198 protein-coding genes, 4 tRNA genes and 2 pseudogenes (2 of these 204 only partly in view) are annotated in these 230686 nt (G+C 56.5%); 90 read left to right on the top strand and 114 right to left on the bottom strand.

Features of this window, described 5'->3' with window-relative positions:
- Both hsdR and AABB92_RS14885 read right to left on the bottom strand, forming a co-directional pair.
- A protein-coding gene (gene hsdR, locus AABB92_RS14890; RefSeq protein WP_046289171.1) for a type I restriction-modification system endonuclease crosses the window boundary here: on the bottom strand, positions 1 to 341 show its 5' end (the start). 3172 nt of this gene lie to the left of the window's left edge; 341 of the gene's 3513 nt are visible here — the first part of the coding sequence; the start codon lies at positions 339 to 341; the stop codon falls past the left edge of the window.
- 824 nt (positions 342 to 1165) lie between these two features.
- The gene (locus AABB92_RS14885; RefSeq protein WP_031375800.1) at positions 1166 to 2113 is read right to left on the bottom strand and encodes a hypothetical protein; all 948 of its coding nucleotides are present in this window, start codon (positions 2111 to 2113) and stop codon (positions 1166 to 1168) included.
- Between the two features lie 1618 nt (positions 2114 to 3731).
- Here AABB92_RS14885 and AABB92_RS14880 point away from each other — a divergent pair.
- The 3 genes and pseudogenes from AABB92_RS14880 (at position 3732) to AABB92_RS14870 (ending at position 7934) form a co-directional block, all read left to right on the top strand.
- The gene (locus tag AABB92_RS14880) at positions 3732 to 5657 is read left to right on the top strand and encodes a hypothetical protein (protein WP_031375801.1); all 1926 of its coding nucleotides are present in this window, start codon (positions 3732 to 3734) and stop codon (positions 5655 to 5657) included.
- Positions 5658 to 5926: 269 nt separating this feature from the next.
- Positions 5927 to 6472, top strand: a complete 546-nt coding sequence (locus AABB92_RS14875) for a hypothetical protein (protein ID WP_342560940.1) — start codon at positions 5927 to 5929, stop codon at positions 6470 to 6472.
- A 352-nt stretch (positions 6473 to 6824) separates the two neighbouring features.
- Positions 6825 to 7934 (top strand): annotated as a pseudogene (locus AABB92_RS14870) (IS3 family transposase).
- Between the two features lie 231 nt (positions 7935 to 8165).
- On the opposite strand, the gene AABB92_RS14865 reads toward AABB92_RS14870, so the two are convergent.
- From AABB92_RS14865 to AABB92_RS14855, 3 genes are all read right to left on the bottom strand, one after another.
- Positions 8166 to 8250 (bottom strand) — tRNA-Leu (locus tag AABB92_RS14865).
- A gap of 444 nt (positions 8251 to 8694) precedes the next feature.
- Positions 8695 to 9723: a YsnF/AvaK domain-containing protein gene (locus AABB92_RS14860; protein ID WP_031375805.1), complete on the bottom strand. Its 1029-nt coding sequence runs from the start codon at positions 9721 to 9723 to the stop codon at positions 8695 to 8697.
- 28 nt (positions 9724 to 9751) lie between these two features.
- Complete coding sequence (locus AABB92_RS14855; RefSeq protein ID WP_031375806.1) at positions 9752 to 10147, bottom strand: DUF2382 domain-containing protein; 396 nt, start codon at positions 10145 to 10147, stop codon at positions 9752 to 9754.
- Positions 10148 to 10708: 561 nt separating this feature from the next.
- Here AABB92_RS14855 and AABB92_RS14850 point away from each other — a divergent pair.
- From AABB92_RS14850 to AABB92_RS14840, 3 genes are all read left to right on the top strand, one after another.
- Positions 10709 to 11230, top strand: a complete 522-nt coding sequence (locus AABB92_RS14850) for a YjjA family protein (RefSeq protein ID WP_031375807.1) — start codon at positions 10709 to 10711, stop codon at positions 11228 to 11230.
- Positions 11231 to 11386: 156 nt separating this feature from the next.
- Positions 11387 to 12022: a hypothetical protein gene (locus tag AABB92_RS14845; protein ID WP_031375808.1), complete on the top strand. Its 636-nt coding sequence runs from the start codon at positions 11387 to 11389 to the stop codon at positions 12020 to 12022.
- 20 nt (positions 12023 to 12042) lie between these two features.
- Complete coding sequence (locus AABB92_RS14840; protein WP_031375809.1) at positions 12043 to 12711, top strand: MarC family NAAT transporter; 669 nt, start codon at positions 12043 to 12045, stop codon at positions 12709 to 12711.
- A gap of 42 nt (positions 12712 to 12753) precedes the next feature.
- On the opposite strand, the gene AABB92_RS14835 is transcribed toward AABB92_RS14840, so the two are convergent.
- From AABB92_RS14835 to AABB92_RS14825, 3 genes are read right to left on the bottom strand one after another with little or no spacing between them, the layout of a single operon-like run.
- On the bottom strand, positions 12754 to 14016 hold the full coding sequence (locus tag AABB92_RS14835; RefSeq protein ID WP_031375810.1) for a c-type cytochrome: 1263 nt from the start codon (positions 14014 to 14016) through the stop codon (positions 12754 to 12756).
- Between the two features lie 4 nt (positions 14017 to 14020).
- Positions 14021 to 15790 carry a GMC family oxidoreductase gene (locus AABB92_RS14830; protein WP_031375811.1) on the bottom strand — a complete coding sequence of 590 codons (1770 nt, stop codon included), beginning with the start codon at positions 15788 to 15790 and terminating at the stop codon, positions 14021 to 14023.
- A gap of 37 nt (positions 15791 to 15827) precedes the next feature.
- Positions 15828 to 16556, bottom strand: a complete 729-nt coding sequence (locus AABB92_RS14825) for a gluconate 2-dehydrogenase subunit 3 family protein (RefSeq protein ID WP_031375812.1) — start codon at positions 16554 to 16556, stop codon at positions 15828 to 15830.
- A 703-nt stretch (positions 16557 to 17259) separates the two neighbouring features.
- Between AABB92_RS14825 and AABB92_RS14820 the strand changes: the two genes are divergently transcribed.
- The 3 genes from AABB92_RS14820 to AABB92_RS14810 all read left to right on the top strand — a co-directional run bounded on the left by AABB92_RS14820 (position 17260) and on the right by AABB92_RS14810 (position 21754).
- Positions 17260 to 18831 carry an ABC transporter substrate-binding protein gene (locus AABB92_RS14820; RefSeq protein ID WP_046289169.1) on the top strand — a complete coding sequence of 524 codons (1572 nt, stop codon included), beginning with the start codon at positions 17260 to 17262 and terminating at the stop codon, positions 18829 to 18831.
- A gap of 114 nt (positions 18832 to 18945) precedes the next feature.
- Positions 18946 to 20448 (top strand): helicase HerA-like C-terminal domain-containing protein, encoded by a 1503-nt coding sequence (locus AABB92_RS14815; RefSeq protein ID WP_031375813.1) that lies wholly within the window; start codon positions 18946 to 18948, stop codon positions 20446 to 20448.
- Positions 20449 to 20473: 25 nt separating this feature from the next.
- Positions 20474 to 21754 (top strand): DUF445 domain-containing protein, encoded by a 1281-nt coding sequence (locus tag AABB92_RS14810; protein WP_031375814.1) that lies wholly within the window; start codon positions 20474 to 20476, stop codon positions 21752 to 21754.
- On the opposite strand, the gene AABB92_RS14805 is transcribed toward AABB92_RS14810, so the two are convergent.
- Positions 21716 to 22672, bottom strand: coding sequence for a LysR family transcriptional regulator (locus AABB92_RS14805; protein WP_046289168.1), 957 nt, complete (start codon positions 22670 to 22672; stop codon positions 21716 to 21718). The genes AABB92_RS14810 and AABB92_RS14805 overlap by 39 nt on opposite strands.
- A gap of 101 nt (positions 22673 to 22773) precedes the next feature.
- Here AABB92_RS14805 and AABB92_RS14800 point away from each other — a divergent pair, with 101 nt between their 5' ends.
- Positions 22774 to 23403, top strand: coding sequence for an NADPH-dependent F420 reductase (locus AABB92_RS14800; protein ID WP_031375815.1), 630 nt, complete (start codon positions 22774 to 22776; stop codon positions 23401 to 23403).
- 566 nt (positions 23404 to 23969) lie between these two features.
- Here AABB92_RS14800 and lptG read toward each other — a convergent pair.
- Both lptG and lptF read right to left on the bottom strand, forming a co-directional pair.
- Positions 23970 to 25046: an LPS export ABC transporter permease LptG gene (gene lptG, locus AABB92_RS14795; protein ID WP_046289167.1), complete on the bottom strand. Its 1077-nt coding sequence runs from the start codon at positions 25044 to 25046 to the stop codon at positions 23970 to 23972.
- Entirely contained in the window at positions 25046 to 26146 is a 1101-nt protein-coding gene (gene lptF, locus AABB92_RS14790) for an LPS export ABC transporter permease LptF (protein WP_031375816.1), read from the bottom strand. The genes lptG and lptF overlap by 1 nt, the downstream gene beginning before the upstream one ends.
- Before the next feature lie 268 nt (positions 26147 to 26414).
- Here lptF and pepA point away from each other — a divergent pair, with 268 nt between their 5' ends.
- The 4 genes from pepA (at position 26415) to AABB92_RS14770 (ending at position 31900) form a co-directional block, all read left to right on the top strand.
- The gene (pepA, locus tag AABB92_RS14785) at positions 26415 to 27926 is read left to right on the top strand and encodes a leucyl aminopeptidase (protein WP_031375817.1); all 1512 of its coding nucleotides are present in this window, start codon (positions 26415 to 26417) and stop codon (positions 27924 to 27926) included.
- A gap of 64 nt (positions 27927 to 27990) precedes the next feature.
- The gene (locus AABB92_RS14780) at positions 27991 to 28449 is read left to right on the top strand and encodes a DNA polymerase III subunit chi (RefSeq protein ID WP_031375818.1); all 459 of its coding nucleotides are present in this window, start codon (positions 27991 to 27993) and stop codon (positions 28447 to 28449) included.
- Positions 28450 to 28454: 5 nt separating this feature from the next.
- Positions 28455 to 31310: a valine--tRNA ligase gene (locus AABB92_RS14775; protein ID WP_031375819.1), complete on the top strand. Its 2856-nt coding sequence runs from the start codon at positions 28455 to 28457 to the stop codon at positions 31308 to 31310.
- Between the two features lie 77 nt (positions 31311 to 31387).
- Positions 31388 to 31900: a GNAT family N-acetyltransferase gene (locus tag AABB92_RS14770; protein ID WP_371316231.1), complete on the top strand. Its 513-nt coding sequence runs from the start codon at positions 31388 to 31390 to the stop codon at positions 31898 to 31900.
- On the opposite strand, the gene AABB92_RS14765 is transcribed toward AABB92_RS14770, so the two are convergent.
- The 4 genes from AABB92_RS14765 to rraB form a co-directional block, all read right to left on the bottom strand.
- Complete coding sequence (locus tag AABB92_RS14765; RefSeq protein ID WP_031375821.1) at positions 31895 to 32680, bottom strand: histidine phosphatase family protein; 786 nt, start codon at positions 32678 to 32680, stop codon at positions 31895 to 31897. The genes AABB92_RS14770 and AABB92_RS14765 overlap by 6 nt on opposite strands.
- A gap of 10 nt (positions 32681 to 32690) precedes the next feature.
- Entirely contained in the window at positions 32691 to 34019 is a 1329-nt protein-coding gene (locus AABB92_RS14760; RefSeq protein ID WP_031375822.1) for an OprD family porin, read from the bottom strand.
- 372 nt (positions 34020 to 34391) lie between these two features.
- Positions 34392 to 35153, bottom strand: a complete 762-nt coding sequence (miaE, locus tag AABB92_RS14755; protein ID WP_031375823.1) for a tRNA isopentenyl-2-thiomethyl-A-37 hydroxylase MiaE — start codon at positions 35151 to 35153, stop codon at positions 34392 to 34394.
- A 57-nt stretch (positions 35154 to 35210) separates the two neighbouring features.
- A complete protein-coding gene (rraB, locus tag AABB92_RS14750; protein ID WP_031375824.1) occupies positions 35211 to 35630 on the bottom strand; it encodes a ribonuclease E inhibitor RraB in 420 nt (139 codons plus the stop codon).
- A gap of 161 nt (positions 35631 to 35791) precedes the next feature.
- Here rraB and argF point away from each other — a divergent pair, with 161 nt between their 5' ends.
- The 4 genes from argF (at position 35792) to ridA (ending at position 38961) form a co-directional block, all read left to right on the top strand.
- On the top strand, positions 35792 to 36799 hold the full coding sequence (gene argF / locus AABB92_RS14745; protein ID WP_031375825.1) for an ornithine carbamoyltransferase: 1008 nt from the start codon (positions 35792 to 35794) through the stop codon (positions 36797 to 36799).
- A gap of 290 nt (positions 36800 to 37089) precedes the next feature.
- Complete coding sequence (gene pyrB, locus AABB92_RS14740; RefSeq protein WP_031375826.1) at positions 37090 to 38025, top strand: aspartate carbamoyltransferase; 936 nt, start codon at positions 37090 to 37092, stop codon at positions 38023 to 38025.
- A gap of 12 nt (positions 38026 to 38037) precedes the next feature.
- Entirely contained in the window at positions 38038 to 38502 is a 465-nt protein-coding gene (gene pyrI / locus AABB92_RS14735) for an aspartate carbamoyltransferase regulatory subunit (protein ID WP_031375827.1), read from the top strand.
- A 72-nt stretch (positions 38503 to 38574) separates the two neighbouring features.
- Positions 38575 to 38961 (top strand): 2-iminobutanoate/2-iminopropanoate deaminase, encoded by a 387-nt coding sequence (ridA, locus tag AABB92_RS14730; RefSeq protein ID WP_031375828.1) that lies wholly within the window; start codon positions 38575 to 38577, stop codon positions 38959 to 38961.
- A gap of 57 nt (positions 38962 to 39018) precedes the next feature.
- Here the strand turns inward: ridA and lplT are convergent, their stop codons facing one another.
- The 6 genes from lplT to AABB92_RS14700 form a co-directional block, all read right to left on the bottom strand.
- Entirely contained in the window at positions 39019 to 40209 is a 1191-nt protein-coding gene (gene lplT, locus AABB92_RS14725) for a lysophospholipid transporter LplT (protein ID WP_031375829.1), read from the bottom strand.
- On the bottom strand, positions 40206 to 42356 hold the full coding sequence (gene aas, locus AABB92_RS14720) for a bifunctional acyl-ACP--phospholipid O-acyltransferase/long-chain-fatty-acid--ACP ligase (protein WP_031375830.1): 2151 nt from the start codon (positions 42354 to 42356) through the stop codon (positions 40206 to 40208). Before aas ends, lplT begins: the two co-directional genes overlap by 4 nt.
- 81 nt (positions 42357 to 42437) lie before the next feature.
- Complete coding sequence (locus tag AABB92_RS14715; RefSeq protein WP_046289166.1) at positions 42438 to 43826, bottom strand: efflux transporter outer membrane subunit; 1389 nt, start codon at positions 43824 to 43826, stop codon at positions 42438 to 42440.
- Between the two features lie 3 nt (positions 43827 to 43829).
- On the bottom strand, positions 43830 to 46931 hold the full coding sequence (locus AABB92_RS14710; protein ID WP_031375831.1) for a multidrug efflux RND transporter permease subunit: 3102 nt from the start codon (positions 46929 to 46931) through the stop codon (positions 43830 to 43832).
- Positions 46928 to 50128: an efflux RND transporter permease subunit gene (locus AABB92_RS14705; protein WP_046289165.1), complete on the bottom strand. Its 3201-nt coding sequence runs from the start codon at positions 50126 to 50128 to the stop codon at positions 46928 to 46930. The genes AABB92_RS14710 and AABB92_RS14705 overlap by 4 nt, the downstream gene beginning before the upstream one ends.
- The gene (locus AABB92_RS14700; RefSeq protein ID WP_046289164.1) at positions 50125 to 51339 is read right to left on the bottom strand and encodes an MdtA/MuxA family multidrug efflux RND transporter periplasmic adaptor subunit; all 1215 of its coding nucleotides are present in this window, start codon (positions 51337 to 51339) and stop codon (positions 50125 to 50127) included. Before AABB92_RS14700 ends, AABB92_RS14705 begins: the two co-directional genes overlap by 4 nt.
- A 99-nt stretch (positions 51340 to 51438) precedes the next feature.
- Here AABB92_RS14700 and AABB92_RS14695 point away from each other — a divergent pair, with 99 nt between their 5' ends.
- Positions 51439 to 51726 carry a hypothetical protein gene (locus AABB92_RS14695; protein WP_152659103.1) on the top strand — a complete coding sequence of 96 codons (288 nt, stop codon included), beginning with the start codon at positions 51439 to 51441 and terminating at the stop codon, positions 51724 to 51726.
- Positions 51727 to 51815: 89 nt separating this feature from the next.
- Here the strand turns inward: AABB92_RS14695 and AABB92_RS14690 are convergent, their stop codons facing one another.
- Positions 51816 to 53543 (bottom strand): penicillin-binding transpeptidase domain-containing protein, encoded by a 1728-nt coding sequence (locus AABB92_RS14690; protein ID WP_031375393.1) that lies wholly within the window; start codon positions 53541 to 53543, stop codon positions 51816 to 51818.
- 279 nt (positions 53544 to 53822) lie between these two features.
- Positions 53823 to 56096 (bottom strand): annotated as a pseudogene (locus tag AABB92_RS14685) (molybdopterin guanine dinucleotide-containing S/N-oxide reductase).
- A 192-nt stretch (positions 56097 to 56288) separates the two neighbouring features.
- Here AABB92_RS14685 and galR point away from each other — a divergent pair.
- Entirely contained in the window at positions 56289 to 57293 is a 1005-nt protein-coding gene (galR, locus tag AABB92_RS14680; RefSeq protein ID WP_046289163.1) for an HTH-type transcriptional regulator GalR, read from the top strand.
- A 30-nt stretch (positions 57294 to 57323) separates the two neighbouring features.
- Here galR and AABB92_RS14675 read toward each other — a convergent pair whose 3' ends face one another.
- The gene (locus AABB92_RS14675) at positions 57324 to 59729 is read right to left on the bottom strand and encodes a beta-N-acetylhexosaminidase (RefSeq protein ID WP_046289162.1); all 2406 of its coding nucleotides are present in this window, start codon (positions 59727 to 59729) and stop codon (positions 57324 to 57326) included.
- Between the two features lie 249 nt (positions 59730 to 59978).
- Between AABB92_RS14675 and nrdD the strand changes: the two genes are divergently transcribed.
- Positions 59979 to 62114 (top strand): anaerobic ribonucleoside-triphosphate reductase, encoded by a 2136-nt coding sequence (gene nrdD / locus AABB92_RS14670; RefSeq protein ID WP_031375394.1) that lies wholly within the window; start codon positions 59979 to 59981, stop codon positions 62112 to 62114.
- Entirely contained in the window at positions 62111 to 62578 is a 468-nt protein-coding gene (gene nrdG, locus AABB92_RS14665) for an anaerobic ribonucleoside-triphosphate reductase-activating protein (protein ID WP_046289161.1), read from the top strand. The genes nrdD and nrdG overlap by 4 nt, the downstream gene beginning before the upstream one ends.
- On the opposite strand, the gene AABB92_RS14660 is transcribed toward nrdG, so the two are convergent.
- A complete protein-coding gene (locus AABB92_RS14660) occupies positions 62570 to 63205 on the bottom strand; it encodes an NAD-dependent epimerase/dehydratase family protein (protein WP_046289160.1) in 636 nt (211 codons plus the stop codon). The genes nrdG and AABB92_RS14660 overlap by 9 nt on opposite strands.
- 144 nt (positions 63206 to 63349) lie before the next feature.
- Here AABB92_RS14660 and AABB92_RS14655 point away from each other — a divergent pair, with 144 nt between their 5' ends.
- Positions 63350 to 63871 (top strand): type 1 glutamine amidotransferase domain-containing protein, encoded by a 522-nt coding sequence (locus AABB92_RS14655; protein ID WP_031375397.1) that lies wholly within the window; start codon positions 63350 to 63352, stop codon positions 63869 to 63871.
- Between the two features lie 34 nt (positions 63872 to 63905).
- Here AABB92_RS14655 and AABB92_RS14650 read toward each other — a convergent pair whose 3' ends face one another.
- Positions 63906 to 64346, bottom strand: a complete 441-nt coding sequence (locus AABB92_RS14650; protein WP_031375398.1) for a YhbP family protein — start codon at positions 64344 to 64346, stop codon at positions 63906 to 63908.
- Positions 64347 to 64431: 85 nt separating this feature from the next.
- Here AABB92_RS14650 and AABB92_RS14645 point away from each other — a divergent pair, with 85 nt between their 5' ends.
- Positions 64432 to 64731: a GIY-YIG nuclease family protein gene (locus AABB92_RS14645; RefSeq protein WP_031375399.1), complete on the top strand. Its 300-nt coding sequence runs from the start codon at positions 64432 to 64434 to the stop codon at positions 64729 to 64731.
- On the opposite strand, the gene AABB92_RS14640 is transcribed toward AABB92_RS14645, so the two are convergent.
- Complete coding sequence (locus tag AABB92_RS14640) at positions 64715 to 65221, bottom strand: GNAT family N-acetyltransferase (protein WP_031375400.1); 507 nt, start codon at positions 65219 to 65221, stop codon at positions 64715 to 64717. The genes AABB92_RS14645 and AABB92_RS14640 overlap by 17 nt on opposite strands.
- Complete coding sequence (ubiT, locus tag AABB92_RS14635) at positions 65215 to 65739, bottom strand: ubiquinone anaerobic biosynthesis accessory factor UbiT (RefSeq protein WP_031375401.1); 525 nt, start codon at positions 65737 to 65739, stop codon at positions 65215 to 65217. Before ubiT ends, AABB92_RS14640 begins: the two co-directional genes overlap by 7 nt.
- A 204-nt stretch (positions 65740 to 65943) precedes the next feature.
- On the opposite strand from ubiT, the gene ubiU reads away from it, so the two are divergent.
- From ubiU to AABB92_RS14620, 3 genes are all read left to right on the top strand, one after another.
- A complete protein-coding gene (ubiU, locus tag AABB92_RS14630; protein WP_046289159.1) occupies positions 65944 to 66939 on the top strand; it encodes a ubiquinone anaerobic biosynthesis protein UbiU in 996 nt (331 codons plus the stop codon).
- 9 nt (positions 66940 to 66948) lie between these two features.
- Positions 66949 to 67827: a U32 family peptidase gene (locus tag AABB92_RS14625; RefSeq protein WP_031375402.1), complete on the top strand. Its 879-nt coding sequence runs from the start codon at positions 66949 to 66951 to the stop codon at positions 67825 to 67827.
- Between the two features lie 115 nt (positions 67828 to 67942).
- Complete coding sequence (locus AABB92_RS14620) at positions 67943 to 68953, top strand: luciferase-like monooxygenase (RefSeq protein ID WP_031375403.1); 1011 nt, start codon at positions 67943 to 67945, stop codon at positions 68951 to 68953.
- On the opposite strand, the gene AABB92_RS14615 is transcribed toward AABB92_RS14620, so the two are convergent.
- Positions 68915 to 69874 (bottom strand): AraC family transcriptional regulator, encoded by a 960-nt coding sequence (locus AABB92_RS14615; protein ID WP_046289158.1) that lies wholly within the window; start codon positions 69872 to 69874, stop codon positions 68915 to 68917. The genes AABB92_RS14620 and AABB92_RS14615 overlap by 39 nt on opposite strands.
- A 186-nt stretch (positions 69875 to 70060) precedes the next feature.
- On the opposite strand from AABB92_RS14615, the gene AABB92_RS14610 reads away from it, so the two are divergent.
- Entirely contained in the window at positions 70061 to 70807 is a 747-nt protein-coding gene (locus AABB92_RS14610; RefSeq protein ID WP_031375405.1) for an SDR family NAD(P)-dependent oxidoreductase, read from the top strand.
- Between the two features lie 57 nt (positions 70808 to 70864).
- Here AABB92_RS14610 and AABB92_RS14605 read toward each other — a convergent pair whose 3' ends face one another.
- The 17 genes from AABB92_RS14605 to rlmE all read right to left on the bottom strand — a co-directional run bounded on the left by AABB92_RS14605 (position 70865) and on the right by rlmE (position 88861).
- Positions 70865 to 72778 carry a DEAD/DEAH family ATP-dependent RNA helicase gene (locus AABB92_RS14605; protein ID WP_031375406.1) on the bottom strand — a complete coding sequence of 638 codons (1914 nt, stop codon included), beginning with the start codon at positions 72776 to 72778 and terminating at the stop codon, positions 70865 to 70867.
- A gap of 16 nt (positions 72779 to 72794) precedes the next feature.
- Positions 72795 to 72851, bottom strand: coding sequence for a protein YrbN (gene yrbN, locus AABB92_RS23470; RefSeq protein WP_098053093.1), 57 nt, complete (start codon positions 72849 to 72851; stop codon positions 72795 to 72797).
- Between the two features lie 105 nt (positions 72852 to 72956).
- A complete protein-coding gene (gene nlpI, locus AABB92_RS14600) occupies positions 72957 to 73841 on the bottom strand; it encodes a lipoprotein NlpI (protein WP_031375407.1) in 885 nt (294 codons plus the stop codon).
- 129 nt (positions 73842 to 73970) lie between these two features.
- On the bottom strand, positions 73971 to 76106 hold the full coding sequence (pnp, locus tag AABB92_RS14595) for a polyribonucleotide nucleotidyltransferase (RefSeq protein WP_031375408.1): 2136 nt from the start codon (positions 76104 to 76106) through the stop codon (positions 73971 to 73973).
- A gap of 311 nt (positions 76107 to 76417) precedes the next feature.
- Positions 76418 to 76687, bottom strand: a complete 270-nt coding sequence (gene rpsO, locus AABB92_RS14590; protein WP_003851063.1) for a 30S ribosomal protein S15 — start codon at positions 76685 to 76687, stop codon at positions 76418 to 76420.
- A gap of 131 nt (positions 76688 to 76818) precedes the next feature.
- Entirely contained in the window at positions 76819 to 77763 is a 945-nt protein-coding gene (truB, locus tag AABB92_RS14585) for a tRNA pseudouridine(55) synthase TruB (RefSeq protein ID WP_031375409.1), read from the bottom strand.
- A complete protein-coding gene (gene rbfA / locus AABB92_RS14580; protein WP_031375410.1) occupies positions 77763 to 78170 on the bottom strand; it encodes a 30S ribosome-binding factor RbfA in 408 nt (135 codons plus the stop codon). Before rbfA ends, truB begins: the two co-directional genes overlap by 1 nt.
- A 65-nt stretch (positions 78171 to 78235) precedes the next feature.
- On the bottom strand, positions 78236 to 80929 hold the full coding sequence (infB, locus tag AABB92_RS14575) for a translation initiation factor IF-2 (protein WP_031375411.1): 2694 nt from the start codon (positions 80927 to 80929) through the stop codon (positions 78236 to 78238).
- 17 nt (positions 80930 to 80946) lie between these two features.
- Entirely contained in the window at positions 80947 to 82434 is a 1488-nt protein-coding gene (gene nusA, locus AABB92_RS14570; protein WP_031375412.1) for a transcription termination factor NusA, read from the bottom strand.
- Positions 82435 to 82458: 24 nt separating this feature from the next.
- Complete coding sequence (gene rimP, locus AABB92_RS14565; protein ID WP_031375413.1) at positions 82459 to 82911, bottom strand: ribosome maturation factor RimP; 453 nt, start codon at positions 82909 to 82911, stop codon at positions 82459 to 82461.
- Between the two features lie 211 nt (positions 82912 to 83122).
- Positions 83123 to 83199: transfer RNA gene (locus AABB92_RS14560), tRNA-Met, on the bottom strand.
- A gap of 59 nt (positions 83200 to 83258) precedes the next feature.
- A tRNA-Leu gene (locus tag AABB92_RS14555) sits at positions 83259 to 83345 on the bottom strand.
- Between the two features lie 37 nt (positions 83346 to 83382).
- Positions 83383 to 83721: a preprotein translocase subunit SecG gene (gene secG, locus AABB92_RS14550; protein ID WP_031375414.1), complete on the bottom strand. Its 339-nt coding sequence runs from the start codon at positions 83719 to 83721 to the stop codon at positions 83383 to 83385.
- A gap of 217 nt (positions 83722 to 83938) precedes the next feature.
- Complete coding sequence (gene glmM / locus AABB92_RS14545; protein WP_031375415.1) at positions 83939 to 85273, bottom strand: phosphoglucosamine mutase; 1335 nt, start codon at positions 85271 to 85273, stop codon at positions 83939 to 83941.
- 2 nt (positions 85274 to 85275) lie between these two features.
- On the bottom strand, positions 85276 to 86109 hold the full coding sequence (folP, locus tag AABB92_RS14540; protein ID WP_031375416.1) for a dihydropteroate synthase: 834 nt from the start codon (positions 86107 to 86109) through the stop codon (positions 85276 to 85278).
- 80 nt (positions 86110 to 86189) lie between these two features.
- Entirely contained in the window at positions 86190 to 88118 is a 1929-nt protein-coding gene (gene ftsH / locus AABB92_RS14535) for an ATP-dependent zinc metalloprotease FtsH (RefSeq protein ID WP_031375417.1), read from the bottom strand.
- A gap of 113 nt (positions 88119 to 88231) precedes the next feature.
- Positions 88232 to 88861, bottom strand: coding sequence for a 23S rRNA (uridine(2552)-2'-O)-methyltransferase RlmE (rlmE, locus tag AABB92_RS14530; protein ID WP_031375418.1), 630 nt, complete (start codon positions 88859 to 88861; stop codon positions 88232 to 88234).
- Positions 88862 to 88988: 127 nt separating this feature from the next.
- Between rlmE and yhbY the strand changes: the two genes are divergently transcribed.
- Complete coding sequence (yhbY, locus tag AABB92_RS14525) at positions 88989 to 89282, top strand: ribosome assembly RNA-binding protein YhbY (RefSeq protein ID WP_010251809.1); 294 nt, start codon at positions 88989 to 88991, stop codon at positions 89280 to 89282.
- 106 nt (positions 89283 to 89388) lie between these two features.
- Here the strand turns inward: yhbY and greA are convergent, their stop codons facing one another.
- Entirely contained in the window at positions 89389 to 89865 is a 477-nt protein-coding gene (gene greA, locus AABB92_RS14520) for a transcription elongation factor GreA (RefSeq protein WP_031375419.1), read from the bottom strand.
- Positions 89866 to 90113: 248 nt separating this feature from the next.
- On the opposite strand from greA, the gene dacB reads away from it, so the two are divergent.
- Entirely contained in the window at positions 90114 to 91547 is a 1434-nt protein-coding gene (dacB, locus tag AABB92_RS14515) for a serine-type D-Ala-D-Ala carboxypeptidase (RefSeq protein ID WP_031375420.1), read from the top strand.
- 300 nt (positions 91548 to 91847) lie between these two features.
- Here dacB and AABB92_RS14510 read toward each other — a convergent pair whose 3' ends face one another.
- A complete protein-coding gene (locus AABB92_RS14510) occupies positions 91848 to 94109 on the bottom strand; it encodes a TonB-dependent siderophore receptor (RefSeq protein ID WP_046289157.1) in 2262 nt (753 codons plus the stop codon).
- A 252-nt stretch (positions 94110 to 94361) separates the two neighbouring features.
- On the opposite strand from AABB92_RS14510, the gene fes reads away from it, so the two are divergent.
- The 3 genes from fes (at position 94362) to AABB92_RS14495 (ending at position 99829) form a co-directional block, all read left to right on the top strand.
- Entirely contained in the window at positions 94362 to 95579 is a 1218-nt protein-coding gene (gene fes / locus AABB92_RS14505) for an enterochelin esterase (RefSeq protein ID WP_082097601.1), read from the top strand.
- Between the two features lie 103 nt (positions 95580 to 95682).
- On the top strand, positions 95683 to 95910 hold the full coding sequence (locus AABB92_RS14500) for an MbtH family protein (RefSeq protein ID WP_031375422.1): 228 nt from the start codon (positions 95683 to 95685) through the stop codon (positions 95908 to 95910).
- Positions 95903 to 99829 (top strand): non-ribosomal peptide synthetase, encoded by a 3927-nt coding sequence (locus AABB92_RS14495; protein WP_031375423.1) that lies wholly within the window; start codon positions 95903 to 95905, stop codon positions 99827 to 99829. Before AABB92_RS14500 ends, AABB92_RS14495 begins: the two co-directional genes overlap by 8 nt.
- Positions 99830 to 99869: 40 nt before the next feature.
- Here the strand turns inward: AABB92_RS14495 and AABB92_RS14490 are convergent, their stop codons facing one another.
- Genes AABB92_RS14490 through fepD form a run of 3 tightly spaced genes read right to left on the bottom strand, consistent with a single transcriptional unit; the run spans position 99870 to position 102630 of the window.
- A complete protein-coding gene (locus tag AABB92_RS14490) occupies positions 99870 to 100667 on the bottom strand; it encodes an ATP-binding cassette domain-containing protein (protein WP_031375424.1) in 798 nt (265 codons plus the stop codon).
- Complete coding sequence (fepG, locus tag AABB92_RS14485; protein ID WP_031375425.1) at positions 100664 to 101644, bottom strand: iron-enterobactin ABC transporter permease; 981 nt, start codon at positions 101642 to 101644, stop codon at positions 100664 to 100666. The genes AABB92_RS14490 and fepG overlap by 4 nt, the downstream gene beginning before the upstream one ends.
- On the bottom strand, positions 101641 to 102630 hold the full coding sequence (gene fepD / locus AABB92_RS14480; RefSeq protein WP_082097600.1) for a Fe(3+)-siderophore ABC transporter permease: 990 nt from the start codon (positions 102628 to 102630) through the stop codon (positions 101641 to 101643). Before fepD ends, fepG begins: the two co-directional genes overlap by 4 nt.
- Positions 102631 to 102775: 145 nt before the next feature.
- Between fepD and entS the strand changes: the two genes are divergently transcribed.
- Complete coding sequence (gene entS, locus AABB92_RS14475; RefSeq protein ID WP_031375427.1) at positions 102776 to 104026, top strand: enterobactin transporter EntS; 1251 nt, start codon at positions 102776 to 102778, stop codon at positions 104024 to 104026.
- On the opposite strand, the gene fepB is transcribed toward entS, so the two are convergent.
- The gene (fepB, locus tag AABB92_RS14470) at positions 104021 to 104980 is read right to left on the bottom strand and encodes a Fe2+-enterobactin ABC transporter substrate-binding protein (RefSeq protein ID WP_031375428.1); all 960 of its coding nucleotides are present in this window, start codon (positions 104978 to 104980) and stop codon (positions 104021 to 104023) included. The genes entS and fepB overlap by 6 nt on opposite strands.
- 177 nt (positions 104981 to 105157) lie before the next feature.
- Between fepB and AABB92_RS14465 the strand changes: the two genes are divergently transcribed.
- From AABB92_RS14465 to AABB92_RS14445, 5 genes are read left to right on the top strand one after another with little or no spacing between them, the layout of a single operon-like run.
- Positions 105158 to 106336, top strand: coding sequence for an isochorismate synthase (locus AABB92_RS14465; RefSeq protein ID WP_031375429.1), 1179 nt, complete (start codon positions 105158 to 105160; stop codon positions 106334 to 106336).
- Positions 106337 to 106346: 10 nt separating this feature from the next.
- Positions 106347 to 107963: a (2,3-dihydroxybenzoyl)adenylate synthase gene (locus AABB92_RS14460; RefSeq protein WP_031375430.1), complete on the top strand. Its 1617-nt coding sequence runs from the start codon at positions 106347 to 106349 to the stop codon at positions 107961 to 107963.
- Positions 107964 to 107982: 19 nt separating this feature from the next.
- Positions 107983 to 108837, top strand: coding sequence for an isochorismatase family protein (locus AABB92_RS14455; RefSeq protein ID WP_031375431.1), 855 nt, complete (start codon positions 107983 to 107985; stop codon positions 108835 to 108837).
- On the top strand, positions 108834 to 109592 hold the full coding sequence (gene dhbA, locus AABB92_RS14450; protein ID WP_031375432.1) for a 2,3-dihydro-2,3-dihydroxybenzoate dehydrogenase: 759 nt from the start codon (positions 108834 to 108836) through the stop codon (positions 109590 to 109592). The genes AABB92_RS14455 and dhbA overlap by 4 nt, the downstream gene beginning before the upstream one ends.
- 2 nt (positions 109593 to 109594) lie before the next feature.
- Positions 109595 to 110014: a hotdog fold thioesterase gene (locus tag AABB92_RS14445; RefSeq protein ID WP_046289155.1), complete on the top strand. Its 420-nt coding sequence runs from the start codon at positions 109595 to 109597 to the stop codon at positions 110012 to 110014.
- Between the two features lie 78 nt (positions 110015 to 110092).
- On the opposite strand, the gene cgtA is transcribed toward AABB92_RS14445, so the two are convergent.
- The 3 genes from cgtA to rplU all read right to left on the bottom strand — a co-directional run bounded on the left by cgtA (position 110093) and on the right by rplU (position 112092).
- Positions 110093 to 111265 (bottom strand): Obg family GTPase CgtA, encoded by a 1173-nt coding sequence (gene cgtA / locus AABB92_RS14440; RefSeq protein WP_031375433.1) that lies wholly within the window; start codon positions 111263 to 111265, stop codon positions 110093 to 110095.
- 242 nt (positions 111266 to 111507) lie between these two features.
- On the bottom strand, positions 111508 to 111765 hold the full coding sequence (gene rpmA / locus AABB92_RS14435) for a 50S ribosomal protein L27 (RefSeq protein ID WP_031375434.1): 258 nt from the start codon (positions 111763 to 111765) through the stop codon (positions 111508 to 111510).
- A 15-nt stretch (positions 111766 to 111780) separates the two neighbouring features.
- The gene (gene rplU, locus AABB92_RS14430; protein WP_031375435.1) at positions 111781 to 112092 is read right to left on the bottom strand and encodes a 50S ribosomal protein L21; all 312 of its coding nucleotides are present in this window, start codon (positions 112090 to 112092) and stop codon (positions 111781 to 111783) included.
- Positions 112093 to 112348: 256 nt separating this feature from the next.
- Here rplU and ispB point away from each other — a divergent pair, with 256 nt between their 5' ends.
- The gene (gene ispB, locus AABB92_RS14425) at positions 112349 to 113320 is read left to right on the top strand and encodes an octaprenyl diphosphate synthase (RefSeq protein ID WP_031375436.1); all 972 of its coding nucleotides are present in this window, start codon (positions 112349 to 112351) and stop codon (positions 113318 to 113320) included.
- A 242-nt stretch (positions 113321 to 113562) separates the two neighbouring features.
- The gene (locus AABB92_RS14420) at positions 113563 to 113856 is read left to right on the top strand and encodes a helix-turn-helix domain-containing protein (RefSeq protein WP_031375437.1); all 294 of its coding nucleotides are present in this window, start codon (positions 113563 to 113565) and stop codon (positions 113854 to 113856) included.
- A 69-nt stretch (positions 113857 to 113925) separates the two neighbouring features.
- Here the strand turns inward: AABB92_RS14420 and murA are convergent, their stop codons facing one another.
- The 7 genes from murA to mlaF all read right to left on the bottom strand — a co-directional run bounded on the left by murA (position 113926) and on the right by mlaF (position 118739).
- Positions 113926 to 115188 (bottom strand): UDP-N-acetylglucosamine 1-carboxyvinyltransferase, encoded by a 1263-nt coding sequence (gene murA, locus AABB92_RS14415; RefSeq protein WP_031375438.1) that lies wholly within the window; start codon positions 115186 to 115188, stop codon positions 113926 to 113928.
- 67 nt (positions 115189 to 115255) lie between these two features.
- A complete protein-coding gene (ibaG, locus tag AABB92_RS14410; protein WP_010251880.1) occupies positions 115256 to 115513 on the bottom strand; it encodes a BolA family iron metabolism protein IbaG in 258 nt (85 codons plus the stop codon).
- 113 nt (positions 115514 to 115626) lie between these two features.
- Positions 115627 to 115932: a lipid asymmetry maintenance protein MlaB gene (gene mlaB, locus AABB92_RS14405; protein WP_031375439.1), complete on the bottom strand. Its 306-nt coding sequence runs from the start codon at positions 115930 to 115932 to the stop codon at positions 115627 to 115629.
- Positions 115932 to 116570 carry a phospholipid-binding protein MlaC gene (gene mlaC / locus AABB92_RS14400; protein ID WP_031375440.1) on the bottom strand — a complete coding sequence of 213 codons (639 nt, stop codon included), beginning with the start codon at positions 116568 to 116570 and terminating at the stop codon, positions 115932 to 115934. The genes mlaB and mlaC overlap by 1 nt, the downstream gene beginning before the upstream one ends.
- Positions 116571 to 116586: 16 nt before the next feature.
- Positions 116587 to 117132, bottom strand: coding sequence for an outer membrane lipid asymmetry maintenance protein MlaD (gene mlaD / locus AABB92_RS14395; protein WP_031375441.1), 546 nt, complete (start codon positions 117130 to 117132; stop codon positions 116587 to 116589).
- A 4-nt stretch (positions 117133 to 117136) separates the two neighbouring features.
- A complete protein-coding gene (gene mlaE, locus AABB92_RS14390) occupies positions 117137 to 117919 on the bottom strand; it encodes a lipid asymmetry maintenance ABC transporter permease subunit MlaE (protein WP_031375442.1) in 783 nt (260 codons plus the stop codon).
- 4 nt (positions 117920 to 117923) lie between these two features.
- The gene (gene mlaF / locus AABB92_RS14385) at positions 117924 to 118739 is read right to left on the bottom strand and encodes a phospholipid ABC transporter ATP-binding protein MlaF (protein WP_031375443.1); all 816 of its coding nucleotides are present in this window, start codon (positions 118737 to 118739) and stop codon (positions 117924 to 117926) included.
- A 227-nt stretch (positions 118740 to 118966) separates the two neighbouring features.
- Between mlaF and AABB92_RS14380 the strand changes: the two genes are divergently transcribed.
- From AABB92_RS14380 to npr, 11 genes are all read left to right on the top strand, one after another.
- A complete protein-coding gene (locus tag AABB92_RS14380) occupies positions 118967 to 119947 on the top strand; it encodes a calcium/sodium antiporter (protein WP_031375444.1) in 981 nt (326 codons plus the stop codon).
- A 16-nt stretch (positions 119948 to 119963) separates the two neighbouring features.
- Entirely contained in the window at positions 119964 to 120947 is a 984-nt protein-coding gene (kdsD, locus tag AABB92_RS14375; protein WP_031375445.1) for an arabinose-5-phosphate isomerase KdsD, read from the top strand.
- Positions 120948 to 120960: 13 nt separating this feature from the next.
- Positions 120961 to 121527: a 3-deoxy-manno-octulosonate-8-phosphatase KdsC gene (kdsC, locus tag AABB92_RS14370; protein ID WP_031375446.1), complete on the top strand. Its 567-nt coding sequence runs from the start codon at positions 120961 to 120963 to the stop codon at positions 121525 to 121527.
- On the top strand, positions 121524 to 122093 hold the full coding sequence (gene lptC, locus AABB92_RS14365) for an LPS export ABC transporter periplasmic protein LptC (RefSeq protein ID WP_031375447.1): 570 nt from the start codon (positions 121524 to 121526) through the stop codon (positions 122091 to 122093). Before kdsC ends, lptC begins: the two co-directional genes overlap by 4 nt.
- Positions 122068 to 122619, top strand: a complete 552-nt coding sequence (lptA, locus tag AABB92_RS14360) for a lipopolysaccharide ABC transporter substrate-binding protein LptA (RefSeq protein WP_031375448.1) — start codon at positions 122068 to 122070, stop codon at positions 122617 to 122619. The genes lptC and lptA overlap by 26 nt, the downstream gene beginning before the upstream one ends.
- 5 nt (positions 122620 to 122624) lie before the next feature.
- Positions 122625 to 123350: an LPS export ABC transporter ATP-binding protein gene (gene lptB, locus AABB92_RS14355; protein ID WP_031375449.1), complete on the top strand. Its 726-nt coding sequence runs from the start codon at positions 122625 to 122627 to the stop codon at positions 123348 to 123350.
- A 48-nt stretch (positions 123351 to 123398) separates the two neighbouring features.
- A complete protein-coding gene (rpoN, locus tag AABB92_RS14350) occupies positions 123399 to 124832 on the top strand; it encodes an RNA polymerase factor sigma-54 (RefSeq protein WP_046289153.1) in 1434 nt (477 codons plus the stop codon).
- A 21-nt stretch (positions 124833 to 124853) separates the two neighbouring features.
- Positions 124854 to 125141 (top strand): ribosome hibernation promoting factor, encoded by a 288-nt coding sequence (gene hpf / locus AABB92_RS14345; RefSeq protein WP_031375450.1) that lies wholly within the window; start codon positions 124854 to 124856, stop codon positions 125139 to 125141.
- A 152-nt stretch (positions 125142 to 125293) separates the two neighbouring features.
- Positions 125294 to 125773, top strand: coding sequence for a PTS IIA-like nitrogen regulatory protein PtsN (gene ptsN, locus AABB92_RS14340; protein WP_031375451.1), 480 nt, complete (start codon positions 125294 to 125296; stop codon positions 125771 to 125773).
- A 47-nt stretch (positions 125774 to 125820) separates the two neighbouring features.
- A complete protein-coding gene (gene rapZ, locus AABB92_RS14335) occupies positions 125821 to 126675 on the top strand; it encodes an RNase adapter RapZ (RefSeq protein WP_003851114.1) in 855 nt (284 codons plus the stop codon).
- A complete protein-coding gene (gene npr / locus AABB92_RS14330; RefSeq protein WP_031375452.1) occupies positions 126672 to 126944 on the top strand; it encodes a PTS phosphocarrier protein NPr in 273 nt (90 codons plus the stop codon). Before rapZ ends, npr begins: the two co-directional genes overlap by 4 nt.
- Positions 126945 to 126947: 3 nt before the next feature.
- On the opposite strand, the gene mtgA is transcribed toward npr, so the two are convergent.
- Positions 126948 to 127667 carry a monofunctional biosynthetic peptidoglycan transglycosylase gene (gene mtgA / locus AABB92_RS14325; RefSeq protein ID WP_031375453.1) on the bottom strand — a complete coding sequence of 240 codons (720 nt, stop codon included), beginning with the start codon at positions 127665 to 127667 and terminating at the stop codon, positions 126948 to 126950.
- Between the two features lie 870 nt (positions 127668 to 128537).
- Entirely contained in the window at positions 128538 to 130889 is a 2352-nt protein-coding gene (arcB, locus tag AABB92_RS14320; protein WP_031375454.1) for an aerobic respiration two-component sensor histidine kinase ArcB, read from the bottom strand.
- A gap of 892 nt (positions 130890 to 131781) precedes the next feature.
- Here arcB and AABB92_RS14315 point away from each other — a divergent pair.
- Together AABB92_RS14315 and AABB92_RS14310 are read left to right on the top strand one after the other, a co-directional pair.
- Positions 131782 to 137313, top strand: a complete 5532-nt coding sequence (locus tag AABB92_RS14315) for a glutamate synthase-related protein (RefSeq protein ID WP_031375455.1) — start codon at positions 131782 to 131784, stop codon at positions 137311 to 137313.
- Positions 137314 to 137497: 184 nt separating this feature from the next.
- Positions 137498 to 139255, top strand: a complete 1758-nt coding sequence (locus AABB92_RS14310) for a sulfite reductase subunit alpha (protein WP_031375456.1) — start codon at positions 137498 to 137500, stop codon at positions 139253 to 139255.
- 109 nt (positions 139256 to 139364) lie between these two features.
- Here the strand turns inward: AABB92_RS14310 and sspB are convergent, their stop codons facing one another.
- From sspB to zapE, 5 genes are all read right to left on the bottom strand, one after another.
- Positions 139365 to 139850, bottom strand: a complete 486-nt coding sequence (gene sspB, locus AABB92_RS14305; protein WP_031375457.1) for a ClpXP protease specificity-enhancing factor — start codon at positions 139848 to 139850, stop codon at positions 139365 to 139367.
- A 3-nt stretch (positions 139851 to 139853) separates the two neighbouring features.
- On the bottom strand, positions 139854 to 140495 hold the full coding sequence (gene sspA, locus AABB92_RS14300; protein WP_031375458.1) for a stringent starvation protein SspA: 642 nt from the start codon (positions 140493 to 140495) through the stop codon (positions 139854 to 139856).
- 330 nt (positions 140496 to 140825) lie between these two features.
- Entirely contained in the window at positions 140826 to 141218 is a 393-nt protein-coding gene (rpsI, locus tag AABB92_RS14295; RefSeq protein ID WP_031375459.1) for a 30S ribosomal protein S9, read from the bottom strand.
- 15 nt (positions 141219 to 141233) lie between these two features.
- Positions 141234 to 141662, bottom strand: a complete 429-nt coding sequence (gene rplM, locus AABB92_RS14290; protein ID WP_008925400.1) for a 50S ribosomal protein L13 — start codon at positions 141660 to 141662, stop codon at positions 141234 to 141236.
- Between the two features lie 227 nt (positions 141663 to 141889).
- Positions 141890 to 143017, bottom strand: coding sequence for a cell division protein ZapE (gene zapE / locus AABB92_RS14285; RefSeq protein WP_031375460.1), 1128 nt, complete (start codon positions 143015 to 143017; stop codon positions 141890 to 141892).
- Between the two features lie 178 nt (positions 143018 to 143195).
- Between zapE and zapG the strand changes: the two genes are divergently transcribed.
- The 3 genes from zapG (at position 143196) to degS (ending at position 146232) form a co-directional block, all read left to right on the top strand.
- Positions 143196 to 143597 (top strand): Z-ring associated protein ZapG, encoded by a 402-nt coding sequence (gene zapG, locus AABB92_RS14280; RefSeq protein WP_031375461.1) that lies wholly within the window; start codon positions 143196 to 143198, stop codon positions 143595 to 143597.
- Between the two features lie 110 nt (positions 143598 to 143707).
- On the top strand, positions 143708 to 145081 hold the full coding sequence (gene degQ, locus AABB92_RS14275) for a serine endoprotease DegQ (RefSeq protein WP_031375462.1): 1374 nt from the start codon (positions 143708 to 143710) through the stop codon (positions 145079 to 145081).
- An 89-nt stretch (positions 145082 to 145170) separates the two neighbouring features.
- Positions 145171 to 146232, top strand: a complete 1062-nt coding sequence (degS, locus tag AABB92_RS14270; protein ID WP_031375463.1) for an outer membrane-stress sensor serine endopeptidase DegS — start codon at positions 145171 to 145173, stop codon at positions 146230 to 146232.
- Between the two features lie 170 nt (positions 146233 to 146402).
- On the opposite strand, the gene epmA is transcribed toward degS, so the two are convergent.
- The gene (gene epmA / locus AABB92_RS14265) at positions 146403 to 147380 is read right to left on the bottom strand and encodes an elongation factor P--(R)-beta-lysine ligase (RefSeq protein WP_031375464.1); all 978 of its coding nucleotides are present in this window, start codon (positions 147378 to 147380) and stop codon (positions 146403 to 146405) included.
- Positions 147381 to 147515: 135 nt separating this feature from the next.
- Between epmA and AABB92_RS14260 the strand changes: the two genes are divergently transcribed.
- Complete coding sequence (locus AABB92_RS14260; protein ID WP_031375465.1) at positions 147516 to 148040, top strand: lipocalin family protein; 525 nt, start codon at positions 147516 to 147518, stop codon at positions 148038 to 148040.
- A 54-nt stretch (positions 148041 to 148094) separates the two neighbouring features.
- On the opposite strand, the gene AABB92_RS14255 is transcribed toward AABB92_RS14260, so the two are convergent.
- From AABB92_RS14255 to efp, 3 genes are all read right to left on the bottom strand, one after another.
- Complete coding sequence (locus AABB92_RS14255) at positions 148095 to 148229, bottom strand: entericidin A/B family lipoprotein (protein WP_031375466.1); 135 nt, start codon at positions 148227 to 148229, stop codon at positions 148095 to 148097.
- A gap of 103 nt (positions 148230 to 148332) precedes the next feature.
- Positions 148333 to 148464 (bottom strand): entericidin A/B family lipoprotein, encoded by a 132-nt coding sequence (locus AABB92_RS14250; RefSeq protein ID WP_031375467.1) that lies wholly within the window; start codon positions 148462 to 148464, stop codon positions 148333 to 148335.
- Between the two features lie 49 nt (positions 148465 to 148513).
- Complete coding sequence (gene efp, locus AABB92_RS14245; RefSeq protein ID WP_031375468.1) at positions 148514 to 149080, bottom strand: elongation factor P; 567 nt, start codon at positions 149078 to 149080, stop codon at positions 148514 to 148516.
- 43 nt (positions 149081 to 149123) lie between these two features.
- Here efp and epmB point away from each other — a divergent pair, with 43 nt between their 5' ends.
- Positions 149124 to 150152, top strand: a complete 1029-nt coding sequence (gene epmB / locus AABB92_RS14240) for an EF-P beta-lysylation protein EpmB (protein WP_031375469.1) — start codon at positions 149124 to 149126, stop codon at positions 150150 to 150152.
- Between the two features lie 53 nt (positions 150153 to 150205).
- Here epmB and AABB92_RS14235 read toward each other — a convergent pair whose 3' ends face one another.
- The 4 genes from AABB92_RS14235 to AABB92_RS14220 all read right to left on the bottom strand — a co-directional run bounded on the left by AABB92_RS14235 (position 150206) and on the right by AABB92_RS14220 (position 153560).
- Positions 150206 to 150553 carry a DUF4156 domain-containing protein gene (locus tag AABB92_RS14235; RefSeq protein WP_031375470.1) on the bottom strand — a complete coding sequence of 116 codons (348 nt, stop codon included), beginning with the start codon at positions 150551 to 150553 and terminating at the stop codon, positions 150206 to 150208.
- A 313-nt stretch (positions 150554 to 150866) separates the two neighbouring features.
- Positions 150867 to 152516: a chaperonin GroEL gene (groL, locus tag AABB92_RS14230; protein WP_003848314.1), complete on the bottom strand. Its 1650-nt coding sequence runs from the start codon at positions 152514 to 152516 to the stop codon at positions 150867 to 150869.
- A 48-nt stretch (positions 152517 to 152564) separates the two neighbouring features.
- The gene (locus AABB92_RS14225) at positions 152565 to 152858 is read right to left on the bottom strand and encodes a co-chaperone GroES (RefSeq protein WP_022625257.1); all 294 of its coding nucleotides are present in this window, start codon (positions 152856 to 152858) and stop codon (positions 152565 to 152567) included.
- A gap of 240 nt (positions 152859 to 153098) precedes the next feature.
- Complete coding sequence (locus AABB92_RS14220) at positions 153099 to 153560, bottom strand: FxsA family protein (protein WP_031375471.1); 462 nt, start codon at positions 153558 to 153560, stop codon at positions 153099 to 153101.
- 328 nt (positions 153561 to 153888) lie between these two features.
- Here AABB92_RS14220 and aspA point away from each other — a divergent pair, with 328 nt between their 5' ends.
- The 6 genes from aspA (at position 153889) to AABB92_RS14190 (ending at position 159618) form a co-directional block, all read left to right on the top strand.
- A complete protein-coding gene (aspA, locus tag AABB92_RS14215) occupies positions 153889 to 155325 on the top strand; it encodes an aspartate ammonia-lyase (RefSeq protein ID WP_031375472.1) in 1437 nt (478 codons plus the stop codon).
- A 111-nt stretch (positions 155326 to 155436) separates the two neighbouring features.
- Positions 155437 to 156738, top strand: coding sequence for an anaerobic C4-dicarboxylate transporter (locus tag AABB92_RS14210; RefSeq protein WP_031375473.1), 1302 nt, complete (start codon positions 155437 to 155439; stop codon positions 156736 to 156738).
- A 64-nt stretch (positions 156739 to 156802) separates the two neighbouring features.
- Positions 156803 to 157117 carry a divalent cation tolerance protein CutA gene (cutA, locus tag AABB92_RS14205; protein WP_031375474.1) on the top strand — a complete coding sequence of 105 codons (315 nt, stop codon included), beginning with the start codon at positions 156803 to 156805 and terminating at the stop codon, positions 157115 to 157117.
- Positions 157093 to 158793 (top strand): protein-disulfide reductase DsbD, encoded by a 1701-nt coding sequence (locus AABB92_RS14200; RefSeq protein ID WP_031375475.1) that lies wholly within the window; start codon positions 157093 to 157095, stop codon positions 158791 to 158793. The genes cutA and AABB92_RS14200 overlap by 25 nt, the downstream gene beginning before the upstream one ends.
- Before the next feature lie 63 nt (positions 158794 to 158856).
- A complete protein-coding gene (dicD, locus tag AABB92_RS14195; protein ID WP_031375476.1) occupies positions 158857 to 159435 on the top strand; it encodes a division control transcriptional repressor DicD in 579 nt (192 codons plus the stop codon).
- A gap of 107 nt (positions 159436 to 159542) precedes the next feature.
- Positions 159543 to 159618, top strand: a tRNA-Phe gene (locus AABB92_RS14190).
- 573 nt (positions 159619 to 160191) lie between these two features.
- On the opposite strand, the gene AABB92_RS14185 is transcribed toward AABB92_RS14190, so the two are convergent.
- From AABB92_RS14185 to AABB92_RS14175, 3 genes are all read right to left on the bottom strand, one after another.
- On the bottom strand, positions 160192 to 161361 hold the full coding sequence (locus AABB92_RS14185; protein ID WP_046288569.1) for a Gfo/Idh/MocA family protein: 1170 nt from the start codon (positions 161359 to 161361) through the stop codon (positions 160192 to 160194).
- A 10-nt stretch (positions 161362 to 161371) separates the two neighbouring features.
- Positions 161372 to 162295, bottom strand: a complete 924-nt coding sequence (locus AABB92_RS14180; RefSeq protein WP_046288568.1) for a sugar phosphate isomerase/epimerase family protein — start codon at positions 162293 to 162295, stop codon at positions 161372 to 161374.
- A gap of 150 nt (positions 162296 to 162445) precedes the next feature.
- Positions 162446 to 163471, bottom strand: coding sequence for a LacI family DNA-binding transcriptional regulator (locus tag AABB92_RS14175; protein ID WP_031375477.1), 1026 nt, complete (start codon positions 163469 to 163471; stop codon positions 162446 to 162448).
- 335 nt (positions 163472 to 163806) lie between these two features.
- Here AABB92_RS14175 and AABB92_RS14170 point away from each other — a divergent pair, with 335 nt between their 5' ends.
- The 4 genes from AABB92_RS14170 (at position 163807) to AABB92_RS14155 (ending at position 167142) form a co-directional block, all read left to right on the top strand.
- Positions 163807 to 164844 (top strand): Gfo/Idh/MocA family protein, encoded by a 1038-nt coding sequence (locus AABB92_RS14170; protein WP_031375478.1) that lies wholly within the window; start codon positions 163807 to 163809, stop codon positions 164842 to 164844.
- 24 nt (positions 164845 to 164868) lie between these two features.
- On the top strand, positions 164869 to 165753 hold the full coding sequence (locus AABB92_RS14165; protein WP_031375479.1) for a sugar phosphate isomerase/epimerase family protein: 885 nt from the start codon (positions 164869 to 164871) through the stop codon (positions 165751 to 165753).
- Positions 165754 to 165973: 220 nt separating this feature from the next.
- Positions 165974 to 166837, top strand: a complete 864-nt coding sequence (gene yghU / locus AABB92_RS14160; protein WP_031375480.1) for a glutathione-dependent disulfide-bond oxidoreductase — start codon at positions 165974 to 165976, stop codon at positions 166835 to 166837.
- 11 nt (positions 166838 to 166848) lie between these two features.
- Positions 166849 to 167142: a DUF1330 domain-containing protein gene (locus tag AABB92_RS14155; RefSeq protein ID WP_031375481.1), complete on the top strand. Its 294-nt coding sequence runs from the start codon at positions 166849 to 166851 to the stop codon at positions 167140 to 167142.
- A 57-nt stretch (positions 167143 to 167199) separates the two neighbouring features.
- On the opposite strand, the gene AABB92_RS14150 is transcribed toward AABB92_RS14155, so the two are convergent.
- Both AABB92_RS14150 and AABB92_RS14145 read right to left on the bottom strand, forming a co-directional pair.
- Complete coding sequence (locus tag AABB92_RS14150) at positions 167200 to 168294, bottom strand: YncE family protein (protein WP_031375482.1); 1095 nt, start codon at positions 168292 to 168294, stop codon at positions 167200 to 167202.
- Between the two features lie 184 nt (positions 168295 to 168478).
- On the bottom strand, positions 168479 to 169417 hold the full coding sequence (locus AABB92_RS14145) for a LysR family transcriptional regulator (protein WP_046288567.1): 939 nt from the start codon (positions 169415 to 169417) through the stop codon (positions 168479 to 168481).
- Positions 169418 to 169481: 64 nt separating this feature from the next.
- Between AABB92_RS14145 and AABB92_RS14140 the strand changes: the two genes are divergently transcribed.
- Entirely contained in the window at positions 169482 to 170552 is a 1071-nt protein-coding gene (locus tag AABB92_RS14140) for a tartrate dehydrogenase (RefSeq protein WP_031377778.1), read from the top strand.
- A gap of 1 nt (position 170553) precedes the next feature.
- On the opposite strand, the gene AABB92_RS14135 is transcribed toward AABB92_RS14140, so the two are convergent.
- The 4 genes from AABB92_RS14135 to AABB92_RS14120 all read right to left on the bottom strand — a co-directional run bounded on the left by AABB92_RS14135 (position 170554) and on the right by AABB92_RS14120 (position 175065).
- A complete protein-coding gene (locus tag AABB92_RS14135) occupies positions 170554 to 171885 on the bottom strand; it encodes a glycoside hydrolase family 28 protein (RefSeq protein ID WP_031377779.1) in 1332 nt (443 codons plus the stop codon).
- A gap of 103 nt (positions 171886 to 171988) precedes the next feature.
- Positions 171989 to 172804, bottom strand: coding sequence for a carbohydrate ABC transporter permease (locus AABB92_RS14130; RefSeq protein WP_031377780.1), 816 nt, complete (start codon positions 172802 to 172804; stop codon positions 171989 to 171991).
- Positions 172804 to 173676: a carbohydrate ABC transporter permease gene (locus AABB92_RS14125; protein WP_031377781.1), complete on the bottom strand. Its 873-nt coding sequence runs from the start codon at positions 173674 to 173676 to the stop codon at positions 172804 to 172806. Before AABB92_RS14125 ends, AABB92_RS14130 begins: the two co-directional genes overlap by 1 nt.
- Positions 173677 to 173733: 57 nt before the next feature.
- The gene (locus AABB92_RS14120; protein WP_046288566.1) at positions 173734 to 175065 is read right to left on the bottom strand and encodes an extracellular solute-binding protein; all 1332 of its coding nucleotides are present in this window, start codon (positions 175063 to 175065) and stop codon (positions 173734 to 173736) included.
- Positions 175066 to 175616: 551 nt separating this feature from the next.
- On the opposite strand from AABB92_RS14120, the gene AABB92_RS14115 reads away from it, so the two are divergent.
- The gene (locus tag AABB92_RS14115) at positions 175617 to 176216 is read left to right on the top strand and encodes a GNAT family N-acetyltransferase (protein ID WP_031377783.1); all 600 of its coding nucleotides are present in this window, start codon (positions 175617 to 175619) and stop codon (positions 176214 to 176216) included.
- Positions 176217 to 176229: 13 nt separating this feature from the next.
- Positions 176230 to 177321, top strand: coding sequence for an ABC transporter ATP-binding protein (locus AABB92_RS14110; RefSeq protein ID WP_031377784.1), 1092 nt, complete (start codon positions 176230 to 176232; stop codon positions 177319 to 177321).
- Between the two features lie 56 nt (positions 177322 to 177377).
- Here AABB92_RS14110 and AABB92_RS14105 read toward each other — a convergent pair whose 3' ends face one another.
- On the bottom strand, positions 177378 to 178493 hold the full coding sequence (locus AABB92_RS14105) for an ROK family transcriptional regulator (protein ID WP_031377785.1): 1116 nt from the start codon (positions 178491 to 178493) through the stop codon (positions 177378 to 177380).
- Between the two features lie 45 nt (positions 178494 to 178538).
- Complete coding sequence (locus AABB92_RS14100) at positions 178539 to 179447, bottom strand: glucosamine kinase nucleotide-binding domain-containing protein (protein WP_046288565.1); 909 nt, start codon at positions 179445 to 179447, stop codon at positions 178539 to 178541.
- A 278-nt stretch (positions 179448 to 179725) separates the two neighbouring features.
- Between AABB92_RS14100 and AABB92_RS14095 the strand changes: the two genes are divergently transcribed.
- Positions 179726 to 180883 (top strand): Gfo/Idh/MocA family protein, encoded by a 1158-nt coding sequence (locus tag AABB92_RS14095; RefSeq protein ID WP_046288564.1) that lies wholly within the window; start codon positions 179726 to 179728, stop codon positions 180881 to 180883.
- 328 nt (positions 180884 to 181211) lie between these two features.
- Here AABB92_RS14095 and AABB92_RS14090 read toward each other — a convergent pair whose 3' ends face one another.
- Positions 181212 to 182453, bottom strand: a complete 1242-nt coding sequence (locus tag AABB92_RS14090) for an MFS transporter (RefSeq protein ID WP_031377912.1) — start codon at positions 182451 to 182453, stop codon at positions 181212 to 181214.
- A 400-nt stretch (positions 182454 to 182853) separates the two neighbouring features.
- Here AABB92_RS14090 and AABB92_RS14085 point away from each other — a divergent pair, with 400 nt between their 5' ends.
- Positions 182854 to 183453: a hypothetical protein gene (locus AABB92_RS14085; protein ID WP_031377913.1), complete on the top strand. Its 600-nt coding sequence runs from the start codon at positions 182854 to 182856 to the stop codon at positions 183451 to 183453.
- Between the two features lie 276 nt (positions 183454 to 183729).
- On the top strand, positions 183730 to 186120 hold the full coding sequence (locus AABB92_RS14080; RefSeq protein ID WP_046288563.1) for a glucose/quinate/shikimate family membrane-bound PQQ-dependent dehydrogenase: 2391 nt from the start codon (positions 183730 to 183732) through the stop codon (positions 186118 to 186120).
- Positions 186121 to 186175: 55 nt separating this feature from the next.
- Here the strand turns inward: AABB92_RS14080 and AABB92_RS14075 are convergent, their stop codons facing one another.
- The 3 genes from AABB92_RS14075 to AABB92_RS14065 all read right to left on the bottom strand — a co-directional run bounded on the left by AABB92_RS14075 (position 186176) and on the right by AABB92_RS14065 (position 188918).
- Positions 186176 to 187381, bottom strand: coding sequence for an MFS transporter (locus tag AABB92_RS14075; RefSeq protein ID WP_031377914.1), 1206 nt, complete (start codon positions 187379 to 187381; stop codon positions 186176 to 186178).
- A gap of 110 nt (positions 187382 to 187491) precedes the next feature.
- Positions 187492 to 188388: a LysR family transcriptional regulator gene (locus AABB92_RS14070; RefSeq protein ID WP_031377915.1), complete on the bottom strand. Its 897-nt coding sequence runs from the start codon at positions 188386 to 188388 to the stop codon at positions 187492 to 187494.
- 161 nt (positions 188389 to 188549) lie between these two features.
- Complete coding sequence (locus AABB92_RS14065) at positions 188550 to 188918, bottom strand: helix-turn-helix domain-containing protein (RefSeq protein WP_031377916.1); 369 nt, start codon at positions 188916 to 188918, stop codon at positions 188550 to 188552.
- A 756-nt stretch (positions 188919 to 189674) separates the two neighbouring features.
- Here AABB92_RS14065 and AABB92_RS14060 point away from each other — a divergent pair.
- The 3 genes from AABB92_RS14060 to AABB92_RS14050 all read left to right on the top strand — a co-directional run bounded on the left by AABB92_RS14060 (position 189675) and on the right by AABB92_RS14050 (position 192827).
- The gene (locus tag AABB92_RS14060) at positions 189675 to 190334 is read left to right on the top strand and encodes a response regulator (RefSeq protein ID WP_046288562.1); all 660 of its coding nucleotides are present in this window, start codon (positions 189675 to 189677) and stop codon (positions 190332 to 190334) included.
- Positions 190331 to 191683 (top strand): sensor histidine kinase, encoded by a 1353-nt coding sequence (locus AABB92_RS14055; RefSeq protein WP_046288561.1) that lies wholly within the window; start codon positions 190331 to 190333, stop codon positions 191681 to 191683. The genes AABB92_RS14060 and AABB92_RS14055 overlap by 4 nt, the downstream gene beginning before the upstream one ends.
- 277 nt (positions 191684 to 191960) lie before the next feature.
- On the top strand, positions 191961 to 192827 hold the full coding sequence (locus AABB92_RS14050; RefSeq protein ID WP_031377761.1) for a nucleoside-specific channel-forming protein Tsx: 867 nt from the start codon (positions 191961 to 191963) through the stop codon (positions 192825 to 192827).
- 91 nt (positions 192828 to 192918) lie between these two features.
- On the opposite strand, the gene yjdN is transcribed toward AABB92_RS14050, so the two are convergent.
- Both yjdN and AABB92_RS14040 read right to left on the bottom strand, forming a co-directional pair.
- A complete protein-coding gene (yjdN, locus tag AABB92_RS14045) occupies positions 192919 to 193356 on the bottom strand; it encodes a VOC family metalloprotein YjdN (protein WP_031377762.1) in 438 nt (145 codons plus the stop codon).
- 75 nt (positions 193357 to 193431) lie between these two features.
- On the bottom strand, positions 193432 to 194331 hold the full coding sequence (locus tag AABB92_RS14040; protein ID WP_031377763.1) for a LysR family transcriptional regulator: 900 nt from the start codon (positions 194329 to 194331) through the stop codon (positions 193432 to 193434).
- A 115-nt stretch (positions 194332 to 194446) separates the two neighbouring features.
- On the opposite strand from AABB92_RS14040, the gene AABB92_RS14035 reads away from it, so the two are divergent.
- From AABB92_RS14035 to AABB92_RS14020, 4 genes are all read left to right on the top strand, one after another.
- Entirely contained in the window at positions 194447 to 195760 is a 1314-nt protein-coding gene (locus AABB92_RS14035; protein ID WP_031377764.1) for an amidohydrolase, read from the top strand.
- Complete coding sequence (locus AABB92_RS14030; RefSeq protein WP_046288560.1) at positions 195757 to 197199, top strand: M20 family metallopeptidase; 1443 nt, start codon at positions 195757 to 195759, stop codon at positions 197197 to 197199. The genes AABB92_RS14035 and AABB92_RS14030 overlap by 4 nt, the downstream gene beginning before the upstream one ends.
- Positions 197200 to 197364: 165 nt before the next feature.
- Positions 197365 to 198882 carry a p-aminobenzoyl-glutamate transporter gene (gene abgT / locus AABB92_RS14025; protein WP_031377434.1) on the top strand — a complete coding sequence of 506 codons (1518 nt, stop codon included), beginning with the start codon at positions 197365 to 197367 and terminating at the stop codon, positions 198880 to 198882.
- A gap of 179 nt (positions 198883 to 199061) precedes the next feature.
- Positions 199062 to 200474, top strand: coding sequence for an MFS transporter (locus AABB92_RS14020; protein ID WP_031377435.1), 1413 nt, complete (start codon positions 199062 to 199064; stop codon positions 200472 to 200474).
- 51 nt (positions 200475 to 200525) lie between these two features.
- Here the strand turns inward: AABB92_RS14020 and AABB92_RS14015 are convergent, their stop codons facing one another.
- The 3 genes from AABB92_RS14015 to AABB92_RS14005 are packed head-to-tail and all read right to left on the bottom strand — an operon-like array spanning position 200526 to position 204369.
- The gene (locus tag AABB92_RS14015) at positions 200526 to 201836 is read right to left on the bottom strand and encodes a c-type cytochrome (protein WP_031377436.1); all 1311 of its coding nucleotides are present in this window, start codon (positions 201834 to 201836) and stop codon (positions 200526 to 200528) included.
- 11 nt (positions 201837 to 201847) lie between these two features.
- Positions 201848 to 203632: a GMC family oxidoreductase gene (locus AABB92_RS14010; protein ID WP_031377437.1), complete on the bottom strand. Its 1785-nt coding sequence runs from the start codon at positions 203630 to 203632 to the stop codon at positions 201848 to 201850.
- A 2-nt stretch (positions 203633 to 203634) separates the two neighbouring features.
- Positions 203635 to 204369: a gluconate 2-dehydrogenase subunit 3 family protein gene (locus tag AABB92_RS14005; RefSeq protein ID WP_046288559.1), complete on the bottom strand. Its 735-nt coding sequence runs from the start codon at positions 204367 to 204369 to the stop codon at positions 203635 to 203637.
- A 271-nt stretch (positions 204370 to 204640) separates the two neighbouring features.
- Between AABB92_RS14005 and sbmA the strand changes: the two genes are divergently transcribed.
- Positions 204641 to 205882 carry a peptide antibiotic transporter SbmA gene (gene sbmA, locus AABB92_RS14000; RefSeq protein WP_031375483.1) on the top strand — a complete coding sequence of 414 codons (1242 nt, stop codon included), beginning with the start codon at positions 204641 to 204643 and terminating at the stop codon, positions 205880 to 205882.
- A gap of 47 nt (positions 205883 to 205929) precedes the next feature.
- Here the strand turns inward: sbmA and AABB92_RS13995 are convergent, their stop codons facing one another.
- The 5 genes from AABB92_RS13995 to AABB92_RS13975 form a co-directional block, all read right to left on the bottom strand.
- On the bottom strand, positions 205930 to 206229 hold the full coding sequence (locus AABB92_RS13995) for a helix-turn-helix domain-containing protein (protein ID WP_031375484.1): 300 nt from the start codon (positions 206227 to 206229) through the stop codon (positions 205930 to 205932).
- Complete coding sequence (locus AABB92_RS13990; protein WP_483414192.1) at positions 206222 to 206503, bottom strand: type II toxin-antitoxin system RelE/ParE family toxin; 282 nt, start codon at positions 206501 to 206503, stop codon at positions 206222 to 206224. Before AABB92_RS13990 ends, AABB92_RS13995 begins: the two co-directional genes overlap by 8 nt.
- A gap of 253 nt (positions 206504 to 206756) precedes the next feature.
- Entirely contained in the window at positions 206757 to 207809 is a 1053-nt protein-coding gene (gene yncE, locus AABB92_RS13985) for a 7-bladed beta-propeller protein YncE (RefSeq protein ID WP_031375485.1), read from the bottom strand.
- A 207-nt stretch (positions 207810 to 208016) separates the two neighbouring features.
- Positions 208017 to 208226, bottom strand: a complete 210-nt coding sequence (locus AABB92_RS13980; protein WP_031375486.1) for a YdgH/BhsA/McbA family protein — start codon at positions 208224 to 208226, stop codon at positions 208017 to 208019.
- 212 nt (positions 208227 to 208438) lie between these two features.
- A complete protein-coding gene (locus AABB92_RS13975; RefSeq protein ID WP_031375487.1) occupies positions 208439 to 209626 on the bottom strand; it encodes an MFS transporter in 1188 nt (395 codons plus the stop codon).
- A gap of 105 nt (positions 209627 to 209731) precedes the next feature.
- Here AABB92_RS13975 and AABB92_RS13970 point away from each other — a divergent pair, with 105 nt between their 5' ends.
- Positions 209732 to 210697 carry an AraC family transcriptional regulator gene (locus AABB92_RS13970; RefSeq protein WP_031375488.1) on the top strand — a complete coding sequence of 322 codons (966 nt, stop codon included), beginning with the start codon at positions 209732 to 209734 and terminating at the stop codon, positions 210695 to 210697.
- Here AABB92_RS13970 and AABB92_RS13965 read toward each other — a convergent pair.
- The 4 genes from AABB92_RS13965 to gltP form a co-directional block, all read right to left on the bottom strand.
- Positions 210694 to 212238, bottom strand: coding sequence for a methyl-accepting chemotaxis protein (locus tag AABB92_RS13965; protein ID WP_031375489.1), 1545 nt, complete (start codon positions 212236 to 212238; stop codon positions 210694 to 210696). The two genes, AABB92_RS13970 and AABB92_RS13965, sit on opposite strands and share 4 nt — an antisense overlap.
- 234 nt (positions 212239 to 212472) lie before the next feature.
- Positions 212473 to 213903: a PTS N-acetylmuramic acid transporter subunit IIBC gene (murP, locus tag AABB92_RS13960; protein WP_031375490.1), complete on the bottom strand. Its 1431-nt coding sequence runs from the start codon at positions 213901 to 213903 to the stop codon at positions 212473 to 212475.
- The gene (gene murQ / locus AABB92_RS13955) at positions 213903 to 214814 is read right to left on the bottom strand and encodes an N-acetylmuramic acid 6-phosphate etherase (protein WP_031375491.1); all 912 of its coding nucleotides are present in this window, start codon (positions 214812 to 214814) and stop codon (positions 213903 to 213905) included. The genes murP and murQ overlap by 1 nt, the downstream gene beginning before the upstream one ends.
- A 511-nt stretch (positions 214815 to 215325) precedes the next feature.
- Positions 215326 to 216627: a glutamate/aspartate:proton symporter GltP gene (gltP, locus tag AABB92_RS13950; protein WP_031375492.1), complete on the bottom strand. Its 1302-nt coding sequence runs from the start codon at positions 216625 to 216627 to the stop codon at positions 215326 to 215328.
- Positions 216628 to 217212: 585 nt separating this feature from the next.
- On the opposite strand from gltP, the gene acs reads away from it, so the two are divergent.
- From acs to actP, 3 genes are all read left to right on the top strand, one after another.
- The gene (gene acs / locus AABB92_RS13945) at positions 217213 to 219168 is read left to right on the top strand and encodes an acetate--CoA ligase (protein ID WP_031375493.1); all 1956 of its coding nucleotides are present in this window, start codon (positions 217213 to 217215) and stop codon (positions 219166 to 219168) included.
- Positions 219169 to 219308: 140 nt separating this feature from the next.
- Positions 219309 to 219638: a DUF485 domain-containing protein gene (locus tag AABB92_RS13940; RefSeq protein ID WP_031375494.1), complete on the top strand. Its 330-nt coding sequence runs from the start codon at positions 219309 to 219311 to the stop codon at positions 219636 to 219638.
- Positions 219635 to 221290, top strand: coding sequence for a cation/acetate symporter ActP (gene actP, locus AABB92_RS13935; protein ID WP_031375495.1), 1656 nt, complete (start codon positions 219635 to 219637; stop codon positions 221288 to 221290). The genes AABB92_RS13940 and actP overlap by 4 nt, the downstream gene beginning before the upstream one ends.
- Before the next feature lie 73 nt (positions 221291 to 221363).
- On the opposite strand, the gene AABB92_RS13930 is transcribed toward actP, so the two are convergent.
- From AABB92_RS13930 to AABB92_RS13920, 3 genes are all read right to left on the bottom strand, one after another.
- Positions 221364 to 221909, bottom strand: a complete 546-nt coding sequence (locus AABB92_RS13930; protein ID WP_031375496.1) for a YfaZ family outer membrane protein — start codon at positions 221907 to 221909, stop codon at positions 221364 to 221366.
- 142 nt (positions 221910 to 222051) lie between these two features.
- Positions 222052 to 222753 (bottom strand): LrgB family protein, encoded by a 702-nt coding sequence (locus tag AABB92_RS13925; protein ID WP_031375497.1) that lies wholly within the window; start codon positions 222751 to 222753, stop codon positions 222052 to 222054.
- Complete coding sequence (locus AABB92_RS13920) at positions 222746 to 223171, bottom strand: CidA/LrgA family protein (protein WP_031375498.1); 426 nt, start codon at positions 223169 to 223171, stop codon at positions 222746 to 222748. Before AABB92_RS13920 ends, AABB92_RS13925 begins: the two co-directional genes overlap by 8 nt.
- Before the next feature lie 103 nt (positions 223172 to 223274).
- On the opposite strand from AABB92_RS13920, the gene AABB92_RS13915 reads away from it, so the two are divergent.
- Positions 223275 to 224177, top strand: coding sequence for a LysR family transcriptional regulator (locus AABB92_RS13915; protein WP_031375499.1), 903 nt, complete (start codon positions 223275 to 223277; stop codon positions 224175 to 224177).
- A gap of 44 nt (positions 224178 to 224221) precedes the next feature.
- Here AABB92_RS13915 and AABB92_RS13910 read toward each other — a convergent pair whose 3' ends face one another.
- From AABB92_RS13910 to soxR, 4 genes are all read right to left on the bottom strand, one after another.
- The gene (locus AABB92_RS13910; RefSeq protein WP_031375500.1) at positions 224222 to 225871 is read right to left on the bottom strand and encodes a Na+/H+ antiporter; all 1650 of its coding nucleotides are present in this window, start codon (positions 225869 to 225871) and stop codon (positions 224222 to 224224) included.
- 147 nt (positions 225872 to 226018) lie between these two features.
- Complete coding sequence (locus AABB92_RS13905) at positions 226019 to 227368, bottom strand: NCS2 family permease (RefSeq protein ID WP_046288558.1); 1350 nt, start codon at positions 227366 to 227368, stop codon at positions 226019 to 226021.
- Positions 227369 to 227729: 361 nt separating this feature from the next.
- Positions 227730 to 228395 (bottom strand): glutathione S-transferase family protein, encoded by a 666-nt coding sequence (locus tag AABB92_RS13900; protein ID WP_031375501.1) that lies wholly within the window; start codon positions 228393 to 228395, stop codon positions 227730 to 227732.
- A 39-nt stretch (positions 228396 to 228434) separates the two neighbouring features.
- Complete coding sequence (gene soxR, locus AABB92_RS13895; protein ID WP_031375502.1) at positions 228435 to 228920, bottom strand: redox-sensitive transcriptional activator SoxR; 486 nt, start codon at positions 228918 to 228920, stop codon at positions 228435 to 228437.
- Between the two features lie 100 nt (positions 228921 to 229020).
- Here soxR and soxS point away from each other — a divergent pair, with 100 nt between their 5' ends.
- Together soxS and AABB92_RS13885 are read left to right on the top strand one after the other, a co-directional pair.
- On the top strand, positions 229021 to 229446 hold the full coding sequence (soxS, locus tag AABB92_RS13890) for a superoxide response transcriptional regulator SoxS (protein ID WP_031375503.1): 426 nt from the start codon (positions 229021 to 229023) through the stop codon (positions 229444 to 229446).
- 253 nt (positions 229447 to 229699) lie between these two features.
- Positions 229700 to 229981 carry a YjcB family protein gene (locus AABB92_RS13885; RefSeq protein ID WP_046288557.1) on the top strand — a complete coding sequence of 94 codons (282 nt, stop codon included), beginning with the start codon at positions 229700 to 229702 and terminating at the stop codon, positions 229979 to 229981.
- Positions 229982 to 230073: 92 nt separating this feature from the next.
- Here AABB92_RS13885 and AABB92_RS13880 read toward each other — a convergent pair whose 3' ends face one another.
- Positions 230074 to 230686 carry the 3' portion of an ATP-grasp fold amidoligase family protein gene (locus AABB92_RS13880; RefSeq protein ID WP_031375505.1) on the bottom strand. 338 nt of this gene lie beyond the right edge of the window, so 613 of the gene's 951 nt are visible here — the last part of the coding sequence; its start codon lies beyond the right edge, outside the window; it ends in the stop codon at positions 230074 to 230076.

The following is a 230686-nucleotide window of genomic DNA, read 5'->3' as shown; positions in this document are numbered from 1 at the left end:
AAACGGAAGCCGAGCCGCAGGCACATCTGGGCGTCATCAAGATCGTTATGGTATTCATGCACCGCCTGATTACCAATACGGCGCAATTTGTGGAATACAGAAAGGATCGTGTCATCAACAAAGGCGATTTTGCCTAGCTCACGCAGAAGATCGTGTTGATTCTCGCAGACAGGAATGCCCAGCAGCAGGCCAAGATGTTTAGCAGTCGCTTCGCCAAACATACGCATTTTTACCAGCGTGGTGTTGGGATCGTCTGGGTAATTGTTTTCCGCCGCGCAGGCGATAGCATAGGTAAAGTCGTTGACGCCCTTCAGGAACTCAAAGTTGGATTTATTCATCATTTTTATGAATCCATTGCTGTGTAAGCCTGTCCATATTTAACGCTACTAAATTTTTATTTTAGCCATCTATACCTTATCGGGCAATGACAAAAGTCACAGCAACTAGCTAATTTTTAAGCCTTCGTAAACTTTTCTGGTGCTGTACTCACCGCAAAAGTATTTACCTTTTGATCCAAGACAGCTGGAGATACGGAATGAGCAACTTCAAGATATAACATTAGCAATAATTATGACTAAAACAGCAGAATATTCCTCTTTGTAAAGTCAAATAAGTTGCTAAATCCTTCCCGTTTTCAACCAGATTAACAGCTCTAACCTTAAACTACTCTCTACCGAATGATTCGCCTTAGGTGGTTAAAAACATCCGGACAGAACTTAGCTTCTGGTAGCCACCTGCCGTTCTACCGCTTCTCCTGGCTATAGCCGCCAGTGTTGCTGATTCCCTGGGGATTCAGCAACACTGTATTGGTCAACAAAATCTAACCGGGTTAAGAATCAGCCATCCAAGGCCATCACCAGAGAGGCGGCAAGCCGAGCATTTAGTGAAGCTGGGGAAATGGTCATAGAAAAGAATATCAGCAGCCATAGCGCCCGTAAGTGTCGGGGCCGTAGGCTGTGAGAGGCAGGAACATCAATTGAGACAATCAGTAAGATGCTGAACCATAGCAGCCCAGCAGCACCATGACGTCCCTTGATATTACTCAGGACGAAACCAACCAGACCTATTACGAGCTGAACATTTAACAGTACGGGGATACGAAGATGAAAAAATACAGTATAAAAATGATGATGGGTAATACAAAATAGTATCCCCCATTAATTATTTATCCTTCTTCACGCTTAGAATTAGCACGTAAAAAATCTTCATATTTTTCTGGCAGGAGCGCGATCTCGCCCCATTTTTTATTTTGAGACCAATAACCAGCACCAACAGTTTCTATTTTACCAAAGAAAACAAGAATTCTGCGCTGAGCATTAGCTGCGGTGATTCCTCTTGCATCCAAATCTTCATTGCTTGCTGAAATCCTGAAATCTACATTACCTGCTAATCGTGGGTGTCTTAAAAATACGTGACTGGTATGCTCAAATCTATTAAATGATACAATCTCTCCAAAATAAAAGTTTGGAGTATCATTTTCTTCTGCTATCTCTGCTGCATCAGTTAAACATTCACTCAAAACGTAATGTTTTACTTCACCATCGACTAATATATGTATGTCACGATAGAAATTACGCCGAAAATTGGAACAAAGAGACATAACACTTGTTATTTTACTGGGTACATTAAAAGTTTGCCCCTCATGCCGAGATATTGGGACGTCCAAAGCGGGCCCATCTTCACTCTCATAATCAGTCTCAACCTGTACATCTTCACCTTCCGCAGGATCCCTTGCATTATTGTTCGCTCGTTCCTGCATAAAGCCGCTAATGATTATAATATCTTCGTCTTCAATGGCTTGAAGTGCTTCTGCCTCAGAATTATATTTTTTACCAACCATGATGCCGCTTCTTAACAGGCATGGAGGTGCTGTATGATCTGTATCAGGTAGATGTCTAAACAAGGCCTCTCTATCGTGAGCCATGATACTGATTGACGGATCGCTAGGAACACGTATCAGTGACTCATAGCATGATGGACAATGAAGATGCCCCCTCATTTCAGAGGTATATTCTAAAGGTCCAATCTCAGTACGAGTCAGTGCAGCAAGAGACATTGTAGTTTTATCCCATACGGGATCATAATATGCATATTTAATCCTTCTAACAGCCATGTTAAACTCCATGTGTAGTATCAATTAATAAAAACACCCAACTCTTCGAACTCTATTACTCTGATAAAGAAAAACCATCAATCATTTCAATTTCAACGAAACAACACTTTCTTCCTATGAATATATTTCCGATTTTTTATTTTGGTGATAGCAATAAAATCAGCATCAGGCAAAGCAGAAACTTCAAAAAAACCACTCTTAAACATTATATTAAGCTCATCAAGAAAATGAGCAAGCTTATTTATTAAATTAGGCTCTTCACTTTTTATTACGTCGTCCAATGGTTCTTTTTTCCGATAAGGAGCCAATTGCTCATAACGACTTACCTTAGTGAAATTCTGTCAGCCATATTTATGGAAAAGCTTTATTTTGTCAACCAGCACACAACAGTTGCCCCGTAATGAGTCCATACAAATCTGCGCGTAGATGCGTCTACGAGATCGAAAACATAGTTAGGGCATAAGCAGCCTTATAATTAGCTATAGTCAGATAAATCTCTTGGCCGCCGTCACCATCTTCAACTCCGCCTCCTCTGCCTTTTTACGTTCGATTCATGCTTTGCCTTCTGGTGTCACCAGAAACTTACGAGTGTGAATTTTACGGTTGTTGCGTTTGGTTGCTGCCGCACTCTTCGTCATGATCGTCTCCAGATCGGCCCACCGCAGGGCCAAGCTAAAGAAAATCGCAGTGACAAATCCAGATGCCAAAATACCCTACAAAATGGTGCCGAAAGAAATATGTGACCATTACGTGCCGTGTTGGGCACATAAGGAAAGGCGGAGCACAGCGACTTCCGCAGTATGTATGATCCCTTCACAGAAATGATGACGGCTTGTCGTGGCTTCTTATCAGATAGCCTTTGTGATCCGGTGGCTGAAATCGTGGCAGAGCCAGCCTCTTTCCCGAGCTGGTTAGTCTTCCCAACATTACGCCTGTTTATTCGCTGCAACATCATCTCGACGTGTTGCATCATGGAGCGCCGCACGAAGCACAAGCCACATTGACAAGAGGTATGGGAAAATGATTAGAGACGCTGGCGGCGTCTTCCGGCTTCAAAGGAAAAGTGCAACGAGAATAGACCAGCGACATAAGATTATGTCGTCAGTGCTGATCGTTCACATTTTGTATAGGACTAAGCTTGGAAACTACCTGCCAATGCGTGATAACATCCCAAAAGTCACTACCAAACACAGCGGCAATCGTTGGTGACATTATTCAAGCAAAAAACACAGGCAAGGAAGGCGGAGTTGCTTAACTAACTCTTTGCTTGTAGAGGGTTTTTCTTGATTGGTGCGAAGGTCGGACTCGAAAAAATTACGCAAATTATTGATAATGAACAACAAAAAAACTAAAGCCCCCCAAAATGACCTCTCCTACTTTATTTATATAAACCATAACGGTTAATATAAATGTATATATGTTTATATGTTACGCACTCTAATCACAAGAATTTATATCTAGAAAAGCTGAATTTTTAGATGAAAACTTCAAGGAATCATTATAAACCACAAACTTAAAGAAAACTTTAGAATAAGATTGATTAACTGATATATTTTTATTTTTTAAGATCTTAAACCAACAAGCATAAACCTTTTATATCTCGCAGTGGAGTTATCATATGGATACTAATATAGATATTTATCTTGAAGCACTTCAGGCACTTAAAGAAGATGATCTCTCAGAAAAAATAATTAAACCCTTATTCGAATCTAGCGGTTGCTATCGCGTAGATTTTCATGGAGGACCTTACGAAAAAGGTAAAGATTTAATAGCATATCTAAAAACCCCATTAGAAGATCATATTATAGTTATACAGACAAAAAAGGTTGGTGATGGTAAAGCGACTAACGATAAAGCATTGATTGGGAATTTATTATTTCAGCTTCAGCAATGCTATGTAAAAGCCATACCATTACATAATGGTAAACGTAAGAAACCGGACTCAATTGTTTTAGCCACACCTTACAAAATAAACTCTAGACTTTTAGATGAAATTCATGGTCACTTAACGGGGTTTAATGGCGAAATAAAGTTATTAGATGGACCATTACTAGTTGAGAAAATAAAAGAAAACAACCCAAAACTTCTTAATGAAGTAATGGGTATTGATAAAAAGGTTTTGGTTCAAGACCCTTCGCAATTAAAAAACCTTGAACTTATGAGGGCCCTAAACACTGAGTATTCGATTGGTGAAGTTCATTGTTATAATGATTTAGCCTTTTTTATGGGAAACATAGATAGTCATTATTTACTTAAAGGTAAGTTTACCATTAATCCACGCACTCATTTTATAAATAAGGAAGGATGGGAGTCGATTAAAAAGAGGTATATTTTAAACTTAGAGAAAATTTTGGATTTCTCTCCACTGGTTGAAACTATTGATTCCATCGAAAAAAATTACAGTTTACAACTAACCATCCATTTATCCGAAGAAAATCAAGAGAAAAATGAAGAAATCAATAAAGCAAAGTTAGAAATTAACCTTCTTAAAAACACTCTATTAAGTCTTAAATCAGAACTTAATACTTTTCAAAATATAAACAATGAATCCTCACAACCTAACATAATAGTTGAAAAGGCAATGAGTATTTGGTGGCCCATAATATTCAAAGCAACCACAACGGAAGAGTATCTAACGATATATAACGATTACTACTCTTTACTTTCATCATACAAAAAAGAAGCAGGGTTACCTACTGCCTATGTTCAAGATTTTAATGACTACTTATTAACTCTAAAATCATTAAATGACCAGCAGGAATCACTCAATAAATTAGAAAATGACTATGTTCCCTCACCTTTATTCAAATTTTCTTTCGACGCCTATAATATAGAAAGATGGATCGATTCACATTGTCACTTTTACATAGATGGCATTAGTAAAATTAATCAAGAAAAAAATATAAGCAATGAATACCTTCGCGGATTTCTTGAAAACACAAAGAAAACGTTAAGCATGTTAGAGTTACTTAAAGATATTTCGATTGAAACGAACAACGTTATAAGTTTTACACATACCCAGAACTCAATACGTGATGGGATTTCCTTATCACCTTTTAATCTTTTTGATACTAACTATGATATCGCTGTTTACGGAGGAGCCGGTGCCGGTAAAACCACAACTCTACAAATGTATGCTAAAAAATTAAATGATGAAGGACGGCATAATATTATTTACCTACCCCTAAACAGGCTTATTAACAAGCAGAGATTAAACATAATTGATGATGGCCTCCATAAAGATATCTATAAACAGATACTTTCATTAATACTCATATCAAAAGAATTAGATGATACTGATGAAAATATCTACAATATTGACTTATCGATAAAAGGATTGGATAATCTGAAGCTCATAATAGATGGGCTTGACGAAGCATACAATAAAATCCCAAGCATTTTAGATGCTATAAATAATTTTAAAACAAGAAATCCTCACGTTCAACTAATAGTCTCTAGTAGAGACTGCGTTAGTTTTATTTCAAAAGTAAGCTTTTTAGGTGTAACACTACTCCCTTTTACAAATGAACAACTGAACAACTGAACAACTGAACAACTGAACAACTGAACAACTTTATCCAGTCTTGGTTCAATGAAAACCCTGAGCTAGCTAACAGCCTTATAAAAGATATTGAAAGGAACAATCTTAAGGAAATAGTTAAAACACCTTTGCTAGCTACATTACTATGTATTTTGAAAAAAAGAAGAATAGATACTCCGTCGACAGAAATGGAGATATTTACACGAAGATTAAAGCTGCTCTGTGGCGAGTATGATAATTTTAAAACAATCAAAAGAAACAATGCCGATAGCATGATGCTAGAAAAAGCAGCAATTAGGATAGCTTACCACTTACATGTAAGAAACAAAAGAACAGAAAATCTAGAAGACATTCATCGCTATTTAAAAAATGATACAACTTTCACTTATTCAGATGAAACTTGCGAGCTGCTTATCAATGAGCTTATTGACCCATGCAATATACTTCATTTTGAATCATTAACTAAAAGCTATTCTTTCGGCCACTTAAGATTTCAAGAACATTTGGCTGCTTTAGAGTTAAAAGACAACCGCAGCAGGGAAATTTTACCTCTTTTGAATAAAGATTGGTGGAGGGGCACTTTATGCCTGTACGCACAAGCATGCGAGTTCAGCAGTCTATTAGAGGACTTTTTCAAAGAATATGGTCAAGTTTCCTCGGCAACACAAACCTTTAAGGAAATGACAAAGCATCGCCCCCTTAAGGAAAGGGAGAGCGTATTAAGCTTAATTAAACAATACGAGCGTACTGAAGAACTTGATGGTTATTCAATCCACACATGGGACGAATATGACGATGATTGGCGTTACGTTAAATAAATCTTTTAACATATTTAACTGCTGCGCGCAATGCTATCCCCGCCACGCCTGCCCGCTTTATGCATCGCTTTTCATGCAGGTGCATGCTACGGGCCGGACCGCGCTCTGTATGGCCTGAACGGGGGAAAGTGGTGCAAGGCTTTGCATGCAGATCCATGCGCGCTATGCATGCACGCCTCTTTACAAAGCGGCTGGCCAGAAAAAAGGCTTCGTGAAGAAAGAATATGGGCGCAAAAGAGCCGCTGATCGGGTAGCGGCTATGCGGAATTAATGTGTAAGCATCCCGCTTAACCAGCCCATTCACTTTTAGAGATCTTCCGACATACTGATTACGTCACCTGAGGAGATCGCTATGCGTAAGATCAGATTCACCGAGCACCAGATCATCGCCGTCCTGAAATCAGTCGAAGCGGGCAGGACCGTCAAAGATGTGTGTCGCGAGGCCGCTATTTCTGAAGCCAGCTATTACAACTGGAAGGCGAAATATGGCGGGATGGAAGCGGCTGATATCAAAAACATCAAAGATCTGGAGGACGAAAATCGTCGTCTGAAGCAGATGTTTGCCGACCTGAGTCTGGAATGCCGGGCGCTGAAAGACGTCATCGAAAAAAACTTTAAAACCAGCGATAAAACGTGAGCTCGTCGACTATCTGACCACGCAATTTACGATGAGCATACGCCAGGCATGCAGGACGTTATCGCTGAGCAGGACGGAGTTTCGTTATCAACCGGATACGCGACGTGATGAACCGGTGATCCAAAGGCTGACTGAGGCAGCTGAACGCTATCCCCGCTACGGATTTAAGAAGCTTTTTAGGTGCTTCGCAGGCAGGGGCACGTCTGGAATCACAAGCGGGTACACCGAATTTACTGTCTGTTAAAACTGAATTTTCGTCGTAAGGGTAAGCAACGCCTGCCGGTGCGCAATCCGGCTCCGCTGGCAACGCCGGAAGCGCTCGATCAGAGCTGGTCCATCGATTTTATGCACGACGCGCTGACATGCGGCCGACGTTTTCGGGCTTTCAATGTTGTCGATGATTTTAACCGTGAAGCTCTGGCTATCGAAATTGACCTGAATATCCCAGCACAGCGTGTCGTGCGGGTGCTGGACAGGATAGTGGCAAACCGTGGATATCCGCTGAAAATGCGGATGGATAACGGGCCGGAACTGTTATCACTAGCTCTGGCACAATGGGCTGAAGAGCATGGTGTGATGCTGGAATTTATCAAGCCAGGTAAACCGACGCAAAACGCATTTATCGAACGGTTTAACCGAATATACCGGACCGAAATATTGGATTTTTATCTGTTCAGAACACTGAATGAAGCACGGGAAATAACGGAACGCTGGCTTAATGAATACAACAATGAGCGGACCCATGAATCCCTGAATAACCTGACGCTGGAAGAATACCGGCAGATGGCTGAGAAGACGGAAAACTCAAAAAGTGCCTGGAACTAAAGCTGGGATACTTACACTGGGAGAGTTTAAAGACGTTGGCTGCGTCATAAGCTTCAAGTTGGGATTGCTACGTGTTTGAGCCTGGAACTACACGCCACTGTGAGTTAGAATCCCAAATAGCCACTACTAACTACAGAGGCATTTTCGTGTATTGGGGTTCAGAACAGTTTCAGATGACAGAAAGGTAAAGTTCATAGCTTAACCGTCTGTTTTAATTGAACTTCTTCTGTATGGTGCCGAAGGCCGGACTCGAACCGGCACATCTTTCGATGGTTGATTTTGAATCAACTGCGTCTACCGATTTCGCCACTTCGGCACTGAAGAGGATGCGGAAAACGTTGGGGATTATACCGTTACGGCCACCATGCGCAACACTATTCATCCGGGATGTGCATTAAGCGGCGAAAAAAACAGCGTAGCGTGACATGGGCCGCGCGGTCAGCGTCGGCCGGCTAGATGGTCTGCTCGCTGGCTACTCGCTGAACACTACTGCCCCGTTGCTGCAACGATGAATCATGCTGAAACCGATACTCGTCACATTCCTCTTGCTCACACACCTGTGTAATCCTTCTCCGACATTCTCCATACGAAAAACTCACAACACCCCCGCTTCCCGCGCGTCCTGCTCCCGAACCCCGTTCTCAATCCCTGATCAACACACAAACGCAAAAGAGCCAACCTCACGGTTGACCCCTTTTGCATGCTCAGCATGGGGCATCAGCGATGCCCGTTAGCACTCATTGTTGACAGGATGAGCACCTCAATGCGAATGGTCGTAATCACGCTGTTTCAGCTTGTTCTCAACCTTGTCTTTCGCTTCGCTGGCTTTCTCACTCACCTTCTCAGTCAGGCCGGCTTTGTGGTCGCGATCGGTGGCTACGCCTGGCGACTGCGTGCCTACACCTGCTGCGGTAGCGGGTTTAACCCCTGCTGCACCGGTTGGTGACAGTTCGTTATCCAGTCCGGCTCGCGCATGGTCGATGTCCACCTCCTGACGACGTACTGTGTCATTAATGGTCTCGGTACGTTCACTGCCGTCAGTACGCACCACCACTTCTTCTTTCACGTGGGTCGTTTTGTTAATCACCGGCTGCTCGTGGGTTTCAGCCACTTCGACGGTTTTCTCTGACCAGTCCACTTCACCTGCCAGCGCCGGTTCATTCACCGAACGACGTAAGATGTCAGCATGCTGTTCGTGCAGCGAGATATCTTCAGAGACCTGATCCGTCACGGTGTAGCGGCGTACCCGGGTTGAACCTTCACTCACCAGACGCTTACCGACTTCAATCTGTTCTTCCGCCAGACGCAGAATGTCTTCTTCGCTCTCATCACCGGTCAGTGAGGTGCGTCGTGGCTCAGCCTGTTGATCGTTAACCAAACGATCGTTGGTCTCTCCGGCAAACTGCTTACCGGCAGTCGGATTAATACCTGCTGCAGGTGCGCCGTTCTCAACGGTGCTTTGCATCCGCGATGGCACATCCACCGAGTCATGCGAGTGCAGAATGGTCATTGCACGCGCCAGCTTCTCTTCTTCGGTACGCAGCGTCAGTACCACGCCGCCTTTATCCATCGCTCTGGTGTAGACATCCGCCTGCTCTTTATCGACGGTGTGGCCAAACAGGCGCTGCCAGATGCTCGGGTGCTTAATCGACTGGCCTTCCTGCTGCAAACGTTCTCCACTGATAAGACTGATGTCCCGATCAGAAAAGCCTGCTTTCACGAGATTTCTTTTCGCGGCCTCTGCCTGAATTGCAGAATCGAACAGTGTTACGATTTTTTCTTGTGCCATGATAGATTCCTCTCTTGTTAGCTGTTTATTACCGATCGTCGTCTCTCTCTACTTTCACCTGCTGCTCACGTCGGGTAACCACTTCCTGAAAAGGAACGCTCTCCTGCACTTTTCGGATGTGAATCTCCTCTTTAAGCACCAGTCTTCTGACTACTTCAATCTCTTCTTCTACTACCGGGATAATCAGTACACCGTTCTCTTCCCTGATTTCGGGCATCGTCTCGACGCGTTGTGCTTTCGCTACATGCTCAACCTCAACCTTCTCCCGGTTAAGCAGTGTACTGATCACCTCGTCATGCTCGGTTGTGGAACGGGTTACGCGGACATGTCCATCGACAACGGTTTGCTTTGTCAGCGCTATCTGCTCTTCAGCGAGCTTCAGCGTTACCTCAGCATCATTATTGTGTTCTGGCTGCCCCGCCATATATTCACTCCCGTTAACTCAAGACTTTTAAATAATCGCCACAACTGCCTGACACAGTGATTAAGCATGAACACTCTCACGGATTTCGCAAGGCGGAATAAAACATTGATTGCTGTAAAAGTGCTGATAAGGGCGTGCCGATTGGGTTATTTAACCGCATTCCCTGCCAGTCTCTGACATCAGGTAAAAGATGAAAATAACCATAAAAACAGCATGTTGCCTGCAAGCAACCTTCACCAAAAATAATAGCTTCACAAAGGCATTCAGCGTAAAAATAAACATTTAAGCCCAGCGGTAAAATTTACGTTAACCAGGAATAATCCGGCGAAAGATAACAACGATATAAATAAATATTAATGAATATTACAGAGAATGAAATCATATTATCTGAACCAGCCAGACTGGCAGATAAATAATCCATTCCTGTTTGAGAATTCTATTTGGCCAGCAATTACAGAATATTCTCAAAGGGCTTATCAATGGATAAATTCAGGAACTTTCTCCTCGTCAGCTGCTCTTAGCAAGGCTGAATAAGCCATACAATTACAGACAGAGGTTGAGATGAAACTAGCACAACGCAGTGCGTGGGGATGGGGATTAGCGGCACTTCTGGTGGCGGGCAGTGCATCAGCCGCCAGCTGGCAGGATCAACTGAGCAGTGCAGCATCGCAGCTCAGCCAGCAGAACAACGGTAACACCTCCGGCACCACCACCGGGACCACTCAGCAGAATGGCGGTCTGTCACTCTCTTCCCTGACCGGGTTGCTGAACGGTGGCGACAAAGCGGTCAGCGCTAACAGCATGACCAACGCGGCGGGCGTGATGCAGTATTGCGTCGAGCACAACGTGGTGAAAAACAATGTGCAGTCGGTTAAAGATCAGGTGCTGAGCAAACTCGGTCTGAACACCACCACCGCGCAGGAACAGAAGACTGACTACACCCAGGGCGTGGCGGGTCTGCTGAATACCGGCAACGGCCAGCAGCTCAACCTGCAGAGCCTGAGCAGCTCGCCGATGGGCGAGAAGCTGAAAACCAAAGCCTGTGACGTGGTATTAAAACAGGGCAAAAACTTTATCTCCTGATAAAGCCGTAACGCCGCTGCCTCCCCGCTTGAATCGGCAAAGTGGGGAGCATTGGCCGGTCCAGTCCTCTCTGCACTTCACGCTGTGAACCCCGACACTCCCTTATCCGCACGTTGAGCGCTATAGTGTTGTTTTGATTTCTACAGGACAGCACGCATGAAAGGCATCAACATCGCACTTTACTTCGACCCCGATCGGATTCAGGCCTGCGTTCACGACCAGGACGACAGCTATTTCACCAAAAAATTCGAGTACGACGATGGCGTGATTGAGGAGATCTACCAGTGGCTGGATCAGTACGAGCCAAACCGCACTCATATCTGTCTGATTGAAAATGAAACCGCCGAGCTGCTGGCCGATGAGCTGGTCGACAGCGGCTTCCGCGTCCACCAGATCACCATGCACCAGCTGCTGAGCTGGTTTGCCGCCGAGCCACCGTCCACGCCAGACGGCACTCCGATGCGCGCCATGCTGCGCTTCCTCGAAGATGAACATCCACGTGAATATGAGTCACGCACGCCGCAAACCGAAGCGCTGATGGAGATGTTTGACGAGCTGGATGCGCTGGAGATGATCGACGATGCGGATGATGAAGATTCGCTGCCGGCTGATCTGCTGCGCGCGATGAAGAAACACAAAATCACCGCCAGCGCCGCGGCTCAGCGTCTGCTGCCGGACATCAACGAACGCATCCGCGAACATCTGATGCAGTACCCGGAACTGATGACGCCGGAAATCTTGCAGGATTTCTTCCCGGAATTAATCGAAGCGCTGGAGCGCCCGAAACACTAATCACTCACGGATGATTTAACATGCTGGAGTTAATCAAAGCGGTCAGTCTGGGGCTGGTGGTGCTGTTGCCGCTCGCCAATCCGCTCACCACCGTGGCGCTGTTTCTTGGCCTCGCGGGTGACATGAACTTTGAGGAGCGCAACCGCCAGTCCAGACAAGCCTCAATCTACGTCTTCGCCATCATGATGGTGGCGTGGTATGCCGGCAACGCGGTGCTGGATACCTTTGGCATCTCGATCCCTGGCCTGCGGATTGCCGGCGGGTTAATCGTGGCGTTTATTGGTTTTCGGATGCTGTTCCCGGTGAAACCGGCCGGTCAGTCGGTGGAAGCAAAGCAAAAGCAGGATGAGCTGGATCACGCCAAAGAGCCGGTCAATATCGCTTTTGTGCCGCTGGCCATGCCGAGCACCGCCGGACCGGGCACCATCGCGATGATCATCTCTTCCGCCTCGACGGTAAGAAGCGGCATCGATTTTCCGGTCTGGGTAGTGAATACCGCGCCGGTGCTGACCTTTCTGCTGGTGAGCCTGATTTTATGGGTTTCGCTGCGCAGTTCCGGGGCGATCATGAAAATCGTCGGCAAAAGCGGCATTGAGGCGATTTCGCGTTTGATGGGATTTTTGCTGGTCTGCATGGGCGTGCAGTTCGTGATTAATGGCGTGCTGGAAGTGGTGCGCACTTTCCACTGAACATCAATAAAGGGTGCCCGTTGCGGGGCACCCTTTTCATTTTTACTTCAGCGTTTTCCGTACTTCAGCGACCTGATCTTTGCTCACTGCTGGCGCATTGTTGCTCCAGCCCTGACGGATAAAGGTTGCCAGCTGCGCCACCTCTTCGTCACTCAGACGCTGACCAAAGCCTGGCATCGCCAGTTTCGACGGCGCTTTCGCGGTCGAAGGCTGCTGCGCGCCGGCCAGGATGGTGTGGATCAATCCGGTTGGATCTTTGGCATTCACAATCGTCGCCTGATCCAGCTCCGGGAAGATCCCTGCTGCGCCCTTGCCGGTAACAAAGTGACAGGCGCCACAGTTATCCAGATAGAGACGCTCGCCTTCGCTCAGGTTCTTCGCCGCGGTCAGCTTCGCTTCTGTTGCCTGCTGGGCCTTAACGTCGTAGGCCTGCAACGGCGGGTTACCGCCGAGGAATTTCAGGTAGGCGGCAATCGCTTTCAGATCGGCGTCGGTCATGTGCGAACTGCTGTGCTCAATCACCGAAGTCATCTCACCGCCGACCGCAGCTTTATCGTTGCGGCCGGTCTGCAGGTAATCCACCACTTCCTGCTCGCTCCAGCGCGGCAGACCGCGCAGTGACGGCACATCCCAGTTATTCAGGCTACCGCCCGCCAGGAATTTATCGTCACCGCTATCCAGCGCTTTCTCGTTCATGCCCAGACCGCGCGGCGTATGGCAGCTACCGCAGTGGCCCAGACTTTCGACGATGTAAGCACCACGATTGATCTCGGCAGAGGCGCCGCCAATCGGCTGGAACGGTTTGTCCGAGGTGAACGCCCAGTTCCAGAAGCGCATGCCCCAGCGCTGGCTGAACGGGAAGCTCAGTTTGGTTTCCGGCGGCTGTTCCGCGCTCGGCTGGACGCCTTTCATAAAGTAGATATACAGCGCGTGCATATCGGCATCGCTGATTTTGGCGTAATCCGGGTATGGCATTGCCGGATAGAGCCGCGATCCGTCCGGTAATACCCCTTTACGCACTGCATCAGAGAACTGCTGTTCGCTGTAGTTGCCAATGCCGTGGGTTTTATCCGGCGTGATGTTGGTGGAGAAGATGGTGCCGAGATTCGACTCAATCGCCAGCCCGCCCGAATAGTCCGGTTTGCCAGGTAACGAGTGACACGCCATGCAATCGCCCAGCCGGGAGAGATATTCACCCTGCTTGATCAGTTGCGCCTCATCTTCAGCGTGCGCTGGCAGGGCAAAACCGCTGGCCAACAGCACTGCGTTGGCGAATAAAAAGGATGTCAGTTTCAGCTTGTTCATACGCTTATGCCTGTACCAGTGGGCCGGGATTTTTCAGATACTGATCTTTGATCGCCTGTGCCGCCATCAGCGTAATGGCGCCGATGGTATCGGTCGGGTTCGCCTGGAAGTTCTGCGGGAAGGCGTTGCCGCCCGGCACAAACACGTTATGCACGTCCCAGCTCTGCAGGTACTTGTTCAGTGCCGAGGTTTTCGGGTTATCGCCCATCACCGCGCCGCCCACGTTGTGGGTAGAGACATATTTGGTCAGGTCGAAATCCGCGCCCATCGGCAGGAAGCTCATGCTCATGCTGTCCGGGTTCAGCTCTTTGGCGATGTTGCCGACAATGCCTTTCAGGTGCTGCTGCAGCTTCAACTCATTCTCTTTCCAGTTGAAGGTCATACGCAGCAGCGGCAGGCCACGGTGATCGTTGTAGTTCGGATCGAGATCCAGATAGATATCGCGGTAAGACTGACAGGTGGTGGTGATGCTGATCTTCATCGAATGACCGTACCACTCTTCCAGCCCCTCTTTGTAACCCAGGCCCCAGGTTGGCGTGCCTTTTGGCAGCGCGGTGCTGATCGGCGTACCGGTCGCCTGTGAGCTGTGGATCTTCGCGCCGCCGAGGAAGCCGAGCGAGGGACCATCAAAGTTGCCTGGCGAGATATCGTTAAACATCTGGCCGGTCGCGCCAGCGGTGGCGTACGGGTTGAAGTTTTTATCCTTGAAGAACAGGGTCGCGCCGCCGTTCGACAGGAAGGCGTAGTTACGCCCTACCACACCTTCTTCGGTGATCGGGTTGTACGGTTTGCCAATGCCGGACAGCAGCATCAGGCGCACGTTGTAGAGCTGGAAGCTGCTCAGCACCACAATTTTGGCTGGCTGGAAGCACTCGTTGCCCTGTGCATCGATGTAGATCACCCCTTTGGCGGTTTTCTTATCATCGTTCAGCACTACCTTGATCACTTCCGCGTTCACTTCGTAAGAGAAGTTCGGCATACGCTTCAGCGAATCCATTACCGCGGTTTGTGGCGAGGCTTTGGAGTAGTTGAGGCACGGATATTTACTGCAGTAGCCGCAGTAGTTGCACGGCGCGATCTGGTTGCCGTACGGGTTTTTCCACGCGCGTGACACGCAGGCTGACGGGTTCGGGAACGGATGGTAACCGAGCTTTTTCGCCGCTTCTTTAAACATCACGTTGTTCAGCGTGTCATCCAGCGCCGGCAGCGGATAAGGCTCCGAACGCGGACCTTCAAACGGATCGCCGCCTTCGAGGATCTGGCCGCGCAGGTTGCCGGTGTTGCCCGACTGGCCGCAAATCAGTTCGAATTTGTAGTAGTAAGGCTCGATCTCTTCCCAGCTGAACGGGAAGTCCATCACCCGCATATCATCCTGCAGAATGCCCGGCTTGTAAGCCTCATCGACATAGGTCTTCAGTTTGATATCGGTCGGTGTCGGACGGATCAGCACTGCCGTCCAGTGCAGGCCGGAACCGCCAACGCCGGTGCCGGGTGCAAACGCGCCCCATTTACGGGTTGGCAGCGCCGTCTGGCTGCTGTTGTAGCGGACGGTAACCGCCACTTCTGCCGGGGTGGCGAACACTTTGTTGCGCACCGCGTAGGCGTATTCATCCGCCGGTTTTGGATAGGCGAACTCGTCGTAATCACGATCGCCGCCGCGCTCCAGTGCGCGCACTTCAAGTCCTGCCAGTGCCAGTTCGATGCTCATCAGCGAGCCGGCCCAGCCGAGGCCGCAGACGACGACGTCGACTTCTTTTTTAGTAACCTGTGCCATGATAATCCTGTTTCAAAACCCTGATTCGGAATGCGTCTTACGCGCGCTCGCCTTTAACACTGACCGGACCCAGCGGATACGGAACGTTGTGCTGTTTCACCCATTCGGTGAAGCTGGCACGCGCGCCCGGGAAGCCGATGGCGATCCAGGCTTTCATGCCTTTATTGCCGCCGTACATCGGGTCCGCGAGGTAGCCGTGCTTGGTATCGGAAAGCAGCTGGCTGAAGAACTGAGACGCCTTCAGATTGGGTTCGCCCAGTGCCGCAAAGTCGATGCCGTTTTTATTTACCTGAGTCAGCACCGCATCTTTCTCTTCCAGCGTCAGCGCATGGAACGCTTTCTGGTGAGTGCTCTGCGACCACTGATTAATCAGCCGGATACTGGTCTGATACATCTGTTGCGGACGGAACGGGATCTGATAGCCCATGGTGGCGGGCGCCTGGGTGTTGAACGGGCCCTGCAGGTAGATTTCGCTGCCAAACTCTTCGCTGTGCAGCTGCTGATCGATAAAGATCGGCACGTTGGTTTCCAGCGCGCCTGGCGCTTTACCTTTGCCGCCCGCCGGAATCAAACGATCGGTGGCTGCGAGGATGAACTGCCATTCATCGGCAGAGAAAAAGATCGGTTTATAGTCAGCTAATTCCGGGGCGGCCATCTCTGCGGCCTGCGCAGCAGTAATACCTTTAAAGACCAGCTCACTTAATGGCAGCGCCAGTAATGAGCCCAGCAAAAATTTACGCCTGGTGGTGGGTTTTTGTAACAGCATATCCGCACGACTCTCATCTGCTAAATACCCGACTGATACGCTATGCAACAGAAAGGCTGGCAGCGCGAGCGGCTGGCAGGTCACCAGTCACTTCAGAGAATTAACGCGCACAGCACAGACGCCTGCAGAACCTACGAGGTGGGTATAATAATTTTTATGTGAATAACGGAACATATCGGTTAATAACCTGGCAATCTTAGGGATATAAATGTGTCTGAATGTAAAAATTGAATTTAAGATGTGTTTTAGTGAAAATTTATCATGGTGTTGCGTTGAGGTTACAGGCAGGTAAAAGTTTTAGATCGAGAAAATTTATACTAAAACCACACAATCGTCGGGTAATCGCGGGTTTTTACCGCGTAACGACCGGCTATTATTTTCGGCTGGTCATCATCACGCCAAATAACCGATAAAAAAATATCATACTTCCATACAAGAGAATTATTCTCATTGGCAACATTATATTTACTTTTATTGCCAGACAATCAGCGCATGCGCAAATTGTGATCGGCAGCGCGTAAGCCGGATGATTTAAATAATGGACAAAATTACGCCAGAATAATCACGGCAGGTCATTATCGTTATTTGGACATATGCCCGAGCTGGCGTGGCAATAATTGTGCAAAGCTCAGAACAAACCGGCATTTTGAGTTTTTACCGCGCCAGATAGAGTAGGTGAATCAACGACTCAGGATAACCCTTTATGCGCAAAACGCTCCTGTCACTGCTGACCGCAGTGGCGCTGGTTCACCCGGTGCACGCCGCCACGCCCGCCGATACGCTGGTGATTGCGGTGCCGCTCGATGGCATTATCAGCTTTGACCCGGCCGAAAGTTTTGAAACCATCAGCACCAGCAGCCTGCGTAACATTTATCAAACACTGCTGGAACCGAATCATCAGGATCCGCAGCAGTTATCTCCGCTGGCGGCCAGTCGCTGGCAGCCGGGCAATACCCCGCATAGCCTGGTATTCGATCTTAATCCGCAGGCCCATTTCGCCAGCGGCAATCCGCTGACCGCCCAGGATGTGGTGTTTTCGTTAACCCGCGCGGTGAAGCTGAATAAAGCGCCCTCGTTTATTCTGGGCGAGTTTGGCTGGACGCCGGACAATATCGACCAGCAGTTTACGGTGATTAACGACCACCAGCTTGAGCTGCGCTGGCCGGCACAAATCGGCAGCGATCTGGCGCTGCGGCTGCTCACCGCGCCGGTGGCGTCGCTGGTCGACAGCCAACTGGCGCAACAGCATGCCGCCAACAACGACTACGGCAATGGCTGGCTGAAAACGCATTCCGCCGGCAGTGCCGCCTATGCCATCAAACAGTTTGTGCCGCTGCAGGCGCTGGTGCTGGAAGCCAATCAGTACAGTACGCAACAGCCGCATCTGAAGCGGGTGCTGCTGAAAGGCGTCGCCGAATCGGGAACCCGCCGCCTGCTGATCCAGCAGGGGGATGTGGATGTCGCCTACCAGCTCGGGCCGGATCAGATCGCTGCCGTAAAAGGCGTGAAGGATGTCCGGGTCGATGCCTTCCCCTCCAGCCTGATCTACTACCTCGGCTTTAATACCCAAAGCCCGCAGCAACCGGCGCTGGCCAATCCGGCGTTATGGCAGGCAGCACGCTGGCTGGTCGATTATGACAGCCTGGCGAATCAGCTGTTAAAGGGGCAATACCGCATTCATCAGAGCTTCCTGCCGGAGGGCTTTGATGGCGCGATTACCCGCACGCCGTTCCATTACGATCTGAACAAAGCCCGGTCGATTCTGCAACAGGCCGGCATCAAGCCTGGCACCCACATTGCCCTGACGGTGGTCAATCAACCGCCGTATATCGACGTGGCGCAGGCGTTGCAGGCCAGCTTCGCGAAGGCGGAGGTGAATCTGGATATCCAGCCGGTGGCGGAATCGGAGCTGTGGAGCAAAATGCGCAGCCGTGACTTCCAGGCGATCTTCTCTTACTGGGGCGCGGACTACGTCGATCCTAATACCAACGCCAGCACCTTTGCCTATAACGTGCCGGGCGGCGGCAAAACGCTGGCGTGGCGCGTCGGCTGGACCATTCCTGAACTGAGCGCGGCCACCCGCGCTGCAGCCGGTGAGAGCGATGCGGTCAAACGCCGCAGCCGCTACCAACAGTTGCAAACCCAGCTGCAGCAGCAGTCGCCGTTTGTGGTGATGTTGCAGGGCGCCACTCAGGTGGCGGTGCGCAGCAACATCCGCAACGTGCAGCAGGGCATCGGTGTCAGCCTGCTCAATTTCGAAGAAGTGCAGAAGTAACCGGCTCCGTTGCTCTGCGGAGCAACGGGCTGCTTTTCGGTGAAATCTTCTCCGCTTTCCCCCGCCCCGCTTGCTATTCTTCAGGCATAACCCGTTGCCTGAGAGTGGAAAATCATGACTTCGCCCCTGTTGATTGCCCGGACGCCCGACGTTCAGCTCGATCTATTACCGCAAATGGCCAATCGCCACGGTCTGATTACCGGCGCGACCGGTACCGGTAAAACCGTCACCCTGCAAAAGCTGGCAGAATCGTTCTCGTCGATTGGCGTGCCGGTATTTATGGCCGATGTGAAAGGCGATTTGACCGGCGTCGCGATGGCAGGCGAGTCGGGCGAAAAGTTGCAGCAGCGGCTGGCGAAAATTGGCGTTACCGACTGGCAGCCGCAGGCCAATCCGGTGATGCTGTGGGATATCTTCGGTGAAAAAGGCCACCCGGTGCGGGCGACCATCTCCGATCTCGGCCCGCTGCTGCTGGCGCGCCTGCTGAACCTTAATGAAGTACAGAGCGGCGTGCTGCAGATCATTTTCCGCATCGCCGACGATCAGGGCTTACTGCTGCTGGATTTCAAAGATCTGCGCGCCATGACGCAGTACATCGGTGATAACGCCAAAAGCTTCCAGACCCAATACGGCAACATTAACAGCGCCTCGGTTGGGGCGATTCAGCGCGGACTGCTGGCGCTGGAGCAACAGGGCGCGGAGCACTTCTTCGGTGAACCGATGCTGGATATCGCCGACTGGATGCGGGTCGACGATCAGGGTAAAGGCTTCATCAATATTCTTTCGGCGGAGAAGCTCTACCAGATGCCGAAGCTCTACGCCACCAGCCTGCTGTGGCTGCTGTCTGAGCTGTATGAACATCTGCCGGAAGCCGGCGATCTCGATCAGCCGAAGCTGGTGTTTTTCTTCGATGAGGCACATCTGCTGTTTAACGACGCGCCGCCGGTGCTGCTGGAAAAAATTGAACAGGTGATGCGGCTGATTCGCTCCAAAGGCGTTGGCGTCTGGTTTGTCACCCAGAACCCGGAGGATATTCCGGATCGGGTGCTGGGACAGCTCGGTAACCGGGTGCAGCACGCCCTGCGCGCCTTCACGCCGAAAGATCAGAAAGCGGTCAAAACGGCGGCCGACACCCTGCGCGCCAATCCGGCGTTCAGCAGCGTGGAAGCGATTCAGGCGCTGGGCACTGGCGAAGCGCTGATCTCCTTTCTCGATGCTAAAGGCAGCCCGTCCGTGGTAGAGCGGGCGATGGTGATTGCGCCTGGCTCGCGCATGGGACCGGTGACCGCAGATGAACGCAACGGCCTGATTAACCACTCACCGCTGTACGGCAAATATGACAGCGGCGTCGATCGTGAATCGGCGTTTGAACGGCTGCAACAGGGCTTTCAGGCCAGCAGCGAACAGAGCAACGCGCCGCCTGCCAAAGGCAACAGCGTGGCGGTCGACGAGGGAATTCTCGGTGGGCTGAAAGAGATTCTGTTTGGCCGCACCGGACCACGCGGCGGCAAGCACGATGGCGTGGTTCAGACCATGGCGAAAAGCGCGACCCGACAGATTACCCAACAGATCATCCGCGGCGTGCTCGGCAGCCTGCTGGGTGGCCGTCGCCGCTGATAACGCTCTCTGCTAAGATCAGGATATGGATAAACAACACGAACTGAAACGGACTAAACGTCTGGCGCTGCTGCTGCTGTTACTGGCTGCCGCGACCTTCATCATCACCCTGTTTCTGCCGCCCGGCTTTTGGGTCAGCGGCGTGAAAGCGATAGCGGAAGCGGCAATGGTCGGTGCGCTGGCCGACTGGTTCGCGGTAGTGGCGCTGTTTCGCCGGGTGCCGGTGCCCTTTATCTCGCGTCATACCGCGATTATCCCGCGTAACAAAGATCGTATCGGTGAGAATCTCGGCCGCTTCGTGCAAGAGAAGTTTCTCGATACCGATTCGCTGCTCAGCCTGATACGCCGTCACGATCCGTCGCACCTGCTGGCGCAATGGCTGAATGCGCCCGGCAATGCTGACCGAATCGGCCGACATCTGCTGCAGGTGATGCGCGGCTTCCTCGATCTGACCGATGACACGCGTATTCAGAACTTCATGCGCCGCGCAGTGCATCGCGCCATCGATAAGGTCGATCTGACGCAGACCAGCGCGCTGATCCTGGAGAGCCTGACCAAAAACAATCGGCATCAGGCGCTGCTGGACGCGGCGATCGAACAGTTGCTGGCGCTGCTGCATAAGCCCTCAACCCGCGAGTTCATTGCGCAGCAACTGGTGCGCTGGCTGAAGCGTGAACATCCGATCAAAGCCAAAATGCTGCCGACCGAGTGGCTGGGCGAGCACAGTGCTGAACTGGTGGCGAACGCGGTCGATTCGCTGCTGGATGATGTGGCGCTGGATCAGGGCCACGAGCTGCGTCTCGGCTTTAACCGGGCGGTGGATCGGCTGATCGTCAAACTGCAAACCGACCCGGAGATGGCGGAGCGCGCCGAGGTGATCAAGAGCTGGCTGAAAGAGGATGCCACGCTCAATCGCTACATCGGCGAGCTGTGGAACGATATGCGTAACTGGCTGAAAGCCGACCTCAGCAACGACGATTCGCGGGTGCAGGAGAAAGTGCGCGGTGCGGCGCTGTGGCTGGGCGAAACCCTGGCCGCCGATCCGGCGCTGCGCGACTCAATGAATCAGCACCTCGAACAGGCAGCGCGCAGCGTGGCACCGGAATTTGCTGGCTTCCTGACGCGCCATATCAGCGATACCGTGAAGAGCTGGGATGCACGCGATATGTCGCAGCAGATCGAATTGAATATCGGTAAAGACCTGCAGTTTATTCGCATCAACGGCACGCTGGTTGGCGGCACCATTGGCCTGATTCTCTATCTGCTGTCACAGCTGCCGCAGCTGATTCCGCTGCTGTCGCGCTAAGTCACCGGGCGAGCCGGCCGTCGGCGGGTAGCGGCCAAACTCAGCGAGGATGGCGTTCACAAAGCTGCGGATTTTCACCGTCTGCCGACGGCCAGCCGGGATCAGCAGATTCATCGGTCGCGCTGGCCCGGCATAATCGGGCAGCACCTGCACCAGCCGCCCCAGCCTGATCTCCTCAGCCAGAATGGTGGCCGGTCCGAGAGTAATGCCATAGCCTTCCAGCGCCGCATGCAGCAGCGCTTTCCAGTCATTCGATCGCATACGTCCCTGCGGATGCACCTCTTCGGTTTTACCCGCCCGGGTAAACACCCAGCGGCAGGGTTTCGACGGCGACCAGATGCCATACACCAGACAGGCATGTTTCACCAGTTCAGCCGGTGTGGCGGGCACCCCGTGCCGCGCCAGATAGGCCGGCGATGCGCAGGCAATCAGCTGATAAGGCTGCAATGGATGGGCGATGATTGAACTGTCGGCTAATTCACCAATCCGGATCACCACCTCATAGCCCTCTTCAAACGGATCAACCAGCCGATCGCTTAATTCAAGATCGACTTCCATCTCGGGAAACTGGCCCAGGTAGCGGGTGACAAACGGAGCGAGGTTAAAAGAACCAAAGGTGACCGGCGCGCTGACCTTCAGCGTCCCGGACGGTCGGCGCTGCATATCCAGCGCAATCGCATCGGCTTCCTGCGCTTCCGCCACCACAATTTTGCAGCGTTCGTAATAGTTGCGCCCTACATCCGTCAGGCTTTGTCGCCGGGTGGTGCGATGCAGCAGCAGCGTGCCGAGATGCTTTTCAAGCGTGGCAATGTGCTTTGCCACCATCTGCGGTGAGAGTTGCAACTGTCCGGCCGCGGCGGCGAAGGAGCCTGACTCGGCGACTTTGACAAACACGTTCATGCTGGTAAGCCGATCCATGATTCCCTCCTGTTGGTTGTTTATATTGCGTCTGTTTGTCGATTTATTCACCCATTGTTTTTAATTAAGGTCAGGGTGTGATCAACATTGAGGAACACCCCATGAAAATAGGCATTATTGGCGCAGGCTTTGTTGGCCGGGCAATAGCGAAACTGGCGATTCAGGCGGGACATCAGGTGATGCTGAGCAATTCCCGCGATCCGCGTACGCTGTTCAGTCTGAAACCGATGATTGGCTGCGAAACCGGCACCGCCGCCGAGGCTGCCCGCTTTGGCCAGGTGGTGGTGATTGCCGTGCCGCTCACCGCGCTTGAGCAGCTTCCGGCAGCGGAGCTGCAGGGTAAAACCGTGCTGGATGCGGTCAATTACTATCCCGAACGCGATGGCGAAATTGAAGAACTGCTCACTGGCCGCATCAGCACCAGCGAGCGGCTGGCTCGCCTGTTGCCCAACAGCCGGATCACCAAGGCCTTCAATGCCATCCGTATGACCGATCTTGAAACCCAGGGCGTGTCCGCAGGCGATGCTCATCGTCGGGCGATACCGCTGGCAGGCGATGACCGCGAAGGCAAAGCCATCGCCATAGCGCTGTATGAAGCCTTTGGATTTGATGCGGTGGATGCAGGAGCGTTAGCGGAAGGCTGGCGTTTCGAGCGTGCCACACCCGCCTACTGTGTCGCACTCAACAGAGAGCAACTCATCACGACACTGAAAGAAACTCCCCGGCCATAAGCCCTGAACAGACGGTCAGCGCGGCATAAAGTCGCTGCTACTGCCAGACCGTTGACAAACCTAAAGCGACGGGAATATTCGCCTGCAGCAAAGCATCGCGGGCCACGGATGGCCTGCGCTGAGCCCGCCACGGATGGCGTTTTTGTCTCTTTGCGAAAGGCGTATGTTCCCTGAGCCTGAGCCTGAGCCTGCAGGTTAAACAGATCAGCGCCGTAGCGTACAGGCAATCACAGCCGCTGAAACCGTAACGTCCAGACCGCTGACAAACCTAAAGCGATGGGAACATACGCCTGCAGCAAAGCATCGCGGGCCACGGATGGCCTGCGCTGAGCCCGCCACGGATGGCGTTTTTGTGTCTTTGCGAAAGGCGTATGTTCCCTGAGCCTGAGCCTGAGCCTGAGCCTGAGCCTGCAGGTTAAATAGATCAGCGCCGTAGCGTACAGGCAATCACAGCCGCTGAAACCACTACTGCCAGACCGCTGAATCTAAAGCGATGGCAGCATTCGTCTGCAGCTTAAAAAACAAAAAAGGCCGCAAACGCGGCCTTTTTCAGTTGCGGTGCTCGCTTAGCGCCGCTTGATCAGCATAAACAAGCTGATGGCGAAGAAGGCGAAGCTCGGCAGAATGGCCCCCATGATCGGCGGCAGACCGTAAACCAGGCTCAGCGGGCCAAAGATCTGGTCGAGCACATAGAACAGAAAGCCAAAGCTGATGCCGGTTACCACCCGCACGCCCATCGACACACTGCGCAGCGGACCAAAGATAAACGACAGCGCCATCAGCATCATCACCGCCACCGACAGCGGCTGGAAGATTTTGCTCCACATATTCAGCAGATAACGCCCGGACTCCTGGCCGCTCTGCTTCAGATACTTGCTGTAGTTATACAAGCCGCGAATCGAAAGCGCATCCGGGTCGAGCGCCACCACGCCCAGCTTGTCCGGCGTCAGGTTGGTTTTCCACTCGCCGCCCAGGCTCTGCGAACCGGTGATTTGCTTCGGATCGGTCAGGTTCGACTCATCCACCTGTGACAGCGCCCAGTGCTTTTTCGCCGCATCCCAGGTCGCGGTCGCGGCATAGCGAACGCTCTGCAGCCGACGCTGATCGTTAAAGCTGTAGATGCTGACGCCATCAATCTCATTGTCGCCTTTGATGCGCTCAATGTAGATGAAGTTGTTGCCATCTTTCGCCCACAGGCCATTTTGCGTCGACACCAGCGCCCCGCCATACAACTGCTGCGCCCGATAGTTACGCGCCAACTGCTCGCCCGACGGCGCAACAAATTCGCCAATCGCCATGGTCAGCAGCACCAGCGGAATCGCGGTTTTCATCACCGACAACGCCACCTGCATGCGGGTGAAACCGGCGGCCTGCATCACCACCAGCTCACTGCGCTGTGCCAGCGTCCCCAGCCCCAGCAGTGCGCCCAGCAGCGCCGCCATCGGGAAGAAGATCTCAATATCTTTCGGCACGCTGAGCAGGGTGTAATAACCGGCCGAGAGCGCGCTGTAGCTGCCCTGACCGGTTTTACGCAGCTGATCGACGAACTTGATGATGCCGGAGAGCGACACCAGCATGAACAGCGTCAGCATGATGGTATTGAAGATGGTTTTGCCGATATAGCGGTCAAGTACGCGAAACATCAGACCGATCCTCCGCGTGTGAAGCGGGCACGGACCCGACGCATCGGCACCGTATCCCACAGGTTAAGCAGCACCGCCAGCAGCAGATAGCCGATATTCACTACCCACATCCAGACGGCCGGATCGAGCCGCCCTTTCGCCCCGCTCGACTTCAGCGAGCTTTGCAGCAGGAAGAAGATCAGATAGAGCAGCATCGCGGGCAGCATCGACAACACCCGGCCCTGACGTGGATTGACCACGCTGAGCGGCACCACCATCAGCGCCATCACCAGCACCGAAAACACCAGCGTCATACGCCAGTGCAGTTCGGCGCGGAAAGTCGGCGAGTCGTTGCCGAACAGGCCGGTAAAGCTCGACTGTTCCGCATCGTTAGGGTCCAGCGTGGCCTCTTTGTAGCCCACCAGCGCCTGATAATTGGTGAAGTCAGTGATGCGGAAGTCGCGCAGCAGCGCGGTGCCCTCAAAGCGGGTACCTTTATCCAGCGTCACCACCTGCGAACCGTCTTTATGCTGTTCCATATGTCCGCTGTCAGCCAGCACCACCGAAGGCCGCGCGTTGCCTTTTGGCCGTAACTGCGCCAGGAACACGTTGCCGAACTGGTTGCCTTTGACATCCTCAATGAACAGCACGGCGCTGCCATCGCTGGAGGTCTGGAACTGCCCGGCCGCCAGCGCCGCCGTGCCAGGGTTGGCTTTGGCGTTCTGGGTCACTTCATCCTGATAACGGGATGACCAGGGACCGAGCCAGATAACGTTCACCGCCGCCACCAGCGACGTAAACAGCATCAGGACCATCGCCGCCTTGACCAGCACCGCTTTACTCAGGCCGCAGGCGTGCATGACGGTAATTTCACTTTCCGTATAGAGTCGTCCCAGCGTCATCAGGATCGCCAGAAACAGACTTAAGGGCAGTATAAGTTGTGCCATTTCAGGCACGCCGAGTCCTAACAGTGTCAGAACGAGGTTTGTCGGCACTTCGCCATCCACCGCGGCTCCTAAAATCCTGACTAACTTCTGGCAAAAGAAGATCAATAGCAGGATGAAGAGGATAGCCAGCTGGCTTTTGAGCGTTTCCCGAACCAGATATCTAATGATGATCACGCTTAGTACGCCTGTGAAAACTTGTCTTTTTGCAGGAAAATCGCTAGTTTCAACGCTTATTTGCCATTTTTCTTCATCAATGGCCGTCATCGTAGCTAAAATTGTATGACAAACGCGCTTGGGTGGTGGAAAAACAACATCTTGTCACCCTGATTCATTATGACCTCCAGCGGCAGAATGTCATGCTGCCGTGATGAATAAATGGGTCATGAGCGCGCTACATTCTAGCGGCAGCAGCGGCCGTTGTCTTTAAGATTCAGGAGAGTGCATGGAGTTCAGTGTAAAAAGCGGAAGCCCGGAAAAACAGCGCAGTGCCTGCATTGTCGTTGGCGTTTTCGAACCGCGTCGTCTGTCACCGATTGCCGAACAGCTGGATAAAATCAGCGACGGCTATATCAGCGCCCTGCTGCGCCGTGGCGAGCTGGAAGGAAAAGTGGGCCAGACACTGCTGCTGCATCATGTGCCAAACATCCTGTCTGAGCGTATTCTGCTGATTGGCTGCGGCAAAGAGCGCGAGCTGGACGAGCGTCAGTACAAGCAGGTGATTCAGAAAACCATCAATACGCTGAACGATACCGGCTCAATGGAAGCGGTCTGCTTCCTGACTGAACTGCACGTCAAAGGCCGTAACACCTACTGGAAAGTGCGTCAGGCGGTCGAAACCTCAAAAGAGGCGCTGTATAACTTCGATCAGCTGAAGAGCAACAAGGCCGAGCCGCGCCGTCCGCTGCGTAAGCTGGTGTTTAACGTGCCGACCCGCCGTGAACTGACCAGCGGCGAGCGCGCCATTCAGCATGGCCTGGCGGTTGCTGCTGGCATGAAAGCGGCGAAAGATCTCGGCAATATGCCGCCAAACATCTGTAACGCCGCCTATCTTGCCTCGCAGGCGCGTCAGCTGGCGGATGCCTTCAGCAAAAATGTCACGACCCGCGTCATCGGCGAACAGCAGATGAAAGAGCTGGGCATGAATGCCTATCTGGCGGTAGGTGCCGGTTCGCAAAACGAATCGCTGATGTCGGTGATTGAGTACAAAGGCAACCCGGATGCCGACGCGCGGCCGATTGTGCTGGTCGGTAAAGGCCTGACATTCGACTCCGGCGGCATCTCGATTAAGCCGTCCGACAGCATGGACGAAATGAAATATGATATGTGCGGCGCGGCCTCGGTGTATGGCGTGATGCGCATGGTCGCCGAGCTTAACCTGCCGCTCAACGTGGTCGGCGTGCTGGCCGGCTGTGAAAACATGCCGGATGGTCGGGCGATGCGTCCGGGCGACGTGCTGACCACCATGTCTGGCCAGACGGTGGAAGTGCTGAATACCGATGCCGAAGGCCGTCTGGTGCTGTGCGATGCGCTGACCTACGTTGAACGTTTCGATCCGGAAGTGGTGATTGACGTCGCGACCCTGACCGGTGCCTGCGTGATTGCGCTGGGCCACCACGTCAGCGGCCTGCTGTCGAACCACAATCCGCTGGCGCATGAGCTGATCAGCGCCTCTGAGCAATCGGGCGACCGCGCCTGGCGTCTGCCGATGGCGGACGAGTATCAGGAGCAGCTGGAGTCCAACTTTGCCGACATGGCTAACATTGGCGGCCGGCCTGGCGGAGCGATTACCGCCGCCTGCTTCCTGGCGCGCTTTGCCCGCAAATATAACTGGGCGCACCTCGACATCGCGGGTACGGCCTGGCGTTCAGGCAAAGCCAAAGGCGCCACCGGCCGTCCGGTGCCGATGCTGTCGCAGTTTCTGTTGAATCGGGCAGGATTGAACGGCGACGACTGATCGCCGCAATGCTGACTACAAGGGCGGATGAGATTCCGCCCTTGATCTTCTGACGAGCAAGCTGATGAAAAACGCAACCTTCTACGTGCTGGAAACCGATGCACCGAGCGACGGCCTGAGCGCCATCGAAGCGCTGGTGTGCAATCTGGCGGAAACACGCTGGCGGGCCGGAAAGCGGGTGTTGATCGCCTGTGAAGATGAGCAGCAGGCGATTCGTCTCGACGAAGCGCTGTGGCAACGTCCGGCGAATGCCTTCGTGCCGCATAACCTCGCCGGTGAAGGCCCGCGCTACGGCGCGCCGGTTGAACTGGCCTGGCCGCAGCGTCGCGGCAGTTCGCCCCGCGACCTGTTAATTAGCCTGCTGCCACAGTTCGCAGATTTTGCTACTGCTTTCCATGAAGTGATAGACTTCGTTCCTTACGAAGAATCTCTCAAACAGCTGGCGCGCGACCGCTATAAAGCGTACCGCAGCGTTGGTTTCCAATTGAATACGGCAACGCCGCCACAGCCGCAAACGACATAGCAGAAATGGAAAAGACATATAACCCGCAAGATATCGAGCAGCCGCTTTACGAGCATTGGGAAAAGCAGGGCTACTTCAAACCGAATGGCGATACCAGCCAGGAAAGCTTTTGCATCATGATCCCGCCGCCGAACGTCACCGGTAGCTTGCACATGGGTCACGCCTTCCAGCAAACCATCATGGATACCATGATTCGCTACCAGCGCATGCAGGGGAAAAATACCCTGTGGCAGGCCGGTACCGACCACGCGGGCATCGCCACGCAGATGGTGGTTGAGCGCAAGATTGCGGCTGAAGAGGGCAAAACGCGCCAGGATTATGGCCGTGATGCGTTCATTGACAAAATCTGGCAGTGGAAAGCGGAATCCGGCGGCACCATCACCCGTCAGATGCGCCGTCTCGGCAACTCTGTAGACTGGGAGCGCGAGCGTTTCACCATGGACGAAGGTCTGTCCAACGCGGTGAAAGAGGTGTTCGTCCGCCTGTACAAAGAGAACCTGATTTACCGTGGCAAACGCCTGGTGAACTGGGATCCGAAGCTGCGCACTGCCATCTCTGACCTGGAAGTGGAAAACCGCGAGAGCAAAGGCTCTATGTGGCACATCCGCTATCCGCTGGCCGACGGTGCCAAAACGGCTGACGGTAAAGATTATCTGGTGGTCGCCACCACTCGTCCGGAAACCCTGCTGGGCGATACCGGCGTGGCGGTCAATCCGGAAGATCCGCGCTACAAAGATCTGATTGGCAAATTTGTCATGCTGCCGCTGGTTGGCCGTCTGATCCCGATTGTTGGCGATGAACATGCTGACATGGAAAAAGGCACCGGCTGCGTCAAGATCACCCCGGCACATGACTTTAACGACTACGAAGTCGGTCGTCGTCACAAGCTGCCGATGATCAACATCCTGACCTTTGACGGCGATATCCGCGAGCGCGCCCAGGTGTATGACACCAACGGCGAAGTCAGCGATGCCTGCTCAGATGAGATCCCGGCCGCGTTCCAGAAGATGGAACGTTTTGCGGCACGTAAAGCGATCGTCGCTGCCGTCGATCAGCTTGGCCTGCTCGAAGAGATCAAACCGCACGACCTGACCGTACCTTATGGCGATCGGGGTGGCGTGGTGATTGAACCGATGCTGACTGACCAGTGGTACGTGCGCACCGCTCCGCTGGCGAAAGTGGCGGTCGAAGCGGTTGAAAACGGTGACATTCAGTTTGTGCCGAAGCAGTACGAAAACATGTACTTCTCCTGGATGCGTGATATTCAGGACTGGTGTATCTCTCGTCAGCTGTGGTGGGGTCACCGCATCCCGGCCTGGTACGACAACGACGGTCACGTCTATGTTGGCCGCACCGAAGATGAAGTCCGCGCTGAAAACAACCTGGCCGCCGATGTGGCGCTGCGTCAGGATGACGACGTGCTGGATACCTGGTTCTCCTCTGGCCTGTGGACGTTCTCCACTCTTGGCTGGCCGGAAAATACCGAAGCACTGCGCACCTTCCACCCGACCAGCGTGCTGGTGAGCGGCTTCGACATCATCTTCTTCTGGATTGCCCGCATGATCATGCTGACCATGCACTTCATCAAAGATGAAGATGGCAAACCGCAGGTGCCGTTTAAAACCGTCTACATGACCGGTCTGATTCGTGATGAAGAAGGCCAGAAGATGTCAAAATCCAAGGGCAACGTGATTGACCCGCTGGATATGGTTGACGGCATTTCGCTGGAAGCGCTACTGGAAAAACGCACCGGCAATATGATGCAGCCGCAGCTGGCCGAGAAGATCCGCAAACGCACCGAGAAGCAGTTCCCGAACGGCATTGAGCCGTCAGGCACCGATGCGCTGCGTTTCACCCTCGCCGCCCTCGCCTCAACCGGTCGCGACATCAACTGGGACATGAAGCGCCTGGAAGGTTATCGCAACTTCTGTAACAAGCTGTGGAACGCCAGCCGCTTTGTGCTGATGAACACCGAAGATCAGGATTGCGGCCAGAACGGTGGCGAAATGACGCTGTCGCTGGCAGATCGCTGGATCCTGACCGAGTTCAACAGCACGGTGAAAGCCTACCGTGACGCGCTCGACAGCTACCGTTTCGATATCGCTGCTAACCTGCTGTATGACTTCACCTGGAACCAGTTCTGTGACTGGTACCTGGAGCTGACCAAGCCGGTGATGAACAGCGGTAACGAAGCGGAACTGCGTGGCACCCGCCATACGCTGGTAAACGTGCTGGAAGGCTTGCTGCGTCTGGCGCACCCGATTATTCCGTTTATCACTGAAACCATCTGGCAGCGCGTGAAGGGACTGAAAAACATCAGCGACGACACCATCATGCTGCAACCTTTCCCGCAGTTTGATGCGGCGAAAGAGGATGCCGAAGCGAAAGCGGATATTGAGTGGATGAAACAGGCGATCGTGGCGGTGCGTAATATTCGTGCCGAAATGAACATCGCGCTGAGCAAACCGCTGGATGTGTTGCTGCGTGACTGCTCACCAGCGGCACTGCGTCGGGTAGAAGCAAACCGTAACTTCCTGTCGCGCCTGGCGCGTCTGGAAAGCCTGACCATTCTGCCGGCTGGCGAGAAAGGCCCGGTCTCGGTGACCAAAATCGTTGAAGGCGCTGAGCTACTGATCCCGATGGCTGACCTGGTGGATAAAACTGCCGAACTGGAGCGACTGGCGAAAGAGCTGGTTAAACTGGAGGTCGAAATCGACAAGATTCAGGTCAAGCTGGCCAACGAAGGCTTTGTCTCCCGCGCGCCGGAAGCGGTGGTGGTGAAAGAGCGTGAACGCGTCGCCGAACTGCAACAATCAAAAGCAAAACTGATTGAACAGCAGGCAGTGATTGCGGCATTGTAAGCGTCGTAGCTGACAGCTTATTCATAAAGCCGGGCTCGCCCGGCTTTTTTATTGATCCTCGTACAAATCCGGAAGAGATGATGACGACACCCACCACCACGCGCCTTGATCTGCAGGTGCGGCCGATTACTGCCGCCGACAATCCGCATATCGCCCAGGTCATCCGCGACGTTTCAGCGGAGTTCGGCCTGACGGCTGATAAAGGATACACCGTATCCGACCCGCAGCTCGACCACCTGTTCGAGTTGTACAGTGCCGAGCACAGCGCCTACTGGATTGTGGAGCATCAGGGTAAAGTGGTCGGTGGCGGCGGCGTCGCCCCGCTCGCCTGCAGCGCGCCCGATATCTGCGAGCTGCAGAAGATGTATTTCCTGCCAGAAGTGCGCGGCTTCGGCGTGGCGCGCGAACTGGCGCTAAGAGCGATGGAACATGCGCGCCAGCGCGGCTTCCGCCGCTGCTATCTGGAAACCACCAGTAGCCTGACGCGCGCTATCAGGCTCTATGAGTCGCTGGGCTTTGAGCTGATCGACAGCGCATTAGGCTGCACAGGCCATACAGACTGTGAAGTGCGCATGTTGCGAACGTTATGAGCCGCGCCCGACGTAACTCATGTCGTTGATGGATTCAATCACGAACTCCCCGCTGTCGGTATAGCGCAGCCGGGTCACGCTCGCATTTTGCAGCGGCTGGTTTAACGTGGTATCACCCAGCGCCATCAGCAGCGTCGCAATCGCCATGCCGTGCGTCACCACCAGAACGTTACCGCCGCCCTGCTGTTGTGCCTGCTGCGCTATCCGGGTCAGGCTATCCACCATACGCTTCGCCACCTGCTGATAGCTTTCGGCCATCCCTGCTGATTTAATGCCTGCCAGTGACGACGTGCCGGCTGCTTCCACCTGCCGGATCGTGTCGATCATCTGGTCGATATGAACCTTGCCTGCGGCAAACGCCTTCATTATTGCCGCTTCAGAGGCATAACCAGCCTGACGGGCGACGGCATCCCACATGTTCTTATCCAGATCGCCCTCATACAGTCCAAAGCCCACTTCCCGCAACCCTTTCAGCTCGTTTAACGGCAGCGGCGCTTTCCATCCGTGCATCACAAGCTGCGCGGTTTGTCTCGCCCTGCCTGCATCGCTGGACCAGACGGCGATAAACGGCACCGTCTGCAGGCCACGTCCCAGCTTTTCCGCTACCTCCACGCCCGCTGGCGTTAGCGGCGTATCTGCCCATCCCTGCACGCGCTGAACCGTGTTAAACATCGTTTTGCCATGCCGCGTAACAAAGATTGTCACATCGGCAGCGAAGGCTTCGCCTGCACCGGCCCCAATTGCCACAAAAATCAGCAACGCTTTAACTATTTTCTTCATGCTATTTTCCTTATTTGAACAGGTTTAATTTATACTCAATCGCGATTTCGGCCGAAAGACAGGGAGAACGCATAGCGTTTCCTTGCGCATTAAATAGCGGCGTTTCTTTATTATTCTTATATGACCAGCCATAACCGAACAGCGTAGAGATGGAGAGATTTTTCAGGGCTGGATGAGGTTCGATAAAGCGATTAATCAGCGCAATTTCTCCCGAACGTATATGCGCATTACGGTATTTAAACTGCCCATAGTTAATCTGAAACCCACTAAAAATGCCTTTTGAAATTTCAAACTCCGTCTGCGCCACCAGGGCCAGTTCTTTATCACGGGTATAATCTTTCCCGGCAGAGGTGAGTGAGGTAAAACGCCCGCGGGTATTTTTTGTCAGCGGCCGCGCATAATATCCCACCGCATTATGTTTGGGCGCCGAGGTCCAGGCGGCAGCCAGTTTTTGTGTCCATCCATCGTTAATCCAGTCAGCTTCGCCGACATAGTGCCAGGCACGATCGTCGAACGATCTTTTGCTGGCCGCCATATTTTTATAATTTTCCAGCCCCTGACTGCCATAAATTTGCGAGGAGAGACGCCAGTGCGGCGAGAGCGAGTAACTCGCTTCGATAACATGACGCCGCTGGTAATCCTGCGCTTCGCCAAATGCGTAGGCGAGCCGTCCACGGTCACCGGTATAGCTCAGTGCGCCAGTATAGATCGCCGCAATGGTTCGTTTATCCTGGGTTTGCAGGGCAATGCTGTCCGGCGAATCGTGGCGTATCGTTTTGGTCACATAAGCCAAATCCAGCCGCACATTCTGCAGGTTCAGCGCGCCGCTATAGCCTGAGTAACTGTTACGCGACAGGCGGTTAGTGTTGGTCAGCACGCCAATGTTTTTTAACTCCTGCCAGCCCGCTTTCCCTTCGAACCCCGCCTGCCTGTCGCCCAGTTTCACTTTCAGATAGCGCTGGCCAAACTTGCTAAAGCCGTGTGCGTCCGCTTTTTGCTGATTACCGCCGCTGTCGTAAAGCAGACCGCGCGAGGCAAAGTTATCGCTGGCCCCCAGCCTGATCACGCGGGTATAGGTTGCATCGAAACCCAGCCAGTCCCACAGATAGCCGGAACGATAATCCAGACTTGCCGCCTGCCCCCAGGCGTTATGAACGGTGGTAGGGTGTGTTGCGTTTTCCTTGAGATATTTCCAGTAATTGCGCAGCCTGAGATCGAGCTGCGAATCGTGCAGGAAAGCATTGTCAGAGAGCGCAGGCGCATCGGAATAATCGGCCCACGCCACAGACGGCGGAAAAAACAGTGGAATAAATAACAGAATACAGGTCCTTCCCCTCATTTTAAGACTCCTTCCATTAAATGCGTGTTAGCAAAATTGTCAGTCCGGAATAAGGTGTCTGACCTGTTTTCCGTCTGTACCAGGCGCAAAAAAAAACCTGATTCACACTCCCTCTCTGGCAAAGAGAAAGTGTAAATCAGGTTTTGCTTAAAATAATAACAACCCTAATTCGGCAAGGGCAATATACTTATTCCGCAGAGAAAAAACAGCAGAGAAAAAACATTCTGTGAGGGATGACGCAAATAATATTTAGCGAAAGTTACTAAGCCGCATTAACTTAATAATTAACGTTTACATGATTATTATTAACTAAATCAAACCGGTTCAATTTAAAAAAATAAACGGCCGCCGTAACAGCGCCGTTTACTTTTATCAGAATGCCGGTAACCCGCTGTGAAAACGTAGTTCGCTGTCCGGTTCGCTGATTAAGCGCGCTTCGGTTGCCCCGATCGCCTGTACCCTGGGCGCGATATCCTTCGCGGATATTCGGGCCGCCAGGGTTAAATAGTCCTGATAGTGACGCGCTTCCGATCGCAGCAGTGAGATATAAAAGCTCTCCAGATCCGCATCCAGCCACGGCGCCAGACTGGCAAACCGCTCACAGGATCGCGCTTCAATATAGGCACCGCAAATCAGCTTATCCACCAGCGTCTCTGGCTCATGGGTGGTGACCTCACGCAGCAGCGATTTCGCGTAGCGGCTGGACGTGATCTTCTGATAGACCAGCCCGCGCGACTGCATAATTTCCCATACCTGATAAAAGTGATGCAGCTCTTCTTTAATCAGCAGCACCATCTTTTCCACCAGATCATCCGCCCACGGCAGTTCATTACGGACGATGATGCGTTTGGTGAGATTTTTATGCGCATTGATAAAGTCGCTGTCGCCATCTTCGCGGAAGATAAAATCTTCGTACGGTTTCAGCCAGCCGAGAATCGCCTCACCGCTGGGTTTGTCGGCCACATATTTGCGGATCAACCACACCGCGGTCTGCGCGGCTTTCAGCTCGCACACCAGGTGATCGGTTAATAACAGGGTCAGATTTTCCGGTTTACGCGCCTCATCAATCCAGGCCTGGGGCGTACGGCAGTGCAGAAACTGATAAATCGGTTCAAGTAACGGTGCGTAGTTCATGGTGTTAAAACGAGGCTGGAAAAGAAGAGAGGCGGAGAATTCCCCGCCCTGCGCGACTTAGTGGCGAACGCCGTTATCATCTTCATCGTCGATGGCGTCTTCGTCATCTTCATCTTCGGCGTCCGGGTCTTCGAAGTAGGTGCCCCAGCCGTCGTAGTCGACATTGTATTTACCGATCAGGTTCACCAGTTGCTCAACCTGCACATCAATCAGCTCTGGCTTGAGCGCCGATTCGCTGATGATGTCAACGCACATCACGGTGGTACCATCTTCCAGTTCCAGCTCTTCCGGCTCGGTCACTTCATAACCCAGCTTAAAGGCGTCAACCGCGGCCTTTTCCAGTGAATCGAAGTTGTTGCACGAGAGATGGTGCTCGATGGTATAAAGCGCATCGGGATCGCTGCCATCCTCCAGCAGCTCTTCAATGATCAGGCGCGTCTCTTCACGCTGCTCTTCCAATAATGCTTCATATGCCATGACGATGTCCTCTCTGAGTTCGGCAATAAACAATTATTTTCCCACACTGCCTGTCGCGCCACTACACAAAACGAAAAGTTTATTCTCATCGGGCTTGAAAATGCATATTCATCCGGTTAGATTGAATTTTAATTCACTTTATATGGTTACCGGAGTGTTGTATGAGTCAGCTGTATCAGCGCCATTTCCTCAGGCTACTGGATTTTACCCCGGCCGAAATTGATTACCTGCTTAGCCTTGCGGCTGAATTAAAACACGCTAAAAAAAGTGGCAGTGAAGTCCCCTCCCTGAAAGGCAAAAACATCGCGCTCATCTTCGAAAAAGACTCGACCCGTACCCGATGCTCTTTCGAAGTTGCCGCTTACGATCAGGGCGCTAACGTTACTTATCTCGGCCCAAGCGGCAGCCAGATTGGCCATAAAGAGTCGATGCGCGATACTGCGCGGGTGCTGGGCCGGATGTACGATGGCATTCAGTATCGCGGTTACGGCCAGGCGCTGGTGGAAACCCTGGCTGAGCATGCTGGCGTGCCGGTGTGGAACGGCCTGACCACGGAGTTTCATCCGACCCAGTTACTGGCCGATCTGCTGACAATGCAGGAGCACCTGCCGGGTAAAAAGCTCAGCCAGATGACGCTGGTCTACGTCGGCGATGCGCGTAACAACATGGGCAACACCATGCTGGAAGCGGCGGCGCTGGTCGGGCTGGATCTGCGGCTGGTGGCACCGCAAAGCTGCTGGCCAGAGGCCGCGCTGGTAGAACAGTGTCGCAAAGTCGCGCAGCAGACCGGCGGTAAAATTACCCTCACCGATAATATTGCCGACGGCGTCAACGGCGCTGACTTCATCTACACCGACGTCTGGGTATCGATGGGCGAAGCCAAAGCAGTGTGGGAAGAGCGCATCGCCCTGCTGCGAAATTATCAGGTCAACCAGGCGATGCTCGATCTGACCCACAATCCTGAGGTGAAGTTCCTGCACTGTCTGCCCGCTTTCCATGACGATCAGACCACGCTGGGCCGGCAGATGGCGGAACAGTACGATCTGCATAATGGCATGGAAGTGAGCAACGAGGTGTTTGAGTCGCCGCACAGCATCGTGTTTGATCAGGCGGAAAACCGCATGCACACCATCAAAGCGGTGATGGTGGCGACGCTCGGTCAGCGCTGACCCGCTGCGTCAGATTGCCGGTCTGTCTGCGTGCCAGTCAGGCCGTGCCGGAGCGGGCGCAAACGATTCCCTCGGGCACGATTTTTCCTTGCTGCCCGGCCGCGAATGGGTATAATGCGCCACAATTTGCCGGAGGAAATATGCTACAGCGCAGCGGACAATTTGACGCTCAATCACGCCTGACCGCAGGCGGCGCCGCTGTTTCTTTCGGTCATCGACCCGATCATAAAAAAGCCCCTTAAGCAGGGGCTTTTTTTTGTCCGCAATCCGGCCGCGCAGAGGAGAAAGCTATGGCTAACCCGCTATATCGCAAGCACATTATTTCGATCAACGACCTCAGCCGTGACGAGCTGGAACTGGTGCTGCATACCGCTGCACAGCTCAAAGCGCATCCGCAGCCGGAACTGCTGAAGCACAACGTGATCGCCAGCTGCTTCTTTGAAGCCTCGACCCGCACCCGCTTGTCGTTTGAAACGGCGATTCATCGGCTCGGCGCATCGGCGGTAGGTTTTGCCGACGGCAGCAACACCTCGCTGGGGAAAAAGGGCGAAACTCTGGCCGACACCATTTCGGTGATCAGCACCTATGTCGATGCGATTGTGATGCGTCATCCGCAGGAGGGTGCGGCGCGGCTGGCGACCGAGTTCTCCGGCGGCGTGCCGGTTCTCAACGCCGGTGACGGTGCCAACCAGCATCCGACCCAGACGCTGCTCGATCTCTTCACCATTCAGGAGACCCAGAGTCGCCTGAACCAGCTGAATGTGGCGATGGTCGGCGACCTGAAATATGGCCGCACCGTCCATTCCCTGACCCAGGCGCTGGCGAAGTTTGACGGCAACCGCTTCTTCTTTATCGCCCCTGATGCGCTGGCGATGCCGGCTTACATCACCGATATGCTGGATGAGAAAAACATTGTCTGGTCACGGCACGACAGCTTTGAAGAGGTGATGCCGCAGCTCGACATTCTCTACATGACGCGGGTACAGAAAGAGCGTCTCGACCCGTCGGAATATGCCAACGTCAAAGCGCAGTTTATTCTGCGGGCGTCCGACCTGGCGACGGCACGTGACAACATGAAAGTGCTTCATCCGCTGCCGCGCATCGACGAAATCACTACCGATGTCGATAAAACCCCTTACGCCTGGTACTTCCAGCAGGCCGGGAACGGCATCTACGCCCGCCAGGCTCTGCTGGCGTTAGTATTAAACAGCGAACTCGCCCTGTAAGGAGATCCTCAGATGACACATGACAACAAATTGCAGGTCGAAGCGATCAAGCGCGGCACGGTCATCGACCATATCCCGGCGCAGGTCGGCTTTAAGCTGCTCTCTCTGTTCCGTCTGACCGAAACCGATCAGCGCATCACCATTGGCCTGAATCTGCCGTCAGGTGAGATGGGGCGTAAGGATCTGATCAAGATTGAAAACACCTTTCTGACCGACGATCAGGTCAATCAGCTGGCGGTCTATGCACCGCATGCCACGGTCAACCGCATCGACGATTATGAAGTGGTGGCGAAGATCGCCCCGACGCTGCCGGAGCACGTTGAGCGGGTGCTGACCTGCCCGAACAGCAACTGCATCAGCCGCAGCGAGCCGGTCTTCTCCAGTTTTGCGGTCAAGCAGCGCGCCGATGATGTCCACCTGAAGTGCAAATATTGTGAAAAAGAGTTCGCGCGCCATGTGGTGCTGGGTCACTGGTAATCGTTCCGGCCAACCCTATAATGGTCAGCACCGGCGGGCTCACCGCCCTACTGTCTTATTCAAGGAGCAATAATGTCTCGTGAAATCAGTACCGAAAAAGCCCCTGCCGCTATCGGCCCTTATGTTCAGGGTGTCGATCTCGGCAGCATGATCATCACCTCCGGCCAGATTCCGGTCGATCCCGCCACTGGCCTGGTGGCCGATGATGTGACCGCCCAGGCGCGTCAGTCACTGGATAACGTAAAAGCGATTGTTGAAGCGGCTGGCCTGCAGGTCGGAGATATCGTGAAAACCACGGTTTTCGTCAAGGATCTGAATGATTTCGCTACGGTGAATGCGGCCTATGAAGCGTTCTTCACCGAGCATCAGGCGGCGTTCCCGGCCCGGTCCTGTGTCGAAGTAGCGCGTCTGCCGAAAGATGTGAAGATTGAAATTGAGGCCATTGCCGTTCGTCGCTAACTGACAACGGCGGCGTAGCCGCCTCTCTGCCTGCGATGGCAGGAGGCGGCCAGCGGATTAGCGCTTAGCCGGTCGCCATAGCCACAACAGCGCGATGGCCAGCGCAAACAGCACGCCAAAACCGATACCGGTCGCCACCGCCGGCGCACCGGCTTTAATCGCCAGCGTATAGAGCCCCAGCATCAGCAGCATCGCGCTGTTCTCTCCGAGATTCTGCACCGCAATCGCATTTCCCGAGCCGACGCTCTCTTTACCGCGTGCCTGCAATAGCGCATTCAGCGGCACCACAAAGAAGCCTCCCAGCGCGCCAATCACCATCAGCAGCAGATAGGCATTCAGCAGGGTATGCTGCAGCGAGAAGACCACCACCATGACGCCAATCAGCACCCCGGCAGGCATACAGCGGCGCACCGTCTCCAGCGTCACCAGTTTTGCGGCCGCGGCCGCACCCAGCACGATACCGATCGCCACCATCGCATTCAGGGTGGTCGGCGTGGTGTTGTCATTGATGCCCAGCGCCACCGGCACCCACAGCACCAGCAGGAAACGCAGCGTGACGCCCGCGCCCCAGAACAGGCTGGTGCCGAGCAGTGAAAAGCGCGTTTCGGCGTCACGCCATAGCACCGCTGCCGCACGGAAAAAGCTGCGCAGCATGGCGGCGATCTGCCAGCTTTGCCCCGGACGCGCCGCCTGCAGTTTCGGGATAAACAGGTTGGCCACCACCGCGATGCCGTAGGTGACGGCGCAGAGTCCCAGCGCGGCCAGCAGGTGCCAGTCAGCCAGCATACCGCCCGCCACCGAGCCAAGCAGAATGGCGGCGATGGTTGAACCCTCCATCAGCCCGTTGGCTTTCACCAGCTTTCCGCCGTGGGTGATTTCACCGAGGATGCCATATTTCGCCGGTGAGTAGGCCGCAGCACCGACTCCTACCAGGGTATAGCCAAGGAACGGGTTGAAGCCGAAGCAGATCGCCAGCGCGCCCAGCAGTTTCAGGCTGTTGGCGATCATCATCACCCGCCCTTTCGCCATGCTGTCGGCCATCTGCCCGACAAACGGGGCCAGCAGAATGTAGGTCGCGACAAACAGCATCTGCAACACCGGCTGGCTCCAGTCGGGATAGTACTGGCTTTTCAGCACCGCCAGCGTGGCAAACAGCAGCGCGTTATCGCCGAATGCCGAAAAGAACTGGGCCACGATCACCGCGATCATGCCGCGCGACATCAGCGGCGCATCCCGTTCGATGTTCATGCCTGCTCCTCTTCAGCCAGTTTTTTCAGCGTCACGTAATCCGGTTTGCCGCTGCCGAGCTGTGGCAACTGCTTCATCACCCGGATATCACGCGGCAATGCCAGCTCCGGCGCACCCAGCTCACGGGCGGCTTTTTGCAGGCCATCACGCGCCAGTTCGCTGTCGGTGGTAAACAGCACCAGCGCCTCGCCACGCTGACCATCCGGCCGCAGCGAGGCGGCATGTTGTTTGTCCGGCGACGCTTTCAGGGCGATCTGCTCGACGATCTCCAGCGACACCATCTCGCCAGCGATCTTGGCGAAGCGTTTGGCGCGTCCCTGAATCTGGCAGAAGCCCGCCTCATCAAAGCTGACGATATCGCCGGTGTCATACCAGCCCGCTTCCTGATTGCCTTCACCATCGTCGGCGACCGGCACTTCCAGCACGCCGGGATTTTCAACCCGCAGATAGCCTTTCATTACGTTCGGGCCGCGCAGCTGCAGCCGTCCGCCCTGCTCAATGCCCGGCACCGACATCAGTCGCGAATCCATCCCCGGCAGAATGCGTCCCACGGTGTGCGCTTTCGCCGCCATCGGCACGTTAATCGCCACCACTGGCGCGCATTCGGTTACCCCATAGCCTTCGAGGATGCGAATGCCATATTTTTCCATGTAGAGCTGGCGGGTGTTTTCCTGCAGCTTCTCGGCTCCGGCCACCACATAGCGCAGGCGGGCAAAGTCGTAAGGGGCAGCAAAGCGGGCATAGTTGCCAAGGAAGGTCGAAGTACCAAACAGTACGGTGCAGTTTCGGTCATAGACCAGCTCCGGCACGATGCGGTAGTGCAGCGGGCTGGGATAGAGAAACACCTGCGCGCCGGTCATCAGCGGCGTAAACAGGCCGACGGTCAGGCCAAAGGCGTGGAACAGCGGCAGCGCCGACATAAAGCGGTCACGCGGGGTAAAGTCGGCCACGGTGCGAATCTGTTCGACGTTCGCCAGCAGGCTTTTATGCGAATGCACCACCCCTTTAGGGTTGCCTTCTGAGCCAGAGGTGAACAGCACCATCGCCGCGTCTTCCGGCTGCTGGGGCAGCTGAGCGCGATGAGGCATCAGCAGATGGCCGACAATCCACAGTTTGTCCTGTAGCGTCACCGTATCTTTCAGATCTTCCAGATAGATCCACTGCACCTCGTCGAGTCCCTGCGGCAGATGCCACAAATTACCTTTATCGAGGAACTGACGCGAGGTGAAGACGGTTTTAATCTGCGCCGCAGTCAGGGCAGCCCGCATGCCGTTGACGCCCGCGGTGTAGTTGAGCATCGCCGGTACCCGACCACGCAGCGAGGCACCGAAAATCGCCGCCGCGGTGACGGTGGTGTTTGGCAGCAGCAACCCGACCACTTCGCGCGGCTGGCTGTAGCGTTCAAGAATACGGCCGACGCCGAGCGATTTCTTCAGCAAGCCGTTATAGCTGTCGGGCTTGAAATTGACATCTTCGATGCAGCGCCTGAAGGCACCGTAGCGTGAACGGGCCGCGAGAAAGGCTTCAAACAGAGTTTCACGCGGGCGTACCGCCATGCGGGCTTCCATCATCACATGATGCAGATGTTCGCCCGCCAGTATCCGCCGATCGCGGGCGCGTTTCGCTTCCGGCATCGGGATACGGGTCGCCGGCAGAATGCTGAGGGTGATGCGCGGAAACAGGCGGCGTTTAAATACACCCGCCAGTCGGCCAAACGGCGTAAACTCCGCCCCTTCAATCCGCATCGGTACCACGTTAGCGCCAGATCGCGCCGCGACAAATCCGGCCCCGCTGTAGATTTTCATCAGCGATCCGGTCACGGTGATCCGTCCTTCCGGGAAGATCACCACCGGGCGGCCGCTGTCGATCAGCCGCACCAGCTGTTTCAGCGCCATCGGCTTAGTGGGATCGAGCGGCACATAGTCGATAAAGGGTTTAACCAGCCGCATAAACCAGCTTTCGCTGATGGTTGAATAGACCGCGTAAACCGGCTTAATCGGCAAAAATAACGCCAGCAATATGCCGTCGAGAAACGACATATGGTTCGGCGTGATCAATACCTTCTGCTTATGCAGTTCGGCAACGTCGCCGCGCAGTTCGACCCGCCATAACAGGCGGAATACCAGACGCAATAATGTGAATACCATGCCTGCTCCTTAGCATCGTGAAAAATAGCCCCTCACGATGCAGGATTTGACGCAGTTCGACAACAGAATTATCCGCCGTAATCAGGGTGTCTGCCAGCCACCGCCCAGCGCGGCAATCAGCGCCACGCTGCTGACCCACTGGGTGCTTTGCAGTGTCAGTAAACTCTGTTGTTCGGTCAGGCTGCTGTTTTCGGTGGTGGCCACGTCGAGATAGTCGATCATCCCGGCCTCATACTGATTGCGCGTCACCCGCGCTGATGTCTGAGCCGCCACGGCTGCGCGCTGCTGGGCCGCAATCTCGCCCTGCAGGGTGTTGAGTTCCACCAGCTGATCTTCCACCTCCTGTAACGCTGCTAATACCGTCTGACGATAGCTGGCGACGCTGGCATCCCAGCTGGCACGTGCCTGATCAACCTGCGCCGAGGTGGCGCCAAAGTCGAGCAGCGTGCCGCTTAGCTCCGGCCCCAGCGACCAGACGCGGTTGGGCAATGAGAACAGCGAATGCAGCGCCGATGAACTGACGCCGCCGCTGGCGCTGAGGGTGAGATCCGGATAGTAACCAGCCACCGCCACGCCAACCGCGGCGTTAGCGGCCGCCATGTTACGTTCGGCATAGGCGATATCAGGACGGCGTTGCAACAGCTGGCTCGGCAGCCCGGCCGGCACCGTGGGCAGCGTGGCGTGCAACGGCGCGGCAGGCAGGCTGAAGTCCGCCGGCGCTTTGCCCACCAGCAGCGCGATGGCGTGTTCCATCTGGGCACGCTGCCACTGATAATCCTGCGCCGAGGCGCTGGCGCTCTCCAGCTGCATCTGCGCCTGTGCCTGGGTAGCGAGCGACGCCGTGCCAGCCTGATACTGGTTAGTGATCACCTTTAGGTAGCGCTGGTAGGCCGCCACGCTCTGCTGATAGAGCGCAATTTTCTGGTCGATAAAACGCAGCTGGAAATAGTCCTGCGCCAGTTCAGACTGGGCGCTAAGGGTGATATTGGCCAGTTCCGCCGCGCTGGCCGCCGCGCTGGCGCGATTCTCTTCCAGCGTGCGACGCAGTTTGCCCCACAGATCCAGCTCCCAGCTGGCACTCAGTTCGGCCTGATGGCTGCTGCTGGTGGTGCGGGCGCTGCTGCTGGTGGCGTGGCTGCCGCTGCGCGTCACGCTGCTGTCATAACCCAGTGACGGAAACAGCGCGGCGCGTGACTCGCTCGCCAGCGCCTGCGCCTGACGGTACTGCGCCGCATAATTGGCGACGTTCTGGTTCGAGATACTCACCTGGCTAAGCAGGCCGCTCAGGGTGGCGTCGTGATAAACCGCCCACCATTCGCCTTTGCCCTGCTGATCGCGCGGCGTCGCCTGCTGCCAGCCTTTGGCCTCTTTATAGTGAATCGGTATCGCCATCGCGGGGCGCTGGTAGTCGGGACCAACAGTACAGCCGCTCAGCAGCAGCATCAGAACAAGCGGGATAATGGGTTTCATCAATCAGGATTCCGCATGGCGCAGACGACGCCATTGACGTTGAGTGGCACGGCTCAGACGATCGAGCCACAGATAAATAACCGGGGTGGTGAACAGCGTCAGCAGCTGGCTGAGCGCCAGACCACCCGCGATAGCGATCCCGAGCGGACTGCGCAGATCGGCATCGCCGCCGCTGCCAAGTGCCAGCGGTAAGGCACCAAAAAAGGCCGCCAGCGTGGTCATCATGATCGGCCGGAAGCGCATCAGACAGGCCTGGGTAATCGCCTGCTGCGGCGTCATGCCCTGCTCTCTTTCGGCGCTGATGGCGAAGTCGATCATCATGATGGCGTTCTTTTTGACGATGCCGATCAGCAGAATGATGCCAATCAGCGCGATCACCGTCAGCTGGGTGTTAGTCAGCAGCAGCAGTAACAGCGCGCCGACGCCCGCTGACGGCAGGGTCGACAGAATGGTCAGCGGATGGATATAGCTCTCATACAGCACGCCGAGCACGATATAGACCGCCGCCAGCGCCGCCAGAATCAGCCACGGCATGGTGGCAGTGAGCTGAGAAAAGGCGGCGGCCGTCCCGGCAAAACCGGCCTGGATGGTGGCGGGCAGGCCCAGCTTCGCCATCGCCTGCTTGATCAACCCCTGCGCCTGCTCGAGCGAGACGCCATCATTGAGGTTAAAAGCCACGGTGCTGGTGGCGGACTGGCCCTGATGCGTCACGGCCAGCGGGGCGTTGCCGCCGCTGAAGCGGGTAAAGGCCGACAGCGGAATACGATCGCCGCTGTCGTTAATCACATACAGCTGTTGCAGCATCGCCGGATTGGCGGTGTCGCTATCCTGCAACGACATCACCACGTGATACTGATTCAGGGTGTGATAGAGCGTGGCGATCTGCCGCTGGCTGAAGGCATTATTCAGCAGCGTATCCAGCATCTGCACGTTGACCCCAAGCCGGGTGGCGCGATCACGATCGATGGTCAGTTCCACTTCCTGGCCGCCGGTCTGCGAATCCGAATCAACGCTGTTGAGCTGGGGGATCGCCGCCAGCGCCGCCTGCACTTTCGGCGTCCAGCTGCGCAGCAGATCGAGATCGTCAGCCTGTAAGCTGTACTGATAAGTGGCGTTGGCGCTGCGTCCGCCAATGTGCAGGTCCTGCGCCGCCATCAGGAACATCTGCGCGCCAGCCAGCTGGCTGGTTTTACGGCTCAGCCGGTTCGCCACTTCGGTGGCGGTGGCATCACGCTGATCGAAATCTTTCAGCCGGACAAAGAAGTTGGCGCTGTTGCGCGCACCGAACATCCCGCTGCCCATCGACGACATGACGCTCTCTACCGCCGGATCGGCCTCGATGATTTTGGTGAACATCTGCATCTTCGGCTTCATCGCCTGGAATGAGATGTTCTGGTCGGCGCGCAGTGCGCCCATCAACAGCCCGGTATCCTGATTCGGAAAGAAGCCCTTCTGTACCACCGAATAGAGAAACAGGTTGAGCAGCACGGTCAGCAGCAGGCTGAGCAGCGTCAGTTTCTGATGACGCATCACCCATGCCAGCCCGCGCGCGTAGGCGGCCAGCAGGCGATTCAGCAGGTTCTCAATCGCCTGGTAGAGCGGGTGCGGCCGCTGGCTGAGCGGCGGTTTCGGCTTCAGCAGCCGGGCACAGAGCATCGGGGTCAGGCTGAGTGAGACAAATAGCGAGATCAGCAGCGACACGGTGAGGGTAACGGCGAATTCGCGGAACAGTCGTCCGACGATGCTGCCCATCAGCAGGATCGGAATAAACACCGCGATCAGTGAGATGGTCATCGACAGTACGGTGAAACTCACCTCCTGCGCCCCACGCAACGCCGCCCGCAGCGGACTCAACCCGCGCTCAATGTGGCGGGTAATGTTCTCCAGCACCACGATCGCATCGTCAACCACGAAACCGGTGGCGATAATCAGCGCCATCAGCGACAGGTTATCGAGGCTGTAGCCAAGCAGATACATCACCGCGCAGGTGCCGATCAGCGATACCGGCAAGGCCAGCGCCGGAATGATCACCGCCTGCAGATTGCGCAGAAAAACAAACACCACCGCGATCACCAGCAATACCGCAATCAGCAGCGTCTCTTCGGTGTCATACAGCGAGGCGCGCACGCCGGGCGAGCGGTCGACGACGATGCGCAGTTGCGTATCCGCCGGCAGATCTTTTTCCAGCTGCGGCAACTGCGCTTTTATGGCGTCGATGGTGTCGAGCATGTTGGCGCCTGCCTGACGCTTGATGCCGATCATCACCGAGGGCGTGGCATTGAGAAAACCGGCCTGATAGCGATCTTCCACCGAGTCGTAAACCGTGGCGACATCGTGCAGCCGCACCGCTTTGCCCTGCTGATAGCTGACGATCAGATCGCGATAGCTGGCCGCCTTATCCAGTTGACCATTGCTGTCGACCAGCCATGACTGCCCGCTGCCCTGCAGCACGCCTTTGGGCAGATTGGTGGTGCTGTTCGCCACCGCGCTGCGCACCGTATCCAGCGAAATACCATAGTGGGTCAGCTTCAGCGGTTGCAGATCAATCCGCACCGCCGGCAGGGCACTGCCCATCAGCGAGACTTCGCCCACGCCGTTAACCTGGCCCATCGCCTGTTCGATTTTGCTCTCGGCCAGATCGTAGAGTTCACCGGGCGTGCGGGTGGCAGAGGTCAGCGCCAGCATCACAATCGGCGCATCGGACGGATTGGCTTTGCGGTAGGTCGGCAATGACGCCATCGCACTCGGCAGCAGGCTGCGCGCCGCGTTGATCGCCGCCTGCACGTCACGCGCCGCGCCGTTGATATCGCGATCCAGTTCAAACTGCAGAATGATGCTGCTGGAACCCTGCGAGCTGCTGGAGGTCATCTCGGTGATACCGGCAATCTGTCCGAGTGAACGCTCCAGCGGCGTGGCGACGGTCGCCGCCATGGTTTCCGGACTGGCACCGGCCAGGCTGGCGCTGACCATGATGGTCGGGAAATCGACCTGCGGCAGCGGCGCGACCGGCAGCAGACGATAGCCGAGTACGCCGAGCAGCAGAATCGCCAGCGTCAGCAGCAGCGTCGCCACCGGGCGGAAGATAAACAGCCGGGTCAGATTCATTGTCCGCTCCGCGCCGGTTGCTGATGACGTTTCACCCAGCGCTTGCCGCGCTGTGCCAGCGCATCAAACCACAGGTAGATCACCGGCGTGGAGAACAGTGTCAGCACCTGACTGACGATCAGTCCGCCGACAATCACCAGCCCCAGCGGCTGACGCAGTTCTGCGCCGGACCCGGACGCCAGCATCAGCGGCAGTGCGCCGAGCAGCGCCGCCATGGTGGTCATCAGAATCGGCCGGAAGCGCAGCAGGCAGGCCTGGTGGATCGCCTCGCGAGGGCTGAGATGCTGCTGATGTTCCGCCTCCAGCGCAAAGTCGATCATCATAATCGCGTTCTTTTTGACGATGCCGATCAGCAGGATCACGCCAATCAGCGCAATCAGGCTGAATTCGGTGCCGGCCAGCAGCAGCGTCAACAGCGCCCCGACCGCCGCCGACGGCAGCGTCGAGAGGATGGTGACCGGATGGATAAAGCTTTCATACAGAATGCCGAGCACCACATACATGGTGATCAGCGCCGCCAGAATCAGCCACAGCGTGTTGCTGGTGGCACTCTGGAACGCCGAGGTTTCGCCCTGATAGCGCAGCGTAATGCTCTGCGGCAGCGCAAGCTGCTGCCGCACTGCCGCGATCGCCTGTTGCCCCTGCTCCAGCGAATAGCCGGGATTGAGGTTGAAGGAGATCATCACCGCCGGGAACTGGTTCAGCCGCATGTGCATCAGCGCGCCGGTTCGCTGGTGAATCGTGGCAATTGAGGTCAGTTTTACCATCCCGCTGCTGGCCGTGGTGCTGGTGGTCGAAGCGGTGCTGCTGCCGGAGGTTGTCGTGTTGCTGTCCGAACTATCCGAACTGTCCGAACTGTCCGTGCTGTCGGACGGTTGCAGATAGATATCATCAAACGATGCCGGACCCTGCTGCCAGGCGGGCGCGACTTCCAGCACCACCCGATATTGATTCGACTGGGTGAAGATGGTCGACACCAGCCGCTGACCGAAGGCGTTGTAAAGCGCAGTGTCCACGTCCGCCGCCGTGATGCCGTAGCGCGCCGCTTTGTCGCGGTTCAGCTCCACAAAGGCGACACGTCCCTGATCCTGCAGGTTGCTCACTACACCGTTAAACTCTGGCCGCTGCTGCAGGGCCGCCACCAGCGCAGGTGACCATTTCACCAGGTTCTCGCTGTCGGCGTCGTCAAGTGTGAACTGATACTGGCTCGGTGAGACCTGATCGTTAACCGTCAGATCCTGCGCCGGTTGCAGATAGAGCTGAATCCCGGTCACGCCGGCGGTGGCCTGCTGCAGTTGTTTAATCACCTCATCAGCCTTGACGTCACGCGCGGCAAACGGCTTGAGGTTGATCTGCAGGCGGCCACTGTTAAGGCTGCTGTTGGTGCCATCAATGCCGATGATCGAAGAGACGCTTTCCACCGCCGGGTTTTTCATGATCAGCGCCGACAGCGCCTGCTGCCGGGTGGCCATCGCGCTGAAAGAGACATCCTGCGACGCGACGGTCACTCCCTGAATCAGACCGGTATCCTGAGTCGGGAAGAAGCCCTTCGGCACCACCAGATAGAGCAGTGCGGTCAGGGCTACCGTCGCCAGCGCCACCAGCAGCGTCAGTTTCTGGTGGTTCAGCACCACCGTCAGCAGCCGGTCATAGCCGCCAATCAGGCGATCAAACAGCACGCCGCCTTTGCGGGCAAAAGTGGACTGCCGCTCTGGTGGAATGTGGCGCAGCAGATAAGCACACAGCATCGGCGTCAGGGTCAGCGATACCACCATCGACACCAGAATCGCCACTGCCAGGGTGATGGCAAACTCGCGGAACAGCCGCCCGACCACGTCACCCATAAACAGCAGCGGGATCAGCACCGCAATCAGCGAAAAGGTCAGCGAGATGATGGTAAAACCAATCTGCTGTGATCCTTTCAGCGCCGCTTCCAGCGGGGATTCGCCCTGCTCCAGCCGCCGGGAGATGTTCTCGACCACCACAATCGCATCGTCGATGACAAAACCGGTGGCGATGGTCAGCGCCATCAGCGACAGATTGTTGAGGCTGAAGCCCGCCAGATACATCACGCCGAAGGTCCCAATCAGCGACAGCGGCACCGCCACGCTGGGGATCAGCGTCGCCGCCACGTTGCGCAGGAACAGGAATGTCACCATCACCACCAGCGCAATCGACAGCATCAATTCAAACTGCACGTCGCTGATCGAGGCGCGAATGGTCTGGGTACGATCGGACAGGATAGTCATCTTCACCCCATCCGGCAGCGCCGCCTGCAGCACCGGCAGCTGCGCCTTGATGTTGTCCACCACCTGAATCACGTTCGCGCCGGGCTGACGCTGCACGTTGATCACAATCGCTGGCCGATTATTGGCCCACGCCGACTGAAAACTGTTCTCCGGCCCCTGCTCAATGAGGGCAATATCCTTCAGCCGCAGCGCCGCGCCATTCTCATAGCTGAGGATCAGGTTGCCGTACTCAGCGGCGGTGCGCAGCTGATCGTTGGCATCAATGGTTACCGAGTGATATTTGCCGTCAAAGCCGCCTTTGGAGCCGTTGACGTTGCTGTTGCCAATCAGCGTGTTGACCGCTTCCAGCGTCAGATGGTGGGCAGCGAGCGCTTTCGGGTTGATCCGGACCCGAATCGCCGGCTGTTGTCCGCCCGCCAGCGTCACCATCCCGACGCCAGAAATCTGCGACAGCTTGAGCGCCACCCGGGTATTTACCAGATCCTGCACCTGCGTCAGCGGCAGCGTGTCGGAACTGGCCGCCAGCGTAATCACCGCGCTGTCCGCCGGGTTAACCTTTTTATAGGTTGGCGGATTGGGCAGATCGTCAGGCAGCAGGCTATCGGCGGCATTAATCGCAGCCTGCACCTCCTGCTCGGCGACATCCAGTGACAGGTCGAGGCTGAATTTCAGCGTAATCACCGACGAGCCGCTGGCGCTGGCGGAGGTCATCTGACTCAGTCCGGCCATCTGGCCCAGCTGGCGCTCAAGCGGCGCGGTCACCGACGACGCCATCACATCCGGACTGGCACCGGGATAGAGCGTGGTGACCTGAATGGTCGGATAGTCGACCTGCGGCAACGCCGAGGTGGAGAGAAACTTATAGGCAAAAATGCCGGCAATCAGCACGCCGACCATCAGCAGGATGGTGGCGACCGGACGCAGTATAAACAGCCGTGACGGATTCATTTGGCCTCAGCGCTTGCCGGTGCAGGCGTCTCATCCGCCAGTGAAACCTTGCTGCCGTTAGTCAGCCGATCGATTCCTTCGGTGACCAGCCGATCGCCTGGCGCAACGCCGCTGAGGATCGCCTGATGATCGTCGTCAACCGCCGGACCGGTGGTGACCGCTTTACGCGTGACGCTGTTGTCCTGATTGATGACGAAGACAAAGCTGCCGTCGCTGCTTAATTGCAGTGCCTGAGCCGGGATCACCGTTACGCCTTTCAGCACCCGGGTCTGCAGCCGCAGATTGACGAACTGGTTGGCAAACAGCGACTCATCCTGGTTGGCGAACAGCGCTTTCAGTTCTACGGTGCCGGTGGCGGTATCGATCTGGTTACTGATGTACTTCACCTCGCCGTTGGCGAGCAGATGCTGGTTATCCTGGTCAAACAGCGTAGCGGGCAGGCTCTGGCCCTGATGCAGGGCGCTCACCAGCGTCGGGATTTCGCTCTGCGGCACGCTAAAGGTGACCGCCGCTGGCTGCATCTGGGTGATGGTTACCAGGCCGGTGCTGCTGGAGGTCTGTACCATGTTGCCCGGGTCGACCTGACGCAGTCCGACCCGACCAGCGATCGGCGCGGTGATGCGGGCATATTCGATACTCAGTCTGGCGCTGGCGATCTGCGCCTGATCGGCGGCGACTGCCCCGCGATACTGCCCTACCGTGGCGATCTGGCTATCCAGATCCTGGCGCGACAGCGAGTCCTGCGCCGCCAGCTTGCGGTAGCGTGCCAGCGTCAGTTCGGCGCTTTTCAGCAGCGCCTGATTCTGATTAAGTTCGCCCTGATACTGATTCAGCGTCGCCTGGTAGCTGCGCGGATCGATCTGCGCCAGCAGCTGACCAGCGCTGACCTTCTGACCTTCGGTGAAGAAGACCTGTTGCAGCTGACCATCGACCCGGCTGGTGACCGTCACGCTGGCGTTGGGGATCACCGTGCCGAGCGCATTCAGCCAGACCGGCACATCGGCACGGGTCGCGACGCCGCTGTGTACCAGGGTCGCGCCGCCGCCCATTCTGCCGGGCGCACCGCGTCCGCCAGGCGGCATCGCCCCGCCCGGTGCTTTGCCGAGGGGCAACAGACGCCAGGCCACACCAGCGATGGTCGCCGCCACAATCAATAAAAGCAGCCATTTCAGCCAGCCGGAACGCGCGGAGCGTGAGTGGTGAGTCATCATCGAACTCTTCAGATAAACAGAAAATGAACATCCCGGAGGGTGCGGAATATGAAGTGAGCCACCTGCAGTGGCTGATGGCGCTGCCGCGAATTCGCCAGCATGAAAACCACCAGCCGGGGCTTCACGGCGGGCATTATCGGCGAAATGTTACGCGCCTTTCTATCGGCAAAAGGTAAGGGTTTCGTTAAGAACAATGATGATGTTGACGGCTCGCGCAGGCGGGAAAATACGGACGACGCGCGCGGCCTGTCGCAGGCAAAAAAAAACCCACGCATCTGCGTGGGGTGGTGCAATAACAGGGTAATCACTGCCGAAGCGGTGTTGTTTTCACACCCATCAATACCTCTGGGACCTCTATCCTCGCACTGTTTCGTGCCGCAGCAATAGAGGGAAAACGCAACCGAATTCGGGGAAATGCAACGAGGTGTGAATATCTCCCTCGCCGCACTTACACTCTGATTTTTCTAAGATTTATCTTAGTTGTTCGCTGCGGTAGCGCTGTAAATGGCATCCGGCGCGATGTTCATGTGCTTTAGTACCGGCCCCATGATGTTGCCGAATACCGGCGCCGCTACCGAGCCACCAAAGTGATCGCCAGCGGTCGGATGGTTAATCATCACCACCAGCGCCACTTCCGGATGACTGGCAGGCGCGATACCGGCGGTATAGTTGACGTAGCCGCCATCATATTTGCCGCTGTTGCCCATCTTCTCAGCGGTACCGGTTTTGGTCGCCAGACGATAGCCCGGCACCGCAGCTTTCACCCCGGTCCCGCCCGGCAACACGTCGCTCTCCAGCATGTGTACCACCTCTTTCACCGTTTCCGGATTCGCTACCTGCTTGCCCAGCACCGGCGGGGTGACCCGGGTAATCGACAGCGGACGGTAGACGCCGTAAGAGCCGAGGGTGGCGTATTCACGTGCAATCTGCAGCGGCGTGACGCGCAGGCCGTAACCAAAGGAGAAGGTCGCCCGTTCGATGTCCGCCCAGCGGGTGCGGTGCAGCGGGAAGTAACCGACGCTCTCGCCGGTTAAGCCCAGGCCGGTCGGTTTACCGAGGCCAAACGCATGATAGGTATTCACCAGCGCTTCAGCCGGCATGGCCAGCGCAATGTGCGACACACCGATGTCACTCGACTTCTGCAGGATGCCGGTCATGGTCAGGCGCGGCCAGTGGCCAACGTCGCGGATCAGGTGGCCGTTGACCCGGTACGGCGTGGTATCAATCACCGAGTCCGGCCGCACCAGATGACGCTCCAGCCCTTCCATCACCACCAGCGGCTTCACCGTCGAACCGGGTTCGTAACTGTCGTTAATCGCCGCGTTTCGCATCTGGGCGGGCGTGGCGCCATCGTAGTTATTGGGGTTGAACGACGGATAGGAAGCCATCGCCAGAATCTCGCCGGTGTCGATTTTCACCAGCACCGCCGCACCGGAGTCCGCCTTGTTGATCAGCACGCCGTCGCGCAGTTTGCTGTACAGGGTGTATTGATCGTATTTGTCGATGCTGAGCTGCACCGTCGGCGGCTGCGTCGGCGGCTGATAGTTGATCATCGCGATGATATTGCCGGCAGCGTCCTGGCGATAAACCTCTTTACCCGGCTCGCCCTGCAACACCTTGTCAAAGCCCTTCTCCAGCCCGTTCAGGCCGACATTATCGGCACCGACGATGCCAATCAGCGGCGCAGACGCTTCACTCATCGGATAGAAACGGCTGTCGTCGTAGACCTCACTGATGCCTTTCAGCTTCAGCTCTTTAATATCTTTGGCGATACCCAGTTCGATTTTACGCCCCAGATAGAGGAAGCGGCGTTTTGGATTGGCGGTGATCTGCGCCGCCAGTAACTCCGGCCGGGTATTCAGGGCGGCAGCCAGATAGGCCCATTTAGCACTGGTGAAGTCGGGGTTGCTCTCCAGCACACGTAACGGATCGGCGATCACGTCGCGTGACGGTACGCTGAGCGCCAGTGCTTCGCCGTTGCGATCCAGCAATGTGCCACGGCTGGTTGGCAGCGTGACGGTGCGCAGCGAGCGCTGATCGGCTTCGTGCTCCAGCATCGGCTGGTTGAGAAATTGCAGGTCCGCGACGCGCGCCAGCAATACCACCATGCAGGCCAGCACACCAAGGCAGATAAGACGGAAGCGAAAAGGGTTAAACGGGGCTTTAATCTGGTCTTTTCCCAGTAGTTTTTTAATCCGGGGCATGGCAATCCGCTGCGCTAAAGAGATAAAAGAGGGCTTAATTGAGCAGTTATAAAGAAAGCGCTGACCGGTTAACAGGAAAACTGTGTATCAGTTCGTTATCGGCCGCTAAATGCCGGGCAAAAAAAACCTGCGCATCTGCGCAGGTTGGTGTAATCAAGAAAATCTATTGATGTTCACCCATCAATACCTCTGGGACCCTGACTGTAGCAAGCGGGCTCGCTCGGCTGCCATCGCTCAAACGCAACAGTTACCGGCAAAGTGTAACCAGCCATGAGATCCTTACGCTATTTTGCAATCCGGATGTTTTTTGATTTCTACCAGACAACTCATGGCGTTAGGTCCCTAGGTCAGTGACGAAGTGCCGATATCGAGCGTCAGGACGTTGGGATTACCGGCGCGATCGTAGGGCTGCCATGCCTGACCGAAACCGGGATCAAACCAGGCACCGGTGGCGATAATCACCACGCCCTGGGTCAGCCCCTCGGTCAGCCGGACGCCGGCCAGCATCACGCCGCGTGCATTGCTCACCTCAATTTCGTCACCGTCCACGATGCCACGCGCCGCCGCATCCAGCGGATGCATATACAGCGTTTCGTGACCGGCGGTTTTATTGCCTTGTACGGTGCCGGTGCCATCCAGCTGGCTGTGCAGCCGGTCAGCAGGCTGGATCGAGATCATATGCAGCGGATAGTCGCGGCTGATCGGCGCACCCAGCCACTCCTGCGGCTCGCGCCACTCCGGATGGCCGGCAAAATCGTCAAGCTGGTAGTCGGCAATCGTCTGGCTGAACAGCTCGATTTTGCCGCTGGCGGTGTTGATCGGATTGGCCTGCGGATCGGCGCGGAAAGCATCCATAAACACGTAAGGTTTGCCGCCCTCGGGGATCTCAACAAAGCCGCGCTGCCAGAACGCCTCAAACTCAGGGAAGCTGATGCCTTTGCGCTGGTGCGCCACGGCACACTGCTGATAGAGATGCGCAATCCACTGCATCTCGTTGCGTCCTTCGGTAAAGGTGTCGCGGTAGCCAAGACGCTCCGCCAGATCGGCAAAGATATCGAAGTCGTTGCGCGCCTGATGTTGCGGTTTGATCGCCTGATGCATCGCCAGCACAAAGCGGTCGCGTGACGATCCACCAATGTCGTTGCGCTCCAGCGTCGTGGTGGCGGGCAGCACGATATCGGCCATCTGCGCCGCCGGGGTCCAGACAATGTCCTGCACCACTACGGTGTCAGGCCGCTGCCAGCCCGCCACCAGCCGGTTGAGCTGCTGATGGTGATGGAACGGATTCCCGCCCGCCCAGTGCACCATATGGATGTCAGGATAGTGCAGCGTCTCGCCCTGGAAGGTGTAAGGCTGGCCGGGATTGAGCAGCATATCGCTGATACGCGCCACCGGAATCGACAGGCCGGACGGGTTGGGTCCGGTACTCATCATCGGTGCCGGGCCGTCCTGGCGCGGATTGCCGACGCTGTTCATCGACCCGTGACCGAAAGAGAAGCCCGCGCCCGGCAGCCCTGGCTGACCGAGCATCGATGACAGGGCGATCATCATCCAGTACGGCTGCTCACCGCGATGGGCGCGCTGAACCGAATAGGAACAGGTGATAAAGCTGCGTTTACCGATCAGCTGCTGCGCCAGTTGCACGATGCGATCGGCCGGGATGCCGGTGATACGGCTGGCCCAGCCGGCGGTTTTCGCCACGCCATCCGCTTCGCCCAGCAGGTAAGCGCGCAGTTGCGGCCAGCCGGTGCAGTGGCTGGCGAGAAACGCCTCGTCCACCGCGCCGCGCTGGGTAATCTCATAACCCAGCGCCAGCATCAGCGCCACGTCGGTATTCGGGCGAATCGGGATCCACTCGGCGTTGAGGAAGGCCGGACAGTCATCGCGCATCGGGCTGATATTAATCACCGGCGTGCCTTTGGCCGCCAGTTGCTGCAGCGCCGGTTTCAGGCTGTGCTGCCCGGCTCCGCCCGACGCGACCTGGGCGTTCTTCAGCGCCAGTCCGCCAAAGGCGACAAAAATCTCTGCATGTTCCACCACTTCCGGCCAGTCAGTAACGCGACCGGTCAGCGGCATATAGGTGCCAATGACATAAGGCAGGAAAAATTGTGCCGCGCCCCAGCTGTAGTTGCCCTGCTGGTCGACGCCGCCACCGCCCTGAAAATAGAAGCGGCGGATCAGGGTGCGGGCATGGTTAACCCGTCCGGCTGATGACCAGCCGTATGAGCCATTGAAAATGCCCGATGCGCCGTAGCGCTCGCGGATACGGCGGTTTTCATCCGCCACCAGGTCGAGCGCGGTGTCCCAGTCGACCGCCACAAAATCTTCCCGGCCCCGCAGCGTGCGATCGCTATTTTCACGTGACTTCAGCCACGAGCGACGCACCATCGGCTGGCGGATACGCTTATCGGAGTAGACCAGTTCAGGAAGGGTGTGGATCATCGGGGACGGATCGGCATCGGCGAAAAAAGGCTCGCAGCCAATCAGGCGATCGTTTTCAGTGACGGCGGTGAAGGCGCCCCAGTGCGCCAGGTGTGGCACTTTGGTTTTCATCGTTGTTTTTCACGGCAGAGATTTGGGGATAATCAGCATAGCATGGCGTGCCACTTCAGCAGAAGGCGTGCCGGACGGCCCGATTTCGCCCTCTTTTGCGACGACGCTGGCATTCTGCTGGCTTGATGTGGCGGCCCTTTTCCGTAACACTGATGCGATGTGTAAACGTTTTCCCCGGAAGCAGGTAAACGCATGGCTACCATAAAGGATGTTGCCCGACTGGCTGGCGTTTCTGTCGCCACAGTCTCCCGTGTAATCAATAATTCTCCCAAGGCCAGCGACAGCTCGCGCCAGGCCGTCGGCCAGGCAATGGAGCAACTTCAGTATCATCCAAACGCCAATGCACGCGCGCTGGCGCAGCAGTCGACCGAAACCCTCGGGCTGATTGTCGGTGATGTGTCGGACCCGTTTTTTGGCGCGATGGTCAAAGCGGTCGATGAAGTTGCAGGAAAAACCGGCAACTTTTTGCTGATTGGTAACGGTTACCACAATGAGCAAAAAGAGCGGCAGGCGATTGAACAACTGATGCGCCACCGTTGCGCAGCGCTGGTGGTGCACGCCAAGAAAATCCCGGATGCAGAACTGGAACTGTTAATGAAACAGGTGCCAGGTATGGTGCTGCTTAACCGGCTGATCAAAGGCTTCGAAAAGCGCTGTATTGCGCTCGACGATCGCTACGGCGCCTGGCTGGCGACCCGCCATCTGATCCATCTGGGTCACCAGAATATCGCCTTTATCTGCTCGACCCACACCATTTCCGATGCCGAAGATCGCCTGCAGGGTTACTACGATGCGCTGAAAGAGCACGGCCTGCCGTGCAGCGATCGGCTGGTGACCTGGGGTGAACCGGATGAGGTGGGCGGCGAAACGGCGATGACCGAACTGCTGGGACGCGGTAAAAATTTCACTGCGGTCGCCTGCTACAACGACTCAATGGCCGCCGGCGCGCTGGCGGTGCTGAGCGATAACGGCGTCCGCGTGCCAGAGGAGATGTCGCTGATCGGTTTCGACGATGTGCTGGTATCACGCTACGTGCGTCCGCGCCTTACCACCGTGCGCTATCCCATCGTCACCATGGCGCAGCAGGCCGCCGAACTGGCGCTGGCGCTGGCCAATGACCAGCCACTGCCGGAAGTAACCCACATGTTCAGCCCGACGCTGGTGCGCCGCCATTCGGTCAGCGGTCCGGCATCATAATGGGTCGCGGCCGGTTCAGGCCGCGCCCGTCTACTTAAAGGCGCGCAGCAGCGTTTCCAGCGGCCTGACCAGCGCAATCACCGTCTCATCCTGCACCTCTGCCGCCGCGTCCAGCGTGGCGTGCATCTGTGCCACTTCGCTGGCCCCAAAGGCCTGGTTGCGGGCCCAGGCATTCACCAGCGAAATCCCCATCCGACTCAACGCGTCCACCTGTTGCGCACTGTGGGCCAGCGGCTTCAGCAGGTAGTTAGCATTAAGCAGTGGCATCACCTGGGCGGTATTAGCCTGCCAGCGCTGGAGCTGATGTTGAATCGCCGCTGCCGCCGTTGGATCGGTGCGATTGGCGATCAGCGCGGTAACCTGATGTTCCAGCTGACGCACCGCCTCACTCTCGGCGGGCAACACATCCGCCAGCCGGTTTAACGGCTCATGGTAATCATAATGGCCGGCCTGAAACTTCACATGCTGGCGGGTATAGTACTGCGCCGGTTCCAGCACCTCGGCCAGCACCTGCAGCGGCGCGATATCACTGCGGTTGGCCAGCCGCATCATCTGACGTTCCGCCTGGGCGTGTTGCTGAGTGCCAACAGAGACGCTGCTCCAGCGATCCATCGCCGCCAGCCGCTGATACATCTCATCGCTATCGGTAACATCCTGAGCGGACCACAAACGCTCGGCGACCACAAAGGCGCGCGGCCACAGTTTGGTATCGATAATCTGGCTGTTGATATTCTCGGCCCACAGCGCCGCCTCACCGCCCAGCAGGTTTTGCTGCATCTGCTGCGGTGTCGGCAGCGTGGGCGCAATCCCGGCCGGTGCCTGCGCCAGCTTTTTGCCGCTGACCGGATACCGCACGTTCCCCACCAGCACATAGCCGCTGAGCGCCTGCGTATGCGGTTGCAGCGTCACCACCGGCTGCAACGGCCCCATCCAGCTGTCGACCTGAAAACGCACCTGTTGCGTCGATAGCCAGTCGATCTGGCTGACCATCCGCCGCGCTTTGCCGGCAAAGTCGATAAAGCCACGCCAGCCCTGCTGCCCCTCAATCAGGGTAAAACTGCCCTGCACCGGACTGCCTTTCAGTCGCGGCAGAGTGAATGCCCAGCTTTGCGCCTGCTCGCCCGGCTGCAGCTTATCCTGGCCGTTGAGTCCCTGCGGATAGATTTCGTTGCGGTAGTGATAGCTGGCGGGCTGCGGCTGATCGAGATAGAAGCCGGTGGAAAGGATGCCGCGCATGTTCTCTTTGGCGACCTCGCTCAACGCATCCTGGCCCTGCCACGACTGGATCAGAATGCTGCGCGGCAGATCGGGATGGGCGATCTCATCCCAGCCGACCATCTGACGCTGGTGCTTCTCAAGGATCTTCTCAACCCGCTGGTTGAACCAGGCCTGCAGAGCATGGGCATCTTTCAGCCCGCGATCGCGCATAAATTGCTGGATGTGCGGAGACTGGTTCCACTGGGTCGGATCGACCTCATCGCCGCCAATATGCAGCCACGGATCGGGAAAGATCGCCGCCATTTCACCCACCAGAGTGTCGATCACCTGATAGACCTGCTCATTGCTGGGATCGAGCAGCGGTTTAAACACCCCCCAGCCACGCTCCATCTGATAGGGACCCGGCGCGCTGATCAGTTCCGGCATCGCCACCGCCAGCGCCGAGGCGTGGCCCGGCAGATCCAGCTCCGGCACCACCCGCACGCCGCGATCGGCGGCATACTGCACCAGTTCACGCATCTGTTGCTGGCTGTAATAGCGGCCATCGCTGGCTTTCTGCTGGAGCTGGGGATAGTGGCTGGAAGCAAAGCGCCAGCCCTGATCGTCGGTCAGATGCCAGTGAAAGACGTTCATCCGGGCGGCAGCGATGCCATCAATTTGCCGCCTGAGGGTTTCAATCGGCATGAAGTGACGAGCACTGTCGATTAATATTCCACGCCAGGGGAATCGCGGCTGATCATCAATGGTCACGTAAGGAAGGGTGGTGCCCCGATCGCCGTTCTGAATCAGCTGCAACAGGGTTTCCATGCCGCGCATCGCGCCGAACCGGCTGGGGGCGCTGAGCAGCACGCCGTTGCCATCAATTTGCAGGTGATAACGTTCATCACTGTCGGGCTGCGGCAGCGGATCGACCGCTTTATCAATCACGATACGGATGGTTGGCTGTGCCACCGGCTGGCGGGCGGGCAACAGCGGCCAGCCGGTCTGATTAGCGATGCGTTCCAGCCAGCGCGCCTCGGCCCCCGCCAGATGATCGCCGGTAATCTGCAGTGTCAGCTGCGGCGTCAGGCTCAGCGTCCCGCCGCTGGCTGGCTGTTCAACCCGCTGCGGCCAGGGCATTAAGGGAAGCTTTTCAGCCAGCGCGGGGGAGGCCAGCGCCACACTCATCACGCAACTTATCGCACCATAACCAGCAATCAGAGAACGGCGTAACCACATTGGCGGGCATCCTTGTAGAGTCAATGACTTATCACGGGCAAACCCTGATTAAAGTTGTTTCGCGCAGTTAAGCAAGTTAATCCATTAAGAAATTTGAACTGAAGGCGAAATAGTTAACATCCGACGCTTTTTTCTGCCCGCTTCGCCCTTCCTTGTTTCAGGTCAAAATTCGGTGGAATAATTCGCAACAATCACTACATGTAGGGATTAGAATCCTGCAAATACCCATATGTAGTCTCTGGAGGGATAATGGCGACGGTAGTGATTAAGCGTGATGGATGCCGGACAGGCTTTGATGCACAACGTATTCAGCAAGCTGTGGCCGCTGCCGCGCGCGCGGCAGAGGTAGACGATGCGGCCTGGTGCGCGCAGGTGGCGCAGCGTGTCAGTACGCTGCTGGCCGACCGTCAGGAAGTTGACATCCGCGAGATCCAGTGTGCGGTTGAAGAGACGCTGATGGCCGGTCCCTATCCGCAGCTGGCCCGGACCTATATCGAATATCGCCACGATCGTGACGTCGCACGCGATCGCCAGAGCCAGTTGCATCACGCCATTCGCGGGCTGGTCGATCAGACCAACGCTGCTCTGCTGAACGAAAATGCCAATAAAGACAGCAAAGTGATCCCGACCCAGCGCGATCTGCTGGCCGGGATCGTGGCGAAGCACTATGCACAGCAGCAGATCCTGCCGCGTGATGTGGTGCTGGCCCACGAGCGCGGCGAGATCCACTATCACGATCTCGACTATTCGCCCTTCTTCCCGATGTTTAACTGCATGCTGATCGATCTGAAAGGGATGCTGACCAACGGCTTTAAAATGGGCAATGCCGAGATTGAGCCGCCAAAATCGATCGCCACCGCGACCGCCGTTACTGCGCAGATCATCGCTCAGGTCGCCAGCCATATCTACGGTGGCACCACCATTAACCGGATTGATGAGGTGCTCGCCCCGTTTGTTGAACTGAGCTACCGCCGGCATCACGCCATCGCCGTGGAGTGGCAGATCGCTGAGGCGGAGCAATACGCGCAGCAGCGCACCGAAAAAGAGTGTTACGACGCCTTCCAGTCGCTGGAGTACGAGGTCAATACCCTGCATACCGCCAACGGTCAGACGCCGTTTGTCACCTTTGGCTTTGGGCTGGGCACGGACTGGGCGGCCCGGCTGATCCAGCAGTCGATTCTGCGTAACCGGCTGGCCGGTCTGGGCAAGAACCGCAAAACCGCGGTGTTCCCTAAACTGGTGTTCAGCATTCGTGAAGGGGTCAACCGGCGCGCAGGCGACATTAACTACGACATCAAGCAGCTGGCACTGGAATGCGCCAGTAAGCGCATGTATCCCGATATTCTCAATTACGATCAGGTGGTAAAGGTCACCGGTTCATTCAAGACGCCAATGGGCTGCCGCAGCTTCCTCGGCGTGTATGAAGAGGATGGCGAGCAAATCCATGAAGGCCGCAACAATATCGGGGTAATCAGCCTCAATCTGCCGCGTATCGCCCTGGAGGCGGCGGGTGACGAGACGCGCTTCTGGTCACTGCTGGATCAACGTCTGCTGCTGGCGAAACGGGCATTAATGACCCGTGTGGCGCGCCTGGAGAAAACCAAAGCGCGGGTGGCACCGATCCTTTATATGGAAGGGGCCTGTGGCGTTCGCCTGAACGCCGATGATGAAATCGGACCGATTTTCCGCAACGGCCGCGCCTCACTGTCGCTGGGTTATATCGGCCTGCATGAAACCCTGAACGCGCTAAGCGGCGGCCAGCATCACCCGTATGATGATGCGGCTCTGCGCGCCAAAGGGGTGGAGATTATCGCCCATCTGCGCGCCGCGACCGATCGCTGGAAAGACGAGACCGGTTACGGCTTCAGCCTCTACAGCACCCCAAGTGAAAATCTGTGCGATCGCTTCTGCCGGCTTGATGCAGCGGAATTTGGCGTGGTACCCGGCGTCACCGACAAAGGCTACTACACCAACAGCTTCCATCTCGACGTCGAGAAGAAGGTGAATCCGTACGACAAAATTGATTTTGAAGCGCCCTATCCGCCGCTGGCGAATGGCGGTTTCATCTGTTACGGCGAATACCCCAACATCCAGCACAACCTGAAGGCGCTGGAGGATGTCTGGGATTACAGTTATGACCGCGTGCCCTATTACGGCACCAACACCCCGATTGACGAGTGCTACGACTGCGGGTTCAACGGCGAGTTTACCTGCACCAGCCGCGGCTTTACCTGTCCGCAGTGCGGCAACCACGATCCGGCCCGCGTCTCGGTCACCCGCCGGGTCTGCGGCTATCTTGGCAGCCCGGACGCGCGGCCTTTCAACGCCGGTAAACAGCAGGAAGTGCAGCGTCGGGTGAAACATCTCGAGGGCCCGCTGGGATGATGCGTATCCATCGCTATTACGATGTGGATATTGTGAACGGGCCGGGCACGCGCTGTACCCTGTTTGTCGCAGGCTGCGAACATCAGTGTCGCGGCTGCTACAACCAGAGTACCTGGCGGCTCGATTCGGGCGTTCCCTTTACCCTGGCGATGGAAGAGCAACTGCTGGCAGATTTGCAGGATACCCGCATCCCGCGTCAGGGACTGTCACTGAGCGGCGGCGATCCGCTGCATCCGCATAACGTGCCGCACATTCGCCGGCTGGTGAAACGGGTGCGGCAGGCGTGCCCCGATAAAGATATCTGGCTGTGGACCGGTTACCGGATGCAGGAGCTGAATGGTGCCCAGCGCGAGGTGCTGGACTATCTCGACGTGCTGATTGATGGCCGCTTTGTCGAGGCCGAAAAAGATCTCCGGCTGCTGTGGCGTGGCAGCCGCAATCAACGTATCTGGCAGCTACGCTGAATGACGTGGAATATCTCCTGACTCAATGATAGTCACGCTTTCGCCGCCCGGCGTAAAGGCCTGCTGATGCATACAGCGCGCCACGTCACGCGCGGTGACTGAACGCCAATTGCCCGGCAGCAGGCCAAACAGCGGCGCCATCAGACTCTCTCCCCGGCGCGTCTGCGCCCGATCGCCCAGCAGTAACGAGGGCCGCACCAGCGTCAGCCGCGGCCAGCCCTGATGCCGCAGTGCATTTTCCATCTCACCCTTGACCCGATTGTAAAAAAACGGCGAGTGACGACTGGCACCGTGCGCACTGATCGCCAGCATCTGCTTCGCCCCTAAACGTAGTCCGCTCAGGCCACTGTCGACCACCAGCGTGTAATCGACGTGGATAAAGGCCTGCTTGCTGCCCGCCTGCTTGCGGGTAGTGCCCAGACAGCAGAACACCGTATCCAGCGAGGTTTGTAATGGCCCGAGCACGTCGGTGAGATCCGCTTCAACCGGATTAACCACCTTGCGCATCGCGGGTAACGCCCGCCGGGTCGGCGCAATAATTTCATCAACCCGCGGGTCCTCAATCAGTAAGCGCAGCAGATGCGATCCGACTAATCCGGTGGCCCCAGTCAGTAATACGCGATTCATTTCAGATTCGTCCTTATTTCACTGCTCACAGGTTAAAAGATAGCTGATCTACGCGGCCTGGCTTGCGTTCTGACATGGAGCGTCCAGGCTTAATACATTAATCAGGAAAGCGCATCCCGCGCTCCACCGTTTAAGGAGGAAAAGATGAGCAAGAAAGTTGCGGTTTTGATTACCGATGAATTTGAAGACTCAGAATTTACCTCACCGGCCGAAAGTTACAAAGGCGCTGGCTTTGAGGTAATCACCATCGAGAAGCAAGCGGGTAACGTGGTCAAAGGGAAACAAGGCGAAGCGGAAGTGACCATCGATCGCAGCATCGATGATGTCAGCCCGGCCGAATTTGATGCGTTGCTGCTGCCCGGCGGTCATTCACCGGATGCCCTGCGCGGCGACGATCGCTTTGTCGCGTTTACCAAAGAATTCGTCGCCAGCGGCAAACCTATCTTTGCGATTTGCCATGGCCCACAGCTGCTGATCAGTGCCAATGGCGTACGTGGCCGCAAGATGACCAGCGTGAAGGCGATTGCCATTGACCTGGTAAACGCGGGTGCTGACTTCCACGATAAAGAAGTGGTGGTTGACGACGATAAGCTGGTCACCAGCCGGACGCCTGACGATCTGCCGGCGTTTAATCGCGAATCTCTGCGGATCCTCGAAGCGATTTAACCCGCTGCGCCCCTTTCCTGCCGGAGAGGGGCCGCTAATCCTGCCTTACCTCTTGCCGTACCCAGGCAATTTTCTTGCCGAAGCCCAGCGCATTATCGGTCATCTTCACTTCATCCAGCTGAATCTCCCACAGCGGTGCGGACACCTTACGCGCAATCGGAAATCGCTTGTGGTAGGCGCTGCGCGCCACGTGCTCTGCCTCGTCGCTTAGCCGCACGATGTGGCCGCGATACTGCACGCCTTTGATCAGCAACACGCTTCTGGGCTGGCCGTTCACCGTGCCCGCCACCTGCGGATTTTTCATCACCAGCAGGCCGTGACGGGTATCCGGCTCCGTCATGATCCAGAACGCCATGCGTGCTTCGTCGAAGACGTAATAACAGTTGGCGCACCACAGCTCATCATCGGCGGTGCAGCAGAGGGAAAGGACGTGTTGTTTTCTGAGGTAGCGAACCAGATGGGCATGGTCGGACAAGGTGATCTCCTGACGGCGCACCGGATAGCGACAGGCGGCGAAGCGCGCTACACTGCCCGGCACTGTTTTTATGGAATCCATTACGATGAGTCAGCGCTGGCAACTCTACATCGTCCGTACGGCGAAAGGGAGCCTCTACACCGGCATCACCACCGACGTTCCGCGCCGGGTGGATCAGCATCAGCGTGGACGCGGCGCCCGGTCGCTGCGCGGCAAAGGCCCGCTGGATCTGGTGTTTCACTGTGAGGCGGGCGATCGCGCCAGCGCCTCCAGACTGGAGTATCAGGTGAAGCAACTGACCCGCCAGCAGAAATTACTGTTGGTGGCGAGCCAGCCGGTTAGTCTGGAAAGCTGGCTGGGTACGCCGGTTAAGGCTGACGGTTAAAGGGTTCAGCGTATTCGATGCGCCCTTCGGCACCGTCGAAGGCATTATCCGCCAGACGGTAGACCTGGAAAGCGGCTTCGCTACCGGGCCAGCGGCTGTGCAGGCCATAGCGGGCAGCAGGCTCAAAGCCAAAGCGGTTAAACAGCGCCGGATCGCCCAGTACCACGACTGCGCTATAGCCGAACTCATTCAGCGTATCCAGCCCTTCATAAATCAGCTGTTTCGCAATGCCCTGACCGCGCAGGCTTTCGTCCACCGCCAGCGGGGCCAGTCCGACCCAGTTGCGATCGTCGCCCTGTACGCTAACCGGACTGAATGCGGCATAGCCCAGCACCTGTCCTTCCTCGTCGGTCGCTACCACGCCCAGCGTCAGCAGGCCATCTTCACGTAACGCCTGGGTCAGTTCAGCTTCGGCTGAGGTGCTGAAACAGCGCCTCAGCAAACTGTCGATGCCCGCGGCATCAACGCCAATCTCGGTACGTATTAACATGCAACACCCGCGCGCGCCTGTGTGGCCTTCGCGTCCTGTTTCATTCCGGCTTCAACAAAATTCGCCATCTGCTGAATTGCCGTGCGTAATGCGGTGGGCATGGCGTCGAGTTCAATAGCATCCATTACGTTCTTCACCTCCAGTCCCAGCTCGGTGTCGCCTTCAATCGCCAGACGGCGCTGAAAGAACAGCATGTCGGGATCTGCTTTGCGTGCTGCCACCAGCAACAAGTCATTGGCATTGCCCCGAAACCAGACATCCGCTTCGGCGTGCTGCAATACCGCCAGTCGGCCATCCTGCATCGTCGTGATCCATTGCAGACTGACATCCGCAATGTCTATCCCCAGCAGGCGTCCTTCGAGAAAGTCTAACTCACCTTCGGCCAAAGCATGGCGAAATTGCCAGTTTAGGAGTTGTTGCAAAAGCAACTTTTTAACCGGGAATGGGGTTAGCGCTGCGGGTAAGCCTAAGATTTCAGGCGCCTTTTTCACAATATGGGCATGTAACCGCTCTAACACTTTCTTCACTCCCTTCAGAAAATTTTACGTATATTGCCACATCCTTTTCTGCGCGCCTCCTCTGAGATCAATAAAAACCGCTGACGGTCGATTAAAAAAACATCATCGGCGATGATCAATTGGAATTTCACTGCCCCAAATCAACGTTTGCCCGTCGGCAGATGCCTAGACTCGTTGCCCATCTGCATGTCGAGAGGATTACCGATGGAACTGCTCTGCCCGGCAGGAAATTTACCCGCAGTGCGCATCGCCGTAGAGAATGGCGCCGATGCCGTATATGTGGGACTGAAAGATGACACCAATGCGCGCCACTTTGCGGGCCTGAACTTCACCGATAAAAAGCTGGCTGAGGCCGCGCGCTATCTGCATCAGCATCAGCGTAAACTGCATGTGGCGATCAATACCTTTGCCCATCCGGACGGCATGGGACGCTGGCAGCGGGCGATTGACGTGGCGGCACAAAACGGTGCAGATGCGCTGATTCTGGCGGATATTGCCACACTGGAATATGCCGCATCCCGCTATCCGCAGGTTGAACGCCATCTGTCGGTGCAGGCCTCCGCCACCAATCTTGAGGCGGTTCGTTTTTACCATCGACACTTCAACTTACACCGCGTGGTGCTGCCGCGCGTGCTGTCAATTCATCAGGTAAAACAGCTCGCCCGCTCAACTCCGGTGCCGCTGGAAGTGTTTGCTTTCGGCAGCCTGTGCATTATGGCTGAAGGACGTTGCTACCTCTCTTCATGGCTGACCGGTGAATCGCCCAACAGCGCCGGTGCCTGTTCGCCAGCGAAGTTCGTGCGCTGGCAGCAGACGCCACAGGGCATGGAGTCACGTCTGAATGAGGTGCTGATCGATCGCTATGCGCCTGACGAAAGCGCGGGCTATCCCACTTTGTGCAAAGGTCGCTATCAGGTTAACGATCAGCGCTATCACGTGCTGGAAGAGCCCACCAGCCTCAATACGCTGGAGCTGCTGCCGGAGCTGCTGCGTGCCGGCATCGCCTCGGTGAAGATTGAAGGCCGCCAGCGCAGCCCGGCTTACGTGGCTGACGTGGCGCGCGTCTGGCGTCAGGCAATCGATCGCTGTAAGGCACAGCCGGAACATTTCGGCGTGACGCCCGAGTGGATGAAGACGCTGGGCGATCTCTCAGAAGGAACGCAGACCACGCTGGGTGCCTATCACCGTGAATGGCAATAAGGAGTCATGATGCAATATGCCCTGGGACCGGTGCTCTGGTACTGGCCAACCGAAACACTGGAAAACTTTTATCAGCAGGCAGCCCGCAGCAGTGCGGATATCATCTACCTCGGCGAAGCGGTGTGCAGCAAACGACGCGCCACCAGTTATGCCGACTGGATGACGCTGGCCCGCGAACTGGCTGCCAGTGGCAAACAGGTCGTGCTTAGCACCCTGGCGCTGCTGCAATCGCCGTCGGAACTGAAAGAACTGAAGCGCTACGTTGAAAATGGCGAGTTTCTGATTGAAGCCAATGATATCGGCACGGTGAATATGGCCGCCGAGCGCCATCTGCCGTTTGTTGCCGGGCCGACGCTGAATGTCTATAACGCCGAGACGCTGCAGCTGCTGGTAAAAGAAGGCATGACGCGCTGGTGCATGCCGGTTGAGATGTCGCGCGACTGGCTACTGCAGTTGCTGCAACAGTGCGAAGAACGGGGTATCCGGCAGCAGTTTCAGGTCGAAGTGCTGGGCTATGGCCATCTGCCGCTGGCGTTATCTGCGCGCTGCTTTACCGCGCGTTCAGAAAACCGTGCCAAAGACGCCTGTGAAACCTGCTGCATCAAGTATCCAGAAGGACGTCGCGTGCTGTCGCAGGAAGGTCAGCAGGTATTCGTGCTTAACGGTATTCAGACCATGAGCGGCTACTGCTATAACCTCGGCAACGATTTGCCAGGTATGCATCGCTGGGTCGACTGCGTGCGGCTCTCACCGCAGGATAGTGGAACCCTGGCGGAGATCGATCGCTTCCGCGCCAATGAAAACGGTCAGGCACCGCTGATGGTGGCGAAAGGCAACGATTGTAATGGCTACTGGCGCAAACTGGCGGGCATGACGCTGGCATCCTGAGTAAAAGCACATACCGGCTATATTCCTGCTGAGGTTAGCAGTTTTAATATAAGGAATGATGCGTAATACTAAAAGGTGCAGAATCTGACGTCTGCGCCATATAACGGGAGTAGCCATGTCTGAGAAAAAACCTCTTCGTCTGTCCGTGCTGGATCTGGCGCCGATCCCCCAGGGCGCGACCGCACGTGAGGCGTTCCACACGTCGCTGGCGCTGGCGCGTCAGGCTGAAAAGCTGGGCTACCAGCGCTACTGGCTGGCTGAACATCACAACATGACCGGCATTGCCAGTGCCGCTACCTCGGTGCTGATTGGTTATCTGGCGGCGAATACCGACACGCTACAGCTCGGGTCCGGCGGCATTATGCTGCCTAACCATGCGCCGCTGGTGATTGCCGAGCAGTTTGGCACCCTGGCCTCGCTGTATCCCGGCCGTATTGATTTAGGCCTGGGCCGCGCGCCCGGTTCCGATCAGCGTACGATGATGGCGCTGCGCCGCCATCTCTCCAGCATGCACGCCGATACCTTTCCGGATGATGTCGCTGAACTGATTGGCTGGTTCGATGCCGATCCGGGCGAACAGCCGGCGGTACAACCGGTGCCCGGTCTGGGGCTGAAAATTCCGGTCTGGCTGCTTGGTTCCAGCCTCTACAGCGCCCAGCTGTCAGCCAAATTGGGTCTGCCGTTCGCCTTTGCTTCGCATTTCGCGCCCGACCAGCTGTTCCAGGCGCTGCACGTCTACCGTGAAAACTTCCAGCCGTCGGCGCGTCTTGAAAAACCTTACGCCATGGTCTGTATCAACGTGGTGGCTGCCGACAGCGTACGTGATGCGCGCTTCCTGTTTACCTCGCAGCAACAGCAGTTTATTAACCTGCGCCGCGGTAAGCCGGGCCCGTTACCCGCACCGGTTGAGAACATGGATAATCTCTGGTCGCCGTCAGAACAGTATGGCGTGCAGCAGGCCTTGAGCATGTCGCTGGTCGGCGATAGCGACAAAGTGCGTCACGGTCTGGCTTCGCTGATGCGCGAAACTCAGGCTGACGAGATCATGGTCAACGGCCAGATTTTCGATACCGAGGCGCGTCTGCGTTCATTCGCCATTGCGATGGAAGCGGCCCGCAGTCTGTAATTCTGCCGGCGGTGGGGGCAAGCCATCGGCACCCACCGCCAGCTGCCGACTGTCACGCGCCGGCGATCGGCCATAAAAGCGGCTGTACTCCCGGCTGAACTGCGAAGCGCTCTGATACCCTACCCGATAGCCCGCCGTCCCTGCATCCAGCTTTTCCACCCGCATCAGCCGTCTCGCCTCATTCAGCCGTAGCTGCTTCTGGTATTGCATCGGCGTCATCGCCGTCACCGCTTTGAAGTGATGATGCAGCGACGAGACGCTCATCCCGACGTTGCTGGCGAGCTGATCAATTTTCAGCGGTCGGTGGAAGTTTTCCCTTAGCCAGCGCGCCGCCTGCGCCACCCGGTTGCCGGGGCGCTCTGCCAGCGCCATATTCAGAATGCGCGGTCCTTCCGGCCCGGTCAGCAGTCGATAGAAAATCTCCTGTTCAATCAACGGCGCCAGCGCGGCGATATCCTGCGGATGATCGAGCAAGCGCACCAGCCGTATCACCGCATCGACCAGCAGCGGTGACATCTTATGCACCGTAATGCCCCGCTCGCTGCGTGCCTGCGACAGCGGCAGCACGGGCGGAAACTGCTCGAGGTAACGCATTAACCGGGTTTCATTGATGGTGATGCCGATACCCAGATTGGGCTTTTCCGGCGTGGCAACGGTGACGCAGCCGCGGACCGGCATATCCAGCGTCACTAATAGCAAATCACCCGGCCCGTAATGCAGGATCTCATCCCCGATATGCAGCGCTTTACCGCCCTGCGCCACCAGCGCAAAGCTGGCCCATTGGGCAATGTGCACCGGCTCGCTGGGGGCTGAACTACGGCCAAAAAACAGACAATCTATGGCGCTGGTGTGCCGGCCATCACTCGGCGCGTGACGATCGATCAGCTGCGCCAGCGCTTGCCACTCAGGGGCTTCTGTCATCACTCCTCCCGTCTCCGTCCGCTCTGTATTCAGATGCGGCAGATCTTAACGTAAGTTAATCCCGACACCCGCCTTGCCCGGTCATCTTTGCAGGATCGTGCAAAAAGCTTGCAGGATTGCGCTACCCACATCCGGCACCAGCGCGCATAGTCTACCGACGCAATCATTACGACAGAGAACAATATTATGAAAGCTCTGGAAAACAAAATAGCGCTGGTGACGGGCGCGTCAAAAGGTATTGGCGCGGCGATTGCCATCGCTTTTGCCACCGCTGGCGCGCGCGTGGTGGTCAACTATCGCCAGGACGAGCCGGGTGCGGCCGATGTGGTGAGCGATATTCTGTCGCTGGGCAGCGAAGCGGTGGCGGTACAGGCGGATATCTCACAACCTCACGAGGTTGAGCGGCTGTTTGCCACTACCGTGGCGGAGTTCGGGGCACCGGATATCGTGGTCAATAATGCCGGCAGTTTCCATCACGGTGACTTTGCAGCCCTGACGCTGGAGGTAATGCGCCAGCAGATCGACGTTAATCTGCTCGGCACCATGCTGGTGTGTCAGCAGGCGATTCACCACTTTCCGCCGCACGGTGGCAGCATCATTAACCTTAGCGCCCTCAACAGCAAAAACAGTACTCCTGGCTCGGTGCTGTGGGCCGCCACCAAAGGGGCGATTGATACCCTGACCCAGGGTCTGGCACGGGAGCTGGGGGCAAAAAATATTCGGGTCAATGCATTAGCGCCGGGGATGATCCTGACCGAGGGTTTGCTGGCAGCCAAGAAGATCAGCCCGCAGCTCAAGGCGCAACTGCTGGCGGCTACACCGCTGGGACGGTTTGGCCTGCCGGAAGATGTCGCCCAGGTGGCGCTGTTTCTCGCCTCTGAGGAGTCAGCCTACGTCAGCGGCGAGCGCGTGATGATCAGCGGCGGCGCCTGACAGGCATAAAAAAAGGGAAGCCCGAAGGCTTCCCTTTTTATCACGATTTAACGGCTGTTATGCGTCACGACGACGTGGTGCTGCGGCAGCGCCATCTTCACGACGTGGACCACGACCGCCTTCACGGTTGAAGCTACGTCCGCCTTCACGACCACCTTCACGGCGTTCAGAAGAGAAGCGACGACCACCTTCACGGTTTGCGCCCGCGCCTGCACCAGCAGGACCACGACGCTCACCACCGGCTGGACGACGATCGCCACGGCCTTCGTTCGGCTGTGCATCACCCAGCAGCTGCATATTCATCGGTTTGTTCAGAATACGCGTACGGGTGAAGTGCTGCAGCACATCGCCTGGCATGCCTTTCGGCAGCTCGATGGTTGAGTGAGTGCCGAACAGCTTGATGTTACCGATGTAACGGCTGCTGATGTCGCCTTCGTTAGCAATCGCACCAACAATGTGACGAACTTCAACACCATCATCGCGACCCACTTCGATGCGATACAGCTGCATTTCGCCAACGTCACGACGCTCGCGACGTGGACGGTCGCCATCACGGCTTTCACGTGGACCACGTGAGTCACGCGCTTCGCGGCTGTCACGACGGCCATCACGCTCATCACGATCGCGGAATTCGCGACGTGCCGGACGCGGTGCTTCTGGTGGCAGAATCAGAGGACGTTCGCCCTGTGCCATCTTCAGCAGTGCAGCTGCCAGTGTTTCCAGATCCATCTCTTCTTCTGGCTGCATCTTAGCCAGCAGCGCACGGTACTGATCCAGATCGCTGCTTTCCAGCTGCTGCTGGACTTTAGCCGCAAATTTAGCCAGACGACGCTGACCCAGCAGTTCTGCGTTTGGCAGCTCTACTTCAGGAATAGTCAACTTCATCGTACGTTCGATGTTGCGCAGCAGACGACGCTCGCGGTTCTCAACGAACAGCAGGGCGCGACCGGCACGGCCCGCACGACCGGTACGGCCGATACGGTGAACGTAAGATTCTGCGTCCATCGGAATGTCGTAGTTCACCACCAGGCTGATACGCTCAACGTCAAGGCCACGGGCCGCAACGTCAGTCGCGATCAGGATGTCAAGACGACCATCTTTCAGGCGCTCCAGCGTCTGCTCACGCAGAGCCTGGTTCATATCACCGTTCAGCGCGGCGCTGTTATAGCCACTACGTTCCAGCGCTTCTGCCACTTCCATGGTTGCGTTTTTGGTACGCACGAAGATGATGGCAGCATCAAAGTCTTCAGCTTCAAGGAAGCGAACCAGTGCGTCTGTTTTACGACCGTAAGCGGTCCAGTAGCTCTGGCTGATATCAGGACGTGTGGTCAGGCTTGACTGAATACGCACTTCCTGTGGATCTTTCATGAAGCGTTTGGTGATGCGACGAATCGCTTCCGGCATGGTTGCAGAGAACAGCGCGGTCTGATGATCGGCTGGAATTTGCGCCATGATGGTTTCAACGTCTTCGATGAAGCCCATGCGCAGCATTTCATCTGCTTCATCCAGCACCAGGCCACGCAGGTTAGAAAGGTCTAACGTGCCGCGTTTCAGGTGGTCAAGCAGACGGCCAGGCGTACCCACAACAACCTGTGGTCCCTGACGCAGTGCGCGCAGCTGCACGTCATAACGCTGGCCGCCGTACAGGGCAACCACGTTCAGGCCACGCATGTGTTTAGAGAATTCGGTAACTGCTTCAGCAACCTGTACCGCCAGTTCGCGGGTCGGTGCCAGCACCAGGATTTGTGGCGCTTTAACAGTAGGATCAATGTTGTGTAACAGCGGCAGAGAGAACGCCGCGGTTTTACCACTCCCGGTCTGCGCCATGCCTAACACGTCACGGCCCGCCAGCAGGTGAGGAATACACTCAGCCTGGATTGGGGATGGCTTAACGTAGCCCATGCCATTCAGTGATTCAAGGATGTCGGCGTTCAGGCCAAGGTCAGCAAAAGTGGTTTGAATATCAGTCATGTAGTACACGTGCCTCTTAGATTGCGGCGGCCAGTCTACATAACTCGTCGTGAAAACTTTCAGTCATTTTCATCAAAAAGTGTGAACCGGCTCAAATTAGAAGTTTTGACGAACAGAAAAGCCCTCATCCCTGAAGATGATGACTTGACAGGTTTTACAGGCAATTAAAGTTCGTCAGCTATTGCTGGTCAGATTCTGATAAATCGTCTTGTGCCTGGCCGAGTTGCGCCAGTTCCAACAATGCGTATCGGTGTTCAACAAAGTTATTGACGTTGTTGGCCACCGCCAGTTTGAACAACGCTTTCGCGTCGTCCTTCTCCCCCAGACTTAGGTAGTACTTACCTAAATAGAAGTTGGTTTCACTGAGATGTTCAGCGAGCGAGGTGTTATCCGTTGCGTCCGCCTGGAGACTTTCCATCAACGACTTTTCGCTGATGTCACCCAGGTAGAACTCGACAATATTCCATCCCCATTGGTCTCTGACCGCTTTGTCGTGACGCTGTTGAAGCGCGACTTTTGCCTTGTCGACATCCATCTCACGTTCAACGAGATAGAGCCACAGACTGCGGAAAGGATCGTTAGGATCGTCTTGATAAAACGCCAGCAGATCATCTTGCGCTAACTTGTATCGACCGCCGTAATAGAGGGCGATACCACGGTTTAAATGCGCATAGTTGTAAGTTGGATCAAGCTCAAGTACAGAATCAAACGCTTCATAGGCGGCATCAAAGTTGCCCGCCTGCGTTAAATATATGCCTAAGTAGTTAAACACTTCTGGCATATCTGGTCTTATAGACAGCGCTTGCGAAAAATCGTTCCGCGCTAATGCCCGCAGACCTAAACTATCATACAACACTCCGCGCTCATATAACAGCTGTGCGCGTTCATCATCGGTGAGGGCACGACTGGCAAGAATTTGTTCCATGCGCGCCAGAATCACTTCCTGCTGCAGTGTGGGCTGTAAAGGTACTGCAAGAACTTCGTTCTTACGCCAATTGGAGTTGCTGCATCCTGCCAGCGTCAAAGCTGTCGCAACAAAACACCAGCGCAGAAAAGGCTTCATTTCCCACTCCCGAATACAAACATTGGGATAACCATCCTGTCATCCGCCTGCTGTGCACAAGGATTCCCGCCCTCGCGATGACACAAACGCCCCTCCCTGCCAGGCAAGGAGGGGCAAATCAGCAACGACTTATTCAGCGTCAGGTGTGCTCACCGCTGCAGCTTCTTCAGACTGCGGCTTAGATTCTGTCGCTTCTTTGATGCTCAGACGAACGCGGCCCTGGCGATCAACTTCCATCACCTTAACCGGAACTTCCTGACCCATCTGCAGATAGTCAGTCACTTTCTCAACGCGCTTATCGGCGATTTGAGAAATGTGCACCAGACCTTCTTTACCACCGCCGATAGCGACGAAGGCGCCGAAGTCAACGATGCGGGTCACTTTACCACTGTAAATGCGGCCCACTTCGATCTCTGCGGTGATCTCTTCGATACGACGAATCGCTTCTTTCGCTTTCAGACCATCGGTCGCGGCAATTTTCACCGTGCCATCATCTTCGATTTCAATCGTGGTGCCAGTCTCTTCGGTCAGTGCACGAATCACTGAGCCGCCTTTACCGATCACATCTTTGATCTTATCAGAGCTGATTTTGATGGTGTAAATGCGCGGTGCGAATTCAGAAATCTCAGTACGCGGGGTGCTGATAGCCTGTTCCATGACGCCCAGAATGTGCAGACGCGCACCCTTGGCCTGGTTCAGCGCTTCCTGCATGATTTCACGCGTGATGCCTTCGATTTTGATGTCCATCTGCAGCGCGGTGATACCTTCACGGCTACCAGCTACTTTGAAGTCCATGTCGCCCAGGTGATCTTCGTCGCCCAGGATGTCAGACAGAACAACAAACTTCTCGTTTTCTTTCACCAGACCCATCGCGATACCGGCGACAGCAGCCTTGATCGGTACGCCTGCATCCATCAGCGCCAGTGAGGCACCACAGACAGAAGCCATTGATGAAGAACCGTTAGATTCGGTGATTTCCGACACTACACGGACGGTGTATGGGAATTCTTCCGCTTTTGGCATCACGGCCAACACGCCGCGCTTCGCCAGACGACCGTGACCAATTTCACGACGCTTAGGCGAACCGACCATGCCGGTTTCACCGACAGAGTACGGAGGGAAGTTGTAGTGGAACAGGAAGCTGTCGGTACGTTCGCCCATCAGCTCATCCAGATTCTGCGCATCGCGGGTGGTACCCAGCGTCGCGGTTACCAGCGCCTGCGTTTCACCACGGGTGAACAGCGAAGAACCGTGAGTACGTGGCAGCACGCCAGTACGCACATCCAGACCACGGATCATGTCTTTCTCACGACCATCGATGCGCGGTTCGCCGTTCAGAATGCGGGTACGAACCACATTCTTTTCAAGGCTGTGAACGATATCGCCAATTTCAGCGCTATCCAGCGTTTCATCTTCAGCCAGCAGCGCAGCGATGGTTTCATCTTTGATCACGCCAACCTGGGTGTAACGTTCCTGCTTATCAGTGATGCGGTAAGCATCGCTGATGCGCGCTTCAGCCAGCGCAGCCACGCGAGAAATCAGCGCGGTGTTTGCGGCTTCTGGCTGCCAGTCCCAGCGAGGTTTGCCCGCTTCGGCGACCAGCGCGTTGATGTTTTCGATCACAACCTGCTGCTGATCGTGGCCAAATACCACCGCACCCAGCATCTGCTCTTCTGACAGGATCTCAGCTTCAGATTCCACCATCAGAACGGCATTCTGCGTACCGGCAACCACCAGATCCAGACGAGACTGTTTCAGCTCATCGGCCGTTGGGTTCAGCACGTATTGATCGTTGATGTAGCCGACGCGCGCGGAGCCGATTGGACCGTTGAATGGCAGGCCAGAAAGAGCCAGCGCAGCAGAAGCACCAATCATTGCCACGATGTCCGGGTGAACCTGTGGGTTCACGGAAACCACGGTCGCAATGACCTGGACTTCGTTAACAAAGCCTTCCGGGAACAGCGGACGAATCGGGCGGTCAATCAGACGCGCAATCAGGGTTTCGCCTTCGCTTGGGCGTCCTTCACGACGGAAGAAGCTGCCTGGGATACGACCAGCAGCGTAGGTACGCTCCTGATAGTTAACGGTCAGAGGGAAAAAGTCCTGACCTGGTTTCGCTTTTTTCTGGCCGACAACGGTAACGAATACCGCGGTATCGTCCATGCTCACCATCACAGCGGCAGTCGCCTGGCGAGCCATCATGCCGGTTTCCAGCGTGACGGTATGTTGACCATATTGGAATTTGCGTACGATCGGATTCAGCAAAATCAAAGTCCTTAACTTCGGGGCACGGCTATCTGTAGCCTGCCATTGATTACCGATCTTTAGTTGCATCCCTCGCGACTAATGACAACCCTTGACCGCCCCTGCGGTAAAGCCTCTCATTAGCCGCGCGAAACTCTGCAAACAAAGATCACACTAAGCAACAATACATGAGTTTGGTCCGGATTGCTGCCGATTGCTCGAAAAAAGGGGCCATAAAGGCCCCCTTTTCGCGAAACTCGCACAAATCCGATCGCAGGTCACGTACGGTGCAAAAACGCTGCATGACGCGCCGACGACCCGATTTTTCAGACTTAGCGACGCAGACCGAGGCTTTCGATCAGGCTGCTGTAGCGTGCAACGTCTTTACGCTTCAGGTAGTCCAGCAGCTTACGACGCTGAGATACCATGCGCAGCAGACCGCGGCGGCTGTGGTGGTCTTTTTTGTGCTCAGAGAAGTGACCCTGCAGATGAGTAATCTGCGCAGTCAACAGGGCAACCTGAACTTCGGTTGAACCGCTGTCGTTAGCACCACGGCCATATTTAGCAACGATCTCTGCTTTAGCTTCTACGCTTAGAGACATAATAAACTCCAGTAAAAAATGAATGTATGGGTGCCGATCTCTAATTCAGCATCCCGCTTTAAAGCCGCGCTATTCTACTCTTCGCCCGATAGCAACGCAATTGCGCTATCAGCGAAAAAACATCACGCCACTTAATCCTGATACTCAACCACTAAACGCCGGGGCGCCACGCGGCCATCGTCGGCGATTTCCGCCATGCCGATAAATTTACGCGCCTCGCCTTCGGTGACCCGGACCAGTCCCTGCGCCGGCACGTTGCTGGCCTGCACGGGCTGTCCCTGTTTGAAGTACGCCGCCGCGGTAGACAACAAATTCACTTCAGGGAAATCCGCAGCGGGACTGTCCATCGGCAGCAGCAGCGGATCGAGCTGGGTTTCCAGCGGAAGACCGGCTTCGGTCGCGGCAGTCAGCAAACCATTGAGCTGTTCCAGCGTGACCATGCGCTCATACGGGTAGCGTGCAACCTGCACCCGACGCAGCATGATAACGTGCGCACCACAGCCGAGCTTTTCGCCCAGATCATCGATGATAGTGCGGATATAGGTCCCTTTGGAGCAGTGGATTTCCAGCTCCAGTTCATCACCTTCCCAGCGAATAAATTGCAATTCGTAGACGGTGATCGGACGCGGCTCGCGCGCAATCTCAATGCCCTGACGCGCATATTCATACAGCGGTCGGCCCTGATGCTTTAACGCAGAAAACATCGACGGCACCTGCAGCGTTTCGCCGCGGAAGCTGTCCAGTGCCGCATCCAGTTCTGCCTGACTGAAGCTCACCGGGCGCGTCTGCACCACGTTGCCATCGGCATCGGAGGTATCAGTGCGCTCCCCGAGGCGAGCAATCACCCGATAACGCTTATCGGAGTCCAGCAGATACTGTGAAAACTTCGTCGCTTCACCCAGGCAAATCGGCAGCATGCCGGTCGCCAGCGGATCAAGCGCGCCGGTGTGTCCTGCGCGGTTGGCGTTAAAAATACGCTTCACTTTCTGCAGCACATCATTCGACGAGACGCCTTGTGGCTTATCCAGCAACAACACGCCATGGACGTCGCGACCGCGACGACGCGGACGACTCATTACGCCTCCTCGTCTTCACCGGTGGCGTCAGGGCCACGGCGCTCAGCATCGTTTTTCACGACGCTGCTGACGAGGTTAGACATGCGCATCCCTTCGATCAACGAGTTGTCGTAGAAGAAGGTCAGCTCCGGCACGATACGCAGGCGCATCGCTTTGCCGAGCAGAATGCGGATATAACCTGAGGCTTCTTTCAGCGCTTTCAGGCCATTTTTTACCGCTTCTTCATCTTTATCATTCAGGAAGGTCACGAACACTTTGGCGTAAGCCAGATCACGTGAGACTTCAACACCGGAGACGGTGACCATCATGCCAAGACGCGGATCTTTAATCTCGCGCTGCAGGATCATCGCAATCTCTTTTTGCAGCTCTTGTGAAACGCGCTGCGGGCGACCAAATTCTTTCGCCATCATTATTTCTCCCAAATAATTCGGGAGGCCAGTGGCCTCCCAAATTGCATCACATCAGCAGTGACTTACGCGATGGTGCGTTTAACTTCAATCACTTCAAAGACTTCAATCATATCGCCGACACGGACGTCATTGTAGTTCTTCACGCCGATACCGCACTCCATGCCGTTACGCACTTCGTTGACGTCATCTTTAAAGCGACGCAGAGATTCCAGCTCGCCTTCGTAAATCACCACGTTGTCACGCAGGACGCGGATTGGATTGTGACGTTTGATGTTGCCTTCGGTCACCATACAACCTGCCACTGCACCGAATTTCGGTGATTTGAACACGTCGCGGACTTCAGCCAGACCAATGATCTGCTGTTTGTATTCCGGAGCCAGCATACCGCTCATCGCCGCTTTCACTTCGTCAATCAGGTTATAGATGACGGAGTAGTAGCGCAGATCCAGGCTTTCTGCATCGATGACGCGACGCGCAGAGGCATCGGCACGGACGTTGAAGCCAAGGATGATGGCGTTAGAGGCCGCAGCCAGCGTCGCATCGGTTTCGGTGATCCCGCCCACGCCTGAACCGACAATCTTCACCTTCACTTCGTCGGTGGAGAGTTTCAGCAGGGAGTCGGAGATCGCTTCCACAGAACCCTGAACGTCCGCTTTCAGCACGATGTTCAGTTCAGACACTTCGCCTTCGGTCATGTTAGCAAACATGTTCTCCAGCTTAGATTTCTGCTGGCGAGCCAGTTTAACTTCGCGGAATTTGCCCTGACGATAAAGTGCCACTTCACGCGCTTTCTTCTCGTCACGGACCACGGTCGCTTCATCACCGGCAGCCGGCACACCGGACAGACCCAGAATCTCAACCGGGATAGACGGACCTGCTTCTGTTACTTCGCGACCCAGTTCGTCACGCATTGCACGAACGCGGCCATATTCGAAGCCACACAGCACGATGTCGCCTTTGTTCAGCGTACCTTCACGTACCAGCACGGTTGCAACCGGACCACGACCTTTATCGAGGAACGATTCGATTACCACGCCGCTCGCCATACCTTCACGGATAGCGGTCAGTTCCAGCACTTCCGCCTGCAGCAGGATAGCGTTAAGCAGATCGTCAATGCCGGTACCCGCTTTCGCAGACACGTTGACGAACATGTTTTCGCCGCCCCACTCTTCCGGAATGATACCGTACTGAGTCAGTTCGTTTTTAACGCGATCCGGATCGGCTTCTGGCTTATCGCACTTGTTCACCGCAACCACAACCGGCACTTTGGCTGCTTTGGCGTGCTGAATAGCTTCGACAGTCTGTGGCATCACGCCATCGTCTGCTGCTACCACCAGGATAACGATGTCAGTCGCCTGCGCACCACGTGCACGCATTGCGGTAAACGCGGCGTGGCCTGGGGTGTCGAGGAAGGTGACCATGCCGTTATCGGTTTCAACGTGGTATGCACCGATGTGCTGAGTAATGCCGCCCGCTTCGCCAGAGGCGATTTTGGTCGAGCGGATGTAGTCCAGCAGTGAGGTTTTACCGTGGTCGACGTGGCCCATGATGGTCACAACCGGTGCGCGAGATTCCTGCGCTGCATCGGTATCACGATCGTCCATTACCGCTTCTTCCAGCTCGTTTTCACGACGCAGGGTCACTTTGTGGCCCATCTCTTCGGCAACGAGTTGTGCAGTTTCCTGGTCGATAACCTGGTTGATGGTCGCCATGGCGCCCATCTTCATCATCGCTTTGATGACCAGAGAACCTTTCACCGCCATTTTGTTAGCCAGTTCGGCTACGGTGATGGTTTCACCAATCACAACATCGCGGTTAACCGCCTGGGCTGGCTTGTTAAAGCCCTGCTGCAAGGCGCTTGGTTTGCGATGCTTACCGCCTTTACCACCACGAATCTGCGCACGCGCTTCTTCACGGTCAGTTTTGGCTTCAGAATGTTTGTTGCCTTTTTTCGCCGGACGCGCAGCTTTAGCAGTAGTACGCGCACGCGCACGACCCGCTTCAACCTGACGGTCATTTTCGTCTTCAGCCTGACGGGCATGGGTCGAAGTGGTGACGTGATAGTCGCCTTTATCCTCTTCTTCCGGTTTTTCCCATTCAGCTGACTTCTCTTCGGCCAGACGGCGGGCTTCTTCTGCTACGAGGCGGGCAGCCTCTTCAAGCTTACGGCGGGCTTCTTCTTCAGCTTTACGCTTCAGTTCGGCAGCTTCAGCTTCGCGACGGGCTTTATCGGACTGCGCAGCCTTGGTCACTTCGTCGGTAGGTTGATTTGTCACTTTCTCATTTTCCGCTGCTGCACGTTTGGCCTTGTCAGCGGCTTCGCGCTTGGCTTTCTCTTCGGCTTCACGTTGCGCTTTCTGTTCAGCTTCGCGACGGGCTTTTTCTTCAGCCTCGCGTTGCGCCTGCTCTTCCGCTTCACGCTGCGCCTCGGCTTCTGCTTCGGCCTGAGCTTGCTCAGACTCTGCATCACCTTTCACGTATGTGCGCTTTTTGCGGACTTCGATTTGCACCGACTTACTTTTACCCCCGGTGCCTGGAATATTCAAGGTGCTGCGCGTTTTACGCTGCAGCGTCAGCTTAGCTGAACCGACCTGACCGTGCTCACGATTCAGGTGAGACAATAAGGTTTCTTTCTCGTGCTGGGTCACTGCGTCATTTTCAGACTTAGGGATCCCCGCATCAGCAAATTGCTGTACCAGGCGATCGACCGGAGTCTGAATTTCTGCGGCCAGCGATTTTACGGTTACATCTGTCATGCTGTTCCTTCCTGTTATTACGCGTCATCGCCGAACCAGCAGATATTACGGGCGGCCATAATCAGCGCGCCGGCTTGCTCATCAGACATGCCTTCAATATCCGTCAGATCGTCAACACCTTGCTCAGCGAGATCTTCCAGCGTGCAAACGCCTTTCGACGCCAGGCGGAAAGCCAGAGCACGATCCAGACCTTCAAGATTCAGAAGATCCTCAGCGGGCTGCTGGTTACCAAGGCTCTCTTCTTTCGCCAGTGCCAGGGTGGTTAACGCATTTTTTGCTCGTTCACGCAGGGCTTCAATGGTCTCTTCGTCGAGGCCGTCAATTTCCAACAGCTCGTTGATTGGCACGTATGCCAGTTCTTCCAGCGAAGAGAAGCCCTCTTCCACCAGTACGGTGGCGAACTCTTCGTCGATGTCGAGATGTTTGGTGAACATATCGATTGCTGCGTGTGCTTCAGCCTGATGTTTGGCCTGCAGATCATCGACGGTCATTACGTTCAGCTCCCAGCCACTCAGCTGTGAAGCGAGACGCACGTTTTGGCCGTTACGGCCGATCGCCTGAGCCAGATTGCCAGCTTCTACAGCGATATCCATGGTGTGGTTATCTTCATCAACCACGATTGACGCCACATCAGCCGGAGCCATGGCGTTGATAACAAACTGCGCCGGGTTGTCGTCCCACAGCACGATATCGATACGCTCGCCGCCCAGTTCACTGGAAACCGCCTGAACACGCGCGCCACGCATGCCCACACAGGCACCCACCGGATCGATACGTTTGTCGTTGGTCTTGACTGCAATTTTAGCGCGCGAGCCCGGATCACGAGCAGCGGCTTTAATTTCAATCACTTCTTCGCCAATTTCTGGCACTTCAATGCGGAACAGTTCAATCAGCATTTCCGGTTTGGAACGCGTCACGAACAGCTGCGCGCCACGTGCTTCCGGGCGAACGGAGTAGAGCACGCCACGAATACGGTCGCCTGGGCGGAAGTTTTCACGCGGCAGCATATCTTCACGCAGGATAACCGCTTCGGCATTGCTGCCTAAATCGAGGGAAATATTGTCGCGGTTAACTTTCTTCACCACGCCAGTAATAATTTCGCCTTCCTGCTCACGGAACTGATCAACCACCATCGCGCGCTCAGCTTCGCGCACTTTTTGCACGATAACCTGCTTAGCGGTCTGGGTGGTGATACGGTCAAAGGTGACCGATTCAATCTGATCTTCGACATATTCGCCCAGATTGAATGCTTCATCTTCGAAGCGGGCCGCATCCAGCGTGATCTCGCGCGTCGGCTGCGTCACCTCTTCTACGATTTCCCAACGGCGGAAAGTATCGAAATCGCCACTTCGGCGATCAATGCTGACGCGTACGTCAATTTCTTGCTCGTACTTTTTCTTGGTCGCAGTCGCCAGCGCGCTCTCCAGCGCTTCGAAGATTTTCTCACGCGGCAGGGCTTTTTCGTTAGAAACGGCTTCTACAACAGCTAAGATCTCTTTGTTCATCCTGGTTAGCCTCAATCCGGACTTTTAAAAGTGGGGGACCAGGTTCGCTTTCTGAATATTACTCAGCGCGAACACTTCATCGTTACCCTCAACGTTCACCGTGATCATCTCGCCATCAACGGACTTGATGATTCCCTGCCATTTACGGCGGTTCTGAACGGCCATACGCAGCACCAGACTCACTTCATCGCCCATAAAACGAACATAGTGTTCTGCAGTGAACAGAGGACGATCGAGTCCCGGTGAGGAGACTTCTAGGTTGTAAGGCACGGTAATGGGATCTTCGACATCCATTACGGCACTTACCTGGTGGCTGACATCGGCGCAATCATCGACATTGATGCCATCTTCACTATCAATATAGATGCGCAGGGTTGATGTGCGACCACGAACGAATTCTATTCCAACCAGTTCGTAGCCCAGCGCTTCTACCGGAGCCGATACCAACTCTGTCAATTTTTGCTCTAATGTGGACAAGCCCACCCCCAAGACATAAAAAAAGGGCCTATAGCCCAGTATTACGATTCGCTAATAACAAAAAACCCCGAATATTCGGGGCTTTTAATCACTGGACCCTGTACGCCGCAATGCGGCTCGGACTCCATCCAAAGAATTTTCTTTCAAAAATGAGCCGTGAATGCGTCCGTCGATGCACACAGTATATTTGAAAAAGAACTCAAAGGGAAAGTGGTTGCGGGGGCCGGATTTGAACCGACGACCTTCGGGTTATGAGCCCGACGAGCTACCAGGCTGCTCCACCCCGCGTCCGAAAACGTGGCGAATAATACGCCAAACCTGCATAAAATGCAAGTAATACTAAGATTTGGTACCGAGGACGGGACTTGAACCCGTAAGCCCAATCGGGCACTACCACCTCAAGGTAGCGTGTCTACCAATTCCACCACCACGGCACTACACTGACCACAACGATTCGTTGTGTTGACGAACTTACTTAGGAATATCGCTGCCCGGCGTGGCCGGTTGAGCTGGCTTTTCAGTCTGTTGAGAAGACTGCGCCGGCGCAGAAAGATTTTCCCACTCGCTTCCTTTCGAGGCTTTATTACTGTTCAGGTTACCGAGAACCAGGCTGATGATGAAGAACAGTGCCGCTAAGATGCCGGTTGTACGTGTCATGAAATTACCTGAACCCGTAGAACCAAACAGCGTACCGGATGCGCCTGCACCGAATGAGGCTCCCATATCAGCGCCTTTGCCTTGCTGCAGCATGATCATACCCACGAGGGCGATAGCTACAATAAGGAAAACAACTAAAAGAGCTTCGTACATATTCAACCTGTTCCTTGCACGATAATCGTACAGTTAAAGCTTCAACCAGTATTGATGGGGAGTCTCGTCATCACCCATCAGAAGCGGGTGTGAATACTAACCAAAGGCGGATACCTCTGCAAGCGCAATTTTCATCACCCAAACTAATTGCAGAAAAAAACGCCATCCCGGTGATTTTACAGGCGGTTCGGTAACCTGCGAACCGCCTGTCAGCCGATTAAAACGCCTTTACCTGATCGGCGATGCGGTTTGCCAGCTCGGTTACCTGCGCTTCATTCTCGCCTTCCACCATCACCCGAATCAACGGCTCGGTGCCCGACTTGCGCAGCAACACCCGCCCCCGGCCGGCCAGCGCTTTTTCCACCTCTGCCGTCACGGTTTTCACCGCGTCGCTCTGTAACGGATCGTGCTCACCGGTAAAGCGGACGTTGACCAGTACCTGAGGCAGCATTTTCATGCCGCTGCACAGATCGTGCAGGCTCATGTGGTTGCGCACCATTGCAGTAAGTACTTGCAAACTTGCCACGATGCCGTCACCGGTGGTGGTTTTATCCAGCAGGATCACATGGCCTGAGTTCTCTGCCCCCAGGCGCCAGCCCTTCTCCTGCATCTTCTCCAGCACGTAGCGGTCACCCACTTTTGCCCGGGCAAACGGAATACCGAGCTGCTTAAGCGCCAGCTCCAGGCCCATATTGCTCATTAGCGTGCCGACCACGCCGCCGCGCAACTGGCCCTGACGCAGCCCTTCGCGCGCAATGATGTAGAGAATCTGGTCGCCATCTACCTTTTCGCCCAGATGGTCAATCATCATGATGCGATCGCCGTCGCCATCGTAGGCCAGACCGATATCCGCTTTCTCCGCCAGCACCCGCTGTTGCAGCATCTTCAGATCGGTAGCGCCACACTCTTTGTTGATGTTCATCCCATCCGGCTGGGTGGCAATGGCAATCACCGTAGCGCCCAGTTCACGCAACACATTCGGTGCAATGTGGTAGGTGGCCCCGTTAGCGCAGTCGACCACGATTTTCAGGCCGTTAAGGTTAAGCTCGCTTGGGAAGGTGCCCTTGCAGAATTCGATGTAACGTCCGGCGGCATCAACAATACGGCTGGCACGGCCCAGTAAGGCGGATTCAACACAGGTAATCGGTTTTTCCATCTCCAGTTCGATCGCTTCTTCAACGTCGTCCGGCAACTTGGTGCCTTCGGATGAGAAGAATTTGATACCGTTATCGTCGAACGGGTTATGCGACGCCGAAATCACAATCCCCGCTTCGGCGCGGAATGTACGGGTCAGGTAAGCGATGGCTGGGGTCGGCATCGGTCCGGTAAAGGCGGCGGTCAGGCCCGCGGCCGCCAGACCGGCTTCTAAGGCTGACTCCAGCATATAGCCGGAGATGCGGGTGTCCTTACCGATAATGATCTTTTTCGAACCGTGACGCGCCAGCACTTTCCCTGCGGCCCAGCCCAGCTTCAGGACGAAATCAGGGGTGATTGGCGCTTCACCGACTTTGCCACGAATGCCATCTGTACCGAAATATTTACGATTACTCATGATTATCCTTTTGCTCTTCGGGTCGCTTCGACCACGCGCATCGCTTCGGCCGTCTCTTTGACATCATGGGCGCGAATAATCTGTGCACCCTGCATCGCGGCGATAACCGCACAGCTCAGGCTGCCGGTTAAACGCTGTGACGGACCGACATTCAACAACTGACCTATCATCGATTTGCGCGACATGCCCACCAGCAGTGGCAGGCCGAAATGGTGAAAATCGCTGAGATGAGCCAGCAGTTCATAGTTGTGGCTAAGATTTTTACCGAAACCGAAGCCCGGGTCGAGTATCAGCCGCTCTTTTTTGATTCCCGCCGCTTCGCAACGCGCGATCTGCTGCGCGAAGTAAGTGTCCACTTCGTGCAGGATGTTTTCATAGTGTGGCGCCTGCTGCATGGTGCGTGGTTCGCCCTGCATATGCATTAAACAGACCGGCAGGCCGGTCGCTGCCGCCGCTTCCAGCGCACCCGGCTCTGAGAGCGAGCGCACATCGTTAATGATGTGAGCGCCCACTCGCGCTGATTCCCGGATCACCTCGGCTTTAGAGGTATCGACCGAAATCCAGACTTCAAAACGCTGGGCAATCGCTTCGACCACCGGGATGACCCGCTCCAGCTCCTGCTCGACGCTGACCTCATCGGCCCCCGGACGGGTCGATTCACCGCCGACATCGATAATGGTCGCGCCAGCATTGACCATCTCATTGGTGTGGGTGAGCGCATCGACCAGCGCGTTATGCTTACCGCCATCGGAAAAGGAGTCGGGCGTGACATTCAAAATACCCATCACATGGGGAAATGATAAATCGAGATGGGAATCACCGGCGAACAACTTCATGGCGAATCACTCCTTGCTGATCAATATCTGGATGTAAAAAACCCCGGACCAGCCGGGGTTTTGTCTGACGAGGTGACGTCTTATTTATCGAACTGTTCTGACATGGTGTTGCCTGGGTTTGGCGTACGCGGTTCATCGACCGGACGCGGCGCCTTTGGCGTGCCGTTGCTGTCAGAGTTGCTGCTGCCTGGATCTTCCCAGCCGGCTGGCGGACGCACTTCGCGGCGCGCCATCAGGTCGTCGATCTGCGGTGCATCAATGGTTTCATACTTCATCAGCGCGTCTTTCATCGCGTGAAGGATGTCCATGTTCTCACCCAGAATGCGGCGAGCACGCTGGTAGTTGCTGTCGATCAGGTGTTTAACTTCCTGGTCGATAATGCGGGCTGTTTCATCGGACATATGTTTCGCTTTCGCGACTGAACGTCCGAGGAACACTTCACCCTCTTCTTCGGCATACAGCAGTGGACCCAGTTTTTCTGAGAAGCCCCACTGCGTCACCATGTTACGTGCCAGGTTGGTCGCGACTTTAATGTCATTCGACGCACCGGTAGAAACATGTTCAGCACCGTAGATGATCTCTTCTGCCAGGCGGCCGCCGTACAGCGTTGAAATCTGACTTTCCAGTTTCTGACGGCTGGCGCTGATCGCGTCGCCTTCAGGCAGGAAGAAGGTCACACCCAGCGCACGGCCGCGCGGAATGATGGTCACTTTGTGCACTGGATCGTGCTCAGGCACCAGACGACCAATGATCGCGTGACCCGCTTCGTGATAGGCGGTTGACTCTTTCTGCGCTTCCGTCATCACCATGGAGCGACGTTCCGCACCCATCATGATTTTGTCTTTCGCTTTCTCAAACTCAACCATCGACACTACACGCTTGTTCGAACGGGCAGCAAACAGCGCCGCTTCGTTGACAAGGTTAGCCAGGTCGGCACCGGAGAAGCCAGGCGTACCGCGCGCAATGATTGCCGCGTCAATATCGGTCGCCAGCGGAACACGGCGCATATGCACTTTCAGAATCTGCTCACGGCCACGCACGTCTGGCAAGCCCACCACCACCTGACGGTCGAAGCGGCCTGGACGCAGCAGCGCCGGGTCAAGCACGTCAGGACGGTTAGTCGCGGCGATAACGATAATACCTTCGTTACCTTCGAAACCATCCATCTCAACCAGCATCTGGTTCAGTGTCTGCTCACGTTCATCATGACCACCGCCTAAACCCGCGCCACGCTGACGGCCCACCGCATCGATTTCATCGATGAAGATGATGCACGGTGCCGCTTTTTTGGCCTGTTCGAACATGTCACGCACACGAGATGCACCGACACCAACAAACATTTCAACGAAGTCAGAACCGGAGATGGTAAAGAAAGGCACTTTCGCTTCACCGGCAATCGCTTTCGCCAGCAAGGTTTTACCGGTACCCGGAGGACCGACCATCAGCACGCCTTTCGGAATCTTACCGCCCAGCTTCTGGAAGCGGCTCGGTTCACGCAGATATTCCACCAGCTCGGCGACTTCCTCTTTCGCTTCGTCACACCCGGCAACGTCGGCGAAAGTGGTTTTAATCTGGTCTTCCGTCAGCATGCGGGCTTTACTCTTGCCGAAGGACATCGCGCCCTTGCCGCCGCCGCCCTGCATCTGGCGCATAAAGAAGATCCACACCCCGATCAGCAGCAGCATCGGGAACCACGAGATGAAGATCGACGCCAGCAGGCTTGGCTCTTCCGGTGGTTCGCCAACCACTTTGACGTTTTTGGTCAAGAGGTTATCGAGCAACTTGGGATCATTGACAGGAATGTAGGTGGTGTATTTATTGCTGTCTTTTTTAATAACGTTAATTTCACGCCCGTTAATACGTGCCTCGCGGACCTGATCCTGGTTCACTTCCGACAGGAAGGTTGAATAATCAACCCTACGGCCATTCGACTCGCTGGGCCCAAAGCTCTGGAATACTGACATCAGCACGACCGCGATGACTAACCAGAGAATCAGGTTTTTCGCCATGTCACTCAAGGGATTAACCTCATATTACAACGGTGTTAACAGATAGCGTAGGGTACTATAGATCCTTCATACATGGAATCGCAGCAAAACTGCGGACTACTCCAGCAATTTGGTTATAGTTTGCGCCCAGTCGCCACAATGTACACTTCACGTGAACGTGACCGTGAAGCGTCCGGCTTACGAATTTTCACTTTCGTAAACAGGGAGCGAATTTCCCGCAGGTATTCATCGAAGCCATCTCCCTGAAACACTTTCACTACAAAACTACCGCCGGGTGCCAGGATATCCCGACACATTTCCAGCGCCAGTTCGACTAAATACATCGACCGGGGAATATCTACGGCAGGTGTACCACTCATATTCGGTGCCATATCGGACATGACAACCTGAACTTTCTGATCGCCAACGCGCTCAAGCAGCGCATTGATCACCGATTCTTCACGAAAATCACCCTGAAGGAAATCGACACCGACAATCGGATCCATAGGCAGGATATCACAGGCAATAACGCGCCCTTTGTTCCCAATTTGCTGTACGACATATTGTGACCAGCCACCGGGTGCAGCACCCAGATCTACCACGGTCATGCCGGGTTTGAAAAGCTTGTCACCCTGTTGTATTTCATCAAGTTTAAACCAGGCGCGCGAACGCAACCCTTTTTTCTGCGCCTGAAGCACATATTTATCGCTAAAGTGTTCCTGGAGCCAGCGGCTGGAGCTGGCCGAACGCTTTTTACCCGTCATAATATTTCCAACTAAATCGTCATCGTAGCGATAAACCTGCACGCAATGGGTTGCGTCGATTTGGTGATATACCCGAGATGGCGGTAGAATGAACCGTTTTCAATCCCTGAGTAAGTAAAAAACTACGATGAATCTAAGTACCAAACAAAAACAGCACCTCAAGGGCCTCGCCCATCCGCTCAAGCCGGTGGTTATGCTGGGTGGCAATGGCCTGACTGAAGGCGTGCTGGCCGAAATCGAGCAGGCTCTGTCGCATCACGAACTGATTAAGGTGAAAATTGCCTCAGAAGATCGTGAAACAAAGCAGCTGATCGTTGAGGCGATCGTGCGTGAAACCGGTGCCAGCAACGTACAGGTGATCGGCAAAACGCTGGTGCTGTATCGCCCGTCTAAAGAGAGCAAGATTTCTCTGCCACGTTAAGTGGGCAAAGAAAGTGCCATGCTCTTACCTCAGATAAAAGGCCGCAATGCGGCCTTTTTCCTTTCTTTACATTGTGCTTTAACGCATTTCAAAGCGTAGCAACATCTTAAAGGTATTCCACCTTCAGGATTTCATATTCAACATCGCCGCCAGGGGTTTTGATAATCGCCACATCATCTGCCTCTTTACCCACCAGGCCACGCGCCATCGGTGAATTTACAGAAATCAGATTTTGCTTAAAGTCAGCTTCGTCATCACCCACGATACGATAGGTCGACTCTTCGTCGGTATCGATATTAAGTACGGTTACCGTCGCGCCAAAAATGACCCGGCCGGTTTTCGGCATCTGAGTGACGTCAATCACCTGGGCATTGGAGAGTTTGGCTTCAATCTCCTGAATGCGGCCTTCACAAAAACCCTGCTCTTCACGTGCGGCATGATATTCCGCGTTCTCTTTCAGGTCGCCATGCTCGCGCGCGTCAGCGATAGAGGCAATAATGCGCGGACGCTTCACGGTTTTCAGCTCGTTCAGCTCTTCGCGCAATCTTTCTGCGCCTCTTAACGTCATCGGAATCTGATTCATTTAAGCTCCTCGTCATCTATCCTGTTTAACGGTGTCATCCTGACCGGTGACTGCAGAAAAAAGCGTTCTGCGACGCATTAGCCGGTTTTGCAAACAAAAGAATCCTGACCCGGACAGTATTCCAGGCCAGAAAAGGGTTTTGCAATTTGATACGTATTTTACCCCAGAGTTCCCTGCGGGTCATCGTTTACTTTCCACCACCCAGCGACGTAGTATTGACGGCTTCACCTGCCAGTTACCGCGAGATTATGCGATTTTCACGACTTGTTACCGGATTAACCTGTGCATTTATGCTGCAGGCACAAGCAGCGCCAGTTGATGAATACATGCAGTATCTGCCAGACGGCGCCAATCTGGCGCTGATGGTGCAGAAAGTGGGTGCATCAACGCCGATCATTGATTACCACGGAAAACAGATGGCGTTGCCCGCCAGTACCATGAAGGTAGTGACGGCGCTGGCGGCATTACTGGAACTGGGCGGAGACTACCGTTTTCAGACCACCTTTGAGACCAAAGGCGCGCTGGTTGATGGCACGCTGAACGGCGATTTAGTGGCACGTTTTGCCGGCGATCCCACCTTAAGCCGGCAGGATCTGCGCAACATGGTGGCAGCGTTAAAGAAGCAGGGCATCACCCATATCAAAGGCAATCTGGTGATTGATACCTCGGTGTTTGCCAGTCATGACATGGCACCGGGCTGGCCGTGGAACGACCTGACCCAGTGCTTCAGCGCCCCGCCGGGTGCGGCGATCGTCGACAAAAACTGTTTCTCCGTTTCGCTCTACAGTGCTAACACGCCGGGCGAGAATGCATTTGTGCGTATCGCCTCCTATTACCCGGCGCATATGTACAGCCAGGTGCGCACCATCGGCCGCAACAGCGGCGAAGGGCAATATTGCGAACTGGACGTGGTGCCGGGCGAACTGAACCGTTACACCCTGACCGGCTGCATGCGTCAACGTGCCGAACCGCTGCCGCTGGCGTTTGCGGTTCAGGATGACGCCGCCTGGGCTGGCGAGATTCTGAAAGCGGAGCTGCGTGCCGCGGATATCGATTACAGCGGGCATCTGGTGCGTCAGTCTCTGGTCACCGAGCCTGGCACGGTACTGGCCTCAACCCAGTCGGCACCGCTGCATACGCTGCTGCATACCATGCTGAAGAAGTCTGACAACATGATTGCCGACACGGTGTTTCGCACCATTGGCCATCATTACTTCAACGTGCCGGGAACCTTCCGCGCCGGTCAGGATGCGGTTCGCCGGATCCTGAAAGCCAAAGCCAATATCGACATGGGCAACAGCATTCAGGTCGACGGTTCCGGCCTGTCGCGTCATGACCTGATTTCGCCGCAAACCATGATGCAGGTACTGCAGTACATTGCGAAGAATGACAGCACGCTGGACTACATCTCGATGCTGCCGCTGGCTGGTTATGATGGCACGCTGCAGTACCGTGGCGGGCTGCATGAGGCGGGACTGGATGGCAAAGTGTCGGCAAAAACCGGTTCACTGCAGGGGGTCTACAACCTGGCGGGCTTTATCACCACCTCGAGTGGTGCCCGGGTCGCCTTTGTGCAGTTCCTCTCCGGCTATGCGGTTCCACCGGAAGATCAGCGTACCCGCCGTATTCCGCTGGTGCGTTTTGAGAGCCGGCTCTACCGGGATATTAATCAGAACAACTGATTAAGCAGCGAAAAAAACGCAGCAGGCGATCAACCTGCTGCGTTTGTTAATAAAGTCTGGCCCCGTCAGCGATGAGACCGAGCCTGCACTGGAAACAGAGGCAGATCGGAAAAACGCTTAAGCCAATCCCTGGTCGTCCGGCCCGCGCGATTACGCACCTCATCTCTGAGGTACGCCCGAAGTCGGGACACCGCCTGGCGTTTTTGTCCATGGTGTGGAACGCTTTCCTCCCCTGCTCCCTGCGCGTTGAGCTTATCAATTGCGGCCAGATTCGTCCGGATCGGGTTATGGCTAAACCCATCAGAAGTGGGTATTCACACTCATATAGTAAGTGCGGCCCGACTCGTTAAAGGTGTTAGCACCGGCACCGTACAAATACGCGCCGGTAGTGGCGTTACCGGTGGTCTGCGCATTGCCTTCGCGGAAGTGGCGCTTATCGAACAGATTGTCGATCCCCACAGTGACGCTGGCATATTTGTTGACGTCATAGGTACCGCTCATGCCGACCACTGAGTATGGACTGACCTCATCGGTGGCGCTGCCCGTGACCGGATTGCCTTTATAGTCATACTTTTTCGGCACCTGTTTGCCGTACCAGGTCAGCGTGGTTTGCAGTGACAGATCCTGTGTCGCCTGCCAGCTCAGCGTCGAGTTCAGGGTGTATTCCGGGATAACCGACAGGCGATCGCCGGTCTCTTTGTTTTTACTCTGCAGCATGTAGGTGAAGTTATTGTTCCAGCTTACGCTGTCTGAGAATGGCACGTTAACCGTCCCTTCCAGCCCTTCCACCACCGCTTTCGGCACGTTTTCCCACTTATAGATGTCGGTTTTACCGTTCGAGGCGGTACCGGTTGGCAGCGTGCCTGCCTCAATCTTATTGCGGTAATCATTGCGGAACCAGGTCAGACCGGCCTGATAACCCTCATGTTTCCACTCCAGCCCCACCTCTTTGTTGATGCTGTTTTCCGCTTTCAAATCGTCGTTGCCCATCAGATAACAGGCACCGGCGCTAGAGGCGCAGCCCTGGCCGTTACTGTAAAGCAGATAGTTCGGGTTGGTCTGATACAGGCTCGGCGCTTTGTAGGCGCGGGCGATGCCCATTTTCAGCGTGAAGTCATCGCCTAATCCCTGTGACAGGTTGAGCGACGGGCTCCAGTTGTTACCTGCGATGGAGTGATGATCGAAACGCAGGCCTGGCGTCAGCATGGTGCTGTCAGTCAGTTCAATGTTGTCTTCAGCAAACAGTGAGAAGATTTCAGCCTGAGAATAGGGGCTGCGACCGGTGGTGGCGATGCCCGGAATGGAACCGTAGCTGGCCGCCTGAGTGGTCGATGACGGATCCTTCATCCGCTGCTGGTTCCACTCGGTGCCGAGGGTAGCCGTCTGATTGACCAGCCATTCAAACGGAATACTGACCTCACTGTGCAGCAGCACATCGTCCAGCTGAATGGTGTTGAAGTCGCTGTTGGAGAAGATCCCTTCGGTGCCGCCCGCCAGCCCTTCATTCAGGCGCGAGTTGCGGGTGTTCTCATATTGCGCATAGGTATTGGTACTGATGCCATTATCCCAGGCGCCGGTCCACTTCAGCGAGAAGCTCTGCCGATAAAGGCGATTGGTTTCATCACCATATTTGCTTTTCACCAGCGCGTTGGTGTTGGTGTTCTGTGTATCACCGGCATACAGGTTGCCCTGCCGACTGTAACCGGCGCCAAACTCCAGTGCCTGCATTGGCGCAAAAGCCCAGCGCAGTAAGGCATGAACATCTTTATTGACCGAGCCTTCACGGCCGGCCGGATAGGAGCCGGCATAGGTACCGGTTCGCTGGGCAGCATGTCCTTCATTAATGTCGTACGCATCGGCCTGAGTTTTTGCCAGCCCGCCATACAGCCGGAAGCTGAAATCGTCGCCTAACGGCCCTTCGAGGCTAAAGTTAGTGCGTCGGGTTGCGCCTTCATCTTTATGCTGCGGCACGTTGTAGTAGGCGCTCCACGAGCCGTGCCACTGATTATCCAGCTCTTTTTTGGTGATGATATTTACCACCCCGCCAGCAGCACCATTACCGTAACGGGCCGCCGCCGGACCACGGATCACTTCAATATGATCAATCATCTCAGGCGGAACCCAGTTGCTGTCGCCGCGCGTATCACGCTCGCCACGCCAGCCCAGACGCACCGAGTTGCGGCTGGTCACCGGCAAGCCATCAACGAGGATCAGGGTGTTTTCCGGCCCCATGCCGCGGATATCGATCTGACGGTTATTACCGCGCTGGCCGCTGGTGGAGTTACCGGTCAGGTTAACGCCGGGCATGGTACGAATGATTTCAGAGACGTCGCGAGCAGGCGGATGTTTTTTGATTTCGTCGGCGGTGATGGTCGACACACCGGGTGCCTGAAGCGTTTGCTCGGCGGCGGTCACCATCATGGTGCTGTCGCTGGCGGTATCGGATGAGTTGCTGGTGATGCCCGGATCAGTAGCGGCAGCTACTGATCCGGTAGAAATGAGAGAGGTGGTGACGCCAAGTTCAATCATAATGGCTAACGAAAGCCGGGATAACTTTTTCATTTTTTTATTCCTGGATTGCCAGCGATAGGCCACTGCCGGCGCGCCGGTGAAAAGGTAAGTACCTTGCCTGCAACGCATTCCAGTTCTCTCCGGACCATCTTCAACAGACCCTCGTCCCGGTCTGAAGCCCGATACGGCAGAGAGGATGCGCGCGCTCCCTGTAGAGCGGAAACACCCTATTGCAAATGAAAATAATTATCAATAGTATTATTCATAACATGCATCACCCTAATCAAGTGTAGTGATCGACTGATGGCGCGTATGACGTGGTTAAATGAAGTGACCGGCAGTGACGCCTGGTGGCAACAGCAGCAGCAACAGGGCATTCCCTTGATTGAGCCCGGCGAAGAGGGAACCTGTCAGGTCACCTTCTTCTGGCGTGATCCCCACGGCGATGAGTCCCACTCGGCGATCCGTCGCGTCTGGATCAACATCACCGGCGTGACCGATCACCATCAGTCCGCCGCCCCCTCCTCCTTAACACGCGTTCCCCATACCGATGTCTGGTGGTGGCAAACCACCCTGCCCGCTGACTGGCGCGGCAGCTACTGTCTGATACCCGATCGCCAGGCAGAGAAATTTGACGGCCAGACTGATATGCAGACGCTGCGTCAATGGTGGAGCGGTAAATTCCCGTCAGCGCAGGCGGACCCGCTCAACCCATTGCGCGGCTGGGCCGGCGGACGCGGCATGCCGGTATCACCGCTGCACCTGCCGCAGGCGCCCGATCAGTCGTTGTGGCACGAGGTCGATCGCGGCCAGCCGGCGGCTATCCCGCTGCAACCGCTGCTGTGGCGCAGCGAAAGACTGGGTAATCAGCGCACGGTGTGGCTTTACTGCAGTGGCGAGGCCTCTTCCGCCGCACGTCCGCTGGCGTTATTGCTGGATGGACAGTTCTGGGCGCAGACCATGCCGATTGCTGGTCCGCTGCGGCAGCTCACCGCCGCAGGCGAACTGCCACCGGCGGTCTATGCGATGATCGACATTATCGACCGGGAACACCGCAGCCGGGAGCTGACCTGTAATCCTGAATTCTGGCTGGCGGTGCAGCACGAACTCCTGCCGCTGATTCAGCAAACCGTCGCCTGCCGGGTGCAGGGCGACAGCACGCTGGTGGCGGGACAGAGTTTTGGCGGACTTTCCGCAGCTTACGCCACCTTAAGCTGGCCAGAGACCTTTGGTGCCGCCATCAGCCTTTCCGGCTCCTTCTGGTGGCCGGCGCGCGGTAACCCCAACGGCTGGCTACCGCAACAACTACAACAAGGTTTGCTGCAGGCGCCGCCGCGCCGCTTTTATCTCGAAGCTGGACGGCGTGAGCGGCTGATTCTGGCAGCGAATCAACAATTTGAGCGTGAATTAATCGCGGCCGGGCATCAGGTTAGCTATCAACCGTCTGAAGGCGGTCACGACGCGCTCTGCTGGCGCGGCGGCCTGCTGGCCGGATTAAAAGCAATGTGGCAATACCCGTAATTCGCTTATCGGCCCTCTTTCACGCCCGAGGTCGCTCGCGGTCAGCGGCGGCGCGCAGCATGAGGGCGATATCTCGCCTGGATATCACGGGCAGGAGACCAATATGCAACATCTCAATCCGTTCGACGATCCGCAGCAGGATTGTCATGTACTGATCAATAACCAGCAACAGTACAGTTTATGGCCCGCCTTCCGGGCGATTCCGTCTGGCTGGCAGCCGGTATTTGGTCCCCAGCCACAGGCGATCTGCCTCAGCTGGCTGAATGAAAACTGGCACGATATTCGTCCGGTCACCGCCAGCGCTAGCACCAGCCGGAGCGACGATGTCTGAGATCATCATGAACCCGAACCTGACTGAACAGAAAACGTTGCCGCTGGTTGCCGCTCAGCCCGGCATCTGGATCGCAGACCAGTTATCCCCGCACGCTAATGCTTACGCGGTGGCGCATTTTGTTGAACTGCGCGGCGCGCTCAACAGCACGCTGCTGGCCAAAGCAATCGTTGCCGGCATGCAGGAAGCGGATACGCTGAATATGGCGTTTGGCGAGCAGGACGGTGAACCACAGCAGTGGTCTGCACCGCAGCGCTTTGCTACGCCGCAGGTGATTGACCTGCGCAATTCAGCCGATCCGGTCGCCGCGGCTCGTGCGCTGATGCAGCAGGATATGTCTGGTGACCTGCGGGTGATAAGCGGCGCACCGCTGTACCACCACCGCCTGTTGCGGCTGGGTGATGAGCACTGGTACTGGTATCAGCGTTATCATCATCTGGTGGTCGATGGCTTCAGCTTTACCGCCCTGACTCGCCGTATTGCCAATCTTTATAGCGCCTGGCAGCGTGATGAAACGCCCGAGCCGACGCCCTTTACGCCGTTCAGCGAGGTGGTCGAAGAGTACCAGCGCTACCAGCAATCTGCTGGCTGGCAGCGTGATGCACAGTTCTGGCGCGAAAAAGGCGCGCAGCTTCCCGCGCCTGCGTCGCTCTCCGACCAGCCGCTGGCGGGCCAGAGTGCCAGTACCGATCTGCTGCGCCATCGCTTTGCGCTGGACAGCAATAACTTTCAGGCCCTGCTGGCGCATACCCAACAGCTGCAGCTCAGCGCGGCTGACACCGCGATTGCGCTGGTCTCGCTGTGGCTGGCACGTCTCAGCGGACAAAACGACTTTGCCGCCGGTTTTATCTTTATGCGCCGCATCGGTTCAGCCGCGCTGTGTGCCACCGGTCCGGTGATCAATGTGCTGCCGATGGCGGTGCACAACGATCCTGCCCAGCCGCTCGGCGCGCTGGCGGCGCGACTGGCGGGCGAAATAAAAAAAATGCGTCGACATCAGCGCTACGATGCCGAGCAGGTACAGCGTGATCTGGGCCGTTCCGGCGACAGCGATCCGCTCTACGGACCGGTGATCAACCTCAAGATGTTTGATTACCAGCTCGATTTTGCCGGCATTAAAGGCGTGACGCATCAGCTCGCCTCCGGCCCGGTACGCGATCTGGAGATTGCCATCTACCTCAGCGAACAGGGTGACCTGACGCTGGAACTGCTGGCGAACGCGCAGCGTTACAGCGAAGTAACCCTCAGACAACACGCCAGCCGCGTTGATCTGCTGCTGTCGCAGCTGGCCGCCGATCCCGATCGCCCGTGTGGCGAGCTGGATATGCTGACGCCGGCTGAACATCAGCAGTTAGCCACCCTTAACCAGACGGCAATGCCGCTACCGGCAGAGACGCTGAGCAGCCTGCTGTTAAGCCAGGCGCAGCGTACTCCGCAGGCCCCGGCGCTGGCGGATGAGGCCCATCAGCTTACTTATCAACAGATGCAGCAGCAGGTGGCGGCGCTGGCGCAGCAGCTGATTGCACAGGGTGTGAAGCCGGGCGATATCGTCGCCGTCGCCCTGCCGCGATCGGTGTTCCTGTCGCTGGCGCTGCAGGCTATCGTTAGCGCGGGTGCCACTTACCTGCCGCTCGATACCGGCTATCCTGACGATCGTCTGCAGATGATGCTGGAAGATGCCGCGCCGAAAACGCTGATCACCTGTCATCAGCTGGCCGGACGACTGGCCGCCCTTACGCCGGTCACCCCGCTGTTTTATGACGCACTGTTAACCCCGAACACGTCAGAGATCAGCCAGCAGCCACGCCCGCAGGATGGCGCTTACATAATCTATACCTCCGGCTCAACCGGTCGGCCGAAAGGGGTGCTGGTCAGCCATCAGGCGATCGTTAACCGCCTGCTGTGGATGCAGGATCACTATCCGCTCGGCAGCAGTGATGTGGTATTGCAGAAAACCCCGAGCAGCTTCGACGTGTCCGTCTGGGAGTTCTTCTGGCCGCTGATGGTCGGCGCACAGCTGGTGATGGCCCCGCCGGATGCCCATCGCGATCCGGAGGCGTTGCAACAGCTGTTTGCCCGCCATCGCGTTACCACGACCCATTTTGTGCCGTCGATGCTGGCGGCCTTTGTCGCCACGCTGCAGGATGCGGACGCCGTGGCGCGTTGCGCTACCCTGCGCCAGGTGTTCTGCAGCGGCGAAGCGTTACCGGCTGAGCTGTCACGCCAGTGGCAAAAGCTGACCCATGTCGCGCTGCACAATCTCTATGGTCCGACCGAAGCAGCGGTCGACGTCAGCTATTACCCGGCCTCGGGTGAGGAACTGGCGGCGGTCGAAGGTGCCAGCGTGCCAATTGGCTTCCCGGTCTGGAACACCGGCTTACGGATTCTGGATGCCCGTCTGCAACCGGTGCCGCCTGGCGTGGCTGGCGATCTCTATCTGACCGGCGTACAGCTGGCGCATGGCTATCTTGATCGCCCTGACCTGACCGCCAGTCGTTTTGTCGCTGATCCCTATGGCGACGGCAGCCGGATGTACCGTACCGGCGATGTTGCGCGCTGGCTGGCCAATGGCGCAGTCGAATATCTCGGCCGCAGCGACGATCAGCTTAAAATTCGCGGACAGCGGATTGAACTGAATGAGATCGACCACGCCCTGGCTGCCCTGCCCGGCGTGGAGCAGGCGGTGACGCATGCACTGGTGCTGGGTGGCGCAGACCCTCAGCAGGGAGATGCGCGCCAGCTGGTGGGCTATGTGGTGGCGGATCAGCCGATTGATGCCGTGGCGATGCGTCAGGCGCTGGCGACTCAACTGCCTGCGCACATGGTACCGGTCGCTATCGTGCAGCTGGCGGCGTTACCGCTCAGCAGCAACGGCAAGCTGGATCGTAAAGCGTTGCCGCTGCCGCAGACGCAGACAGCGGAAGCGGGCCGGGACCCGCATCCGGGACTGGAAACCACCCTGGCACAGGCGTTCGCCACGCTGCTGGAGCGGGAGTCGATCAGCGCTCAGGATGATTTCTTCGCCCTCGGCGGCCACTCGTTACTGGCGATGCGGCTGGCGGCACAGCTGCGCCGCCGCCTCAATCAGCCGGTGTCGGTCGGCCAGATTATGGTCGCTTCCACGGTGGAAAAACTGGCAGCCTTGCTGAGCAGTGAATCGGCTGAGGCCAGCCGTGCCGGCTTTGAAGCGGTGCTGCCGCTGCGGCGCGGCAGCGGGCCGACGCTGTTCTGCTTCCATCCGGCTTCAGGTTTTGCCTGGCAGTTCAGCGTACTGCAACGCTATCTCGATGCACGCTGGTCGCTGCTTGGCATTCAGTCACCGGATCTCACCAGCCCACTCAATCAGGCATCGCATCTCGATGCGGTGTGTGAGGCGCACCTGGCGACGATACGCCAGCAGCAGCCGCACGGTCCTTACTATTTCCTCGGCTATTCGCTGGGCGGGACGCTGGCGCAGGGTATTGCGGCGCGGCTGGAAGCCGCAGGTGAAACCGTTGCCTTCCTCGGCCTGCTGGATACCTGGCCACCAGAGACGCAGAACTGGGATGAGAAGCGCGGGGAAAACGTACTGGATCCGGCGGTACTGGAAGAGGTTAACCGGGAGCGTGAGCAGTTTATTGCGGCGCAGCGCCAGCAGGCGGGAGAAGGGATGGAGGCGCTGTTTACCACCATCGAAGCCAACTACGCCAGCTCAGTGCGACTGCTGGCCACGGCCCGCAGCGCGCGCTTCAACGGCCGGGCGACCCTGTTCCTGGCGGAACAGACGCAGCAACCCGGTCAGGATGCCGGTCGCGCCTGGTCACCTTACGTTGCCGAACTGGACATATGGCCGCTGGATTGCGCCCACGTCGAGATCATTTCGCCGCGGATGTTTGAACAGATTGGGCCACGCCTGCAGCAACTGCTGGCGGCGTTTTAATCCCCGACCGACTCGCGCCTTCCCGCAGGGGAAGGCCGAATCAGCTGGCTGCGCGCCCCAGCGGCACAATCATCGGGGTGTGCGCCACCGGATCGTCAACAATCATGCAGCGCAGGCCGTAAATGGTTTCAATCAGCGCCGGCGTCACGATGTCGGCCGGTTTACCTTGCGCAATAATCTTACCGTCCCGCATGGCAATCAAATGGCTGGCGTAGCGGCATGCCTGATTGAGGTCGTGCAGCACCACCACCAGCGTACGGCCATGCTGCTGATTCAGATCCTGCATTAACTCCAGCAGTTCAATCTGATGCGCGATATCCAGCCAGGTCGTCGGTTCGTCGAGCAACAGCAGTGGCGTTTGCTGCGCCAGCACCATCGCAATCCAGACCCGCTGCCGCTGACCGCCGGACAAGGTATCGACCTGCTGCTGTGCCAGATCGGCCACGCCGGTCGCCAGCATCGCCTGCTGCACCGCCACTTCATCTTCCTGCCGCCAGCGACCAAACAGCGGCTGGTGAGGATAACGTCCGCGCGCCACCAGCTCACTGACGCTGATGCCGGCGGGTGCATTGGAGCTTTGCGGCAACAGCCCGAGCCGACGCGCCACCTCTTTGGTGGAGTAGTGGGCAATCGCATTGCCATCCAGCAGCACCTCGCCCTGTAACGGCCGGGCCAGCCGGCTCAGGGTACGCAGCAGCGTCGATTTACCACAGGCGTTGGGGCCAATGATCACCGTCAGCTCACCGTCAGGGATCGCCACTGAGAGGTTCTCCGCCACGATTTTTTTGTCATAACCGAGCGTCAGCGCGTTGCCCTGCAAACGTGTTGTTACTGTCATTGGCGTCGCGCCTCCCGCACCAGTAGAGCAATCAGATAAAGTCCGCCCAGGCTTACGGTAATCACGCCAACCGGCAGTTGATAGGGCAGGAAAAAGTGCTGCGCGGCGTAGTCAGCGGCGGTTAACAGCAGCGCGCCACATAATGCCGCCAGCGGTAATGCGCCTTTGATTCCGCCGCACAGTCGACGGGCGATCTGCGGTGCCAGCAGCGCAATAAATGAGATCGGCCCGACCAGCGCAGTCGAGGCCGCCGTCAGGATCACCCCGGTCAGCATCAGCAGGATGCGGCTGCGCTCAACCGCTACGCCAAGCGCGCAGGCGGTATCATCGCCCATCTCCAGCAGCCGCATCCGCCGCGCCAGCAGTGCGGTTGCCAGCAGCGCCAGCAGCAGCACGCTGATTACCGGCGTGGTTTTCGCCCAGCTGATGCCGTTCAGCGAGCCGGCGCTCCACAGGCCAGCGCTCAGTGCTGCCTCGAGTGAGGCGCTGATGATAAGCCAGCTGTTAAGCGCCATCAGCAGCGCCCGCACGCTGATACCGACAATGATCAGCCGAAAAGTCTCGACACCGTTGCGCCAGCTAAACAGCCAGACCACACCCGCCGTCAGCAATCCGCCGATCAGCGCCGCCAGCGTCATGCCTTCCATGTTCTGCTGGAACAGCACCAGCGCCACCAGCACACCGCTGTAGGCGCCGGTGTTGAAGCCCAGAATGTCCGGGCTACCGAGCGGGTTACGCAGCAGCGATTGAAAAATAGCGCCGCTCACGCCGAGCGCCGCCCCGATCAGCAGCGCCATCATCACCCGCGGCAGACGCCACTCCACCACAATCAGCTGAATATTGCGCGCCGCCTCGCCGTTAATCACCTGCCACAGCTGCGCAGCCGTGATCGGCAAGGTGCCGCGCGTCACGCCGAGAAAAGCCAGCGCCAGACACGCCAGCAGCAGCCAGACGCCGTTGAAGGTTACACGCTTCATACTGCACCTCTGCCAGCCTTACGGCGCACCAGCACAATCAGCATTGGCGCGCCGAGGATTGCGGTCACAATCGATACGCGCAGCTCGCCCGGTACCAGCACGCGGCCGAGAATATCAGCCGCCAGCAGCAGACAGGGCGTAATGAGAATGGTGCCAGGCAGCATCCAGCGATGATCGTTACCGAACAGCCAGCGTGCCAGGTGCGGCGTCATTAATCCGACAAAGGCAATCGGCCCCACCGCGGCGGTGGCGGCCCCGCTCAGCAGGGCAATCGCCAGCAGCCCAATAAGCTGGGTGCGGGCAACGCGGGTACCGAGCGCGGTTGCCATATCACCGCCCATGCTGAGACTGTTGAGCGAGCGTGCCAGCAGCAGCGCCAGCAGGCAACCGATCGCCACGGCAGGAAAGGTCGTGCGCAGCATGGTGAAATTACGGATATCCAGCGAACCGCTGTGCCAGAAACGCAGATGATCATAGATGTCAGGGTTGAGCAGCGATAAGCCAGAGGTTAAGCCCTCTAACACCGCGCCCAGCGCCACCCCGGCCAGCGTCAGACGCACCGGATTAACCCGTCCACCACCGATAGCGCCGGTCAGCGCCACCAGCAACGACGCCAGCAGCGCCCCGCTAAAGGCAAAGCCCAGCCAGTCGGCCGGCGAATCGGCACCGAACAGCGCAATGCCCAGCACCACCGCGAAGCCGGCCCCGGCATTGATGCCCAGAATACCGGGATCGGCCAGCGGATTGCGCGTCAGGCTTTGCATCAGCGCGCCCGCCACGCCGAGGCCAACGCCCGCCAGCAGCCCGGCCAGGGTGCGTGGCAATCGGGCGTCACGCACAATGATGCAGTCAGCGCTGGAGCAGTCGGTCAGCAGCGCCTGAGTGACATCATGAAAGGCAATGGATTTGGCACCCAGCATCAGACTGAGCGCGAGGAGCAGCAACAGCAGCATCCCTGAACCTGCTATTACATGGAATTGACGCATAACGTTTAAACCTTCACGAATTCAATGGCATCGCGGTGGATACCTTTATGATAATGATACTTGTTATCGTTCTTACGCGTTTTTTGTATGTTACCATGACTCGTAAACTCAATGATGAGGAAAATGGGTGCAAAAAGGCGACGTTATGAACAAACCCTCCCACTTTATCGATCTCAGCCTGCTGAAAACCCATCCCGCCTTCCGCGCCGTGTTTATCGCCCGATTTATCTCAATCGTCGCGCTTGGCATGCTGGCGGTCGCGGTACCGGTACAGATTCAACAGCTGACACAATCCCCGCTGCTGGTCGGACTGGCGGTCACGCTGGCCGGTGCCGGCATGTTTATCGGCCTGCTGACCGGCGGCGTACTGGCCGATCGCTACGAACGCCGACGCCTGATTTTGTTTGCCCGCTCCACCTGCGGCCTCGGTTTTGTCGCGTTGTGCATCAATGCCCTGCTGCCCGCGCCCTCGGTGATCGCGGTGTTTGTGCTGGGCCTGTGGGATGGCTTTTTTGGCGCGATTGGCGTCACCGCGCTACTGGCCGCCACCCCGGCGCTGGTGGGGCGCGAAAATATCATGAAAGCGGGCGCTATCACCATGCTGACGGTCCGCTTTGGTGCGATCCTGTCGCCGGCGATTGCCGGACTGGTGATCGCCCATGCTGGCGTGGTCTGGAACTACGGTCTGGCGGCGATCGGCACCTTACTGACGGTGCTCACCCTGCTGCGACTGCCAACGCTTGCCCCGCCACCACAACCGCGTGAACATCCGCTGACCGCGTTATCCGCCGGGATCGGGTTTCTGTTCGCCAGCCCGATCGTCGGCATGGCCGCGCTGGTTGGCGCGCTGGTGACCTTAGCCAGTGCGGTGCGGGTACTCTACCCGGCGCTGGCTCCGCACTGGCAGGTCGGGCTGGAGCAACTGGGGCTGATGTATGCCGCCGTGCCACTCGGGGCGGCGGTCGGTGCCTTAACCAGCGGCCGGCTGGCACAGTCGTCGCAGCCGGGTCGATTGATCCTGGCCAGCGCCATTGCCGCCTTTGTGGCGCTGGGCCTGTTCAGCCTGATGCCGTGGTTCAGCCTGAGTCTGGTCTGCCTCGCCGCGTTTGGTTATTTCAGTGCTATCAACAGCCTGGTGCAATATGCCCTGATCCAGACGCTAACGCCGGATGCGCTGCTTGGGCGGATCAACAGCCTGTGGACGGCGCAGAATGTTACCGGTGATGCGCTTGGCGCGGCGATGATCGGGGCGATGGGGTCACTGTTGCTGCCGCAGCAGGCGGCAGGCCTGCTGGGTCTGGCCGCCACCGTGCTGGGCGTTGTGATGTGGCTGCTGATGGCGCGTTTGCGCCGTTATCAACCGCCTGCACATGGGCAGGCGGAAACAGCATCATGATTTAGCGAACAGCGCCTCCAGCCGGTTCAGCAGATTGGTGGCGCTGTAGTAATCCAGACGGAAGGTATCCAGCCCCAGCGCATAGACCGCTTTGCTACGCACCGCGGGCGTCTGGGCCAGGAAAGGATTCTTCATCACCTGCTCTGCTGTTTGCGGCTCGGCGGCAAACAGCAGATACGAGTGGCCATTCAGCCCGGCGGCCAGATTTTCCCCTGACAGCTGAATAATGTCTTTACGCTGCCCCATGCTGTGACCATGCTGCATGTCGGCAGGTGGCGTAGCCAGGGTGAACCCCAGCTGCTGCAGCAATTTGCCCTGCCCGGATGCCTCAGTCCACAGATTAACTGCGCGACCGTCGCCGTTCCAGACCATGGCGGAGACCGGCTGCGGCGGCAGCGTCAGCGCTGAGCGGAGCGCTTTTTCACGTGCATCGAATGCGCTTACCCGGGCAGCGGCTTGTGCTTCATGGCCGGTTGCTTCACCCAGCAGCGTTACCAGCTGCTGCCAGCTTTTATCGTCGTAGTTGATCACCAGCACCGGCGCGATGGCGGACAGCTGATCGACCAGTTTGATCGCTGAGTCATTGCCGGTGGCACTGACCACAATCAGGTCCGGCGCTTCCGCCGCAATCGCTTCGGCACTCGGCTCGCCAATATAAAGGCGTTTTACGCCGCGCTGTTTTGCCACCTCACCCCACTGACGGAAGAAACCCTGCCCATCGGCCAGCCGGCTGTTGGGTGCCGTTGCGCCGCTGGCGATCACCGGCGCATCTATCGCCAGAAGCGAACCGGTCAGGGTGACGCTGGTCGAGACAATGCGGGTCGGCGCCTGGGATAACGTCACACTGCCTTTTGCGCCCGCCACCGTGCGCGGCCAGCCGTTCTGTGCCGTCGCCGCGAAACTGATACAGAAGAAAAACAGCGCTATCGCCGCCTTTACACCACGTTTAGTCATAAATTTCAGTCCACTTTTATACTGGCTATTTGCCCTGCTGTTTGTGCTGATTTAGCAGGAAAACGCAGCCGAAACACCGCGTATTTATTGACACTTCCGGCTAATCAACGTAGGTTACTGGGCCACAATACAAATGATAATCATTATTAATTATCTTATCATTTATAGGTGAAAATTATGGTGGAATCGTTGACGTTTGAACATCCCTTGTTGCAGGATTTCTCCGCGTTGTGCCGCGGCTTCCTGTTTACTTCTCCCTGGAAAAGCCTGACCACGCAGGGCTGCTTCACCACGCTGACCACCCCGGTAACTGCGGGTGATGTGCTGACAGGGGATTTTCAGCAACAATTGCAGCACCATTTCGCCTCAGCCAGAAAACAGGGCATTACCCACCCTATTCTGGTCGGCGCGATCCCGTTTGACGTCAATCAGCCATCGGCGCTGTTTATCCCCGAATCGTATCAGACCTTTAACCGCGCCGATCTGCATGCGGTCACCTCACCGCCCGACTCTGCCTTGCCGCAGGTGCGTCGCCGTACGGCGGTGCCGGATCATGACATTTTCACCGATATGGTGGCGCAGGCGGTAGCCGCAACGCAGCGTGGCGATCTGGATAAAGTGGTGCTGTCGCGACTGATGGATATCACCGCTGAACAGCCGGTGGATACCGCGGCGCTGATGCAGCGCATCGTGGCGCAGAACCCTAACAGCTATCACTTTCATCTGCCGCTGCCGGAAGGGGGTTCGCTGGTCGGGGCCAGCCCGGAATTAATGATCCGCAAACAGGGTCGGGATTTCAGCTCCTGTCCGCTGGCCGGATCGGCCCGCCGTGATGCCGATCCGATCCGTGACCAGGCCGCAGGCCAGAGCCTGATGCGCTCGGATAAAGATCGCCATGAACATAAGCTGGTGACCGATGCGATGCGCCACACGCTGCAACCGCGCAGCCGGACGCTGTCGGTGCCGGAGGTGCCGTCGCTGATCACCACCGCAACCTTATGGCATCTCGCCACTCTGATTGAGGGTGAAGTGCTCGACCCACGCGAAAATGCACTGTCGCTGGCCTGCCTGCTGCATCCGACGCCGGCACTGAGCGGCTTCCCGCATCAGCGCGCCCAGCAGCTGATACAGCAACTCGAACCGTTTGAGCGTCAGCTGTTTGGCGGCATCGTCGGCTGGTGCGATGACCAGGGCAATGGCGAATGGGTTGTGACGATTCGCTGCGGCACGGTCAATGGGCCACGCGTGCGGCTGTTTGCTGGCGCGGGTATCGTTGCTGACTCACAACCAGAATCAGAATGGCGTGAAACTGGCGTCAAACTTGACACCATGCTTCGCGCTTTTGGACTGCAATAAAGGAACCTGTATGACCATTTCCTACAGCCGCTGGCCTGACGATCTGGCCGCGCGTTACCGCGAAAAAGGCTACTGGCTGGATTTGCCGATGACCGATATCCTCGAACGCCACCAACAGAGCGACAGCGTGGCGGTGATTGATGGCGATCGGCAGTTCAGCTATCGTCAGCTGGCCCGCTTAAGTGACAACCTGGCGGCGGCGTTGCAGCGTCGTGGCCTCAAACCGGGTGATACCGCGCTGGTGCAGCTCGGCAACGTGGCCGAATTTTACCTGACGCTGTTTGCGCTGTTTAAAATTGGCGTCGCGCCGGTTAATGCGCTGTTCAGCCATCAGCGTACTGAGCTGACGGCTTACGCCAGCCAGATTGCGCCCCGCCTGCTGATTGCCGATCGCAGCCATACGCTGTTTGCCGATGACAGTTTTATCAGCCAGCTGTGCCGCGATCATGACTCGCTGCAGCAGGTGATCCTGCGCGGTGACGGTCAGGCTGAAAACAGCCTTGAGGCGCTGCTGGCGGAAACGGCGGGCGATTTCGTTGCTACGCCGACCGCCGGTGATGAAGTGGCCTTTTTCCAGCTTTCAGGCGGCAGCACCGGCACGCCGAAACTGATCCCGCGCACCCATAACGACTACTATTACAGCATCCGCGAAAGTGACGTTATCTGTGGAGTGACTGCCGACACCCGTTATCTGATCGCCCTGCCCGCTGCGCATAATTTTCCGATGAGCTCACCGGGCGCACTGGGGGTCTTCTACGCGGGCGGACAGGTTATTCTGGCGGCCGATCCCAGCGCTACGCTCTGCTTCCCGCTGATTGAAAAGCATCAGGTAACCGATACCGGTCTGGTCCCGCCAGCCGTCAGTCTGTGGCTGCAGGCGATTCAGGAATGGGGCAGCAATGCCGCACTGGCTTCGCTGCAACGCATTCAGGTCGGTGGCGCGAAGCTGGGCGAAACCCTGGCGGCGCGCATTCAGTCAGAGATAGGCTGCAAACTGCAGCAGGTGTTCGGCATGGCTGAAGGTCTGGTGAACTACACCCGGCTCGATGATGATGAAACCACCATTCTGACCACGCAGGGCCGCCCGATCTCGCCGGATGATGAAGTGTGGGTGGCCGATGAACAGGGCAATCCGCTGCCGACCGGCGCCATTGGCCGTCTGATGACGCGCGGACCTTATACCTTCCGCGGCTACTACAACAGCCCGGAACATAATGCCGCCAGCTTCGATTCACAGGGCTTTTACTGCTCTGGCGATCTGATTGAGATCACCCCGCAGGGCAACATCATTGTTCAGGGGCGTGAGAAAGATCAGATCAACCGCGGGGGCGAAAAGATCGCGGCGGAAGAGATCGAGAACCTGCTGCAACGCCATCCTGATGTGATCCACGCAGCACTGGTGTCGATGAACGATGAGCTGATGGGTGAGAAGAGCTGCGCCTTTATCGTGGCCCGTCAGCCGGTGAAACCGGTGGCGCTACGTCGTCACCTGCGTGAACTCGGGGTAGCGGAATTCAAACTCCCCGACCGTATTACCTGCGTAGATGCCCTGCCGCTGACCCCTGTCGGCAAGGTGGATAAAAAACGTTTGCGCCAACAACTTGCCGATCAACAAGCGCAAGCCTGATCTGTCCGGAGATTTTTCTATGGCTATTCCAAAACTGACCTCTTATCCGCTGCCAGCCGCCACTGAGTTGCCGACCAACAAGGTAAAATGGGCGCTGGAGTCGGGCCGTGCGGCACTGCTGATCCACGATATGCAGCGTTATTTCCTCAACTTCTGGGGCGAGAATAGCCCGCTGGTGGAGCAGGTAGTCGACAACATTGCCCGCCTGCGCCGCTACTGCAAAGCGCAGGGGATTCCGGTGTTCTATACCGCGCAGCCGAATGCGCAGAGCGATGAAGATCGTGCGTTGCTCAACGACATGTGGGGCCCGGGCCTGAATAAGCATCCCGATCAGCAGAAGATCGTGGACGCGCTGGCACCGGATGCCGACGATCATGTGCTGACCAAATGGCGCTACAGCGCCTTCCATCGCTCGCCGCTTGAGTCGATCCTGCAGGAGATGGGCCGCGATCAGCTGATCATCACCGGCGTCTATGCCCATATCGGTTGCCTGACCACCGCCACCGACGCGTTTATGCGCAACATCCAGCCGTTTATGGTGGCGGATGCACTGGCGGATTTCAGCCGCGACGAGCATATGATGGCGCTGACCTACACCGCTGGCCGCAGTGGCAAAGTAGTGATGACCGCCGACCTGATGCCGCTGCCGCTGAGCAAAGACGATCTGCGTGCGCTGATTCTGCCGCTGCTGGAAGATGACGACGTGCCGGAAGATGATGAAAACCTGATCGATTACGGTCTGGATTCGGTGCGGGTGATGGCGCTGGCGGCGCGCTGGCGTCAGGTGCACGGCGACATCGACTTTGTCAGCCTGGCCAAAAATCCGAGCATTGATGGCTGGTGGGCATTGCTGTCACGGGAGCCTGCGCAATGAGCCATTCGTTCGACTTCAGCGGAAAAATTGTCTGGATAACCGGTGCCGGCCAGGGAATTGGCTATCATACCGCGCTGGCGTTTCATCAGGCAGGTGCGCAGGTTGAAGCTTTCGATCAGCGTTTTCACGGCCACGACTATCCGTTTCCCTGCCATACGCTGGACGTGTCCGATCCTGACCAGGTGAAGACGCTCTGCCAGCGACTGCTGGCGACGCAGCCGCGTATTGATGTGCTGGTGAACGCGGCCGGTATTCTGCGGATTGGCGCGACCGATGAGCTGTCGTTTACCGACTGGCAGGCCTGCCTTAACGTCAATGCCGGTGGCGCGTTCAACCTGTTTCAGCAAACCCTGCCGGTGTTCCGGCAGCAGCGGGCGGGCGCAATTGTCACTATCGCCTCCAACTCAGCGCACGCGCCGCGTATTGGCATGTCCGCCTATGGCGCCTCAAAAGCCGCCCTGCGCAGCCTCTGTTTGACGGTGGGTCTGGAGATGGCACCGTATGGCGTTCGCTGCAATATCGTCTCGCCCGGTTCAACCGATACCGATATGCAGCGCAGCCTGTGGCATACGCCGACCGGTGAGCAGGAGATGATCGCGGGCTTCCCGGATCAGTTCAAACTCGGTATCCCGCTAGGAAAGATCGCACAGCCGCAGGAAATTGCCGCTAACGTGCTGTTCCTCGCCTCCGATCTTGCCAGCCACGTCACCTTACAGGATATCGTGGTGGATGGCGGCGCAACCCTGGGAGCCTGATCATGTCAACGATCTGGAAACGATCTATCGATCTTGATGCCCTGAATGCGCTGGGGGAGAACTCGCTGGTGGCACATCTGGGGATCATTTTTACCGTAATCGGCGAGGATTATCTGGAAGCGACCATGCCGGTCGATGCCCGAACGCATCAGCCTTTTGGCCTGCTGCACGGTGGCGCATCTGTGGTACTGGCGGAGTCGATGGGATCGATTGCGGGCTATCTGGCCGTTGAGGAAGGCAGCAGCGTGGTGGGCGTGGAAGTGAATGCCAGCCATCATCGTGCGGTATCAAGCGGGTTGGTACGCGGCATTTGTCGTCCGCTGCATCTGGGCAAGCGCAGCCAGAGCTGGCAGATTGAGATTCGTAACGGTCGCGATCAACTGTGTTGCAGTGCCCGGCTGGGCGTGGCGGTAATGAGCTAACGCCGGTGTGATGCTCCCCTTTCAGGGCGAAAAGGGAGCATCGCGCATCAGCCGTGATTCGGTGATGCGCGCAGAGCGTTAGCGCTGATAGATAATTTCGACGCCTTCGTCGTCTTCATCATCCCAGTCTTCATCCCACTCTTCATCTTCCACTTCAACCGCATTTTCAATGGCTTCTTTGTGGTAATCATCCCACATGAACTCCACTTTCTCCGGCTGTTTCTCTTCGAGCTCGGCTTCTTTCGGGTTGGCGTTGATGAAGCTCATCACGTCCCAGCAGAGTTCGTTGACACCGGTACGGCTGGCTGCCGAGATCAGGTAATACTTCCCTTCCCAGCCCAGCGCGTCAGCGATCGCTTTGGCGCGTGACTGCGCTTCTTCTTCGCTCAGCAGGTCAATTTTATTGAACACCAGCCAGCGCGGCTTGTTGAACAGCTTATCGCTGTATTTTTCCAGCTCGCCGAGAATGATGCGCGCGTTTTCAATCGGATCGCTTTCATCGATAGGATCGATGTCGATCAGGTGCAACAACACGCGGCAACGCTCAAGGTGCTTCAGGAAGCGAATACCCAGACCCGCGCCTTCGGCTGCGCCTTCGATCAGGCCAGGAATATCGGCCACCACAAAGCTCTGTTCGCTGTCCATACGGACCACGCCAAGGCTCGGGACCAGAGTGGTAAACGGATAGTCCGCCACTTTCGGTTTGGCTGCCGAGACGGCACGGATAAAGGTCGATTTACCGGCATTCGGTAAGCCCAGCATCCCGACGTCGGCCAGCAGCATCAGCTCCAGCTGCAGGTCGCGTTTTTCACCGGGCGTACCCATGGTTTTCTGACGCGGACTGCGGTTAACCGACGATTTGAAGCGGGTATTGCCCAGGCCATGCCAGCCGCCTTTGCCGACCATCAGTTTCTGGCCGTGGCGCGTCATGTCGCCTAAGGTCTCACCGGTACCCTGGTCGATGACCCGGGTGCCGACCGGCACTTTCACCACGATATCTTTGCCACGTTTGCCGGTACAGTCACGGCTCTGGCCGTTCTGTCCACGCTCGGCGCGGAAAGACTTTTCGAAACGATAATCGATCAGGGTGTTAAGGTTTTCGTCAGCGATCAGGTAAACGTCACCGCCGTCACCACCATCACCCCCGTCCGGGCCGCCTTTCGGGATATATTTTTCGCGGCGGAAGCTGACGCAACCATTACCGCCATCGCCGGCGACGACCAAAATTGTCGCTTCATCAACAAACTTCATTTTCTATCTCCGTCACACAATCGTCTGCAGCACTCTGCAAACGGGTCCGCCAGGGTCTTCTGCGCTGACCAGCGGCGGATAAATCAGGATTGGCTTTCGCCAGTGCGTACATAAAGTGTACAGCAATCTTTTGTGATGCGTTGCCTTTACGGCAACCGAGCGCAGAATGTAAAAAGCCCCGCAGCAGTTGCGGGGCCTTTAATTCGTGCGTTCAGACGTTAAACGTCTGCGTCACGACAACCTTACTCAGCAACGATGCTGATGTATTTACGGTTGTTCGGACCTTTGATTTCGAATTTTACTTTGCCGTCTGCGGTAGCAAACAGGGTGTGGTCACGACCACAACCTACGTTGTTACCGGCGTGGAATTTGGTGCCACGCTGACGAACGATGATGCTACCCGCCAGAACGGATTCACCACCAAAACGTTTTACACCCAGACGTTTTGCGTTGGAGTCACGACCATTTCGAGTCGAACCACCAGCCTTTTTATGTGCCATTTGTCAGATCTCCTCTTAGGCAGTGATGCCAGTGATTTTCACATCAGTGAACCACTGACGGTGGCCTTGCTGCTTACGGTAGTGTTTACGACGACGAAACTTAACGATCTTAATTTTCTCGCCACGACCATGAGCAACAACTTCCGCCTTGATCATACCGCCTGAAACCAGTGGCGCGCCGATTTTCACGTCTTCGCCATTGGCAATCATCAGAACCTGGTCAAACTCAATGGTTTCACCGGTTGCGATGTCCAGCTTTTCCAGGCGAACGGTCTGACCTTCGCTTACTCGGTGTTGTTTACCACCACTTTGGAAAACCGCGTACATATAAAACTCCGCTTCTGCGCTTGCCTTTTAGTTCATCAGGCGGCGCGCTAAATATTCACAATAGGGCGCGAATTCTACGCAAAACTCCAGGAGAAGACAAGAGCACTTTGCACTCTCTTGCAGAAAAAAAACACAGGCCGAACGCAAACGTTCCTCAACCAGAAAATTCAAGTACAATCAGTAACAGATTACCTGAACGCTGGCTGGGTAAAAGCACTTACCATGGCAGAGAAACGAGTCATAGCTGAAAAGACGAATGAACTTAGAACAGATTAATGAATTAACCGCACAGGATATGGCTGCCGTTAACCAGACCATCCTCGACCAGCTGAATTCAGATGTCTCGCTCATCAACCAGTTGGGCTATTACATCATCAGTGGTGGGGGCAAGCGTATCCGCCCCATGATCGCCGTGCTATCCGCACGCGCCATGGGTTACAAGGGCGATCTGCACGTTACCAATGCGGCGCTGATCGAATTTATCCATACCGCCACGCTGTTGCATGACGATGTGGTGGATGAATCCGATATGCGTCGTGGCAAAGCCACCGCCAATGCGGCGTTCGGCAATGCGGCGAGCGTGCTGGTCGGTGATTTTATTTACACCCGCGCCTTCCAGATGATGACCAGCATGGGCTCATTGCGCATTCTGGCGCTGATGTCGGAAGCGGTGAACGTGATTGCTGAAGGCGAAGTGCTGCAGCTGATGAACGTGAACGATCCTGACATCACGGAAGAGAGCTACATGCGCGTGATTTACAGCAAGACTGCGCGCCTGTTCGAAGCCGCATCGCAGGCGTCCGCGATTCTGGCTGAAGCCACACCGGAAGAGGAAAAAGCGCTGCAGGATTATGGACGCTATCTGGGTACCGCTTTCCAGTTAATTGACGATTTACTGGATTACAGTGCCGACGGTGAAACGCTGGGTAAAAATACCGGCGACGATCTGAGTGAAGGGAAACCGACGCTGCCGTTACTGCATGCGATGCAGCACGGATCGCCGGATCAGGCGAAAATGATCAGAGAAGCGATTGAGCAAGGCAATGGCCGGCATCTGCTGGAGCCGGTGCTGGAAGCGATGAATCAGTGCGGCTCGCTGGAATGGACGCGCAAGCGTGCGGAACAGGAAGCGGATAAGGCCATTGAAGCATTGAAAATCCTGCCGGAAACGCCGTGGCGCAGCGCGCTGGAGTCGCTGGCGCACATGTCCGTTCAACGCGACTTCTAATCCCTGACGGAGCCAGCCCTGGCTCCGTTTTTGTTTATCTGCTCCCACTTCTTTTACGCTTCTTTCTCTGGTTGCACCTCTTTTGCGCGGGTTCACGCAGATCTGGCTTAAGATCCAAATTTTACTGGAAACATATGGAATCTATTTGCTATAAATCCCACTAACTTTCCAGATAACATTGCAAAAAGGAAAGCCGTCGCCCGTGTGGGTGACGCAATAACACGGAAAAGGAGAACAGGTTTATGCAGAAAAGGATTGAAGACTGGCATCCCGCCGACATTATCGCCGCCTTACACAAGCGCGGCACGACTCTGGCCGCTCTGTCACGCTCGGCAGGCCTGAGTTCATCTACCCTGGCCAATGCGCTGTCGCGACCGTGGCCCAAGGGTGAGTGGCTGATTGCCGAGGCGATTGCTATCCATCCCGCGGAGATCTGGCCCAGCCGCTACTACGATGCCGATACGCATTGCCTGCTGGATCGTAAGAAACGGATCCGATCGCTGCCCGATCAACCTACCGATCACAGCGATCTTTAGTTCTTACCCGGCGAAAAAAAACCAGCTCCGGATGCCGGAGCTGGCTCATGGTCTTGCCGCAAAGCGGGATTACTCGTCGCCGCTCACGCGCTCAATGTTTGCACCCATCGCTTTCAGTTTATCTTCGATGTGTTCATAGCCACGATCGATATGATAGATACGATCGACCAGCGTGGTGCCTTCCGCGATGCAACCCGCCAATACCAGGCTGGCAGACGCACGTAAATCGGTGGCCATTACCTGCGCGCCAGACAGCGTTTCAACGCCGTGGCAAATCGCGGTATTGCTCTCAATTTCCGCGTGCGCACCCATACGAATTAATTCCGGGATGTGCATGAAGCGGTTTTCAAAGATGGTTTCGGTGATCAGGCCGGTGCCTTCCGCGACCAGGTTAAGCAGCGTGAACTGCGCCTGCATATCGGTTGGGAAACCCGGATGCGGTGCGGTGCGGACGTTAACCGCTTTTGGCCGCTTGCCGTGCATATCCAGACTGATCCAGTCTTCACCGGTTTCGATATCCGCACCCGCGTCACGCAGTTTCGCCAGTACGGCATCCAGCGTATCGGGCTGCGTTTTATGACACACCACTTTGCCACCTGAAATGGCGGCCGCTACCAGGAAGGTGCCGGTTTCAATACGGTCCGGCAGTACGCGGTAAACTCCGCCACCCAGACGTTCAACGCCTTCGATGGTGATTTTATCGGTGCCTGCGCCGCTGATTTTTGCGCCAAGGGTATTCAGGAAGTTGGCGGTATCGACAATTTCTGGCTCACGGGCGGCATTCTCAATCACCGTCGTGCCGGTCGCCAGCGTCGCGGCGCTCATGATAGTGACGGTCGCACCGACGCTGATTTTGTCCATCACGATCAGCGCGCCTTTCAGACGGCCGTTGACTGACGCTTTAACGTAGCCCTCTTCCAGTTTGATCTCGGCACCCAGTTGCTCAAGACCGGTAATATGCAGGTCGACCGGACGCGCGCCAATCGCGCAGCCACCCGGCAGGGAAACCTGTCCCTGACCAAAACGCGCCACCAGCGGGCCCAGCGCCCAGATCGAGGCGCGCATGGTTTTCACCAGATCGTAAGGGGCACAGAATACGTCCACCGCGCTGGCATCGACATGCACAGAACCGTTGCGCTCCACCTTCGCACCCAGCTGGCTCAGCAGCTTCATGGTGGTATCGATATCGCGCAGCTTCGGCACATTCTGGATCTCGACCGGCTCTTCAGCCAGCAGGGCAGCAAACAGGATAGGCAGCGCGGCGTTCTTCGCCCCGGAAATGGTTACTTCACCACTTAAGCGGGTGGGGCCTTGCACACGAAATTTGTCCATTAACACGGCTCTCAATTAACTAGCTAAAGGTCGGACTCGCGCACGGCGAGTTCACCAGGCTGACGGATCAGAAACCGTTGAGTTTACGGTCACGCGCCCATTCAGCGGGAGTATAGGTTTTGATGGAGACAGCATGAATGCGGTTATCCGCGATGAACTCCATCAGCGGCGCGTAAACAGCCTGCTGCTTCTTAACGCGGCTCAGCTCACCAAACAGTTCGCCGACGGCGATAACCTGAAAGTGGCTGCCATCATTGCTCATCACATGCACTTCATCTAAAGGCAATGCTGCCATCAGCACGGCCTGAATTTCACTGTTTTCCATTGCGCTTAACTTCACCTGATAATAATAAGGGAGACATCTTAGAGGAAAGCGGCTGACTCTTAAATACGCAAAAGCCCCTGTGTAAAACAGGGGCTTAGCGTAACGACCGGAAATCAGGCGCTTTTATCCGCAGAAACAATAATCTGTTGCAGATTGTAAAGGGTAATCAGCGACTGCAGTTTGTCGCTGATGCCGGCGAACCGGGGAGTAATGCCCTGGGCCCGGGCGATTTCACGCAGATGCACCAGCAGCGCCAGCCCGGAGGAATCGACCCGCTCCAGCGCGGCGACATCAATAATATCAACATCTTTGATCAGCGTGTCGCGCTGCTGCCACAGGCTGAGCAGCGTATCGCGGTCCAGCTCGCCTTTCAGTAATAGCGTGCTGGCTTCACGCTGCCAGCTTAACGATTCGCGCATTATTGCTGTTTATCCAGCGTAATCGGCTGCGCCGCGGATGATTTCAGCTGCGCGGTCAGGCCATCAATGCCTTTGGTACGTAACAGATCGCTCCACTCATTTTGCTTGGTGGTGATCATGCTGACACCTTCGGCGATCATGTCATACGCCTGCCAGTTGCCGGTCTGACTGTTCTTGCGCCACTGGAAGTCGAGGCGAACCGGAGGACGGCCATTCGGGTCGATAATCGAAACGCGGATTGCGACAATTTTAGCGTCGCCTAACGGCTGTTCAGGCTGAATCTGGTAGGTCTGACCGTGATACAACGCTAAGGCCTGGCCGTAAGCCTGTGCCAGATAATCACCAAAGGCGCTGAAGTAGGCTTCACGCTGTGCAGGAGTAGAGTCGCGGTAGTAGCGGCCCAGCACCAGTGCGCCGGCATATTTAATCTGCACATACGGCAGCAGTTCCTGACGTACGATGTCGCGCAGGTAGTTCGGGTCCTGCTTGATTTTCGGCTGCTCATTCTTAAGACGGGTAAAGGTCTTCTGCGCCGCTTCGTTCATCAGTTTGTAGGGATTGCTCTGGTCGGCTGCCGCATTGGCCGTCAGCGGCACCGCCACCACCAGCATGGCAATCATCAGTAAACGTTTAAACATAGTATACCCTCTTGTTTTAAGGTTGAGCCGGTACCGCAGGTGCGGCATTCTCGCTGCCCTGCGCATCCTTACTGTCATTATTTTGTTTGTTGTCGCCGCTCTTGTAGAGGAACTGACCAATCAGGTCTTCCAGTACCATCGCCGACTTGGTATCACGTAACGTGTCGCCATCTTTCAGCATCGACGAACCCAGTTCAGGATCGTCAAAGCCTAAGTTAAGCGCCAGAAATTGTTCCCCCAGCAATCCTTGTGTCCGGATCGCCAGCGAACTGGTGTCTGAAATTTTATTAGCGTACTGATCGCTGATGTCCATGGTGACACGCGGCAGCAGCGTTTTCGGTTCCAGTTCAATATCGGTTACCCGGCCAATCACCACGCCGCCAATTTTTACCGGCGAACTGGCTTTCAGGCCGCCAATATTGTCAAAGGTCGCGTAGAGCTTCCACGTCGGCTCGGTGCCCATCGACTTTAAATCGGCGACGCGCAGCGCAAGAAACAGCGCAGCCAGTAACGCCATGATCATGAAAATGCCAACCCAGATTTCGCTTTTTTTGCTTTGCATTGCATCAATTCCCAAACATCAGTGCTGTCAGCACAAAATCCAATCCGAGCACCGCCAGTGACGCGTGCACCACGGTGCGCGTCGTCGCGCGACTGATCCCTTCAGAGGTTGGAATCGCATCATAGCCGTTAAACAGCGCTATCCACGTTACGGTGATAGCAAACACCGCGCTTTTAATCAGGCAGTTAACGACATCGGTACGAAAATCAACGGCATTCTGCATCGCCGACCAGAAGAAACCAGGATCAATCCCTTTCCAGCTCACGCCGACCAGCGCCCCACCGGCGATACCCACCGCGGTGAAAATCAGCGTCAGCAGCGGCATGCTGATAAAACCGGCCCAGAAACGCGGCGACACCACCCGTCGTAACGGGTCAACCGCCATCATCTCCATACTGGAGAGCTGTTCGGTGGCTTTCATCAGGCCGATTTCGGCGGTCAGCGCGGACCCGGCCCGTCCGGCGAACAGCAGCGCGGTCACCACCGGTCCCAGTTCACGCAGCAATGACAGCGCCACCAGCATACCGAGACTGGTTTCTGCGCCGTAAGTGGTTAAGACCAGGTAACCCTGAAGGCCAAGCACCATGCCGATAAACAGACCGGAAACCACGATGATCAGCAGCGACAGCACGCCGACGCTATACAGTTGCTTAATCAGTAGCGGCGTGTGTCTGCGGAACGCTGGTTTGCCCACCAGCGCATGAAACAGCATTAATCCTGCGCGGCCAAAACTGGCGCACGTTTCAATTCCCTGACGTCCAAATGTCGCCAGCGCCTTCAACACCATCAGTTTAGTTACTCCCTGAGCCGGTTAAATCAGCGAGATAGTCGCCGGCAGGAAAACGGAATGGAACCGGACCATCCGCTTCTCCATCAATAAACTGGCGGACACGCGGATCGTTGTTTTCTCGCAGTTCCGGCGTGGTGCCGTGTGCGATAATTTTCTGTCCGGCCACGATATAGGCGTAGTCCGCAATACTTAATACTTCCGGTACGTCGTGCGACACCACAATACAGGTCAGTCCCAGCGCGTGGTTAAGTTCATCAATCAGCTTAACCAGCACGCCCATGGTAATCGGGTCCTGTCCGACAAAGGGTTCGTCGAACATAATCAGTTCAGGTTCTAAGGCAATGGCACGCGCCAGCGCAACGCGCCGCGCCATTCCGCCCGACAGCTCAGCCGGTTTCAGCTGGGCGGCGCCACGCAGACCGACCGCTTCCAGCTTCATTAATACCGTACTGTGCAGTAACGGAGCCGGCAGGCGGGTGTGTTCACGCAGCGGCCAGGCGACATTTTCATACACCGTTAAGTCGGTAAACAGCGCGCCTGACTGGAACAGCATGCTCATTTTTTTACGCGCCTCATACAACTTAGCGCGAGATAATGACGGGATGTTTTCGCCACGGAAATAGATTTCGCCACGGGTCGGCTGAAGCTGACCCCCAATCAAGCGTAGCAGAGTGGTTTTACCGATCCCCGAAGGTCCCATTATCGCTGTCACTTTGCCTTTCGGTACGGTCAGCGAAATGTCATCGAAGATTTGGCGATCTCCGCGCGAAAAACTCACGCCACGAACCTCGACCAGATTCGTCTGCTGCTGGATCATTATTACCTCTTGTAAGGATCGGGCGTAAACATGGGTTACGATGGTAGCCTGTTCGGTCCTGATTCACGATAGCTTTACAGAAACTTATCGCTAACATTTGGCGAAAACGGCCATTAAATTTACTTTTGCCTTTCAGACGGTCAAAATCAGCGCCTGTTATATCGCACAGAACCTGAAACCCGCCGGACAAGGCGTGCCGGGCTGGGGTTTTTACGCAAGGATTTTTCATGTTCGTAGCTTCTGCACTGCTGATTATCGGTTTGCTTTTACTGGCTTATGGTGCCGATCGTCTGGTGTTTAGCGCCTCGATACTCTGTCGATCGTTTGGTATTCCACCCTTGATCATTGGCATGACCGTCGTCAGCATCGGCACCTCGTTGCCCGAGATGATTCTCTCCTTCTCGGCCGCGCAGCATGGCCAGATGGATCTTGCTGTCGGTACCGCGCTGGGCTCGAATATTACCAACATTTTACTGATCCTGGGTGCCGCTGCGTTAATGCATCCACTCAGCGTACACTCTAATCTGATTCGTCGTGAACTCCCTTTAATGCTGCTGGTGACGTTGCTCAGCGGTTTTATGCTGTTTGATAACCAGCTTAGCCGACTGGATGGCATTGGATTGATCGCCATCGCCGCGGTTTATCTGATGGTGGTGATCCGCATTGCGCGTAAAGCGGAGCGTGATAACAACGACACCCTGACCCGTGAACAGCTGGCGGAATTACCGCGCGAAGAGAGCGGCAACACGGTGGCGTTTCTCTGGCTGGCCGTCGCCCTGATTATCCTGCCGATGTCGACCCGGATGGTGATCGACAACGCCACGGTGTTTGCCGACTATTTTGGCGTCAGTGAACTGGTGATGGGTCTGACGCTGATTGCCGTCGGCACCAGCCTGCCCGAGCTGGCGACGGTGATTGCTGGTGCGCTAAAAGGCGAAGATGATATCGCGATCGGTAACCTGATCGGCGCCAACATTTATAATATTGCTATCGTACTCGGCCTGCCGGCGCTGATGCATCCTGGCAGCATCGATTACCACGCGTTCGCCCGTGATTACTGGGTGATGCTCGGCGTCAGCGTACTGTTCGCCCTGCTCTGCCTGTTACGTCGCCGACGCGTTGGCCATACGGCAGGCGCACTTTTACTCTGTGGTTTCTTCGTCTGGGTGACGCTGCTGTGGGTACAGCCAGCGTTCATGGACGGCTAACAAGGACAGACTGACCATGTCATATCAGCAACCGGCAGTTTTTGATTTCCAGCGCGCAGGCAAAGCGGTATTGCGCATCGAGCGCGAAGGTCTGGAGCAGCTCGATCAGTACATTAACGACGATTTTGCCCGCGCCTGCGCCCGGATTTACGCCTGCCAGGGTAAAGTGGTGGTGATGGGGATGGGCAAGTCAGGCCACATTGGCAAAAAAATGGCCGCCACCTTTGCCAGCACCGGCACGCCCGCCTTTTTCGTTCATCCGGCGGAAGCCAGCCATGGCGATCTCGGCATGGTCAGCAAGAATGACGTGGTGATTGCCATCTCCAACAGCGGCGAGTCGAATGAAATTCTCGCGCTGATTCCGGTGCTAAAGCGGCAGAATATCACCCTGATCTGCATGACCGGCCGGCCAGAAAGTGCGATGGCCCGGGCTGCCGATGTGCATCTGTGCGTCAGTGTCCCGCAGGAGGCGTGCCCGCTCGGTCTGGCTCCCACCAGCAGCACTACCGCCACGCTGGTAATGGGCGATGCGCTGGCCGTTTCACTGCTGGAAGCGCGCGGCTTCACCGCCGAAGACTTTGCGCTCTCCCACCCCGGCGGCGCACTCGGACGTAAACTGCTGCTGCACGTGGCCGATATCATGCACAGCGGCGATGAACTGCCGCACGTCACGCGCGATGCCTCGCTGCGTGATGCGCTGCTGGAAATTACCCGCAAAAACCTCGGGTTGACGGTGATTGTTGACGATCTGATGAAGATTGAAGGCATCTTTACCGATGGTGACCTGCGCCGCATCTTCGATATGGGTATCGATTTCCAGCGCGCCACCATAGGTGAAGTGATGACGCCAGGCGGCATTCGCGTGCGGCCGAACATGCTGGCGGTTGAAGCGCTCAACCTGATGCAAACCAAAAACATTACCTCGATCCTGGTCGCCGATGACGACCATCTGCTCGGTGTGGTACATATGCATGACATGCTGCGCGCTGGCGTAGTCTGAACAGGAAAAGACAATGCAACTGGCAACTCCCCCGATTGATACCTGCTATGGCCCGGTCAGCGCCGAGGTGATGGCTCGCGCCAGCCAGATTCGCCTACTGATTTGCGACGTCGATGGCGTGATGTCCGACGGGGTGATCTACATGGGCAATAATGGTGAAGAGCTGAAGGCGTTTAATGTGCGCGACGGCTACGGTATTCGTTGCCTGCTGACCTCAGATGTGGAAGTGGCTATTATTACCGGCCGGAATGCCCGCCTGATGGAAGATCGCTGTAAAACGCTCGGCATTCGTCATCTTTATCAGGGACAATCGGATAAGCTTTTGGCCTATGGCGAACTTCTGGATAAACTGTCTCTTTCCGATCAACAGGTCGCCTATATTGGTGACGACCTGATCGACTGGCCGGTGATGGCAAAAGTGGGATTAAGCGTGGCGGTTGCGGATGCACATCCGGTGCTGTTGCCGCGCGCGCACTACGTGACGCGCATTGCGGGCGGACGTGGCGCGGTACGTGAAGTTTGCGACCTGATCTTAATGTCGCAGGACAAATTTGAGGATGCCAAAGGGCAATCAGTATGAGTAAAAGCAGGCGTTGGATGACGCTGATTCTGACCTTGATTGCACTGGTTTTAATCGGCTGGAATCTTACCAACCAGGATGAGAATACGCCGGTTGCCACCGATAACCAGGCACCGACCTATACCAGTGCGGATTCCCACACCGTGGTTTATAACCCACAGGGTGCACTGTCGTATAAGCTGGTTTCCGATAAAGTGACCTACTTTTCGGATCAGGAACTGAGCTGGTTCGATAATCCGGTGATGACCACCTACGACGAAAATAAAGTGCCGACCTGGACACTCCGTGCCGACAAAGCAAAGCTCACCAAAGATCGTATGCTTTATCTGTATGGTCATGTGGAACTGAATACGCTGACACAGGATTCCCAGCTTGACCGGGTCAAAACCGACAATGCGCAGGTTAACCTTGTCACTCAGGACGTTACCTCTGACGACCAGGTGACGCTGTATGGCCGCAGTTTTAACTCCACCGGCATGAAAATGCGCGGCAATTTACGGACAAAAAACGCCGAGTTAATCGAAAAGGTCAAAACTTCTTATGAAATTCAAAATGAACAAAAATAGCCTTAAGCTTTTACTCGCCAGCATGCTGCTGGCGAGCAGCGTGCCTGCGCTGGCCCTGACCGGTGACTCGGATAAGCCCGTCAATATTGACTCGCAGAACCAGGCGCTGGATCTGCAGGGCAATGTCGCGACCTTTACCGGCAACGTTATCGTCACTCAGGGTTCGATCAAAATCACCGCTGATAAAGTGGTGGTGACCCGTCCGGGCGGCGACAGCAAGAAAACCATCGTCGATGCGTACGGCAATCCTGCCACCTTCTACCAGATGCAGGACAGCGGCAAACCGGTGCAGGGCCATGCGGCAAAACTGCACTATGAACTGGCTAACGACTTTGTTGAACTGACCGGCAACGCCTTCATTGAGCAGCAGGACAGCAACATCAAGGGCGATCGCATTACCTATCTGGTGAAAGAGCAGAAAATGCAGGCTTACAGCCAGGGCCAGAATAAGCGCGTCACCACCGTGCTGGTGCCGTCGCAACTGCAGGATAAAGGTTCGTCCAACAGCGGAAAGAAGAGTAACTGATAGCTATGGCCACATTAATCGCAGAAAACCTGGCGAAGGCATATAAAGGCCGTCGCGTGGTAGAAGATGTCAGTCTGCAGGTAAAGTCAGGCGAGATTGTCGGCCTGCTGGGTCCCAACGGTGCCGGTAAAACCACCACCTTTTACATGGTGGTCGGCATTGTGCCGCGCGATGCGGGACGCATTATTATCGATGACGAAGATATCAGTATCCTGCCGCTGCATGCCCGTGCGCGTCGCGGTATCGGCTATCTGCCGCAGGAGGCCTCTATTTTCCGTCGCCTCAGCGTCTACGATAACCTGATGGCGGTTCTGCAAATCCGTGACGACCTCACCGAAGAGCAGCGTCAGGATCGCGCCAACGAGCTGATGGAAGAGTTTCACATTGAGCACCTGCGCGACAGCATGGGTCAGGCGCTCTCCGGCGGTGAACGTCGCCGGGTCGAGATCGCCCGCGCGCTGGCCGCCAACCCTAAATTTATCCTGCTGGATGAACCGTTTGCGGGTGTCGACCCGATCTCGGTCATCGACATCAAGAAAATCATTGAGCATTTGCGTGACAGCGGCCTTGGCGTGTTGATTACCGACCATAACGTGCGCGAAACCTTAGCGGTGTGCGAACGGGCATATATCGTCAGTCAGGGCCACCTGATCGCGCACGGTACGCCGAATGAAATTCTGGCAGATGAGCAGGTTAAGCGGGTTTATTTGGGTGAAGAGTTCAGACTCTGATAAGGTGTCGTAAATACTGATGTTTACCTGGGAACTACCATCCTGTCTATGAAGCAAGGTTTGCAACTCAGGCTCAGCCAACAGCTGGCGATGACACCGCAGTTGCAGCAGGCGATTCGTCTGCTGCAACTCTCTACGCTTGAACTCCAGCAGGAGTTACAGCTGGCACTGGAAAGTAATCCGCTGCTTGAACAAACCGACCTGCATGATGAAATCGACTCTCGTGAGGCTCCTGAAGGCGAAGCGCTGGATACCCGTGAAGCGCTTGAGCAGAAAGAGATGCCTGACGAGCTGCCGCTGGACGCGACCTGGGATGAAATCTACACCGCCGGCACGCCATCCGGGACCGGTACCGATTATCAGGATGATGAGTTACCGGTTTATCAGGGCGAAACCACCCAGTCACTGCAGGATTACCTGATGTGGCAGGTTGAGCTAACGCCATTTAGCGATACTGACCGCGCTATTGCCACTTCGATCGTGGATGCGATCGACGATACCGGATACCTCACCGTTTCGCTTGACGAGATCCTCGACAGCATCGGCAACGATGAGCTTGAGGCCGATGAAGTCGAAGCGGTGCTGAAACGCATTCAGCGCTTTGATCCGGTTGGCGTCGGTGCGCGCGATCTGCGCGACTGTCTGCTGGTGCAGCTGTCGCAATATGCGCCCGAGACGCCGATGCTGGCGGAAGCCCGCCTGATCGTCAGTGAACATCTGGATCTGCTGGCCAACCACGATTTTCGCAGCCTGATGCGGGTGACGCGCCTCAAAGAAGAGGTGCTGAAAGAGGCGATGATGTTAATTCAGTCGCTGGACCCGCGTCCCGGTCAGTCAATTAATACCGGTGAACCGGAATATGTGATCCCCGACGTGCTGGTGCGGAAAGTCGGCAGCCGCTGGACGGTTGAACTGAACGCCGACAGCGTCCCGCGCCTCAAGATCAACCAGCAGTATGCCGCCATGAGCGGGGCGACGCGTAACGACAGCGACAGTCAGTTCATTCGCAGCAACCTGCAGGAAGCGCGCTGGCTGATTAAAAGCCTGGAAAGCCGCAACGATACGCTGCTGAAAGTGACACGCTGTATTGTCGAGCAGCAGCAGGCCTTCTTTGAACAGGGCGAAGAGTTTATGCGCCCGATGGTGCTGGCCGATATCGCCCAGGCGGTTGAGATGCACGAATCGACCATTTCCCGCGTCACTACGCAAAAGTATCTGCACAGTCCGCGAGGCATTTTTGAACTGAAGTACTTTTTCTCCAGTCACGTGAATACTGAAGGTGGCGGCGAAGCCTCATCGACAGCCATTCGCGCACTGGTGAAAAAATTAATCTCGGCGGAAAATCCAGCCAAACCCTTGAGCGACAGTAAACTCACCTCCATGTTATCTGATCAAGGGATCATGGTGGCACGTCGTACCGTCGCCAAATACCGCGAGTCTTTATCCATCCCGCCATCGAACCAGCGCAAACAGCTGGTTTGACAGAAATGAGAAGGAAGACCTATGCAGCTGAACCTTACCGGGCAAAATGTTGAAATCACCGCACCACTGCGCGATTTCGTCAGCGGTAAATTTGCCAAACTGGAACACTATTTCGAACATATCAATCAGGTTTATATTGTGCTGAAAGTTGAGAAAGTCACCCAGGTGGCTGACGCAACGCTGCACATAAACGGTGGCGAGCTGCACGCCACGTCCGAAGCGGAAGATATGTATGCGGCGATTGACGGGTTGATCGACAAGCTCGCCCGTCAGCTGACCAAACACAAAGATAAACTGAAAAAACACTAACCTTCACGCTAGCTACGCGCGCCTGCCGCGCAGAGCCGACAGGATGGGGCGGATAATCCGCCCCGTTTTGTCATCTAAGCAAGCGCCATTTACTGCCAGCATCATGATACGCTGGTGGCTGATGGCCAGGTTAACTCGCAAGTGAAACGATAATGAACAACGATCTAACACTGGAATTGAGCACAGTGCTTTCGCCTGACTGCACCCGCAGCGGCGTACACTGCCAGAGCAAAAAACGCGCGCTGGAAATCATCAGCGAACTGGCCGCTAAGCAGCTCAACCTGCCGCACCAGACGCTTTTTGAAGCGATCCTCACCCGTGAACGCATGGGCAGTACCGGTATTGGCAACGGCATTGCCATACCACACGGTAAACTGGAAGAGGATACGCTACGTGCTGTCGGGGTGTTTATCAGCCTTGAACAGCCGATCGCGTTTGATGCCGTTGATAATCAGCCGGTCGATCTGTTGTTTGCCCTGCTGGTACCGGCTGACCAGTGCAAAACTCACCTGCACACCCTTTCACTGGTGGCGAAGCGTCTGGCGGATAAAACCGTCTGTCGCCGTCTGCGCGCCGCGCAAAGTGATGAAGAGCTCTATGCCATTATCACAGAAGGCCAGTCAGAGCAGTAAAGCGTCTTTACCGGCCGCGTGCCGGTTTTAAAACGGGAGAGAAGGTCATGGTGCTGATGATCGTGAGCGGTCGGTCAGGCTCGGGGAAGTCAGTGGCGCTACGCGCGCTGGAAGATATGGGTTTTTACTGCGTCGATAACCTGCCGGTGGTGCTATTGCCCGAGTTGGCCAACTCGCTGGCGGAGCGCAACATCTCGGCAGCGGTGAGCATTGACGTACGCAACATGCCTGAATCCCCTGAGATTTTTGAAACCGCGCTGAATAACCTGCCCGACTCATTTTCACCCCAGCTGCTGTTTCTTGATGCCGATCGTAATACCCTGATTCGCCGCTACAGCGACACCCGCCGTCTGCATCCGCTCTCCAGTAAAAATCTGTCGCTGGAAAGCGCCATTGATGAAGAGAGTGATTTGCTGGAGCCACTGCGTTCACGGGCCGATCTGATCATCGATACCTCAGAAATGTCGGTCCACGAACTGGCAGAGATGCTGCGTACCCGGCTGCTGGGCAAGCGTGAACGTGAGCTGACGATGGTGTTTGAGTCGTTTGGCTTCAAGCACGGCATCCCGATTGATGCCGATTATGTGTTTGACGTGCGCTTCCTGCCGAATCCGCACTGGGACCCTAAGCTGCGCCCTATGACCGGCCTCGATCGTCCGGTGGCTGCCTTTCTCGATCGCCATACCGAAGTGCACAACTTCATCTATCAGACCCGCAGTTATCTGGAACTGTGGTTGCCGATGCTGGAAACCAACAACCGCAGTTATCTGACTGTCGCTATCGGCTGTACCGGCGGGAAACATCGTTCGGTCTATATTGCAGAACAGCTGGCGGACTACTTCCGTTCACGCGGCAAGAATGTACAGTCACGTCACCGTACGTTGGAAAAGCGTAAATCATGACCGTTAAGCAAACTGTCGAAATCAAAAATAAACTGGGTATGCATGCCCGACCGGCAATGAAGCTGTTTGAACTGGTACAGAGCTTTGACGCTGAAGTGCTGCTGCGCAATGAAGCCGGCACCGAAGCCGAAGCCAGCAGCGTGATTGCGCTGCTGATGCTCGATTCAGCTCAGGGCGGCCACATTGAAATCGAAGCCAGCGGGCCGGAAGAGATCCCGGCGCTGGCAGCGGTCATTGAGCTGTTTGAAGCGGGTTTCGACGAGGATTAACCCTCAGTCCAGCCGGTTACGCTGTAAAAATCCTTGCCCGCCCAGCTGGCGCATCTGACGCAGGATCCACTGCTGCCGCTGCCGCACATAGCCAGACGGCGTTGCAGCACGGAAGCGGATAGGATTAGGCAGCACCGCGGCCAGCAACGCCGCTTCGCCAGCCGTCAATCGGCTGGCCGGCTTGTGGAAATAGCGCTGTGACGCCGCCTCCACACCAAACACCCCAGGCCCGAATTCGGCGATATTCAGATAGACGGTCAGAATACGTCGCTTAGTCCAGACGGTCTCAATGCCCACCGTCAGGCCCGCCTCCAGCCCTTTACGCACCCAGCTCCGCCCATCCCACAGAAACAGGTTCTTGGCCGTCTGCTGCGACAGGGTAGATGCACCACGCATCCGGCTATCGCTGTTATCCAGCACCGACTCGATCGCCGCGACGTCAAATCCCCAGTGGGTCGGAAACTTTTGATCTTCAGACGCAATCACCGCCAGGCCCATCCACGGCGAAATTTCATCGTGTCCGACCCAATCCGAATGGGCAACATAGCTGAAGTCGCCGCGAAGCCAGGCACCGAGCTGGCGCTCAACCATAACCGCGGAGAACGGCACCGGTAAAAATGAAAACAGCAAAATCCCTGCCAGCCAGATGCCCAGCCACGCCAGAATAATACGCACAGCAATCCGTTTAATACGTTGTCCGGCGCTTCCTTTATGCTTACTCATGCAATCTTCCCATACTTGTTTCAGGCGTTAATCAATTACTCGCGTAATCAGTGCGCAAAAAAACCTTTTATTGCCTTTATCGGTGAAAATGACCGTGCAGTTTCCAGACATCAGGTCGACATTTTGCATTAAAAAGCTGCAACAGATCGAAATAGTTCAAGCACTTCCGTCAGAAAGGAATCGGTTCCATTCGCCGCGACCGTTAATTACCTTTCCAGATAAACACTTAATAATTAGTAATAAGCACTAATTTGAATGGTTTGCATTGCTTAACTATCCTGTTTTTATGTCTTCGGTATTTTTCACTAATTGGCCGAAATCATGCCGATAACCGGTAAATTTCTTGCCAGAATAGCGCGGTCATTGACCGTCTGTCGCTTAAGCTTTCGCCACCGGTTAAGGTCCGACCTGATGGGTGGAAGCGTAAATAAGCGAAATCTTTTTTCTCTTTCCAAAACGTTTTGGATAAATCACGCCATTTTGCGCCGGTGGCGAGCAATATCAGCGCGTTAGCAGCATTAATGGCCCAGATTCGTCCGCCGCTTCGCTTTAAGGGGTGACAGGGCCAGCAACCCGGCTATCGCCGGGTTAAAAGCGCGCAAAAAGTGGGATAACTGATTAAAATAACCGCAATACAACGCAGAAAATGATTCCTTGCTTGACTGTGTTGCCAAATTAATGTTTTCTGTATTTAAACGCTGCTCAACATCACACATTTTAATGAATCTTCTAACACGTTAAGATGAATTTGCTAAGGTGAAGGCAGTGTTAACCAATACCATGCGGCTGCGTTTATTACTCAAAGCATAGCAACCGCTACTTTTTCCCTGGTGTTGGCGCAGTATTCGCGCACCCCGGCCTCGGCTGGGGTCATTTTTTTCTGGCGGACGACGCTTCCTGCTCCGCAACCCAGTCGCGCAATACCTGCACATCGTGTCGCCACTCGTGCTTCAGCTCATCAATCCATTCAACCACGTTATCCCACCAGGCTGGCAGTTCCGGGCTCTGGATCTGTTTCGCCAGCTGCTGCAGATGTTGTAACCCTACCGATCCCGCCGCACCCTTGATTTTGTGCCCCTCTTCGGCGATGCCTTTTTGATCGCGCGCCATCAGATTAGATTCGAGCACTTCAAGATAGCCTGGCATCATCTTTTCAAACATCGTCAGGCTTTGGGTAATCAGGCTCGGCCCGACCAGATCGAGATACTGCTCCAGCATCGGGATATCCAGCAGCGTCTGGCTTTTATCTGCGGCTTCGTGCGGCAACGCCTCCTCCGGCTCCGCCTGATAATCCCAGAACTTTTTGATGATGGCGGTCAGCGCCGGTACCGCCAGTGGCTTGCTGAGCACATCATCCATTCCGGCATCGAAATACTCTTTTTTGTCCTTCAGCACATTGGCGGTCAATGCTACCAGCGGCGGCAGATGGATGCCCTGGTGCTGCTGGCGGATCGCCCGCGACACATCCAGACCGGTCATGTCTGGTAACTGAATATCCAGCAGCACCAGATCGAACTCCAGCGGGTCAAACATCGCCAGCGCGTCGCTGCCGGTCATCGCCACCTCGACGCTGCAGCCCAGCTTCTCCAGCACCGAGCGCGCCACAATCACGTTCAGTTCGATATCTTCCACCAGCAGCACATGCAGCGCCGGCAGAGGCAGGCTGTCATCCACGCCTTCATCTTCCACCTCTTCAGCAATGCGTGGCGCTTTGATCTCAACGGTGAAGCAGGAGCCCTGCCCCGGCGCGCTTTGCACCCGGATATCGCCGCCCATCGCCTGTGCCAGCCGGCGGGATACCGCCAGGCCAATGCCGGTGCCGGTAGCCGGTTTGCCGCCGTGCTGATCCTTCACCTGATAGTACATGGCGAAGATTTTGTCCTGCTCCTCCTGGCGGATGCCCATACCGGAATCCTGTACCTCAAAGCGCAGCGTTTCATCCTGCTGATACGCCACCCGCACTACGATCTCGCCGTGCTGGGTGAACTTGACGGCATTGCCAATCAGGTTCCACAAAATCTGCCGCAGACGGGTGCCGTCGGTGGAGATCATGTGCGGCAACGGTAACTGTGGTGCGAGGACAAACTTCAGCCCTTTTGGCTGCGCCAGCAGGCCGGACAGGTTTTCTAAATCGGCGAGGAAGCTGGTGAAGTCGAGCGGCTGATTATCCAGCTGCACCTTACGCCGCTCAATCTTGTCCACTTCAATCACATCATTGAAGATGTTGCCCAGCGTGATGGCAGAGACGTGGATGGTTTTCAGATATTTCAGCTGTTCCTGATTCAGATCGGTATCGAGCAGAATACGGCTCAGTCCGACAATGCCGTTAAGCGGCGTACGCAGCTCGTGGCTGATAGTAGAGATAAAGGTGGTCTTCTCCCGGCTGGCGTTCTCTAACGCGTCCTGGTAGCGCTTACGCTCGGTTATATCGCGGCCAAATCCCATCAGCCCGCTGCGTTTGCCGACGCGGTCGTAATAAGGCACTTTGCGGATTTCAAAACAGGCTTTGCGCCCGTCCGGATATTGCAGCCACTGTTCATAAGTCAGGGAGACGTTGTGGCGGAACACTTTCTCATCGGTTTCCAGCACTTTAGTGGCCGCTTCATCATCGTAGATATCGCGTGGCGTCAGGCCGATAAGCTGTTTTTCACTTTTACCGGTCAGCAGTTCCATCGCGCGGTTACAGCCGGAGAACTGTTTGTCGATGTTGCGATAGAACACCAGATCCGGCGACGCATCAAGAAACGAACGCAGGAAGGAGGATTGCTGCTCCAGTTCAATCTGCGCCTGTTCGCGCCGCGTCACTTCTTCACGCAGCTTATCCATCACCTGCTCACGCGCCTGCTCCGCCTTTTTACGGTCGGTGATCTCCTGATTCAGCTGGGTGATGGTCTCTTTCATCTGCTGATTCAGTTCCAGGTCGCGGGTGCGCATCTCTTCCAGTTTATCCACCAGCCTCGCCAGCCGCTGTCGCGATTCCTCCAGCTGATCGACCACCACCGACAGGAAATAGACCGCCCACGGGGTGATCAACAGCCCGAAGAACACCGATCGCACCATGTCGATGCTCTCGACATGCCCACGCAGTACCATGGTGACCGCCATCTGGACAATCATCGCCAGCACCACCAGCGCCGAGGCCAGCAGCAGCGAGAACCGCACCAGTCCAAGCTTCACCATCAAATCCACGTAATATTGTGCCAACAGCCGAATTTGTTTCATAAAAACTCCCTGGAAGAGAAACAGCCTCATGATAGCGTAATTAACCGGCCGACGTCGCAACGCCGCAGCGGAAGATAAGCGATGTAGTGCGCTTTTATGGTGCATCGGCCCGGTTGTTCGGCGACGTTTATGACAACCGGCTTAAAACCCTTGACTGCGTGTGCCAAATGAATAATCTGTAAGGCCGCTGCTAAAAACGGCGCATCCTCTGCCCGGTGTTTTTTCAATATCCTGTCGACGTTCTGTTGCGCAGGCTCATTCCTTTTTATGAATACTCATTCATCTTTAATGCTGTTTTAAGCACATCCAGCCCGATTAATTTTTCTTATAACCCCCGGCTGTTTCATTCAAATAATCGGACATAAGAAAAACAGATACATGCTGTGCAACAGCGGTGCGGAACAGCATTAAATGCTGTTAAAGCCCTACTCACCAGCATGGTGCATAGATCTGACGGCTGCACTACAGTGAGTCAGTTCACATTTATCAGGCGATCGCCACCGGCTAAAGCACCATAATTTAAACCTCTTTATCTTTTTAATTCATAATCTTAGCATCAAAAACAGCACAATAACCTCGGCTAAGGCCCTCATTTGACCTGATTACGCTTTCCCGATAAGTTGGAAATCCGCTGAAAGCTTTCCTGACGGGCCAGTGTCTCGGCATATCTATGCAACAAGAAGACTCCCGCGTGGTTTAAGTCATCTCCTTTAAGAGACCGGAAATCGAAGAGCAGCTCAATTAAGGACGTTTCACCGATGTCTGGAGAGAAATGCTCAGGGCTATGACGCGCGCTCGACAGAGCATGGCGATGAAAATGAAGTGCGCCTCAGTTGCGCTCAGACCCTGAAACAGTGCAGGTAATGTCAAAAGCAGTTTAAGGAGACCCTCAATGTCCACTAACAAACCTCATTCCTATGGCTTGTATGATCCAACAGCAGGCAGTGATAGCTGTGGTGTAGGTTTCATAACGCGTAAGGACGGCGAGCAGACCCATGAGATTTTGCAGATGGCGCACAGCGCCCTGTGCACCGTACCGCATCGTGGCGGCATGTCGGCTGAAGGCGTGGGCGACGGCGCCGGGGTCAACGTTGATCTCTCCCTGCACTTCTTCCGTAAAATTACCGGCCAGCCGCTGGAAGCGGGCCGCTTCGGCGTCGGCAACTTCTTCGTGCCGAAAGATGCCGACCTGCGCGCTAACGCAGAACGTCTGGTCGATGAAACGCTGAGCAGCTTTAATCTGCCGGTGATCATGAAACGTGACATGCCGCTCGACAGCAGCGTGACGCGTCCGGCGGCAGTGCAGTTCCAGTTACCGATTCTGCAGTGGATTTTCACTGCGCCGCAGGACGTGGCCGACCAAAACGACTTCGAACAACGCATTTATCGCGCCCTGTTAACCATCGAAGCCCGGGCTTTTACCGAGAGTGAATTTGGCGGTCTCTATCCGCTGTCGCTCTCTTCACGCACCCAGGTTTTTAAAGCCCGTCTGAATTCCAATGAAGTGATCCCTTACTTCAGGGATCTGACCGACCCCGATCATCAGGTGCGCGGGCTGTTTTTCCATACCCGCTTCTCAACCAACACCGATCCGCACACCACCATGGCGCAGCCGTTCCGCCTGATGGCGCACAACGGTGAACTGAATACCGACCGTAAGAACCGCATCGCCGAATCGGCGCTGGCGCTGGCGCGCGGCAAGAAAATTGTGCGGCCGAAAGGCCAGTCGGACAGCTCACGTCTCGATCAGAGCATCCATAGCCGTCTGATGGAAGATAACCTCGATCTGATCACCGCAGTGGTCTCGATGATGCCGCCTGCCTGGGAAAACGACAGTGCGTTATCGCCGGAAGTGCGCGCTATGCTGGAGTACTTCTCGCTGTATGAAGAGAAGAACGACGGTCCGGCTGCGTTAATCTTTGGTAATGGCGAAGTGATTGGGGCGCGTCTTGACCGTCTCGGCCTGCGTCCGCTGCGTTCAGTAGAAACTGCAGAGTATATCGGTGCGATGTCCGAAGCGGGCCAGATTGCCTTCCCGCCGGAAAGTGTGCTGCGTCGCGGCCGTATTGAGGCCGGTGGCATGCTCTACTTCGATCATCGCGAAAAACGCAGCTACACCACGGTACAGGCGCTGGAAAAACTGGCTGCCGAAAAAGATTATCCAGCTCTGCTGCGCGAGGCGCGCGTCGGACTGGAAGACCTGCCCGCCATTCCGGCTGAGCAGCAAGGTTCACCGCTGCGCTATCGCGGTGACCTGAAAACCTATCAGCGCTTTGTGGCCTACTACTACAACCAGGAAAGCTTCAAGTTCATGATGGACCCGATGCTGAACACCGGCGCAGAGAAAATCTCCGCCATGGGTTACGGCAACGCAATTAACGGTCTGTCCGATCATGAAGGCGGCATGGCGCACTATTTCTCTCAGCGCTTCGCCCAGGTGACTAACCCGCCGCTGGACTCTATCCGTGAAGTGGATGGCATGACGCTGCGGGTCGCGCTGGGTGCCAAACCGCATCTCGGTCGCAGCAAAGGCCGCCAGATTGTGGTGCCTTCGCCGATCCTGAGCCATCTCGATATGCTGCGTTTACGTGAGCAGGATGTCGCGCCGTACGCCCGCTTTGAGATGCTGTATGAGCCGGTTATTGGCAAAGATCTGTTGAGCACCACCGCTAACGCCAACGCGCTGGAGAAGGCGATTGACGATCTGGCACAGCAGGTGGTTGATTTTGCCCGCAGCCAGGGCGGCATCGCGGTGCTGACCGATCGCCACATCTCCTCTAAACAGGCAGCAATTCCGATGCTGCTGGTGGTCTCTGCCATCAACCAGCGTCTGGTGCAGGAAGGTCTGCGTCTGGATGTATCGCTGGTGGTGGAAAGCGGTCAGAGCATTTCATCGCACCACATTGCCGCCACGCTGGGCTTTGGTGCCTCAGCTATCTATCCGCTCGGCGTACAGATGCGTGCAGAAGAGAAGTTCGGTGAAGGCGAAGAAGGCAACAAAGCCTTTAAACGCTATGCCAAAGCGGCTGAAAAAGCGTTAATGAAAACCATGGGCAAAGTGGGTCTCTGCACCGTTGAAAGCTACAGCAGCGGCGAATTCTTTGAGCCAAACTTCCTCAACACCGACGATCCGGTGCTGAAAAAGTACTTCCCGAATATCAAAACGCCGGTGGGCGGCGCCGGTTTTGCCACCATCGCGCAGATGGCGGTCGACTGGCATCAGAGCGCCCTGAAAATTCAGGGTGAATCTGAAGTGCCGTTGCTCGGTCTGTTTAAAGAACGTGCCGAAGGCGCAGGTCACTCGTACGGCACCATTGCGGTACGCACCTTTATTGATATGACTGAGGAGCCGATCCGCTTCGCCGATAAAGCGCGTGAAGAGGATAACTTTATCCGCCTGATGACGCTGGCGAAGCTCGATAACGCCTTTGGCATCAAGCCAGAAACCTTTAAAGACAGCAGCTTCGAGCGCATTCCGGATGAGGTGATCAACAATTTCACTATCACCGCCGATTACCGTCAGTTCTCAAGCCTGATGTATGAAGAGCGTAAACGTCGCCCGGCGGCGCTGCGCGATATTCTGACCTTCCCGGCTGACCTGACCCACATCGACAGTGAAGCGGAGTTTCGCCGTAAGCTGGGACGCTACTCGCTGACCAACAACGGCTTTGCGATCCGCGGCCTGGTCTGTGAAGCGGTGGATGGCAGCCTGAATCACTTTATGCTGCGCCTGACCGATGCGATTGCTGGCCTGAAGCCAGAGCATGAGCGTCTGCAGAACCTGTCACGCGCACTGAAGTTGCGGTTTAACGACGATATCGAGAGCAGTGAAGTGGTCGATGGCGGCCTGAAAGTGACCGCTTACGGCAAAGCGGCCGATTATCTGTCGCGTATTTTCACCACCCTGCCCTCACTGCCGCTCAGCGAGGTTCAGCCCGCCTGTGAAATCACCCGCACTTTTGCTTCCGGTGCGATGAGTCACGGTGCGCTGGTGGCACCTGCTCATGAGGCGGTGGCACACGGTACCAATATGGTCGGCGGCATGAGCAACTGCGGTGAAGGTGGCGAGCACTACTCGCGTCACGGCACCATCCGTGCATCGCGCATCAAACAGCTGGCTTCGGGTCGCTTCGGCGTCTGGGCGGCCTACCTTGCCGATCCGATGCTGGAAGAGCTGGAAATTAAAATTGGTCAGGGTGCCAAGCCTGGCGAAGGTGGCCAGTTACCGGCCGCTAAAGTCACGGTGGAAATTGCCGCGGCCCGTGGCGGTACGCCTGGCGTTGAGCTGGTCTCACCGCCACCGCATCACGATACTTACTCGATTGAAGATCTGGCGCAGCTGATCCATGACTGTAAAGCCGCGCGGGTACGGGTGATCGTCAAGCTGGTTTCGTCGGAAGGCATTGGCACCATCGCGGTTGGCGTTGCCAAAGCGGGTGCTGACGTCATCAACGTAGCCGGCAACACCGGCGGCACCGGCGCGGCCTCCGTTACCAGCCTGAAATACACCGGCCGCGTAGCGGAAATCGGCATCGCAGAAGTGCATCAGGCGCTGTGCGCCAACGGCCTGCGTGACAAAGTGCTGCTGCGCTGTTCAGGCGCTCAGCAAACCGGCAGCGACGTGGTGAAATCAGCGCTGCTGGGCGGCGACAGTTTTGAATTCGGTACGACCGCCCTGATGATGCTGAAATGCGTGATGGCGAAAAACTGTAACGTCAAATGCCCGGCGGGCTTAACCACCAATGCCGAAGCCTTTGATGGCGATCCACGCCAGCTGGCACAGTACTTCCTCAATGTCGCGCATGAAGTCCGTGAGATTCTGGCGCGGATGGGATTACGTTCGCTGCGTGAAGCACGCGGCCGCGCTGATCTGCTGCACCTGATGGATCACCCACTGGAAGTCGGCAAACTCGATTTGCGCGCCATGCTGACCGTGGTACCGGAGCTGAAAATCGAACATCCGGTTTACCTCGAAAAAGATTTCGAGCTGGATGATGGCTGGGTAGAACAACTGAAACTGGCGCTGGTTGAACAGCGTAAGCCTGACATCACGCTGGGCGATAACGTGGTACTCAACAACCGCAACAAGAGCGTCGGCGGCCAGCTGGCGATCGATATTGAGCGGATGCTGAACCATCAACTGAGCGCAGAACAACTGCAGGCGATGCCGGCGGTGCTGGCCGACGACCGTGGCCGTCACTATCTGGCACCGGAGAGCGTGAAAATTTCCACCTCCGGTTCCGCCGGTCAGTCGTTTGGCGCATTTTGCAACGATGGTATGCAGATGCGTCACTACGGCACCTGTAACGACGGCGTTGGCAAAGGACAGTGTGGCGGTGAACTGGTGGTGATGTCGCCAGGCGGCGGCGCACAGGACGGCGATGGCAACGTGCTGATCGGTAACTTCGCACTGTTCGGTGCCACCGGTGGACGCCTGTTTGTGCAGGGGCAGGCCGGTGACCGTTTCGCGGTGCGTAACTCCGGTGCCACGGCGGTGGTTGAAGGGGTCGGCGATTTCTGCTGCGAGTACATGACCAACGGCGCCATTCTTAACCTCGGCACCTTCGGTAAAGGGTTTGGTAATGGCATGAGCGGCGGCTTTGCCTATCAGTACGATCCCTATGGTTCACTGGCCAGCCATGCTGCCGGCGATTCCGTGCTGTTCGGTTCAATCGCCGATCAGGATGAGATGGCGCAGGTCCATAAGCAGGCAGTGCTGACCATGCTGAATTGGCATCTGGAGGCAACGCAGTCCCCGCGTGCGGCGTGGCTGCTGGAGAACTGGGAAACCGAGTGTCACCATTTTGTCTACGTCATGCCGCGCTCGCTGCTGCTTTACCAGGATGGGGGCGAAATCCTGAAGGCCAAAACCCGCAAAGATTTGCTGGAAGAGCTGTCTACTGCGCTGGCGGGCCATCAGGTGGCGAAGTTTAAAGCTGCCTGGCGTCAGGGTAAAACCATCGCCAACGGCGCGGTACCGGCTTACGGTGCGACCGACACGCTGGAGATGTTTGTCCTGCTCAACAACTACACCGTGCTGAGCTTCGCGCAGCAGCTGGCGCTGGGCAAACTGCCAAAAGGCACGCCGGTTGAAGATCCGGCCGTAGAAAAAGCGGTTCGCAACCTGCTGATGACCGAAGATTTTTCGCTGGTCAGCAAGCTGCAACGTCATGCCCGCTCAGCGATTGAAAGCTACAGCGATGATGAACTGGCCAGCCTGATCGGCACCAAACGGATGTCCGATTACAAAGCTGCGCTGACGCAACGCAACATCCGCTCGATGGACAGCCTGGCGACGTATGGCTGGATCATGTATCAGGACGCCTGTAACCGCGAAGTGCTGGGACATCTGCCTGATTTTGAAGAGCTGTTTGCGCGTGCAGCGTTACCTGAAATTGCCGCGGCGGTGGGAAAACTGTCCTGACAGGGCGACTGACCTGATTGAACGTGAATATTATTAATTGATATTACCCGGATTAAGCGTGGTAACACGCAGCGTAAGCTTCACGTTTCCCGCCGCCGCGTCAGGCGGTGCGGAAAGTGAAGCGGCTCTCTGCGATGGCGGCGTCGCTTATGACGGGTGAGAACGGGATTGAGTAAAAGTACCCATGAAAATTCCTTATATTCCAGAAGATGCACCCTTTAATGGCGATCAGAAATACTGGCTGGCGGGCTTCCTCGCCGGTCTTCACTCCCGTTTACTGGTGTTAGAAGACAAGCAGCAGCCTGCGGCAGGTACCGGCGCCGCCGCCACCACCCAACTGCATATTCTCTACGGTTCGCAAACCGGCAACGCGGAAGCGCTGGCGCAAACCGCCGCCAAATCAGCACGTGCTAAAGGGCTGGTGCCGGTAGTTCAGGCGCTGGGCGATGTGGATCTCGACGTGTTCGCGACCATGCGTCACGTACTGATCGTCACGTCTACCTATGGCGAAGGCGAAATGCCAGACAACGCCCAGTTGTTCTGGGATGCCATCTCCGCCAGCACCGCCCCGCGTCTGGAGCAGATGCACTTTGCCGTGCTGGCGATTGGCGATACTGGTTACGATGGCTTCTGCCAGGCGGGTAAATTCATTGATATGCGGCTGGAGCAGCTGGGCGCGAAACGCGTAGTCTATCGTATTGATTGCGACATCGACTACGAAGAGCCGTCCAGCGAATGGCTGAACAGTTCGATGCCGCAGTTTGCCGCCAGCGCGGGCAGCAGCGGCACGGTGCTGGAAAGCGCACCAGAAGCGCCGGTGATCCCGGGCAGCAACAAGTCCAATCCTTACGCTGCGGCGCTGATCACCAACAAGCGTCTGTCAGGCGAGCAGTCGGCGAAGGATATTCGTCACTTCGAGTTTGATCTGACCGACAGTGGTCTGAAATATGAAGCGGGCGATGCGCTGGGCGTTATCCCGGTCAACGAACCGTCGCTGGTCAGCCTGCTGCTGACGCAGCTGAATGCCGATTACCAGACGCCGGTGCCCGGCTTTGACCGCAGCCTCGGCGATCTGCTGACCTATCAGTTTGAAATCTCAGAACCGTCGCGCAAGCTGATTGAGTGGGTCGGACAGAACACCACCAACCAGGAACTGCGTCACGTGTTGCAGCACGACGATAAAGATGCGCTCGGCGTGTGGCTTTGGGGCAAAGATACGCTTGACCTGCTGCAGCTTGAGCTGACCCGCTCGCTGCCGGTACCGGAATTTGTCGCGCTGCTGCGCCCGTTGCAGCATCGTGCCTACTCCATCTCGTCAAGCTCGAAGGCGCATCCTAACCAGGTACACCTGACCGTCGCCTCCGTCCGTTATCACAGTGGTGGCCGTAACCGTGGCGGTGTCTGTTCAACCTATCTGGCCGAACGCGTGCGTCGTGGTGAGAAGCCCGCTATCTTCATTTCGCCAAACAAAGCATTTCGCGTGCCGGCTAATAACAGCGCCCCGCTGATCATGGTGGGTCCAGGCACCGGTATCGCCCCGTTCCGCGCCTTTTTGCAGGAGCGTCAGGCAACCGGCGCACAGGGAAAAAACTGGCTGTTCTTTGGCGATCAGCATCAGGAACATGATTTCATCTATCGCGAAGAGCTGACCGGCTGGCACGACAGCGGCTTGCTGACCCGGCTGGATCTGGCGTTCTCACGCGATCAGGAGAAGAAGATTTACGTGCAAACCCGCATGCTGGAACAGGGCGCAGAGCTTTATGCCTGGCTGCAGGAAGGTGCCTATTTCTACGTCTGTGGTGATGCGTCACGCATGGCGAAAGATGTCGACAGCGCGCTGTATGAAGTGGTGCGTCAGTTCGGCGGGCTTTCCAGTGAACGTGCGGCGGATTACATCGATCAGCTGAAGAAAGAGAAGCGTTACCTGCGCGACGTCTATTAATTCGCGCGCGTCAACGTAACAACACATCCGGCTTGCGCAGGCAGCCGGATTTTTTATTGCCCTTAACAACCGGCAAAAAAATACCCGTCGTGAGGACGGGTATCGGATGTTATTTCACGACGCGCAATGAAGGGCGTCCGCCACGCGGTGGTGGATCGTCATCAGGCGGTGTCTCGTCATCGCTGGCATCGTCAGGACGATCGCCATCAATCACGGACATCATGGTCTCTTCCTGACCGTCTGACGTCTCCTGAGAGGCCAGTTCGTAGGCCGGCTCAGGTTCGAACATCGTTCCAGCGCCATTTTCACGCGCATAGATCGCCAGAATCGCCGCCATCGGCACGTTAACCTGACGCGGAACGCCGCCGAAACGGGCGTTGAACGACACCTGATCGTTAGCCAGATCGAGATTGCCCACGGCGCGCGGCGCAATGTTCAACACAATCTGACCATCGCGCGCATACTCGAGCGGCACCTGCACACCAGGCAGATTAATGTCGACCACCAGGTGCGGCGTTAACTGGTTGTCGAGCAACCAGTCATAGAAGGCGCGCAGCAGATAGGGGCGACGTGCGGTAAGTTGCGACATTTCCATAAATCAGCCCCGGGCTTGCAGGCGCATTTCACGTTCAGCTTCAGTTAATGAAGCGAGGAAAGAGTCACGCTCGAAGACACGATTCATGTAGCCTTTCAGCTCTTTTGAACCGGAGCCGATCAAATCGATGCCCATTGACGGCAGACGCCATAACAGCGGTGCCAGATAGCAATCGACCAGGCTGAATTCTTCGCTCATGAAGAACGGTGTGCGACCAAACAGCGGCGCAATCGCCAGCAGCTCTTCACGCAGTTGTTTGCGTGCGGCTTCGGCTTCCTGACCGCTGCTGTTCTCAACGGTTCTCATCAGGCTGTACCAGTCCTGCTCGATGCGGTGCATCATCAGACGGCTTTCACCACGGGCAACCGGATAAACCGGCATCAGCGGTGGATGCGGGAAACGCTCATCTAAATATTCCATGATGATGCGTGATTCATACAGCGTCAGCTCACGATCTACCAGCGTCGGCACCGTGCGATACGGGTTGAGGTCAATCAGATCCTGCGGCAGGTTATCCATTTCGACCTGCTCGATCTCTACGCTGACACCCTTCTCCGCCAGGACAATACGTACCTGATGGCTGAAAATGTCAGTAGGACCAGAAAACAGCGTCATTACCGAACGTTTGTTGGCAGCGACAGCCATGAAAACCTCCAAGTTTGTTCACAAAAAGTTACTGCGAATAGCCAACCATCCGGCGACTCACTTGCTCATAGAACTCGCACGCAACCCACGTTAGCTGCGTCGTATACTGATATCCCGACGGCGGGGAGACGCATAACGCACCGGCCTGCGGGCGCAAAGTGACACAGAGTTTACCAGATTTTAGGCAGCTTGTGGGCGTGGAATGAATCTTTGCGGGGAAATTGGGAGCGCCGTTAATGTTTTTCCGCCTGTATCGGCGGTGCAGCAGAAAGCAAAAAACCCGCCGAAGCGGGTTTTTTGTGCCAATTGTCTCTGCCGAAGCAGCAACAATTAACGCTTGGAGAACTGAGGACGACGACGTGCTTTACGCAGGCCGACTTTCTTACGTTCAACCTGACGCGCATCACGGGTAACGAAGCCAGCTTTACGCAGCTCCGCACGCAGAGATTCGTCATATTCCATCAGAGCGCGGGTGATACCGTGACGGATCGCACCAGCCTGACCAGAAATACCACCACCTTTAACGGTGACGTACAGATCGAATTTACCAACCAGGTCCAGCAGCTCAAGCGGCTGACGAACTACCATGCGGGCAGTTTCGCGACCGAAGTACTGTTCCAGAGAACGTTGGTTAATAACGATGTTACCGCTACCCGGCTTAATAAATACGCGAGCGGTAGAGCTTTTGCGGCGACCAGTGCCGTAGTTTTGAGTTTCAGCCATTGCCTTTAATCCCGATTAAATGTCAAGAACTTGCGGTTGCTGTGCCGCATGGGTGTGCTCGTTGCCTGCGTAAACTTTCAGTTTACGGTACATAGCACGACCCAGCGGGCCCTTCGGCAGCATGCCTTTAACCGCGATCTCAATCACACGCTCAGGACGGCGAGCAATCATCTCTTCAAAGGTCGCCTGTTTGATACCACCGATGTGACCAGTGTGGTGATAGTAAATCTTGTCAGTACGCTTGTTGCCGGTTACAGCAACTTTTTCTGCGTTCAGAACGATGATGTAATCACCAGTATCAACGTGCGGAGTGTATTCCGCTTTATGCTTACCACGCAGACGGCGCGCCAGTTCAGTCGCCAGGCGACCCAAAGTTTTGCCCGTTGCGTCAACTACAAACCAGTCACGTTGGACGGTTTCTGGTTTAGCTGTAAAAGTTTTCATCGAAAAGCTTACCCAAATTAAGTTACACGTTGGTGAAATCCCAAACGCTTAAGTAAACGATTGAGGCTCACACGACCATTTTGACCAGCAAGCCACCCCTTCGGATAGAGTTACTGGAACACAGAGGATTTGGGAAAAAAATCCTTTGCTGTAACGTGGGGTCGCAAGATTATAGAGAAGTCAGTTACAAAAATCGAACCCTATTTCACTATTTATCTGCTTTATTCTCACGGCAGGTGCGGCAGGCGCAGATACTCCTCGCTCTGCATCTCCTGCAGACGTGATAAGCAGCGCTGATATTCAAATTTCAGCCGCGTGCCCTGATAAATCTCGGTCAGCGAGGTTTCCGCTGCCACCACCAGTTTCACATGGCGTTCGTAGAATTCATCGACCAGCGCCAGAAAACGACGCGCCTGATCCTCGGTCTTATAAATCATCACCGGCACATCATGCAGCAGGACGCTGTGGAAGCGACGCGAGAGCGCAATATAGTCATGCTGGCTGCGTCCTTCCCCGCACAGCGTGGTGAAGTTGATCGCCAGTACCCCGTCACTGACGCCGAGCGTCGGCATCTGGCGATGGTTGATCTCCAGGACCGGTGCCTGTTCCGGTTTGCCGCCCGCCAGCGCCTGAAACATCCGCCCCATTTCAGCGTGGGTCTTGTCATTCAGCGGGTAGTTCCACAGATGGGCCGAGGTCAGCGTCCGCAACCGGTAATCGATGCCGGCATCGACGTTCATCACATCGCAGTGGGTTTTGATCTGCTCAATCGCCGGCAGGAAGCGCGCACGCTGTAACCCGTTGCGATAGAGATCGTCTGGCGGAATGTTTGAGGTGGCAACCAGCGCGATACCGCGTTCAAACAGCGCTTCCATCAGGGTGCCAAGCAGCATCGCATCGGTGATGTCAGAAACGAAAAACTCGTCGAAACAGAGGATATCGGTTTCGGCTTTAAACCGGTCGGCGATGATCAGCAGCGGATCGCTCTGTCCCTGCAGTTGCGTCAGCTCTTCGTGTACCCGCAGCATAAAGCGATGAAAGTGCAGCCGCAGTTTGCGATTGCCAGGAATAGACTGAAAAAACAGATCCATTACCCAGGTTTTCCCGCGACCCACACCGCCCCACATATATAAACCGCGTAGCGGTGGCAGGGGTTCGTTTTTCTCTTTGCCGATCAGTTTCGACAGGCGTCCCAGCAGGCCAGATGTCGCAGGCGCAGCAGTTTGCTGACGTGCGGCCAGTGCTTGCTGGAGCGCGTCTAAACGGGTAATGGCTTCACGTTGTACGTCATCGGGCTTGAATTCGCCCTGCGACAGCGCCTGCTCATAGCGGGCAAGCGGAGATGAGGTTTGCATTGTTCTCTCAGAGTCCCTGAATTTTGTCTGATTCATACAGCTGTTGTCGAAAAAAAGGCCGTTCTACACTAAGCCATGCCGCTCCAGAGTTCCACATCCATAAGATTAACGGGTATAGTGACTACTATTGGAATGGTGCAATGCCCTACGGAACAACGGAAATAACACGGGAGTCATTATGACCTGGGAATACGGGCTAATTGGTTTAGTGGTAGGCATTATTGTCGGCGCAGTAGCCATGCGTTTTGGCAACAGGAAATTGCGTGAGCAGCGCAGCATGCAGTACGAACTGGAAAAATCGAAAGCGGAACTGGCGGATTACCGTCAGGAACTGACTAACCACTTTGCGCAAAGCGCGGAATTGCTGGACAACATGGCGCGTGACTATCGTCAGCTCTATCAGCATATGGCGAAAGGGTCGAATGACCTGCTGCCCGATCTGCCGGGTGAAAAGAACCCGTTTGCTTATCAGTTAACCGAAGCTGAAGCCGATAACGATCAGGTCCCGGTACAGATGCCGCGCGACTACTCTGAAGGGGCATCCGGTTTACTGCGCGGCGAGCGCCCTGCCCGCGACTAATCTTTTTGGGGCGCAGCCCGTCTGCGCCCACGGTTTTTGCGAACCCTGACCTCAAACGACTGTCACACTGAGTAATTCCTCCCACTTTTTGCAGCGAGAGCGTTGTAGCAATGAAAAAACAAGCACGACTGTTTAGCGCATTAGCCTTGAGTATTGGGATGAGCCTTGCCGCCGCGCCAGACGCGATGGCGACGCTGCCAGCACAAATTGCCGGCCAGCCGCTGCCAAGCCTGGCGCCAATGCTGGAGAAAGTGCTGCCCGCCGTGGTCAGCGTTCACGTTGAAGGTACCGAATCGGCCGATCAGGCGCAGGATATTCCTGAGCCGCTGAAACGCTTCTTTGGCCAGATGCCCGGCGGCAATAATCAGCCACAGCCGTTTGAAGGTCTGGGGTCGGGCGTAATCATTGATGCGGCCAAAGGATACGTGCTGACCAATAACCACGTGGTCAACGGCGCGGATAAGATCAATGTGCAGTTGGGCGACGGCAGTGAATATGAAGCCAAACTGATCGGTCATGATGAGCAGACCGACATCGCACTGATTCAGATCCAGGGCGCAAAAAACCTGACGCAGGTAAAAGTAGCCGATTCCGACCAGCTAAAAGTGGGCGATTTTGCGGTAGCGATCGGCAACCCGTTTGGTCTGGGTCAGACTGCGACCTCCGGTATCATCTCTGCATTGGGCCGTAGCGGCCTGAATCTGGAAGGACTGGAAAACTTTATCCAGACCGATGCGGCGATAAACCGCGGCAACTCAGGCGGCGCGCTGGTTAATCTCAACGGCGAGCTGATCGGGATTAATACCGCGATTCTGGCCTCAAGCGGCGGCAATATCGGCATCGGCTTCGCCATTCCCAGCGACATGGCGATCAATCTTGCCCAGCAGCTGATCAAATATGGTGAAGTGAAGCGTGGCCAGCTCGGTATTAAAGGCACCGAAATGACTGCTGACATGGCCAAAGCGTTTAACGTTGATGCGCAGCGCGGCGCGTTTGTCTCTGAAGTATTGCCGCAGTCAGCAGCCCAGAAAGCGGGTGTGAAATCTGGCGATATCATCACCTCAGTGAATGACAAACCGATCACCAGCTTTGCCGAACTGCGGGTGAAAATCGGCACCACCGCACCAGGCGAGCAGGTCAAACTTGGTTTGCTGCGTGAAGGTAAACCGATCACCGTCACCGTTACGCTGGAGCAAAGCGCACAAACCACCGCCAGTGCCCAGTTGATGTCGCCTGCGCTGCAGGGTGCCACCCTGAGTGATGGCCAGACCAAAACCGGTGACAAAGGGGTTAAGGTCGACACCATCGAGAAAGGCACGCCAGCTGAACAGGTTGGTCTGCAAAAAGATGATGTGATTGTTGGCGTTAACCGCAATCGCGTTCAGTCGATCGCTGAAATGCGTAAAGTGCTGGAAGGGAAACCGCCGGTACTGGCGCTGAATGTGGTCCGCGGTGATGAAAGTATCTATCTGTTGTTGAGATAAACCTCGCATTATGGCGGACACAAGCACGTGTGTGTCCGCCGCTCTCATGCTATTCTGCCCAGCGATCTCCCCTGGCGTGATTTAACACCATGTTTCTTAAACTTTTGCGTGCCGTGGTGCTGGGCCTGATTGTGGCGGGTATTTTGCTCGCAGCACTGCCTGCACTGCGTATGGGCAGCGACGCCCTCTATAACCACGATGACAGTAACGACGAAACACCCTTTAGCTTTAATCAGGGGGTGCGCCGCGCCGTGCCTGCGGTCGTCAACGTCTACAACCGTAGCGCACACGGTAATAACAATCGTGGCATCACTACCCTGGGTTCCGGGGTGATCATGAACGCAAAAGGTTACATCCTGACCAATAAGCACGTCATCAACAATGCTGACCAGATTATTGTGGCGTTACAGGATGGCCGTTTCTTCGAAGCGACGCTGGTTGGTTCAGACGCAATGACCGATTTGGCGGTGCTGAAAATTACCGCCTCCAGCCTGCCGGTAATCCCGATCAATCCTAAACGTCTGGCCCATATCGGCGATGTGGTAATGGCGATCGGCAATCCCTACAACCTCGGCCAGACGGTTACCCAGGGCATTATCAGCGCCACCGGACGGGTCGGCTTAAGTTCATCAGGCCGGCAGAACTTCCTGCAAACCGATGCCTCTATCAACCAGGGTAACTCTGGCGGCGCGCTGATCAACTCGCTGGGCGAATTGATGGGCATCAACACCCTGACCTTCGACAAAAGCAATGACGGCGAAACGCCGGAAGGCATTGGATTCGCTATTCCGACCGCGCTGGCCTCAAAAATTATGGATAAGCTGATTCGTGATGGCCGGGTGATTCGCGGCTACATCGGCATTACCGGCCGCGAACTGCCGCCGCTGCACGGTCAGGGCAGCAATCTGGATCGGGTTCAGGGCATTATCGTTAGCGTGGTGACCCCGGACGGTCCGGCCGATAAAGCCGGTATTCAGGCCAATGATGTGTTGCTGAGCGTCAACGGCAAGCCCGCAGTGTCCGCCCAGGAAACGATGGACCAGGTGGCTGAGATTCGCCCGGGTTCAGTGATTGATGTGCGGGTACTGCGAAATGATCAGAAGCTGACGCTGCCGGTAACGATTCAGGAATTTCCGGACAGTAGCCAGTAGCACAGCACGCGGCATACCAGCCGCCATGATTTAGCCTGACAGGCAGGGCTGGCCCAGCTGAAGAGCAAAGCGTCCGAGCCAGGAAGGCGAGGCCGACCTACAGGGAAATAGGTCTCCTTTGCGATCGGCTGGGCCATCCCTGCCCTTTCCACCGTTTTCCCGCCAGATGGTTAACAGCGATCGACCGGGAAGGCGATCACTTCACTCAGTGATTCCGCTTTCAGCGCCAGCATAATCAACCGATCTACACCCAGCGCCACCCCGGAACAGGCTGGCATACCGTGCGCCAGTGCATCCAGCAGGTTGGTATCAATCGGATGCTGTGGCAGGCCGCGCGCCGCGCGCCGACGGTTATCCTGCTCGAAGCGCTGACGCTGTTCGCGGCTGTCAGTCAGCTCACGGAAACCGTTCGCCAGTTCGATGCCCTTGTAGTAGACCTCGAAACGTTCTGCCACACGGTGATCCTCGGTGCTGATCTCCGCCAGCGCCGCCTGGCTGGCCGGGAAGTGATAAACGAAGCAAGGCTTATCCTGACCAATCTTCGGTTCCACGCCCAGCATAAACAGCAGCATCAGCAGGGTATCGCGATCCTCTTCCGCCCGCGCCAGTTCGCCTTCACCCAGCTTTTCCGCCGCTTCACGCAGCTGGGCCTTGTCTGCCGACAGCGGATCAATCTCCAGATGACGAATAAACGCCTGCTGATAAGAGAGTGATTCTGCGCTGTCGCACTCCAGCACCTGCTGCATCAGATCGTCGACTTCGTTCATCAGACGATACATGTCGTAGTGCGGCCGGTACCACTCCAGCATGGTAAATTCCGGGTTATGGTGACGCCCCGCTTCTTCATTGCGGAAGCTGCGCGCCATCTGGTAAATCGGCCCGCTGCCGGCGGCCAGCAGGCGTTTCATGTGGTATTCCGGGCTGGTCATCAGCCAGAGATCGCGCCCTTGTGCGGCACCCGGCCCGACAAACCGCGTCTGGAACGGCACCAGATGAATATCGGTGATGGTCGCCTGACTCATCGCTGGCGTATCGACTTCCAGTACGCCACGATCGGCAAAGAAACGACGCACTTCGGCTAAAATCGCCGCGCGTTTTAACAAATTGGCGATGGATGCGCTTGGTTGCCAGCTTGCCGTTTCGCTCATGGTGATGACTCCTGATACAAATAAGGGGTGGAAGTCTACCTGCAATGCCTGCGGCAAACAATCTCGCGCCCGCGCTGCCAAAAACAGCGTTTCGGCTTCTATACTTAAGCAGTTAAATCACAAAGGAATCCCACTATGTCTCCATGGAAAACTGTTGTTGCCAGCCTGAGCGCTTTTCTCTCCGTCGCCTGTAGCACCACGCCGCCAAAGAACGTCACCGTAATCGAAAACTTTGACAGCCAGCGCTATCTCGGTCAGTGGTATGAGATTGCCCGCCTGAATCACCCTTTCGAACGCGGCCTTGAACAGGTGACGGCGAACTATAGCCCGCGTGAAGATGGCGGCCTGAAAGTGATCAATCGTGGCTACAACGTGAAGAAACAGCGCTGGCAGGAGAGCATCGGCAAGGCCTACTTTACCGGCGACCCGCAGCGTGCGGCGTTGAAAGTCTCCTTCTTCGGCCCCTTCTACGGCGGCTATAACGTGATTGCTCTCGATCCGGACTACCGCTATGCGCTGGTATGTGGACCGAATCGCCACTATCTGTGGATTCTGTCGCGCACTCCGCAGCTGGAGCCGGGCGTGAAAGAGAAGCTGGTCGATCAGGCGCGTCGGGATGGCTTCCCGGTTGACGAGTTAATCTGGGTAAAACAGAAATAGTGCGGAAGCGAACAGCCGGTACGAAAAAGGTTTCGTACCGGTTGGAATAACGGGTTACTTCGTGCTGTTTTGAATCGCCTGACCACCCGCTTCTACGTCTTCGCCCACGCCACGTGTGGTATTACAAGCCGTCAGCAGTGAAGAGAGCACCAGTACAGAGAAGAAAGTGACAATACTTTTCTTTAACATAACAATGTCCTTTTTGATGGATGTAAAAGTACAGCGTTTTAAGCATAGCCGGATTTCCGACGACTGCCGCTGACGATTCCACAAAATAGACGAAGGTTAACAGTCAGTTTGCCGCACGTGAAATGGCACCACCTAAGTGGGAGACATCTTCGCCAAAACCGTGGAAAGTGTTGCAGGCGCTCAGCGCAGAGGAGACCAGCAACGCGAATGCGATTAATTTTGCCAGTTTTTTCATTTTTTCACTCACACAAGAAAAAGGCGCATCTGAGATGCGCCTGCGGCACTTATTTTACGCGTGACACGTATTCGCCAGAGCGGGTGTCAACTTTGACCACTTCGCCCTCTTGCACGAACAATGGCACTTTCACCACTGCGCCGGTAGACAGCTTGGCTGGCTTACCGCCTGTACCCGCGGTGTCACCTTTCAGACCAGGATCGGTTTCAACGATTTCGGCTTCGATAAAGTTCGGCGGCTGAACGGCGATTGGACGGCCATTCCACAGCGTAACGATACATTCAGCGTTATCCTGCAGCCATTTTGCGGCATCGCTGACGGTTTTCTCTTCAACCTGGAACTGCTCGAAGCTTTCCGGGTGCATGAAGTGATAGAACTCACCGTCGTTGTACAGGTAGTTCAGGTTGGTATCCATAACGTCTGCGCCTTCGGCGGAGTCGGTGGATTTGAAAGTTTTCTCAACGCGAGAACCCGTCAGCAGGCGACGCATTTTAACGCGCGCGAATGCCTGACCTTTACCCGGTTTAACGAACTCACTGGATTCGATGGCATACGGCTCGCCTTCGAACATGATTTTAAGACCGGGACGGAAATCGTTGCTAGAATAAGTCGCCATGAAGGCCCTCTACGAAAATTGATACTGGTACTAAGCCAAAAAAATGGCACACATTGTAACCCTAAAAACACCTTCCAGAGAAGATTGGTTGCAGCAACTTGCTGATGTTGTCACTGAACCTGATGAATTACTGCGGATTTTAGCCCTGGATCAGCACACTGAGCTGGCCGACGGGGCGGATGCGCGGCGTCTTTTCGCCTTGCGCGTTCCCCGTGCATTCATCAACCGGATGAAGAAAGGTGATGCGCACGACCCGCTGCTGCTTCAGGTACTGACTCAACGCCAGGAATTCATCGATGCGCCAGGTTATAGCACCGATCCGCTGGATGAACAAAGCAACGTTGTCCCTGGTTTGCTGCATAAATACCAAAACCGCGCCTTATTGCTGGTGAAAGGCGGCTGTGCGGTCAACTGTCGCTACTGCTTCCGCCGTCATTTTCCTTACCAGGATAATCAGGGAAATAAGCGTAACTGGCAGGCGGCACTGGACTATATCGCCGATCATCCGGAGCTGGATGAGATCATCTTCTCCGGCGGCGATCCGCTGATGGCGAAAGATCATGAACTCGCCTGGCTGATTGCGGCGCTGGAGAAAATCCCGCACCTGAAACGGCTGCGTATCCATAGCCGTTTACCGGTGGTGATCCCGGCGCGGATTACCGACGCACTTTGTCAGATGCTCAGTGAAACGCGGCTGCAGGTGCTGATGGTGACGCACATCAACCATGCGCAGGAGATTGACGACGCACTGCGTGAGGCGATGAGAGAGCTGAAGCGTGCAGGCGTGACGCTGCTCAATCAGAGCGTGCTGCTGCGCGGCGTCAACGACAATGCCCGGACGCTGGCAACGCTGAGCAATGCGCTGTTCGATGCGGGCATTCTGCCCTACTACCTGCACGTGCTGGACAAGGTGCAGGGTGCCGCCCATTTCTACGTATCAGACGACGACGCACGGCAACTGGTGCGGGCGCTGCTGTCGCAGGTTTCGGGTTATCTGGTGCCTAAGCTGGCGCGCGAGATTGGCGGAGAGCCGAGTAAAACGCCGCTCGATCTGCAACTGCGGCAGGAATAAAAACGGCCGGCGCAAGGCCGGCCGTCTGAAGAAGGCATGATGCCGGATTCACCTTACGGGCACTTGTAAACCTGACCGGACATTTTACTGTCGAGTGGTGCGAATGCGGACAGCAGGTTCTGCGTCGGACTGGTTGCGCCGTAAATCACGTTGCCGCCCATTTCCGCTGCACGGTTGCGCAGGTCATTTGCTGCACCGCGCAGGGCGCTGGTTTCCCCGCCTGCCCCGCTCAGCCAGTTACTCTGTGAGCCGGTAAGATTCCCCAGAAGCTGACACTCACTGCCGGGCTGCTGATCGGTAAAAGTCACGCGCTGGCCTGCCGAGGACAGTTGAGTAGAGCTGCTACAGCCCGCCAGCAATAACGCGCCAGCCGTCAGTCCGAGCAAGAGGTTAATCCGCATTGTAATCCCCATTTATTATCATCAGAGTCGGGTGGCAGCGTAGCAGAAAAATGTTTTTTCTTTCTGCACATTCATTGCCCTTATCCCGTTATATCGTCTCAATATTTCATGCCGCTTGCAGGCTGGCAAGCATGCCGATCCTGATGGTCTGGTTTAAGCCAGTGGATCCGGCGGCGCAGCAGCAGACAGCGTGACATATCAAGAGGAAAGACGAACGATTGCGCCACTACTTATACTATTTTCCGTCCCAAAAGAAAAACCCCCGACCGTTTCCGATCGGGGGTTCCAGATGACTTAAGCAGTCAACGGCAGATTACATCATGCCGCCCATACCGCCCATGCCACCCATACCGCCAGCGCCGCCGCCTAAATCAGGTGCGTCGCCTTTTGGCAGGTCAGTGACCATACATTCGGTGGTGATCATCAGACCCGCAACAGAAGCCGCGTACTGCAGAGCAGAACGGGTCACTTTGGTTGGGTCCAGGATACCGAAGTCGATCATGTTGCCGTACTCTTCAGTCTGCGCGTTGTAACCGTAGTTACCGTCGCCGGCTTTCACGTTGTTAGCGACCACTGATGGTTCTTCACCGGCGTTAGAAACGATCTGACGCAGTGGAGATTCCATTGCGCGCAGCGCAACTTTGATACCGACGTTCTGATCTTCGTTCTGACCACGCAGATCGGCCAGCTGGGCTGCAACGCGAACCAGCGCCACACCACCACCAGCAACCACACCTTCTTCTACCGCAGCACGGGTTGCATGCAGGGCATCTTCAACGCGGGCTTTCTTCTCTTTCATTTCAACTTCAGTTGCTGCGCCCACTTTCAGAACGGCAACGCCGCCTGCCAGTTTAGCGACACGCTCCTGCAGTTTTTCTTTGTCGTAGTCAGAAGTGGCTTCTTCGATCTGCTGACGAATCTGGGTAACACGACCCTGAATCGTCGCTTCTTCACCCACACCGTCGATGATGGTGGTGGTGTCTTTGTTGATCACAACGCGTTTTGCCTGACCCAGATCTTCCAGAGCTGCTTTTTCCAGCTCCATGCCGATCTCTTCAGAAATCACAGTACCACCGGTCAGGATAGCGATATCCTGCAGCATGGCTTTACGACGGTCGCCGAAGCCTGGTGCTTTAACCGCAGCTACTTTCACGATGCCGCGCATGGTGTTAACCACCAGGGTAGCCAGCGCTTCGCCTTCTACGTCTTCCGCGATGATCAGCAGTGGTTTGCCGGCTTTCGCCACGGCTTCCAGCACTGGCAGCATTTCACGGATGTTAGAAATTTTCTTGTCAGCCAGCAGGATGAACGGAGATTCCAGTTCAATCGCACCGGTTTCTGGTTTGTTGATGAAGTAAGGTGACAGGTAACCGCGATCGAACTGCATACCTTCTACCACATCCAGCTCGTCCTGCAGGCCGGTGCCTTCTTCAACGGTGATCACGCCTTCTTTACCGACTTTCTCCATCGCCTGAGCAATCAGCTGGCCCACGGTTTCATCGGAGTTAGCAGAGATGGTACCTACCTGCGCAATCGCTTTAGAGTCTGAGCACGGTACAGACAGCGCTTTCAGTTTCTCAACCGCAGCGATAACTGCCTGGTCGATACCGCGCTTCAGGTCCATCGGGTTCATACCCGCGGCAACGGCTTTCAGGCCTTCGGTGATGATAGACTGCGCCAGTACGGTAGCAGTGGTGGTACCGTCGCCCGCAGCGTCGTTCGCTTTAGAGGCAACTTCTTTCACCATCTGCGCGCCCATGTTCTCGAACTTGTCTTCCAGTTCGATTTCACGTGCCACAGAAACACCATCTTTAGTGATGGTCGGTGCACCAAAAGATTTATCCAGAACCACGTTACGGCCTTTTGGGCCCAGGGTAACTTTTACTGCATCTGCCAGTACGTTCACGCCACGCAGCATTTTTACGCGTGCGTCATTACCGAATTTTACGTCTTTAGCTGCCATTTTAAATATCCCTTAAATTCGTTTCGTTCAGTGAATTACGCGAAAAAATTACGCTTCAACAACCGCCAGGATGTCGCTCTCAGAGATGATCAGCACCTCTTCGTTATCGATTTTCTCGGTTTTCGCGCCGTAACCTTCGCTGAAGATCACGATGTCGCCAACCTTCACGTCCAGCGGCTTAACGTCACCACTCTCAAGGATGCGGCCGTTGCCGACAGCCAGCACTTCACCACGGGTGGATTTGCCGGCTGCAGAACCGGTCAGCACGATGCCGCCAGCTGATTTAGCTTCAACTTCTTTACGCTTGACGATAACGCGATCGTGCAATGGACGAATTTTCATTTGATAGCTCTCCTTTGAGAAGTCCAATCATTCAGTTTTGGGGTTGAACACCGGGCTGCATGGCTTCCGGCCTCGTGACCTGAGAGATAGGGCCGTGACCACGCCCTTTCAAGGGGGCAGACAACAAATTTTTTACGCAGATGTGATAACTGATGGCTTTTTGAGCAATCGGCAGAAAGATCGCCAGCGGAAATAAAAAACGCAACCCGAAGGTTGCGTTTTACTGTGGCAATGACACCGTCAGCGATCTTTCGGATCGTCATGGTGCTCAAGGCGATCGCTGTTTTTGCGCTCGAACTCGCCATCCATGGTATAGCCGCTGTCGGGTCCGGCACCCGGACCGCGCCAGACGCGCAGATGCGGCATCAGCTTCAGCGTCAGATGCTTCTGCACCGGCGGCAGCAACAGCAGCAGGCCCAGCAGGTCGGTAAAGAAGCCGGGCAGCAGCAGCAGAAAACCGGCGATGATCAGCGACACGCTCTTGATCATCTCTTTCGCCGGGCTTTCATTACGCGCCAGCTTCTCCTGCATCAGCATGAAATTCTTCATGCCCTGATTTTTGACCAGCGACACCCCGATGCAGGAGGTAAAGACCACCAGCAGCATGGTGAGCAGCACGCCCATGACGTGGGCGACCTGAATAAACAGTGAAATTTCAATCCAGGCCAGGACAAAAAAGACTAATAACGGTATCCAGCGCACCGTACTCTCCTGTAAGTGTGGGCTGACCGGCAGCGTGCCGTTCAGCAGAAAGCGTTCATCTTAGTGATGATAAGAAAAGAGATGGGCACCCGTGCCGCCATTTTCAACCGATCCTGTCAAATTTATCCCACAGGGTTAATTTTGTAACCTGTTTCACATATCGTTAACCTGACGGCAGCATTAAGTGATCTGCATGCGTACTTTTCTGATGCATCAGAATATGATCGTGCTCACCAGTATGAAGACGGATAAAATGTCGTTACGGGTACACCACGACAAAATAAACACATCATCTGTGATGGTTAGCGGCAACAACAAGAAGGTTATCATGGCGAACAACATTCGTATCGAAGAAGACCTGTTAGGTATGCGCGAAGTACCGGCGGATGCCTATTATGGCGTTCATACTCTGCGTGCGATTGAAAATTTTTACATCAGCAACAGTAAAATCAGCGACATACCCGAATTTGTCCGCGGGATGGTGATGGTAAAAAAAGCGGCGGCGATGGCCAACAAAGAGCTGCAAACGATCCCCCGCAACATTGCCGATACCATCATTCAGGCCTGCGATGAAGTGCTCAATAAAGGCCGCTGCATGGATCAGTTTCCGGTGGATGTCTATCAGGGTGGTGCTGGCACCTCGGTCAACATGAACACTAATGAGGTGCTGGCAAACATCGGTCTGGAACTGATGGGCCACCAGAAAGGTGAATATCAGTACCTCAACCCTAACGATCACGTTAACAAATGTCAGTCGACCAATGACGCCTACCCGACCGGTTTCCGCATCGCGGTTTACAGTTCGCTGCTGAAGCTGCTGGATGGCATCAGCCAGCTGGCCGACGGTTTTGAGCGTAAGGCTGACGAGTTCCAGACCATCCTCAAAATGGGCCGAACCCAGTTACAGGATGCGGTGCCGATGACGCTGGGTCAGGAATTTCACGCCTTCAGCGTGCTGCTGAATGAAGAGACCAAAAGCATTCTGCGCACCGGCGAGCTGCTGCTGGAAGTGAACCTCGGCGCGACCGCCATCGGTACCCGCCTGAATACGCCGGACGGTTATCAGCACCTTGCCGTGCAGCGTCTGGCGGAAGTCAGCAACCTGCCGGTGGTGCCGGCGGAAGATCTGATCGAAGCGACCTCAGACTGCGGTGCCTACGTGATGGTGCACTCGTCACTGAAACGCCTGGCGGTGAAGCTCTCTAAGATCTGTAACGACCTGCGCCTGCTCTCTTCCGGTCCGCGCGCTGGCCTGAATGAAATCAACCTGCCGGAGTTACAGGCCGGTTCGTCGATCATGCCAGCCAAAGTCAATCCGGTAGTGCCGGAAGTGGTTAATCAGGTCTGCTTCAAAGTGATCGGCAACGACATCACCGTCACTATGGCTTCCGAAGCCGGTCAGCTGCAGCTGAACGTAATGGAGCCGGTGATTGGCCAGGCGCTGTTTGAATCGATCAGCATCCTGACCAACGCCTGCTACAACCTGCTGGAGAAGTGCGTCAACGGCATTACCGCCAACCGCGCGGTGTGCGAAGCCTACGTCTTTAACTCAATCGGTATCGTCACCTACCTTAACCCGTATATCGGCCACCATAACGGCGATATTGTCGGCAAAATCTGCGCCGAAACCGGTAAAAGCGTACGTGAAGTGGTGCTGGAGCGCGGCTTGCTGACCGAAAGCGAGCTGGACGATATTTTCTCGGTCCAGAACCTGATGTATCCGGTTTATAAAGCGAAACGTTATACCGACGAAAACGAGCAGTAAGGTTTAACCGACGCTGGTTTACTAAAGGCACACCGCGATCAACACGGTGTGCCTTTTTCTTTGGTAAACAGCACAACTGATAATCTCAGGTTAAATTCTCAGGAGTGATGCATGTTTGTGGTTGAGCTGCTGGTCGTCTTACTGGCGATCTGGTTGGGTGCGCGCCTTGGCGGCATTGGCATTGGGTTCGCTGGCGGCATGGGCGTGCTGATCCTGACGCTGGGCTTTGGCCTGCCGCCGGGCATGATCCCGTTCGACGTGATCGAAATTATTATGGCGGTCATTGCGGCTATCGCGGCCATGCAGGTCGCCGGCGGAATGGATTATCTGGTCAGCCTCGCCGAACGGCTGCTGCGCCGTCATCCGCGTCACGTCACGCTACTGGCACCGCTGGTAACCTATCTGATGACGCTGCTGGCGGGTACCGGTCATACGGCCTTCTCGACGCTGCCGGTAATCGCTGAAGTGGCGAAAGAGCAAGGCGTCCGCCCTTCGCGCCCGCTGTCGATCGCCGTGGTCGCTTCGCAGATCGCCATTACCGCCTCGCCCATTTCAGCGGCGGTGGTATTCTTCGCTACCCTGCTTGAGCCGCGTGGCATCAGCTACATTACGCTGCTGGCTATCGCGATCCCCTCGACCATGGTCGGCCTGTTTCTGGCCGCGCTGGTGACCAACTTCCTCGGTAAAGAGCTGAAGGATGATGAGGTCTACCAGGCGCGACTGGCGAAAGGCGACGTTACGCTGCGCGGTGCCAGCGTCTACCAGCCCAAACCGGGCGCGAAAAAATCGGTGCTGCTGTTTCTGCTCGGTATCATCGCCGTGGTGGTCTACGCCACGCTCACCAGTGCCAGTCTTGGCCTGATCGCCAACCCGCTGCTGCCGCGTAATGAAGCGATTGTGGTGTTTATGCTGACTATCGCCACCCTGATCAGCCTGACCTGTAAACTGGATACCAGCGAGATCCTCAGCGCCAGCACCTTTAAGTCCGGCATGAGTGCCTGTATCTGCGTGATGGGTGTCGCCTGGCTGGGCGATACCTTTGTTAAAGCCCACCTGGCAGAGATCCAGATGGTGGCCGGCGATATGCTGAAAACCTACCCGTGGATGCTGGCGCTGGTGCTGTTCTTCGCCTCAATGCTGCTCTACTCGCAGGCGGCAACCACTAAGGCGCTGATGCCTGCCGCCTTGCTGCTGGGCGTGTCGCCGCTTACCGCCATCGCCTCGTTTGCCGCGGTTTCGGCGCTGTTCGTCCTGCCGACCTACCCGACTTTACTGGCGGCCGTGGAGATGGATGACACCGGATCGACCCGGATTGGCAAGTTTGTTTTCAACCATGCCTTTATCATTCCCGGCGTGATCGCCATTACGCTGTCGGTGATGGCGGGCTTTGTCTTTGGCGGGTTGCTGTTATAGCCCGATAATCGCGTCGCTGACTGAGCGTGCTATCATCGGGGCTCTTTTAAACAGGAGCATTACGATGAACGCCATCGTTGTCCTTTGCACTGCACCCGATCAGGCGACGGCGCAACGTCTGGCCGCCCTGGCGCTTGAGGCCAGACTGGCGGCCTGCGTCACGCTGCTGCCGGGTGCTACCTCGTATTACGTCTGGCAGGGTCAGCTCGAACAGAGCAGCGAAGTGCAGATGCTGCTGAAATGCGATAGCGATCACCAGCAGGCACTGTTCGATCTGCTCAGGCAGGCGCATCCCTACGATGTGCCTGAACTGCTGGCGCTTCCGGTTCAACATGGAGACAGTGAATACTTGTCATGGCTGCACGCATCTCTCGCTTAATTACGCTGCTGCTGGTGCTGTTTATCAGCCTGCAGGCGCACGCATCGCTTTTTTCCAACCCCGCCAGCAGCCGCTTTGTCCCGGTCGATCAGGCGTTTGGTTTTGATTTCGACCAGCAGGGAGCGCAGCTCAACCTGCACTGGAAAGTAAAAACGGGCTACTACCTCTATCGTCAGCAGATCCACGTCACGCCGGCCAACGCCACGCTGGCACCGCTGACGCTGCCCGCCGGTCAGCCGCACGAAGATGAATTCTACGGCAAGAGCCAGATCTATCGGCAGGATCTGACGGTGCCGGTAACGCTACAACAGGCCGCCCGTGGGGCCACGCTTAGCGTCACCTATCAGGGCTGTGCCGCCGCCGGATTCTGTTATCCCCCCGAAACCCGCACCGTGCCGCTGAGTCCGGTAGCGGCCAGCACTGCTGCTGCGCCGGTTAATACCGCGCCTGCACCAGCCACGCCGCTGCCGTTTTCACCGCTGTGGGCGTTGCTGATCGGCATTGGCGTCGCCTTCACGCCCTGCGTGCTGCCGATGTATCCGCTGATTTCCGGCATTATTCTTGGCGGCCAGCGCCACTATTCTTTTGGCCGACTGTTTGCGCTGGCGATGGTCTATGTCCAGGGCATGGCGCTGACCTACACCCTGCTGGGTCTGATCGTGGCGGCTGCCGGGCTGCGTTTCCAGGCAGCCCTGCAACATCCGTGGATGCTGTCGGCACTGTCGGCGCTGTTTATCGTGCTGGCGCTGTCGATGTTTGGTCTGTTTACGCTGCAACTGCCGGCCAGCCTGCAAACCCGCTTAACCCTGTGGAGCAATCGCCAGCAGGGCGGCTCGCTGCCAGGCGTATTTTTGATGGGCGCGCTGGCCGGTTTAATCTGCTCGCCCTGCACCACCGCGCCGCTCAGCGCTATTCTGCTCTATATCGCCCAGAGCGGTAATTTATGGGCCGGCGCCGGTACTCTCTGGCTCTATGCGGTCGGGATGGGCTTACCGCTGATCGCCGTGACCCTGTTTGGCAATAAGCTGCTGCCGAAGAGCGGACCGTGGATGCAGACGGTAAAAGAGGGCTTTGGTTTCGTTATCCTGGCGCTGCCGGTTTTCCTGATGGAGCGGGTGCTGGGCGACCTGTGGGGACTGCGGCTGTGGAGCCTGCTGGGCGTGGCCTTTTTTGGCTGGGCGTTCAGCGTCAGCCTGCGCGCCAGCAGTGGCAAGTGGCGCGTCGTACAGATTATCGTGCTGGCCGCCGCACTGATCAGCGCCCGTCCGCTACAGGACTGGGCCTTTGGCGGCCCGGCGCAGCAGCAGGCTGTCGCCCACCTGCCATTCCAGACCGTCCAGACGCCGCAACAGTTGCAGACGGCGCTGCAACAGGCCAACGGCCGCATCACCATGGTCGATCTGTATGCCGACTGGTGTGTTGCCTGTAAAGAGTTTGAAAAATACACCTTTAGCGACAGCGCGGTACGCGATAGCCTGAGCCGGGTGCAGCTGCTACAGGCCAACGTGACCGCCAATAGCGCCAGCGATAATGCGCTGTTGCAGCATCTTCAGGTGCTGGGATTACCGACCATTTTATTCTTTGATGCGCAAGGCCACGAGATCGCTGACTCGCGCATCACCGGGTTTCTCAATGCCGCCGATTTCCGGGCACATTTGCAGAAACTCACCCCGTAAACAACACTGGAGTCAGGCTTGTGTCCGGCGAACAGCCGGGCCTGCATACCAGAGGAGAGTCACTTGCAGCGTGAACAAATACTCGAGCATGCACTGAATGTGCTTGAACAGAACGGCCTCGCCGCCACCCTCTCATTGGAAACCCTGGCGGGCCAGACCGACCTTTCTCTCGATCAGCTCCGGCTGTTCTGGCCCGATCGTGACGCCCTGCTCTATGATGCGCTGCGTTATCACGCTCAGCAGATTGATACCTGGCGGCGTCAGATCATGCTGGATGAGACGCTGTCGCCGGACCAGAAGCTGATGGCGCGTTATGAAGTGCTAAGAGAACACGTCAGCAAAGGCCGCTTCCCCGGCTGTCTGTTTATTGCCGCCTGTAGTTTCTATCCGCAGCCGGATCAGCCAATTCATCAACTGGCGGAACAGCAGAAGCGCGCGTCATGGCAGTTTACGCATGAGATTCTGCTAGACCAGGCGCTGGACAACCCGAGCATGGTGGCCGATCAGATGGAGCTGATTCTGGAAGGTTGCCTGAGTAAACTGCTGGTGAAGCGCAACGTGCAGGATGTCGCCACGGCTCAGCGGCTGGCGGAAGATGTTTACAGCATTGCGTTGTGCCGTAAAAACGGCGCGCTGGCCTGAGGTTTTACCCGCTTTGACTGAAAATCAGGCAATCAGTCACGTTTCCCGTGGTTTTTTGGTGAAAGCCGTTGACGCCCAGCGGCCTTTACGGTTTAATGCGCCCCGTTGCCCGAATAGCTCAGTCGGTAGAGCAGGGGATTGAAAATCCCCGTGTCCCTGGTTCGATTCCGGGTTCGGGCACCATATTTAAAGAACCCGCCTCTGGCGGGTTTTTGCTTTTCAGGACGGCGAACCCGGCTTCGAAGGTTCGATGTACTCGCCACTTCCCTGTGGCTCGCCCTGCGGGTCTGCACGCCAGCGTGCGATGAAAAAATGCTCCCGGCATTTTTTTCCGGGTTCGGGCACCCTATTCAAAGAACCCGCCTCTGGCGGGTTTTTGCTTTTCAGAGCAACGAACCCGGCTCCGAAGGTTCGATGTACTCGCCACTTCCCTGTGGCTCGCCCTGCGGGTCCGCACGCCAGCGTGCGATGCAAAAATGCTCCCGGCATTTTTGTCCGGGTTCGGGCACCATCTTTAAAGAACCCGCCTCTGGCGGGTTTTTGCATTTCAGAGCAACGAACCCGGCCTCGAAGGTTCGATGTACTCGCCACTTCCCTGTGGCTCGCCCTGCGGGTCCGCACGCCAGCGTGCGATGCAAAAATGCTCCCGGCATTTTTTTCCGGGTTCGGGCACCCTATTCAAAGAACCCGCCTCTGGCGGGTTTTTGCTTTTCAGCGCGGCAAACCCGGCTTCGAAGGCTCACGCCACGCCTTGCCTCAGCATTCGACCCATACCGCACCGGCATCCGCCGATTTCACGCACTGCGCCACCCAGCGCACGCCCATCAATCCGGCATGCACATCGGGATACCAGAAATCCTGCAGGAAGGCGCTGTCGCCACGATCGCTGGCATCCATCGCCAGCGCGAAGCGACGATAAAGATTGGACCAGGCTTCAAATAAACCCTCTGTATGCCCTCCGCCAATGCGGTCCTCCTCCAGTGCGCGCGGGCTGAGATACCCCATGCCACGCTCCAGAATCCGCACCGGTTCGCCCTGCACTTCATAACGCAGCTGATTTGGCTGTTCATCCCACCACTCCAGGCTGGCTTTAGCGCCCACCACCCGAATCTTCTGGCCGTGCATTGAGCCAGCATTCACCGCCGAGGCCCACAGCGTGCCAACTGCGCCGTTGTCATATTCCATCATCACAAAGGCGTTATCTTCCAGCGGCGCGCGGGTGGCGACAAAACTCTGACGAGAACAGAGCAGCCGCGTCACTTTCAGCTGTGGCAGCATCGTTTCTGCAATAAACAGCGGATGCGTAGCGAGATCGCCCAGCACATAACTCGGGCCGACAAAGCGCGGATCGACCCGCCAGCGGGTGCTTTCACTCTGTAACTCCACCGCCTCGTTGTGGAAGCCGTGAGCAAACTGCATATTGACGATGCGGATCTCACCCAGCGCACCGGCAGCGATCATCTCACGCGCCTGATGGACCAGCTGATGTCCGGCATAGCCGTAGGTCACGCCGACCACCTTCTGCTTCTCCCGGCTCAGCTGTTCCAGCTCATCCGCCTCTTCGACGGTGAAGCAGAGCGGCTTCTCGCACACCACATGCAGTCCGGCGTTCAGCGCTGCCCGACAGATGGCGAAATGGGTATTGTTGGGCGTGGCGATCGAGACCGCTTCTATCCCGTCTTCCCGTTCGGCTTCTGCGGCAAACAGGCTGGCGTAATCGGGATAACAGCGGTCTGACGCCACGCCAAGCGCATTGCCAAATTCACGCCCGCGTGCGACATCAATATCAAACGCGCCTGCCAGCAACGAAAAGTTGCCGTCACGCAGCGCCGCTGAACGGTGGATATACCCAATCTGGCTGGTCCCGCCGCCGCCAACCATGCCCCAGCGCAACGAGCGATTCAGTGCTTTTTTACCGTTAATCATGATGTTGTCCTCAGAATCCGATTGAGCGCAGGTAGTGCAGGCTGGCGGTAACATCAGCCAGGCTGGTGTCGGCCTGGCGCGGGTCACGCTCCTGTTCGATGGTGATCCAGCCCTGATAGTCACGTTCTGCCAGCAGAGCACGCACCGCCGGATAGTCGATCGCGCCCTGCCCCAGCGGACACAGTACGCCTTCAGCGCAGGCGCTAAAGAAGTCGAGTCCACGCGTAATGGCGTCGCGCCACCGCTGATGATGAACGTCTTTGAAATGCAGATAGTCGATGCGCGCCCAGTAACGTTGCAGCGCGTCAATCGGGTCCATCCCGGCATAGTAGAGATGGCCGATGTCGAGACATAAACCGGCCACCTGATGCGGAATATCGTTCACCAGCCGCGCCAGTTCATCGGCGAACTCAATACAGCCACCCGCATGCGGATGGATCACCGCTCGCACGCCATACTCCTGCCAGGCGATCTGACTCAGAATGGTGATGTGCCGCATCATGCGATGCCACGCCTCATCGTCGAGCCGCGGCGATTTTTCCGACTGACCGGCATATTTCGCCCGCTGCGGATTGCCAAAATCGATGATCACCAGATAAGGCGGCGGCGCGTTAACACCTGCGGTTTTTGTTGCAGTCGGGACCTGCGCCAGGTTGCGGCACAGGTTGTGGGTCAGCGTCACCAGCGCCGGAAAATTCGCTTCACTGACTAAATCATCAAAAATGGTGCCCGCCACCAGCGACAGGCCATGATGATTAAGCTGCCGGGTCAGCTCATCGGGATCGGTTGGCAGGTAGCCCCAGGGACCCAGCTCGATACTTTGGTAGCCCGCCTGCGCGGCCTCCGTCAGTACTTTCTGGCAGGGCGGCAGCCATGGATTATTCGGATCGTCTACGCCCCAGCTGCAGGGCGCATTTGCAATGTGTAGGGTCATGATATCTGCCTGTGCGATGAGAACAGCTGGCAGTATCAAATAAAAATTTCATCACAGACAACAATGAAAGTTTCATTTTTTGATAGCGATCGCGTTTAATAACTTCATTTTATGATAGCTTTCTATCATAAATGCGTTAAAACTGCTGTTTTACAGGTTTTCGCGCGTCACCAGTTCGAACGGTACGGTCACCTGGGCAAAGTTACCGCGTTGCTCGCTCCCGCCGTTCAGGCAGGTGGCGATCACCGCATCGGCCATCACATCAATCCGGTGCCGCAGCATCAGTGATATCGTGCCGTCAATCAGCGCCAGCTCATCGCCGGGCAGCGGACCGTGGCACAGCAAATCAATCTGACGGCGGCCGCTGTCTCGCAGGGCCTGCACCACACCTTCAATGCCACCGCAGGGTGCATAAATCATCACCAGATCATCATGCTGCTCCAGTAACTGGCGGGTGGCCTGATAGCCGCCTTCATTTGATTCATGGGTTTTTAACGGCTCAAGCACCCGCTGGCTGACGCCCGATTCACGCAGATAGGAACGGAAGCTGATCTCGCTGCTCTCCTGACAGGTAAAGCGATGGTCGCCAAGCAACACGCCGACGCAGCCCGGCTGACGCAGCAGATGTTGCGCCATCCAGGCGGCGGTTCGCCCCGCCTTCTGATTATCAATGCCAATAAAACCGGCGTGCTCGCAGGGCGAAAAATCTGACAACAGAGCGTAGACCCGCACGCCCAGCCGCGACACATCCTGGATAGCGTGACGGATTAAGGGATGATCCAGCGCCACCAGGCCAATCACATCGTTACGCTGCGCGAGCTGGCGCAGAGAGCTGGCGACCGCCTCCACTTCATGTATGTCGTGCCAGCGAAATTCAGTTTCGCTGCCTGCCGGCTGATGCCCGCGCGCCCGCTGTTGCAGCGCCTCACTCAGCTGCTGATAAAACGAATAACGGGCCGGCAGCAGGATAAAACCAAAACGCAGCTGAGCCGCAGCGGGTTGCGTCTCAGGCAGGCTGTACACCGCAGGCAGCCGATAGCCGAGCTGTCGGGCCGCCGCCAGCACCTTCTGCTCGGTTACGCTGCGCACCGGTGCCCGGCGGTTCAGTACCCGATCGACCGTCGCCACCCCTACGCCTGCCGCGTCTGCAATTGCCGTCATGGTTACTTTTGACATCATCCTTCTCCCGCTGTCGATCCTCATTTGCCGAAATGGGCAGTTCCCCTTCAGCGTTTTCTCTGCCGTTGCGCGGCAGCAGTTAATCCTGTCATGACCAGGCACATTTTCTCTCATTTTTTTGATAGAAAATACGTCATTACTTTGATCACCTTCGCAAAATGAAATTTTCATTTCTTTTTTGATTCTTTTTAAAACGGACATTTGCTAAAACGGGTAAAAATCTGGCGTTAACTTCCCTGATGGAATCGCATCATCAAATGATTAGAGCGGTGGCAACAGGCTTTCTATAGTGGGGTTCTGACTGGACCCTGCACGCAAAAGAAGGAATGGGTATGTTTCCCTCAACGCTTCCCACCCCACGCTTACCCGATGCCCGAACTCTGCCGTCGCTGCGCTGGGGAATTATCGGTCCCGGCTGGATTGCCGACCATTTTGCGCATGCGCTACGCCACCATACCGACCAGCAACTGACAGCCGTGGCGGCGCGTAATCCGGCCAAAGCTCAGGCGTTTGCCGAAAAGTGGTCAATTGCGTATGCCGCCAGCAGCATGGATGCGCTGCTGGCGCGTGAGGATGTCGACGCGGTCTATATCGCCACGCCGCATAATCACCATTTTCCGGATGGCCTGCGCGCTATCGCGGCCGGAAAGCACCTGCTGATTGAGAAGCCGCTGGCGCTGAATGCTCAGCAGGCAACGCAGCTGAAGCAGGCGGCCGCAGCCTGCAACCTGCTGTGTATGGAAGCGATGTGGTGCAACTTCGCAGCGAAATATGACGTAATCCGGCAGTTACTGGCGGATGGTGTGCTCGGCGAGGTTCACACCCTGATTGCCGATCACGGCGAATTTTTTACCGCGGATCACCGCATCTTTAACCACGATCTGGCAGGCGGGCCGATGCTCGATCTCGGCAGTTACCTGGTGGCACTCAGCGTGTTTATCGGCGGTGGCGCGCCCGACAGCATCATCGCCAGAGGCCAGCCGGTGCCCGGTGGCAGCGTAAACGGTCAGACGTCAATGCTGCTGACGCATCGCCACGGCATGCATTCGCTGCTGAATACCACACTGTTCAGCAACACGCCTGGCGCCGCGGTGATTGCCGGCAGTGATGCCAGCCTGGTGCTGGAGGGGCAGTTCTATGCGCCAGGCAATTTTCGCCTCACCTCCAGCGAGGGTCGCCACAGCCTGTACTGGGAAGAACCCGCCAACCGCTATCTGCAGCTGTGTCATGAAATCAACCACTTCGCCTGGTGTATCGGGCAGAACCTGACTGATTCGCCGATCCACTCGCTCGACCAGGCGATTACTACCCTGGCCACCATCGACAGCGTCAGGCAGCAGATCGGCGTCACCTTTAATGAAGAACAGTAACGTTAATGTTTCCGGAGCAGACAGATGAAAATCGCTTTTGATGTGGATGTGATTAAAGACCTGGGCATCACCCGCATGGTCCATCAGGTGGCTGACTGGGGGTATAAATATATCGAACAGTCGCCGCATCCGCAGATCAACCCGTTTTATAAGCATCCCAAAGCCAGCCGCGAAATCATGACTGAATATAAAAACGCGCTGCGCGCCACCGGGCTGGAGATCTCCTCTTTTATTGTGGTCTATCGCTGGTCCGGTCCGGACGAGCTGCGCCGCCAGGCGGCAGTGAAAAACTGGAAACGGATGATTGAGATTGCGGTTGAGATGGGCGTGCAGGTGATCAACACCGAACTCTCCGGCACGCCTAATGAGCCGGAGATCTGTGAAGAGATGTTTTATCGTTCGATGGAGGAGCTGCTGCCGATTATCGAACGTGAAGGGATCCGGGTCGAGATTCAGGCGCACCCGTGGGATTTCTGCGAAGAGAACAACGAAACGGTGGATATCGTGAAGTCGTTCCGCAGCGATAACGTCAAGTACATCTACAGTGCGCCGCATACCTTCTTCTACGACAAAGGCAAAGGCGATGTAAAACCGATGCTGGAGTATGCCGGAGACGATCTGTCGCACATGCTGATCGCTGACACCATGAACCACACCAAACATTGCCGCTACATCGTTAACCCGCCCGGCGTTGATGCCACGATTCACCAGCACGTCGGCGTTGGCGAAGGCGAAGTCGATTTCGATACCCTGTTCCAGACGCTGCGCGACACTAACTTTGCCACACGCAGTTACAAAGTGGGTGGTGAGCCGATCATCGCCGCCTCGCTGTTTGGTTACCCGGAAAAGATGAAGGTTCAGGCAGTGCAGACCCGCGAACTGATCGAGCGCGAGTTACTCAGCAAATAACCTCACCCGGCCGCAGCCAGTCGCGCTTTGCCGCCTTTCTGCCCGCCTCGCCATCCGCGCGGCGGGCACGGTTTGCCCTTCATCTCTCGCGTCGCCCTCAGCCGATAACCCACACGGCAGGCAACGGGCCAGGCCGCGATCACCGCCAGCAGAGTTAAACCGGCTTTTATTCACCTGCTACACTCCAGACAAACATCACACCACAAGGCGAACCTTCACTATGTCGGAAAATGCATATCAGCCCGCAAAAGTCTGGAGCTGGGATCCCGAAGCAAAAGGCAACGGCGCTAAAACCAATCGCCCGTTCGCTGGCCCTACCCATGAAAAAGCGCTGCCGGTCGGCAAGCATCCTTTGCAGCTCTATTCGCTCGGCACGCCGAACGGCCAGAAAGTGACCATCCTGCTGGAAGAGCTGCTGGCGCTTAACGTGATTGATGCCGAATATGATGCCTGGCTGATCCGCATCGGCGAAGGCGATCAATTCTCCAGTGGTTTTGTTGAGGTTAACCCTAACTCCAAAATTCCGGCGCTGAGTGACCACTCCGCCACGCCGCCGATTCGGGTCTTTGAATCGGGCAATATCCTGCTCTATCTGGCAGAAAAATTTGGCTACTTCCTGCCAAAAGATCTGGCGCAACGTACCGAAACACTCAACTGGCTGTTCTGGCTGCAAGGCTCTGCGCCTTATCTCGGCGGCGGTTTTGGCCATTTCTATCACTACGCGCCAGAGAAAATTGAATACGCCATCAACCGCTTTACCCTTGAAGCCAAACGTCAGCTCGACGTGCTGGATCGTCAGCTGGCCGATAATCGCTATCTCGCCGGTGAGGATTACACCATCGCCGACATCGCGACCTGGCCGTGGTACGGCAATCTGGTGCTGAATGACCAGTATGGCGGCGCCGAATTCCTCGATGTGCAGTCCTATAAAAATGTGGTGCGCTGGGCGAAAGAGATTGCTCAGCGTCCTGCCGTGATCCGTGGCCGCAAGGTTAACCGTGTAATGGGCGACCCGGCCGATCAGCTGCATGAGCGTCATGATGCATCTGACTTTGATACCCAGACCCAGGATAAAAAAGCTTAAGGAGACACCCTGTGAGTGCTTACGTTGTATTTATTCGTGATAACACCCTGAACGAAGATGAAATGGCGATCTACGCCGAGAAAGCGGGCCAGGCACGCGGCGATCACCCGATCAACCCGCTGGCCTTTTATGGCGAACTGGAAACGCTGGAAGGCCAGGAAGCGGAAGGTGTGGTTATTCTGGAATTCCCGAGCCGTGAAGCGGCACATGCGTGGTATAACAGCCCGGAATATCAGGCGGCCAAAGTGCATCGTCTGAAAGGGGCGAACTATCGCGCGATCCTGGTTCAGGGTATGGAAAAATAAAAAAGGGACGCTGCGGCGTCCCTGAATTTTCAGGCGGCAACCTGCCGCCTGCGTCTGTCATTCCAGCCCGATCCGCACCACGCTGTCCGGCCCCTGGCTGCTGTGATCCGGATTAAAGCCCTGCTTCACCGTCACATACAGGGTCTGACCATCAGGTGATACCAGCAGGCTGTTTGGATGACTGTCAAACGACCAGCTATTTTTCACCGCATAGGTGGTGCCATCCAGCTGCAGCACTTTCTTCGACTCACGCTGACTGATGTAGATCTCATTGCGCTTGCCGTTAAATTTAATCCCCAGTGAATCCCCGAGATCCAGACGCTTAATCACCTTGCCGCTGCGTTCATCAAACACCAGCGTATTTTTAGCTTTTGAATTATCGGTGACGAACAGCCGGCCAGTCGCCGGATCTTCGGCCATATTGAGGAACAGATACTCTTTGCCATCGCCCGCGGTCAGGCGCTGTTCAATTTTGTTATTGCGCGGATTGATCACCAGGATTTCGCCGCTGCCGTTGGCCGCATAAATCCGATCGCTGACCGGAGAATAGATGATGCCGGTGACCCATTTGCCGGCGTTTTTAATCCGGGTTTTCAGCGTCAGGGTTTTCGCATCCACCACCCAGATCAGACCGGGATCGCCGACGCCGCCGACATACAGCAGCCCGTCGTGCAGGAAAATTTCACGTGGCCCGAACGGCAGACCTTTTTCATTCTTCTCGCTGAACATCAGGCGCTTCAGCACCTTACCGCTTTCCGGATCGATAGCAGAGATGCCGCCATCCAGCGAATTAGTGGCGTAAAGTGCGCTGCCATCAGGCGCGCTGGCCAGCCCGAAGTTCTTCAGGTCGTAATGCCCTTCGCCGGTGGTCTTCAGCGTGGTGGCATCCAGCCGATAGATCATGCCGCCGCTGACATCTTTAAATCCCTGGGCGCTGGCCACATACAGCGCATTTTTTGCCGGCAGGTAAGCCATTTCATACAGACCTTCGCCCAGCTCACGCTGGGTCAGATGGCCCTGGCCGGTGGTTTCTACCGTAACCGGCGTGCTGGCATCTGCTTTTCGGGCTGGCAGCTGACATGCCGTCAGGCTGAAAGTGGTGACAATCGCCAGGGCGAGTGCCGCTTTGCGCGGGCTGAATAAGGTTTTCATTCTTAACTCCAGTAAGGGGCGAACGGCTTCCATCAGGCCGCAGCACGGCGGGAAGACACAGAATAAAAAGAATGAGAATCATACTCATTAGTAAAAAAGATGTAAACGCAGCGGTGGATTGAGGGCTGCTCAGCGCCGCGTGTCGCAGGCTATCTCCGGCCGTCGACGACAACCCCGTCAGGGTTCACGGCCCGACCTGCAAATGCTGTTGCAGAAACGTGACGAAGGCGCTGATGCGCGCAGGCAATTGCCGTTGCGCCTGCCAGACGGCAAAAATATCGCCATCCGGTGCCTGCCAGTCCGGCAGTACCGGCAGCAGATCGCCCGCGGCAATGCTGTGCTGCGCATCCCACCACGAACGCAGCAGAATGCCGTGTCCATCCATCGCCAGCCGCATCGCCACTTCACCATCATTGGTAATCAGACTGCCGCGCACCTTCTGGCTGACACTCTGCTCACCGCACGTCAGCCGCCACAGGGTGAAATCGCTGTCGTGCTGGCGCAGCAGAATGCAGTTGTGCTGCGCCAGATCGCGCACCGTCTCCGGCAGGCCATGCCGCGCCGCGTAGGCCGGAGAGCAACAGAGAATACGCGGATTGGTGCGTAACTTGCGCGCCACCAACCGGGAGTCAGGCGGTTCGCCGACGCGGATATCGATATCCATGCGCGCGTCCAGGAAATTGAGCGGCTGACTGGTGAGCTGCAGTGACAGGGAAAGCTGCGGATGCAGCGCGGCAAATGCCGACACACAGGGCGCAATATGACGACGGCCAAAACCAAACGAGGCGTTAATGTTAAGCGTGCCGCGCAGCTGCGCCGTTTCGCCGCTCACCGCCTCTTCCAGTGCCGCCAGCTGGTCCAGCAGCGGACGCGCCCCCGCCAGATAGCGCCGCCCTTCCGGCGTCAGCTCCAGCCGACGGGTGGTGCGGCGCAGCAACTGCACGCCGAGCCGCTGCTCCAGCTGGCTCAGTCGTTTGCTGACGGCCGCCAGCGACAGCCCGAGTTCACGGGCGGCGGCGGTCAGGCTGTCCAGCGCGGCAAGCCGTACGAAGAAAGCGAGGTCGTCGGTTGAGGTGCGGGATTCTCTACTTTGATTCAACACTGGATTGCGCTTCAGGCTCATTATTTCCCCGGAATCGACAGTTATACTGCGTACACAATTCGAACATCAACCGGAAAGGTGCCCTGTGACTGACAAAATCCATCGTATTGCGGTAATTCCTGGCGACGGTATCGGCAAAGAAGTGATGCCGGAAGGCGTGCGCGTGATGAATGCGGCGGCTGAAAAATTCAATATTCCGCTGCGCTGGGAGTGGTTTGATTACGCCAGCGCCGACTACTGGCAGCAGCATGGCAAGATGCTGCCTGACGACTGGTTTCCGCAGCTGAAAGCGTTTGATGCCATCTACTTTGGTGCGGTTGGCTGGCCGGACGTGGTACCCGACCACGTTTCCCTGTGGGGATCGCTGTTGCAGTTCCGCCGCGAGTTCGATCAATACGTCAATCTGCGTCCGGTGCGCCTGATGCCCGGTGTTAAAGCGCCGCTGGCCAACCGTCAGCCGGGTGATATCGACTTCTATGTGGTACGCGAAAATACCGAAGGCGAATACTCCAGCGTTGGCGGAACCATGTTCCCCGGCACCGATCGCGAGGTGGTGATCCAGGAAACGGTGATGACCCGCACCGGTGTCGATCGCATCCTGAAATTTGCTTACCAGCTGGCGCAGAGCCGCCCGAAAAAACACCTGACCTCCGCCACTAAATCGAACGGTATCGCGATCACCATGCCTTACTGGGATAGCCGGGTTGAGGCGATGGCTGGCCAGTTCCCCGAGGTGAAAGTCGACAAGTATCACATCGATATTCTCACGGCCAATTTCGTGCTGCATCCGGACTGGTTTGATGTGGTGGTCGCCAGTAACCTGTTTGGCGATATCCTGTCGGATCTCGGTCCGGCCTGTACCGGCACCATCGGCATCGCGCCCTCCGCCAATATCAACCCGGAAGGCCACTTCCCAAGCCTGTTTGAACCGGTGCACGGCTCGGCGCCAGATATTGCCGGTAAAGGCATCGCCAACCCGATTGGACAGATCTGGTGCGGCGCGATGATGCTGGAGCATCTGGGCTATAAAGCGGCGGGTGATGCGGTATTAGCGGCGATTGAGCGTACGCTGGCCGCAGGTGAGCACCTGACGCGCGACCTCGGCGGCAGCGCCAGCACCGAACAGCTCGGTAGTGCCATCGCCGCCGCGCTCTGAGTTATTCCGGCAGCTCTACCACGCTGTCGGGGTGCCAGCCTGGCGGTAACGGCTCCGGCCGCACGATCGCCAGGTTGTGCAGCTGCAGATTCTCCACGCCGCGCGCAAACAGTCCCGGCAATCCGCCGGGATAGCGCTCAACCCCGAACGCCTCTCCGGTTTTCGGATCGAGCTTATAGGCGTTATCCAGTCCCATGCCGGTCGGTGAGTCAGGGTTACACGGCGGCCGGACGTCATACTGCCCCTGCGCCACCGACGCCACACTTTGCCGCAGCTGCACCTGACTGATTAACACATCGCGGATCGCGCCCGGCTGCGCCGCATGCAGGTTAATCGCCCCTTCCGCTACGCCCGTCACGTTAGTGAACTGCACCTGCTCCACGCGGCCCGGCACAATCGCCGGATCGCGACTGCGCACCGAGATAAACAGCGGATCGGCTTTGCCCCAATGGCACGGTGGCGCATGGTGGCAGGCAAAGGTCAGATTGCTGAACAGCAGCCGCCGCATCGCCCCGCCATCGCGTGACAGAATGCCAATTGCGCGGTTGGAATCGAAAATGGTGCAGCCGGTCACCGTCACATCTTCCACATCATCCCAGGTTTCGGTGCCGATTTTAAAGGCACAGCTGTAACTGCGCAGCAGACAGTTGGTGATCATAATCTGGCGGGCCGGGCGTCGCAGCGCCGCAGGCTTGTGGGTGGTTTTAATGCAGATGGCATCATCGGCGGCGCTGAGGTAGCAGTTACTGACAAACACCGCCTCGCAGCTGTCGATATCCAGCGCATCGGTGTTCGGCATGGTCATGGCGTTATCGATGGTGAGATGGTCGATATGCACATGGCGGCAGCTCACCAGATGCACGGTCCACATCGGCGCCTGCACGATGGTGAAATCTTCCAGCCTGACCTGCTCGCAATCTTCAAAAACGATGATGCGCGGGCGGTCGGCGCGCGGCAGACGATAGCCCTGCTCATCACGTTCGGTGGCAAACCAGGCTTCGCCCTCGCCATCAATCCGGCCGGTGCCGCTCAGGGTGATATTGCGCTGGCCAAGGGCGTAAAGCAGCACGTTGTGTGACTTCTCGGCGCTGCTCAGCGCCTGTACCGGCTGGTAATCGGCTAGCCGCTGGCTGGCGATCAATACCGCACCCGCCTCCAGGTGCAGTTCAAAATCAGAGGGCAGATTCAGGCAGCCGCTGCGGTAGCGCCCGGCAGGCAGCGTCAGGCGGCCACCGCCGGCGGCGGCAATCTGATCCATCGCGCGTTGCAGCACCGCGGTATCCAGGGTTTCGCCGTCGGCGGCAGGATGAAAATCGGCAAGGGAAAGGTGCATCATGCGTCTCCCGCAAGAGTGAGGAGGAAGAATTGCAGCACGTTCCGGTGCCGCAAACCTTTGTCTGGTCGCCACTGCCCCGTTCCGTGCCGGCGATCACAGATTACTTCACGGCGCCTTCGGTCACGCCGCTGATAAACTTGCGCTGGAAAATCAGGAACACCGCCACCAGCGGCAGGATGACAATCATCGCACCCGCCATCAGCACCGGAATGTCGATAGTGTTTTTATTCTGAAAGAACATCATGCCGATCGGTAAGGTACGCAGTTCATCTTTATTGACCAGAATCAGCGGGATTAAAAACTCATTCCAGGTCCAGATAAACAGCAGCAGCCCGAGCGTCGAGAGCGTCGGCCAGATGGCCGGCACCAGGATGCCCCACAAAATTTTGACCCGCGAGGCACCATCCATCACCGCCGCTTCCACCAGCTCTTTGGGCACCTGCTGAAAGGCACTGGCGATCATCAGGGTTGTAAACGGCAGCGACAGGGCAATCTGCGGCAAAATCAGCGCCAGATAGGTATTGGTCAGCCCCATCCAGCGCAGCTCGTGGTAGAGCGGGATGATAAACGCCTCGCTCGGCAACACCATGCCGAGCGCCAGCATCGCCGCGATCGCTTTTTTACCGGGGATCTTCAGCCAGGCGAAGCCAAATCCAGCCAGAATCCCCAGCAGCACGCTGCACAGCACCACCGGGATGACCACCAGCACCGAGTTGAGGAAGTAGACGTTAAAATGTCCCTGCTGCCAGGCGGTGAGGTAGTTTTTAAAATTCAGCGAGGCGGGCAGCGTGAATACCCCCTGGAACAGCTCCATCTGGGTTTTGAACGAGGTCATCAGCGCCATCAGAAACGGCAGAATAGTCATCAGCGCCACGATCCAGATCAGCGTGCGTGAAATCACCGGCGTACTACGCATCAGTACCGCTCCTTTAAGGCCAGGTGAATCAGATAGTTAATCCCTAACACAATCAGCATGCTGAACACCGCCACTGACGACGCATAGCCAAAGTAGTGCAGGTCAAAACCCTGCTTATACATAAAGATATTGGTCACCATGGTGGACGTGCCCGGCCCGCCCTGGGTCATCACATAGACCAGGTCAAAGGCTTTCAGGCTGGCAATCACCGTCAGCAGCAGCGCAATCCGCACCTCAGGCCGCAGGGCCGGCAGGGTAATGCGCATAAACTTCTGGCGACGCGACGATCCATCCAGGTCGGCCGCTTCCAGCAGCGAGGGATCCATTCGCTGCAGGCCCGCCATAAACAGCACCAGACAGAAGCCGAAGAAGTACCAGGTGGCGACTAAGCCGACAGCCGGCAGTGCCCAGGTAAAATCGCCCAGCCATGACATCGCCAGCTGCGGTAAGCCAATGGCACGCAGCAGCTGGTCGATCGGGCCAAACGCCGGGTTATATAACCAGCGCCACACCACGCCCAGCACCGCCATCGGCATGATATAGGGCAGAAAGAAGAGAATGCGCAGCACGCTGCGTTCGCTGTTGTTGCGCGTGTCATACAAAAAGCTGCACAGCAGCAGGCCAATGCTAATCGGCAGCAGGGTATAGAACAGCATCAGGATGGCGTTATTGCCCAGCGCGATCCAGAACACCGGATCGCTGAACATCCGCAGATAGTTGCTGACGCCGCTGAATACCGGCAGTGAAGTGCCGTCCCATTCGGTAAAGCTGATACCGAGCGAGGCCAGCAGCGGCAACAGCAGAAATACCGCATACACCAGCACTGCCGGCAGAACATAGAGAAAATTACGCCAACCGCTTAAATTCAACATAACCGTACTCGTGGCTCAGAACGACGCTCAGGCCCGGCGATGCGCCGGGCCACCGGCTTAATGTTTCAGGGTTTTCAGGTAACGCTGATAGTTGTTGTCGAAATTGGCGACCATCTGATCGGCAGTCTGACGGCCGGCCAGCAGCAACTGGACGTTCTGATTCAGTTCGGCATTCATGGTCGGCGTTGCCCAGTCTACGTAGTGGCCTAAACCGTCATAGTCATTGAGTGTCAGCCACACCTGCCAGGCTTCGGCCAGCAGCGGATTGTCCGTCGGCATTTTCGCCGCTTTGTTGGTGCTGGCCGGCAGGAAGCCGACCTTCAGCCAGCGGTCAGCCATCGCATCTGACACCATATAGTTGATGAACTTCGCCGCCGCATCCTGCTGCTCTTTGCTTTTCGCGGTGCTGGTCACCGAGAAGGCCAGATCGGTGCCACCGACCATCAGCGGTTGTTTCACCCCCTCACCGGCAGGCATCGCGGCAAAATGGATATCTTTATTATCTTTAAACTGGCCGAGATACCAGGTACCGCTCACCAGGAACGCCGCCTGATTGTTCTGGAACAGCGTGGCGGCATCATCATGACCGATGCCCTGGAAGCCAGGGAAGAAGTAGCCTTTATCGGTCCAGCTCTTCATCATGCTGGCGGCCTTAACCAGTTTGTCATCTTTGAAGCTGCCGCCGACGTCGTAGATCAGATTATCCAGCGTCTTGCGGTCGTGACTTTCTATCTGCGCCTGCCACAGCGTGCTGAGCAGTTGCTGGCCCATGTTGCCATCCAGCAGGCCGAGCATCATCGGTGCGGTGCCCTGCTGCTTCAGCTTCGCCATGGCGCTCTCCAGCTCGGCCAGCGTTTTGGGTACCGCAATGCCCGCTTTATCCAGCAGGGCCTTGTTGTAGTAAAGCCCGACCATCTCGCCGAGGCTGGCAACGCCGTACAGTTTGCCGCTGCCGAACTCACCGCTGTCTGACCAGCGGTTACGCTTGAGGACCGAGTCAGGGAAGCGCGTGGTCCAGCCATCAGCGCTGGCGTAGCTATCAAGCGGTAGCAGCAGCTTATCTTTTACCAGCGATCCCATATCGCCACCGCCCTGATTCACCTGGGCGATCTGCGGACCGTCGCCCGCGGTCAGTGCCAGCTTGAGCGGAATACGCGTATCTTCAAACGAGTGAACCGAGCGATTAATCACGATGCCCGGATTCTGCTGCGTAAACTCTTTGATACCCTCATCCACCGCCGCGGTCTGCTGTGGATAGTTATAGATATCCCACTCATTCAGGGTAACGGCAGCCTGCGCGGCGTGGGCAACGCTGCCCGCCAGCAAGCCCGCCGCCAAAAGCCGACCCAGACTGCGAACCCGGAACGAACCAACTGAGGAAACAGACATTATGATCACCTTCTCCAGACCAGGATCGGCATCCCTTCATCTCACCGCCTGCATCCCGCAGACTGAAGCCGCATAGAAAACGCGCTCACCCATACTTACTTTAATAAAAAAATAAAGTCAAACAGCCCGCCGGTGAAATTACAACGCTGTGAGCACGCGCAAATAAACAGCGACCTGGCGGTAAAAACAGCAGACTCCGCTGGACAGATGGCCGGTTGCCGCGGCAGCACAGCCTGAACCAGCGCTTCCGTAGCACGATCTGCCAGCGCGATTGTCGCAAAATAACTCGCTGATAAAACATATGAAAATCCTATCACGCTCACAGTTTGCCGTTTTTCCCGCGGGTCAGGAGAGAGACAAGCGCCGTGCGCCGGGCGTGTTGGCGATCACAGTTGTGAAGCGAGAAACCGGTAAAGATTGCTGAACCGCCGGCGTTAGTGCGATAAGGTAATTATTCTATCTTGAAAACTAAGTCCACTTTCATTAACGTAACTTTTCATCGGCGGACCGCGTCAGTGACGGTCCCCTTCATCCACTCACGAGAAATCACCATGGCGAATCAAGGTGTCATTCGTCCGGCGACCCCGGCGGACTATCCGGCGCTCTACCGCATCTGCCTGGAAACGGCGGATGCCGGCGGGGATGCGCGTGCGCTCTACTCTGATCCTGACTATCCCGGCCAGCGGTTTGCCGTGCCCTATGCGCGTTTCGCACCGGATTTTGCTTTTGTGCTGGAGATCGAGGGTGAAGTGCTGGGCTATGTGGTGGCCGCACCGGATACCCGCGCCTTTGAAGCGCAGTTAGCCGCGCAATGGTGGCCACAGTTACAGCAGAAATATCAGCAACGCAGCGCCGACGCGCCGCTTGACGACAAGATACTTGACGCCATTCGCCATCCTGACGCTGCGGCTGAGGCGCTGGTGAGCCGCTGGCCGGCTCATCTGCATATCAACCTGCTCCCGGCGGCGCAAAAAGGAGGCTGGGGCCGCAAAATGATTGAGCACCAACTGGCGGCGCTGCGGGCAGCGGGCGTCAGCGGCGTTCACCTTGGCGTCAGCCTGCAAAACGAGCAGGTCTGCGCCTTTTATCAGCGCATGGGATTCAGCCCAATCCTGCGCAGCAACGCCATTTACATGGGCCAGTTACTCTGAGTGAGGTAGTCCGATGACCAGCCTGCGCTTGCAGAATGTGAAGAAGTCTTACGAGCACGTTAACGTGATTCATGGCATCGATCTGACGATTAACAGCGGGGAATTCGTGGTATTTGTCGGGCCATCCGGCTGCGGCAAATCGACGCTGCTGCGGATGATCGCCGGGCTGGAGGAGATCAGCAGCGGACAGTTGCTGATTGAGGAGCAGGACATGACCCGGCAGCCCGCCACCGAGCGCGGCATTGCCATGGTGTTTCAGTCCTATGCGCTCTACCCCAACATGACGGTGCGCGGTAACCTCGCCTATCCGCTGGAGGTGATGAAGAAGTCGAAGGCGGAGATCGCCCAGGCGATCGAGCAGACGGCCGCCCGCCTGCATCTGACCGAACTGCTTGACCGGCTGCCGCGCGCGCTGTCCGGCGGGCAGCGCCAGCGCGTGGCGATTGGCCGGGCAATTATCCGTCATCCGCGCATCTTCCTGTTCGATGAACCGCTCTCTAACCTTGATGCCGAGCTGCGCCTGCAGATGCGGATTGAGATTGCCCGACTGCACGCCTCGCTGGGTAATACCATGATCTATGTGACCCACGATCAGCTGGAAGCGATGACGCTGGCGGACCGGATTGTGGTGCTGCGGCAGGGCCGGATTGAGCAGGTTGGCGCGCCGCTGACGCTGTATCACGATCCGGATAACCTGTTTGTTGCCGGTTTTATCGGCTCGCCGAAGATGAATTTTCTGCAGGCGGAGATCGCCGCGGTCGGTGAAGGTGAAGTGCAGCTGCGGCTGCCGGAGCTGAAGATTGATGGCCTGGTGCTGAAAATTGCCGCCCCGTGCCACGAGGGACAGACCGTGACGCTCGGCATCCGCCCGGAACACTTCCAGTCCGCCGCCCAGACGCCGGAGGCGCTGCGTTTTCAGGGTGAGCTGTCGTTTGGCGAAATGCTCGGCCACACTAACTATCTCTATCTCGATATTGGCCGGGAGCAGATGCTGGTGGTGGAAGAGCGTGAGGCGCATCAGCGTGAACTGGGGGCGCAGGTCGAACTGGGGATTTCCGCCGCGCACTGCCTGCTGTTTGATCAGCAGGGATTACGCCTGCGTTAAGGCGCGGAGGGTAAGGTCAGCGGGCGCTTCGGCGCCCGTTTTGCTGGCAGGAGAACTCAGGTGACCGGCTCTTCATCTGCCTGGGCAGCCAGCAGGTCGAGCAGACGGTTAACCGCAAAGCCCGCTGCACCGAGTGCCCACATCCGGTTTGATTCGGTCAGAAACTGCAACGGGGTCATGTGCGGCGTCAGTTTCAGCCGGTAAGCCTGGAAGCTCTGGGTAATGTGATCAAGCAGAATGCGTGACGCCATATGTGGCTCCATCGCCAGATAGACCACGTCCGGATCGTAGGCCACCGACAGGTTGGCCAGCGAGATACCCAGTTCACGGCCCGCCTCTTCCAGCGCCGCCAGCACCTCAGGCGTCGGACGTTGATCCAGCGCCTGTAAGGTCAGCGTTGTCGGTTCGCCTTCTGCCACCCGCTGCAAAATAGCACGCGAAGAAGCGACATCTTCCAGCAGGCGCAGCGAGCCATCACCGACCAGCCCGTTGCCAATCTCACCCGCTTTGCCGTGGCGACCGCGATAGAGCTGGCGATTGAGGATAATCCCGGCGCCGATCCCTTTACCGTAGGTGGCAATCACCGCCGACTGCGCGGTACCAAGCTGGCCAAACACCAGCGCCGCCATCGCCATCGCGTTGGCATCATTTTCGATAAACACCGGCAGCGAGAAGCGTTCCTCCAGCTGGCGGGCAATCGGAACGTTATCCCAGTCGAGCACCTTCGAGCGGATGCAGTAGCCATTTTCGGCATCCACCAGCCCCGATAATGCCAGCCCGATAGCTCCGACCCGCTTCTCTTCCACGCCGCGCAGGAATTTCGCCAGCGCATCGCCAAGCTGGCGTGGCGTCATGGTGCCCGGCGGCATCTGCTGTTCACCCAGCAGGTTGCCACTGAGATCGGTCATGACGATCAGGTTGCGTTCAGCGTTGAGCTGGATGCCGATCACGCTGGCGCGATCGGGATTGAGTCCGAGCAGAGTTTTTGGCCGCCCCATCGACACGCGACGCAGTCCCAGCTCCTGCACAATCTCTTGTGCCAGCAGCCGATTGGTCGCTTGCGAAACCGTCGACATGCTCAGTCCGCTGCGTACTTTCAAATCGGACTGGCTAATCGGCGCGTTTTCAACAATCAACCGCAGAATGCGCGCGGTCACGTTGGGAGCGGTCATAAATTCCTCAGGTTGACGCACTGACGCTGGGCAACAGGCTTCAGGTCAGTGACGGGATAAAGGGATCGGGCGGGGCTCCGGCACACCGCTAGCCTGCGTCCGGGCGAGCGTAAGTGCCCCGCTCAGCGCGTCACCCAGCGGCGTGACCAGCCGGGTCTGAATATCGGCTGCCAGCCAGCGGTAAATCGGCACGGCCAGTCCGCCCATCAGCGCCACGCGTCCACTGCTCAGCGCGGTCAGACGACGCACCATCATGCCAATATCAGCCGCGGTCTGTTGCAGCAGCGTCTGCGCATGGCCGTCACCGGCGTCGGCCGCAGCAAACACCTGCGGCACCACGCGCGCCCAGTCAGCAGGCGCGGCGGTGCGGGTCCACAGCAGCATGGTTTCCGGGCTGTGATCAAACTGCGCCATGAGCTGATGCGTCAGAGGGCTGTGTTCGACCATCGCTTCATGGGCCAGCAGCGCCAGACGCAGCGCCCGGCGGCCCAGCTCAGCGCCCGATCCCTGATCGGAAAGCGCAAAGCCCCAGCCGCCCAGCAGAGTAAAGCGCTCGCCATTCCAGGCCGCGCCCTGACTGCCGGTGCCGATGATAAATACCGCACCAGGCTGGCCCGCGTGCGCACCTGCGCAGGCGATTTCCACATCGCTGACCACCTGCAACGCGGCACAGGCCGGTTGCCAGTCAGACAGGCGCGCCTGCACCGACGCGACGTTGGCACCGGCTAATCCGGCCACCAGCGAGGTCTGCGCCAGCGCCTGTGGCGCTAAGCCGGCCTGTAAAAATACCTGATCGATCAGCTGCGTGACGCAGCTCAGCGCCGCCTCATACTGCGACCAGACGTTGGCGGGTCCGCCAGTGGCTTCCGCCAGCACCGTACCGTGAAGGTCGGTTAACCGCGCACGGCACTGGGTGCCGCCGCCATCAATGCCAAGGAGATAGTGTGAGTGCACGCGCTTCCTCCCGCCTCCACAGATTCAGAGTTGTCGCCATAATCAGCGAACGATAGGGGAAAAAAACTTAAATCGCAATAACAAATAAATATGGTAATTAAAGATAGCCTATTTTTCTTTGTTTTACATAAAGATAACAAAAAACACCTTCGCAAAACATGCAGGCCGATATTGACATTAGTTTTTCCATCGTAATAAGTTGATGGTCAGATTATCAACAGCCACGCCTGGCTTTGGGCGGGTTCTGCGTTATCCGATTTCAGGATCAGGGGTTTAACATGAAAGTAGGCATTATCGGTCTCGGCTTTCGTCTGTCCCACGTTATCAAAGAGTTCAACAACGCCGACGACGCCTTCTCCGTGGTAGGTTATTACGATCCGGCCCCCGCCGGACTGCCCAATCTGCACAGTTTTGCTATCGATCCCGGCCAGTCGTTCGATTCGATTGAAGCCCTGCTGCAGCACGGCGGGATGGATGTGGTGCTGGTCGGCTCGCCCAATTTTTTGCATCTTGAGCATGTCGGCCAGGCGCTGGCTGCGGGCTACACCGTGTTTACTGAAAAACCGGTGGTGATCAACGAACAGCAGACCATGGAGATGGCGAAGCTGGTGCGTCAGTATGGCGAGGCGCGCATTCTGGTCGGTCTGGTACTGCGCTATTCACCGCTCTATCACGATCTGCTGGCGGCGCGTGACGCCGGTCGGCTGGGCGAGATCACCTCAATTGAAGCCACAGAACATATCAAGCCTTATCACGGTGCCTTCTTCCAGCGCGACTGGCGGCGGCTGGAAAAATATGCCGGCCCTTATATTCTGGAAAAGTGCTGCCACGACATCGACCTCTATCAGGGCTTAATGCAGCAGCGCCCGGTGCGGGTCGCCAGCTTTGGCGGCCGCAAATCCTTCACGCCAGCCCATGCGCCACAGGGCGCGGTGACCGCCGACTCAGAGGTCTATCACATTAAGCCCAGCGGCTGGTCCAGTACCGACGCAGTATTCAACAGCGATGCCGACATTGTCGATTACCAGACCGCGCTGATTGAGTATGCCGGTGGCGCCACCCTTGCCTTTCACGCCAACCTTAACGTGCCGGATGAGTTCCGTCGCTTCTGCGTGATCGGCACTGACGGCATGGCTGAGGGCGATTTCGTCCGTAACTACTTCCGCGTTCACAATGCGCGCAGCGGCGAGAAAGAGGTCGATACCGCCTACAGCGGCAATGCGTACGATGGCCACTACGGCGCTGACGCGCTGATGGCGGAAGAGATCGTGAAACACATTAAACAGGGAACACCGCTGAAAGTTTCAGTGGTGGACGCGCTGGAAGCGGGCCTCACCGCCATAAAAATCGATGAGGCCCGCAAAACCCGCAGCGTAGTGGATATGCGTGAAAGCTGGCTAACATTTGACGCCAACCTGGGAAAAACCGGGGCCTGATGGCCCCACCTGCGGGTCAGCTTCCCCCTCTGGCCCCGGGATTTGAATGGCAGTATGACTGGTCGCTTCCTGAACTGGCCTTCGGGCCAGTTACCACTTCGCTTACGAAGATCATCTTACCTCCAGATTTTCCTGCCTTATTACAGGACTCTCAAGGGCCGCAGATAGGCTCTGGACACAAACAAACTAAAGCGAGGGGAACATACGCCTGCAGCAAAGCCTGCCAGGGATGGCGTTTTTTGCGTCTTTGCGCAAGGCGTATGTTCCCTGAGCCTGCGTCGTGGTCCACTGCCGCACAAATCCCCTCACCTAATCCCAACGCCGGTTATTAAACCGGATCGACCTCATTCTCCAGCTTCTGACGCCGGCGTAAATGCGGGAACAGTTTCATCCACAGCGCCACCACCACCAGCGTACCGATACCACCAATCGCCACCGCCGGTACTGCACCCAGCCAGGCCGCCAGCAGCCCCGACTCAAATTCGCCCAGTTGATTAGAAGTGTTGATGAAAATGGCGTTAACCGCATTGACCCGCCCGCGCATCGCATCGGGCGTATCGAGCTGCACCAGCGCACCGCGGATCACCATGCTGACCATATCAAACCCGCCCAGCGCAGCCAGCGCCAGCAGCGACAGCCACAGCTGGCTGGAGAGCGCGAACACCAGCGTAGCGACACCAAACCCGGCCACCGATCCGAACATAATCATCCCGACATGCTTATCCAGCTTGTGACGACTCAGCCAGATACCCACCAGCAGCGCACCCACAGAGGGTGCACCGCGCAGCATGCCTAATCCCCACGGGCCGGTATGCAGAATATCTTTAGCAAAGATCGGCAGCAGCGCGGTGGCTCCGCCCAGCAGCACCGCAAACAGGTCAAGCGAGATCACCCCCAGCACATCTTTGCGCTCACGGATGAAGTGAATACCTGCAAACAGGTTCTTCATGTTCATCGGCAGCCGTGGCTGACTGGGACGCTGATAGCGCAGCAGGCTGACCAGCGTTAGCGAGATAAAGTAGAACAGCCCGGAGACGCCATACACCACTTCCGGGCCTGCCACGTAGAGCAGGCCGCCAAGGGTCGGTCCGACAATTACCGCCGCCTGTCCGCCGACTGAATTCATCGCCATAGCGCGCGCCAGAATGCCGGGCGGCACCAGCGACGGCAGCATCGAGGACATGGCGGGCCACTCCAGCGCTTTGGCGACGGCGATCATAAACACCAGTCCCCACAGGGCGGTTTTATCGACTGAATGGAACAGCGTCAGCACCACCAGCGCCAGCAGGGCGGCAAACTCGACCAGCTGGCCGAACAGCACGATGCGACGTCGATCGTACTGATCGGCCAGGTGTCCGGCAGGTAATGCCAGTAGCACCGAGGGCATAAACTGCATCAATCCGATCATGCCTAACGCCAGCGCACTGTTGGTCAGGGCGTAAATCTGCCAGCTGATCGCCACTGAAAACATCTGAAATCCAAACGACGAGCAGGTGCGGGCCAGCCAGAACGCGACAAACGTCCGGTGTCGCCACAGCGACTCTTCTGCTGCAGGTGCCATAAATCCCATGTTCTGTTCCATTTAAAGTGATGATTCCCGCGTCGTTGCGCGGTGTTGAGAGTGCCGTCAACCTGGCCTGACTGCGCGATGGGCTTCAGGATGCGGAAACTGGCGGTGCCGGTCGACGCCGCCGGTGCGGCCAAAGGGTTCAGCCTGGCAGCAGTCGGCGGATACGGGCCGGATAATTACCCGCCTATTGGTCCTGACTGATGAATATATTCCAGGTAATCATCAGATGCCAAAGGAATAATTTTCTCTTTCATCGCGGATTTATTTACTTTTTCGGCGGATAAAGGGGGTGATTTAGAATATGCAGTTGATCTATATTTATTCACGCATTCAGAAAAGTGCGACGTTTTATATCAATAATTATCAACGACACCTTTTATATTGCATTTCATAGAGATAAATGAAAAACAGTTTATATAACCCCTATGTTACTGAACCTATCCATCATGTTGAGCGACACGTCGCTGGCATATGCTATAGCGTTCCCTATCTTCAACACCACCAGGACAGCAGCAATATACTTAATAGTCACAACATTATTTCACTGCACAATCAAATTGCCACTGAAGCAGCATTAATGGTTATTCCGGTTGAGGATATTCGATTACAGGGAATGATTGCAGTGCCGGATGCCTATTTGCATTTACAGGATGCGCGGGTACGGGTCGGAATTAATTATCCCAGTTTAGTCAGGCATGGCGCGGCATTGCTTGAATTAGCAGAGAAATTTAGTTTCTGGCTGTATGACTTTGCCCCACCCGGTGCCGACTGGCGATTAATGGAATCGTTCCCATTTTCCGGTATTGTTTTAAGCGAACCGTTCTTCAACGACAATTATCAAAAATTCACCTTCCCTTATTTTATGGCTGCGTTTCGGGCCAAAGGTGCCGAAGTGATCGTACGAAGTCAGTCGCCTTGTTTAACTGCGGAACAATTTGCTGAGATAAATATCAGCGGCTGGCAACAACAACGCTCGGATGGCGAACTTATTAGCTGCTGATTCACAAATCCTGCCTTCCGGCGTTAAGGGCACATGGCGGTGCGCTTAACGTCTCATAAACCCTCATAAAATGTCGTATTACTTCATTTGTGAAGCGCTTTGAGCTAAAAAAATCAAAACTTGATCTAATTTTGCTATAACATTTAACACAAAGGGATCGTCTGACTTAGTGGAAGAGTGATTTAAGAACACCCTTCATCATTTGTACTTGATAACTGAGAACAACCTATCTGGTTGTTTTCGTGTGTTTTATGGCAACGAAACGAGGTCGATATTATGGGGAAAAACTCCTCATCTTTTGGCGTAATTCGTTTCCTGACGGTGCTGTTCGCAGTGCTGACGGGCGCGTTTATGCTGATTGGCGGTATTTGGTTAGCCGCCATTGGTGGTTCCTGGTATTACATCGTCGGCGGTGCAGCGATGCTGATCACCGCTTTCCTGCTGTGGCGTCGTAACAGCGCCGCGCTGGTAGTTTACGCCCTGCTGCTGCTGGCTACGCTGGCATGGGGTGTCTGGGAAGTCGGTACTGACTTCTGGGCGCTGGCACCGCGTACCGATGTACTGGTGATCTTTGGCGTCTGGCTGGTGCTGCCGTTTGTCTGGCGCAGCCTGCACAACGTTGGCAAAGGCCCACTGGGTGCAATGGCCGTGGCGCTGGTTGCCAGTGCTATCGTGCTGGCTTACGCGGTGTTTAACGATCCGCAGGTCATCAACGGTACGCTGCCAGAAACCGCTGACAACGCACCGCAGGCCCAGCCGCTGAGCAACATTCCGGACGGTGACTGGCCAGCTTATGCTCGCGATCAGCAAGGGACCCGTTTCTCTCCGCTCAAACAGATTAATCACCAGAACGTTAAAGAGCTGCAGGTCGCCTGGCAGTTCCAGACCGGCGACTTAAAAACCGCTAACGATCCAGGTGAAATCACCGATGAAGTGACGCCGATTAAGATCCGCGACACGCTCTACCTCTGTTCGCCACACCAGATCCTGTTTGCACTGGACGCGGCCACCGGCAAGCAGAAGTGGAAATTTGATCCAGGCATGAAGGTCAACCCGACGTTCCAGCACGTTACCTGTCGCGGTGTCTCTTATCATGAAGTTCCGGCCGCCGCCGATGCAGCTAACAGCCAGCCTGCGCTGTGCTCACGCCGCATCTACCTGCCGGTCAACGATGGTCGTCTGTTTGCTCTTGATGCGGAAACCGGCGAACGTTGCCCGTCTTTCGGCGTTAACGGCGAGCTGGATCTGCAGCACAAACAGCCGGTGACCACTCCAGGTCAGTATGAGCCGACGTCACCGCCGGTGATTACTAACACCACCATCGTGATGGCGGGCGCCGTTACCGATAACTACTCAACCCGCGAGCCGTCAGGCGTGATCCGTGGCTTTGATGTGAATACCGGTAAACTGCTGTGGGTATTTGATCCGGGCGCGAAAGATCCGAACGCGATTCCGGCCGATGAGCACACCTTCACCATGAATTCCCCGAACTCATGGGCACCGGCGGTCTACGATCCGAAACTGGATACGGTCTATCTGCCGATGGGCGTCACTACGCCGGATATCTGGGGCGGTAACCGCACGCCAGAACAGGAACGTTATGCCAGCAGCGTGCTGGCGCTGAACGCCACCACCGGCAAGCTGGTATGGGCTTATCAGACTGTTCACCACGACCTGTGGGATATGGACCTGCCGTCGCAGCCGACACTGGCTGATATCACCGACAAAGATGGCAATACCGTACCGGTGATTTATGCGCCGGCGAAAACCGGTAACATCTTTGTGCTGGATCGTCGTACCGGCAAACCGGTTGTCCCGGCACCTGAAACGCCCGTCCCACAGGGTGCGGCGAAAGGTGACCACGTCTCTGCTACCCAGCCCTACTCTGAGCTGACCTTCCGTCCGAAACAGAATCTGACGGACAAGGACATGTGGGGCGCGACGATGTATGACCAGCTGGTGTGCCGCGTGATCTTCAAGCGCCTGCGCTATGAAGGTCCGTTCACGCCGCCGTCTGAGCAGGGTACGCTGGTATTCCCGGGTAACCTCGGTATGTTCGAATGGGGCGGCATCGCTGTCGATCCACATCGTCAGATCGCGATTGCTAACCCGATGGCGCTGCCGTTTGTCTCGAAGCTGGTACCACGCGGTCCAGGCAACCCGATCGAACCGCCGAAAGGCGCTGAGGGTGGTTCAGGTACTGAAACCGGTATTCAGCCGCAGTACGGCGTACCGTACGGTGTTGAGCTGAATCCGTTCCTGTCACCGTTTGGTCTGCCGTGTAAACAGCCAGCGTGGGGTTACATCTCGGCGGTGGATCTGAAGACCAACGACGTGGTGTGGAAACAGCGTATTGGTACGGTACGTGACAGTGCGCCAGTGCCACTGCCGTTCAAAATGGGTATGCCAATGCTGGGTGGTCCTATCACCACCGCCGGTAAAGTGTTCTTTATCGGAGCGACCGCTGACAACTACCTGCGTGCTTTCAGCACCGATACCGGTGAGCTGTTATGGCAAGCCCGTCTGCCAGCCGGTGGCCAGGCAACGCCAATGACCTATGAAGTGAATGGCAAGCAGTACGTTGTCATCGCAGCCGGTGGTCACGGTTCGTTTGGCACCAAACTGGGCGATTATGTGATCGCCTACGCCCTGCCAGATCAGAAATAACCCCGTCCTCAGGGACTGACATCAGGCGGACTTCGGTCCGCCTTTTTTGATCGCGCTACTTTTTCATCGCGCGCCAGTTGAGCCATCCGCACAGCAGCATTACCGCGCTGGTCGCCAGAAATACCGGCCTCATGCCAAACGTTCCCCCGACCAGGCCGCCGAACAGCGGGCCCGTTACCTGGCCGATATACTGGGCCGACGTCGAATAGCCCAGCATCCGACCGACCTGCGATCCCGGTACGCTATGCCGGATAATGGCGGTAATGCACGGCAGCAGCCCACCCAGCGCCATCCCCATCAGAAAACGCAGCAGCACCAGTTGCCAGGCGGCGGTAATAAACGCCTGCGGGATCAGCAGCAGCGCACTCAGCAATAAACCTGCCGTCAGCACCCGCCAGTGACCAATGCGGTCCGCCAGCCGTCCGAGACGCGGTGCGGCGATCACCGTTCCCAGCGCGGCAGCCGACATCGCCAGTCCGGCGATCAGCGTAATCTGATGGTTGCCCTGCACAAACTCGCCGACGTAGAGGGTGATAATCGGTTCAATCGACATACTGGCGAAGATCAGCAGCATGCCTGACAGCCACATCAGCCGCACCAGTCGCTGGTTCACCGGCGGTGTCGCGGGTGCTGAGGCTGGATTTTCACCGGGCGAGGCAGCAGCACGCGGCTGCTCTTTCAGCAGAAAGGTGGTCGCCAGGAAGGCGAGAAAAATAACCGCGCCGGTTAACCAGAAGGTCTGACGTATACCGATCAGCGGCGGCAGCACGCCGCCCAGCAGCGGCCCGACCACGTTGCCGGCCATAATACCGGAGGACAATACACCCAGCGCCCAGCCGGTCTGCCCTTTGGGGGTTTGCGCCGCCACCAGGATGGTCGAGCCGGAGGCGTAACCGCCCAGCAGGCCCGCCAGCAGACGCAGCGCCACCAGCTGCCAGGGCGCAGTTGCCATACCGATCAGCGACATGGCGATGGCCATACCGAGACTGGCGCGGATCAGCATCAGCTTACGGCCATAGCGGTCAGCCAGCCTGCCCCACAGCGGCGCGGTCAACGCCGCACTAAAGAAGGTGGCACCGTAGGCCAGCCCCGACCAGCGCGCGATGGCGGCTGGCTGCTGCACGCCAAGTTGCTGAACATAGAGCGGTAAAAACGGCAGCAGCAGCGTCATGGCCACAATGGTGCTGAAAGAGCCCAGCACACAGACCCATAAGTTGCGCTTCCAGTGCTGAAATTCTGCGTTTTCTGCTGACTGTTGCATAAAGATATCCCGTCATTAATCAGGGATACAGGCTAACCAGGCGCGTCAGATAACAACAGTGGTAGCGCGATAGTTACTTTGTGGCGCTGATTGTTGCTGTATTGCAACAATCAGGCGCTGGCCAGCGCCGCGATCAGCGTATCGCATAATAAACTGACCGGCGAAGCGGGTTGCAGCGTCTCACGCAGCAGCAGATAGCTCTGAAGCCGATCCATCTGCCATTCCGGCAGCAGCTGCTGAATATCACCCCGGCTCACCGCCTCCTGCGCCATATAGGAAGGCAGATAGGCGATGCCGCTGCCCGCCAGCGCCGCGTTCAGCAGCGCCATGCTGTTGTTGGCGCGAAAACGGCTGCGGACATCCAGCGCCAGCCGCTGCTTGTCACGCCGGAACGGCAGCGCGGCGGTGTGTGCCGGCCCGTGAAACAGCAGCAGATCGTGGCGCGGCAACATCTCAGGATGTTCGATGGCAGGCCGCTGCGCCAGATAACCCGGTGCCGCATACAGGCCCCACTCAATATCGCTTAGCACGCGGAAATTGCCCTGCTGCGGGGGCCGGGATCGAATGACGATCGCCACATCGATCTGACCGTCCAGCGTATCGCGATTACGATCGGTCAGATCCAGATCAACGTTGATATGCAGGTGACGACGCAGAAAGCGATTAAGCACCGGCACCACACACTGACAGCCGTAAGTCACCGGGGCCTGCAGCCGCACATTACCGGCCGGTTGCTGATGCAGCTGCTGAACAAACGCATCGGCCCGCTGCACTTCCGCCAGCATGCGTACGCAGTAGGGATAGTAAGCCTGGCCGAGTTCGGTCAGTGCCAGCCGCCGGGTGGTGCGCTGCAACAGCCGGATGCCCAGCCGCAGCTCCAGTCGGGCAATTTCCCGGCTGACATGGGATTTGGACCAGCCGAGTGCCCGCGCCGCCTCACTGAAACTCTGGAGTTCCACCACCCGCGCAAACACCAGCATGGCGGTTAAATTGGCACTGTTTTCCATGCGTTACCGCTCCGATAGCCTGAGGATTCTGGCATCAAACTAGCATGTTCGGGGCAGCTTACGGCGACGGATCGGCAAAAAAGAAGGGGGAAATCAGACAGCGGCGCGACGCGCATCGACCTTCCCGCGCTTTTCACCTGGCGGGAAGGTCATCGCGGGCCTCAACTGGCCATGGCCAGTGGAAACAGTAACCGATCCGGCTCCACCCGCCGCTGGCGGCGCAACTGGCCTGGCGTCACCATAAAATAGTTTTTGAAGGTGCGGGTATAGGCTTGCTGGGTATCGAACCCGTAGTTCATGGCGACCTGCAATATCGCTTCATTGCTGCTCAGCAACGTCAGCGCAGATTCAGTTAATCGCCGCTGGCGAATATATTCAGCCAGTGAAAATCCGGTATGCTGGCGAAACAGCCGTTGCAGGTGCCAGCGGGAATAGCCAGAGCGGCGCGCCACCTCATCCAGATGCAGATCGTGTCCTAGATTGTTCTCTATCCATTCCAGCAAACTGCGAATAAACTCGCGCTGATTCATGGGTTCCTCCTGGTTTACGCTGATGTGCAGTGAACCCACTTTACCCGGTTAAATTTATCCCTTAATTAGCAGAAAATTAGCGCAGAATTAGCAACCGCCAGATTCGGGCCTGCGGTTAACGTTTATCCGCCAGGTAACAACAGCAACCCGCCTGAATAATAAGCGTTAAGTAACACCGGCCTTCCGGTAAAATAATTTGTGTTAAATCACGCCAGCGTCGATTTAACTATTATTCGTTAAGCCATAGCGGCCAGAATTTAAATAATTTGCGTTAAGTCACGCCCGGGTCCGTCAGGCAAATTTGTGTTAAATAGCGCCAGAGTAATTCACGTTGCAGCAAGCCGACCAATGCAGCCACGCTGCTATAGCGCGAAGTACGAAGGCGGAAGTGACTGAGGTGAGTAAATGCAGCCAACGCGGCTGTAGCGCGAAGTACGAAGACGGTTTCCGCCAAAATAATTCGTGCTACAGCAAGGCGGCAAACGCGCGAATCCCCAGGAGCTGACATCAGTCAGTGACCAGGGCGAAAAAGTGCAGCCAACGCCGCTGTAGCGCGAAGTACGAAGACGGTTTCCGCCAAAATAATTCGTGCTACAGCAAGGCGGCAAATGCGCGAATCCCCAGGAGCTGACATCAGTCAGTGACTGAGGTGAGTAAATGCAGCCAACGCCGCTGTGGCGCGAAGTATGACGGCGGATAATTCTGTGCTAACTATCCGGGCTTAAACTGCTCCCATCTTTCCAGAGGAGATCAGCCATGCGCGTGTTATTGGTTGAAGATGATGAAATGATCGGCGCGAACCTGCAGCAGGCTTTAGAGGGCGCGGGCTGGTCGGTGGATTGGGTACGCGATGGCGTTTATGCCCATAACGCCTGGAGCGAAGGCGGCTACAGCTGCGTGTTGCTGGATCTCGGCTTGCCGCGTGATGATGGATTGCAGGTGCTGCGCCGGGCGCGCGGGCGCGGCGATTCCACGCCGGTACTGATTCTGACGGCGCGCGATACTGTGGCGCAGCGGGTGCAGGGGCTCGACAGCGGTGCTGACGATTACCTGCTTAAACCGTTCGATTTACAGGAAGTGCTGGCCCGGATGCGGGCGATTACCCGACGTCGCCACGGTGCGGCTGACTCGCTTCTCGGCAGTGGCGACGTACAGCTGGATATGATGACGCGCGAAGTGCTCTATAAGGGCCAGCGCGAGCAGCTGACCGCACGTGAATACGCCCTGCTGTATGCTTTGCTGGAGCGTCCGGGTGCCATTCTTTCTCGCGAGCAGCTGGAGAATCGCATTTACGGCTGGGGCGACGAAGTGAGCAGCAACGCGGTCGATGTGCTGATCCACGGGATGCGGCGCAAACTGGATAACGACGCGATTCGTAACGTCCGCGGGCTGGGCTGGCGGGTGCCGGCGATATGAAATCGTTCCCCTTTATGCGCTCATTGCGCAATAAATTACTCAGTACGCTGCTGATTATTCATCTGCTGATGATCGGCGGCGTCACCTGGTATTTCTTCAGCTGCTACGGCGACATGGTAGGCACCATGAAGGACGATCAGCTGTCAAAAATCGCTGATGCCTGGTCTACCAACAAACAGATGCCGGCGCTGTCACCGATGATTACGCCTGACAAAGCGAAAAGCGCCTTTGTGGTTCAGCTGTGGGATAGCCAGGGCCGACTGCGCGCCAGCTCGTGGCCGGAACTGCACGCGCCGCTGCAAACTCAGCGCGGTTATCGTGATGTCGACGTAGGACACTGTGATGACTGTGAGTGGCGTATCTACACCCGTCCGGGCCAGCCTGGCAGTGAGATCAAGACTATTCAGGTGATGCACAACCTCAGCTACATGAAAGCGCTGATGGTAAAACGGGCGCTGTCGGCGATCATTCCGTTGATCCTGATGATGCCGCTGTCGCTGCTGGTGATCTGGCTGGTGGTCCGCAAGATCACTCGCGATCTGCAGGTCGCCTCGCGGCAGATTGCAGCGCAGGAGACGCATCATCCGCACAATGTCTCACCCGAAGGGCTGCCGGATGAGATCCTGCCGCTGGTCGCCGCGTATAACTCGTTGCTGAACAAGCTGCGTGAAGCCTGGTCATCCCAGCGGCAGTTCCTGGAAGATGCCGCCCACGAACTGCGTACGCCGGTCACCGCTGTCACGTTGCAGCTGGAGAACCTGCGGCAGCATATTCAGCCTGGCGAGGCCAGCCGGCAGTTCAGTCAGCTCGAAGCAGGCGTGACGCGCACCCGCCATCTGGTGACCCAGTTGCTGAATGTGTCTCGTCAGGAAGATCAAAGCGTGGTCGCCAGCATTGAGCAGATTGAACTGGAAGATCTGCTGAAAGAGAGCATCGAGCAGCTAATGGTGGTAGCGGATAAACGCGGCATTGATATCGGCTTTAATGGCTCGACCCAGTATCGTCTGCAGGCCAGCCGATCTGAGCTGCGCAGCCTGTTTGATAACCTGATTGGTAACGCCATGTTGCACACCCCGGAGGGGAGCCTGGTGGATGTTCTGCTGCATCGGGTCGCGGACCGGACGGTGGTCGATATCGTCGATAACGGACCGGGAATGCCGGAGGCGTTTATTGAACGCGCCTTTGACCGTTTCACCCGTTCGCCTGACGTTAAAGCGCAGGGCAGCGGCCTCGGCTTATCGATTGTGCGCAGCGTCGCGCAGAAGCATCAGATTCAGGTCGCCCTCTCCAATTGTCTGACGCCACAGGGTGCTATTTGTGGTTTGCAGGTCCGCGTCACTTTTCCCTGATCCCGCCCATTTGATCACGAACCAGACAACGTAAACGGTTGCCTGGTTCCGTTCGATCATCGCCATTATTGTGAAGCACGTCACATTTTCACTGAATTGTAATGCAACACTTTTTGACAAACGTGAGCAAAATCTATTTTCTATCGCTGTGTTGCAGGCACGCTACGCGAGCTGAAAACCGGCTGTTTTGTCCTGACTAACTCACTCCCCACCCAGGGATCGACTTCTCTCTGACTGCGCCTGCTGTGCAGCGGTCAAAAGCATGTGGTTAATGATAATGAAATTCAAAACGTTGATAGCAGGTGCCGTGCTGGCATGTTCCTGGACAGGTGTTGCGCAAGCCGCTGATAGCGATCCGCAATACCTGTCCGACTGGTGGCATCAGAGCGTAAACGTGGTGGGCAGCTACCACACGCGCTTTGGACCACAGTTCAACAACGACGTTTATCTGGAATATGAAGCGTTTGCCAAAAAAGACTGGTTCGATTTTTACGGTTATCTCGATCTGACCAACTTCTTCGGCGTAGGTAACAGCAACGCCAACGGGATTTTTGACCACGGTTCCCCGATGTTTATGGAGATTGAACCGCGCTTCTCAATCGACAAACTGACCGGCACCAGTCTGGCGTTTGGTCCGTTCAAAGAGTGGTACTTCGCCAACAACTATATCTACGACATGGGCCGCAACAGCGATAACCGCCAGAACACCTGGTATATGGGCCTGGGTACCGATATCGATACCCACAGCGATGTCGGCCTGTCACTGAACGTCTATGCCAAATACCAGTGGGAAAACTACGGCGCCGCGAATGAAAACAGCTGGGATGGCTATCGCTTCAAGGTGAAATATTTCGTGCCGATCACCACGCTGTGGGGCGGTAATCTTGGCTATGTGGGCTTCACCAACTTTGACTGGGGCTCCGATCTCAACGAGAAAGGCGGGTCGTCGCGCACCAGCAACTCCATCGCCTCCAGCCACATTCTGTCACTGGGTTACGATCACTGGCACTTCTCTGCCGTGGCGCGTTACTTCCACAATGGCGGTCAGTGGGCGGATGGGCAGGAGCTGAACTTCGGCAACGGTCCGTTTGAAGTGAAATCGACCGGCTGGGGTTACTACCTGGTGGCGGGTTACAACTTCTGATGAGCACGCGGCTGGCTGCAAAGCTGGCCGTTGTGACTGTGAGCTGAAAACGGCGCCGCTGTTGCCGGCGCCGATCGGCTAAACCACACCATTATTCCTGCGGTTTCACCACGTTGATGCGCCATGGAATGCCGAACTTATCAATAAACATCGCAAAGCCATTCGACCAGAACGTCTCCTGCCACGGGGTCGTCACGTTACCGCCCACTGACAGTTTCTCAAACCAGGCTTTACCCTGTTCCGCGTCAGTAGTGGCGAGGCTGACCGCGTAACCGGCATGATCGGACGCAGGCGGCTTCTGCGTGTTTCCGTCGCTCAGCATCAACTCTCCCTGACCGATGCGCAGATGTGCGTGCATGATTTTTTCCGGCGGCTGTGGCGGCGCAGATTGATCGCCTACCTGCTCGCCCTGCTCTGGCATGTCGCCAAAGGTCATTTTCTCCAGCAGTTTCCCGCCTGTGGCCTGCAGGTAAAACTCAATTGCCTCTTCACAGCGACCATAGAGAAACAGATATGGACAGACTTGCATCGTCACCTCCGATTGTGGGTTGGACTCACGTTTACGCGAATACACCAAGTGTAGACGATGAAAGAACGCTGCCGGTCAGCGCTGGCAATAACGGCGAAATAACTGCGCCATATAACTGCTCATCGGGGTCAGCGCGGTGTCCTTACGCTGAATCAGATAGAAGACCGCTTTGGGCAGCGGCTCATCCAGCGTCAGTGCCACCAGTGACCGGCCGAGAATCGGATCGTCGATCACATCCACCGATAAAATACTGATGAAATCGCTTTGCGCCACCAGGCTGGTACAGGCCATAAAGGTCTCGCAGGTCACCACGATTTTCGGTGCCATGCCGCGTTCGTCGAACAGATCGTGCAACAGGCGGTAGTAGCTGCCTTTGGGCGTCGGCATGGTCCAGTCAGCCTGCTGCAACGCCGCCAGCGACCGGGCTTTTTCCAGCGGATGACCCTTACGCACCACCACTTTGTACTCACGCTCCATCATTCGCTCATACATCAGCTCCTGATCGAGGTGGCTTTGATCGTAAGTATTGATGGTGAAATCGAGCGCGCCCTGCCGCAGTTCATGCACCATCGACACCAGTTGCCCTTCAACGATGCGCACCTTCACCAGCGGGTATTCGCGATGAAACTGATTAATCACCTGCGGCATGATGGTGCGTGCCACGCTGCCGCCAACGCCAATGTTCACCTGACCGCCACCCAGCCCCAGCCGCTGCTGAATATCCTCCTGCGCCACCCGCAGCTCGGCCAGTACCAGACTGGCATGACGAAAAAAGTTATCACCGATATCGGTTAAGACCACGCCCTGCTGACGGCGGATAAACAGCCGCGCGCCAAGTTCACGCTCCAGCTCCTGGATCGCTTTGGTTAATGCTGGCTGAGAAAGCCCGGAAAGACGGCTCGCCGCGCGGATACTGCCCTGACGCGCCACATCGACAAAGGCGCGCAGCTGGTGAAGCTTGAGGTTGGCAGACATAGATTTTGTGATAACCGTTGTTTATCAGTCACAAGATATTCGCATCTTATGCCGGTTATTACCATTGTGTAGATTCGAGACAGTGCGTAAAAAACCAACAGTAAGGATCGTGCCGATGAATACTCTTTCCGACCATATCAGTGCCCGGCTGGCGCAGTTAAAAAGCTGGCGACGGGAGTTCCACCATTATGCCGAATCTGGCTGGGTCGAATTCCGCACCGCCACCCGGGTGGCCGACGAACTGCACAAGCTGGGTTATCAACTGCAACTGGGCCGTGAGGTGATCGATGCCGACGCGCGCATGGGCTTACCCAGCGAAGACGTGTTGAAGCAGCAGGAAACCCGGGCGCTGCAACAGGGGGCTTTACCGCAGTGGATTAGCCACTTCTCCGGCGGATTTTGCGGCATCGTGGCGACGCTGGATACCGGCCGTCCCGGTCCGGTTATCGGCTTTCGGGTAGATATGGACGCACTCGATCTCAACGAGAGCCAGGCCGCAGATCACCTGCCACAGCGTGAAGGCTTCGCCTCCTGCAATCCCGGCATGATGCACGCCTGCGGTCATGACGGTCACACCACCATCGGCCTCGGCCTGGCGTCGATATTAATGGCGATGAAAGATCAGCTGAGCGGCACGATTAAATTAATTTTCCAGCCGGCCGAAGAGGGTGTGCGCGGCGCCAAAGCGATGGTGGCGGCAGGCGTGGTGGATGATGTGGATCTGTTTACTGCCATTCACCTCGGCACCGGCGTGCCGGCGGGTGAACTGGTGTGCGGCAGCGACAGCTTCCTCGCCACCACCAAGCTCGACGTCAATTTTACCGGCGTCGGCGCGCATGCCGGTGGCCGCCCGGAAGAGGGTCGCAATGCCCTGCTGGCGGCGGCCCAGGCCACGCTGGCGCTGCACGGTCTTACCCAGCACAGCGGCGGGGTGGCCCGGGTTAACGTTGGCGTATTGCAGGCCGGTACCGGTCGTAACGTGGTACCTGACTGTGCGCTGCTGAAAGTCGAAACCCGCGGCATTACCAATCAGGTTAACGATGACATTTACCAGCAGGCGCTGCGGGTCATTGCCGGCGCGGCGGCGATGTATGGCGTTGAACATCAGGTGCAGCTGATGGGGGCTGCCCGCAGCTCCACGCCGACCCAGCCGTGGGTGGACTTCATCCACCAGCAGGCAGATGCGCTCGGGATTTTCGATTCGGTGGTCGATCGCAAAGCCCAGGCGGCCGGTTCGGAAGATGCCACCTACATGATGGAGCGGGTCAAGCAGCACGGCGGTCAGGCCTCGTACGCCATTTTCGGCTGCGATCTGGCGGCGGGACACCACAACGCGAAGTTCGACTTTGATGAGCAGGTGATGCCCGTGGCGATCACCCTGCTGGCAACCCTGGCGCTGAATCAGGCGCAGTTTGGCGGTGGCCGATGATGGAAGCCTTCATTGCTGATTATATCGACCGCCATCAGGCACGCTTCAGCGCCCTCAGCGATGCCATCTGGGACACACCGGAAACCCGCTTTGCCGAAACCCGCTCGTCCGCCCTGCTGGCCGATGCGCTGGCAGATGAGGGCTTCACCGTGGCGCGCGGCGTCGGCGGCCTTGATACCGCCTTTATCGCCAGCTTCGGCAGCGGTAAACCGGTGATCGCCATCCTCGGGGAGTTTGATGCGCTGGCGGGTCTGAGCCAGCAGGCCGGATGCGCCCGACCGCAACCGCTGGAGGCCAACGGCAACGGCCACGGCTGCGGCCATAACCTGCTCGGCACCGCTGGCGTGGCGGCGGCCAGCGCGGTAAAAGCCTGGATGCAGCAGCATGCCACTGGCGGAACGGTACGGTTTTACGGCTGTCCCGGCGAAGAAGGCGGCTCCGGCAAAACCTTTATGGTGCGTGAAGGGCTGTTTGATGATGTCGATGCTGCGGTGACCTGGCATCCCGAAGGCTTCAGCGGGATGTTTAACCTGCGCACCCTCGCCAATATCCAGGCGGCGTTCAGCTTCAAAGGGGTGGCGGCGCACGCTGCTAACTCACCGCACCTCGGTCGCAGCGCGCTGGATGCGGTCACCCTGATGAACACCGGCGCCAACTTTCTGCGCGAGCACATCGTGCAGGAAGCGCGGCTGCACTATGCGGTCACCAACAGCGGCGGCGTCTCGCCGAACGTGGTGCAGGCCGACGCGGAAGTGCTCTACCTGATCCGCGCGCCGGAACTGCAGCAGGCGCAGGATATCTATCAGCGGGTAATCAACGTCGCCCGCGGGGCCGCGCTGATGACCGACACCACTCTGACGGTGCGTTTTGATAAAGCCTGCTCCGACTATGTGCCTAATCGCGCGCTGGAAGCGGTGATGGAGCGTTATTTGCATCAGTTTGGTCTGCCCGCTTACAGCGATGAGGAGCGGGCGTTCGCAGCAGAGATACGCGCCACCCTGACCGCTGACGATCTGCGCAATGCGCGGCTCAACGCAGCCCGTACCGGCGGAGAAGCAGGCCAGGCCTGGGTTGAGCAACTGGGTGACAAGCTGTTTATGGATCAGGTAGCGCCCTATGCAGTGACCCGTGAACTGCTGTATGGCTCGACTGATGTCGGGGATGTCAGCTGGGTGACACCGACCGCACAGTGCTTTGCGCCCTGCTTCACCTTCGGTACGCCGCTGCATACCTGGCAGCTGGTGGCGCAGGGTCGCACCAGCATTGGGCACAAGGGGATGCTGCTGGCGGGCAAAGTGATGGCCGCCACCGTCGTCACGCTGTTGCAGGATCCGGCGGCGCTGGCCCGCTGTCAGGCCGAGTTCAACCGGGTCCGCGCCACACAACCTTATCACTGCCCGATCCCTGCCGGGATCACACCAACAAAACTGGCCGAATGAGCCAACGGCCGCGTCACCGGCGCGGACCGCTATAAAAAATATTATTGCAAACACCTTCTCTGATTCCGCCGTGCCGCAGGTGAATGTATTGCCGGACGCCTTACTCAACGTCCGGTATCGCGCGCGCTGCCGTGGATGACGGGACACAAGACGAGACCAGAAACTATGGAAGCAACATCAGAGAACCGCAGCCCTGGACGACTTTTTAGCTGGGTTGAGCGGGTGGGAAATAAAGTCCCCAATCCGTTTTTACTGTTTGTCTATTTGATTGTGGTGCTGATGGTGGCCACCGCCATTATCAGTGCGCTGGATCTGGCGGTAAAAAATCCCAGCAACGGCGAAATGGTGCGGGTAAATAACCTGCTGAGCGTCGCCGGTATTCAGTGGATCCTGCCGAATATCATCAAGAACTTCAGCAGCTTTACTCCGCTGGGATCGATTCTGGCGCTGGTGATTGGAGCAGGTCTGGCGGAAAAAGTCGGCCTGTTGCAGTCGCTGATGGTGAAGATGGCGTCGCGCGTCAGCCGTCGCTACGCCAGTTACATGGTGCTGTTTATTGCCTTCTTCAGCCATATCTCGTCGGATGCGGCGCTGGTGGTGATGCCGCCGCTCGGTGCGCTGATCTTCCTGGCAGTCGGCCGTCATCCGGTAGCGGGACTGCTGGCGGCGATTGCTGGGGTGGCGTCGGGTTTTACTGCCAATCTGCTGATCGTCACCACTGACGTGCTGCTCTCCGGCATCAGTACCGAAGCGGCCAAAGCGGTCAGCGATACGGTGCACGTCAGCGTCATCGATAACTGGTTTTTTATGGCGACCTCGGTGATTGTCCTGACCTTTGTCGGGGCGCTGCTGACCGATAAATTTGTCGAGCCGCGCCTGCCACAGTGGCAGGGCAACGGTGAAAGGCTGGCCCCGCTCACGCCGCTGGAGAACCGTGGCCTGCGGGCCGCCGGGATTGCTGCGCTGCTGTTTATCGCCCTGATGGCACTGCTGGTGGTGCCGGAGAATGCCCCGCTGCGTAATCCCACCAGCGGGGCCATCATTCCCTCGCCGTTTATTCAGGGTATCGTACCGATCATCATCCTGTTCTTCTTTGTGGTGGCGATTGCCTACGGCGTGGTCACCCGCCAGATCCGCCGCCCGGACGATATTCCGCAGCTGCTGGTTGATCCGATGAAAGGGATGGCGGGCTTTATCGTGATGGTGTTTCCGCTGTCGCAGTTCGTGGCGTTCTTTAACTGGAGCAACATGGGCAAGTTTATGGCGATTGGCCTGACAGATGTGCTGGAAAGCGCGGGTATCAGCGGCGCGCCGGCGTTTCTCGGACTGATGTTCCTGTCGGCGTTTCTCTGTATGTTTATCGCCAGCGGCTCGGCGATCTGGTCAATTCTGGCCCCGGTATTTGTGCCGATGTTTATGCTGCTCGGCTTTCATCCCGCCTTTGCGCAGATGATTTTCCGTATTGCTGATTCAGCGGTGCTGCCGCTGGCGCCGATGTCGCCGTTCCTGCCGCTGTTTCTCGCCTTTTTGCAGCGATACCAGAAAGATGCGCAGCTCGGCACCTATTACGTGTTGATCTTTCCCTACCCGCTGGTGTTTTTTATCAGCTGGATAGCGCTGCTGGTGGTGTGGTACTGGCTGGGACTGCCGATCGGTCCGGGCGTCTGGCCGCATCTGCCGTAAGGCACAACGCCACGGACGGCGAAAAGTGCAACGTACGTTGCTAAAAACTCACCATCATCCCTCTCGGCAACCGCAGGCGAATTGATTATTCTGCTATTTCTTCGCGTGCTAAGGGTTAACTATTTTAATAAGCATCAGCCCTGCGACACCTGCAAACACTGCCCGAGGTTTAGCCTGACATGACAACCACCTGTACCACCGGGATTACGCCGATTGCCACCGCAGCGGCTGCCCGTTCCAGCTTAGCCGGCCGCATTGATGCGCTGCCCTCCTCCGCCGGATTATGGCGGTTTATCACGCTGCTGGCGCTGGGCGGCTTTTTCGAACTCTACGATCTGTTTGAAACCGGCTATATCAGCTCCGGCCTGCTGGCGGCCGGACTGTTTCACACCGGCGGCGCTGGCGTGTTCGGGTTTTCCGATCAGGCGGCGTTTGCTTCCGCCACCTTTCTTGGTCTGTTTATTGGTGCCAGCCTGCTGGCCCCTTATGCCGACCGGTTTGGCCGCCGTCTGACCTTTATGTGCGCGCTGCTGTGGTACGGCCTGTTTTCACTGCTGATGGCGTTTCAGCAGAGCGCGGAGATGATTATCCTGTTTCGCCTGCTGGTCGGTATTGGCCTCGGGGTCGAACTGGTGACTATCGATACCTATCTGTCGGAGTGGGTTCCCAGCCACCTCCGCAGCCGGGCGTTCGCCTTCTCCTTTTTTGTGCAGTTTCTGTCGGTGCCCAGCGTGGCCCTGATGTCGTGGTGGCTGGTGCCACAAACGCTGCTGAACCTTGAAGGCTGGCGCTGGGTGGTAATCGCCGGTGCCGTCTGTTCGCTGGTGATCTGGTTTATCCGTAAGAACCTGCCCGAATCGGCGCGCTGGCTGGCGCAGCAGGGCCGTCATCAGCAGGCACATCAGGTGTTATCCACCATGGAACAACGCTGCGGCCTGACGCCTGGCGCACCCTTTCCCCCCGATGACGCCGCTGCACAGTTGCCAAAACGGGGCAGTTTCCGGGAGATCTGGTCACCGGCCTGGCGCCAGCGCACCCTGATGCTGGTGGTAATGAACTTCTTCCAGGCGATCGGCTTTTTTGGTTTCGGTAACTGGCTGCCTGCGCTGCTGTCGGGCAGCGGCACCACGGTGACCCACAGTTTGCTGTATGCCTTTTTTATCACCCTGGCCTACCCGCTTGGTTCGCTGATCTGTAGCCGCTACGCGGATAAGCTGGAGAATAAATGGCAGATCGTTCTGTCGTCGCTGATGACCGTGGTGTTCGGTACGCTGTTCGCCTTCCAGACCAATCCGCTGTTGTTGATCGCCTGTGGTTTCCTGATCACCTGGTCTAACGCCTGGCTGACCTTCAGCTATCACGCCTATCAGACCGAGATTTTCCCGACCCATATTCGCGCCCGCGCCGTGGGCTTCTGCTATTCGTTCAGCCGTCTCTCTACGGTATTCAGCAGTATTCTGATCGGGGTAATTTTGCAGTACGCCGGTACGCCAGGCGTGATCGCCTTTATCGTCCTGAGCATGGTGATCGTGATGCTGTCGGTGGGCTTTTACGGGCCGAAAACCCGCGGCATCGATCTGGAGAATATTTAGCAGAAAAGAAGCGGCCGGCACCGCCAGGGGACCGGCCCGCTTTATGGCAGATTACTGACCTTCCAGCACCCGGATATCGGCGCTGCCCAGCCGATCTTTCTCATCTTTACGCAGCGCAGCGACCTGCTTCGCGCTGACCGGTTCAGACGCCTTGTTGCCCCAGCTGTTACGCACGAAGTTGACCACATCGGCAACCTGCTGATCGTTCAGACGCCAGCCAAACGCCGGCATGGTGATGGTCGACGGCGCGCCCTGTACGCCAGGCAACTGTCCGCCCACCAGCACGATATGGATCAGCGAGGTCGGATCATCGGCCTGCACCACCGGGTTGCCACGCAGCGCCGGGAAGAAGCGCTGATAGCCACTGCCGTCGGTTTTATGGCAGGCGGCACAGCTGTCGACATAGGTGGCTGCGCCGGTCGCACTGTCGTCACCTTTCCACAACGCTTTGGCGGTGGCGTCATCGACGCTGAACACCGTCTGATGCGGATCTTTCGCGCCGAGCGACTTCAGATAACGCGCAATGGCGGTGATATCGGCGTCGCTCAGATGCTGCAGACTGTGCTCAACCACCTCGGTCATGCCACCAAATGCGGCGGTCTGATCGTTGCGGCCATAGCGCAGGAACTGCCGCAGATCGTCTTCACTCCAGCGGCCCAGCCCATCGCGGTTATCGCCGCGCAGGTTGCTGGCGGTCCAGCCATCAATCGGCGCGCTGCTGCCAGCCAGATAGTCACTGCCTTCCTGGTTGGTCAGCGCCTTCTCCTGCATGGTGACGCTGCGCGGCGTGTGGCAGGCGCCACAGTGGCCCAGACCTTCCACCAGGTAGCGGCCGCGCGCCAGCACCGGATCTTCCTGTGCGGCAGGCTGGAACGCCTTCACCTCGGGAGCAAACACCGTACGCCAGATCGCCAGCGGCCAGCGCATCGACAGCGGCCACGGAATGTCGCTCTCTTTATTCGGTTGCTTCACCGCCGCCACGCCGTGCATGAAGTAAGCATAAAGCGCCTTCATGTCCTCATCGCTGACCACCGCGTAAGAGGGAAACGGCATCGCCGGATAGAGCGTATCGCCATTTTTCGCCACGCCATGACGAACCGCCTTCTGGAAGTCGTCGTAGCTGTAGTCGCCAATGCCGGTTGCCGGATCGGGCGTGATGTTGGTGGAATAGATGGTGCCAATCGGCGTAGCCATCGGCAGGCCGCCAGCAAACGCCGCGCCGTCTTTCGCGGTGTGACAGGCAACACAGTCACCGGCCCGCGCCAGATACTCGCCCCGTTTCACCAGCTCGTCACGGTTGTCGTCCGCCAGCGCGGCGAAGGTCAGGGTGCCCAAAATCAGGGCCAGAATGCCATTTTTCATCGCCATGTTCCTTATGCCTGCACCAGTGGACCCGGGTTCTTCAGGTACTGCTCACGAATCGCTTTAGCTGACCAGTACGTCAGCGCCGCCACCATGCCGGTCGGGTTGTAGCCCAGTCCCTGCGGGAAGGCGGAAGCGCCTGGCACAAACACATTCGGCACATCCCAGCTCTGCAGATAGCGGTTTACCGCGCTGGTTTTCGGATCGTCGCCCATGATCGCCCCACCACTGATGTGGGTGGTCTGATAAACGGTCGAATCGAAATGGCTGCCCGGCTTTTTCGCGCCGCCAATGATCATTTTCGGGTTCATGGCTTCGGCGATTTTATGCATCTTGCCGACCATGAACTGCGCCATTTTGATGTCGTTCTCCTGCCAGTCAAAGGTCATACGCAGCAGAGGCTGGCCGTAGGCATCTTTGTAGTTCGGATCGAGATCAAGGTAGTTAGCGCGATAGGACTGGTGCGCACCGTGGGCATCCATCGACAGGTGATGGGTATAGGTGTCGGCCACTGCGGCTTTCCACTGGCTGCCCCAGTTTGGCGTACCCGCCGGCACCGGCAGGCCAGAGATCGGTTTGGTGCCCGCCTGGTTAACCCAGAATGGCGATCCCCCGACAAAGCCGTGCGGACCGTGATCGAAGTTATCGGCATTGAAATCATCAATCCCGACGCCCGCGCCACCCGCACCGATAAATGGGTTGGTGGTGGTGTTTTTGTCGAACAGCGCCTTCAGCGTCGAGAGGTTCTGATAGGCGAAGTTACGGCCGACGGTGCCTTCGTTGGTGATCGGGTTGTAAGGTTTGCCAATGCCCGACAGCAGCATCAGGTGCACGTTGTGGAACTGGAAAGCGGAGAGGATCACCAGATCTGCAGGCTGAATCTGCTCGCGGCCCTGACCATCAACATAGGTCACGCCGGTGGCGCGCTTTTTGTCGTCGCTGAGGTTAACCCGCAGCACGTAGGCGTTATTGCGCAGCTCAAACTTCGGTTCCTGACGCAGCGCAGGCAGAATATTGACGTTTGGCGACGCCTTGGAGTACATGTAGCAGGCATAACCACTGCAGAAACCGCAGAAGTTGCACGGGCCCATCTGTGCACCGTAGGGATTAGTGTACGGGCCGGAGGTGTTAGCGGACGGCAGATCGTAAGGGTGATAGCCCACCGACTCTGCTGCCTGGGCGAACAGCTGCGCCGAATAAGTGCGCTTCTGCGCGGGCAGCGGGAAGTTATCTGAACGATCGGGCGCAAACGGGTTACCGCCCTTGTCTTTCCCCACCACCTGACCTTTGATGCTCCAGGCGCTACCTGAGGTACCAAACACCTTTTCCGCCTTGTCGAAGAACGGCTCCAGTTCGTCATAGCTGACGCCAAAGTCCTGAATCGTCATGCCCTGCGGAATGAAGTTCTTGCCGTAACGCTCTTCGTAATGGCTGCGCATCCGCAGTTCAATCGGATCGACGCGGAAATGGACGCCAGACCAGTGCAGACCCGCGCCGCCGGTGCCGGTGCCCGGCAGAAACGCGGCCAGCTGGCGATAAGGTACCGCGGTCTGCGAAGCATCATGACGAATGGTGACGGTGCTTTTAGAGAGATCCTGGAACAGTTTTTTGCGGACGTTGTAGGTCAGCTCATCAATTGACTGCGGGTAAGAGCCGTCAGGATAGGTATCGCGATGCGGTCCGCGTTCCAGCGCCAGCACGTTGAGACCCGCTTCGGTCAACTCTTTCGCCATGATCGCGCCTGCCCAGCCGAAACCGACGATCACCGCATCCACTTTTTTCATTTCGTTTGCCATGCTTACGCTCTCTCCCCGCGAATCGACACTGACGGGAACGGATAACGTTCGCCGCGCTCTACCCAGTCCATAAAGTCGGCGCGTGCGCCAGGGAAGTTGATCAGCTTCCAGCCCACCATTCCCTGATTACCGCCGTGGATAGGATCGCTGAAGAAGCCTTCGCGGGTGTTTTGCAGCAGAAACGCAAAGAAGGTTTTGGCCGGCAACTGGCTGAATTCAGCGCTGCCACTCTCCATCGCCTGCAGTAAAGCATCCTGCTGCTCGCCGCTCAGCTGCGCAAACACCTTGCCATGTTGCTGTTTGCTGTAGCCATCGGCATCGGCAATGCCCAGGCGGTAAATCTGCTGCGGCACCAGCGGCAGCTGATAGCCCAGCTCTTTTGGCAGGTCGGGATTAAACGGTCCCTGCATATACCAGTTAGAGCCGGTGGCATATGGGGTATTCATCTGGCGATCAATGAACTCCGGCACGCCGGCTTCCAGCGCGCCAGGGCCGCGCTCATCGCGCGGGATCAGGCGTGCAACCGCGGCGGAGATAAACGCGAACTCTTCGGCGGTGAACCAGGCGGGCTGGTAGTCACGCGCCTGCTGGGGCGCGGCCGGGGTCTCAGCCGCCTGTGCCGCCAGCGGCAGCGACAGTGCGCCCATCGCCGTACTGCCTACCGCCATTGCTGGCGCCAGGGTGATAGTCTTCAGCAAAAAATCCCTGCGTGAATGACCCTTTTTTTGTTCTGACATGACATTGCCTCATTCCCGCCAGTCGGCGGTATGAAAGGGTAAATGGTTGCGTTGTTATGATTTTTATTAGCGGATTAAGGGTTACAGCTTCATTGTTACCGGTAACAATGCGCGCTAGTGTAACACCACTGTCGATAAAGATTTAGTTCCCGGAAACAAAACCGCACAATTTCATTAACATCCACCCCGGCTGTCATCAGCAGAAACAACAGACTACAGACATCAGGCAGGCAAAACGTTATAACAGGCAACACACAACAGCGGAGTGCCTATGTTTAAGTCTTTTTTCCCGCGGCCAGCGCTGTTTTTCAGCTCAGCGGCCCTCTGGAGCTTATTAGCGATTTTTGCCTGGTTTGGCTTTGCCGCGCATCTGCCCGGCATGTGGCCCACCCTCGACGCAGCGATGAAACAGCCATTACCCACCAGTGCCGCGCGGTTTATTGCCGCCAGCCAGCTGTGGTTTTATCTCTACTACTGGATAATGGTGGCCGTTTTTGCCCTCGCCTGGCGGCTGATTGACAATCATCCGTGGCAGCGCTGGTCAGTCTGGGGATCGGCGCTGATTATTTTTGTCACCTGGTTTGGTGTGCAGGTCGGCGTGGCGGTCAACGCCTGGTATGGTCCGTTTTACGACTTAATTCAGAAGGCGCTGACGAAAGCGGGATCGGTGCAGATCGTTGAGTTTTATCACGAAGTGCGTGCTTTTCTCGGCATTGCGTTGATCGCGGTAGTGATTGGCGTGCTCAATTCGTTCTTTATCAGCCACTGGGTTTTCCGCTGGCGTACCGCCATGAACAACTACTATATGCATAACTGGCAGCGACTGCGTCATGTCGAAGGCGCCGCGCAGCGTGTGCAGGAAGACACCATGCGGTTTGCCTCTACGCTGGAAGACTGGGGCGTCAGTTTTATTCAGGCGATCATGACCTTAGTGGCCTTTTTGCCGGTGCTGGTGGCGCTGTCGCACCATGTCAAAGATGTGCCGTTCCTTGGCAATATTCCGTATGCGCTGGTGATTGCCGCCGTGCTGTGGTCGGTATTCGGCACCGGTTTACTGGCGATAGTCGGCATTAAATTACCCGGCCTGGAGTTTCGTAATCAGCGGGTGGAAGCGGCTTACCGTAAAGAGCTGGTGTATGGCGAGGATAATGCTGACCGCGCCCGGCCACAGACGGTGCAGGAGCTGTTCGGTCGGGTACGGTTCAACTACTTCCGTCTCTACTTTCACTATCTCTACTTCAACATCACCCGCATTCTCTATCTGCAGGTGGATAATGTGTTTGGCCTGTTTCTGCTGTTTCCGTCGATTGTGGCCGGCACCATCACGCTGGGCCTGCTGAACCAGATTACAAACGTATTTGACCAGGTGCGTGGTTCATTCCAGTACCTGATCGCTTCATGGTCAACGCTGGTTGAACTGATGTCGATCTACAAACGTCTGCGCAGCTTTGAGCAGATTCTGGATGATATCCCGCACGATGAGATGATGCGCGAAGCGTCAGAAGAGGTATAACGGGCTGGAAAGAGAGAAGCCGCAATAATGTGGCTTCTTTTTTTTAATCACAGATCAAACGCTATTCTTTTGCCTGTCGGCAATTTGACATCGATACTTATCTCGCCTCCCAGAGCGGTAACATAACGCTTCAGCGTAGAAAGGCGGGGATCATTATCAGCCTGTTCCATTCTGGCGATAGTTGGCTGTTTCACACCCATTGCGTGTGCCATCTCTGTCTGTGAAAGGTTGAGTTCTTCCCGCAACATGTTTAGCGCGACAACCTGCCGCATTGCATCAACTTTTTCGGCAATGCGCTCGCGACTTTCCGAGCTTTGTTTTGCTATCAGCTCTTTTAAATTAGCCATTATCCGCTCCATTCAGGTACTTACAGAATTCAGCATCTGCCAGTTTGATCATGTCTTTATAGAATTTATTTTCCTTAACCCCGGTTTTATCGCCTGCACACAACACAATGCGGCGGCGAGAAGGGTCAAAAGCAAAGAAGGTTCGTATCGGTTTGCCTTGATGCTGCACTCTTAGTTCTTTCATATTCGGAAAATCAGAGTCGTCTACGGTATCAGCAAACGGCCTCCCTAACTGCGGCCCATACTCAGACAGGATAACCCTCGCTGCAAGCATACCCTCTTCAGTTCCTCGGTCTGAGTCTTAAACCACTCATCAAATCTATTAGTTGTATTCACATCTCACATCGCAACATCCTTATAGCGAATAAGCTATAAAGACAAGTGTCTCGCGAGCGACCAGGGCAAAAGGATCTCCCAGACCGCAAACCGGCTTTGAAAATAATAAAGCCACTCTGATGAGTGGCTTTATTATTTACAGAGGCTGGAGGTGAAAGAACGCCCCCGCGCCGGTAAGTGGCAATCACCTTTTACAAGGCAATACGCATGACGCTGTCGGGATCTTTTGGCGGCGCTTTACGCGAACCCGGTTGCTTGACGCTGACATAGAGCGTATTACCGTCGGCGGACAAAGCGAGGCTGTTCGGCAGACCTGGGGTTTTCACGCTCCGTTTCACGCGGTAGTTGCTGGCGTCAATGATGCTGACTTCGCCCGCTTTACGGTGAGTAACATACAGCTCATTGCGATCCTGATTGAACAGCACCGCCAGTGATTCCGGCACGTCAATTCGCTGGATCACCTGCTGAGTGCGCAAATCGACCACCAGCACCTGAGCCTGCTTCGAATCGCTGAGGAAGGCACGCTGACCGCGCGTATCCAGCGCAATGTTGAGGAAAAAGTGCTCTTTATCGCCGTCGATCTTCTGCTTCTTCTCAATCGCATTAGTGCGGGCGTTGAGGGTAACCAGCTCACCGTCGCCATTGGTGACGTAAACTTTCTGCGCCGCTGAATCTACCGCCAGCCCGGTCGCCATTTTGCCGGTATTCGGCACGGTACTGATCAGCTGCAGCGTGCTGCCATCCACCACCCAGACCACGCTCTGCGGTCCCAGACCGGTAACATAAACGCGATTGGTTTTCACATCGACGGCCACCTGACGCGGCTGCAGCGGACGTACCGTTTCACTGCGCTTGCGGCCATCGAGTAGCAGGCTGTTGAGCACTTTGCCGCTGCTGGCGTCAATGGCGGTCAGTGAACCCTCAACGGTATTGCCGACGTAAAGCACGTTAGTCTGCGGGTTGATCGCTGCGCCAAACGCTTTCAGGTCACTGTTAATCGACTGCTGCACCGCCAGCGTGGTGGGATCGAGACGGAAAACCGTGCCACCGTTTCCGTTGCTGTTCTGTGACGTGGCGACAAAAACCGCGTTATCTTTCGGGCTGAAGGCCAGTTCGTACACGCCTTTGCCGATCGGCTGGTTGAGTTCATCTGCCTGCACCGCCAGTAAGCCTGACGCAGAAAACAGTGCTGTCGCCAGCATCATAGGACGCAGCGCCCAGCGCGTATTGATTATCGCTTTCATAACTTCTCCATAGTAAATCCACCGCAGACACGGTGAAAAGAAAGCCCGACATTGCAACCAGAAAGCATCTGACCCGCGATCAGATGAGAATGTTTTTGAGAATAATAATTATTTCGGTGGGAAAGTGACAGGATTATTATTGGTCAGCAACCAACGCCGCCAGGACGCCCGGGGGCGTCCTGTCAGCACAAGCGGAGAATGCGCAGCTTATTTCAGCAGCTCAGCGGTCATGTGAACGCCGTTGTTGGTGTAGGCTTCGGTGATTTTATATGAAGCACCGTGTTCCTGCGCCTGAGCAGCGATTTTCGCTTCAGCGCCGTCCAGCGTAGAGTCGACAGCGGTCACAGACTGGGCAAAGCTGGCGAATGGCAGAACAGAAAGCGCGATAACTGCTGCAAAAGTTTTGATAGATTTCATGGTCAATTCCTCGATTAAGTTTTATCAGGTAAGGCGTGTTGCCTTGTTGATAGATATACTAGGCCGAATCTTGATCAGTAAAAAGCGGAGACTTTTGCTTATCTCTTTCAATAAAACTGATGATGAAAAGCACATTTCGCACAGTTATTGCTCAAAAGGTTAATAATCCACAGTAAATAAAAAAGGCAGCACAAATGGCTGCCTTTGATCGATTAACCGTGATGCCGCACCCGGCTGAAGATAGTCAGCGCCGCCAGCAGCATCAGTACCCCGCTGGCGAGGAATACGCCACCCGCACCGCGCAGGTCAAACATCCAGCCCCCCGCTGCGGCACCGACGGTGATCGCCAGCTGGATAGTCGCCACCAGTAAACCCCCGCCTGATTCGGCATCATCCGGTACCGCGCGCGAAATCCAGGTTGACCAGCCGGTTGGCATCGAACCAAACGCCATGCCCCATACCGCCACGCCCACGCCAACCAGCCAGCTGACGTCGCCGAAGCTCACCAGCAGCAGCGCGGTGAGGCTCATCAGCAGCGCCATGCCACTGAGGGTCAGCGATACGCTGCGGGTCACCAGGTAGCCAGCCAGCGAAGTCCCGAAAAAGTTCGCTACACCAAACGCCAGCAGCGCCAGCGATAGCTGATTGAGATTCAGCTGAGCAACGCCTTCAAGGAACGGGCGCAGATAGGTAAAGAAGGCGAAGTGGCCGGTAAACATCATGATGACGGCCAGCATGCCCCAGCGCATCACGCCGATCCGCAGCAGATCCAGCACCCCGCCGCTACGCGCCTTATTCTCTGCCGGCATCGCGGGCAGGGTGAAAAATTGCCACAACAGCGCCACGGCCCCCAGACCGGCGGTCAGCATAAAGATGTTGCGCCAGCCGACCAGCCCACCGAGATAACTGCCGAGCGGCGTGGCGATAATGGTCGCCAGCGAGATACCGCTAAAGACGATGGAGAGCGCGCGCGGCACCTGATCGGCCGGCACCAGCCGCATGGTAATCGCGGTCGATAGCGTCCAGAAGCCACCAATCGCCATGCCCAGCAGCACGCGCGCCAGCAGGATGGTCGTCAGGTTCCCGGCCAGCGCCACCATCAGCGCTGAAGCAATCAGCAGCAGCGAAAACACCAGCATCACGATGCGGCGGTCAATCCGTCGGGTGATGCTGGCGGTGATCAGGCTGGTAAACAGCGCGACCAGTGCTGTAATGGTTACGGTCTGACCCGCCTGACCTTCGGAGACGCCAAGACTCTGAGCCATCGGCGTCAGTAAACTGACCGGTAAAAATTCGGCGGTGATCAGGCTGAATACGCCAAACGCCATTGCAAATACCGCGCCCCACGCGGGACGGGCGGGCGAGGAAACCTCATCAGCCACTTCGGTTGTCAGACTCATGCTGCTTCTCCGGATGCAAAAAAAAGTAAGTATGATAATAGTGGGCAGCCGCAAGACGATCTATGATGCTTACACCGTCATTTTTGATAATTCGTCTGGAATCGTATGAGCCATTATGAAGACCTGACCAGTGAACTGCTGATGGGAATGCGGCTGTATGGGGTTAACTATCAGCGCATCGCCGTCAGCGCCCCGTTCGGATTGCGCTTTGATAACGCGCCAGGACGGGCACAGTTTCACTTTGTCGGACGCGGCATGTTGCAGGTGCGCAGCGCCTCAGGCGAGGTGTTTCAGCTTAACAGTGGCGATGCGCTGTTAGTGCCGCATGGCAAACCGCACAGCCTGATCTCCAGCGAAGAGGTGGAGTGTCAGTGTGTCGCCAATATGGCGAGCAAACCGATCTGCGACAGCGTCTGCGCCATCACCGCCCCGGCCGATGCCTGTGACGACGAACACAGCGTGCTGTTGTTCAGCGCCTGTATGGCGTTTGAACTCGGCGGCATGCAGCCGCTGATTAATACCATGCCGGATGTGATGCTGGTGAGTACCCTGCTGTCGCAGTACCCGGAGATCCGGCCGATTCTGGAGGCGATGGAACGCGAGTCGCGCACCCGGCAGGCGGGCTTCGCTGGCATCCTTTCGCGTCTGGCGGATGTGGTAGCGGCGCTGATTGTGCGTGGCTGGGTGGAGAATGGCTGCGGTAAAAGCAGCGGACTGGTACAGGCGATGCGCGATCCGCGGCTCAGTCAGGCAATTGCCGCCATGCACCGCGAACCGGGCGAGAACTGGACGGTGGCGCGGCTGGCCCGCGTGGCGGGCTGCTCACGTTCGGTATTTGCCGAGCGCTTTCTTAACGCCACCGGCATGACGCCGCTGCGTTATCTGACCGAGCTGCGGATGCGGCTGGCGGTGCAGCGCATTGTGAATAACGGTGAGGCGGTGGAAGCCGTCGCCTTTCATCTCGGCTACGGCTCAATTGCGGCTTTTAGTCGCGCCTTTAAGCGCATTGTCGGTCAGTCACCTGGCGCGCTGCGTGCCGGACGCGACAGCAGCCAGGCGCTGGCCTCTTAGCGAAATACGCTGATCGCTTCCACCAGGCGGTTGGCCTGATGCGTCATGCGGCCGGATGCTTCGGCGCTTTCGGCTACCCGGGCAGCGTTCTGGTGGGTGATGTCATCCAGATCTTCTACCGCGCTACTGACTTCGCTCAGCGCCGTAGCCTGTTCAGCGGTGGCCGCACTGATCTGTGCAATCAGCGTGGTGACGTTCTGCACCTGCGAGACGATATCCTGCATGGTGCGGCCCGCTGCGCTGGCGTGCTGATTGCCGGAACTGACCCGGCTGGCGCTGGTCTCTACCAGCATTTTAATCTCACTGGCGGCTTTGGCGCTACGCTGCGCCAGGCTGCGGACTTCACCTGCCACCACTGCAAACCCCTTGCCCTGCTCGCCCGCCCGCGCTGCTTCAACCGCCGCGTTAAGCGCCAGAATATTGGTCTGGAAAGCAATACCGTCGATCACGCTGGTGATGTTGGCGATGCGCTTTGAACTGTCAGCAATTTCGCCCATCATCTCCATCATCTCTTTCATTACGTCGCCGCCTTTCATCGCCGCGCTGCTGGTATCTGACGACAGGGTATTCACTTCATGGGCGGTTTCGGTGTTGCTTTTCACCGTCGCGGTCATCTCATTCATGGTGGCGGCGGTTTGCTGTACGTTAGCGGCCGCCTGCTCGGTGCGGCGACTCAGCTCGTTGTTACTGCGGGCGATGGCGTCGCTGGCGCTGAGTACGTTTATCGCCTGTCCGCTGACATCATCCACCAGCCAGCGGAACATTAACCCGAGCTGGCCGATGGCGCGCAGCGTGACGCCGACTTCATCAACCCGATCCATCTGATCAACTTTATGGCTGGCACCGGTCGCCACGCTCAGCGCCTGTTTGCACATCCGCTCGATAGGCCGTGAGATCTGCTGCTCCAGCCACAGGCTGGCCAGCGTCAGCAGTGCCGTCATCCCCACCGTGAAGCCGCCCAGTGCCGCCGGCGTGACGCCTGCGGCCCAGACGCCCGCCACCGACAGCGGCAGTAAGGTCAACAGGGTGCTGCGGATACGCCAGCGAAGCGGCAGCGTTTTCAGGATAGAAGCAGGTCGCCGCCAGCCGCTGCGCACCACCAGGCCTTTATAAAAGCGTCGTCCTTTCGTGCGCCCTGCCTGAAAATCCTGATACAGCGCCTCCGCCTGACGTACTTCTTCCGCGCCCGGTTTGGTGCGCACCGACATATAGCCCTGCACCTTCCCGTCGCGCACCACCGGTATGGCATTGGCGCGTACCCAGTAATGATCGCCATTTTTACGGCGGTTTTTCACCAGTGCTGTCCAGGGTTCGCCCTGTTTCAGCGTGGCCCACATATCGGCAAAGGCTTCTGCCGGCATATCCGGGTGACGCACCATATTGTGTGGCTGGCCGTTGATCTCTTCGGTAGAGAAGCCGCTCGCCTCAATAAACGCATCGTTAGCATAGGTGATGTAACTGTTGAGATCGGTAGTCGACATCAGGGTCGCGTGATCGTCGAACAGATATTCACGCTGGGAAACGGGCTGGTTATTACGCATCTCAAAAGTCCTTGAAGACCCATTATCCTGCACGCTGGGGTGATGTTGTCAGCGTGGAAGCGTTGGGCAAATAAATAACGATTACCTTTTTTTATGTTTTCGGCATGCTTTCCTACTCTCTTTAGCGTTTCCGTTAAATTAGTGGCAATAAAAAAGCCGCTTTGCAGCGGCTTTCACATTTTTCCGTCATGTCATTCGTTAGCGCCACTGGAGAATGGCTGCATTACGCTGGCGTCAGCTGAGATCGACATTGCGGGTGCCAAACCACCAGGTGAGGAAAAAGCCGCCGACCCAGGCCACCATCAGTCCGGCCAGATAGACCGCCATGCCAGCAAAAATGCCCTGGCTGGAGGTCATTAGCGGCAGCGTCACCAGTCCCGACGGGCCAAACACGGTATTCATGCCGATCGGTAAGCCCAGCCACGCCACCAGGCCGATAAAGAAACCGCCCAGCGCCCCGCCGCCACAGGCGGTGATAAACGGCTTGAGTCGCGGCAGCGTGACGCCGTAAATCAGCGGTTCGCCCACCCCGAGCAGCCCCGGCACAATCGCACCTTTGATTTGCGCCCGCAGCAGCGCCCCTTTTTCTGCCTTACACCACAGCGCCAGCGAAGCGCCAACCTGGCCTGCACCGGCCATCGCCAGAATCGGAAACAGTGAGTTGAAGCCCTGGGTTTCCATCAGCGCGAAGTAGACCGGAATAAAGCCCTGATGAATGCCAAACATCACCGCGATCAGGAACAGTCCGGCCAGCAGCGCACAGCCAAAGGGGTTGTTATTCAGGTGGATGAACAACCAGGACATGCCTTTAAACAGTTCGCCACCCAGCGGCATGATCAGCAGGTAAGTAATCGCACCGGTGATCAGCAGGGTAAACATCGAGGTGAGGATCATATCCAGATTATCCGGGATGATTTTGCGGATCTGCTTTTCAATCCACGCCCCGATAATGGCCGCCAGCAGCACGCCGATAATATTGCCGCGCGGGTCGATAGTCAGGCCGAAAAAGCTTTCCATCCCGCTGTAGTAGCCGACCGTGGCGGTCGGGACGTAGCCGAGAACAAACAGTGAGGCGATGATCGCGCCATTCACCCCGCTGCCGCCAAAGGCTTTCTGGGCGTTATAGCCGATCAGGATGCTGAGGAAGGTGAACAGTCCTTTGCCGAACACCTTCATGTACGCCACGCTGTGCAGCAGCCAGGGCGCATGCTCGCCCGGCGCATTCAGGTGCAGGCTCTGTTCAAGCAGAGTGGCAAATCCCAGCAGTAAGCCTGCGCCGATAAAGCCGGGAATGAGTGGGGTAAATATAGTGGCGAAGCGCGACAGAAACTGATGCAGGCCGCTGGTCTGTTTTGCCTTCATCTGTTGCTTGTGCTGCGCGGCCAGCTCGCTGAGCGCCGGTGCTTCACCCTGTGCCAGTAAGGTCTGCATCCCCTCTGCTGCGGTCTGCGCTTTGCCGGGGCCGAGCACAATCTGCAACTGGGCATCACTGTCGATCACTCCCAGCACGCCCGGCAGGCTTTTCAGCCGGGTGAGATCAACCCGTTCGGGCTGATTGAGCGTCAGCCGCAGCCGCGTCATGCAGTTGCCGCAGTTGGCGATATTTTGCCCCCCGCCGACCGCCTGCAGAATGTCGCGTAATAGTGCGTCGGTAATTTTCGCCATCAGCGTGCTCCCGCTGCCTGCAGCGCCTGACGAATAAAGCCCTGATGTTGTGCGAGTAGCGTCTGCGCTTCATCAGCGGTCAGTCCGGCCAGCACCATCAGGATGGCCGTTTTGCAGTGGCCGCCGCAGGCGCTCAGTGCGGCACTGGCGGTGGCGTCATCGCAATCGGTCGCCTGCCTGACGATGTTCACCTGGCGCTGGACCAGCTTCTGATTGGTCGCTTCAACATCCACCATCAGGTTGCCGTAGACTTTACCGCTGCGGATCATCGCCCCGGTGGTCAGCATGTTAAGCACCAGCTTCTGGGCGGTACCCGCTTTCATGCGTGACGAGCCGGTGACCACTTCTGGCCCCACGACCGGCGTCAGGGCAATCGCTGCGGCCTGAGACATCGGACTGCCGGGGTTACAGGTCAGGGCGACGGTGGTAGCACCGAGCTGACCGGCATACTCCAGCGCGCCAAGGACGTAAGGCGTGCGGCCACTGGCTGCGATGCCGACCAGCACATCCTCGCGGCTGAAGTTGATATCCCGCAGATCCTGCGCGCCCTGTGCCCGGTTATCTTCAGCATTTTCCACCGCCTGTAGAATCGCCCGATGGCCACCGGCGATCAGTCCTACCACCTGTTCCCGCGGAGTACCAAAGGTGGGCGGACACTCGCTGGCATCCAGAATACCCAGTCGCCCGGACGTTCCTGCACCGCAATAGATCAGGCGTCCACCGGCCTGAAACGCAGCGCTGATAGCATCAACCGCTTCGGCTATCTGCGGCACAATCGCTTCAACCGCCAGCGCCACCTTCTTATCCTCGTCATTAATGACGCGCAACATCGCTTCGGTCGATAGCTCGTCGATGTTCTGACTGGCAGGATTACGGCCTTCGGTGATCATCTGGCTGAGGTCAATTTTCATAACAGGCTCCGCATAGGAATAAATTATTCAATATATGACTCATCATAACGAATGATTAATTCATCGGTGAGATCTTTTTTGCATGGATGCGAATAGGGATCAAATAAAGCGGGGATTCTGGCTGGCGGGTGTTCGCTTCAGGTTGGGTGATGGGATTTAGTGATGCATCTGACCCTGAAGGTGTGAGCCAGGAACGCGCTTGCTTCACGCCGGGTGCAGGGGCAGAGAAGATTCACCCGATCGTAAAGACGCATTCGTCATCCCTGACGCTCGGCCCACGCCTTCCCTGGCGTGGGACGCTTTACTCTTCGGGTGAACCTGCTCTTCCCGCGGACTTTTGGATCGCTTTTGAAAAGAGAAGAGACAAGGTCAGGTATCAGGTATCAGGTATCAGGTATCAGGTGTCAGGTGTCAGGTGTCAGGTAAGGTGTGCGGTTGAACCGGTCACAGTCATTTGCCGGAAACAAAAAAGGCCCAACTTTCGTTGAGCCTTTTTTATTAAGCAGTGCGATTAACTGGCGGTCTGAGTGCGCAGTTGCAGTTCATACTCTTTCGCCTGTTCGGCGTCGAACTGGTTTTCCCAGCGGGCGATAACCAGCACCGCCAGAGCGTTACCAATGACGTTCAGGGCAGTACGCGCCATGTCCATTATACGGTCAACACCGGCGATGAATGCCAGCCCTTCCAGCGGAATACCGACGCTGCCCAGCGTCGCCAGCAGCACCACGAAGGAGACGCCTGGCACGCCAGCGATGCCTTTCGAGGTCACCATCAGCGTCAGCACCAGGATAATCTCGTCGCTCAGCGACAGATCGATGCCATACAGCTGGGCGATAAAGATGGCGGCGATACTCTGATACAGGGTTGAGCCATCAAGGTTAAACGAATAACCGGTCGGCACCACGAAGCTGGTGATTGCTTTCGGCGCGCCGTAGGCTTCCATCTTCTGCATGATGCGTGGCAATACCGTCTCTGAGCTGGAGGTGGAGTAAGAGAGAATCAGCTCATCTTTGAGGATACGCATCAGCGTGGTGATACGCAGCTTACAGAAGCGCGCAACGCCACCCAGCACCACAAAGGCGAAGAACAGAATCGCCGCATAGACCAGCAGCACCAGCTTAGCCAGCGGCCACAGCGAGGCGAAGCCGAAGTTAGCGATGGTGACGGCAATCAGGGCGAACACACCGACCGGCGCATAGCGCATGATCATGTGCGTCACTTTGAACATGGTTTCAGAGATGCCACGGAACAGATTCACCAGCGGATCGCGCTGTTCTGACGGCAGAGATGACAGGCCTAAGCCAAACAGCACCGAGAAGAAGATAATCGGCAGCATGTCACCTTTCACCATCGAGGCGAAAATGTTCTGCGGGATCAGCGACAGAATGGTGGCGACCAGGCTGTGCGGACCGCCCTGCACTTCCGCCGTGGTGGCTTCATATTTAGAGATGTCCACCGTTGCCAGCGTTGACATATCGATGCCGGTGCCGGGTTGAAATACGTTGGCCAGGGTAATCCCGACCACAATGGCAAGGGTGGTGATCACTTCAAAGTAGAGAATCGTTTTGACGCCGATGCGTCCCAACTTTTTGGCATCGCCGACGCCGGCAATCCCGACGATCAGTGATGAGATCACGATCGGTACCACAATCATCTTAATCAGGTGGATAAAGATGTCGCCCGCCGGGCTGAGAATATTGGTGACTAACCATTCACGATTGTCTGGCTGATTATGCAGCACGGCACCCACAACGATGCCAAGCACCAGGGCTATCAGAATCTGCCAGGCCAGGCTGATTTTAAAACCTTTCATAACGCGTAATTTCCTCAGTCAAAACCCGTTTCTCTCTACTGCGAAGGTGCAGAAGACAATACACACAGGGAAGTGAGCAAAAAGCCCGGTAAATTAGAGGGTGTTTGGAGACAGCGCCTCGCACGAAAATCTGATGATTCCCATACCCATTTTCAGACGCGGTCTGAGTTGATACCTGCAGAACAGGGGCGAGATAAGTACCATTTTCGCTGTGGTAAATGCAACCCTTGGCGTCTTCGTTTAAAAGTTCACCATCTAAGTAGCATAAAATGCTGCGCCAGCCGTAAATCCCTAACCTGCTGTTATGAAAAGTATTAGTTCGATGAATTAACGCATAGCTATGCAGAATTGCGCAAAAACTCACCCGGCGCGTTTGCTCGCTTTTTAAACACACCTGAACACAAAAAGTTACACCTTTATTCCTTATTGCCAGCAGGGACTTATCACCAATTACCGCTTCATCAGCCCTTTATCGCGCGCGGTGTTGAGGGCGTGATCTACGGCGCAAAAAAGAAACAAAGCCTCAGCGCGGGCTTCAATTAACCATTGATTGACATATCATTAACAACTTCAAGGAGATCCGCCATGAGCCAAATACATAAACATCCCGTTCCAGAGAATATTGCAGCAAACACGCTGATCACCGCTGAACAGTATCAGACGATGTATCAGCAATCTGTCGCTGATCCGGATACGTTCTGGGGCGAACAGGGCAAAATCCTCGACTGGATCAAGCCCTACAGCAAAGTGAAAAACTGCTCGTTTGCGCCGGGCAACATTGACATTCGCTGGTACGAAGATGGCACGCTCAATCTGGCGGCAAACTGCCTTGACCGGCATTTGCAGACCCGCGGCGACCACCCGGCGATTATCTGGGAAGGCGACGACGCCAGTGAGAGCAAAACCCTGACCTTCCGCCAGCTGCATGCTGAAGTCTGTCGCTTCGCCAACGTGCTGGAATTGCTCAAGGTGAAGAAAGGCGATGTGGTGGCGATCTATATGCCGATGGTGCCGGAAGCCGCCGTGGCGATGCTGGCCTGTGCGCGTATCGGTGCCGTCCATTCGGTAATTTTTGGTGGTTTTTCGCCGGAAGCCGTGGCCGGCAGGATCGTCGATTCCAGCGCTTCGCTGGTGATTACCGCCGATGAAGGTGTCCGTGCCGGACGCAGCATCCCGCTGAAGAAAAATGTCGATGATGCGTTAAAAAATCCTAACGTCACCAGCGTGAAAAACGTGGTGGTGTTCCAGCGTACCGGCAACGATATCGGCTGGATCGAAGGTCGCGACCGCTGGTGGCATGAGCTGATGCTGAATGCCAGCACCAACCATTCTCCGGCCGAAGTCGGAGCGGAAGATCCGCTGTTTATCCTTTATACCTCCGGCTCGACCGGTAAGCCGAAAGGGGTGTTGCACACCACCGGCGGTTATCTGGTCTACGCGGCGACCACTTTTAAATTTGTCTTCGATTACCATCAGGACGACGTCTACTGGTGTACCGCCGACGTCGGCTGGATAACCGGCCACAGCTACCTGCTATACGGTCCGCTGGCCTGTGGCGCGACTACCCTGATGTTTGAAGGGGTGCCGAACTGGCCAACGCCGAGCCGCATGGCGGAAGTGGTGGATAAACATAAGGTGACGCTGCTCTATACCGCCCCTACCGCGATCCGCGCCCTGATGGCTGAAGGTGATAAAGCGATCCAGGGAACCGACCGTAGCAGCCTGCGCATCATGGGGTCAGTCGGTGAACCGATTAACCCGGAAGCCTGGGAGTGGTACTACAAGAAAATCGGCAACAGCCGCTGCCCAATCGTCGATACCTGGTGGCAGACTGAAACCGGCGGCTTCATGATCACCCCGCTGCCGGGTGCGACCGAACTCAAAGCGGGATCGGCCACTAAACCGTTCTTCGGGGTACAACCGGCGCTGGTGGATAATGAAGGCCAGCCGCAGCAAGGCGCCTGTGAAGGCAATCTGGTGATCACCGAATCCTGGCCGGGTCAGGCCCGTACGCTGTATGGCGACCACGATCGCTTTGAGCAGACCTACTTCTCTACCTTTAAAAATGTCTACTTCAGCGGCGACGGTGCGCGTCGTGATGAGGATGGCTATTACTGGATCACCGGCCGTGTGGATGACGTGCTCAACGTCTCCGGCCACCGTCTTGGCACCGCCGAGATTGAGTCGGCGCTGGTGTCACATCCGAAAATTGCTGAAGCCGCAGTGGTCGGCATTCCGCACAGCATCAAGGGCCAGGCGATTTATGCTTACATCACCCTGAACCACGGTGAGGAGCCGTCGCCCGAACTCTATACCGAAGTGCGTAACTGGGTACGTAAAGAGATCGGCCCGATTGCCACCCCGGATGTGCTGCACTGGACCGACTCGCTGCCGAAAACCCGCTCCGGCAAGATCATGCGTCGTATTCTGCGCAAAATCGCCACCGGCGATACCAGCAATCTCGGCGATACCTCCACCCTCGCCGATCCTGGCGTAGTGGAAAAACTGCTTGAGGAGAAACAGTCGATCAAAATGCCTTAAGCGCACCTTATCCGGCGGGAAGATCATTTCCCGCCATGCCCGCCCTACGCAGTGTGTTTCTGTAGTCACAAATAAAATTACCAGCCGAACCCGCGCCCTGGCGTGAGGTTTACGCCTGCAAGACCTCTGGAGAAAATGTGATGAATGACGCCCTTTCGAAACAGGATGCAATCTACCAACAGATTGAACGTAATCCCCGCTTTCATGAATTAGTCGGTAAGCGCCAGGCGTTCGCCACGCTGCTGTCGCTGATTATGCTGGTGCTGTATGTCGGTTTTATCCTGCTGATCGCCTTTGCGCCAGGCTGGCTCGGCACACCGCTGCATCCGGGAACCAACGTCACCCGCGGTATTCCCATCGGTGTCGGACTGATCGTGATGTCGTTTGTGCTGACCGGCATTTACGTCTGGCGTGCCAACGGCGAGTTTGACCGGCTGACCAAAGCGATCCTGAGCGAGGTGAAATCATGATACGTCTCTGCTTATGGATGCTGGCGGCGCTGCTGCCGTTTTCGGCGCTGGCCGCCGATGCGATTACCGGCGCAGTGCAGCGTCAGGCGGTTAACTATCAGGCGATCGTCATGTTTGTGATTTTCGTCGGGGCCACGCTGGGCATTACCTACTGGGCGTCTAAGCGCACCCGTTCGCGCAGCGACTACTACACCGCTGGCGGCAATATTACCGGCTTCCAGAATGGGCTGGCGATGGCGGGCGACTTTATGTCTGCCGCCTCGTTCCTTGGCATCTCGGCGCTGGTTTACACCTCCGGTTATGACGGGCTGATCTACTCGCTCGGCTTTTTAGTCGGCTGGCCGATGATTCTGTTCCTGATCGCCGAACGGCTGCGTAATCTGGGCCGCTACACCTTCGCCGACGTCGCCTCGTATCGGCTGAAGCAGAAACCGATCCGTACCCTCTCCGCCTGCGGCTCGCTGGTGGTGGTGGCGCTCTATCTGATTGCCCAGATGGTCGGTGCCGGTAAACTGATTCAGCTGCTGTTTGGCCTCAACTATCACGTAGCGGTGGTGCTGGTCGGCATTCTGATGGTGATGTATGTGCTGTTTGGCGGCATGCTCGCCACCACCTGGGTACAGATTATCAAGGCGGTGCTGCTGCTGTTTGGTGCCACCTTTATGGCGGTGATGGTCATGAAGACCACCGGCTTTAGCTTCAACACGCTGTTTACCGAAGCGATGGCGGTCCACCCGAAAGGGATCGCGATTATGCAACCGGGCGGGCTGGTAAAAGATCCGATTTCGGCGCTGTCACTCGGGCTGGGATTGATGTTTGGTACCGCTGGTCTGCCGCATATTCTGATGCGCTTCTTTACCGTGGCCGATGCCAAAGAGGCGCGTAAAAGCGTGTTCTGGGCCACCGGCTTTATGGGCTACTTCTACTTCCTGACCTTTATTATCGGCTTCGGTGCGATCTTGCTGGTTGGCGCGAATCCGGCCTTTAAAGATGCCAGCGGCGCGCTGATTGGCGGCACCAATATGGCAGCGGTACATCTGGCTAACGCGGTGGGTGGCAGTACCTTCCTCGGCTTTATTTCGGCGGTGGCCTTTGCCACCATTCTGGCGGTGGTAGCGGGCTTAACGCTGGCCGGTGCCTCGGCGGTCTCGCATGACCTCTACGCCAGCGTCTACCGTAAAGGTCAGGCAAGCGAACGTGATGAGCTGCGGGTCTCTAAAATCACCGTGCTGGTATTAGGTGTGGTGGCGATTGCGCTGGGCATTCTGTTTGAGAAGCAGAACATCGCATTCATGGTCGGACTGGCCTTCTCGATTGCCGCCAGCTGTAACTTCCCGATCATTCTGCTGTCGATGTACTGGTCAAAGCTGACCACGCGCGGCGCGATGGTCGGTGGCTGGCTGGGGCTGATTACCGCCGTGGTGCTGATGATCCTCGGCCCGACGGTCTGGGTACAGGTGCTGGGTCATGCTAAGCCAATCTATCCGTACGAGTATCCGGCGCTGTTCTCCATGGCGATTGCGTTTATCGGCACCTGGCTGTTCTCGGTTACCGATCATTCGCAGCAGGGCGCGGAGGAGCGTTCACGCTTCCGGATGCAGTTTATCCGCTCGCAGACCGGCTCCGGCATCGACCAGGGCAGAGCGCATTAGTTTTCAGCTAAGCGCGAGATAAAAAAAGGGCGGCACCCCACAGGGTACCGCCCTTTTTTCAGGATCGGCAGAATCAGAAACGCAGCGATGCGCCGACGTACGGACCGTCGACCAGCACGTTATCTTTACGGCCATCTTTGTTGTTCAGCTCGATGTACTGATAACCGACGCGCAGGTTAAGCAGTGAAATCGGGGTGAAGCTCAGGCCACCGCCCGCTTCCTGGTAGCTGTCGAGCTGATCGGTGAAGGATTCTGGCGCGTAATAATATTCGCCATACAGACCCCACATGCTGTTGAAGTTGTATTGCGCTGCGCCACCCAGCGCCACCGCAAATCCATCTTTTCCATCTTCAGGATGGGTGAAGATCGCTTTTGCGGTCGGCGCCAGACGCAGAGGTCCGAAGTCAACGTTGTAACCCAGACCGGCACCGTAGGTGCTGCCGTCATGGTCGCTGCGCAGCCAGTTGCCTTTCAGAAACAGGCCAGGGGTTGTGGTGCCGAGACCCACATTCAGGTTGGTGTTGTGCTCGCTGACGTCAACACTGCCTTCGATTGCCTGAGCGGCACCGCTCAGTAAAACGAGGCCAAGTGCGCTCCCGGTAACAAGTTGCTTAAACATGATTCCACTCCGTGAAGGACAATTAATTCGGCCGCAAGGTTAACAGTCTGAAACGCGGAGACAACATTATTTAGCAAGCTTTACGTAAAAATACGTGTCACCGGTCCGGTGTCGCGCCACGGCTGGCAGCACGACGCGCCGGTTACGCCGGTATCGCCCACATCAGGTGGCCAATCAGCGGGGCCAGTACCACGGTAACAACGCCGGACAGCATCATCACCAGGCTGGCCACCACACCCTCCTGTGGGCCCATCTGATACGCGCGTGCCGTACCGGCACCGTGCGAGGCGGCACCTAATCCTGCCCCTTTTGCCACGCCCTGCTTAATCGCGATCCGCAGAAACAGCACATCGCCGACCGCCATGCCAAACACGCCGGTGATCACCACGAACAGCGCCACCAGATCTGGCTGGCCACCAATCGGCCCGGCCGCCGCCAGCGCAAACGGCGTGGTAATGGAGCGCACCGCCAGGCTGCGCTGAATCGACTCCGGCAGCGTTAACAGACGCGCCAGCCATACTGAGCTGCACACCGCGACCACCGTGGCGGTGAGCACCCCGGCGCTGAGCGACAGCCAGTGGCGTTTGATGATTGCCACGTTCTCATACACCGGCACCGCAAACGCCAGCGTCGCCGGACCCAGCAGCCAGAGTAACCAGTGATTTTCGGCAATGTAGTCCTGCCAGCTGATGTGAGTCAGCAGCAGCAGCGCCACCAGCACCACCGGCGTCATGACCAGCGGCATCAGCAGCAGCGTGCGCCAGCGGCGATAAAGCCGTTTATTCAGTGCGTAGACCAGCAGCGTCACCACCACGCACAACAGGCTGATTATCAGATCACGCATCGCCGGCCTGCTTACGCGCAGCGCGCGCGATTTCATAGCGGTAGAGTCGATCAACCACCAGCGCCGTCGAGGCCAGCACCAGCATCGTACTGACGCCAATCACCACGCAGATGCGCCAGCCGTCCACCCGCAGCAGGTCGCCGTAGTTCACCACCGCCACCACCGCCGGAATAAAGAACAGCAGCATCTCGGCCAGTAACCAGCGGGAGCCCGCTTTAACCCAGCTCAGCGGCACTATCCGGGTGACGATGAGCACCAGCATCAGCACCATGCCGACAATATTGGCGGGCAGCGGCAGGTGCAGCCAGTTGACCAGTTGCTCACAGGCGACAAAGACGCCGATATATAACCCCAGCTGGAGCGGCAGGCTGAGCCATTGCAGCCGGCTGGGCCTGCGTGAACTGATTGCGAATGCCATCGCCTTTTCTCCCCGATTAAATTCAGGAGGACAGTATAAATCGCCGACAGAAGGTGAAAAAAATGAATTAATATTATTAGAATCATGCCGAAAAGGAATAGTTATGGACGTTCGTGCCCTGCGTTACTTTACCGAAGTGGTGCGCCAGCAGAGTTTCACCCGCGCGGCGCAAAAACTGTTCGTCACCCAGCCGACCATCAGCAAGATGTTACGCCAGCTGGAGGAAGAGCTGGGCTGTACCCTGATCCTGCGTGATGGCCGTCGCCTGCACCTGACCGACAGCGGCCAGGCGGTCTATCAGCGTGGCGTGGCGATTCTGCAGGAATTCCATCAGCTTGAAGCGGAGATCGGCGATATTAACCAGCTGAAGACCGGAGAACTGCGGCTCGGCATTCCGCCGATGGTCGGTATGCAGATTGCCGGATCGATCTCCGCCTTTCGCCGTCGTTATCCTGGCGTGAAGCTGAAAATTTCTGAGTTCGGCGGCCTGACCGTGCAGCAGGCGGTGCTGGCCGGCAGCCTTGATATTGCTCTGACGGCGCTGCCGGTTGATGCGGAGCTGCCGCTGAATACCCTGCCGCTGATGCATCACCCGCTGTGCGTGCTGCTGCCGCGCCGGCCGGAGTGGCTGAGTCGCAGCCAGATTGGGCTGGCCGAACTGGCGCAACATCCGCTGCTGATTTTTAATGAGGAGTTTTCACTGAACCGGCAGTTGATGCAGGCGTTCCAGCGACAGAACCTGACGCCAACGGTAGCGGTACGCAGCGGCCAGTGGGATTTTCTGGCGGCGATGGTGCAGGCGGAAATGGGGCTGGCGATTCTGCCGGAGCCAATCTGCCAGCGGCTGGATAAACAGTCGTTGCTGTGGCTACCGCTGGAATCGGAGCTGAAGTGGAGTCTGGGTTTGATCTGGCGTGAAGGTAACTATCTGTCGCGCAGCGCTCAGGCGTGGATCGCCTGCTGCCGCGAACACTGGCCAGACCAGGCACCGCGCCTGTCGGTCTGAACCGGCGGCACGCTGCACTGGCGGTGCAGCGTGCCGGCAGAGGCTTACTCTTCTTTTTCGATCAGTAATGCTTCAAGCAGGTCGAGATCGTGCAGCAGTTTCTGCATCGTCTCATTGGAGATCTGCTGGGTCGCGCGCAGATGGTAGACCTCGGCCCGTTCGGCACGCAGGCCGGTCAGGCGGAAGCGGCGCTCCAGGTTCTCAGCGAACAGCGCGTGCTCAAGGTCATTTTTCCCTTCAGCGCGGCGGCGTAAGTTGCCGATCACCCGCAGACTCACCTCTTTCAGCAGTTCCGGATCGATGTTCTGGTCCGACTCTTTTTCCAGTCGCGCTTCCATCTTATGCAGGCTCTCAATCGCCACGCTGGCCATTACCGCGCGGGCATTTTGCAGCTCACGACGATGCGCACTTTTATCAATGGTATCAATACCGCGCAGCAGAATCGGCAGGATCACCACTCCGACCAGCAGCGAGAACAGGATCACCCCGGTGGCGATAAACACCAGCTCATAACGCGCCGGGAACGGATCACCGTTGCTGAGGAACAGCGGAATCGACAGCACACCAGCGAGGGTAATCGCCCCGCGGACGCCGGCAAAGGAAGCGATCAGCAGTTCACGCAGCGAGTAGTTGGAGAACTCCAGCGGCTTCTTCTTCAGCAGGCGTTTGCTGAAGCGCTGCATGATAAACAGCCAGCCAAAACGCACCAGCATCAGCGCCAGATAGACCAGCCCGATATCGGCGAACAGCATCCACAGCTCAACGTTTGGATCGGCATTAGCCTGATCCACCGAGGTTTGCAGAATGTCCGGCAGCTGCAGGCCCAGCATCAGGAACACCATGCCGTTGAACACGAACTCCAGCATCTGCCAGACGCTATTGGCGCGCAAACGCATCGCCAGCGGTGCCTGACGGATAATGCCGGAGCGGGTGATGGTCATCCCCGCCGCGACGGCCGCGAGGATACCCGATACGCCGAGGTGTTCCGCAATCAGGTAAGAGGCGAACGGCAGCAGCAGCAGCAGCACGGTCTGGGTGGCCGGATCGTCACCGCTCCAGCGGCTGAGTATGCGCAGCGATTTACCGTACAGCCAGCAGACCGCCACACCGGCGATCAGACCACCAATCGCCACTTTCAGGAATTCGACGCTGGCACCGCCCCAGGTAAATACCATGGTGCCCATCGCGACGGCGACGGCGAATTTCAGCGACACCAGACCTGACGCGTCGTTCATCAGGGCTTCGCCCTGCACAATCGACATGATTTTCTTCGGGATACGCCCTTCGCCGACAATCCCGGAGAGCGCCACGGCATCGGTCGGAGACAGCACCGCCGCCAGCGCAAAGGCCGGGATCAGCGGAATGCCGGGCACCATCCAGTAGATCAGATAGCCAATGCCGACCACGGTAATCAATACCAGCGCCAGCGCTAAGCCAATAATCTCGCGACCATGATGCAGGAACTCGCTGATTGGCGTTTTCCAGCCGTCAGCAAACAGCAGCGGCGGGATAAACAGCACCAGAAACAGTTCCGGGTCAAAATCTACATGCAGACCAAAAGTGGGCCAGGCCAGCAGTGCGCCAGCGGCGATCTGCACCAGCGGCAGCGGGATCTGAAAGGGCAAAATACGGGCAGCGACGCCAGAGAGCGACACCACCAGCGTCATGATGAGAATAGTAAAAAAGATTTCCATGCTTTCCTTAGGCGCGTCGTTATCTTTCAATCATTGTTGAGCGCTAAAGTGTAAAACAAACCGAAGCCTGAAGGGTCAGCTACGCGTGCGGCTGGCGGGAAAAAAGTGAAAAATTCCGGACGCACCGCTGCGCGCCCGGTTGATCAGTCAGATCGCCCAGCCGCCGGCGTAAAACGCCACCAGCGCTACGGCGATCAGCACCGTCCCGAGGTTCAGCCTGCGCCATTCACCCGCAAAAACGCGGCCGACCACCAGCGAGGCAAAGCCGATCATGATGCCGGTGACGATGTTGCAGGTCAGCACGATAATCACCGCGGTCAACAGGCCGGACATCGCATCGACGAAGTCATTAAAGTCGATTTTCGCCACGTTACTCAGCATCAGCAGACCGACATACATCAGCGCGGGTGCGGTAGCGTAAGCCGGTACCAGCCAGGCCAGCGGTGACATAAACAGGATCACCATAAACAGCAGGCCGACCACGATGGCGGTCAGGCCGGTTTTTCCGCCCGCCGCAGTACCGGCCGCTGACTCGATATACACCGCCGCAGGTGACGCGCCGACCAGGCCCGCAAACAGGCTGCTGACCGAATCGGTCGTCAGGGCGCGACCGCCATTGATAATCTGGCCCTGCTTATCCAGCAGATTGGCCTGCCCCGCCACCGCGCGAATGGTGCCGGTGGCGTCAAATACTGCGGTCATTACCAGTGCCAGCACGCTCGGCAGCACCACCGGCTGCAACGCGCCCATGATGTCGAGGCTGAACACCAGCGACTGACCGCTGGCGTCACGCAGGCTCGGCAGAGCAAACAATCCTTTGTAGCTCACCGCCGGATCGAAGATCAGCCCGAGCAGCGAAATGGCGATAATCGTCATCAGAATGCCGCCCGGTACCCGCCGTTTTTCCAGGCCAAAAATCGCCGCCAGTCCCAGCAGCGTCATGATCACCGGGAAAGTAGCAAACTGACCCAGCGCAACCGGCAAACCCGGTGCCGGGTTTTTTACCACCAGACCGACGCCATCCGCCGCGATCAGCAGCAGGAACAATCCAATTCCGACGCCGGTGCCATGCGCCACGCCCATTGGCAGGTTGCGCAGGATCCACGCCCGAATGCCGGTCACCGAGATCAGGGTAAACAGCAACCCCATCAGGAATACCGCACCGAGCGCGACCGGTACGCTGATGTGCTGGCCCAGCACCAGGCTAAAGGCGGTAAAGGCGGTCAGCGAAATGGCGCAGCCAATCGCCATCGGCAGATTGGCCCACAGCCCCATCAGGATGGAGCCGAAACTGGCTACCAGGCAGGTGGCGACAAATACCGCGGTTGGCGGGAAACCGGCTTTACCGAGCATGCCCGGTACCACAATGACCGAATAGACCATCGCCAGAAAGGTAGTCAGTCCGGCCAGAATTTCCTGACGCACGCAGCTGCCGCGCGCCGAGATCGCGAACCAGGCGTCCAGTTTTCCACTGGCCGGGCGTGATTCAATTGACATAGTTGAGCCTCAAAGATTTTTTGTAGTGTGGATCGCTCTGCGACCGTCGCTGTCCCTGAAATAAGCGGGTAATCCGGCTGCATTGATGGAGTAATTCCACCAGGCAAACGTTTACCTTGCCGCAGATAGTTGGCAGTCAAAGGACCGCCAGATAAAAAGGCAAACGATTATCCGGCGTTTACCGGCACATTTTCAACTGGCGGAAGGACATTAATCAGCATAAAGATCAGGTGGTGAGCGCCGTTTTCGGCCAGGCAGCGGCTGGCCGCATCGGCTGAGGCGTTGAAGTTACAGACATTTTTAAACGCTGAACAACTGGCAGCGCCGCACGAAAAAAAACGGTGCGCCAGCAGAGAGAGGATTAACCTGGCAGAGAGAGTTCGCCGCCCTGATCGATAGCCCGCTGCCAGGCAGCACGCTGCTGAACGGTTTGCAGCCATTTCTGACTGGCCGGCATCTGCTCCATCCCGACACGTTGCGCCAGGGCCAGCAGCGGAAAGCTCATCTGAATGTCGGCGATACTGAAGCGCTGACCCGCGAACCACGGATTAGCCGCCAGATGCTGCTCAATCATTTTCATATGCGGTTGCAGCTGTTTATCGAGCCAGGCCTTCTGCACCCCTTTGCCAAACGCCGCGCCAACCGGGCGCAGCAGCCAGGGCACCGGCGCTTTCCCCATCTGTCCGAAGATCAGCTTCATCACCAGCAGCGGCATCAGCGAACCCTCGGCGTAGTGCAGCCAGTAGCGCGACTGCAACAGCGACTCTTCATCACTCAGCTTCAGCCGGAATTCGTGATCATATTTCTGTTCCAGATACTCGAGAATCGCCCCGGATTCCGCCACCACCCGGTTTTCATCGGTAATCACCGGTGATTTTCCCAGCGGATGCACTTTTTTCAGCGCCTCGGGCGCCAGCATGGTTGGCTCGCGTTGATAACGTTTGATCTGATACGGCACTTCCAGCTCTTCCAGCAGCCATAGCACCCGATGTGAACGTGATTGCTCGAGATGGTGAACGGTGATCATCATGATTCCCTGTGTGTTGACCTCCCACCAGTATAGACGTCACTCCGCGTCCGGATGGTTACCGTCCTGTTCCGGGTCGAGCAGCACCGCTCCTGACCCTTGCTGACCCAGCCGATCGCCCGGATTGCGCAGCGGACAATCGCGCATCGACAGACAGCCGCAGCCGATACAGCCATCAAGGTCGTTGCGCAGCCGGGTCAGGGTTTCGATGCGCTTATCCAGCTCTTCGCGCCAGTGCTGAGTCAGGGCGTCCCACTCCGGGGCCGACATCCGCTTATTGGCCGGAATATGCTCAAGGCTGTCGCTGACGGTCGCCAGCGGAATACCGATGCGTTGCGCAATTTTGATGATAGCCACGCGTCGCAGCACATCACGGCTGTAACGCCGCTGATTACCGCCGTTACGGGTACTGAATATCAGCCCTTTGGTTTCATAGAAGTGCAGCGCTGACACCGCGACGCCGCTGCGGCGCGCCACTTCGCCCGGCGTTAATACCGGTTTGGGGTAGTTGCGATCTTTTTTCATCTGGCTCTTTACCTCAAGTTAACTTGAGGAATTATACTCGCTTCCCATCAAAACGACTAAACTCCCATTACCGCTTATTAAGCACCAGAAGGATGAGGCCATGATGCAAGAAGAGATCATTCATTCCCTGACGCACTGGATTGACCAGAATCTGGACAAAAGTTTGTCCATTGATGAAGTGGCAGCAAAATCGGGTTATTCGAAATGGCACCTGCAGCGGATGTTCCGTACCGTCACCAAACAGACGCTTGGCGGCTATATCCGTGAACGCCGCCTGACGCTGGCAGCCGAAGCGCTGTCTCAGACCCAGCGCCCGGTGTTTGATATCGCGATGCAGTACGGCTATGACTCGCAGCAGACCTTCTCGCGGGTGTTTCGCCGCCAGTTCTCGCAAACCCCTACCGCCTACCGTCACACCATGCGCCGTCAGGCGATTCAGCGCCCTCGCCTGCTGAGCTTCGGCTGCAATGACAGCATGGCCAGCTTTACCCAGCGCACCACCGGCGAGTGCTGCCCGGTCCGTTAACTGTCAGGACGCCCGTCTTCGGGCGTGCCTGATCGCCTCTCTGATTTGCCCTTCCCGCTGTTCATATCTGCAACAATTTCCTGCCATACCAGTGTCAAATTTTGTTCAAAATTTCAAATCGGGTGATATAATGTGACCCAAGTCACACTATGAACCTGGGTTGACGGCGCTAAAGCACTTCCTGACACGCTTTTCCGCCGCCGGTGATGTCCGCAAATTGTCAGGAATACTTACTGATATTGAGGTCCGGCCGATGGCTACGTTAACCACCAGTCTGCTTGTTATGCGTTGGGAATTGTTGAGCGCAGTAATGATGTTTTTCGCCAGCACCCTGAAAACCAAATTGCGTCAGGATAGTCATCATGTGATGGCATTCATGTGTGGCGGGATTGGTTTAGGCATGACCTGCTGGTTCGTTACCGGTCTGATGGGAATTACCCTGAGCATGGAAAACGTGCACAACTTCATGGAAATCTCTAAGCACGCCTTTATCGACGTGATGAGTCAGGCGCCTGCTGAATGGCCGATGCCCTGATCGAGTGATACGCTGAGACTGTCGCGTTGATAGCCTGATTTTTGCCAATAAAAAACCCCGCCAGGCGGGGTTTTTTACATTGCTGTGTGTGCTTAAACTTTCTTCAACATGGCAGGGATATTAACATCCTGCACTGTGACGCCCGGTCTCTGCGTTCCGCGGCGGTCCTGAATCCACATATCTCCCATCATCTGGTTTAAACCCCGATCCAATCCGGTCACCAGGCCTGCACCCGGCGTGAAAGTGAGTTCACCGAAATAGATCTGTTCTTCATGGATATACCAATCGACCCGCACGTAATCGAAATCACTGGCCAGCTTTTTGCTCAGATCGAGCGCATGTTGCAGTGACGGCAGAATCGGCGAGACATCCAGACCGGTATCGCGAATCTTGTGAAACGCCTCGTTGAGGTTATTCACGTAGAAGTTCATCGACAGCAGCGGCTGGCAGCGGTTGTAGATCACCTGCAGCACATATTCGAACTTGCCATCACGCTTGTTGAACATGTGGAACTTGTAATCAATCGGCGCGCTTTTGCCATCACCGATGTATTTCTCCACCAGGATGCGCGGCTTGATGTAGCGATAGTGGATCTCACGTGCTTCGTTAGCGAAGTCGGTCTTCAGCCAGCGGTAGCAGTCGTGAATAATCTGCTGTTTGCGCAGCGCGTCTGGCTCTTCCAGCAGAATCTCCACCATGTTGGAG

It is taken from the genome of Pantoea brenneri, assembly GCF_038594305.1.
GTDB classification, from domain to species: Bacteria; Pseudomonadota; Gammaproteobacteria; order Enterobacterales; family Enterobacteriaceae; genus Pantoea; species Pantoea brenneri.
Note: the sequence above shows the minus strand (reverse complement) of the source record. Positions and strands in the feature narration are given on the sequence as shown.

Excerpts from the sequence above, each read along its gene's own strand:
- AABB92_RS14800 (WP_031375815.1), top strand. The coding sequence starts at position 22,774 with ATGAAAATAGGCATTATTGGCGCAGGCTTTGTTGGCCGGGCAATAGCG.
- AABB92_RS14135 (WP_031377779.1), bottom strand. The coding sequence starts at position 171,885 with ATGCACCTTTCCCTTGCCGATTTTCATCCTGCCGCCGACGGCGAAACC.
- AABB92_RS14705 (WP_046289165.1), bottom strand. The coding sequence starts at position 50,128 with ATGAATCCGTCACGGCTGTTTATACTGCGTCCGGTCGCCACCATCCTG.
- AABB92_RS14050 (WP_031377761.1), top strand. The coding sequence starts at position 191,961 with ATGAAATTCAAAACGTTGATAGCAGGTGCCGTGCTGGCATGTTCCTGG.
- AABB92_RS13975 (WP_031375487.1), bottom strand. The coding sequence starts at position 209,626 with ATGAGTCTGACAACCGAAGTGGCTGATGAGGTTTCCTCGCCCGCCCGT.
- AABB92_RS14075 (WP_031377914.1), bottom strand. The coding sequence starts at position 187,381 with ATGCAACAGTCAGCAGAAAACGCAGAATTTCAGCACTGGAAGCGCAAC.
- AABB92_RS14810 (WP_031375814.1), top strand. The coding sequence starts at position 20,474 with ATGGATAAACAACACGAACTGAAACGGACTAAACGTCTGGCGCTGCTG.
- AABB92_RS14675 (WP_046289162.1), bottom strand. The coding sequence starts at position 59,729 with ATGTGGTTACGCCGTTCTCTGATTGCTGGTTATGGTGCGATAAGTTGC.
- AABB92_RS14310 (WP_031375456.1), top strand. The coding sequence starts at position 137,498 with ATGAAAATTCCTTATATTCCAGAAGATGCACCCTTTAATGGCGATCAG.
- nlpI (WP_031375407.1), bottom strand. The coding sequence starts at position 73,841 with ATGAAGCCTTTTCTGCGCTGGTGTTTTGTTGCGACAGCTTTGACGCTG.
- AABB92_RS14040 (WP_031377763.1), bottom strand. The coding sequence starts at position 194,331 with ATGTCTGCCAACCTCAAGCTTCACCAGCTGCGCGCCTTTGTCGATGTG.
- AABB92_RS14620 (WP_031375403.1), top strand. The coding sequence starts at position 67,943 with ATGTCTGAGAAAAAACCTCTTCGTCTGTCCGTGCTGGATCTGGCGCCG.
- AABB92_RS13900 (WP_031375501.1), bottom strand. The coding sequence starts at position 228,395 with ATGATCACCGTTCACCATCTCGAGCAATCACGTTCACATCGGGTGCTA.
- AABB92_RS14610 (WP_031375405.1), top strand. The coding sequence starts at position 70,061 with ATGAAAGCTCTGGAAAACAAAATAGCGCTGGTGACGGGCGCGTCAAAA.
- AABB92_RS14210 (WP_031375473.1), top strand. The coding sequence starts at position 155,437 with ATGTTTGTGGTTGAGCTGCTGGTCGTCTTACTGGCGATCTGGTTGGGT.
- AABB92_RS14625 (WP_031375402.1), top strand. The coding sequence starts at position 66,949 with ATGCAATATGCCCTGGGACCGGTGCTCTGGTACTGGCCAACCGAAACA.
- miaE (WP_031375823.1), bottom strand. The coding sequence starts at position 35,153 with ATGAACTACGCACCGTTACTTGAACCGATTTATCAGTTTCTGCACTGC.
- AABB92_RS14770 (WP_371316231.1), top strand. The coding sequence starts at position 31,388 with ATGATGACGACACCCACCACCACGCGCCTTGATCTGCAGGTGCGGCCG.
- mlaD (WP_031375441.1), bottom strand. The coding sequence starts at position 117,132 with ATGCAAAGCAAAAAAAGCGAAATCTGGGTTGGCATTTTCATGATCATG.
- AABB92_RS13965 (WP_031375489.1), bottom strand. The coding sequence starts at position 212,238 with ATGCGTAATAACCAGCCCGTTTCCCAGCGTGAATATCTGTTCGACGAT.
- AABB92_RS14130 (WP_031377780.1), bottom strand. The coding sequence starts at position 172,804 with ATGCGTAGTACGCCGGTGATTTCACGCACGCTGATCTGGATCGTGGCG.
- entS (WP_031375427.1), top strand. The coding sequence starts at position 102,776 with ATGAACAAACCCTCCCACTTTATCGATCTCAGCCTGCTGAAAACCCAT.
- AABB92_RS14465 (WP_031375429.1), top strand. The coding sequence starts at position 105,158 with ATGGTGGAATCGTTGACGTTTGAACATCCCTTGTTGCAGGATTTCTCC.
- AABB92_RS14775 (WP_031375819.1), top strand. The coding sequence starts at position 28,455 with ATGGAAAAGACATATAACCCGCAAGATATCGAGCAGCCGCTTTACGAG.
- galR (WP_046289163.1), top strand. The coding sequence starts at position 56,289 with ATGGCTACCATAAAGGATGTTGCCCGACTGGCTGGCGTTTCTGTCGCC.
- argF (WP_031375825.1), top strand. The coding sequence starts at position 35,792 with ATGAGTCAGCTGTATCAGCGCCATTTCCTCAGGCTACTGGATTTTACC.
- AABB92_RS13995 (WP_031375484.1), bottom strand. The coding sequence starts at position 206,229 with ATGGCTAATTTAAAAGAGCTGATAGCAAAACAAAGCTCGGAAAGTCGC.
- dhbA (WP_031375432.1), top strand. The coding sequence starts at position 108,834 with ATGAGCCATTCGTTCGACTTCAGCGGAAAAATTGTCTGGATAACCGGT.
- AABB92_RS14830 (WP_031375811.1), bottom strand. The coding sequence starts at position 15,790 with ATGGCACAGGTTACTAAAAAAGAAGTCGACGTCGTCGTCTGCGGCCTC.
- arcB (WP_031375454.1), bottom strand. The coding sequence starts at position 130,889 with ATGAAACAAATTCGGCTGTTGGCACAATATTACGTGGATTTGATGGTG.
- AABB92_RS14185 (WP_046288569.1), bottom strand. The coding sequence starts at position 161,361 with ATGATTAACGGTAAAAAAGCACTGAATCGCTCGTTGCGCTGGGGCATG.
- groL (WP_003848314.1), bottom strand. The coding sequence starts at position 152,516 with ATGGCAGCTAAAGACGTAAAATTCGGTAATGACGCACGCGTAAAAATG.
- rapZ (WP_003851114.1), top strand. The coding sequence starts at position 125,821 with ATGGTGCTGATGATCGTGAGCGGTCGGTCAGGCTCGGGGAAGTCAGTG.
- ibaG (WP_010251880.1), bottom strand. The coding sequence starts at position 115,513 with ATGGAAAACAGTGAAATTCAGGCCGTGCTGATGGCAGCATTGCCTTTA.
- mlaF (WP_031375443.1), bottom strand. The coding sequence starts at position 118,739 with ATGATCCAGCAGCAGACGAATCTGGTCGAGGTTCGTGGCGTGAGTTTT.
- aas (WP_031375830.1), bottom strand. The coding sequence starts at position 42,356 with ATGGTATTCACATTATTGCGTCTGGTATTCCGCCTGTTATGGCGGGTC.
- AABB92_RS14715 (WP_046289166.1), bottom strand. The coding sequence starts at position 43,826 with ATGAAACCCATTATCCCGCTTGTTCTGATGCTGCTGCTGAGCGGCTGT.
- ubiU (WP_046289159.1), top strand. The coding sequence starts at position 65,944 with ATGGAACTGCTCTGCCCGGCAGGAAATTTACCCGCAGTGCGCATCGCC.
- rpsO (WP_003851063.1), bottom strand. The coding sequence starts at position 76,687 with ATGTCTCTAAGCGTAGAAGCTAAAGCAGAGATCGTTGCTAAATATGGC.
- AABB92_RS14690 (WP_031375393.1), bottom strand. The coding sequence starts at position 53,543 with ATGCCCCGGATTAAAAAACTACTGGGAAAAGACCAGATTAAAGCCCCG.
- AABB92_RS14080 (WP_046288563.1), top strand. The coding sequence starts at position 183,730 with ATGGGGAAAAACTCCTCATCTTTTGGCGTAATTCGTTTCCTGACGGTG.
- rraB (WP_031375824.1), bottom strand. The coding sequence starts at position 35,630 with ATGGCATATGAAGCATTATTGGAAGAGCAGCGTGAAGAGACGCGCCTG.
- acs (WP_031375493.1), top strand. The coding sequence starts at position 217,213 with ATGAGCCAAATACATAAACATCCCGTTCCAGAGAATATTGCAGCAAAC.
- folP (WP_031375416.1), bottom strand. The coding sequence starts at position 86,109 with ATGAAGTTGTTCGCCGGTGATTCCCATCTCGATTTATCATTTCCCCAT.
- AABB92_RS14030 (WP_046288560.1), top strand. The coding sequence starts at position 195,757 with ATGATGGAAGCCTTCATTGCTGATTATATCGACCGCCATCAGGCACGC.
- AABB92_RS13905 (WP_046288558.1), bottom strand. The coding sequence starts at position 227,368 with ATGTCAATTGAATCACGCCCGGCCAGTGGAAAACTGGACGCCTGGTTC.
- AABB92_RS14460 (WP_031375430.1), top strand. The coding sequence starts at position 106,347 with ATGACCATTTCCTACAGCCGCTGGCCTGACGATCTGGCCGCGCGTTAC.
- nrdG (WP_046289161.1), top strand. The coding sequence starts at position 62,111 with ATGATGCGTATCCATCGCTATTACGATGTGGATATTGTGAACGGGCCG.
- AABB92_RS14645 (WP_031375399.1), top strand. The coding sequence starts at position 64,432 with ATGAGTCAGCGCTGGCAACTCTACATCGTCCGTACGGCGAAAGGGAGC.
- glmM (WP_031375415.1), bottom strand. The coding sequence starts at position 85,273 with ATGAGTAATCGTAAATATTTCGGTACAGATGGCATTCGTGGCAAAGTC.
- AABB92_RS14825 (WP_031375812.1), bottom strand. The coding sequence starts at position 16,556 with ATGCTGTTACAAAAACCCACCACCAGGCGTAAATTTTTGCTGGGCTCA.
- AABB92_RS13970 (WP_031375488.1), top strand. The coding sequence starts at position 209,732 with ATGAGCCATTATGAAGACCTGACCAGTGAACTGCTGATGGGAATGCGG.
- fes (WP_082097601.1), top strand. The coding sequence starts at position 94,362 with ATGGCGCGTATGACGTGGTTAAATGAAGTGACCGGCAGTGACGCCTGG.
- AABB92_RS14885 (WP_031375800.1), bottom strand. The coding sequence starts at position 2,113 with ATGGCTGTTAGAAGGATTAAATATGCATATTATGATCCCGTATGGGAT.
- kdsC (WP_031375446.1), top strand. The coding sequence starts at position 120,961 with ATGCAACTGGCAACTCCCCCGATTGATACCTGCTATGGCCCGGTCAGC.
- AABB92_RS14420 (WP_031375437.1), top strand. The coding sequence starts at position 113,563 with ATGCAGAAAAGGATTGAAGACTGGCATCCCGCCGACATTATCGCCGCC.
- ispB (WP_031375436.1), top strand. The coding sequence starts at position 112,349 with ATGAACTTAGAACAGATTAATGAATTAACCGCACAGGATATGGCTGCC.
- murQ (WP_031375491.1), bottom strand. The coding sequence starts at position 214,814 with ATGAAAATTGACCTCAGCCAGATGATCACCGAAGGCCGTAATCCTGCC.
- soxR (WP_031375502.1), bottom strand. The coding sequence starts at position 228,920 with ATGAAAAAAGATCGCAACTACCCCAAACCGGTATTAACGCCGGGCGAA.
- AABB92_RS14695 (WP_152659103.1), top strand. The coding sequence starts at position 51,439 with ATGAAAACCACCAGCCGGGGCTTCACGGCGGGCATTATCGGCGAAATG.
- AABB92_RS14495 (WP_031375423.1), top strand. The coding sequence starts at position 95,903 with ATGTCTGAGATCATCATGAACCCGAACCTGACTGAACAGAAAACGTTG.
- AABB92_RS14880 (WP_031375801.1), top strand. The coding sequence starts at position 3,732 with ATGGATACTAATATAGATATTTATCTTGAAGCACTTCAGGCACTTAAA.
- AABB92_RS14805 (WP_046289168.1), bottom strand. The coding sequence starts at position 22,672 with ATGGATCGGCTTACCAGCATGAACGTGTTTGTCAAAGTCGCCGAGTCA.
- rpsI (WP_031375459.1), bottom strand. The coding sequence starts at position 141,218 with ATGGCTGAAACTCAAAACTACGGCACTGGTCGCCGCAAAAGCTCTACC.
- AABB92_RS14170 (WP_031375478.1), top strand. The coding sequence starts at position 163,807 with ATGTTTCCCTCAACGCTTCCCACCCCACGCTTACCCGATGCCCGAACT.
- nusA (WP_031375412.1), bottom strand. The coding sequence starts at position 82,434 with ATGAACAAAGAGATCTTAGCTGTTGTAGAAGCCGTTTCTAACGAAAAA.
- secG (WP_031375414.1), bottom strand. The coding sequence starts at position 83,721 with ATGTACGAAGCTCTTTTAGTTGTTTTCCTTATTGTAGCTATCGCCCTC.
- murP (WP_031375490.1), bottom strand. The coding sequence starts at position 213,903 with ATGGCGAAAATTACCGACGCACTATTACGCGACATTCTGCAGGCGGTC.
- yghU (WP_031375480.1), top strand. The coding sequence starts at position 165,974 with ATGTCGGAAAATGCATATCAGCCCGCAAAAGTCTGGAGCTGGGATCCC.
- cutA (WP_031375474.1), top strand. The coding sequence starts at position 156,803 with ATGAACGCCATCGTTGTCCTTTGCACTGCACCCGATCAGGCGACGGCG.
- gltP (WP_031375492.1), bottom strand. The coding sequence starts at position 216,627 with ATGAAAGGTTTTAAAATCAGCCTGGCCTGGCAGATTCTGATAGCCCTG.
- nrdD (WP_031375394.1), top strand. The coding sequence starts at position 59,979 with ATGGCGACGGTAGTGATTAAGCGTGATGGATGCCGGACAGGCTTTGAT.
- AABB92_RS14655 (WP_031375397.1), top strand. The coding sequence starts at position 63,350 with ATGAGCAAGAAAGTTGCGGTTTTGATTACCGATGAATTTGAAGACTCA.
- AABB92_RS14860 (WP_031375805.1), bottom strand. The coding sequence starts at position 9,723 with ATGGCACAAGAAAAAATCGTAACACTGTTCGATTCTGCAATTCAGGCA.
- AABB92_RS14020 (WP_031377435.1), top strand. The coding sequence starts at position 199,062 with ATGACAACCACCTGTACCACCGGGATTACGCCGATTGCCACCGCAGCG.
- rpmA (WP_031375434.1), bottom strand. The coding sequence starts at position 111,765 with ATGGCACATAAAAAGGCTGGTGGTTCGACTCGAAATGGTCGTGACTCC.
- AABB92_RS14380 (WP_031375444.1), top strand. The coding sequence starts at position 118,967 with ATGTTCGTAGCTTCTGCACTGCTGATTATCGGTTTGCTTTTACTGGCT.
- murA (WP_031375438.1), bottom strand. The coding sequence starts at position 115,188 with ATGGACAAATTTCGTGTGCAAGGCCCCACCCGCTTAAGTGGTGAAGTA.
- sspA (WP_031375458.1), bottom strand. The coding sequence starts at position 140,495 with ATGGCTGTCGCTGCCAACAAACGTTCGGTAATGACGCTGTTTTCTGGT.
- AABB92_RS14855 (WP_031375806.1), bottom strand. The coding sequence starts at position 10,147 with ATGGCGGGGCAGCCAGAACACAATAATGATGCTGAGGTAACGCTGAAG.
- hpf (WP_031375450.1), top strand. The coding sequence starts at position 124,854 with ATGCAGCTGAACCTTACCGGGCAAAATGTTGAAATCACCGCACCACTG.
- mlaE (WP_031375442.1), bottom strand. The coding sequence starts at position 117,919 with ATGGTGTTGAAGGCGCTGGCGACATTTGGACGTCAGGGAATTGAAACG.
- kdsD (WP_031375445.1), top strand. The coding sequence starts at position 119,964 with ATGTCATATCAGCAACCGGCAGTTTTTGATTTCCAGCGCGCAGGCAAA.
- AABB92_RS14510 (WP_046289157.1), bottom strand. The coding sequence starts at position 94,109 with ATGAAAAAGTTATCCCGGCTTTCGTTAGCCATTATGATTGAACTTGGC.
- AABB92_RS14845 (WP_031375808.1), top strand. The coding sequence starts at position 11,387 with ATGAAAGGCATCAACATCGCACTTTACTTCGACCCCGATCGGATTCAG.
- AABB92_RS14115 (WP_031377783.1), top strand. The coding sequence starts at position 175,617 with ATGGCGAATCAAGGTGTCATTCGTCCGGCGACCCCGGCGGACTATCCG.
- AABB92_RS14640 (WP_031375400.1), bottom strand. The coding sequence starts at position 65,221 with ATGTTAATACGTACCGAGATTGGCGTTGATGCCGCGGGCATCGACAGT.
- AABB92_RS14605 (WP_031375406.1), bottom strand. The coding sequence starts at position 72,778 with ATGACTGATATTCAAACCACTTTTGCTGACCTTGGCCTGAACGCCGAC.
- AABB92_RS14095 (WP_046288564.1), top strand. The coding sequence starts at position 179,726 with ATGAAAGTAGGCATTATCGGTCTCGGCTTTCGTCTGTCCCACGTTATC.
- degS (WP_031375463.1), top strand. The coding sequence starts at position 145,171 with ATGTTTCTTAAACTTTTGCGTGCCGTGGTGCTGGGCCTGATTGTGGCG.
- mlaB (WP_031375439.1), bottom strand. The coding sequence starts at position 115,932 with ATGCGCGAATCGTTAAGCTGGCAGCGTGAAGCCAGCACGCTATTACTG.
- sspB (WP_031375457.1), bottom strand. The coding sequence starts at position 139,850 with ATGGAAATGTCGCAACTTACCGCACGTCGCCCCTATCTGCTGCGCGCC.
- epmA (WP_031375464.1), bottom strand. The coding sequence starts at position 147,380 with ATGAGCGAAACGGCAAGCTGGCAACCAAGCGCATCCATCGCCAATTTG.
- AABB92_RS14035 (WP_031377764.1), top strand. The coding sequence starts at position 194,447 with ATGAATACTCTTTCCGACCATATCAGTGCCCGGCTGGCGCAGTTAAAA.
- ftsH (WP_031375417.1), bottom strand. The coding sequence starts at position 88,118 with ATGGCGAAAAACCTGATTCTCTGGTTAGTCATCGCGGTCGTGCTGATG.
- AABB92_RS14815 (WP_031375813.1), top strand. The coding sequence starts at position 18,946 with ATGACTTCGCCCCTGTTGATTGCCCGGACGCCCGACGTTCAGCTCGAT.
- AABB92_RS13940 (WP_031375494.1), top strand. The coding sequence starts at position 219,309 with ATGAATGACGCCCTTTCGAAACAGGATGCAATCTACCAACAGATTGAA.
- degQ (WP_031375462.1), top strand. The coding sequence starts at position 143,708 with ATGAAAAAACAAGCACGACTGTTTAGCGCATTAGCCTTGAGTATTGGG.
- AABB92_RS14455 (WP_031375431.1), top strand. The coding sequence starts at position 107,983 with ATGGCTATTCCAAAACTGACCTCTTATCCGCTGCCAGCCGCCACTGAG.
- npr (WP_031375452.1), top strand. The coding sequence starts at position 126,672 with ATGACCGTTAAGCAAACTGTCGAAATCAAAAATAAACTGGGTATGCAT.
- AABB92_RS13920 (WP_031375498.1), bottom strand. The coding sequence starts at position 223,171 with ATGGCATTCGCAATCAGTTCACGCAGGCCCAGCCGGCTGCAATGGCTC.
- AABB92_RS13980 (WP_031375486.1), bottom strand. The coding sequence starts at position 208,226 with ATGAAATCTATCAAAACTTTTGCAGCAGTTATCGCGCTTTCTGTTCTG.
- AABB92_RS13910 (WP_031375500.1), bottom strand. The coding sequence starts at position 225,871 with ATGGAAATCTTTTTTACTATTCTCATCATGACGCTGGTGGTGTCGCTC.
- yjdN (WP_031377762.1), bottom strand. The coding sequence starts at position 193,356 with ATGCAAGTCTGTCCATATCTGTTTCTCTATGGTCGCTGTGAAGAGGCA.
- lptC (WP_031375447.1), top strand. The coding sequence starts at position 121,524 with ATGAGTAAAAGCAGGCGTTGGATGACGCTGATTCTGACCTTGATTGCA.
- AABB92_RS14060 (WP_046288562.1), top strand. The coding sequence starts at position 189,675 with ATGCGCGTGTTATTGGTTGAAGATGATGAAATGATCGGCGCGAACCTG.
- AABB92_RS14085 (WP_031377913.1), top strand. The coding sequence starts at position 182,854 with ATGAAAAACAGTTTATATAACCCCTATGTTACTGAACCTATCCATCAT.
- AABB92_RS14145 (WP_046288567.1), bottom strand. The coding sequence starts at position 169,417 with ATGAGCCTGAAGCGCAATCCAGTGTTGAATCAAAGTAGAGAATCCCGC.
- AABB92_RS14175 (WP_031375477.1), bottom strand. The coding sequence starts at position 163,471 with ATGTCAAAAGTAACCATGACGGCAATTGCAGACGCGGCAGGCGTAGGG.
- lplT (WP_031375829.1), bottom strand. The coding sequence starts at position 40,209 with ATGAACATCGAACGGGATGCGCCGCTGATGTCGCGCGGCATGATCGCG.
- fepD (WP_082097600.1), bottom strand. The coding sequence starts at position 102,630 with ATGCGTCAATTCCATGTAATAGCAGGTTCAGGGATGCTGCTGTTGCTG.
- rbfA (WP_031375410.1), bottom strand. The coding sequence starts at position 78,170 with ATGGCGAAAGAATTTGGTCGCCCGCAGCGCGTTTCACAAGAGCTGCAA.
- lptG (WP_046289167.1), bottom strand. The coding sequence starts at position 25,046 with ATGTTTCGCGTACTTGACCGCTATATCGGCAAAACCATCTTCAATACC.
- yhbY (WP_010251809.1), top strand. The coding sequence starts at position 88,989 with ATGAATCTAAGTACCAAACAAAAACAGCACCTCAAGGGCCTCGCCCAT.
- AABB92_RS14315 (WP_031375455.1), top strand. The coding sequence starts at position 131,782 with ATGTCCACTAACAAACCTCATTCCTATGGCTTGTATGATCCAACAGCA.
- dacB (WP_031375420.1), top strand. The coding sequence starts at position 90,114 with ATGCGATTTTCACGACTTGTTACCGGATTAACCTGTGCATTTATGCTG.
- AABB92_RS14875 (WP_342560940.1), top strand. The coding sequence starts at position 5,927 with ATGATGCTAGAAAAAGCAGCAATTAGGATAGCTTACCACTTACATGTA.
- AABB92_RS14150 (WP_031375482.1), bottom strand. The coding sequence starts at position 168,294 with ATGAAAACCTTATTCAGCCCGCGCAAAGCGGCACTCGCCCTGGCGATT.
- AABB92_RS14250 (WP_031375467.1), bottom strand. The coding sequence starts at position 148,464 with ATGAAAAAACTGGCAAAATTAATCGCATTCGCGTTGCTGGTCTCCTCT.
- cgtA (WP_031375433.1), bottom strand. The coding sequence starts at position 111,265 with ATGAAGTTTGTTGATGAAGCGACAATTTTGGTCGTCGCCGGCGATGGC.
- AABB92_RS14445 (WP_046289155.1), top strand. The coding sequence starts at position 109,595 with ATGTCAACGATCTGGAAACGATCTATCGATCTTGATGCCCTGAATGCG.
- pepA (WP_031375817.1), top strand. The coding sequence starts at position 26,415 with ATGGAGTTCAGTGTAAAAAGCGGAAGCCCGGAAAAACAGCGCAGTGCC.
- AABB92_RS14070 (WP_031377915.1), bottom strand. The coding sequence starts at position 188,388 with ATGGAAAACAGTGCCAATTTAACCGCCATGCTGGTGTTTGCGCGGGTG.
- AABB92_RS14710 (WP_031375831.1), bottom strand. The coding sequence starts at position 46,931 with ATGAATCTGACCCGGCTGTTTATCTTCCGCCCGGTGGCGACGCTGCTG.
- AABB92_RS14005 (WP_046288559.1), bottom strand. The coding sequence starts at position 204,369 with ATGTCAGAACAAAAAAAGGGTCATTCACGCAGGGATTTTTTGCTGAAG.
- AABB92_RS14500 (WP_031375422.1), top strand. The coding sequence starts at position 95,683 with ATGCAACATCTCAATCCGTTCGACGATCCGCAGCAGGATTGTCATGTA.
- pyrI (WP_031375827.1), top strand. The coding sequence starts at position 38,038 with ATGACACATGACAACAAATTGCAGGTCGAAGCGATCAAGCGCGGCACG.
- rpoN (WP_046289153.1), top strand. The coding sequence starts at position 123,399 with ATGAAGCAAGGTTTGCAACTCAGGCTCAGCCAACAGCTGGCGATGACA.
- AABB92_RS14850 (WP_031375807.1), top strand. The coding sequence starts at position 10,709 with ATGAAACTAGCACAACGCAGTGCGTGGGGATGGGGATTAGCGGCACTT.
- pyrB (WP_031375826.1), top strand. The coding sequence starts at position 37,090 with ATGGCTAACCCGCTATATCGCAAGCACATTATTTCGATCAACGACCTC.
- yncE (WP_031375485.1), bottom strand. The coding sequence starts at position 207,809 with ATGAAAGCGATAATCAATACGCGCTGGGCGCTGCGTCCTATGATGCTG.
- mlaC (WP_031375440.1), bottom strand. The coding sequence starts at position 116,570 with ATGTTTAAACGTTTACTGATGATTGCCATGCTGGTGGTGGCGGTGCCG.
- AABB92_RS14225 (WP_022625257.1), bottom strand. The coding sequence starts at position 152,858 with ATGAAAATTCGTCCATTGCACGATCGCGTTATCGTCAAGCGTAAAGAA.
- AABB92_RS14760 (WP_031375822.1), bottom strand. The coding sequence starts at position 34,019 with ATGAGGGGAAGGACCTGTATTCTGTTATTTATTCCACTGTTTTTTCCG.
- zapG (WP_031375461.1), top strand. The coding sequence starts at position 143,196 with ATGACCTGGGAATACGGGCTAATTGGTTTAGTGGTAGGCATTATTGTC.
- AABB92_RS14490 (WP_031375424.1), bottom strand. The coding sequence starts at position 100,667 with ATGACAGTAACAACACGTTTGCAGGGCAACGCGCTGACGCTCGGTTAT.
- AABB92_RS13885 (WP_046288557.1), top strand. The coding sequence starts at position 229,700 with ATGGCTACGTTAACCACCAGTCTGCTTGTTATGCGTTGGGAATTGTTG.
- AABB92_RS14235 (WP_031375470.1), bottom strand. The coding sequence starts at position 150,553 with ATGCGGATTAACCTCTTGCTCGGACTGACGGCTGGCGCGTTATTGCTG.
- AABB92_RS14065 (WP_031377916.1), bottom strand. The coding sequence starts at position 188,918 with ATGAATCAGCGCGAGTTTATTCGCAGTTTGCTGGAATGGATAGAGAAC.
- AABB92_RS13990 (WP_483414192.1), bottom strand. The coding sequence starts at position 206,503 with ATGCTTGCAGCGAGGGTTATCCTGTCTGAGTATGGGCCGCAGTTAGGG.
- rlmE (WP_031375418.1), bottom strand. The coding sequence starts at position 88,861 with ATGACGGGTAAAAAGCGTTCGGCCAGCTCCAGCCGCTGGCTCCAGGAA.
- abgT (WP_031377434.1), top strand. The coding sequence starts at position 197,365 with ATGGAAGCAACATCAGAGAACCGCAGCCCTGGACGACTTTTTAGCTGG.
- AABB92_RS14615 (WP_046289158.1), bottom strand. The coding sequence starts at position 69,874 with ATGACAGAAGCCCCTGAGTGGCAAGCGCTGGCGCAGCTGATCGATCGT.
- soxS (WP_031375503.1), top strand. The coding sequence starts at position 229,021 with ATGATGCAAGAAGAGATCATTCATTCCCTGACGCACTGGATTGACCAG.
- zapE (WP_031375460.1), bottom strand. The coding sequence starts at position 143,017 with ATGCAAACCTCATCTCCGCTTGCCCGCTATGAGCAGGCGCTGTCGCAG.
- truB (WP_031375409.1), bottom strand. The coding sequence starts at position 77,763 with ATGAGTCGTCCGCGTCGTCGCGGTCGCGACGTCCATGGCGTGTTGTTG.
- AABB92_RS14015 (WP_031377436.1), bottom strand. The coding sequence starts at position 201,836 with ATGAAAAATGGCATTCTGGCCCTGATTTTGGGCACCCTGACCTTCGCC.
- AABB92_RS14700 (WP_046289164.1), bottom strand. The coding sequence starts at position 51,339 with ATGATGACTCACCACTCACGCTCCGCGCGTTCCGGCTGGCTGAAATGG.
- AABB92_RS14260 (WP_031375465.1), top strand. The coding sequence starts at position 147,516 with ATGTCTCCATGGAAAACTGTTGTTGCCAGCCTGAGCGCTTTTCTCTCC.
- AABB92_RS14010 (WP_031377437.1), bottom strand. The coding sequence starts at position 203,632 with ATGGCAAACGAAATGAAAAAAGTGGATGCGGTGATCGTCGGTTTCGGC.
- efp (WP_031375468.1), bottom strand. The coding sequence starts at position 149,080 with ATGGCGACTTATTCTAGCAACGATTTCCGTCCCGGTCTTAAAATCATG.
- AABB92_RS13930 (WP_031375496.1), bottom strand. The coding sequence starts at position 221,909 with ATGTTTAAGCAACTTGTTACCGGGAGCGCACTTGGCCTCGTTTTACTG.
- rplM (WP_008925400.1), bottom strand. The coding sequence starts at position 141,662 with ATGAAAACTTTTACAGCTAAACCAGAAACCGTCCAACGTGACTGGTTT.
- AABB92_RS14125 (WP_031377781.1), bottom strand. The coding sequence starts at position 173,676 with ATGTTGAATTTAAGCGGTTGGCGTAATTTTCTCTATGTTCTGCCGGCA.
- AABB92_RS14165 (WP_031375479.1), top strand. The coding sequence starts at position 164,869 with ATGAAAATCGCTTTTGATGTGGATGTGATTAAAGACCTGGGCATCACC.
- mtgA (WP_031375453.1), bottom strand. The coding sequence starts at position 127,667 with ATGAGTAAGCATAAAGGAAGCGCCGGACAACGTATTAAACGGATTGCT.
- lptB (WP_031375449.1), top strand. The coding sequence starts at position 122,625 with ATGGCCACATTAATCGCAGAAAACCTGGCGAAGGCATATAAAGGCCGT.
- AABB92_RS14840 (WP_031375809.1), top strand. The coding sequence starts at position 12,043 with ATGCTGGAGTTAATCAAAGCGGTCAGTCTGGGGCTGGTGGTGCTGTTG.
- AABB92_RS14660 (WP_046289160.1), bottom strand. The coding sequence starts at position 63,205 with ATGAATCGCGTATTACTGACTGGGGCCACCGGATTAGTCGGATCGCAT.
- AABB92_RS13915 (WP_031375499.1), top strand. The coding sequence starts at position 223,275 with ATGGACGTTCGTGCCCTGCGTTACTTTACCGAAGTGGTGCGCCAGCAG.
- AABB92_RS14255 (WP_031375466.1), bottom strand. The coding sequence starts at position 148,229 with ATGTTAAAGAAAAGTATTGTCACTTTCTTCTCTGTACTGGTGCTCTCT.
- sbmA (WP_031375483.1), top strand. The coding sequence starts at position 204,641 with ATGTTTAAGTCTTTTTTCCCGCGGCCAGCGCTGTTTTTCAGCTCAGCG.
- AABB92_RS14780 (WP_031375818.1), top strand. The coding sequence starts at position 27,991 with ATGAAAAACGCAACCTTCTACGTGCTGGAAACCGATGCACCGAGCGAC.
- AABB92_RS14110 (WP_031377784.1), top strand. The coding sequence starts at position 176,230 with ATGACCAGCCTGCGCTTGCAGAATGTGAAGAAGTCTTACGAGCACGTT.
- ptsN (WP_031375451.1), top strand. The coding sequence starts at position 125,294 with ATGAACAACGATCTAACACTGGAATTGAGCACAGTGCTTTCGCCTGAC.
- aspA (WP_031375472.1), top strand. The coding sequence starts at position 153,889 with ATGGCGAACAACATTCGTATCGAAGAAGACCTGTTAGGTATGCGCGAA.
- AABB92_RS14820 (WP_046289169.1), top strand. The coding sequence starts at position 17,260 with ATGCGCAAAACGCTCCTGTCACTGCTGACCGCAGTGGCGCTGGTTCAC.
- ridA (WP_031375828.1), top strand. The coding sequence starts at position 38,575 with ATGTCTCGTGAAATCAGTACCGAAAAAGCCCCTGCCGCTATCGGCCCT.
- infB (WP_031375411.1), bottom strand. The coding sequence starts at position 80,929 with ATGACAGATGTAACCGTAAAATCGCTGGCCGCAGAAATTCAGACTCCG.
- AABB92_RS14105 (WP_031377785.1), bottom strand. The coding sequence starts at position 178,493 with ATGACCGCTCCCAACGTGACCGCGCGCATTCTGCGGTTGATTGTTGAA.
- greA (WP_031375419.1), bottom strand. The coding sequence starts at position 89,865 with ATGAATCAGATTCCGATGACGTTAAGAGGCGCAGAAAGATTGCGCGAA.
- AABB92_RS14090 (WP_031377912.1), bottom strand. The coding sequence starts at position 182,453 with ATGGGATTTATGGCACCTGCAGCAGAAGAGTCGCTGTGGCGACACCGG.
- AABB92_RS14120 (WP_046288566.1), bottom strand. The coding sequence starts at position 175,065 with ATGTCTGTTTCCTCAGTTGGTTCGTTCCGGGTTCGCAGTCTGGGTCGG.
- AABB92_RS13925 (WP_031375497.1), bottom strand. The coding sequence starts at position 222,753 with ATGCGTGATCTGATAATCAGCCTGTTGTGCGTGGTGGTGACGCTGCTG.
- AABB92_RS14200 (WP_031375475.1), top strand. The coding sequence starts at position 157,093 with ATGGCTGCACGCATCTCTCGCTTAATTACGCTGCTGCTGGTGCTGTTT.
- rplU (WP_031375435.1), bottom strand. The coding sequence starts at position 112,092 with ATGTACGCGGTTTTCCAAAGTGGTGGTAAACAACACCGAGTAAGCGAA.
- AABB92_RS14765 (WP_031375821.1), bottom strand. The coding sequence starts at position 32,680 with ATGAAGAAAATAGTTAAAGCGTTGCTGATTTTTGTGGCAATTGGGGCC.
- epmB (WP_031375469.1), top strand. The coding sequence starts at position 149,124 with ATGGCACACATTGTAACCCTAAAAACACCTTCCAGAGAAGATTGGTTG.
- AABB92_RS14055 (WP_046288561.1), top strand. The coding sequence starts at position 190,331 with ATGAAATCGTTCCCCTTTATGCGCTCATTGCGCAATAAATTACTCAGT.
- actP (WP_031375495.1), top strand. The coding sequence starts at position 219,635 with ATGATACGTCTCTGCTTATGGATGCTGGCGGCGCTGCTGCCGTTTTCG.
- AABB92_RS14835 (WP_031375810.1), bottom strand. The coding sequence starts at position 14,016 with ATGAACAAGCTGAAACTGACATCCTTTTTATTCGCCAACGCAGTGCTG.
- fepG (WP_031375425.1), bottom strand. The coding sequence starts at position 101,644 with ATGAAGCGTGTAACCTTCAACGGCGTCTGGCTGCTGCTGGCGTGTCTG.
- fepB (WP_031375428.1), bottom strand. The coding sequence starts at position 104,980 with ATGACTAAACGTGGTGTAAAGGCGGCGATAGCGCTGTTTTTCTTCTGT.
- AABB92_RS14180 (WP_046288568.1), bottom strand. The coding sequence starts at position 162,295 with ATGACCCTACACATTGCAAATGCGCCCTGCAGCTGGGGCGTAGACGAT.
- lptA (WP_031375448.1), top strand. The coding sequence starts at position 122,068 with ATGAAATTCAAAATGAACAAAAATAGCCTTAAGCTTTTACTCGCCAGC.